Source organism: Rhizobium sp. BK491, assembly GCF_014194925.1.
Classification (GTDB): Bacteria; Pseudomonadota; Alphaproteobacteria; order Rhizobiales; family Rhizobiaceae; genus Rhizobium.
Genome location: NZ_JACIAR010000002.1, coordinates 672767 through 898359, shown reverse-complemented (window position 1 = coordinate 898359; position 225593 = coordinate 672767). Strand labels below are relative to the sequence as shown.

The following is a 225593-nucleotide window of genomic DNA, read 5'->3' as shown; positions in this document are numbered from 1 at the left end:
ACGCCGGCGCTATCGGCCGATCTCAAGGTGACATTTGCCAAGAGCAGCGGCCAGATGCTGCTGCCGGAAAACGCCTCCTGCATTTCGACAGCGTCCGACAAATCGGCGCCCGGCCCTAACAAGAGCCTTGCCGTCTCCTGGTCGAAAGGGCCGAAGGGAACGCGATCCTATGCGCTGACGATGGTCGACCCGGACGTGCCCGCCGATTTCTCGCTGTTCAACAAGGCGGACAAAACCATCTCGAAGGATTTCAAACGGATGGAATTCGTTCACTGGGTGCTGGCCGATATTCCTCCATCGCGCACTAGCCTTGCCGAAGGCGCGGACGGAAACGGCCCTTCGGCCAATGGCCTACCGCTCGAACGCACGGCCTATGGGCGACGCGGCCAGAATGGCGCCGGCGGCGGCAATTTGAAGGACGGACCGCATGGCGGCTACATGGGCGCCTGCCCGCCCTGGAATGACGAACGTGTTCACAGCTACCACGTCACCGTCTATGCGCTCGATGTCGACCGGCTGAAGCTTCCCGATCTCTTCACCCGTGCCGACCTGCTCGCCGCAGCAAAGGGTCATATCCTGGCATCGGGCAGCCAGGAACTGTTTTACACATTGAATGCAAAGGCCGAGAAATGACCGAGACGAGATGGGATGTAGCAGCACCCGCCGAGCCGGAAACCGCGCATTGGATGCGGAACCTGATCATCTGCCTCGTCGGCTCGTTCACGACGATCGTCGCGATGACGCTGCTACTCCCCTTCCTGCCGCTCTATATCGAGGAACTCGGCGTCAGCGACAAAGCCGCGATCGTGCAATGGTCCGGCATCGCCTATGGCGCCACCTTCTTTGCCGCCGCCTTCGTCGCGCCGCTCTGGGGGCGGCTCGGCGATATCTATGGCCGCAAGCTGATGCTGATCCGCGCCAGCCTCGGCATGACGGTCGCCATCTCTCTGATGGGCATGGCCGGCAATGTCTGGCAACTGGTGGCGCTGCGCCTCTTCACCGGTCTCGCCGGCGGCTATGCCTCGGGTTCGATGGTGCTGGTGGCCGCGCAGACGCCGAAGCATCGCTCGGCCTGGGCGCTGGGTACGCTTTCGGCTGGTATCATGGCGGGTAATCTCGTCGGGCCACTGATCGGCGGCGCGCTGCCGCCTGTTATCGGTATTCGCGGCACTTTCCTGCTGGCCGGCGGCGTAATCTTCCTGACCTTCCTGGCAACGACCTTCCTGATCAAGGAGGAGAAATCCACCGCGCGCAAGAAGGCTGCGAAGGCCAGCAGCAGCTGGGCCTCCATTCCGGACAAGCGCCCCGTCATCGCCATGCTGTCGCTCGGCCTGCTGCTGATGCTCGCCAATATGTCGATCGAGCCGATCATAACGGTCTATGTCGCGCAGTTCGTTAGCGACGCCAGGGTGACGATGGTGTCGGGCGTCGTGATGGCCGCAGCGGCGCTCGGCAGCATCCTGTCGTCCTCGTGGCTCGGCAAGCTCGCCGATCGCATCGGATACTGGAGCGTCATCATGGTCGCCCTCGCCGCCGCTGCGCTGCTGCTGATACCGCAGGCCTTCGTCACCTCGGCCTGGCAATTGATCGGCTTGCGCTTCCTGATGGGTGTGGCGCTCGGCGGCCTCCTGCCCTGCATCACCGCCGTTATCAGGCACAATGTGCCCGATGCGGCCACCGGCAGCATTCTCGGGCTCTCCATCTCCTCGCAATATGTCGGTCAGGTGGCAGGCCCGGTCCTGGGCGGCTTCGTCGGTGGTCATATCGGCATGCGCGCCGTGTTCCTCGGAACCTGCGTTCTACTGGCGATCGGGGCGGTCTATTGCTGGTGGGTCAGCCCGAAGAAAGAGGCGGAATAGTCTCGTCAGCGAAAATCGCTAGCGGTCAGGACGTACAGGCGTCGTCGGGCATGGCCGTAGGCTCTGGCGGCGACCTTCTGGATCGCGTCTCGTCCGTCATCGAAGGCGGCAAGATATCCAGCTTCGGTATGCGAACCCGGGAAGACATCCGCGTCGACCAGAAACGAAACCTCGAACATGCCGTCATAGCCGGTGAAACGGATACGCCTCGCCGAAGCGTCGTAACTGCGGCTGCGATTGGGAAAGCTCAGGCTCATCGTCAACTACCTCGAAACAAAACCGACCCGGCGGCCTGATTAAGGCCGACGGTTTCAATTGCTTCCGACTTCACCAGGTCAATCCGAACAGCGTCGAATAGACGACGAAGGCAATCGCCAACACGACGCAGAGCTGGAGGAAAGCCCTGTAATAGTCGAAGAGATAGACAGAGGCAGGAAGAGAGATTTTCATGGCGGCCTCCTTAAGGGTTTTGCCAACCGAGATCATAATATCACAAAAGCCCCCTTCGCGCCGTTTAATTTGGATTGGGTTTGCGCTACAATAATATCCGTCTGGGATCTTCGCCTTATCTCGATAGTCTTGGAGAACAGCAGTGCTTCCGACTTTTGAAACTGGCCGCCTGATCCTGCGCCCGCGCACCTTGGCGGACATCGACGATTGCCTCGCCATGGATCGGGATCCGGAGGTGACGAGACTCATTCCGGGGCCGTGGGGCGATCCGGAGGCACACCGACTATTCCTGACGAGCCGCATGGAGGCTGATTTCGGTGATGGCCTCGGCTATTGGTCAATCTTCGCCAAGGAGGATCCGAAGCAATTTCTCGGCTGGATTTTACTGATCCCCGTCGACGCGGTCGGGCCAGACATCGAGATTGGCTGGCGGTTGAACAGGTTCGCCTGGGGCAAAGGCTATGCCACGGAAGCGGCAAGGCCGGTTCTCACGCATGCTTTCGGAACACTTGGCCTCGAACGGCTGATTGCCGATATCGCACCCGGCAACACCGCTTCCATGCGCGTCGCCGAAAAGCTCGGCCTGTCCCCGACGCGCGAGACAACGTATCTCGGCCAGCCCTTTGCGTCCTATCAGATGACCAGGAACGCTTTCGAAGCTCGGTAGATTGTAACCTGTCAGGCCTCACTACTCTTCGCTGGCGCTGCGGCCGTGCGCCCAATCCATGTAAAGTTCCAGCGCCTTGCGGGCGACCGGCCCTTCCTGGAATTCGCAGCCATCGAGGCGATTGACGCTGACGACCTTGGAATAGTTGCCGGTCGTGAAGATTTCATCTGCCGCCATGAACTGCTCGACGGATAGAGTTTCCTCCCGCACGTCGAAGCCTTCCCGACGCAATAGCCCGATGACGCGGGCCCGCGTGATACCGGCAAGGAAGGTGCGGTTGGCGACCGGCGTATAGACGATGCCGCCCTTGACCATGAAAACGTTGGACGACGCCGTCTCGACGACGTTGCCGTTCATGTCGCGCACGAGCGCATTGTTGAAACCGCGGCCCCTCGCCTCCAGGATCATGCGGCCGCTGTTCGGATAGAGCGATCCCGCCTTGGCGTCGGTCATCGCCGTCTCCGGCGATGGGCGGCGGAAGGGCGAGACCGTGAGCGTGATGCCGCCATTGCCGCCAAGCGGAGCTTCGAACAGGCAGAGCGCGAAACGCGTCGATTCCGCGTCGACGGCAACGACGCTGCCCGGCGAACCATGCTCGCCCCAATACATCGGCTTGATATAGATCGGCGTCTTGCCGTCGAATTTCTTGATGCCTTCCCAGGCGAGCGCCTCGATCTCTTCAGCCGTCTTCACCGGCTTCAGGCCCATCGCAATGGCGGAGCGGTTAATGCGCTGGCAATGGAGGTCGAGATCAGGGGCGATGCCATCGAACCAGCGGGCACCATCGAACACGGTCGAACCAAGCCACATGGCATGCGAAGTCGGCCCGATCAGCGGCGGATTGCCGGAAAGCCATTCTCCTTCGACATAGGTCCAGGTGGTGGTTCGGGGCGACGTATCGACGGACATGGTATTTCCTCCCTTTGATCGGTTCAGCTTTCGCCGGATCGCCGAACCGCTCCATCTTTTTGTTTTCTCGCAATTCCGGACGGAAAGCCGTGACCGCGCTTTGGCGGAATTGCTTTAGATGGCGAAGAGCAAATAACCCTGCAACCCAAGGGTCAAGCGGAAACTGCGCGGTAAAATTCATTTGCAACAAAGCGCCCGATACCGCATTCATAACGCAATTTTCATGCGTCGAAACAACGACTTGACGAATAGATCCATCAGGAAAAGTGATGAACCGTAGGAATCGTCAAGAGACAGGAAGAACCCCATGAAAGCCATGTATTACGAGGCCTTCGAGGCAACACCCGAAATCCGCACCCTGCCAGATCCGACACCGGGCGAAGATGGCGTCGTTATCGCCGTCGGCGCGACGGGGCTCTGCCGCAGCGACTGGCATGGCTGGATGGGTCATGATCCCGATATCAGGCTGCCGCATGTGCCGGGCCATGAGCTTGCCGGCAAGGTGGTGGCGGCCGGGCGCGGCGTCGTCCGCTTCAAGGTGGGCGATCGCGTCACCGTTCCCTTCGTCTCCGGCTGCGGCCACTGTGCCGAATGCCATTCCGGCAACCAGCAGGTCTGCCCCAGCCAGTTCCAGCCCGGCTTCACCCATTGGGGCTCCTTTGCCGAATATGTCGCGATCGACTATGCCGACACCAATCTCGTCCACTTGCCGGACTCGGTAGACGACGCGACGGCGGCAAGCCTCGGCTGCCGTTTCGCCACCTCCTTCCGTGCCGTTGCCGATCAGGCGAAGACCCGTCCCGGCGAATGGATCGCCGTTCATGGCTGCGGCGGCGTCGGCCTGTCGGCGATCATGATCGCGAGCGCCCTTGGCGCCAACGCCATCGCCATCGACATTTCCGACGAGAAGCTCGCCTTCGCCCGCGAATGTGGGGCAGTCGCGACCATTAATGCGGCCGAGGTCGCCGATGTGGCCGAGGCCGTACGCGAGATCACCAAGGGCGGCGCGCATGTCTCGATCGACGCGCTCGGCCATCCCACGACCTGCTTCAATTCCATCAAGAACCTGCGTCGCCGCGGCCGGCATGTGCAGGTTGGCCTTATGCTCGGCGATTATGCGACGCCACAGATCCCGATGGCGCAGGTCATCGGCCATGAGCTGGAAATCTACGGCAGCCACGGCATGCAGGCCTGGCGCTACGATGCCATGCTCGACATGCTCGCCGCCGGCAAGATAGCGCCCCAGAAACTCATCGGTCGCAGTATCAGCCTGGAAGAAGCCGTTCCGGCGCTGATGTCTCTTGATAAAGCCGAAGGCAAGGGCATCAGCGTCATTACACGGTTCTGATATATCCCGGTGCTATGCGCATCCAGAGAAACGGCAATCCAGAAAGAGGAAACGCTCATGGCATGGTCTGCCGGTCAATATCTGAAATTCGAAGATGAACGCACGCGCCCCTCGCGCGACCTGCTGGCTCAGGTACCGCTGGATCGGATCGAACGCGCGATCGACCTCGGTTGCGGCCCCGGCAATTCGACCGAGCTGATCATCGAGCGCTATGGTGCTGCCGGCGTCTCCGGCCTCGATAGCGACGACAACATGCTGGAGGAGGCGCGCAAGCGCTTGCCCGGCACAAGCTTCGTCAAGGCGGATCTCGCCACATGGCAGCCGGAAGAACCGGTGGATCTGCTCTTTGCCAATGCGGTCTTCCAATGGCTCCCAAATCATCTCGATATCCTCGACCACCTGATGGACGGGCTGAAGCCCGGCGGCGTGCTTGCCGTGCAGATGCCCGACAATCTGACGGAGCATAGCCATCTGATGATGGAAGAAACCGCAAAGAACGGTCCCTGGAGCGATGCCTTCGCTAAGAAGAGCGTACGCCGCAATCCCCTACCTGCGCCCTCGGTCTATTATAACAGGCTGATCGGCAAGTCCGTCCGGGTCGATATCTGGCACACCAACTACAATCACGTGCTGGAAAACGCAGCAGCCATTGTCGAATGGGTGAAGGGCACGGGCCTGCGTCCCTATCTCGACCATGTCGGCGCCGAGCATCGCGATGCCTTCATCGCCGAATATCTGAAGCATATCGAGAAAGCCTATCCGCCGCTTGTCGACGGCAAGGTGCTGTTGCGCTTCCCGCGGCTCTTCCTGGTCGCGGTGAAGAAATAGGTTATCTATCAGCCCCGAAATACCTGTTGGCGGCGGTGCGTCGATCCCATCGACAACCGGCGCCGGCCCGCGCTAGAACATGACAAGCCAAAGCTGAAACAGCAACAGCTCCGAGGAGATAGTCGATGTCGTCCAGAAGCCCAGAATATGGCCTCCAGAAGGAGATCCGTGCATGACCACCCCCGACGTCGCACCGGCCCCGCCGCTGACATTCGTGATCTTCGGCGCCGCCGGCGATCTCACCCGGCGCCTGCTGATCCCGACGCTGATCAACATGACCCGCAGCGGGCTTATCGGCGACGATTTGCATATTCTCGGCATCGGCATCGAGACCGGCGGCGCCGACATGCTGCTCGATCGCCTGGAATCGTTCCTGAAGACATCAGGCGACATGGACGATCCGGAGCGGCAGGCAGCATGGCAGAGCCTGCGCAAGCGCATCAGCTATATTTCCGGCGATTTCACCCAGAACGGCGTCTACAAGGAGATTTCGGATTATCTCTCGCATGCGGCCAGCGCCAACGCAGCCTTTTATTTCGCCGTGCCACCGCGCTTCTTCGGCGATATCGCCGAGAAACTCTCCGAAAACGGACTGATGAACGAAGCGACCGGGGCTTTCCGCCGCATCGCGATCGAAAAACCCTTTGGCCATGATCTTGCCTCGGCACAGGCTTTGAATGCGCGGCTGCTGAACCATGTATCCGAAAGCCAAATCTACCGCATCGACCATTTCCTCGGCAAGGAAACCGTGCAGAACATCATGACGACGCGCTTCGCCAACATGATGATCGAGGCACTGTGGAACAACAACTATATCGACCACGTGCAGATCACGGCGGCCGAGCTTGTGGACGTCGGCACGCGCGGCAAATTCTACGATGCGACCGGCGCGCTACGCGACATGGTGCCGAACCACCTCTTTCAGCTGCTGGCGATGGTGGCGATGGAACCGCCGAACAGCTTCGATGCCGAATCCATCCGCAATGAGAAGGGCAAGGTACTGAAGGCCTTGCGCGTGTACTCGCGGGAGGAAGCAATCAAGAACGGCGTACGCGGCGCCTATACGGCCGGCCCGATTGCCGGCAGGGATCTGCCGGCCTTTACCCAGACACCCGATGTCGCGCCCGACAGCAACACCGAAACCTTCGTGGCGCTGAAACTCCTAGTCGATACCTGGCGTTGGGCCGGCGTGCCCTTCTACCTGCGCACGGGCAAGGCGATGAAGGCGCGGGATACGGAAGTGGTCATCACCTTCCGGCCGGTGCCCTTCGCCCAGTTCCCGCGCCACGAATCCCGCCCCGAATTGCCGCCGAACAGGCTCATCATCCAGGTGCAGCCCGACGAAGGGCTCGATATGGAAATCTCGATCAAATCGCCGGGGCTGGTGCTGAAAACCGCGCCCGTTTCGCTCGATTTCCGTTATGCCGACAGTTTCGACATCGGCAAGCAGACCGGCTACGAAAGCCTGTTCTACGAACTCTTCGTCGGCGACCAGACGCTCTTCCAGCGCGCCGACGGCATCGAAGCCGGCTGGGCGGCCGTGCAGCCCTTCCTCGACCTCTGGGCCGAAGGCGGCAAACCCGATCCTTACGCCCCCGGCAGCACCGGCCCGGCCTGCGCCGACGAACTCATCGAACGCGACGGCCGCAAATGGCATGAGATCGATGGGACACTGAAGAGCAGGAAATTCTAACGCTGAAGAAGATCAGCGGATGGAGGCTGACTGCCTGCCTTTTATGGGGCGCAACATGGCGAGGTCGGTCCTGCTTTCTGAACAACAAAAAGCCGCCGGGATTTGGCCAGCGGCTTTCTTTTCAAGGCAATAGCAGCCTAGATGAACTGATGCAGGCCCGGAACGGAATTGACGACCTGGTCGACTACCTCGTCGCCGGCATGCTGGCGGGCGGTTGCGATCGTTTCCTTGGCAAGCGAGCTGATCTCACCCATGCTGAGACCACTGCTCATCAGCTGCTGACCGAGCGCCATCAGGCCGCCACCGCCGCCGACTGCGCTGAGCAGGCCGCCGAGCAGGCCACCGCCACCCGTTTCCTCGCCGTTATATTGAGCAACGAGATCGGAGGCGCCGGGAATGGATTCGATCATCTTGGTGACGGGACCATCCGGAGCTTCGCGCTGCAGGAAACCGAGAATCATGCCAACGGCCTTTTCCGCAAGGTCGGGAGCGATGCCGGCTTTGGTCGCGATCTGATCAATAACTTCGTTCACTGTGGCCTCCTGCCTTTATAACGTTAACGTCAACGTAACTGAATGAAGCAACCGACACAAGCCGCGCCGGAGGTCAACATTCTACCAGAAGCGGAACCTTGAAGCGAATGGTTGTCCCTCTTCATGCGAGTTCTTATAACAGTGTCAGGACAAATCGATGAATGGCCCTGGCAGCCTTGAAACGCTGCTGTGCCGCCGCCCTAGTACCGGATGATCTTGGATCGATTCGATCCAAGATCATCCGGTATTAGAATCAAATAGGTAGAGCATAAAGCCGAAAACCGGTGACACTTTTCGGCATCATGCTCTAAGGGAGACGACACTATGCAGCAGCAGGATGGACAGATTTTCGTCGGCGCGAGCCGCAACCCCGATGAAAGCATCAATAAGGACGAGTTCCTGACGCTGAAATTCGGCAACCGTCACGGTCTTGTCACCGGCGCGACCGGCACCGGCAAGACGGTAACGCTGCAGGTGCTAGCGGAAGGATTTTCCAAGGCCGGCGTGCCCGTTTTCTGTGCCGACATCAAGGGCGATCTCTCCGGCATCGCCGTCAAGGGCGAGCCAAAGGATTTCCTGCTGAAGCGCGCCGAAGAAATCGGTCTCTCACCCTATGAATTCGATCAATTCCCGGTCATCTTCTGGGATCTCTATGGCGAAAAGGGCCATCGCGTGCGCACAACCATCGCCGAGATGGGGCCGCTGCTGCTGGCGCGCCTGATGGATGCGTCCGAGGCGCAGGAAGGCGTGCTCAACATCGCCTTCAAGATCGCCGATGAGAACGGCCTGGCGCTGCTCGATCTCAAGGACCTGCAGGCGCTGCTGAACTATATGGGCGACAATGCCAGCGAGCTTTCCAGCAAATACGGCCTGATCTCGAAATCGTCGGTCGGCTCGATCCAGCGCGCAATGCTTGTTCTGGAGCAGCAAGGCGCGGAAAACTTCTTCGGCGAACCGGCGCTGAAAATCTCCGACATCATGCGGGTCAGCAACGATGGCTACGGGCAGGTCTCGGTGCTTGCAGCCGACAAGCTGATGATGAACCCGCGCCTCTATGCCACCTTCCTGCTGTGGCTGCTCTCAGAACTGTTCGAGGAATTGCCCGAAGTCGGTGATCCGGAAAAGCCGAAGCTGGTCTTCTTCTTCGATGAGGCGCATCTGCTCTTCAACGACGCGCCGAAGGTACTGATCGAGCGCGTCGAACAGGTGGTGCGCCTGATCCGCTCCAAGGGCGTCGGCGTCTATTTCGTCACCCAGAACCCGCTCGACGTACCAGAAACGGTGCTGGCGCAGCTCGGCAATCGCGTGCAGCATGCGCTTCGCGCCTATACACCGCGCGAGCAGAAGGCCGTGCAGACAGCAGCCTCGACATTCCGGCCCAATCCGGCTTTCGATTGCGCCACCGTCATCACCACGCTCGGCACTGGCGAGGCGCTGGTGTCGATGCTTGAGGGCAAGGGTGCGCCGTCCGTCGTCGAACGCACGCTGATCCGCCCGCCATCCGGCCGTATCGGCCCCGTCACCGATGGCGAGCGCCAAGCCATCATCAACGGCAGTCCGGTTGCCGGCGTCTATGACCAAACGATCGACCGCGAATCCGCCTATGAGATCCTGACCGAGCGGGCACGCAAGGCGGCTGCGCCGCAGAGCGAGAGTGCCGGCGACGGCTGGACCTTGCCCGGCTTCGGCAGCGACAGCAGCAAGCCGCCAAGCCGCGGCCGTTCGGGCTATCAGCGCGAGACGATCCTGGAAGCGACGATGAAAAGCATGGCCCGCACGGTGGCAACGCAAGTGGGACGGGCGCTGGTGCGCGGCATCCTCGGCAGCCTGAAACGGTAGGAAAGCCACCCTCCCCTTGAGGGGGAGGGTCGGAGCGCAGCTCCGGGGTGGGGTGAACTTGGCGACCTTTGCAGGTCCGAATATCACCCCCACCCGCCGCTTTGCGGCGACCTCCCCCTCAAGGGGGAGGTGTTACCCCCAACGGGGATAAAAACTACCGTACCGGGGCGACCAGCGAGAAGAACGCTCCCTGAGGATCGGTCGCCTGGACGATCCAGCTGCCGCCGGGGACCTCCATCGGGCCGTTGACGATCCTGCCGCCGCCTTCCGTGATACGGGTGATTGCAGCGTCGATCGCCGGGACGTTGACATAGAAATTCCAGGCAGCCATCGGCATTTCCGAGGGCTTGGTCATGATGCCGCCGAAGTCGCGATCGCCGATCTTGAAGATCTTGTACTTGCCCATCGGCCCCATGTCGAAATCGGAGCTCAGCTCCCAGCCGAACATCTCACTATAGAAATCGAAGGCCTTCGGGCCATCGTTGGAATAGAGCTCGTGCCAGCCGAAATAGCCCGGTGTCGCAGGAGCAGGCGGCTCCCAATCCTGGCCCGGCAGCGGCGTGAACAGGCAGAAGGCTGCGCCGTAGGGATCGGAGACGACGGAGAACCGCCCGACGCCTGGAATATCTGCCGGCTCCCGATAGGTCTTTCCGCCCTTGGCGACAACGGTCTTGGTGGCGTCATCGACATTGGGAACGCCGATATATCCGGTCCAGCAGGGTGGCGTGCCCATGGCCTTGGCCTCTTCAGGCAGGATCATCAGACCGGCAACGGGGCCGGCGCCGGCGCTGAACAATGTATAGTCCATGCCGACTTCCGGCATACCGGCATCCGCCGCATCCCAGCCGACGACTTTGGTATAGAAGGCTTCCGCCGCCTTCATGTCCGTCGTCATCAGCTCGTACCAGACAAAATATCCCTTCTCTGCCATGATCTCTCTCCCTACTGTGATTGTGACGGTCATCCGTCTCATCCTGAGCCTGATGTCGACGCAGGTACATGATGGCCGATGAACGTGACGGCCGAACGATGGTCAATCGGTTGATCCGTCGCTTCCTGGCGAGCAGGCTCCAGGTCTTAACTAGGCGCAAGGAGAAATAATTCGACCCCTTGCGCCGCATGGCGTAAATTTGGCAGTCTCGTCATGCTTCAATGGCAGCAGGAGCCCGCCTTCGCCGCCTCCTGATATTCGTCGTGGCGTCGCACGAAATCCATGGTGTGGCCTTCATTCCGGCCCTTCGGCGCATTGTCGAGGATCATCAGCGTACCGATCATTTCCTCGCCGCCGCGGGCATAGCTGGAATAGGTGTGGAAGATATTGCCGGCTTCATCCTTGTAGAAGGCGCTGAGACCGGGCAACTCGTCGTTGCCGTCGGCGGCGTTCATATCGTTGAAATTATAGAACACCTTTTCACCGGCGAGCTGCTCTTTGGTGAAAGAGACGTGATAGTCGAAATTGAAATCGTTGGAGAAGGACGACACCCATGGGAACTTCCAGCCCATGCGTTTCTTGTAGGCCTCTATCTTTTCGATTGGCGCGCGGGCAACGGCGACCAACGTGACATCGTGATGGTTGAGATGCGGAAGCGTTCCATCGAAATGATCGGCAAGGAAGGAGCAGCCGGTGCATCCGGCATCCCAGTCCGGGCCGAGCATGAAGTGATAAATGATGAGCTGGCTGCGGCCGTCGAAGAGATCTGCAAGTGTCCTCTTGCCGGCCGATGTGTCGAAAACATAGTCCTTCTCGACCTTTACCCAAGGCAAGGCCAGGCGTTCGGCATTGACGCGATCGCGAAGATGCGTGGCCTCCTTTTCCCTGGCGAGCAATTGACGGCGGGCCTCCAGCCACACATCCCTGGAAACGACCTGGTTCATTGTCCGCGCCCTCCTCCGGCGTTTTCATTCCCAAATCTTGACAAATATATTGATATCAATATTAATGAAGCATGTCAAACGCAGTCGAAATCCCCTTTGAAACCACGCTGTTAGTGCGCGACACCTGCCTATGTCTGCATGTTCAGCGAGCAGCGCGCGCTCTTGCCCGTCGCTTTGACGAGGCGCTACGGCCGTTCGGCCTTACCAACGGCCAGTTCTCCCTGATGATGTCCCTGAACCGGCCCGTGCCGGCATCCATGGGATCGGTCACAGCACTCCTGGCAATAGACCAGACGACGCTGACGGCGGCCTTAAAGCCACTGGAACGGCGGGGGTGGGTCAATATCATGCCGAATCCAAAAGATCGACGCGCCCGCCTGCTCAGCCTCACCCCATCCGGCAAGGCAGCACTCGCCGCCGCCGTGCCAATCTGGAAGACGACGCACGCCGCGCTCGAAGAGCGGCTGCCCGACGGCAGCGGTGACCGCCTGCGCAGCGATCTTGCTATTCTGCTTTGAATTGCGCCTCAGATAGCCGTGGATCGCCCTCGAAATCCTGTCTTTCGAAGCCGATGCGGCGCCGTGGGAATTCGCACAGCGCCTGTACCCCGACGCGCGACAGCCGGATGCGCCAGGTCTGGCGTTCAACGGGTTCGCGGGCAGAGAAGGCTCTGGCCGTGAGCAGCGCTATGTTCATGCCTTCGCGAGGATCGCGGACGGAACGATAGAGGATTGCCTCGATGCCGCCGGTTCGCGCTGCCTCTGCAAGCGACTGGCAAGCCTCATAGTCGATCGGATCGGTCCACAGCTGCCGATCGCGATCCAAGGGAGACGCAGTCAGATCGATCGCCGCCTTCGTCGTAATCGCAGCAGCAAAGGCGGTATATTCGGCGGCATTGGCGGGCAACGGCGTATCGGGGGAATCACGGAAGAAGAGCAGCCGATAGAAGCTCATTTCAGCCAGGGCCGTCTCCACCTGCTCCGAGGCATAGAAGACTCCGAGCGTGCGGCCGGCGCGACGGAAACGGGAACCGTGGGGATAGATCGCGCCATAGCGGAAGGGCGTGGCAAGGAGATAGTCGAGCCCGGCGCATTCAGGCGGTAGAACCGGCTTACTTTCTTCCAGGATGCTTTCTAGGAGCGCCTGCTCCTCCAACGTGTCCACGAGCTTCAGCGTCGAGACCTGATGCTGCGACTCCACCAGCCGCCAATATTGGCCGGAAATAGCCCTTGCCTCAGACGAGAGCGCGGCGGGCGTCCAGATAGGCAAGGACATCGGTCAAACCAGAAATCGAGACGATCTTGTCGATCGGCGCTGCACCAAAGGCGATATTGCCGTTACGCAGCCATTGCCGCGCCACAGCCTCGTCGCCGCCGACGATAGCGTCGAGCGAACGGAAGAGACGAACAAGAAGCACGGCAAGTTCAAAAGGCTTGCTATCGCGCTCTAGCAGATGATCCTGTCGCTTCATGCGCGACACCGTCGCCTCCGACACGCCGATGACGGCCGCCAGGATACGGGCGTTCAATCCCAGCCTTTCGGCAGCGTTGACGACGGCCTTTGTCATGACGAGTGCTTCGCCGGGCATCGTCTGGCCTATTGCCTGGGTCTTTATCATGGCTACGTCCTTTCCTAAGAAAAGATATAGCCTTTTTCTTGCAAAAGAAAAGGAGCGACAGATCAAACTGCCGCTCTTTTTCAATATATTCCGTATTTCCGGCCTTCAATCGACCGGCGGCGCGTTTCGCGTCAGACAACAGCAACCGGCACTTCGGTCGAGGTGCGCATGGCGTGGCTATAGGGGCATACGATATGGGCGGCAGCGGCGAGCTTTTCAGCCTCGGCCTTGTCCATGCCAGGGATATGAACGGCCAGAGACACTTCGATGCCGAAGCCGGTGCCATCTGCGCGCGGACCGATGCCGACAGTCGCCGTGACCTTTGCGTCTTCCGGAATCTTGACCTTCTGCTGGCCTGCGACAAATTTCAAAGCGCCCAAGAAGCAGGCCGAATAGCCGGCTGCAAAAAGCTGCTCCGGATTGGTGCCGGTAGCGCCATCACCGCCGAGCTCCTTAGGAACAGTAAGCGTAACGTCAAGGACGCCATTTTCGGAAACTGCATGGCCGGCGCGGCCACCGGTGGCGGAAGCTTTGGTCGTATAGAGAATAGGCATGTCATGTCTCCTTCGGTTGGATGGATTTTATATACATCGCGATTTAATCGCGCGCAATATATATTTTGCAATTGTCTCGAGAAAGTGAATGCGACAATGCCGTTAATACGAGGATAGCGATGGTGTGATATAACGGAGAGCCGGTCTACGCGACCAGCGCCGGCAGCCGAGGGTCAAGTTGGCAGTGGTTTTGGGGCACCGGGTAATTCCGGTCAGGGCGGCAAACAAAAAAGGGCGCCAGTGACGCCCCTTTTTTTCAATGATGCGGTATCAGGCCGTGACCAGGATCGGCGCCCGCTCTGGAACGCGATCATAGAGATCGATGACATCCTGGTTCAGCAGACGGACGCAGCCAGAGGAAACGGCCTTGCCGATGGAGCGCCAGTCGGGGTTGCCATGCAGGCGATAAAGCGAATCCTGTTTATCCTCGAAAATATAGAGAGCACGCGCTCCTAACGGGTTCTTCAGGCCCGGGTCCATGCCGCCGTTGGCGATGGAATATTTCACAAGCTCCGGCTGGCGGGCGACCATTTCATCCGGCGGATTCCAGCGCGGCCATTTCTTGCGCCACTGGATGACGCCCCGGCCCTGCCAGGCAAAGCCTTCGCGGCCAACGCCGATGCCGTAGCGCATCGCCGTGCCCCCTTGCTCTGTGACATAGAGCATGCGCTGGGTTGTGTTGACGATCACGCTGCCGGGTGCCTCGCCGGTGGGGTCGACCACCCGCTGACGATAGAAGCGCGGATCGATCTGCTGGTAGGGAACCGCCGGAATGATGAAGCCGCCATCCTCGACGGAAGCGTAGATTACGGCCGGATCGGGTTGCTCGCCGTCATAGCTGGAGAACCAGCTGCGGAACGGCCTCGGCGAGCCGGTATATTGAACCGGGCTGACGACGGGGCCGCTGTTGATGGTGGAGGCACAGCTGGCAAGGGTCGAAACAGCGCCGAGACCAGCAAGGGCGAGGAAATTACGTCGGGATAAGGATGAAGGAAGGCTCATGTCGACAGCATAGTTCCTTTGGTGGAGGAAGCGAAAACCCGCATCAACAGGCTGATTCGGTTCCCCGAGAGGTTCGCAGAGACAGAGGCAAAACTAAAGAGCGCTAATCATCCCGACTATCGCACTTATGCAACATCACGAAAATTTGTGGTAAAATACTGCTACAGAACGACAATTTCCGCCTTTTCAGGCACTCGATTGTAGAGATCCATCACGTCCTGGTTGAGCATACGAACGCACCCAGAGGATGCAGCCTTGCCGATCGACTGCCAATCCGGCGTACCGTGAACCCGATAAAGCGTATCCCGGCCGCCCTGATAGATGTACAGAGCACGCGCGCCAAGCGGGTTGGTCGGCCCCGGATTCATGCCGCCGCGCTCGGCCGATAGCGGCCTGATCTGCGGGTCGCGCGCGACCATTTCGGCTGGCGGAGTCCAGCGTGGCCATTTCTGCTTCCACTGGATCACGCCCCTGCCATGCCAGGCATATCCGGCAGCACCGAGGCCGACGCCATAGCGCATTGCCTTGCCACCCGGCTCGACGAAATACAGGAAATGGTCGCGCGTATCGACAACGATAGTGCCGGGGCGCTCCTTGGTCTGGTAGTCCACTTCCTGCCGCAGGAAGCGCGTGTCGATGCGCTTATACGGGATGGCCGGCAGCGTGAAATCATCCTCGCTGCGCTGCGCATACATGGCCTGATGCACCGGATTGAAGGTCGGCAGACCATAGGTTTGATGGAATTGCGTCTGGAAGAGATCGCGCGCCTGCGGCACGGGCTGTACCGGCAGGCGTTTTACCCTGTTCGGCTCAATACCCTCGGGACGATAGAAAACCGGGGTGGTTTCCTGCACGAAACGATCAGGGTCGGTGGCGCCCGTATCAGGAATGATGCTGCAGGCGGACAATGCTGCCAGAGAGGCAAGAGCGAGCAGGCGATAGGAAACGGGCAGCAGATCGACCATTCTCGGAAACCAGTTGGGACACATCGGATCGGCCGCATAATGACCGCCGCGGCTGGAGCGAGGCTGGCGTCGAGCACCAGGTAGCGCGAGCGAAGATATTGCGCGGATCCGCCAAACTTCTGTTTTCCCATGCGGCATCATGGGCTAGACCATTCTCAGACGGAGGATCGCATGAATATCGACAGTCTCGACCCGAGCATTTTCGGCCAGACCGACCACAAGGCGTGGCTGAAGCTGGTGGAAAGGGCGCTGAAAGGCAAGGATTTCGAGGAAGCGCTGGCATCGCGAACGGATGATGGCATCGCCATCCAGCCGCTTTACAAGCGGCGGCGCGATTATGCCCCGCTCTCGCGTCGGCGGGCCGACCTTCCCTGGACGGTGACGCAGCGCATGGACGATCCGGATCCCGAGCGAGCAATGACGCAGCTCAGCGACGATCTTGCCAACGGCGCAAGCGGTATCAGCCTCATTTCCAAAACCTCTGCTTCGGCCTTCGGCATCGGCATCGAGGCGCGAGACTCCGGCCTTCCCCGCGCGCTGGCGGCGATATCGCACCAAACCGCTATCTTGCGTTTCGACGGCTTCGCGCCTGACACCATCGACGCTCTGGTTTCTGCGATTGCAGATCCGACGGCCAAGACATTGCATCTCGGTTTCGATGTCTTTTCCTATGACGGCGGGCAGACCGCCTTTGCAAAAGATATCAAGCATTTCATCGAGCGCGGCCTCACGGGTACGATAGTCAACGCGGATGGCCGCGCCGTCCACAATGCCGGCGGAACCGAAGCTCAGGAGCTTGCGGTGATGGCCGCCAGCATTGTGGGCTGTTTGCGATTGCTCGAAGAGGCCGGCCTTTCGCCGGAAGCAGCGCTTGCGGCAACCAGCCTTTGCCTTTCGGCCGATCAGAACCAGTTCACGACGATCGCGAAGTTGCGGGCGGCGCGGCTGATCTTTACCCGGATCGCTGAGGCCTGTGGCGTCGCCAACCCACAGCCGGCGCATCTCTTCGCCGAAACAAGCTATCGCATGCTGACCCGCCTCGATCCGGAGACGAACATTCTGCGCAATACGATCGCGGTCTTTTCAGCCGGCGTCGGCGGCGCCGACGAAATCTGCGTTCTGCCGCACAGCCTGACACACGGCATTCCCGATCCACTGGCGCGGCGTCTGGCGCGCAATACGCAGACGATCCTCGTGGCGGAGAGCCACCTCGATCATGTCGTCGATCCCGCCGCTGGAGCCGGTGGCATCGAGACGCTGACCGACGCACTGGCCGAGCGGGCCTGGGATATCTTTATCGAGATCGAAGCCCAGGGTGGATTGGCGAAGGTCATTTCCAGCGGTCGCCTGGCGGCGATGGTTGCGGAGGCGCGCGCGAGCCGCATCGCCAAGCTGATCGTGGGGACGACGCTGTTTGCCACGAAGACCGAGCGGCCGGTGACGGTCTTGGGGCCTTTGGGTCCGATTGCCGGCGGCATGGGTCTGATGCCGGTACGGCTGGATGAGGGGTATCATGATGGCGATTGCTGAATTCGCGGAGAATGCACACCCCCCTCTGTCACTTCGTGACATCTCCCCCACAAGGGGGGAGATCGTTTCACGCCAAGATTTAACGTCATCGACTATTGCAACCTCCACCACCGCAGACAAAATGCTTGTTTGGGGCGGAATGGCTCCGCGGGTTTCCAATCTCCCCCCTCGTGGGGGAGATGTCGCGAAAGCGACAGAGGGGGGTAACGCAGCCTCCATATTCACGAAGGCACCGGTTCAATGACCCGTATCCCCGACTTCACCACCATCCCCTGGGCCAAGCCGCGGGCAACGGCGCCAACAATCGACGCCCCAGCCTGGGAAACTCCCGAAGGCATCAGCGTCAAGCGCTCCTACCGCGAAAGCGACCTTGCCGGCCTGAAGTTTTTGGACACCTATCCTGGCGCTGCGCCATTTGTGCGCGGCCCCTACCCGACCATGTATGTCCAGCAGCCCTGGACCATCCGCCAATATGCCGGCTTCTCCACGGCGGAAGAATCCAACGCCTTCTATCGCCGCAACCTTGCGGCCGGACAGAAGGGCCTTTCCGTCGCCTTCGATCTTGCCACCCACCGCGGTTATGACAGTGATCATCCGCGGGTGGCGGGCGATGTCGGCATGGCGGGTGTGGCGATCGATTCCATCCTCGACATGCGCCAGCTCTTCGATGGCATTCCGCTCGACGAGATGAGCGTCTCGATGACCATGAACGGCGCGGTACTGCCGATCATGGCGCTTTATATCGTCGCAGCGGAGGAACAGGGCGTTTCCGAGGACAAGCTGTCGGGCACGATCCAGAACGACATCCTCAAGGAGTTCATGGTCCGCAACACCTATATCTATCCGCCGCAGCCCTCCATGCGGATCGTTTCGGACATCTTCAGCTATACCAGCCGGCGCATGCCGAAGTTCAACTCCATCTCGATCTCCGGCTACCACATGCAAGAGGCTGGCGCGACGGCGGATCTGGAGCTCGCCTACACGATTGCCGACGGCATCGAATATGCGCGGGCCGGCGTCGCAGCCGGGCTCGATATCGACAGCTTCGCCCCCCGCCTCTCCTTCTTCTGGGCCGTCGGCATGAACTTCTTCATGGAGGTCGCCAAGATGCGCGCCGGGCGGCTGATCTGGGCGACGCTGATGCAGAAGAATTTCGCGCCGAAGGATCAGAAATCCCTCGCGCTCAGGACCCACAGCCAGACCTCCGGCTGGTCGCTGACGGCGCAGGATCCGATGAACAACATCATCCGCACCATGGTCGAGGCGATGGCGGCCACACAGGGGCACACGCAGTCGCTCCATACCAATTCCTTCGACGAGGCGCTGGCGCTACCGACGGATCATTCCGCCCGCATCGCCCGCAACACGCAGATCCTGCTGCAGAAAGAATCAGGCACGACAGATATCATCGACCCCTGGGGCGGCTCGGCCTATGTCGAGCGGCTGACCCATGATCTCGCCGCGCGCGCCCTCGCCCATATCGAGGAGGTCGAGGCGATCGGCGGCATGGCGAAGGCGATCGAGAAAGGCATTCCGAAGCTTCGGATCGAGGAAGCCGCGGCCCGAACGCAGGCCCGCATCGACAGCGGCCATCAGACCGTGGTCGGCGTGAATTTTTCCAAACCGGCGCAGGATATCGAAGTCGATGTCCTGAAGGTCGAGAATTCCGAGGTGCGGGCACGCCAGCTTTCCAAGCTGCAGCAGCTGAAGGGCACCCGCGAGACGGCCGTCGTCGAAACAGCCCTGGATGCCTTAACGGATGCCGCGCGAAACGGCACCGGCAACCTGCTCGATTTTGCCGTCAAGGCAGCGAGGGCGAGAGCCACCGTCGGCGAAATCTCGCTGGCGCTGGAAAAGGCCTATGGCCGGCATGTCGCCGAGATCAGGACCATCTCGGGCGTCTATCGCCAGGAAGTCGGCGACGCCGACCCCGCCTTCAACAAGGCTGTCGCCAAGGTCGAAGCCTTCCGCAAGATGCGCGGCGAAAAGCCCCGCATCCTCATCGCCAAGATGGGCCAGGATGGGCACGATCGCGGCCAGAAGGTCATCGCCACGGCCTTTGCCGATCTCGGCTTCGATGTCGTCGTCGGCGCGATGTTCCAGACGCCTGAGGAAGTCGCCGACGTCGCCGTGCGCGAAGGCGTCGACATCGTCGGCGCATCGTCGCTTGCCGCCGGTCATCTGACGCTGGTGCCGGAATTGAAGGAGGCGCTCATCCGGCGTCATGCCCGCAACATTCTGATTGCGGTCGGCGGCGTCATTCCGCCGCAGGATTTCGCGGCGCTGGAGGCAGCCGGCGCCGACGCGATCTTTCCGCCCGGAACCGTGATTGCGGAAGCGGCGACGGCATTGATCGAGAAGCTGATGGCGTAAAAGCGACGTGCGGAGAGGTTCGGTTATCTCCCGTACCGCTTTTAAGGGCTGATTTAGACGGCCACGCTCTTGAAGAATTCGATACTCTGCGCGATCTCACCCGGCAGCGCCGAATTATGGCTGCCCGGTACGGTCGCCATCTCCATCTTCACGCCTGCGGCTGTCGCTCGCTTCGAAAGCAATGCCAAGCGCGAATCAAAATGCGCCTCTTCAGTCCCGTGGAACAGCTTTACAGGGCTTTTGAAACTGTGCGCATAGCAGAGCGGCGAGCGCATCTGATATTCACGCGGGTTCCCGGTGTTGAAGCGGATATCCTGCGGATAGCGGCCGAAGAAGGCGTAGGCATCCGGATTGCCTGATATGGGCGCGACCGCCCGGAAGCGATGGGTCGACATTGCTGCCAGCATGGCGAGCGTGCCGCCGATGCTGTGCCCGGCCAGGAACATGCGGTGTGGATCGACACCCGGCAGATGCCGCAGCCGGTTTGAAGCGGCCAGCACATCGGCAACTTCGTCGTAAAAACCCGAAAAATTGCCCTTCTGGCCGTTTTCTCCACGCATGGAGGGTATCATGACGACGTAGCCGGCCTCGACATAAGGCTTCATCAGCTGCCAATGCCCCTGCCCGATGGCGTTGCCGCCATGCAGGAACAATACGGCCGGCTTCGGCTTCTCCGAGCGCGTATAGCGGGAAACCCAGGCAACGAGCTCCAGTTCCTCGCCAACGCCGCTACGATAGAAAAGCCGTTCGGCCGTCGATGGCGTAATGAGCCTCTCGTAGATATCGGGGGCCGGCCCCTTGCTCAGGAGATCGGTTCGAAACAAGTGGCGTTCTTTGGCATAGTCACCCGAAAGCAGCGGCGGGGCATCGTCGGCCTTTTCATCGCTCCGGGCGATCGCCTTTGTCTCGGCGGGCTTGCTGCCTGTGGTGCTGTCATCAGCCGCCCTGACGATTGCGGGCGCAAAAAGCGTGACGGCGATGCCGGCAAGAACGCGGCGGCGATTGGGACGAGATGCGTTGTCGTCAGACATGGTCATGAGCTCTGTCTAAATGTCCCGGCGCAGCGCAAGTCTGCACGGGTTGAAAGGCAAGGCCAACTCACTTTGTGGTGAGGAATCGCCCTCGCCTATTCATCGACAACCGGAGCCTTGGCGTCAATCATCGCGATCAAAGTTTCCAGCCTGTCGGCCTCGTAGGGCGGCTTGTCGGGCCGTAGCCTTGCAATGCGGGGAAAGCGCATGGCAACGCCGGATTTATGGCGGGTGGAACGATTGATGCCTTCGAAGGCGACCTCGAGGACGAAACCGAAATCGCGATCGGCACGCACGGCACGCACCGGGCCGAAACGATCGACCGTGTTGTTGCGCACGAACTTGTCGAGCACTTCCAGCTCGGCATCGGTAAAGCCGAAATAGGCCTTGCCGACCGGAACCAGCTGCTCGCCCTCGGGCGTCATCGCCCAGACGCCGAAGGTGAAATCGGAATAGTAGCTGGAGCGCTTGCCATGGCCCCGTTGTGCATACATCAGCACGGCATCGACATTGTAGGGATCGCGCTTCCACTTGAACCATGGGCCTTTGGCGCGGCCCGCGAGATAGGCGCTGTCCCTGCGCTTGATCATCACACCTTCGATCACCGGATCGGGCGGCGAGGAGCGCAACCGGTCGAGCTCCTCCCAGGAGGAGAAATCGACGAGCGGCGACAGATCGAAACGGTCGTGCGGTGCTGCTTCGATAATCTCCGTCAGTCGCTCGCGCCGATCCAGGAAGCCACGGGCGCGCACGTCCTCCGCGCCGTCAAAGAGGAGATCATAGGCACGGATGAAGGCCGGAAACTCGTCCAGCATCTTCGAAGTCACGGTCTTGCGGTTGAGGCGCTGCTGCAGATCGGAAAAGCTGCGCGTCGGGTTGTTGGAACGCACCGTGCCGCCGACCAGCAGCTCGCCATCCATCACGCCTTCGAAGTTCATGATATCGACGATATCCGGGAAGGCGCCTGAAATATCGTCGCCGGAGCGAGAATAGAGCTTGCTCGTGGCGCCCGAGCGTGAAAGCTGGACGCGGATGCCATCCCATTTCCATTCGGCGGCGAAATCACCGGGGTCGAGACCCTCAAGATCGCCCGGTTCGACAGGGTTGGCAAGCATGACGGAATGGAAGATCGCCGGCGTCGCCAAAATCGGCTTCTCGCCCTTGCCCTCAAGCCAGTGGAACAGGCTTTCATAGGGCGGTTGCAGGCCATGCCACAACGTCTCGATTTCCGTTACATCCTTACCACTCATCTCAGCCAGCGCCTGCTTGGCAAGCCGAGCCGAGACGCCGATGCGCATCGCACCCGTCGCGAGCTTTAAGAATGCGAAACGGCCCGAAGTATCCAGCCGATCAAGCAGATCGCGGACGAAGCTGCGCACCTCCGTCCGCCCAAGCGCATTCATGTTGCGGACGACTTCGCCAAGCTTCGGCTGCTCGCCGGCAGGGCGCTCGATGTCACTCTCCTTGTCCCATACCAGCGAGATCGTCTCAGCGAGATCACCGACATAATCGTAGGAGTAGCGGAAGAGCACCTCGTCCATACGCTCGAGAACAAGCTCGCGCAGCATGGCGGGCTTGACGTTGCGCACCTCGAGGGTACCGGCAATGGCGGCCAGACCATAGCCACGGTCGGGATCGGGCGTATCGCGAAAATAATCGGTCAGCAGCTTCAGCTTGCCGTTGCGGCTCGGCGTCAGCACCAGGCGGTCGAGAAGGTCGGCAAAGGCTTTCATCAATCGCCCTCGTCTTCATAGCCGATGAGATGCAGCGGCTTGGCGGCGATACCCTGCAGCTCGCACCAGCGCACCAGGGCCTCTTCGCGGCCGTGGGTGACCCAGACCTCGCTCGGCTTCAGATCGGAGATCGTCTCGGTCAGTTCGGGCCAGTCGCAATGATCCGATATGACCAGCGGCAGCTCGACGCCAAGCTGCTTGGCACGCTGGCGCACTATCATCCAGCCGGAAGCGAAAGCCGGCAGAGGATCGTGAAAGCGCCGCGCCCAACGATCCTGAAACGCAGAAGGCGGGCCGACGACGACGGCGCCGTGGAAGATCGACTGATCGCGGCTTTCGATGGTGGCCGGCTTGAGTTCGCCGAGCGCGATGCCCTGGCTCACATAATAATCGCAGAGTGTTTCCAATGCGCCGTGAATATAGATCGGCTTGTCATAGCCGGCATCGCGCAGCAGGCGGATGACGCGCTGCGCCTTGCCGAGCGCATAGGCGCCGATCAGATGCGTCCGTTCCGGAAACTGGCGAAGCGAACCCAGGAGCTTGCGCGTCTCAGCCATCGGATCCGGGTGATGGAAAACCGGCAGCCCGAAGGTCGCCTCGGTGATGAAGACGTCGCAGGGGACCGGGACATAGGCTTCACAGGTCGGGTCCGGCCGGCGTTTGTAATCGCCTGAGACCACGATGCGCAGCCCATCCTTCTCCACGGCGATCTGCGCCGAGCCGAGCACATGGCCGGCCGGATAGAACTGCACCTTGACGCCATTGATCGTCACTTCCTCGCCGAAGGCAACCGCCTGCTCCGAGCCGGCAAAATCATCGCCGTAGCGGATGCGCATGATATCGAGCGTCTGGCGCGTGGCGAGCACATGGGCATGGCCGGAGCGGGCATGATCCGAATGACCATGCGTAACAAGAGCCCGCTCGACCGGTTGCACGGGGTCGATATGGAAGCCGCCGATCGGGCAGAACAAGCCCTCGGGCGCCGGATAAAGCAGTTGATCGGGTCTCATGAGTAAAGAGGATAGCGCGATTTGCACGATTAGGTAGCGATGGCGGCAGCTTTTTGATCGAATCCGGGTATCGGTTGCCGATACGGCAGATCGAAGACGAGAACATCCTCGCAATAGGGCTTGGCCTTGGCGACGACGACGCCGTTCGGATCGACGATAGCGGTGCTGCCGTAGCTCACCCAGCCGTCGTCATTGCTGCCCACGACATCCGACGCCATGACCCAGCAGCTCGTATGCCTGGCGCAGATCTGCAGCCCCGAGATCCCCGGCTTGTGCCACATCTCGGCTTTATGGGGCCGAAGCATGAGATTGACGGGATTGCAGATGAGGCCTGCCCCCTTTTTGGCCACGCGGCGCGCGGTGTAGGGATATCGGAGATCGGCGCAGATATTGATGCCGAAGCGCCAATTCCCCTCCTCCCAGATCGGAAAATCCGTTCCGGGCATGCAACCCTTCTCTAGCGGATGTGCCTTGGCATAGACCCCGATGATTCGACCAGATTTGACGACTAGAGCACTGTTGTAGACCCCATCGTCCCTCCGCTCGAAAAAACCGACGACGGCTGTCGTTTTCCCCCCTGCGAACCGTGCGACAAGCGCATTCAAACCGGGATCGTTCAACGAAAGCGCGCGGCGTCTGGCGATGGCTTCGTTGTAGCTGTGCCCCTGCAGATAGCATTCTGGAAAGAGGGCGAGATCAATGCCTTCAGCTACCGCCCAGGCGAGATCGCGTGCCAAAACCTCGGCCGCCTGCTCGACGGCGTCGAAAAGTGCCAGACGTTGAAAGGCCGCGATCCGCATGCTGGAGGGGTAACATGCACGGCGAGTCGCCCCTAGCTCAAATGGATTAAGTGCAGGTCATCGCCTGTACAGGACTGGTAAATGAAATAGAAAGAGGTCGAGGCTCTTGGCCGACCGAAAGCGTTTGAAGAGCGCCATCTGTATCAAAACGGCACAGGCAGGGTTGGCACGATTTCTGCTTCGTAAGAGCCGTTCCAGGAGCTCGCAATGATCCAACGCCGCACCTTCGTCGCTTCCCTCGCCGCCTCGGCAGCGACCGGCCTGCTTGCGCCGCGTGTTTTCGCCGCGCCGCTCGCCAAGATGGCCGGTGCCGAGCTACGCGGACCAATCGATGCCATTGCGCTGAAAACGACGCCGGGCGCCGGCGATTTCAAGAGCGGCAAGCTGCAAGCGATGATCGACAATGCGGCACGGGCCAACATGCCGCTCTTCCTGCCGCCGGGCACATACAATATCTCCAACCTGACGCTGCCGGACAATACCCGCATCACTGGCGTTCCCGGCGCCTCGCGGCTCATCTATAGCGGCGACGGCCATCTGATGAATGCGGATAAAGCCAGGCGTATCGAGCTTTCCGGCCTCGTGCTCGATGGCGGCAATCGCTGGCTTGCCGATTATGCCGGCGGCCTTCTGCAATTTACCGGCGTCGATGAGGTGCTGATCGACAATTGCGAAGTTACCGGCAGCCGCAAGCATGCCCTGCAGCTCGAACGTTGCGGCGGCCGGATCGAGCGCAACCGCATCTCCGGCGCGGCGGACGCTGGCATCTACTCCGTCCAGTCAACCGGATTGACCGTGGCAGGCAATCGCGTCGAGGATTGCGGCAATGGCGGCATCCTCATCCATCGTTGGGACAAGGCCGAGGATGGGAGCAGTGTCATCAACAACCGCATTGCCCGCATTCGCGCCAATGGCGGCGGCACCGGCCAGAACGGTAATGGCATCAACGTCTTCCGCGCCGACGGCGTCACGGTTTCTGGCAATCAGATCGCCGACTGCGCCTTCACCGCCATCCGCGCCAATTCGGCATCGAATGTGCAGATCTCGAACAATCAATGCCTGCGTTCGGGCGAAACGGCCATCTACTGCGAATTCGAATTCCTCGGCGCCACGATCAACAACAACCTTGTCGATGGCGCAACGAACGGCATCTCGGTCACCAATTTCGACAAGGGCGGAAGGCTCGCCTCGGTAACGGGCAATGTCATCCGCAATCTTTCGCTGACGGCACCCTATGCGCAGGATGGCGGCTTTGGCATCGGTATATCGGCCGAGGCCGATACGCTTGTTGCCGACAACGTCATTGAGAATGCGCCGCTCTGGGGCATGCGGCTCGGCTGGGGGCAATATCTCCGCAATGTCGTCGCGACAGGTAATATCGTCAGACATGCCGGCATCGGCTGCGTCGTCTCGGTCGCGGATGGTGCCGGCTCGGCGGTGATTGCGGGCAATCTCTTCCAGGAGATGCAACAAGCTGCGATCATGGGCTTTCGCTGGGACAAGCCTGCATCGGACGACCTCACCAAGGGAAGCGCGCAGTTCCCACAATTGACCATCGAAAACAACAAGCTCGTTTAACCCGTTCGCCAGTTCGGCTGCCGTTTTTCGAAGAAGGCATTAATGCCTTCCTTCGCCTCGTCGGTCTCCCAGGCATCCGCCAGTTGCTCGACGACGTGATCGATCATGCTATCGGTAACCGGCCTGCCGACGGAGCGCGTCAGGGCCTTGGCACGAGCGGCAGCCTGCGGTGACGCCGCTAGAAAATGGCGGACCTCCGCCTCCACGGCCTCGTCCAACGCCTCCTCCGCCACGACTCGTGACAGAAGACCTGTTGCATGTGCCTGCCAGGCATCGATGATCTTGCCGGAGAGGAAGAGCGGGCGGGCATTCGTCTCGCCGATCCGGGCGACGACATAGGGGCTGATGGTGGCGGGAATGATGCCGAGGCGTACTTCCGTCAGACCAAAGCGGGCTGTCGATGCCGCGATCACCATGTCGCAGACGCTGAGGATGCCGATGCCGCCGCCGAAGGCATTGCCGTGAACGCGGGCGATCAGCGGCTTGGGGAGCTCGTTCAACGCCTTGAACAACATGGCCAGCCGCCGCGCTTCCACCATGCGTCCGTCCCGCGTGGCGTCGAACTGGGTGCGCATCCAGCCGAGATCGCCGCCGGCGCAGAAGCTGCCCCCCTCGCCGGTGAGCACGACGACACGCACCGCATTGTCATGCGCAAGCTCATTCGTTGCAGCCGTGAGATCATCGATCATCTCGGCCGACAGGGCATTGTGCTTTTCGGCGCGCGTCAGCGTCAGATAGGCGACACCGCGCTCGTCGGTGGTGATGCGGATCGTTTGCGATATCATGCGGCACTCCCGAGGCTGCGGGCGAAGGCGGCGGCCGCCGCAAGCTTGTCTTTATCAAGACCGGTTTCGTATCCCTGCGTCTCCAGATAGTCGCAGACCGCCACGGTATCGACATTGCCCTTGGCACCGGGGGCAAAGGGGCAACCACCGAGGCCGCCGGTCGAAGCATCGAAGACGCGCAGGCCGCGCTCCAGAGCGACGGCGATATTCTCCAGTGCGCGCCCGGACGTATCGTGAAAATGCCCTGCCAGAACCATGGCGGGCAGTTCGCCCAGCACTGCGGCAAGCATCCGGTCGACAGCCCCAGGCGTACCTTTGCCGATCGTGTCGCCAAGGCTGATTTCATAGCAGCCAAGGGCACGAAGCTGCCAGGCAACGCTGACGACATTCTGCGGCGGTATGGCACCCTCATAGGGGCATTCGACGACGCAGCTGACATAGCCGCGCAACGGGACACCGCGATCCCGGCTGGCAGCGGCAACCGGCCGGAAGCGCTCAATGCTCTCGGCGATCGAGCAGTTGATGTTGCGCATGGAGAAGGTTTCGGAAGCGGACGCAAAGATCGCGACCTCATCGGCGCCGGCGGCGAGGGCGGCTTCGAAGCCCTGCATGTTGGGCGCCAGCGCTGCATAGCGGATGCCGGAATGCCGCTCTATGCCGGCCATGACATCGGCGGCATCGGCCAGTTGCGGCACCCATTTCGGACTGACGAAGCTCGTCACTTCGATGCGCTCAAAACCGCAATCGGAAAGCCGGTTTACCAGCTCGATCTTCCGCGCGGTATCGACCAGCTGCTTTTCATTCTGCAGACCGTCGCGCGGCGCCATCTCGACGATGGTGACATGATTGGAAGGCTTGTTGATCATGGCGCATCCTCCGGTCGAAGCGACAGAAGCACGGCGCTTTCGCTGGTCTGATCGCCCTCGCCGACATGCAGACTTTCGACGATGCCGTCGCGGGCGGCCGTCAGAGTCAGCTCCATCTTCATGGCCTCCATGACGATCAGGGCCTGGCCTTTGGTCACCGAGTCGCCTTCGCGCACGCGGACGATCTTGACGAGACCCGGCATCGGCGCGATGACGCGGTCACCGCCACTGGCCGCCTCTTCTCCACCGTCGAGAAGATCGAGGCGATGGAAATGATGCGTCTGCCCATCAAGGAACAAAGTCACACCTGACGATATCTCGAAGACATCCAGTTGAGATTGACGGCCGTCGATCTCAACGTGACGAGAACGACCCTCACCCGCGAGCATGCGGAGGGAAATGGTGCGATCATCAAAGGCGACGCCGAACAGCGACCGACCCCTTGCAGTCACGCGGCAAGTCTGATGACCGCCGGCAAAATGCACCGTGACGGGCCGGCTCGCCTCGCCCCAGAGCTGCCAAGGGCCGAGCGACAGCCACGGGTCATTGCCAGCGGCTTGCGCGAACCCACCCGCCTCGACAATGGCGGCAATGGCAAGAGCCGCATCGTCGGGCTGCCGCGCGGAAGTCAGCGCCTCCACGTCACGGTCGATCAATCCAGTGTCCGGATGGCCGGCGGCGAAATCCGATTGACGGCTGAGGCGAATGAGGAAATCGAGGTTGGTCGTGGTTCCGGCAACCTGTGTCTGCTCAAGACCGCGCGTGAGCTTCGCCAGCGCCGCCGCCCGATCCGGCGCATGCACGGTTAGCTTGGCGATCAGCGGATCGTAATGCGGGGTGATGGTATCGCCCTCGCGCACGCCCGCATCGATGCGGACATCACCTTCGGGAAAGCGTAAGCGAGAGAGCGTGCCGGTTGCCGGCAGAAAGCCGCGCGCCGGATCCTCCGCATAGATACGCGCTTCGAAGGCCCAGCCGTTTATGGTGAGCTCATCCTGAGCCTTCGGCAGCGGCTCGCCGCTCGCGACGCGCAATTGCCATTCCACCAGATCGACGCCGGCGATCGCTTCGGTGACGGGATGCTCGACCTGCAGGCGTGTGTTCATTTCCATGAAGAAGAAGCGATCCGGCGACAGCCCGTCGGAGACATCGACGATGAATTCAACCGTGCCGGCGCCGCGATAATCGATGGCGCGGGCGGCGCGAACAGCCGCTTCGCCCATGGCGGTGCGCATCTGCTCTGTCATACCGGGGGCAGGTGCCTCCTCGATCACCTTCTGGTGCCGGCGCTGCAGCGAGCAATCGCGCTCGAAAAGATGCACGGCATTGCCATGACTGTCGCCGAAGACCTGGATCTCGATGTGGCGCGGTCTAACGAGATATTTTTCGATGAGCACCGCATCGTCGCCGAAAGCGGATTTCGCCTCGCGCTTCGCCGCCTCCAGCGAAGCCTCGAAATCCTCGGGACGGTCGACGCGGCGCATGCCCTTGCCGCCGCCGCCTGCCCGCGCCTTGATGAGAACGGGAAAGCCGATTGCGGCCGCCTGATCGGCAAGGAAGCCGGCCTCCTGCCCATTGCCGTGATAGCCGGGCACGACAGGCACGCCCGCCCGCTCCATCAGCGCTTTGGCCGCATCCTTGAGGCCCATGGCCCGGATCGAGCTCGGCGATGGGCCGATGAAGACCAGACCGGCAGCCTCGACCGCCTCTGCGAAATCGGCATTTTCCGAGAGAAAGCCGTAGCCTGGATGAATGGCCTCCGCTTGAGTGCGTTGAGCTGCCGCAATGATCTTCTCTTTCGAAAGATAACTTTCGATCGCCGCCGCGGGGCCGATATGGACAGCCTCGTCGGCTAGCGCCACGTGCAGCGCATCCCGATCGACGTCGGAATAGACGGCGACCGTGCGGATGCCGAGACGTCTCGCTGTGCGGATGACGCGGCAGGCGATTTCGCCGCGATTGGCGATCAGTATCTTCGAAAACATCGGCAGACCCTATTGCGCGGCAATGACTTCGACTTCGAGCAGCCAGGCCGTATCGAAGATACCGGCGATCACTACAGTCATGGCCGGCGCGAGCGAGCCGAGATATTCGCTGCGAATCTCGCGGTTCTCAATCGTATGATGTCGATCGGCGAGAAAGGTGGTGACCTTGACGATATCGTCCTTCGTCATGCCGGCCGCCTTCAACTGGGCGTCGATGTTGTGCCAGACCTGGCGAGCCTGCGCCTTAAATCCCTCCGGCAAGGCGTCATCGACATCGGTCGGTATCTGTCCGCTGATAAAAAGTAGTCGCTCGAAATTCTCCAGCTTTACAGCTTGGGCATAACCGCCGCGGGGCTGCGGCGCATTCTTGGCATTGATGGCATCGCGTTTCATCTCCGTATCCTCACATCCTGAACAGACCGAAGCGTGTGTCTTCGATCGGTGCGTTGAGTGCTGCTGAAAGCGACAGAGCCAGCACTTCGCGGCTCTGTCGCGGATCGATGATGCCATCGTCCCAAAGGCGGGCCGAGGCGTAGAGCGGGTGGCTCTGGGTTTCGAACATCTTGAGCGTCGGCGCCTTGAAGGCGGCCTCTTCTTCCGGCGCCCAAGGCTTGCCGGCACGCGCCAGCGCCTCGCCGCGCACGGTGGCAAGCACACCCGCCGCCTGCTCCCCGCCCATGACCGATATGCGGCTGTTGGGCCAGGTCCAGAGGAAACGCGGCGAGTAGGCGCGGCCGGCCATGCCGTAATTGCCGGCGCCGAAGGAGCCGCCGATCAGCATGGTGATCTTCGGGACCTTGGTCGTGGCGACAGCCGTCACCAGCTTGGCGCCGTTCTTGGCGATGCCCTCCGTCTCGTATTTGCGGCCGACCATGAAGCCGGTGATGTTCTGCAGGAAGACCAGCGGGATCTTGCGCTGGGAGCAAAGCTCGACGAAATGCGCGCCCTTCAGCGCCGACTCCGAGAAGAGGACCCCGTTGTTGGCGATGATGCCGACTGGGATGCCATGGATATGAGCAAAGCCGCAGACCAGCGTCGCGCCGTAGCGCGCCTTGAATTCATCGAGGCGGGAGCCGTCCACCATGCGGGCGATAACCTCGCGCACGTCATAGGGCGTGCGCAGATCCGAGGGGACGATGCCGAGAATTTCTTCAGGATCGTAGAGCGGTGCCTCGGGCGTACGACGCTCGACGCTCTCGGGTTTGCGGCGATTGAGATTGGCGACCGCCTGGCGGGCGCGCGCAAGTGCATGGGCATCGTCGCGTGCCAGATGATCGGCAACACCGGAGAGGCGCGTGTGAACATCGCCGCCGCCGAGATCCTCGGCCGAGACCACCTCCCCCGTCGCCGCCTTGACGAGCGGCGGACCGGCGAGAAAGATCGTCCCCTGCTTCTCGACGATGATGGTTTCATCCGACATGGCCGGCACATAGGCGCCGCCTGCCGTGCAGGAGCCCATGACGACGGCGATCTGCGGGATGCCGGCGGCCGACATATTGGCCTGATTGTAGAAGATGCGGCCGAAGTGATCGCGGTCCGGAAACACCTCGTCCTGGTTCGGCAGGTTGGCGCCGCCGGAATCGACGAGGTAGATGCAAGGGAGATTGTTTTCGGCGGCGATCTCCTGCGCGCGGAGATGCTTCTTCACCGTGATCGGATAGTAAGTGCCGCCTTTGACCGTGGCATCGTTGCAGACGATCATGCAATCGCGGCCGGAAACGCGGCCGATACCAGCGATGAGACCGGCGCCCGGCGCGTCGCCGCTATAGAGACCGTGCGCGGCAGTCATGCCGATTTCCAGAAACGGCGTGGCGGGATCGATCAAGCCGGCAACGCGATCGCGCGGCAGCATCTTGCCGCGGCTGACATGGCGCTCACGCGCCTGCACGCCGCCGCCTTCTGCCGCCTGCGACGCCGCAGCCTCGGCAATGCCGATCGCCTCCAACATGGCTGCGCGATTTTCCCGGAAGCGATCCGAATGCGTCGATATCTCTGATTTCAGGACGGTCATGCGCTTCACCGGTTGATGGGAATGGAATTTCGCAGTCAGGCCGTTTCGCCGAACAGCTCGCGGCCGATCAGCATGCGCCGGATCTCGGAGGTGCCGGCACCGATCTCGTAGAGCTTGGCGTCGCGCAGCAGCCGTCCGGCGGGATAGTCATTGGTATAGCCGTTGCCGCCGAGCGCCTGGATGCATTCGAGCGCCAGCGCCGTCGCCTTCTCGGCGGAATAGAGGATGCAGCCGGCTGCATCCTTGCGGGTCGTCTCGCCGCGATCGCAGGCGGCCGCCACCGCATAGACATAGGCACGGGCGGCATTCATGGTGACATACATGTCGGCAAGCTTGCCCTGCATGAGCTGGAACTCGCCGATCGATTGGCCGAACTGCTTGCGCTCATGCATGTAGGGCAGCACCACATCCATGCAGGCGGCCATGATGCCGACGGGGCCGCCGGAGAGGACGACGCGCTCGTAATCGAGACCCGACATCAACACGCGCACGCCGCCATCCACCTGACCGAGAACATTCTCCTCCGGTACCTCACAATCGAGGAAGATCAGCTCCGAGGTGTTCGAGCCGCGCATGCCGAGCTTGTCGAGCTTCTGGCCGACGGAGAAGCCGGGGAAGCCTTTCTCGACGAGGAAGGCTGTGATCCCTCGCGGACCGGCATCCGGCGAAGTCTTGGCGTAAACGACGAGAACGTCGGCATCGGGACCGTTGGTGATCCACATCTTGCTGCCGTTCAGCACATAGCGATGACCGCGTTTCTCCGCTTGCAGCTTCATGGAGACGACATCGGAGCCCGCGCTCGGTTCCGACATAGCGAGAGCCCCCACATGCTCGCCCGAAATCAGCTTCGGCAGATAGCGCTCCTTTTGCGCGGTCGTGCCGTTGCGGTAGATTTGGTTGACGCAGAGATTGGAATGGGCACCGTAGCTCAGGCCGACGGAGGCGGACGCGCGGCTGATTTCCTCCATCGCCACCGTATGGGCGAGATAACCGAGACCCGCCCCGCCATAGGCTTCATCGACGGTGATCCCCAGTAAGCCGAGGTCGCCCATCTCCTTCCAGAGATGCATTGGGAAACTGTTGTTGCGGTCGATCTCATCGGCAAACGGCGCGATGCGGTTATTGGCAAAACGGCGCACCTGCTCGCGCAATGCGTCGATGTCCTCTCCCAGCGCGAAGTTCAATCCCCCTGCAAACATCCGGCTTCTCCTCCCGATATTCCCGAACGCGCGATCCTTACGAACCTATACCTCTTTATGCCCGCTTCAAGTTTCGGCCATCGCCATCATGCGGCGTCGGCAGGCATGGGCTGTTTGCCCTGGGTCTCCACAGGCGCCTCATAGGCCTTCAGCTTGTCAGCAATTCTCACCATGATCTTGCGGGCGGCCTCCTCCTTGACCGGTCCGAAGCCTCTTATCTCATCAAATAGCGAGAGGATGGCAAGGGCCTCGGCCTCGTTGTCATGGCGCAGACCGGCAAATACCCGCTCGGCAACCCCTTCATAATCAGCAATCAGGCGACGCTCCAGCCGGCGTTCCGCCATATAGCCGAAGGGGTCGAAGGGCGTGCCGCGCAGGCGCTTCATCGGCGCAAGGACGCGGAGCAATGGCAGGATCCACGCGCCGAACTCGCGCTTCTTCGGCCGGCCGTTCGGATCCTTACCGCCAAGGATGGGCGGCGCGAGATTGAGGGCCAGCTTGAAATCCCCCTCCATCTCCTCGCGCAGATGCGCCTCGAAGGCGGGATCGGTCAGAAGACGAGCGACTTCGTATTCATCCTTGTAGGCGAGAATGCGTGCATAGGTGACGGCAACGGCAAAAGGCACCTTATCCGAAAGCCGCTCTCTTGCAGCCAGAGCATTGGCGTGGGCCACGAAGGCGGCATAGCGTTCGGCAAGCGCCGCATTCTGATAGGCGGTCAGATGCGCCTTGCGGTGTTTGATGAGTTCATCGAGGCTCATCTCCGTCAGCGTCTTACCCGTCCGGGGTTCAGCCATCATGGCATGTACGGCCTGCGGGTCGTGCGCCAGAAGCCGCCCCCACCGGAAGGCGGAAAGGCTCGCCTTGACGGCGACACCGTTGAGCTCGATCGCCTCTTCGATGGCTTCCAAAGAGAGAGGCAAAAGGCCGCGCTGCCAGGCAAAGCCGGCCAGCAGGATATTGGTCGACATGGCATCGCCGGTCACCTCCGTCGCGACATGGCCGAAGTCGAGGAAAATGGACTTGTCGCTGACGGTCTTTGCGATCGCGTGCTGGATCGAACCGGTCTTGAAATCGAAATCGCGGTTGCGAACGAAATCGGCGACCGGCATCAGCCCGGTGTTGACGATGGCCGTGGTGCGCGTCGGCGAGCAGAGCGTGATCGCATCCTTGGAGGCACCCACCACCTCGTCCGCTGATAACAGGAGATCCGCGCCGCCATTGACGATACGCGAGGAGGTGACATCGGCCTGATTGTGGCCGATGCGCAGGTGGCTCATGACGGCGCCGCCCTTCTGGGCAAGGCCTGCCATGTCGAGGATCATCGGCACCTTGCCGTCGAGATGTGCGGCCATGCCGAGGATCGCGCCGATCGTCAGGATGCCCGTGCCGCCGACGCCGGCAATCGCGATATTCCACGGACGATCGCCGATGACGGGGATTTCGGGCATAGGCACATCGACATCGGCGTGATCAAGCGCCTTTCGCTTGCGGCGCTTGCCGCCATGAACGGTCACGAAGGACGGGCAGAAGCCTTTGACGCAGGAGAAATCCTTGTTGCAGCTCGACTGGTTGATCTGGCGCTTGCGGCCGAATTCGGTTTCCAGCGGCTCGACCGAGATGCAGTTGGACTGCACCGAGCAATCGCCGCAGCCCTCGCAGACGGCCGGATTGATGAAGACGCGCTTGGCCGGATCTTCCATCAGCCCGCGGCTGCGGCGACGGCGCTTCTCCGCCGCGCAAGTCTGAACGTAGACGATCGCCGAACAGCCTTCGGTCTCGCGCAGCGTCAGCATCACCTGATCGATATGGTCGCGATGCAACACCTTGACGCCGGGCGCGAGGTCGGAAGCGTGATAGGCATCGGGATTGTCCGAGAGCAAATAGATCGGCTTGACGCCCTCATCATGCAGCTGCTTCGTCACCAGCTGCGGCGTCAGGTAGCCGTCGATCGGCTGGCCGCCGGTCATGGCGACGGCATCGTTGTAGAGCAGCTTGTAGGTGACGTTGACCTTGGAGGCGACGGACTGGCGGATGGCGAGAATGCCGGAGTGGAAATAGGTGCCGTCACCGAGATTGACGAACATATGCTTTTCGTCGGTATACCGGGCGATCGCCGTCCATGGCACGCCTTCGCCGCCCATCTGGGTGAAAGTCTCTGTGTTGCGGTCCATCCAGGTGACCATGTAGTGGCAGCCGATGCCGGCAATGGCGCGGCTTCCTTCGGGAACGCGGGTGGACGTATTGTGCGGACAGCCGGAGCAGAAGAAGGGAGTGCGGTTCAGCGGCGCCACATGGCTGCGGCTGATCTGGCCGCGCTCGGCGAGATAGGCGAGCTTGGCGGCGATGCGGTCATGCAGGCCCTGATCGAGATCGAGCTTGACGATACGCCCCGCAATCGCTCTGGCGACGGCGCCGACAGTCAATGCCGCCGAGAGGCTGAGATAGGGCTTATCGTGTTCGTCGAACTTGCCGACGATTCGCGGACGGACATCGGCCCGCCAGTTGAAGAGCTGCTGCTTGATCTGGTTCTCGATAATCTCGCGGCGCTCCTCGACGACGAGAACCTCGTCCAGCCCTTCGGAGAAATGCCTGACAGCCTCGGGCTCCAGCGGCCAGGGCATGCGCACTTTCAAGATACGCAGGCCGATCGCTGCCATTTCCTGTGGGCCGATCTCCAGCTCGCGCAGTGCCTGCAGCACATCCTCATAGGCCTTGCCGGACGAGATGATGCCGAGGCGGGCGTTCGGCACATCGTGCGTGATTTCGTCGACGCGATTGGCACGGGCAAAGGCGATGGCCGCATAGGCCTTGTAGGTCTGCAGACGATCGTCCTGCACCAGCGGCGGATCGGGCCAGCGCAAATTCAACCCGCCGGGCGGCATTTCGAAATCGGTCGGCAGCACGAATTGCCGCCTCTCGCCCGATAGATCGACAGCCGCCGTCGTCTCGATGGTGTCGGCGATGAACTTCATGCCGACCCAGCAGCCGGAATAGCGCGACATGGCGATGCCGAGGAGGCCGTATTCGAGGAATTCGTGGATGGACGAGGGATAGATGACCGGGATGACTGCAGACATGAAATCATGGTCGGTCTGGTGCGGCATGGTGGAGGATTTGGCGGAATGATCGTCGCCAGCAATACAGAGGACGCCGCCATATTTGGAGGTGCCCGCAGCGTTTGCGTGCTTCAGCACGTCGCCGGAGCGATCGACACCAGGGCCCTTGCCATACCAGATGCCAAGTACGCCATCCTTGCGGGCGCCGGGGGAAAGGCCGACCTGCTGCGAGCCCCATACGGCCGTCGCAGCAAGATCCTCGTTGATCCCGGGCTGGAAGGTGACGTCATATGCGTCTAGGTAAGTCTTGGCTTTCAAGAGCTGCTGGTCGTAGCCGCCGAGCGGCGAGCCGCGATAACCTGAAATGAAGGCCGCCGTATTGAGGCCGGCAGCGCGGTCGCGGCGCATCTGCGTCATGGGCAGCCGCACCAGCGTCTGCAAGCCGGTCATGAAGACGCGGCCTTCCTCTGCGGTATATTTGTCGTCTAGCGATACACTGGTCGCAAGCATCTGCTCTCCTCCCGAGATCGCAGTCACCAATTGCGCTTTCTTCTCGCCGGAAACCTCCTACCGCTTCCAACGAAAATCATTGTGGAATTCTAACATGCACCCGCGCTAATTTCCGAACGAAGGCGGGGCGTCGGCCGCATGATTTGTAAAGAATTTGGGCTGCTCACAGATATTTTCGTGCTTCGACCCGTCGCATACGCGCATCCATCACGAGCTTTCATCGCAGATATCAGCCGCAAGGGGTTTTATGCATGCGACTCACCCCCTAAGGTCGCGCTCACTCGAATCTAGGAGACGCATATGCTGACGATCTACGGTGTCTATCGCTCGCGCGCTTCGCGCAACTATTGGATGGCTGGGGAGCTCGGCGTCGAGTTCAAATCCGTGCCCGTCATCCAGGCCAGCCGGCTTGCCAATCCGCTGGCTGCCGATGCGCCAATCAACACGATGTCGCCAGAGTTTCTGGCAGTCAATCCGATGGGCATGATCCCCTGCATCAAGGACGGCGACCTCGTCCTGCATGAATCGCTCGCCATCAATCTTTACCTCGCGCGCAAGTATGGCGGTCCTCTGGCCGGCAAGACGGTGGAGGAAGAAGGGCAGATGTCGATGTGGACCATGTGGGCGGCAACCGAAGTGGAGCCCTACAGCGTCGCGCTCGTTCGCATCTATGACAATGCCCAGGAAAACAGCGAGGCCGGCAAGGCCGGGATCGCCGTTGCCTGCCGCTCGCTGAAGAAGCCGCTCGACGTGCTGGAAAAGCATCTGCAAAGTCAGGATTATCTCGTCGGCCATCGCTTCACGGCCGCTGACTTGAACCTCGCGGAAGTGATGCGCTATGCCCAGACAGAACAGGAATTGTTCGATGCGCGTCCGAAGATGAAGGCCTGGATCGACCGCTGCCAGGCACGCGATGCCTACAAGGCCATGCAGGCGACCCGCGGTCACGAGCCGGTCTGATAGACCCTATCGGAAGAGACGCATGCTCTCTTCCATCTCCTCGCGAATCCAGGCCTTGAAGGCGGTCACCTTCTTCGGCTCCCGCACGCCGGGGGCGGTGACGAAATAATGGCCGAAGCCCGTCTTTACGCGGATACCGAAGGGATCGACGAGGCATTTCTGCTGCAGAGCATAGCCAGCCAGCGTCTGCCAGGCGAGCATCACCCCCTGCCCTGCTATGGCCGCATCCAGACAGAGCGACGCGTCGTTGAAGATGTGCCGCTCTTCCATGCAATGGCCCGATAGTCCCGCCTTGCGCAGCCAGACCTCCCAGCCGAACATCGCATGTCCATCGATGACGGCGGGGACTTTCAGAAGATCGGCGGGCTCCTGCAGCCCTGCAGCGATCTGCGGCGTGACGACCGGGAACACTTCCTGCGCCAAAAGCAGCTCAGACTTGACGCCGGGCCATTGCCCGCTGCCGACCCGGATGCCGATATCGACATCCGATGTCGCCGGATTGATCAGGCGCGTGGTGGCGTCGATACGTAGACGGATATCGGGGTGACGGCTGGCAAAGCGGTCCAGCCGGTACACGAGCCAGCGGGCCGCAAAGACCGGCGCGACCGAAATCGTAAGGATATTCTCATCCTCGTGCTGCGCAAGCGCGACTGCGGCCGTAAGCGCTTGGAAGCCCTCGTTAAGCCTCGTCAATATCGCCAGCCCCGATGCCCTGGCCATCATGCCTTTTGGAGTTCGCTCGAACAGCGACCGACCGAGCTGCGCCTCCGCCTTGATGACCTGCTGGCTGACCGCACCGACCGTTACACCGAGTTCGTCGGCGGCCGCCTGCAGCGAACCGAGCCGCCCGACCGCCTCAAGGGCGCGCAAGCCATTCAGATGAACGTTGTTTAGGTTTCTCATTATAGAATATCTATATCAGTATCTCCGCATTCTCAATTGCATTGAGCGCATGCTCGCGCGATTATCACACCATGAAATTGAAGACCGTCGCCGCTTGCTCAGCTAATGCCCTCATGGTTGCATCGATGCGAGCATCCAAGGAGGCATACCATGTCGATCTTGAAGCTTTTCTTCAGTCATCTTCTCGAAGAGGATCGCAAACCGGACAGCGATCCGTTGCAGCATCCCATGCTTGCGGCCATGTCGCTGGAAGAACTGGCCGATCTACCGCTGATGCCGGAAAATCTGGGGCGGCCTATGGACAAGCGGACCATTCAGCCGGAAGAATGCGCGTGAGAGAGATAATTATTGCACTCAAACGCGCATGACATCGAACGTAGGCATGGACGCCGTAGCGGAGCGACTGCAGCGGCTGGTGGCGCAAGCCCGGCTGCCTGAGGTCGAACCTAGCCTTCATTACGGCCTGCCGGCCTTCAAAGTTGGTGGCAAGGCGTTCGTGACCGTCAAGAACAACGAGACCATCGTACTGTCGCTGCCGATCGACCGGAAGGAGCAGCTGATGGAAATGGCGCCGGAGATCTACTACCAGACGGATCACTACGTCGGCTGGCCCTCCCTGCCGCTGCGGATCAAAGCAATCGGCGACGAGGAACTGGAGCTGCGCCTGATCGAGGCGTGGCGATACCGCGCCCCGAAAAAACTTCTGGCAACATTCGGCTGATTGATCAGGCCTGTTCGATGGCAAGCGCCTTCTGAACGGCCGGGCGCTCGAGCATGCGCTCATAATGCGCGTTGACCTTGGGGAACTGTTTGATATCGACATTGTCTCCCGGCAGCCACTTCTCCATGGTAAAGAGATAGCCGTCTGCGACGGTATATTGCTCGCCCATTACCCAGGGACCCTTCAGCATCTTGTCTTCGATCAGCGCGAAGCTTTCGGTCATGGTCTGCGGCACCTTGGCCTTCATCGTCTCGATGGCCGCCGCATCGTCGGTCCAGCGGTAGCCGCGCCCCTTGTGCGAATGGTTCACATGAACGGTGGAGACGATGTAGCTGTTGAAGGATTGCATCTGCGCGAATTCGAAGGGGTCGTCGAGCGGTGCCAGCTTCGCGGCCGGCACGATCTGGGCGATGTAGGCCATGATCGCGATATTCTCGGTGAGGACGCCGCGATCGGTCATCAGGGCCGGAACGCGACCTTTGGGATTGATGGCCAAATAATCCGGCTGACGCTGATCGCCATTGGCGAGGTTGAGGCGACGGCGCTCGTAGGCGAGACCGGATTCTTCCAGAGCGATGAGACTGGCGAGCGCGCAGCTTCCGGGCGCGAAATAGAATGTCAGCATGTTCCGTTCCTCGATTGAAGTCCGTGAGGAAGCTAGAGCGAACCCGGCCGATACGGAAGTGGCTGACGCTGATGGGCGCTACAAAAGGTTTTGATCGGTCGGGCCGGTATGCCCATCCCCATTGGCTGGCTCAATGGGGATGGGCGGTCGATCTCAGGCGCAGCCGGGCACGTCTTCCAGCCTGTACCAAACGGGAATGCCGCGCTCGCGGGCAATGCGGACATCATTGTCGGCGCCCTTGGAATCACCGGGCAATCTCAAAACGCCCTCGCAAAGCTGCAACAGGCGGCCGGCCGTTGGGTGGAAAATCTCCTCATAGAGATCGTCGCCGATGCTCTTGCCGCCGGCGGCGTGCCAGACCGGCAGGGCAACCCATTCGCCGATCATCGGCAGATGCCCGGCCTTGAACAGTGCGTAGGACGGCTCCTCAAGGCGTTTGAGGTTTTCAGCCATCTTCTTCGGATCATCACCAGTGCCGGAGCGATAAGGCCCCGCGAACAGGATCAACATGTCTTGTCTCCGTTTTTAGCTCCTGCTCGCTGCAGGAATTTGCACGAATATGCGCATATTTTCTTGAATGTCGAATCGATTCTGATAAATTCACGATTATTCGTGATATATCGTGCAGAGATCGGCATGCTGACCAGCCAACGGAAAACACTCATCCTCGAAAGATTGCGCCGGGACGGCCAGGTAATCGCCAAGGCATTGGCCGATGATCTCGGGCTATCCGAGGATACGATCCGTAGGGATCTGCGGGAAATGGCGACGGAGAAACTGCTGAAGCGCGTGCATGGCGGCGCACTGCCGCTGTCACCGGAGCTGCCCGATTTTACCGCGCGGCAGACGGTCTCATCCGATGAGAAGCGCCGGCTCGGTGCGCATGCGGTCAGCATGATCCAGCCGGGCCAGACCGTGTTTCTCGATGGCGGCACCACCAATGCCGAGATCGCCCGCCAGCTCCCGAAGGATCTCCCCGTCACCATCGTCACCCACAGCCCGACGATCGCAGGCGAGCTGGAGCATCAGCGACTGGCCGAAGTGATCTTGATCGGCGGCAAGCTCTACAAGCATTCGATGGTCGCGACGGGTGCCGTCGCCATGGCGGCCGTCGCATCGATAAGGGCCGACATTTTCTTTCTGGGCGTCACCGCCATCCATCCCGCCCGCGGCTTTTCGACCGGTGACTTCGAGGAAGCGGCCATCAAGCGGCATATCGCGCAATGCTCGGCGGAAACCTACGTATTATCGACGACCGAGAAGCTCGACGCCGCCTCGCCGTGCCAGATCTTGCCCTTGCACGGCGTTTCCGGTCTGATCGTATCATCGGATGTTCCGGAGGAAAGCCTGGCGCCCTACCGGCATGCCGAGATGCCGATCTTCCTGGCCTGAGGCCAACGCTACATCTGTCCACCTTGCCGCCATCGCCGATCGGGCCTACCTCCATATGCGCCAGAGGTTACGATCACCCATGAACGAACGCCGCATTCACCAGCTTTTTGAAATCAGCGTCCTGTTGAAGGGTGCGCATGCCTTAATCGAATGTCTTGGCGGCATAGTGCTGGCGCTAGTCAGCACCGACTCGATCCTTCGGCTGGCGAACCGGATCACGCAGCCCGAGCTGCTCAACGACCCGCATGATTTCATCGCGACGCACCTGCTCACGTGGGCGCAGGATTTCTCGGTCGGTACGAAGAACTTCTATGCCTATTACCTCTTGAGCCATGGGCTAGTGAAAGTGCTGCTGGTCATCGGCCTGCTCCGGGGCAAGATGTGGGCCTATCCGGCATCGCTTGCCGCCTTGGGGCTTTTCATCGCCTACCAGCTTTACCGCTTCACCGACACGCATGGCATCGGGCTCATCATCCTCACCATCTTCGACCTCGTGGTGATGGTTCTTATCTGGCAGGAATACAAGGTCGTCCGGCACCATGTACCGGCTCGTAAAACGAGCGGCTAAGGCGAGGAGTAAGCTATGCCCCCAACGCCGCTGCCGACCTGATATCGCCGACCTGGATGCCGTTCCAGTTCTTAAAGGATCGGTCGGCCATTGCCATCAGTCCGGCATGAACAGGGCCGTCCTTCTCGAAGAAGCGGGCCAATGTTGCGGCTACCATGACCTCCGCCGCGCGAGTGGTGCCGTCGTCGCATTTGATCGCGATGGCAATACCCTGCTCGGGGATGGCGGCGCAAAACACGCCCTCGGCGCCGGTCTTGGCGAAGATGCGGTCGGGAGCGATCTGCATCAGCTTGGTGCAGGCGCGGTCGGTGCCGGCGACGTAGAAGGGCTCGGCCATGCAGGCCTCGAACAGCCGGCGTGATGCCTTGGCGCGCAGCGGCTCCAGACCGGCGCCGGTCGCCATCCTGGCAAAACCATGCGCCAGCCCCTTGAGCGGCACGGCATAGGTCGGGATCGAGCAGCCGTCCGTGCCGCAATTGTCGTGCGCCAGAACAGCGCCGGTCAGGCTCTGCATCGTCTCGCGGATCTGCTGCTGCAGCGGGTGGTCATAACCGACATAGCCCTTGGGATCGATGTCCTGATGGCAGCAGGCGCAGACGAAGCCGGCATGCTTGCCGGAACAATTGTTGTGCAGCGCCGTCGGCTTGTCGATGGCGCGGACCTGATGAATCAATGTCTTCTGATCGAAAGACCAATGTGCGCCGCATTCGAGCGTGCCGACATCGCGGCCGGCGCGCGCCAGCATGGAGGCGGCGAGCGCCACATGCTCATCCTCGCCATTGTGGGATGAGCAGGCGAGCGCCAATTCCTTATGACCGAAACCATAGGCATCCGCGGCACCGCTTTCGACCAACGGCAGGGCCTGCATCGCCTTGCAGGCCGAGCGTGGAAAGACGCCGCTTTCGATATCGCCGAGCGAGAAAACCAGCTTCCCATCGCCATCGACCACAACGACGGAACCGCGATGGCGGCTCTCAACCAGATTGCCACGGGTGACTTCGACGCAGACGGGATTGGACATGACGGAATGCAGCCTCTGATTTGCTAGACGGCCTGTGATAGCCGCTGCCCCCGGGATTGCCAATCACCGATGCCGGCGGGCAACATCAAAAAGGAATCTCTCAGGCTGCGTCTCGGATTCTATAGGCGCAACGCCGGGCACCGAGCAGAATATGCTCATCCCGTTCGACATCAGCACCAAGCACCATGCGGAAAGTCTCCAGCTCCGATCGGCAGAAGCCGGCGCAGGCAGATGCGGCAGCACAAATGGGGCAATGGTTCTCCACCAGCACCAGCGAGCCATCCTTATCCTGCCAGTGATCGGCCATATAGCCTTCCTGCGTGCGGATGGCGGCGAGGCTTGCGACGCGCGACGACAGATCGGCCGAAAGGTCGATTTCGCTTCGATAGCGCCGAAGCGTCTCTGTTTCACGTGCCGAGATGACCGTATCGACGGCACCCTGCCCCAATTGGCTGACCATGGTCGCAAGCAGGGTGGCGGTCAGATCGGCATGGCCATCGGGAAATTGCCTGTTGCCGGCCGCCGTCAGATGCCAGAACTGGCGCGGCCTGCCTCTGCCGGCGGCAGCCTCCGCCACCGGCTCGACCAACCCCTCCTCAGCCATCTTCGTCAGCTGCTGGCGTGCCGCCTCCGACGATATGCCGAGCACGTCACCGACGGCTGCCGCCAGTTGCGGCCCGTCGGTTTTCAACAGGATCAGGATTCGATTGGCGGGTGACTGGCGCATTTTTCCAAGTTTTCTCTTGTTTTAATCCGACAAGGATGTAATTTTCCAAATTATAACTTGGAAAATAATCAACCGCTAGGGAAAATACCGAGGATCGCCCGATGTCCAGCATCGAAAACACCACCCCTGCCTCATCCTCTTCCGTCTTCACATTGTTTTCGCCGAAACGTCTGCCCGCGACGCTGATGCTCGGCGGCGGTGTCACGCTTTATGCCGTCGAATCCTACATCACCGCCACGATCGCGCCCTCGATCGTGCGGGACATCGGTGGCCTTGAACTATTCTCATGGATGACGACGCTCTTCGTCGCCGCCGGCGTGCTTGGCTCGATTACCGTTGCCACGCGGCCGAAGGGCATGGGCCTGCGCACGGTGTATGTCGGGGCGGCGCTTACTTTCGGCATCGGCAGCCTGGCCTGCGCTATCGCGCCGATGATGCCGGTATTGCTTGCGGGTCGCGCCATCCAGGGCTATGGGGCCGGCATGCTCTCCGGCCTCGCCTATGCCTTCATCCGTTTCGTCTATCCGGAGATATTGTGGCGCAAGGCCTCTACTCTCTATGCCGCCATCTGGGGTGTCGCGACCGTGCTTGGGCCGACCCTTGGCGGCCTCTTCGCCGCCGGAGGCGCATGGCGCGAGGCATTCATCATCCTCGTGCCGCTGACCGTGATCATGGCGCTTTCCGCGCGCCGGCTGCTGCCCAATGTTGCGGATGACCGGATCGATACGAGGACGCCGCTCGCCCAGATCGGGCTTCTGCTGGCTGCCGTCCTGTTCGTCAGCATCGCCGGCACCGTCGATCACGGAACCTACAAGGTAGTGCTAATTGCGGTTTCCATCATTTTTGTCGCGACGATGGTTGTGATCGAGCGCAAGAGCGAAGTGCGCCTCCTGCCCTATGGCTCCGTCATGCTCGGCAATCCGATTTCGCGACTCTATCTCACGATATTCACGATGATGCTTGTGCTGACGAGCGACATTTACATTCCCTATTTCCTACAGACCCTGCACGGTGTCACGCCGCTCGTCTCCGGTTATCTCGTTGCGCTCGTCGCATTGGGCTGGACCATAGCAGCCTTCTTCAGCGCCTCTTTTTCCGGCAAGCAGGCCGCCATTGCCATCATCAGCGGCTGCATTTTGGAAACGGCCGCGACCGCATCACTGATCCCCTTCCTGGCAACCAACACGCCTTTTGATACCGTCGCCAGGTTTGCGCCCGCCGTCATCACGATGTTCCTGATGGGATTCGGCGTCGGTCTCGGCTGGGCGCATCTTGTGACCCGGATCATCGGCATCGCCCGCAGGACCGAACAGGACAAGGCTTCGGCGGCGATCTCGATGACGCAGTCGCTGGGCGGCGCATTCGGTGCAGCGCTCGCAGGCGTCATCGTCAATGGAGCGGGCCTGACCCATCCGAGTGGCATTGCCGGCGGCCTCTCTGCCGCGACATGGCTCTATGCGCTGATGGCGATACCCGGCCTGATCGCGGTCATCCTGTCCTTCACGATCAAGCCAGCTTCAGCATGATCTTGCCGATGTGGTCGCTCGTTTCCATCAAACGATGCGCCTCGGCCACATCGTCGAAAGAGAAGGTCCGATAAATGACCGGGGCGACGGTGCCCTGGTCGAGCAGCGGCCAGACCTGGGAAAGAAGGTCGTCGCGAATGGCTCGCTTTTCCTCAGCCGTGCGTGGACGCATAGTCGATCCGGTCACGGTCAGCCGTTTGACCATGATCGGCGCAAGGTTGGCCTTCTCCGCCACAGCGCCGCCAAGGAAGGCAATGATGGAAAGGCAGCCGTCACGGGCAAGCGAGGCGAGGTTCTTCTCCAGATAGGCGGCGCCGATCATGTCGAGAATGATATCGACGCCATGTTCCGTCTCGGCCTTGATGACCTCGGCGAAATCTTCCTCTTTATAATTGATCGCCCGCTTGGCGCCGAGCTTCTCGCAGGCCTCGCATTTTTCCTTCGACCCGGCGGTCGCATAGACCGTTGCACCGAAAGCGTGGGCAAGCTGAATCGCCGTCGTGCCGATGCCGCTGGAGCCGCCGTGGATCAATACGCTTTCGCCTTCGATCAGCCCCGCCATCTGGAAGAGATTGGCCCAGACGGTGAAGAAGGTCTCGGGGACGGCGGCCGCGCGGACGGCGTCATAACCGTTCGGGAAGCGCAGCGCCTGGCCGGCGGGAAGCACGCAATATTCGGCATAGCCGCCGCCATTGGCTAGGCCGCAGACCTTGTTGCCGATGGCAAATTCGGTCACGCCAGGCGCGACATCGACGACCTCGCCGGATATTTCGAGACCGAGGATCGGGCTTGCTTCCTTCGGCGGCGGATAGATCCCCTGCCGTTGCGCCACATCCGGCCGGTTGACGCCGGCAGCCTCGACGCGGACCAGGATCTCACCTGGCTTCAACACCGGAAGAGGCTTTCGGGCGATGGTCATGACTTCAGGTCCGCCAAAGGATGGCAAATCCACGAAACGCATTTCAGACGGCAAGGGCATGGCGCAATCTCCTCTCCCAGCAAAGCAGTGGAGATAGTTTAGCGCAGCGCGCTTGAAAAGATGGCACGGCGGAAAGGCGTCAATTCGTCTCGGCCAGACCGAGGAATGCGACGCCGGCAGCGCTTTCCTTCGCCTTGGTCTTGATGCCGGCGATGGAGGTGCTGACGCGATTGATATTGTCGATCACCAGTCCCTCCGGCAACTGCAGGATACCGATCGAGCAGCGCATCAGCGGGAACTCGGCCTCGGCGCCGGCGCGGTCGTGGCCGCGAATGCGGCCTGCGGCACGATCCTCGGCCGAGTAAAGATCGAGCACGTCGGCATGGAAATCGGCAAGCAGCCGGTCCAGAACTTCGCGCAGCTCCTGCATGCTCCAACCGGTGACACCGATGAAGAAATCGTCGCCGCCGACATGACCGAGGAAATGGCGCTCGGCAAAGAAATAGCGGCGCATCAATGCGGCAAATAGCGAAATGGCATGGTCGCCGAGATGGAAACCATAGGCATCGTTGAACGGCTTGAAATTATCGAAGTCGCAATAGCAGAAATGCCTGACTTCATCACCATCGCGGCCGGCGCTCTGCATGAAATCATGGATCGCCCTGTTGCCGGGAAGGCCGGTCAAGGGGTTCTGGTCCTGGGCAATCTTCAGCTGCTTTTCGTTGATGACCTTGATGAGAGAGGCAGCGGAGACGATGCCCGCATAATGCGTGCCTTCGGTGACGATCAGGCAATCGCTGCTTTCCATATTGGCGAAGATCGTCATCAGCGTGTCGGCATCGGAATCAAGGCCGACGATCGGCGCCATTTCAACGAAATGCGAGATCGACCGTTTATAAACCTTGTTCTTCAAAAGGTCGCGGCCGAAGGGCTGATAGATATATTCCTTCAGCTGGTATTCGTGGATGATCCCGCGCGGCTCGTCATTGGCATTCACGACCGGGAAATAAGCTCGGCGCGGATTGCGGCGAAAGAGCTCGAAGACGCTGTCGATGCTGTCGCTCTCGCGGATGGTCGGCAGCACTTCAATCTGCTTGCGGATAAGGATTTCATCGAGCGACTGGCTGTTGCGTGCCGTCTTGCCGAGATCCTGCAAATGCGGAAAGCTCGGCTTCAACTCGTTGATCAGTACGGTCGGGCGGGCAATGAACCAGCCCTGGACGAGATCGACGCCGAATTCGCGGCAGGTCAGGAATTCCGCCTCGGTCTCTATGCCTTCGGCGATGACGCGCGTACCGAGGACATGGGCGATGTTGACGAGATTTCGAAGGATATGGCGCTTGCGGGCGCTGCGATCGATATCGACGATGAAATGCCGGTCGATCTTCAGATAGTCGACCGGATAATCGGACAGCAGTTTCATTTCACCGTGGCCGACGCCGAAGTCGTCGATGGCGAGCTTGAAACCGGCATCGCGCATCTTGGCAACCAGCGCCGAAAACTCCGGCACGAGGGTATTGTCGAAACGTTCGGAGAATTCGAAGCAAACAGAGGAAGGGGCGATGCCGGCCTTTCTCATATGCTGCAGCAGGCCATCGACCAAGGCGGCGCCCTGCGGGATCAACCGGACATCCAGGTTGAGGAAAAGCGTAGCGGCAACCATATTGGGGAGAGTGGCAAACTTCGCAAGCGCGCGGCTGCTGACCATCTGCTCGAGCCCAAGAAGCTGGCCGCTGCGCTCCGCCTCGTCGAGGATATCGACCGGGCTGTCGAAACCGATGCGCTCCTGGCCGCGCATGAGGGATTCATAGCCGAAAACGGCGCCCGTGCCGGCCTCCACGATCGGCTGAAATGCGTTTTCGATCACGAGTTTGGCGAGAGTAACGATCTGATCGCTGGCGTATCGGCGCAAGACGCCCGGTTCGGCTGCGGCAGTCAGGGACATACCCATCTCCACTTGCGGATTCTAATCTAATTTATTTGAGTAAAACTTTGGGTTTACCGCATTTTCGGCCGAGGATGCGTCATAAAGCGTCAACGAAACCTTTCCCCTATGTGAAAGTTTCATGAATGGTAAAGCAATATTAACCATTTGTCGGGCCGCAGACCCCTCATCACGGCAGCCGAGAGGCTGCCGTGATGAGGGGGTTCAGTGCTGATTGCTCGAGTGCCGCTCCGCCTCGTAGTCGGCAAACATGTCAGCGACACAGCGGCCGCTCTTTGCCGTCTCCCCGCCATCGTTGGCGGCATGAGGCACATCGCAAATGTCGCCGCGCCTGCGGGCTGCATCCCACATGCGCAGGGCTTCCCGTACGACTTCGCTGCTCGAGGCATAAGTGCCGGTATCGACCGCTGCCCGGATGCCCGCAGCCTGAAGCGGAGAGATGGAAACCGTTACCATCGGCATGATATTCCTCCCTTGACGTCGTTACGCGGAAATTTGTCTGGAAGCATGTTCCGCGGCTTTGACCAGTTTCTTCACGCATGTCTGTCGACACACGCATTTCGGATGAAGACACTGTCGTTACATCAACGCAACGCCGTTCTGCCCGACATGGCAGAGGCGGTAAGAGTAACGCCGCTCACGCTCCTTGTCAAAAAGTAGCAGTCCGTTACCCCTTTCGGGCGGTGCCCTACCGCCTAAGCACAAGGCCGAAGGCCACCAGCGTCCATCCTTGGAAAATCAGGTCAAAGGCCAGGAAAAGGCCAAGAATCCAGAGGCTGTTGACCGGCCAGCCAACTGCAATGGCAATGCCGGCGGCGGCGGTTGCAAGGCCGCTGATGACAATCCAGACCCAACCACGCTCCGGCTTCAGCTTGCGACCGACCCAGACGCGAAAGGTGCCGGCGATGAGCAATGCGATGGCGAGGAATAGCGTCAAGGCTTCCGACGCCAATAGTGGATTGGCGAAGGCAAGCACGCCGGCAACCGTATAGAGCAGGCCGCTGAGAACCCAGAACAAAATGTGCTCCCAGCCCCTTACCTGAAAGGCATGGGCCAGATGCACGATGCCGCCGATCAGCATCAGCATGCCGACATAATAGACCGAAGCGACGGTGGCGATGAACAGATTGCCAAGCGCGATACCGCCGCAGATCAGCAGCAAGATTCCAAGCCCGACAAACCAACCCCATTTGTCGCGCATCGCTGATGGGGGAACTTCATCAAGAATATCGACCATGACTGCACCTCCTCCTCTTCGGAATTATGGCACAGAAATGCTTTGCGGAAAGAGGTTGCGGATTTTTCCTGAGGGAGGGCTGGTCACGTGATTTTTTTATTGATTGATCAGTCAATCAAAAATACACTCGTCTTCAGTCTTGGGGATTGACGCAATGCCGAAAGTCGGAATGGAACCGGTGCGCCGAAAGGCGCTGGTTGATGCTGCAATGCGCGTGATCGGCGATCACGGCTCGCTGACCGTCACCATGTCCGAAATCGCCAAGCAGGCCGGCGTTTCCCCCGCCCTTGCGCATCATTATTTCGGCAGCAAGGAACAGCTGCTGATCGAAACCGTCCGCGTCCATCTACAGCGGCTGCGCGACAGCGTAGTGACGGCGCTTAGGGCCGCCACGACACCCCGCGAAAAGCTTTCCGCCGTCATCCGCGTCAGTTTCCAGGCCGATCAGTTTGCGCCGGAAACGATCGCGGCATGGCTCGCCTTCTATGCCGAGGCGCAGCGCTCGGAAGAGACGCGGCGCTTTCTCGTCATCTATGCGCGGCGTCTGCATTCGAATCTCGTTGCCAATCTCAAGGCGCTGTGCCCGGCCGAGGATGCCGGGCGGATTGCGGAGGGTGCGGCCGCGATGATCGACGGGCTCTATATCCGTCAGAGCCTCAAATCGGCGCCGATCAGCACCGAGGCGTCGATCGCGCTGACCGAAGGCTATCTGACGACCCATCTCAACGCGTTGAAAGGCTGACGTCATGCTGACCGTCTGGGGCCGCAAATCGTCATCGAATGTACAGGCGCTGATGTGGTGCATCAGTGAGCTCGGTCTTGCCCATGAGCGCATCGATGCAGGCTTTACCTACGGCGTCAACGACACGCCTGAATTCCTGGCGATGAACCCGAACGGCACCGTACCGGTGCTACGCGACGGTGATGACGAGCCGCTCTGGGAAACGGGCGCCATCCTGCGTTACCTCGCCACACAATATGGCGACGATGCCTTCTGGCCGAACGATGCGCGCCATCGCGCTCAGATCGACAAATGGGCTGAGTGGGCCAAGATCAACATTGCTCAGGGCTTCACCGGCCCGATCTTCTGGCGGGTGGTGCGCACGGCCCCTGCTCTCAAGGACGAGAAGGCGATCGTTGCGGCTGTTGCAGCACTCGGTGCGAAGCTTGACATCGCCGAGTCGCAGTTCGGACGGCATCGCTTCCTTGCGGGCGATAATCTGACGTTGGCCGACATCCAGTTCGGGCACGTTCTCTATCGCTATTTCGACATCGATATCCAGCGCCCTGCCCATCCACGGCTTGAGCGATACTATGAAAACCTCACCGAACGACCTGCTTTTCAAGAGCATGTCATGGTGTCCTATGAAGAACTGAGGGTTCTATAATGCGCGCACAACCGAAAGCCTCGCATTTCATCGACGGGGAATATGTCGAGGACACCGACGGCACTCTTATCGAAAGCATCTATCCGGCGACCGGCGAGGTGATCGCCCGCCTGCACGCGGCAACGCCCGCCATCGTCGAAAAGGCGATCGCGGCCGCAAAGCGGGCGCAGCCCGAATGGGCCGCCATGAGCCCGACAGCTCGCGGCCGCATCCTGAAGCGAGCAGCCGAGATCATGCGCGAGCGTAACCGCGAGCTTTCCGAGCTGGAAACGCTGGATACCGGCAAGCCGATCCAGGAAACCATCGTCGCCGATTCGACTTCGGGCGCAGACAGCTTCGAATTCTTCGGCGGCATCGCGGCGGCCGGTCTCAACGGCTCCTATATCCCGCTCGGCGGCGATTTCGCCTATACCAAGCGCGTGCCGCTCGGCGTCTGCGTCGGCATCGGCGCATGGAACTACCCGCAGCAGATCGCCTGCTGGAAAGGCGCGCCGGCACTGGTCGTCGGCAACGCCATGGTGTTCAAGCCTTCGGAAAACACGCCGCTCGGCGCGCTGAAGATCGCTGAAATCCTCATCGAGGCCGGTCTGCCGAAGGGACTCTACAATGTCATCCAGGGAGACCGCGAAACAGGGCCGCTGCTCATCAACCATCCCGACGTGGCCAAGGTATCGCTGACGGGTTCGGTGCCGACCGGCCGCAAGGTGGCGGCTTCGGCCGCCGGCAATCTCAAGCATGTCACCATGGAGCTCGGCGGCAAGTCGCCGCTGATCGTTTTCGAGGATGCCGATATCGACAGCGCCATCGGCGGCGCGATGCTCGGCAATTTCTATTCGACGGGCCAGGTCTGCTCCAACGGCACCCGCGTTTTCGTCAACCGCAAGATCAAGTCTGAATTCCTGAAGCGCCTGAAGGCCCGCACCGACGCGATGCTGATCGGCGACCCGATGGACGAGGCAACGCAGATCGGCCCGATGGTGTCCTGGACGCAGCGCGAAAAGGTGCTTTCTTACATCGAAAAGGGCAAGGCCGAGGGCGCGACGCTTTTGACCGGCGGCGGCATCCCGAACAATGTCTCCGGTGAAGGCTATTACATCCAGCCGACCGTCTTTGCCGACGTCACCGACGACATGACGATCGCCCGTGAAGAGATCTTCGGACCGGTCATGTGCGTGCTCGACTTCGATGACGAGGCCGAGGTGGTCGCCCGCGCCAATGCGACCGAATTCGGCCTTTCCGGCGGCGTCTTCACCGCCGATCTCACCCGCGCCCACCGCGTGGTCGACCAGCTGGAGGCCGGCACGCTCTGGATCAACACCTACAATCTTTGCCCAGTCGAAATCCCCTTCGGCGGCTCCAAGCAATCCGGATTCGGCCGCGAGAATTCGCTGGCGGCGCTGGAGCATTATTCGGAATTGAAGACCGTCTATGTCGGCATGGGGCCGGTACAGGCGCCTTATTGATCCACCTCCCCCTTGAGGGGCGCCGCTTAGCGGCGGGTGGGGTGACCAGCCGCAGCGCGTGTAGCAGCAATCACCCCACCCCGGCCTGCGGCCGACCCTCCCCCTCGGGGGGAGGGTGCAGAACCGCCTCGATTTACGCCCCTTACCACTTGGAGCACATGGTCATGCAAGCAGATTTCGTCATCGTCGGCTCGGGCTCGGCTGGCTCCGCCATGGCTTATCGCCTGTCAGAGGATGGCAAGCATTCGGTCATCGTCCTAGAATTCGGCGGCAGTGATTTCGGGCCGTTCATCCAGATGCCGGCGGCACTTGCCTGGCCGATGAGCATGGACCGCTACAATTGGGGCTATCTCTCCGAGCCGGAACCGCAGCTCAACAACCGGCGCATCACCGCCCCGCGCGGCAAGGTGATCGGCGGCTCGTCCTCGATCAACGGCATGGTCTACGTGCGCGGCCATGCCGAGGATTTCAATCGCTGGGAGGAGCTCGGCGCCCAAGGTTGGGCCTATGCCGATGTGCTGCCCTACTTCAAGCGGATGGAGCATTCACATGGCGGCGAAGAAGGATGGCGCGGCAAGGATGGCCCGCTGCATGTCCGGCGCGGCGATGCCCGCAATCCGCTCTTCCACGCCTTCATCGAAGCAGGCAAGCAGGCGGGCTTCGAGGCGACGGAGGATTATAACGGCAGCAAGCAGGAAGGCTTCGGCCTGATGGAGCAAACGACCTGGATGGGACGTCGCTGGTCTGCGGCGACAGCCTATCTCAAGCCTGCCCTGAAGCGGCCGAATGTGACCCTCGTTCGCTGCTTTGCCCGCAAGGTCGTCATCGAAAACGGCCGCGCGACCGGCGTCGAAGTCGAGCGCAATGGCAAGATCGAGATCATCAGAGCGAACCGCGAAGTGATCGTTTCCGCTTCCTCGTTCAACTCTCCGAAGCTGCTGATGCTGTCCGGCATCGGACCTGGGCAGCATCTGCGCGACATGGGGATCGAGGTGAAGGCCGACCGGCCGGGCGTCGGCGCCAACCTGCAGGACCATATGGAATTCTATTTCCAGCAGACGAGCCTGAAGCCGGTGTCACTCTATTCCTGGCTACCCTGGTATATGCAGGGGATTGCCGGTGCGCAGTGGCTGTTCTTCAAGAAAGGCCTTGGCACCTCGAACCAGTTCGAAGCCTGCGCCTTCCTGCGCTCGGCACCCGGCGTCAAGCAGCCGGATATCCAGTACCACTTCCTGCCTGTCGCCATCAGCTATGACGGCAAGGCGGCGGCCAAGAGCCACGGCTTCCAGGTGCATGTCGGCTACAACCTGTCGAAATCGCGTGGGAACGTCACGCTGCGCTCATCCGACCCGAAGGCCGATCCGGTGATCCGCTTCAACTATATGAGCCATCCGGAAGACTGGGAGAAATTCCGCCACTGCGTTCGCCTCACCCGCGAGATCTTCGGGCAGAAGGCCTTCGACGAGTACCGGGGCACGGAAATCCAGCCAGGGGCGAATATTCAGACCGATGATCAGATCGATGCCTTCCTGCGCGAGCACCTGGAAAGCGCCTATCATCCCTGCGGCACCTGCAAGATGGGCTCGAAGGATGATCCAATGGCGGTGGTCGATCCCGATACCCGCGTCATCGGCATCGACGGCCTGCGCGTCGCTGACAGCTCGATCTTCCCGCATGTCACCTACGGCAATCTCAACGGCCCTTCGATCATGACCGGTGAGAAGGCGGCCGACCACATTCTCGGCAAGCCGCGGCTGGCGCGTTCGAACCAGGAGCCCTGGATCAATCCGCGGTGGGAGACGAGCGATCGGTAAGGTGGGCAGGTATCAGTGATAGTCTTCTTCGCGCTGATGCCTGATCGCCAATATCGTTATCGTCTCGCTGTCTTCGATCTCGAATAGAGCGACACAACCGGAAGAGCCGAACGGGATAACGAGTTCGCGGAGAAACGCGTCCGCCGACGCTTTGCGGCAGCTGAACGGAAAATTCTCGAGAAATTCCGTTGCCTTGACGATGGCGTCATAGGCTTTTTCCGCAAGCTCGATATCTCTCAAAAGCAGATAATCATACAGCCGTTCGAGATCTTCGAGCGCGCCTTGAGAGTAGCGTACGGCAAATGTCATTTGTGCCTGGAAGCTTTGGCGGCTTCAAGCTTGCCCTTCAGCATTCCCAGCACGTCGTCAGCGCTGTGATACACGCCGGTTTTTTTCGCATCCTCTTGCGCAGCAAGACCGCGAGCAATGAATTCAGCCTTCGTTCGGCGGTGTTCAATCTGCGCACGCAGCGAGCTTTCCACAAATGCTGACAAGGTCTCACCTTCTCGCAGCACGCTTTCAGCAGCGGCGCGCAATGCGGGATCGACCCTCAAGGGAGGAATGGAAGCGGATTTCATTCACCGGCTCCTTTGCATTGCAATTGCGATACATTCTATTCGATCGCTCGAAACGGTCAACACGTGGATTAAGCCTTGGCCGCAAAAGGAAATTCTGCAAGAAAGATCGATATCGCAATTCGCTTTATGGTGAGCCGCTCGCAAGAATATCTCGAAAAGTTATGCGAGCCAGCCTATCGGTCACATGTCAGATGCCCCCTATCTACCGCAAGTCCAAGCTCCTCCGCCGCTCCCGTGTCATCTGGGGCTCGTTCAATCTCTGGCGGCCACGTCTGGTGTTCTGGACGGGCGCTCTGGCGATCGGCGTCATCAGCGTCGGCTTCGCCAAGCTCGCCGATCTGGCGCAGCGGGCTTTTACCGGCGTGACGCAATCGGGTGAGTGGATGTGGCTTCTGCCGCTCCTGCTGACACCGCTCGGTTTCGTTATGTCGGCCTATCTTGCAGCGACGCTGTTTCCCAATTCGCAGGGGAGCGGCATTCCGCAGGCGATCGCCGCGCGGCACCTACATCATGAGGAAGATCGAACGAAGCTGCTGTCGCTCAGGCTAGCTTTCGGCAAGATCGTGCTGACCATATTGGGGCTCTTAAGCGGTGCCTCGATCGGCCGCGAGGGACCGACAGTGCAGGTCGGCGCGTCCTTCATGCTGGCGGTTGCCCGCTTCGGCGGCATGGCGCAGGCGAAGGGCCTGATCCTCGCCGGTTCTGCCGCCGGTATCGCCGCTGCCTTCAATACGCCGCTTGCGGGTATCGTTTTCGCTATCGAGGAGATGAGCCGCACCTATGAATCCCGCGCCAACGGCCTGGTCCTGATGGCCGTCATTCTTTCCGGCCTTGCCGCACTCGGTCTTTCCGGCAGCTACAATTATTTCGGTACGGCCGATGTGGCCCCAACAATGCTTCGGGACTGGATCGTCATGCTGATCTGCGGTGTGGGCGGCGGCGCGCTCGGCGCCACTTTCAGCGGATTGGCGCTCTATGCCGGCATCCGCATCCGCCGCTGGGCGCAGCCTCAGCCGTTGAAACGCATGCTGATCCTTGCCGGCCTCTGCGGCCTTGTCGTTGCCGCTGTCGGCGTGCTCTCCGGCGGCCAAACCTTCGGCACCGGTTACGAGCAAGCCCGCGGCGCCGTGGAAGGACATGCCCTGCCGCTGCTCTTCTTCGTCGAGAAACTACTGGCAAGCTTCCTGTCGATGATCTCGGGTATTCCTGGCGGCATCTTCGCGCCTTCGCTTGCCGTCGGCGCCGGTTTCGGCAGCACGGTCGGCACGCTGATCGGCGGCAGCATCGCACTTGCGGCGATCCTCGGGATGGCCGGCTATTTCGCCGGCGTGGTTCAGGCACCGATGACCGCCTTCGTCATCATTCTGGAAATGACCGGCGATCACCAAGCCGTCATCCCGATCATGGCTGTATCGATGATCGGCTATGTGACGTCGCGGCTGCTCTCGCGCGAGCCACTGTATCATGGGCTGTCCCGCGTCTTCATCGCCGCAGCAATCCGCGCCCGGCGCGCCATGGACAAGGAAAGCGGCGAGGAACACGCCGCCCACTGATTGTCGAAGCGCTGCGAGGAAGACCCGTTAGCTCCCTTGGACCTGATCAGTTAGGCCATCAGCCTGGCAACTTCCGCGTCCTCCGGCTGAGCGATGGCATCGGCGATGGTCGTCGAGAACAACACCTTGCGGGTCGCGTCCGCCACCCGGGCAAAGACGTGGCGGATTTCGCAGGTCTGCTCGCCGTCGCAATCGTCGCAGCGACGATAGGCTGTCAGTGACAGACAGGGCAGCGGCGCCAGCGGCCCATCGATGACCCGCAGGATTTCGCCGAAGGTGATTTCGTTTGCCGGCTTGCGCAAGAGGTAGCCGCCCTGCTTGCCGCGGCGGCTGATGACGATGCCCTGATGCTTCAAGTCGAGAAGGATCTGTTCCAGGAATTTCTTCGGGATCTTCTGCTGGGCGGCGATGTCGGAAATCATCATCGGCTCACCCGCCTCGGATTGGGCCAAGGCAGACAGCGCCCGCAGCGCGTATTTTGCTTTCTGAGTAATCATTTCGAACCGCTTCACACACACATGCGATACGTCCGGTCGAGAGATTCGGCCGGTCCGCTACAGAACTCCTCAGCCCTCGTCCCCGAGGCAATTTCGAAGCACCCACACCCTTGACGCACGGCCAGGAAACGTTAGCAACCCAAACTTGTTGTCATTCTTCGTCGCTATGCCAATAGTTTAGCGCAAAATCCATCGCAGCGCATCATTTTGGGCATCACTTCCGATTTCCATTTGACAAGCTATGTGTAACTCTACTATTTCTATAGACATTAAAGCAAGCACTTAAACATGGCGAGCCATATCAAGTGCTTCCGAAGGGCCGCCATCGGTGGCAAATCGCCTTGGTTAGGAGCCGAGGCGGTCGCTTTTCCTTATCGGCGCTGCTTCATGGAGATATTTACTCTCCAGCCGCTCCGTTTCGAAATCTATTTTTCTGTCCGCTGCCGTTGCGAACTGCGATACTCCCGGCAACATCAGGACAGGATCCCCCATGACTGCCATTACCCTCATTGAAGATGCCGCGACGCTCAACAGCCAGCTTGCATCGCTCGATCTTGCCGGCCGTCTATCTCTCGTGGCCGGGCTCGGTGGCCGTGCCGTGTTCACGACGTCGCTCGGGATCGAGGATCAGGTGATCACGGCGGAGATCGGCAATCACCGCCTGCCGATCGAGGTGGCGACCCTGCAGACCGGTCGCCTCTTCCCGGAAACGCTCGCTCTGATGGACGAGACGGAAAGCCAATATGATATCAAGATCGTCCGCTACGAGCCGGAACAGGCCGATATCGACGCCTATGCGGAAAAATACGGTCTGAACGGTTTCTATGAGAGCGTCGAAGCCAGGCATGCCTGTTGTGGCGTGCGCAAGCTGAAGCCGCTTGCACGGGCACTTTCGGGCGCCAGCATCTGGATCACCGGCCTGCGCCGCGGCCAGTCCGCCAACCGCGCCGATACGCCCTTCGCCGAATTCGATCCCGAGCGCAATCTGATCAAGATCAACCCGCTCGCCGATTGGGACATCGATGCCATCCGCGTCTATGTCGCCGACAACAGCGTTCCGGTGAACCCTCTGCATGCGCGCGGCTATCCCTCGATCGGCTGCGAGCCCTGCACCCGCGCCATCAAGCCGGGCGAGCCGGAGCGCGCCGGCCGCTGGTGGTGGGAGAACGACGAAAAGCGCGAATGCGGTCTGCATGTCCACGAAGAAGGTGCTGCCGCACCCGCACAATAAAGCACCCGCCGGCTCCCGGCATCGATCCGAAGCGCGTCTCCTGCGCCGCCGATATCTAGGGAACCAACGCATCCATTCTTTCCGGCCAAGTTTCGGTCGGGACATTTGAAAGTTCTGGAGTCATCAATGCCCGATAGCCGTCCGGATACGGAAATCTCCAATCCGCAAAGCGTCAAGCCGCCGCTCGATCCGCATCTGAAAGCGCTGGAAAACGAGGCGATCCACATTTTCCGCGAGGTCGCCGCCGAATTTGAGCGTCCCGTGATGCTCTATTCGATCGGCAAGGACTCGTCGGTGCTGCTGCATTTGGCACGCAAGGCCTTCTATCCCGGCCGCGTCCCCTTCCCGCTGCTGCACGTGAACACCGGCTGGAAATTCGCCGAGATGATCACCTTCCGCGACGAGATCGTGAAAAAGTACGATCTCGACCTGATCGAGCACATCAATCCGCGTGGCAAGGCGGAGAACATCACGCCCTTCACCTATGGCTCGGCGCGCTACACCGATATCATGAAGACGGAAGCGCTGCGTCATGCGCTCGATGCCGGCCAGTTCGACGCGGCTTTCGGCGGCGCCCGCCGCGACGAGGAAGCCTCGCGCGCCAAGGAGCGCATCTATTCCTTCCGCACACCGGATCATCGCTGGGACCCCCGCAACCAGCGCCCGGAACTCTGGAACATCTACAACGGCCAGATCCGCAAGGGCGAAAGCGTTCGCGTCTTCCCGCTTTCCAACTGGACGGAAGTCGATATCTGGCGCTACATCCAGGCCGAGGAAATTCCGATCGTACCGCTCTATTTCGCGGCGAAACGCCCGATCGTCGAGCGCGACGGCATGATGATCATGGCGGCAGATCCAAGGCTGGAACTCTTGCCCGGCGAAGCCAAGCGCGAGGAACTCATCCGTTTCCGCACGCTCGGCTGCTTCCCGCTGACGGGAGCCATCCGCTCCACCGCCACGACCCTTGAAGAGATCATTGCAGAGCTGGAAATCGCCACGGTTTCCGAGCGACAGGGCCGCGCCATCGACCGCGACCAGTCCGGCTCCATGGAAAAGAAGAAGCGCGAAGGATATTTCTGAGATGACCGTAAACGCAAACGTCGTCACAATTCCTGCTGTCGGGCCCGCCGCCGAACCGGCTAAAGCCCTTCGCGACTCGCGCCCGCTTCGCCTGATTACCTGCGGCAGCGTCGATGACGGCAAATCGACGCTGATCGGCCGTCTCCTCTGGGATACCAAGGCGGTCAAGGAAGACCAGGCTGCCACGCTTCAGCGCGATTCCACCGGCAAGCAGAACGATCTCGGCCTCCCCGACTTCGCTCTGCTGCTCGACGGCCTGCAGGCAGAGCGCGAGCAGGGCATCACAATCGATGTCGCCTATCGCTATTTCTCGACCGACAAGCGCTCCTTCATCGTTGCCGACACACCCGGCCACGAGCAATATACGCGCAACATGGCAACCGGTGCCTCCACCGCCGATCTCGCCGTGCTGTTGGTCGATGCCCGCATGGGCATCCTTGAGCAGACCCGCCGGCATGCGACGATCGCGTCGCTGCTCGGCATCAAGCAGTTCGTTCTGGCCATCAACAAGATTGACCTGACAAACTACGACCGTGCCGGCTTCGAGAAGATTTCCAACGACTTCCGCGAATTCGCACTGTCGCTCGGCGTCAAGCAGATCACCGCCATTCCGATGTCGGCGCTGAAGGGTGAAAACGTAGTCTATTCCGGCCAGGCTGCCATGCCGTGGTACACCGGCCCGACGCTGGTCGAGACGCTAGAACTGGCGACCGTTCGCTCCGCCCAGACGGTTGGCTTCCGTCTTTCGGTGCAACGCGTCTCCCGCCCGGGTGAGAGCTTCCGCGGCTATCAGGGCACGGTCGCCGGCGGCTCGGTAAAGCCGGGCGACAGCGTCATGATCCTGCCGTCGGGCATGGTCGCCAATGTCTCGAAGATCGTCACCTTCGATCTCGTGCGCAACGCGGCGGTCGCCGGCGATGCCATCACGCTCGTTCTCGACCGCCAGGTGGACGTGTCGCGCGGCGATATGATCGTCGCCATCGACAGCCAGCCGCAGACGGGCCTCTCCTTCGACGCGCAAATCGTCGCGCTGCAGCCTGAGGGCATCGAGCCTGGCAAGCGCTACTGGCTGAAGAGCGGCAGCCGCCGCCAGCGCGTGCAGGTTCAGCCGATCGCCCAGCTTGAGCTGAAGACCGGCGCATGGGCTCCGGCGCAGGCGCTCTGGATGAACGCGATCGGCAAGGTTCGCCTGACCTTCGATGAGAGCGCCATCTTCGATCCCTATGAGCAGAACCGCTCGACCGGCTCCTTCATCCTGATCGATCCGGAAAGCAACAACACGGTTGCGGGCGGGATGATCACCGGCAAGCATTCCGATGTCGGCGGCATTCACAAGGATGGCCAGCGCGTCCTCCTGTCCCTGCCCGCCGATCTCGCCGAGCAGATCATGGCAAGCGAGCTCTTCGCCAGCCGCCGCGATGAAACGGATGTGCGCCGCGTGACCGCCGCACAGGCCGCGGAAATCTGGGCGAACGCGGCAAGCGACATCTGATCGCTATCACATGTAATAACAGAAGGCGGCGGGCTCGGCTCCGCCGCCTTTTTCATTTGCTGCTTAATGGCGCCATTGCGGCCACGGTAGAGGCCACTCGTTCCTTTTTGACAGTCTTGAAGCAATCCTCCCGAGCTGCCAGTGTCACTGCAATATCTCGCCGAAAGCCGCCACCAGGCGGTCGCACTCCTCATCCGTTCCAATCGTGATGCGCAGGAAGTCGTCGATACGCTCGGCGGAAAACCGTCTTACCAGAATGTTCCTGCTCCGAAGCTCTGCCGCCAGTTCCACACCCGGCCTGCTCGGATGCCGCGCGAACAGAAAATTCGCGGATGACGGCAGAACGTGAAAGCCCAGCTCCCCGAGTTTGGCGGCCAGCCGTTCCCGGCTGGCGATGATCATGGCGCGATGGCGTTCGAACCAGTCCCGATCCTTCCAGGCCGCTACCGCACCTGCCTGCGCAAGCCGATCGAGAGGATAAGAATTGAAGCTGTCCTTGACCCTTTCCAGTGCCTCGATCAGCGGCCGTTGCCCGACAGCGAAACCGACGCGCAGGCCGGCGAGCCCGCGCGACTTCGACAGGGTCTGAATTACCAAGAGGTTCGGATATGTCCGGACAAGTGGAACCGCGCTCTCGCCGCCGAAATCGACATAGGCCTCGTCGATGACGACGACCTGATCGGGATGAGCCTTGAGAAGGCTTTCGATATCGACCAGAGGCAGACCGATCCCTGTGGGCGCATTGGGATTGGGAAGGATAATCGCGCCGCAAGGCTGGCGATAATCGTCAAGGCGAACCCGCATGTCCGCATCGACTGGAACCTGCCGGAACTTGATCCCGTAGAGGCGGCAATAGGTCGGATAGAAGCTGTAAGTGATATCGGGGAAAAGCAGCGTCTCTTCATGGTTCAGCAGCGCCTGGAACGTGTGCGCCAGAACCTCGTCCGATCCGTTGCCGACGAAGACCTCGTCCTTGTCGAGCCCGAAACTCTCGGCGATTGTAACACGCAACTCCCGCGCCGTCGGATCCGGATAGAGCCGCAGTGTGTCGGCTGTAGCCTTCGAGATCGCCTCCAGGGCAAGCGGCGAAGGACCGTAAGGGCTCTCATTGGTGTTGAGCTTGATTATTCCACCCGTGGTCGGCTGCTCGCCGGCGACATAGGGGGTCAAGGAATGAACAATCGGGCTCCAGAAGCGGCTCATGGTGATTTCCAAAGTTAGCGATTACAGACCGATCGTGCGGCAAGTCTGCATATGAGCAAACACCGTTGCAAACTCCAGCTCCTGCGACAACTGCCTCCCGAGCAATTCTGAAATTATCTCGCTCGGCAGGCAAGCGGGCCTCAAGCCGATACGATGATCTGTGTCTCAGGCAGCGGTCGTCGCCGGCAAATCATCACAGCTCTTTGCAAACAACCGCTCGCTCAGAAAATCGACAAAAACCCGAACCTTGGGCGACATATGGCGATTGGACGGCCAAAGCAGATGAAAATGGCCGGGTTCGTCGATAAAATCATCGAGAACGGTTCTGAGCTTTCCTTCCGCAAGCGTACTGCGCACGAGGAAATCCGGCATGCAGCCGATGCCGAGGCCGGCAACGGTCGCGCCGCGCACCGCCTCCATATTGTTGCAGGAGAAGGCCGTTCGCATGCGCAGATCCGGCTCGCCTTCGGGCATCGTCAGCGGCCAATCCTGCAGCTTGCCGCTGTTGGGAAAGCGAAACCTGACAGCCAGATGCTCGTTGAGATCGCGCGGGCAACCGGGAATACCGAAGCGTTCGAGATAGCTGGGCGCGGCGCAGAGCAGCATCTGAAACGGACGCAAGGTGCGCGATATCAGCCGGGAATCCGGCAGGTCGCCGCTGCGGATCGCAACATCAACCCCCTCCTCGATCATATCGACGATACGGTCGTTGAAATCGATGTCGAGTTCGACCTCGGGATAACGGGCCACGAATTCCGGCACGACGGGCAAGAGGAAGTGATAGCTGACGATCGGCACACTGACGCGCAAACGCCCGCGTGGCACGGCAACCGCCTGCGCAAGCGAGGCCTGCGCATCCTCGAGATCGTCGAGCACCCGCCGGCAGCATTCGTGAAAGAGACGCCCCTCCTCCGTCAGCCGGATGCTGCGTGTGGAACGCTGCAGCAGCCGGACGCCAAGCTGATGCTCCAGATTGCTGACCGCCTTGCCGACGGCGGATGCCGAAAGGCCGAGCACGCGTCCGGCAGCGGCAAAGCTGCCGAGATCCGCAGTGCGAACAAAGGCCGTCAGGCCGCTCAAACGATCCATGCGCGCATTCCATTCGAGAGTTTTATTCCGGTATATATGGAAAACTAGCGCAATTATCATCCGATTACAGCAAATATATCCTGCATGAGTCATTTGAAGCGCGCGGGCGCCGGCCTTTGGCCAGCACCACTCCCAGGATTGCCCGCCACTTCCCCTTTGCTCAAACCTCACGGTACTCCGATGACTTCTCCCCAGACAAAGGTCGCAAGTCCGACCGAGAAATTCTTCGTCCTTGTCGCCGTCTGCTGCGCTGCAGCGGCGATGCCGCTGACATTCACCGGCCCCGCTGTTGCCCTACCGGCCATCAGCCGCACGCTCGGCGGCAGCCCGATCGCACTCAACTGGGTCACCAACGCTTTTATGCTGACCTTTGGCAGCTGCCTGATGGCATCCGGCGCGCTGGCAGACAGCTTTGGCCGGCGGCGCATCTTCCTCAGCGGTGTCGGCTGCTTCGCGCTGTTCTCGGCCGGGCTGGCACTCGCCGGCAACATCGTCTGGTTCGATATATTGCGGGCACTGCAGGGCCTTGGCGCAGCCGCCGCTTTTTCCGGCGGCATGGCCTCGCTGGCGCAGGAGTTCGACGCCACGGCGCGGATGCGTGCTTTCAGCATCGTCGGCTCCAGCTTCGGCGTCGGTCTCGCCTTCGGGCCAATCGCGTCCGGCCTGATGATCGATGCCTTCGGCTGGCCGTCCATCTTCATTCTCGTGGTCGCCCTCGCGTTGCTCGCTCTTGGCCTCGGCGCCTGCTTCCTGCGCGAATCCAAAGATCCCGACGCGGCGGGGCTGGATTGGCCGGGCGCACTGAGCTTCACGCTTGCCTTGACGCTCTTCACCTATGGCGTGCTGCGCGCGCCGGAAACCGGCTGGAGCGATCCGCTCGTCCTCGCCCTGCTGGCCGGCGCAGCACTGTTCTTCCTTGCTTTCGGCATCGTCGAGCGCGTCGTGAAACGGCCCATGCTGGATCTCAGCCTCTTTCGCTATCCGCGTTTCGTCGGCGTACAGCTTCTGGCGGCAGCGCCCGCCTATGCCTTCGTCGTTTTGCTGATCCTGCTGCCCGTGCGGTTCGTCGGCATCGAAGGCATGAGCGAGATCGCCGCCGGGCGGATGATGGTCGCGCTGTCGGCGCCGCTGCTCATCCTGCCGATCGTTGCAGGACTTCTCACCCGCTGGTTCAGCCCCGCAACGATCTGCGGCACCGGCCTCATCATCTCGGCGGCAGGCCTTTTCTGGCTCAGCCATTTTGCAGCAGGCTCGGCTCCGTTTGTCCTCATCGGCCCGCTGCTGACGATCGGCGTCGGCATCAGCCTGCCCTGGGGCTTGATGGATGGGCTCGCCGTCAGCGTTGTTCCCAAGGAGCGAGCCGGCATGGCAACCGGCATTTTCAGCACCACCCGTGTCGCCGGCGAAGGGGTCGCGCTTGCCATCGTCAGCGCCGTCCTCTCCGCCTTTATCCAGTCGAACCTAGGCACATTGTCAGGTACGTACGCCGCGAGCGCTGCGCAGCAGCTCGTGACAGGCAATTTGGCCGCCGCAGCATCGAGTATTCCGGCAATAGGACACGACGCTCTCATCCAGGGCTATGGCGACGCCTTCAGCACGCTGCTCTGGCTCCTGACCGGCATTACCGTTCTGACGGCCGTCGTCGTCTTCTCCTTCCTCGGCCGATCGTCGGCAAGCTCCGTTGCAGCAGATGCGGAACAAATGGAAGAAGATGAAGATACGCTGCGCATATCGAAGGCTTAAGCAACAGTGGCGGCTGGCCGGAAAATTGCCCGGTCAGCTCGCCTCGGCCTAGGCATGGCGAGAAGGCAAAGTGAAGATCGAGAACGGTCGAAAATTACCGCGCCGCAACAGAATGTTTCGAAACCACATAAAATGTGCGCATCGGATCCATCTGCGAACGCTCTACAAAGCAGTGTCAGGCTGGCGTTTATATCCACCGCTGCTATATCATATCCCCATGATATCAGACCGGTTTTTGAAGATTATTGCCTGGACCTATATAGCGGCGCTCGTCGGCGTGACGCTCGCACATCTCAATTGGCAGGCCGCATTCGGCAATCCGTTCGACATTTTTCGCGCCGCCGCACTCTGTGTCGCAGGCATGCTTGCGCGCCTCGCCTATCCGCAATCCCCCTCTTTCACCTGCCTTTTGATGATCGGTAGCGTATTGGCGCTTTCCGTTTCGCATCTCCTGGCGAACGGGAATTTTGGTTCGACGCTGGACATTATCGTTGGCATGACCAGCGGGCTTTGGGGCATCATGATCGGCTCAATGCTGAGCAAGCTCCTTACCTCGGCTTCGAAGCGACCCGCCTGATACTACCGCCACGGGAAACGCAATATCAATCGCGAGCATATGTCTTCGTGGCGGTAATGCTCCGGCGGTCAAATGGACAATTGCGCCCGAATATCCGGACGCCGGCAATATTATCATCAAATAATATTCGAAGGGCACAGCCCTCTATCATACCTCGAAGTGACTATTACGCAGCCAATATTATGCTGCTCTTATTATGTTTGTGCTTGAATGTTGCTTTCTTGCAACTGAAACTTAAATTTCACGAAAAAGTCATCCCGGGAAAAATATATCATATAACTTTGCAGGAAATCGCTTTTAATAGCGACCAGAAGCGGGTGGGGCCCGTTTCTCCCGAGTCGGGGTTTTAAACAGGGATAGGGTAAGGGCACGTCGATTTTCGGCGCGATAGCCTGTGCCCAATCTATATTGGATTGGAGTTTTTATGAACATCAAGAGCCTTCTTCTCGGCTCCGCTGCTGCCCTGGCAGCAGTTTCTGGCGCTCACGCAGCCGACGCGATCGTCGCTGCTGAGCCGGAACCGCTCGAATACGTTCGCATCTGCGACGCCTACGGCGCTGGCTACTTCTTCATCCCGGGCTCGGAAACCTGCCTCAAGATCGGCGGTTATGTCCGTACCGAAGGCAAGTGGTACGATGCCTACAACCCGGACAGCCATAACGGTACGCTGTGGCACACGCGTGCTCATCTGAGCCTAGACACGGCAACCGACACTGAATACGGTCCGCTGAAGACCAACACGGTCATCCGCTTCGACTGGCAGGATGGCGGCGCGACCACCACGAAGCTGCTGTTCGCAAACATCAGCCTCGGCGGGTTCCTCGTCGGTAAGGCTGACTCCCAATACAACTCGTACATCGGTTACGCTGGCGGCGTCATCAACGACGACGTGGTCAATGACGGCCCGTACGAACTCAACCAGTTGACCTACAACTACGACGCCGGCAACGGCTTCACGGCTGTGGTCTCGGTTGAAGACAGCAATTCCGGTTCGGGCGCTAAGGGCGTCAACGGCGAAGACAGCACCAACCACTACATCCCTGACGTTGTTGCCGGTGCTGGTTACAAGGCTGGCAACTTCGGCTTCAAGATCGTCGGCGGTTACGACTCGATCGTCGAAGAAGGCGCCATCAAGGCTCGCGTCGATGCCGATTTCGGCGTCTTCAAGGCCTTCTTGATGGGCGGCTGGAACACCGATGGCGACAAGCTGAACAAGTACGCAAACGCCAACGGTGCCGGCCCTGCCAAGAATATCGGCTGGGGCGACTGGGCTGTTTGGGGCGGCGTCACCGTTCCGATCAACGAAAAGCTGCAGGCTAACGCTCAGGTTGCCTACACCGACTCGAAGATCTTCGCAGCGACGGCAAACGTCAAGTGGAACCCGGTCAAGAACCTCCAGATCACGCCGGAAGTTTCCTACACCAACTGGGACTCCATCAATCAGGACCAGTGGGCTGGCGTTCTCCGCTTCCAGCGCAGCTTCTAATAGCTCGTTTACGAGATCTGATCTGACTTGACCCCTGATCGGATGGGGATCGGCCTGACTTCCAGCGAAGTGGGGCCGATCCTTCCGAGCCAGGGGTTCGTTATTTCTCTCCGGCGAGCCTGGGGATTAACTTACCGGGGCTTCGGCGAGAAGGGTGCGGGAGCGGGCAGACAGGCATTTCGTTCCCGAATGAAGGCGTCTTGACGCTGCCCTCTCAATTCTCATTCTCCCTCATCGACATCAGGCATTTTTTATCGTAGAGACGACCAATGTCTTTGACCTTCGCATATGCCTCGCGATTTTATTCGTACCGCTGCTCTCAGCGGAGGCGGGCCTGTGCGTAGTTAGAAGAGACACGACAGCAAAAGACCCGAACCAGCCGCTAGTCTACCTGGCGGCTTTTTTGTCGCCACGGTATGACCCCAAAAGGAACCGATACCGTGTTGAATTCCACCGACGACTTGCGCATTGTCGAGATCACGGCGCTGACGCCGCCCTCTCGGATCATTGACGAAATCCCTCGCGACGAAGCCGTGACGGCGACCGTTACCGGCGCGCGCAACGCCGTTCACAACATTCTGCGTGATGAAGACGACCGGCTGATCGTCGTCATCGGCCCCTGCTCCATCCACGATCCGGCCGCAGCGCTCGATTACGCGGCGCGACTGAAAGAACAGCGGGATCGCTTCGCCGACGATCTCGAAATCATCATGCGCGTCTATTTCGAGAAACCGCGCACGACGGTGGGCTGGAAGGGCCTGATCAACGACCCGCATCTCGACGGCAGCTACCGCATCGAAGAAGGTCTGCGCATTGCCCGCAAGCTGCTGTTCGATGTCAACGAGATCGGCTTGCCGGCAGGCTGCGAATATCTCGATACGATCACGCCGCAATATATTTCCGATCTGGTGAGCTGGGGGGCGATCGGCGCGAGGACGACGGAGAGCCAGGTGCATCGTCAGCTGGCATCCGGCCTCTCCTGCCCTGTCGGTTTCAAGAACGGCACGAATGGCGATGTGCGCATCGCGCTCGACGCGATCGTCGCGGCATCGCAACCGCATCATTTTCCGGCAGTAACCAAGGAAGGCCTTGCTGCGATCGCCTCCACCCGCGGCAATGAGGACTGCCATATCATCCTGCGCGGCGGCAAAGAGCCCAATTATGATGCCGCAAGCGTGCAGGCAACGGCGGAACAATCCCTCAAGGTCGGGCTCGAGCCGCGCATCATCATCGATGCCAGCCATGCCAACAGCAGCAAGAATCCGGAAAACCAGCCGCTCGTCGTCACATCAGTCGCCGAGCAGGTTGCAGCCGGCGACCGGCGGATCAAGGGCATGATGATGGAGAGCAATCTGGTGGCCGGCCGCCAGGATCTCGTGCCGGGCAAGCCGCTGGTCTATGGCCAGAGTATCACCGATGGCTGTATCGACTGGCCGACCTCGGTCCGTACGCTGGAAGACCTGGCAAAGGCCGTTCAGGCACGGCGCCAGGCACGCTAACGCCGTCTCTCATTCGGGAGACAGGTTCAGGTTAAACGCGCCGGTAGTGCGCGAGGCTCAGATAGTTTTTTCTAGGCCCGCGCACATGCCACATCTCCGCCCAAGTATCCGGCGAGCGAAAGAACAGATGGCCCCGATAGAGATCGGGACCGCAATGATGGGTGACGCGCTGCGAGGCACTGTCTCCGATGCGAATGAATTCCGAAAGATTGGGGAAGCGCACGACGAGATGGTCGTACGCGGCATCGAGCCGATAGGTGCGGCTACTTCTCAGCGTTGCGTGATCGCGTCGCGTATCCCCGTGCTCCTCGAACTGGACAGGCGTGACGAACGCCTGCCCTTCGAATGTGAGCACTGAGCAGTTGAAGCGATCGAGGATTCGCCGCTTCACCTCCCATGTGCCGAGATAGAGGTTCAACCGGTCAGTACCGGCCGATCCTTTCATCATGAGGCCGCGCGCTGTGCTGCGTTGGCCTGCCGGTGGGGCAGTTTCCAGCCCGGCCGGACAAAATGGCAGGTATAGCCGTTCGGATAGCGCTCCAGATAATCCTGGTGCTCCGGCTCGGCCTGCCAAAAGTCGCCGACCGGTGCGACCTCGGTGACGACCTTGCCAGGCCACAGGCCGGAAGCGTCGACATCGGCGATCGTATCCAAGGCGACCTGCTTCTGCTCTTCGCTGGTGTAGAAGATCGCCGAGCGGTAACTCAAGCCGACATCGTTGCCCTGGCGGTTGCGCGTGGAGGGATCATGGATCTGGAAGAAGAACTCCAGCAGATCGCGATAGCTGATCTTCTGCGGATCGAAAATGATTTCGATCGCCTCGGCATGGGTGCCATGGTTGCGATAGGTGGCGTTGCGGACATCGCCGCCGCTGTAGCCGACGCGCGTCGAGATGACGCCGTTGTAACGGCGGATGAGATCCTGCATACCCCAGAAGCAACCGCCGGCGAGAACTGCACGTTCCGTTGTCATCTTACATCCCCCACTTGATCGATATAGGCACCATAGCCCTCTGCCTCCATGCGGTCACGCGGCACGAAGCGGAGCGAGGCGGAATTGATGCAATAGCGCAGGCCGCCGCGATCGATCGGCCCGTCCGGGAAAACATGGCCCAGGTGGCTATCGCCATTGGCCGAGCGTACTTCGACGCGGATCATGCCATGCGACTTGTCGGTCAATTCGCTGACATTGGCGGGTTCGATCGGTTTGGTAAAGCTCGGCCAGCCGCAGCCGGAATCGAACTTGTCGGCCGAGGCAAAAAGCGGCTCACCGGAGACGATGTCAACGTAAATGCCCGGCTGCTTGTTATAGAGATATTCACCGGAGCCGGGACGTTCTGTGCCGCTCTGCTGCGTCACGCGATACTGTTCAGGGGTAAGCTTGGCGATGGCCTCTGCCGTCTTGCTGTATTTGCCCATTGTTGTTCTCCTTGCCCCTTGGCACGCCTTCCGAGCTTGGCCTGACGCCCTCAATGAGGACTGGAGAAGGCCGGAATAAGCTCGATCAGCGCTAAGGGAGTGGTTGCAGAGCCAATATAGGCATCGCATGATCGATTTGCCATATCGATCACGACGGCGTGACGCCTCGCCCTTCCCGCGCCTTACTTATTCGCTTCGCTTGAGGCAGCATAAATCGCGGCAAGCGCCTCGATGCCGGCCTGATCGTCACCATCAAAGCGGCCGGGAAGCGGGCTGTCGAGATCGATGACGCCGAAGACCTTTCCATTGCGAAGGAGCGGCACGACCAGCTCCGAGCGCGAGGCCACATCGCAGGCAATGTGACCGGGAAAGGCATGCACGTCCTCGACGAGGATCGACTGCGCCCTTTCGACCGCCGTCCCGCAGACGCCGCGACCGACGGCAATGCGGACGCAGGCTGGCTTGCGCTGGAACGGCCCCAGCACAAGCTCGTCTTCCTGCTGAAGGAAATAGAAGCCCGCCCAATTGAGGTCCGGCAGCATCTGGTAGATCAATGCAGAAGTATTGGCCGCGTTGGCAATCCAACCGTGCTCATCGTCAAGCAAGGCCTTCAGCTGATCCGCAAGTTCTCGATAGAATTCGGGCTTGCTGTCGTGCTGGACCGCTTTTTCTGCAAACATTGACTTGGTCTTTCGAATTTCCGTCCTGGAGAGACTATCAGTCCTTATCGTCGGGAGGGCAAGGCCAGCTGGACGGCGCCTTCAGCCAAGACGGCAATATGGTCGTATTGTCCCCACAAGCCAGATTGATCTGGGCCTGCTGCAGACCGCTTGCGTTCGACAGATCGAGACCCTCGATGCGCGTCAGATACATGAAGGCGCCGCTGAAGGAGGTCGACCCGTCCATCACCGCACTGTTCAAGGTGGCGCGCGAGAGATTGGCGAAGGAGAAATTCGCCCCCGTCAGTACGGCCTTGTCGAAATCGGCGCGGCCGAGTTCCGCTTTCTGAAAATCAGCGTTCTTCAGCTGTGCGCCGGCAAATTCGGCCCGCTGCAATTCGGCATTGGCAAAGGACGCGCCGTTAGCGGTAGCGTTGCTGAAATCGGAGCGGTATGCCTCGATCTTGGCGAAGTTGGCGCCATCGGCCTTGGCATTCTTCAGCCAGGCACGCACGAGGGTAGCCTTTTCGAGATTGGCCGAGGTCAGGTTGGTGTCGCTGAGATCAGTGCTGTCGAAATGCGCGCCGGCCAGATTGGCGCCTTTCAGGTCGCTGCTCTGCAGCATGATATTGGCCTTGCTGCAGCCACTCCAATCCAGTCCCGGCCCGGCGACATTGCCGCAATCGCCGGCGCGCAGGGCACTACCGCCGGAACCCAGAAGAAACGCGGCGCTCAACGCCGGCACCCCAAAGAAGGTTGCGATACTCAATCTCTTCCCGACAGCATCACCGCGCAAAGCATCGCTACGCTGGCGCCACCCCATGATCGTCTCCCCAACCAATCTGGCCACCCCGTCCATAAGATCCATTCCGTTACTCCGCTCCAGCACCTGCCAGCTGAACTCTCGCCCTGAGTCGGATGCACGTCCCTCTACCTTGTACATGGTGCTTCGGGCGACAAAAAGAGCCGGTTTTGCAAAAGCATATCTAAGACGTGGTTTGGATGTGAGCCGATGGACTGGGGAAACGGCCGACGGGCACCAGAAGAATTGTAGCAAAACTCCATACGGCCCGCAGCGGGGAGCGGTACGGCGTGATAGAAATGCTGCGACGATATTGGCGGAACCACTCCGGCCTTGCGCAAGCCAGCCAGACAGTATTCTTAAACGGGGGATTTTTCGGGAACAGGATCAGTATTTTAAGCTGGTCGGAGTGGAGTGATTCGAACACTCGACCCCCACGTCCCGAACGTGGTGCGCTACCAGACTGCGCTACACTCCGTGACCAGCGGCGCTTCTATAGACCAGCCATTTTTGATGCACAAGCACCAATCTCAAAAAACCTTTTGATTTTTGACGAAAAAATTACACCCGCATCTGCCTAGAAAATCGGCAGGAAACAGCGGCCGAAAATGCCGGCGTGCAAAAGACGCAACAGATCAAGTAAAATCCCGTTTGTACACAATGATAGGAATTTTCTTTTGCCGGCTTTGGCGCTAAAGCCCTAAGCGGGACAGGTGGAAACGTCGTGGGACAGCGCGGCTTTTCCGCGACCTTTGCGTGACAGAAGCTCAAGGACGACAAGATGAATATCCGCATGATCACCGCGGCTGGACTGTTGCTGGCGCTGGCCGGTTGCAGCACCACGACGACAACAACGACAGCAGCCCTGCCGCTGCTTGCGAAGAACCCCGTTCAGGATCGCTGGCAGGGCCAGTCTGCAGGCCGCTTCTTCGCGGCTTACGGACCGCCGCTCTCCGACCGCGACGAAGGCGGCAATCGCGTCTACACTTGGCGTGGCGGCTACAAGAACGTCACCGTCGTCAACAAGGAAGGCAAGAAAGCCGGCAAGCGCTCCCTCAGCTGCAAGGCCGACATCGTCACCAACCAGAGCTACGAAATCCGCTCGGTCAAGATTCTCGGCGACCAGCCTGGCGTCAGCGGTTCGTCCTATTGCGCCGAGCTTCTGGCTCCGCCGGAAAAGACTGCAAAAGCTGAACAAACGGACTAAGGCCAAAAGCGTCATCCCGAGATCATATCAGCGGGCGGCCTGCGAGGGCTGCCTGTTTGTGTTTGCAAGTCACGCGCCTAAGAGATTTCCCCCCTCACTCTTCGTTATTTCACTATAGACATCTCAAAACTTATGTCATTGATTACAACTTCAGCGTTAATTTACTTTTATTGGTGCTAATATGAAGTTGAAAACTCTTGCGGCATTAGCCGTGGTATCTGCATTCGCAAGCTGCGCAACCACCCCCGGATCGCCGATGGAAACTTATCTTAACCGCTATGCTGGCGCAGAAACGATTGCTACGAACTGTCCGGCTTATGGCGGATACAGCTCGGTGGCACAGATGCGCGCCGATGCGGAAAAGAACCTTGCCCAGGCGAAAGCACTCGGCGCGACGGAAGCGGACGTTAGGAAGGCTCGCGACAGGGTGAACGGGAACTTCGTAGGCGCGTCGATCTTGGTTGGCGACATGCAGACTTGCGGCGCATTCGTGAACAAGCTTGCATGGGTAGGATCGACACCTGTTGAGCCTCCGGTCGTTAAACCGAAAAAGGTCAACTAATCAATTGCTTTGTCAATAGCAGTGTGTGGCTGGGGCGCCAGGATTCGAACCTGGGAATGCCGGTACCAAAAACCGGTGCCTTACCGCTTGGCGACGCCCCAACATGGGAAATGGCTGTCACGCCAGCCAAACCGGCGTCTGATTAGCAAAGGTCGCATCGCGCTACAATGACTAAGTGATGCACGGACGCATATTTCTGTGTGCTTTCCAGGCGGCTATGATAGGTCTTTTGCACTGCATTCCAAATAAGGAGGCTTGATGAGCCAGTTTCGCGCCCGCCCTCCGGCTGTGCCTACCGTGCTTCTCGATGACGCGGTCTGCCGCATCACGCGCTGGGATTTCGAGCCGGGCGCCGATACCGGGCATCATGTCCATGGCCTCGGCTATGTCGTGGTGCCGATGACCGATTGCCAGTTTCTGCTGGAGGAGCCGGGCGGCGACAGGCGGGTCGATATCGCCAAGGGTGCCGCCTATCGGCGTGAGGCAGGCGCCGAGCACAATGTCGTCAATGCCGGCACCGAGCCGATGTCCTTTATCGAAATCGAATACAAGCAATCATGAGTACGCCTGACTTCGACCTCGCCTTCGAACCCGCCTATGGCCGGGCCGTTCCCATTGCGCCCGGTATCGAGCGGATGACGGTCAACAATCCCAGCGCCTTCACGTTCCACGGCACCAACAGCTACATCGTCGGCGGCCCTTCCGTCGCCGTCATCGATCCCGGTCCGGAGAATGACGAGCATTTCGCTGCCCTGATGGCGGCGCTGAAGGGGCGCGAGGTCACGCATATCTTCGTCAGCCACACCCATCGCGATCACTCGCCGCTGGCCAAGCGATTGAAGGAGGCAACGGGGGCGCTGACCGTCGGCGAAGGGCCGCACCGTGCTGCGCGCCCGCTCCATCAGGGCGAGGTTAATCCTTTTGCCGAAAGCTCCGACATGGAGTTTCAGCCTGACATCGTGCTTGCCGATGGTCAAAGCGTCGCCGGAGACGGCTGGCAGCTGACGGCGCTGCTGACGCCGGGCCATACGGCCAACCACGCCTGCTTCGCACTCGACGGCACCGGCATCGTCTTTTCGGCCGATCATGTCATGGCTTGGGCGACCTCGATCGTCGCGCCGCCGGATGGTTCGATGGCGGACTATATGACCTCGCTGGAACGTCTTCTTGCACGCGACGACCGGTTGTTTCTGCCCGGTCACGGCGGTCCGGTAAAGGAGCCAGCCTCCTTCATGCGCGGCCTCAGAACCCACCGCCGCCTGCGCGAGCGCGCCGTGCTGGAGCGCATCAAGGCCGGCGACCGGCTGATCCCGGACATGGTGAAAGCCATCTATCGCGATACGGACCCGCGCCTGCACGGCGCAGCCGCCCTTTCGGTGCTGGCACACCTAGAAGACCTGGTCGAGAAGGGTCAGGTGGAAACCGATGGACCGCCGTCGCTCCTGGGCGCCTATCGTCCGGCTTGAGCTGAGACGGGTGATTATCGGCGATTTCAGAAATTTGATGACGGGCACGGTTCCCCCTCTCCCCTTGGGAAGAGGGCAGGGTGAGGGGATGTCAAGAGCACGAAAATTCCCGCATCCAAAGCGGCAAGTCCCCTCATCCGACCCTTCGGGCCACCTTCTCCCCGAGGGGAGAAGGAGAGATTGGAAAACTCAGCTTCCGGCGATGCCGAGCAGTTCCGCATCCAACGCCTTTAAATAGTCATCGGCCAGATCGGCGCTGACGCCGAGATCATCCTGGCCGTAGCGGGAGGCGACGCGAATATCGACGAGCGTCGTTTCCGCCTCCTCGCGAATGCGGATCAATATATCGCATGGCAGGCCGAAAATGCGGGTTCGCGTTTCACCCTGCAGGATGACGTCGGTATTCTGGCGGATGAGTTCCGCAACTCCATCGCGGAAGGGGCGCGGGGTCGGCACGGGAACGATGGCGGGCACATCGCCGGCTGCGCTGCCGTGCTGCGCCGGATTGGCGGTCTGCGGGCGTGTACGGCGTTTCGGCTTTACGTTGCCGTTCGGGTCCGTGACATCGGCGCCTTCAGCCTTGACGATGGTGATGTGGCGATCACGCGCGACCTTGCGCACCGCTTCCAACACGCGGTCGGACGCACCTTCGTAGCGCCGACTAATCAAGGCGGGATAGGCCTCGAACTGTACCTCGCGCTCCTGCTGCGTGACCAGATGGCGCGGCGGCAGCCACAGTTGCCGCGCATCCGGGGTCGCCAGCCAGTCAGGCGGATCGTTGAGGTCGGTCGAAATCTCGTAGATATGTGGGCGCGTCCAGTAGCGCTCGGCGCCGAGGCCGAGAATGGCGAGCGGCAGAGCGGCATAGACAAGTGCCTTGACGGCGGAGACGCCGCCAATGGCAGCGCTCTGCCATAGTTGGGCCAAACCGACCAGCGCCAGTAGCACCGCCAGGATCGCGCAGCCGGCAGAAATCAGTAGCAGCAGGACGAAATAAGGCGTTTCCAGCGGCGCAAAACGGTGGCCGATCAGCGTCACGCCACAGAGCACCAATGCAAACGAAGCGATCAAACGCGCGGCACGGGCGGCATGTGAGACAGGACGGTCGAAACGAATGGTCATCAAAGGCTCGTCGGCGCGTCGGATCGGAAGCCGGATGCACCGAATCCCGGAAAGCGACTTATGTTTAGATCAAGAAATGCCGAAAATAAATCGAATGTCACGGCATCGTCGTCCAATGTTTTGTCGAAGCTCAAACCAGTAACGCCTAGACCAAAAACGTGAGCACTTGCTTAAATTCCTAAAAAAGGCCATTCTTTAGCGTTTTATCGAGGCTGTGAAAGGACTTGATGAGATGGAACCGATGCTTTCTCAAGACGTCGCAGCCCAGTCGCTGCCGGGAGCAACGATTACCGGAGCCGAAGCGAGCGACCCGTTTCTGCCGCTGGAACTGCTTGAACTGGAGCTTTCGCTCGAGGGTTTTTCCGGTGGCGAGCCCGGCTTCTGCGAAGCCGTGCGCAAGGCGGCTTCGGCCGTACAGGGCGATTTCCTGTTCGATCTGCCGGCTGAAGGGCTGATACCGGATTGCCGCAGATTGGCGGTGCTGCGAATTCCGGAAGGAGACGCGACGATGCGCACCCTCTTTGCCGCGCTGGACGAAGATGGCGCGGAAATCCGCCTCCTGCAACCCGACGGGGAGACCGAGCACCTGCTGCGCTTCGCCGATGCCTTCGTCGATCTCTTGCAGCGGATGCCGGCAAAGCCGAGGGAAGCGGCGTAAGCAACCCTGCCTGCGGCGGAATACGCCTTTCGCGCCACCACGCGCGGCGCTATAGTTTTTGCCTGTAAATCCGCATTCAGGATAACATGTCATGCGTATCGAAGCTTCCGTACTATCTCTCCTCGCCATCATGCTTGCGCTCTCCTCCTGCCAGACGGCCGAGGAAATCCGCGCCGCGGACTCATCCAGATGCAGCGGCTACGGCTTCAAACCGGGCACTCAGAGCTTCGCCAATTGCCTGATGAATCAGGATCTCAGCCGGCGCGCGGACCAGCGGGCTTTCATGGAAAGCAACGATGATTTCTTCTGGGGTCCGACCGTCGTCGTTGGCGGTCCTGGATATTACTATCATCGCGGCTACTGGCGCCACTGATCCACGAACATCCAGACTTGGAAAATCAAGCGCGCCCTTTGATCGCCGCCTGCGCCGCCGCAAGCCGCGCTATCGGCACGCGGAACGGCGAACAGGACACGTAGTCCAGCCCGATATCCTCGCAAAAGTGAATCGAGGCGGGATCGCCGCCATGCTCGCCGCAGATGCCGAGCTTCATGTCGTTGCGCGTGCGGCGGCCACGCTCCGACGCGATACGGATGAGTTCACCAACCCCATCGAAATCGAGCGAAATAAAGGGGTCATGCTCGATGATGCCCTTGCGCTGATAGGTCGGAATGAAGGCAGCGGCGTCATCGCGTGACATGCCGAATGTCGTCTGAGTCAGGTCGTTCGTGCCGAAGGAGAAAAACTCGGCAGCCTCAGCGATGATATGGGCGCGCAAGGCCGCGCGCGGCAGCTCGATCATCGTGCCGACGAGATAGTCGATCTTCATCTTCGCTTCGGTCATCACGGCGCGCGCCACCTCGTCGATGCAGGCCTTAACGTAATCCAGCTCCGAGCGGAGGCCGACCAGCGGCACCATGATTTCCGGCACGACCGCCGCGCCTGTTTCGCGCGCGGCCAGAACCGCTGCCTCAAAAATTGCGCGTGCCTGCATTTCGACGATCTCCGGATAGGAAATCGCCAACCGACAGCCGCGATGGCCGAGCATGGGATTGAACTCGTGCAGCGCATCGACCCGCTGGCGCAGCGCGGCAGGTTCCATGCCCATGATCCCGGCCACTTCGGCGATTTCCTCATCCGTCTTCGGCAGGAATTCGTGCAGCGGCGGATCGAGCAGGCGGATCGTCACCGGCAGGCCATGCATGATGGTGAACAGGCCGGTGAAATCGAGCCGCTGCATCGGCATGAGCTTGGCAAGGGCGGCACGGCGCCCCGCTTCGTCCTCCGCAAGGATCATCTCGCGCATCACATGGATACGGTCGCCTTCGAAGAACATGTGCTCGGTGCGGCAAAGGCCGATGCCCTCCGCGCCGAAGGAGCGGGCGGCGCGCGCATCGGCAGGCGTGTCGGCATTGGTGCGCACCGTCATGCGGCGCGAGCGGTCTGCCCAGGCCATGATGCGCCCGAAATCGCCCGAAAGCTCCGGCTGGATCATGGGCACTTCGCCCTTCAGCACCTGGCCGGTAGATCCGTCTATCGTGACGATGTCGCCCTTCTTCAAGGTGACGCCGATGCCGATCAGCTTTTCATTGCGAATGTCGATGCGCATGGTGCCGGCGCCGACGACGCAGGGAATGCCCATGCCGCGGGCAACGACGGCCGCGTGGCTCGTCATGCCGCCGCGGGTGGTCAGGATCGCCTCGGCGGCATGCATGCCATGAATATCTTCAGGGCTCGTCTCGATCCGTACGAGAATAGCCTTGCGGCCTTCTTCCTCGGCAACGATCGCCTCTTCTGCGGTGAACACGATTTCGCCCGTGGCAGCCCCTGGAGATGCGGGCAGGCCGGAGCCGATGACCTCGCGAGGGACGCGCGGATCGATCGTGGGATGCAGAAGCTGATCCAGCGACGTCGGATCGATGCGGGAAACCGCCTCATCCTCGGTAATCAGCCCCTCGTCGACCATGTCGACGGCGATCTTCATCGCCGCCTTGGTGGTACGCTTGGCATTGCGGGTCTGCAGCATCCAGAGCTTGCCGCGCTCGATGGTGAACTCCAGATCCTGCACGTCGCGGTAATGCGCTTCCAGCTGCGCGCAGATACTGCGGAACTCGGCAAAGGCTTCCGGCATCAGCTTTTCCATCGACGGCTTTTCATAGCCGGAGGCGATGCGGGCGACTTCCGTGATGCTTTGCGGCGTGCGGATGCCGGCAACGACATCTTCGCCCTGCGCATTGACGAGGAATTCGCCGTAAAGCTCCTTCTCCCCCGTCGATGGATTGCGCGTAAAAGCAACGCCTGTCGCGGACGAATTGCCGAGATTGCCGAACACCATCGCCTGAATGTTGACGGCGGTTCCCCATGCCTCGGGAATATTGTGCAATTGGCGATAGGTGACGGCGCGCGCATTCATCCAGCTGGCAAAAACGGCACCGACAGCGCCCCAGAGCTGAACCTCCGGCTCCTGCGGAAAGGCTTCGCCCAACTCTTCCTCGATGACGCTCTTGTAGATCGAGACGACGTGCTGCCATTCGACGGCGGTGAGATCTGTATCGAACTCATGGCCGAACCGCGCCTTTTCATCCTCCAGAATCTCTTCGAAGACCTCGTTGTCGAGGCCCATGACGACATCGGCATACATCTGGATAAAGCGGCGGTAGCTATCCCAGGCAAAACGAGCGTCGCCGGCATCATGGCCGAGAGCCTGCACCGTGGCGTCGTTGAGGCCGAGATTGAGGACGGTATCCATCATGCCCGGCATCGAGGCACGGCCGCCGGAACGCACGGAAACCAGCAGCGGCCGCGCTGTATCGCCGAACCTGCGTCCGGTAATGGCCTGCATCCGCTGCAAACCCCGCATGACCTGCGGCTTCAGCTCTTCGGGAATCTTGCGGCCGTTCTTGTAATAGAAGGTGCAGACGTCGCTGACGATCGTCAGGCCCGGCGGGACCGGCAGGCCGAGATTGCACATTTCCGCAAGATTCGCACCCTTGCCGCCGAGCCGCTCAAAATCGCCGGCGCCCCCCTCGGCCTTGCCGTCGCCGAATGTATAGACCCAATTCGTCATCGTCTCCGTCCAACTCCTCCGGTTGAACTTAATTCACTGCAACACAAATGGAAATCGACAAATACGGCAAAATGTTGCACTGCACAATAAATATGACCCGGAGGCTCTCGATTTCAATCGATTGATCGAAATCGAGAGCCTCCGGGTCCATCCAGAGCGACTTGATGGCTAAGCTTGCGGTTCGCGCCGGGCCAGAATCTTGTCGATGCGCATGCCGTCGAGATCGACGATCTCGAAATGCCAGTCGCCAAAGGAGAAGCTTTCACCCACCTCGGGCAGATGGCCGAGCTGATAGAGTGCAAAGCCCGCGAGCGTATGGAAATTGACCTCCTCCTCGCTGAAGCGAAGCCCCAGCCGCGCAAAGGCGTCATAGACGGGCATCATGCCTTCCATCAGCAGCGATCCGTCGGCCCGCTCGACGACATCGGGCGTGTCGTTGTCCATATCGGGCAAGTCGCCGGCGATCGCTTCCAGCAGGTCCGTCTGTGTGACGATGCCTTCGAGGCTGCCATATTCATCGATCACCATGGCGAGGCGGACTGGCGCGCGCTTGAAGTTTTCAAGCACCTTGAAGACGGCCGTGGATTCATGAACGACCAGCGGCTGGCGGATGACGGCCATGGGGTTCAGCGGTTCCCCGTTCAGAAGCTGGTCGAGCAAATCCTTCTTCAGGATCATACCAATCGGCTCGTCGATCGAGCCGCGGCCGACGAGAAGCTGCTCGAAGCGGCTTTCACGGATAGTCTTCTGCATTTCCTCCGGCGGGTCCTCGGCATCGATCCACTCGACCTCGAGCCGCGGCGTCATGATATCGGAGACGTCGCGGTCGCCGATATTGAAGACGCGCTCCACCAGATCCTGCTGCGCCTGCTCCAGTAAGCCAGCTTCCTGGCTTTCGGCAATCAGAAGCTTGATTTCGGCCGGCGAATGCAGCGAACCCTCGCCCGCGCCGGGACGCAGGCCGAAGAGCCGAAGCACGAGATTGCCAAGGCCGTTCAGCACGCTGATTGCCGGGCGCAGTAGGAAGAGAAACAGGCCGAGCGGACGCACGACGCCGAGAGCCGTGCCTTCGCTGCGTTGTAATGCTAGGCTCTTTGGGGCAAGCTCGCCAAGCACGATATGAAGCGCCGTGATGATGATGAAGGAAATGGCGACGGCGATCGCATGCGATCCGGCCGCGGCCCATGTTCCAGGAAGAAAATCGAGCAGCGGCTCGAGCAGATGAGCAAGAGCGGGTTCGCCGACCCAGCCAAGCGCCAGCGACGAAATGGTGATGCCGAGCTGCGTGGCCGCGAGATTGGCGTCGAGATTGTCGACCGCCTTTTGCAGCGCCTTGGCGTTCATCCGCCCTTCGGCAACAAGCTCCGTCACGCGGCTGCGGCGGACGGACACCAGAGAGAACTCCGCCGCAACGAAAAAACCGTTGGCAGCGACGAGCAGTAATACGGCAAGTATTCCGAGGATATCGAAAATACCGCCAGTCGAACCAGACATACTTCCCTTCCGGGCGGATCAGCGCCCATGTTGTTGATCGAAAAACGAAACTAGCACGCTTTCATGAACCGCGGCAGCCGACGCAGCAATTTCTTGTCAAAACGGGAACAGTTTTCTCAATCCAGGCGTGGAACGACGCTCAAGCGATTTCGCGCAGCCGTTCAGCGGTCTGCAGATCCACGGAGACGAGCTGCGAGACGCCCTGCTCCGCCATGGTGACACCGAAGAGCCGGTTCATGCGGGCCATGGTGATCGGATTGTGGGTGATGACCACGAAGCGCGTCTCCGTGGAGGCGGCCATCTCATCCATGAGATTGCAGTAACGCTCGACATTGTGGTCGTCGAGCGGCGCATCGACTTCGTCCAGAACGCAGATCGGCGCGGGATTGGTAAGGAACACCGCAAAGATCAGCGCCATGGCCGTCAGCGCCTGCTCGCCGCCAGAAAGCAGCGTCATGGTCTGCGGCTTCTTGCCCGGCGGGCGGGCGAGGATTTCAAGACCTGCCTCCAGCGGATCGTCTGACTCGATCAGCTGCAGCTCCGCTGTGCCGCCGCCGAAAAGATGGGTGAACAGGCGCTGGAACTGCGCATTGACGACGTCGAAGGCAGCGATCAGACGTTCGCGCCCCTCGCGATTGAGGCTCTGGATCGCGCCGCGCAGCTTCCGGATGGCGTCGATGACGTCATCGCGCTCCTTGATCAGCGCCTGCAGCCGCTCCGTCAGCTCCTTGCTCTCTTCCTCGGCGCGCAGATTGACGGCACCGAGACGCTCGCGCTCGATCTTTAGGCGCTCCAGCTCGCGCTCGACTTCACGGAGATCAGGTACATTCTGCGATGGCGAAAGGCCGGTCAGGCGCATGGCCTCATGCGGCTCGACGTTGAGGGACTGGCGGATGCGCAATTCGCTTTCCTGCCGCCGCTCGCGAGCCGACACCAGCCGCTCCTCGACGCGGCCGCGCTTCTCACGGCTTTCCGCCAGTTCGGAGAGGGCCGTGGTCGCATGACGATCGGCCTCGCGCTGAACGACCTCCGCTTCGGCAAGACGATCGGCAGCATGGCGTCGAGCCTCCTCCGCCTTCTGAAGCTCATTCATCAAGGCGCGGCGCTTGTCATCGAATTCATCGGGTGCCAAATCGAGTTCGGCCGCTTCCTCGCGCGCTTCCTCCTCACGGTCGCGTAGCGTCTGAATGTGCTCCTCGGCGCTGGCAGCGCGCTGGCGCCAGGTATCGCGCTCCTGCCGGATCGCCAGAAGACGGCGCTGCCGCGCCTCGTTTTCGCGGTTCAGGCCTTCGTGGCGCGCCCGAGCTTCGGCCAGGACGCCGCGATCCGTCGCGACTTCAGCCTGCTGGTCGCGCAGCTTCAGATCGATAGCGTCGAGATTCGGCGCATCTTCCAGTTCGATGCGGGCATTCTCATCCTGCACGGCCACATCTTCCAGCTGCTCCCGCAGCCGGCTGACGGCCTCGACAATCACATCGCGGCGGCGGATGAGATCGCCGGACGCGCGCTCCGCTGCAGCAAGCGCTTCGCGCGCCTCGGCCAGATGCCGGGCGGCAAGGCGGCTGGCGTCGCGGGCGGTCGCGAGACGGCCCTCTTCGGCCCGGATCGCATCGGCGGCTGCCGCAAGGCGCTCTTCGGCCTCGGCTAGCACATCACGCGCAAGCTCGGCTTCGGCCTCTAACTCGGAAAGACGGTTCTTCTGGGCGAGCCGCAGGGCAGCCGCACTCGGTGCATCCGCTCCAGTCACGTGACCGTCCCAGCGGAACACTGCGCCATCCCTGGTCACCAGCCGCTGTCCCGGCTTCAGCTCGGGCATCAGTCGCAGCGCATCTTCCACCGAAACAATGCCGATCTGACGCAGGCGCCGCGTCAATGCCGCCGGCGCGCCGACATGGGTGATCAAGGGGGCGGCACCTTGCGGCAGAGCCGGGTCGCCGGCACCGCTGCCATTGTCGGACCAATAGACCGGCGCCTTGGAATCGAGCGAGGACTCCAGATCGTCCCCGAGCGCTGCGCCAAGTGCCGTCTCGAAACCACGGTCGACGCGCAGCTCCTCGGCCACAGACGAAAAGGCGCCGGAGGTATCGCCCGCCGCCAACATCTTGGAAATGGTGCGCGCTTCGGTTTCCAGCGCATTCAGGCGCGCCCGCGCCTGCTCGACCGGACCACGCGACAGCGCCTCGGTTTCGCGCGCCTTGGCAAGAACGGCTTCGACGCGCTGGATCTCGCCCTCCTCATCGGCGACGACATTCTCAGCCGCTTCGACCATGTCGCGCTTTTCGCTTGGGTCGGGCAGATCCGCCATCTTTTCGTCGATGGCGGCAAGCTCGTTGTTTGCTTCGTCGACCTGCCGCTCGAGCCGCATCTTGCGATCGGCGAGATCGCGGATGGCGCGCTCCAGCTGATTGCGGGCGGCAGCGGCTTCGGCGCGTTCTGCGGTCAGAACAGTAAAAACCCGCTCGCTGTCGGCGAGCTTGGCGGCGGCTTCCTCGAAGGCGATACGTGTCTCTTCCGCGAGCCGGCCGGAATCGGCGAGGATGTCGGCAAGATCAGCCTCTTCTGCGTCCAGCTTGGCAAGGATGGACGCGTTATCGGCGACAAGGCGCTGTTCGCGGCTGATGTCCTCCGCCAGCTGTGCCAAGCGACGGATCAATTCATCCCGCCGCCGCAGGATACGGTTGACATCCTCCTCCAGTTGCGAGCGGGCGATCTGCAGACGCTGCAAAGCGGCCGCAGCCTTCGCCTCTTCGTCTCGCAGTTCCGGCAACTTGAAACTGGCAATGCCCTGCGCCTTTGCCGCTTCCATCTGGATCTGCGCCTTTTCGGCGACCAGCACGGTTGCCTGGTTCAGCGCGCTATCGGCCTCGGCCTCGGCCTCCTTGGCCTGCACCCAGCGGATATGAAGCAACATGGCCTCGCGGGCGCGGATATCGGCCGAGAGCATCTTGAAGCGGTTGGCCTGGCGCGCCTGACGCTTCAAGCTTTCGATCTGGCTTTCCAGCTGCGACGTCACATCGTCAAGCCGCTCGAGATTGCTTTCGGCGGCGCGCAGGCGCAACTCGGCTTCATGCCGGCGCGAATGCAAGCCAGAAATGCCTGCTGCCTCTTCCAGAAGCTGGCGTCTCGCCTGGGGCTTGGCCTGGATCAGCTCGCCGATACGCCCCTGCCCCACCATGGAGGGCGAGCGGGCGCCTGTGGAAGCATCGGCAAACAGCAGCTGCACATCCTTGGCGCGCGCTTCCTTGCCGTTGATACGATAGACCGAGCCCTGCTCGCGTTCGATGCGGCGCGTGACCTGAATTTCGTCGCTATCGTTGAAGGCGGCTGGCGCGGTGCGGTCGCTATTGTCGAGATAGAGGCCGACTTCGGCGGTGTTGCGGGCCGGGCGGTTGCCGGATCCGGAGAAGATCACGTCGTCCATGCCGGAGGCGCGCATGTTCTTGTAGGAATTCTCGCCCATCACCCAGCGCAGTGCTTCGACAAGATTGGACTTGCCGCAACCGTTCGGGCCGACGACGCCGGTCAGGCCGCGCTCGATGACGAATTCTGCCGGTTCGACGAAGGATTTGAAGCCGACGAGTCTCAGCCTGTTGAATTTCATAGGTTGATCTCCACCCTTCCCTTGAGAGGGCGGATCGGACTGGAGGTGGGAGGTGGAACGATCAAGCGTTCACCCCGGAAATCATCCTCATTCGCGCAGTCCGCGCAACCTCCTCCCAGGAGGAGGTCATAAAAAACAGGCGTGCGGCCCCAGCCGCCCGCCTGTGATGTAAAAAGGCGCGGATCAGAGCAGGCTGTCGATAAGCTTCGACATGGCAGCAATAGACATGTCCCCTGCATAGCGCTTGCCATTGATCAGGAAGGTCGGCGTGGCGTTGACGCCGAAATCCTTGGCTGCGCGTTCCCGTACAGAGTTGACATCATCCAGAAGCTTCTGGTTCGTCAAGCATTTCGTGAAGCTATCCTCAGTAAAACCAGCGAGTTTCGACATCTGGAGCAATGCGGCGCGGCCGTCGACGTCGGGCGAGGCCCAGGCGATCTGCTGCTTGAAAAGCATTTCGACCATCGGCATGTATTGTTCCTGCGGGGCGCAACGCGCCAGCATGAAGGCTGCGGCAGCGCGCGGATCGAACGGGAATTCGCGGATGATGAAGCGAACCTTGCCGGTATCGATGTATTTCTGCTTGATCGTGTCGAAAGTCGTGACGGCAAAATGCGCGCAGTGCGGGCAGGTCAGCGACATGTATTCGACGATCTTGACGGGCGCATCTTCCTTGCCGAGCGCGATCTCCGGCAGCGGGCCGGGCTTCAGCACTTCGTTCATGTCGACATTGCCGTCGGACGGCGGCACTTCATCTTCGGCAGTCGCGGCGGATGTGGTGCCGGCAACGGCAGAGAACGCCACGGAGAGGGCGGCAACGGCAGAGCCGCCCAGCAGGTGGCGTTTGGTCAAGAGCATGTCGGACATCGGCATAGAGTCACCCGTCGTTGAAAGAGGTCTTCGAATGTTTCATGCGATATAACGGCAGCTTGCCGCTAACAAGGCACGGTTGGCCAACTTTCTTCAAAGAATTGTGACCTGGGAAAGACAAAAAGCTAAAATTGTCATCGGAATTGATAGAGACGCACGCGAGTTCAGTCCTCGTCGAGCAAGGTCGATGGGATATTCTAACCAGCATAAAAGAGACGCAGAATAACGACTTGCTCGTTCTTGATATGGTAAGCGGCGGTAACCCGCCGCTTAAACACCAATATCCGAGCACCTGGCCCTAAATTCTCACGTTGAGGACCTCGATCGGCCATCGTCTCAAGTGTTTTGCACTGCTGCTGAAGCCGTTGGATAAACGACAATGCGCGGCTCGGGTTATCTTTCGCTATGAATTCATAGATACCTACGAGATCGTCTTCGGCAAGAGCGCTGAAAACAATCCTATAATTCACGTCCAGCTGCTTTCATTCGTTCGGCATGTATTCTTTTAATTCTATCGAAAACCTCGTCGGCATCTCTGCCGGGCCGCGGGTCATCAAGCGCTTCCTGGATCTTTGCGCGCATGATTTGATTTATGACTTCTTCTTCGCGGTCCAGTGCTCTCAAAGCAGCACGCAGAACTTCGCTGGCAGAATCGTATGCTCCGGATTCCAGTCTCGCATCGACGCCGCGCTGCTGATTACCCAGTGTAACCGTTATCGGCCTACTGCTTCGCATATCCAGTTCCCTTGCAAATACTCCGCCTGAGTATGACAGTGTCATTAACAAAAGCAAGTCTGGATCAGGCCTTACCCCGCTTCCACACCATGGCCGTGCCCAAACGCTGAACGGCGGCCCTGATCTTCTCATCCTCGATGCCGTCCATCATGTCGGCCAGCTTGCGCGCCGCTTCGCCTTTCAAGGGCGGCGGTGTGCGGGAACGCTTGGAGGCGACCGATACCGGCTTCTGCACGATGCGGATCTGATTGACGGCATAGAAGCCGAAGAAGCTGTTGATGCGCTGGATGAGTTCGCCTTGCGCATGGGTCAGGAAGAGTGCCCGGGCGCCCTCGCAGGCGATCGTCAGCACACCGGGCTGATAGCGATCGTCCATACCGGGGCCGGTTCGCTTCGCCCATGCGATCTTTTCCGGCCGCGTGCAGTCGGCAAAGTCCTCGCCGGCGATTTCGTCCCAGCAGCCGAGCAGCGTCGTGTTGATGCCGGCACGCTTTGCCAGCACCGGATCGACGATGCCGTTGGTCAGCTCGGAAATCTGCTTCTCGCCTTTTCGGGGATAACTCATCTCAATCGGCTTCCGGTACATGCTTTGTGCATCGCGGACCTTGATCGCCCGACGCAGCTTGGCCAAGTATAGAGCACTTCCCCTCGACGCGGCAAATCATGACGACTTTAGAATCCCCCACGGCCGCATCCCTGCTTGCCTGGTACGACCGCCACCACCGCGACCTGCCCTGGCGGGTCTCGCCGCCGATGGCCGCGCGCGGCGTCAAGCCCGATCCCTATCGCGTGTGGCTGTCGGAAGTGATGCTGCAGCAGACGACCGTGCCGGCGGTTAAATCCTATTTCGCCAAATTCCTGGCGCGCTGGCCGACGGTCGATGATCTCGCCGCCGCCGCGAACGAAGACGTCATGGCGGCTTGGGCGGGGCTCGGCTACTACGCTCGCGCGCGCAATCTGAAGAAATGCGCCGAGGCGGTGGCAGCCGATCATGGCGGCCGTTTTCCAGATACTGAGGAAGGCCTGCGCGCGCTGCCCGGCATCGGCGATTATACATCCGCCGCCGTCGCTGCCATCGCCTTCAATCGCCAGGCAGCCGTGATGGACGGCAATGTCGAGCGCGTCATTTCCCGCCTCTATGCGATTTCGGCACCGCTGCCGGGTGCCAAGCCGCTGATGAAGCAGAAAGTGGCCCTGCTGACACCTGCCGACCGACCGGGCGATTTTGCTCAGGCAATGATGGATCTCGGCGCGACGATCTGTACGCCGAAGCGCCCGGTCTGCTCGCTCTGTCCCTTCAACGGCGCGTGTCAGGCTCTCGCCACGCATGATCCGGAGCAATTCCCGGTCAAGGCGGCAAAGAAGGAAAAGCCGACGCGCCAGGGTGCGGCTTTCGTTGCCGTCAATGATGAGGGCAAGATCTTCCTGCGGCGGCGTGTCGAAAGCGGGTTGCTGGGCGGCATGACGGAAGTGCCGACGACGGGATGGACGGCGCGGATCGACGGCGAGACCGGCATCGAGGCAGCCCCATTCCCGGCCGATTGGCAGCCGGCGGGCATGGTCACGCATGTCTTCACGCATTTCGAACTGCGGCTGTCGATCTGGCGCGCGAAGTCGGTCTCTCAGAATGACAACCATGACGGATGGTGGGCGCCGGTTACAAATCTTGAAGATCAAGCACTGCCGACAGTCATGAAAAAAGCGATCGCGCAGGCTATTCCCAATGCGTTCGCAAAAATGCGTTTGGGCTAAAAATTAGGAATTCATTCATGACGACGGAAATACGGCATATCGTTTTCGATATCGGCAAGGTTCTCATCCACTATGATCCAAACCTTCCCTACAGCCGGATCATTCCGGACCATGCAGAGCGCGAATGGTTCTTCGCCAATGTCTGCACTCATGAATGGAACCTTGAGCAGGATCGCGGCCGCACCTGGAGCGATGCCGAGGCATTGCTGATTGCCGATCATCCGGAGCGCGAGGAACAGATCCGCAGCTTCCGCAAATACTGGCACGAGATGGTTCCGCATGCCTATGACGACAGCGTCGCCATTCTGGAGCAGCTTATCGCTGAGGGACGCGACGTCACCTTGCTCACCAACTTCGCCTCGGACACCTTTCGCGAGGCGCAGGAGCGTTATCCCTTCCTGAAGAAGCCGCGCGGCGTGACAGTTTCCGGCGATATCGGGCTGATCAAGCCGGATGTCGCGATTTATGATATCCACGCCAAGAGCTTCGACCTCGATCCGGCCTCGACGATTTTCATCGACGATTCCTATCCGAACGTCGAAGGCGCGCGGGCTGCCGGCTGGCATGCAGTTCACTTCACAGGCGCCGAGAAGCTGCGCAGCGATCTCGCCGCCCATGGCATAAAGGTTTGAGCCAATGACCTTCGATCCCGCAGAACGCATCGATCTGTTCCACGACGCCATCAATCGCCTCGATTACGAGGCGATTGAGAATTTCTTCGCCGAGGATGCAACTTACGTCTCGAACGGCGTCGGAAGCCTTGCCGGCCGCGCGGCGATCATGGAAGCCTTCCGCGGCTATTTCGACACCTATCCCGATCAGACGGCATCGAATTCCCTGGTGGAAACGCTGACGCCGCTCTCCGGCCGTGCCGTCTGGTCGGTTCGCGCCACCAACAGCAAGACGGGCAAGCCGCTGATCCGCGAGGGCGAGGAAACCATCACCTTTAACGAGGATGGCCGCGTCGTGCGCGTCGACGTCACGGATTATCAGGAATTCTAAAATCTGAAACTAAAGACGCGCAGGGCCTTGCCGGATAGATCGTCCGGCAAGGCCCTGCGCATTTCACCTTCTTCCCTGACTGGAGGTACACGGCGGAAGAAGGCGGATATGTTTGGGGAAATGGCTGAAGCTATTCCACCTTGGCCAGATCGCTGCGAATGATAGCTCTGAGTTCGTCGATCGGACGCAGGGAACGCCCATCGTCGAAGTGCCAGAACATCCATCCATTACATGCATCAAGGCCCTGGACTTTCGCGCCAAGGCGATGAATGGAACCGGCCTCGCCGCCGGAAGCGACCGTGCCGTCGGCGCGGACGATGGCGCTATAGCGGCGCTTGGCATCGGTCAGCACCTGGCCGGGCTTGATGAGGCCGCTTTCGATGAGAACGTTGAACGCAACGCGTACTTCGGCCTTCTTGCCGGTCATGACGGTCAGTTCCGCCTTGCCGAGCGGTTCTACGGCCGCGATGCGGGCGCTTGCCGCATCGATATAATCCTGCTCGCGCTCGATGCCGACGAAGTGGCGGCCGAGGCGCTTGGCAACCGCGCCCGTCGTGCCCGATCCGAAGAAGGGATCGAGAATGATGTCGCCGGGCTTGGACGAAGCCATGATGACACGGGCCAGCAGCGCTTCCGGCTTCTGCGTCGGATGCACCTTCTTGCCATCGTCGCCCTTCAGTCGCTCATTGCCGTTGCAGATCGGGAACAGCCAGTCGGAACGCATCTGCACGTCGTCATTGGCGGCCTTCATGGCATCGTAGTTGAAGGTATAGCCCTTCGCCTTGGCATTCGGGCTTGCCCAGATCATCGTCTCATGCGCGTTCTGGAAACGGCGGCCCTTGAAATTCGGCATGGGGTTGGTCTTGCGCCAGACGATGTCGTTGAGAATCCAGAAATTTAGATCCTGCAATGTCGCGCCGACGCGGAAGATATTGTGATAGGAGCCGATGACCCAGATCGTGCCCGTCGGCTTCAGCACGCGCCGGCAGGCGAGCAGCCAAGCGCGGGTGAAGGCATCATAGGCTTCGAAGGATGCGAACTGATCCCATTCGTCATCGACGGCGTCGACCAGCGACTGATCCGGACGGTGCAGCGTGCCGCCAAGCTGGAGATTATACGGCGGGTCGGCGAAGATGACGTCGACGGATTGATTGGGCAGTGCCTCAAGAGCGGCCACGCAATCGCCCTTGATGATCGTGTCGATCCAGGACCCCGGAACGGCTGAAGTCCTGAGGTCGGCAAGCGGGAAAACTGACGCCATGTGATACTCGCTGTTACACTTACTCGGTGCTCTTAACTGAGTGTTATGGTTACCTAACTTGGTTACCAAAGGCTAAAGCAGCGTCATATTTTCTGCATTCCCGACGAAGCCGCCGAGAATGCAGGCCTCGTCAAAAGGCGCTATCGCGTTGAAAGCTCTAGATATCGTGCATTGCGTGGCTGTCGTCGGGCGCTTCTGCGCGTTCCGTCATCCCGTAATCGCGAAGCACCTGCGCGACACGCAAACGATAGTCGGCAAAGACCGTCTTGCGCCCCGCTTTCTGGGCGGCGCGATGCGCCTCGCGGTTTCGCCACTCGCGAACGGCTCCCTCGTCGCGCCAGAAGGACAGCGACAGGATCTTGCCTGGCTGAGTGAGGCTTTCGAAACGTTCGATAGAGACGAAACCGTCGATCGTCTCCAGTTCGGAACGCAGCCTCGCGGCGATGTCGAGATAGTGCTGACGTTCGTCGGGATGGGGAACGACTTCGAAAATGACTGCGATCATGGCGATACCCTCGAAGCGTGCGGCAGCGAGACATTCTTCAGGAAAATGCGATCCTCCTGCAAGATGAAACGCTCGCGACGGGCAAAATCAAGATTGGCCCGCGCCAGCGGATCGGCGGCGAGGCTCTTGCGATAGGCCTCATAGGCGGCGAGATTCTCGATATTGTAGATGCCGTAGGCTGTCGTCAGCGATCCCTCATGCGGGCCGAAATAGCCGATCAGGTCGGCGCCGTTGCGCGGGATGGCCTGGCCCCAGGCTTTGCCGTATTCCGCGAAGGCTTCTTGCTTGAACGGATCGATCTGGTAGCGGATGAAACAGGTGATCATTGGCTTTCTCCTTTGCTGATGCAGAGGTTTTCGCACATTGCAGGACGGAGATGGTTCGGTTACGATCGAAGTATGAAGGAAGGTCCAGACATAGCACAGATCGGCTCGCTGATCGGCGATCCGGCGCGAGCGAATATTCTGACGGCGCTGATGGGCGGTCGTGCGCTGACGGCGACGGAACTGGCGGCGGCTGCCGGCGTGACGCTGCAGACTGCGAGCGCGCATCTTTCCAAGCTTGAAGCAGGCGGCCTGCTGGCACAGCGCAAGCAGGGCCGGCATCGTTATTTCACGCTGGCCGACGATCGGGTCGGCAAGCTGCTCGAGGGCATCATGGGCTTTGCCGCAAGCCGCGGCCATCTGCGCCATCGTCCCGGCCCGAAGGAACCGGCGCTGCGCAAGGCGCGCATCTGCTACGATCATCTGGCCGGCGACTATGGTGTGCGCATGCTCGATAGTTTGATCGAGGCCGGGTCGATCTCCGCCGTGGGCGAAGGTCTGAGCCTGACGGCGAACGGCGAAAAGCATCTGGGATCGATCGGCATCGACCTCTCCGGGTTGCGCTCGAGCCGCCGACCGCTTTGCCGATCCTGCCTGGACTGGAGCGAGCGCCGTGCGCATCTCGCCGGCAGCCTCGGCAAGGCGCTGCTTTCGAATTTCCTCGACAAGGGTTGGGCGCGGCGAACCGAAAACAGCCGCTCGATCTTCTTCACGCCCGAAGGCGAGCGCCGCTTTCTGGCGCTCTTTCCGCTTGAGCTAAGCGATGGCGCCTCGCAGCCTGAGCCGGATGATAAGCCCTAGGCTGCTTTGATCAGGACACCGCTGAAGTTGGTTGCAGCAATGCGGCTGCAGAGCTCACCCCATTCGCAGCCGAGGCAGGCGTGACGGATTTCACCGCCGGCGAAATTGCGACGGAGTTTTGCAAGCAAGCCGGCATCAGGCACCAGCACCGCACCTATGCCGATCTCCTCGCCCAGCAATGTCGAGATATCGGCGAGAGCTACCGCATCCCGCTCGATGACCGAAGCCTTGAGGCAGTGCGGTTCTTCCTCGCCGAGCAGCGGCGCGCAGATGTCATCGGGGCCGGAGACCAGTTTGATCTCCTCCCCTTCCGACAGCCGCTCGGCGATGCGGCGATAATTGTCGGTGAAGGCCGAGGTATAGCCTTCACCAACGAATGTCAGCATGCAGAGCAGATGGTGGGCGCGAAGCCTGACGGTCAATTCAGACGCGCCTTGCCGCTATAGACCTGGATGGTCTTCAGCACGGCAGCTGCAAGCGCGGACTTGAGCACGGCGCCGAGAATGAAGGGCGCGACGCCAAGCAGCCAGCCCTTTTGCGCGCCGATCAGCGCTGCAAGCCATCCACCGCCGATGGCAAGGCAAAGAATGTTGGCCGAGAGATGGGCGATGAAGCTGCGCACGATGCGGTTGCCGCTCCAGCCGCGCTCCGCAAGCCAGCCGACAAGGGCTGCGATAATCGGGAAGGAGACCAGATAACCCGCCGTTGGCCCCATGAAGGGCGCAACGCCGCCTGCCCCGCCGGCCAGCACCGGAAAGCCGATCGCGGCTTCGCCCAGCCAGGCGAAAACCGTGATCGCACCAAGACGCCAGCCATAGAGCGCGCCGATCATGGTGATCGCGAATGTCTGCATGGTGATCGGCACCGGCACCATCGGCACAGAGATTCGCGATGCGAGCGCCAGGATCAGCGTTCCGGCGAGAACGAACACGGTCTTGGCAACAAGCGAACGCTGGCCGAGACGGAGCGGATCGAAAGCGACTTCATCATGATGCTGCAACAGGGACATGGGCTCTCCTTTTAAAATTATAGATAATTTTCGAGTCTCATCTATTTTATGAGAGAGATCGCGAAATCAGGCAAGTAGTAGCGGTACAAAATTCCGATAAAGTTCGGGATTTCGTTGAAAAATAAGGCTAATAAAATTCGGGAGAGGCAGCGACCGACAGCCGAGCATCGAACAAAATACCGCGACATTGACGCAGCAAACATTCCTTTGGAGCACCGCTTCCAGAGCACTTCCGGCCATTCACCTTAAAATTATCTATAATTTTTAGCCGACGATTGCGAAGGCGTCGCGTGTCGATCCCGAAGGCGTGCGCACTGGCGCGCGGCCGATCCATTGCACATGCTTCTGCAGGATCGCGGCAGCCTCTTCGGCCCGCCCCTGACGGAGCGCGGCCAGAATGGCGCGGTGGTCATGATCCGTGCGCTTCTCCCAGCCGGATTGCCAGGCGGAGAAGAGAAAGCGGGCGCTCACGGCATGCAGATCGTCGATCGCGGCAAGAAGGCGCGCCATGCCGCAGGGCGCCAGGATCAGGCGATGGAAGCGCCGATTGGCCTCCTCCCAAGCGTGGACGTCACCGGCGGCATCGCCATCGCGCGTCGCCTGTTCCGCCTCATCCAGAATAGCTGAAGTCAGATGCGGGGCTGCATGCTTGAGTGCAAGACCTTCGAGGGCTGCGCGCATTTCCGCAACCTCGCGGACTTCCTTGAGATCGAAAGAGGCGACACGGACACCACGACGCGGCAGGCTGATTGCCAGCCCCTGCGCCTCCAGCCGGCGGAACGCCTCGCGCACGGGCACGTGGCTCGTGCCGAACTCTTCGGCGATGTGATCCTGCCGCAGGCGGGCATCGGGCGCGATCTCGCCGCGGATGATGCGGTCGGCAAGCACCCGGCTGATGCGGCTGGCAATGGTGTCGTCGCGCTCCTTGGCCATGGCCGATCCTTAAAGGCGGCCCCATCCGATGTCGAGGGCCGATGTCGAGCGACAAGAAACCCTCGTCACCTCTTTTGTGCATTTCGACCCTTTCGCTCACTGCAGCGCAGCCATGCCCGCCAATTGGTTGAGCTTTGCCGACATATCGTGTAAAGCCCGGCGGTCGTTTTTCAGAGTACCTCCCGAAACACCGATGGTTTCCTGGAGCGTGCCGATCCCAGCCAGATCAAAGGCAGTAATTTCATGAGCAATGGTTTCGACCTCATCATTTTCGACTGCGACGGCGTTCTGGTCGATTCGGAAATCATCGCGGCCGAGGTCGAATCGAAACTGCTGACCGATGCGGGCTATCCGATCAGCACCGAGGAGATGGGCGAGCGCTTCGCCGGAATGACCTGGCGCAACATCCTGTTCGAAGTCGAGCGCGAGGCCAGCATTCCGCTCTCTGCATCGCTGCTCGACAAATCCGAGAAGCTGCTCGACCTGAAGCTTGCCAGTGATGTCCAGGCTATCCCGGGCGTGCCGCAGGCGTTGTCGCGGCTGCCGATGCCGCGCTGCATCTGCTCGAATTCCAGCTCCGCCCGCCTCGAGATGATGCTGACGAAGGTCGGCTACATCAAGCTGTTTGCTCCGAACATCTTTTCCGCCAAGGACCTCGGTGCCGACCGCGTGAAGCCGAAACCGGACATCTTCCTGCATGGCGCCAAGCAGATGAATGTCAGCCCGGCCAATACGATCGTCGTCGAAGATTCCGTCCACGGCGTTCAGGCCGCGCGCGCCGCCGGCATGCGCGTCATCGGCTTTACCGGGGCATCGCATACCTATCCGTCTCATGCCGATCGCCTGACCGACGCCGGTGCCGAAACCGTCGTCAGCCGCATGGCCGACTTGCCGGGCGTCGTCATGGCGCTCGCCGAATGGGACGGCGTCCTCTAAGACGGATTGAAATACAGATCAAAAGAAAAGGCCCTGCCGATCGGCAGGGCCTTTTCTTTTCAACCGTCGCTCACCCTTGCATCGCTGCGCGAGGGCCGCGATCAAAAGCTTAGTGACGCTTCTTGCGCACCGGCTTCGCACCCTTCACGGGCTTCTGCGGGCCTTGATCGAAACCGATCTGCACAATAGTGAAGCCGCCGGAGCCCCCGGCAACCTGGATATCATTATCGGTAAAGAGGAATTGCGCCGTCGTCTCGCCCGGCGGGATTTCCGCCGTATACATAACGGTCTTGCTATAGAGCGCGTTGTCGTTGTCCATGACGGCAACATGGATTGGCAGGGTTATCTTTCCGGAGCTGCCCATGGGGCCAGCAACCAGGCGTCCCTGCGCCACGACGTGAATGCCGAGGCTGGTGCCGTCCGTGGTGCATTGGCGGGTCGCCTGCGCCAGCGAAGCTTGGTAGATCAGCTGGTTCGGGTCGTCCTTGGCGCCTTTGGCGTAGGTGCGATAGACGGAATCCTCGTCGCGGATAACGGCCTGCGGGCACTTGCCCGCGACGTAAGACTGGCCGCCAGTCGGAGCAGCTGTTGCGGCTCCCGTTTGCGGCGCCACCGTTACATCCGTTGCCGGCTGTTTTTCACTGTTGCCGCCGATGCCGAGAGTGCTGCAGCTCGTCAGCAATGCCAGAAGCGAAGCGGAGAAAAGACGACGCGAAACCTTGCCAAACACTATAATTCCACCCTCTCCATATATTTCACATTATCGGCCAGCAGCCTGTCAAACGGGCCTTTTATGACACTTGGCGATGGTCTATACCAGCGACGCAGCGAAAAATCGATTGGGTAGACACCGTTTTGGCTCACTTTTCGAGATCGACAGATTGCCACAAACGGCCTCCGCCCGGCGCAGATCCCACGCGCCTTGCGCAAACGCGAAAACCACGCGGCTGATCCGACGCAAAAAGACCGGCCGCTGTCGCTTCGTTCCTCTACCCTCTCAATCGATCACTCAGGCAATTTTGCGACCAAAGGAATTCTAGACCGTGGACTACATTTCAACGCGGGGAGAAGCCCCTGCCCTTGGCTTCTGCGACGCCCTCCTGGCCGGCCTTGCTCGTGATGGCGGGCTTTATGTTCCCCGTGAATGGCCTGTCCTGACGAAGAAGGAAATCCGCGCGTTCCGCGGCAAGAGCTATCAGGATGTCGCTTTCGCCGTCCTTTCGCCCTTCACCAACGGGGAAATCCCGGCCGATGTCTTTCGCGGCATGATCGACGATGCCTATGCCACCTTCCGGCATCCGGCCGTGGCGCCGCTCGTCCAGACGGGAGCGAACAGCTTTGTCATGGAGCTTTTCCATGGCACGACGCTCGCCTTTAAGGATGTCGCCATGCAGCTGCTGGCGCGGCTGATGGACTATGCGCTGGAGAAGCGCGGCCAGCGAGCCACCATCGTCGGCGCAACCTCGGGCGATACCGGCGGCGCTGCAATCGACGCCTTTGCCGGACGCGAGCGCACCGATATCTTCATTCTCTTCCCGCATGGAAAAGTCTCGCCTGTGCAGCAGCGCCAGATGACCACCTCGACGGCAGCAAATGTGCATGCTCTGGCGATCAAGGGCAATTTCGACGATTGCCAGAACCTCGTCAAAGCCATGTTCAACGATGCAGCCTTCCGCGACACGGTCAAGCTTTCGGGTGTCAATTCCATCAACTGGGCGCGAATCATGGCGCAGGTGGTTTACTACTTCACGACAGCTGTCGCCATTGGCGGTCCTGACCGGAAAATCTCGTTCACTGTGCCAACAGGCAATTTCGGCGATATTTTCGCCGGTTACGTCGCCAAGCGCATGGGCCTGCCGATCGAAAAGCTGGTCATCGCCACCAACGAAAACGATATCCTGGCACGCATGCTGAAGACCGGCCGCTATGAGATGCGCTCGGTCAAGGCAACGACCTCGCCGTCGATGGATATCCAGATCTCCTCCAACTTCGAGCGGCTACTGTTCGAAGCGAACGGTCGGGACGCCTCCAAGGTGCGCGCCGCCATGGAAAGCCTGAAGCAGTCGAACGGATTTTCGGTCAGCGAAGAGGCTCTGAAGTTCATCAAGAAGGACTTCCGCGCCGGCCGCGCCAGCGAGAAGCAGGTGGCCGAAACGATCCGCAAAACCCTTGCCGATACGGGGTATCTGCTCGATCCGCATACGGCGATCGGCGTCTTCATTGCGAACAAGAACGAGCGTCCCAGCAGCCCGATGGTGACACTGGCGACCGCCCACCCGGCAAAATTCCCTGCCGCAGTAAAATCCGCATCCGGTATTGACCCGGCGCTTCCGACGTGGCTTGCTGGTCTGATGACCAGGGAGGAGCGTTTCGACATTCTCGATCCGGAACTTAAAGCCGTCGAAAGCTTTATCGGCAAGCATATCCGGACCGGCGAATAGCAGACGCGGAAAGACAGGCGATGACAGTGGAGTGCACCCGGCTAGCGTCCGGGCTGACAGTAGCGACCCAATCGATGCCACACCTCGAAAGCGTGGCTCTCGGAGTTTGGATCAAGTCGGGTTCGCGTAACGAGACCGAAGCAGAACACGGTATCGCGCATCTGCTCGAGCATATGGCGTTCAAGGGTACGGCGCGGCGCACGGCCCGGCAGATCGCCGAGGAAATCGAGAATGTCGGCGGCGAAGTCAACGCCGCCACCTCGACGGAAACCACCTCCTATTATGCCCGCGTGCTGAAGGACCATGTGCCGCTCGCCGTCGATATCCTTGCCGATATCCTGACGGAGTCGGCCTTCGACGAGGAAGAGCTGGCGCGCGAAAAGCAGGTCATCCTGCAGGAAATCAATGCCGCCAACGACACGCCCGACGATGTCGTCTTCGACAAGTTTTCCGAGGTCGCCTATCGCGGTCAGACGCTGGGACGCGCGATTCTCGGCACGCCGGAAACCGTCGTCTCCTTCTCGCCGGAACAGATCCGCCATTATCTCGGCCGCAACTATACGACCGACCGCATGTTCGTGGTGGCGGCGGGTGCTGTCGACCATGAAAGCTTCGTGCGTCAGGTCGAGGAGCGCTTCTCCAGCCTTCCGACCAAACCGTCCGCTCCGCCCGTTATCGAACCGGCGCGTTATATCGGCGGCAACATTCGCGAAACGCGCGACCTGATGGATGCGCAGATCCTGCTCGGCTTTGAAGGCCGCGCCTATCACACCCGCGATTTCTACTGTTCGCAGATTCTCGCCAACATCCTCGGCGGCGGCATGTCTTCGCGCCTTTTCCAGGAAGTGCGCGAATTCCGCGGCCTCTGTTATTCGGTCTATGCCTTCCATTGGGGCTTCTCCGATACCGGCATTTTCGGCATCCATGCCGCGACCGGTGGCGAGAACCTGCCGGAACTGCTGCCCGTCATCGTCGACGAGCTGCACAAATCCTCCCATGACATTCAGCAGCAGGAAATCGAGCGCGCCCGCGCTCAGATCCGCGCACAGCTGCTGATGGGTCAGGAAAGCCCGGCCGCTCGCGCTGGTCAGGTCGCCCGGCAGATGATGCTTTATGGCCGCCCCATCCCGAACCAGGAGATGCTGGAGCGCCTGGAAGGTATCACGATCGAGCGCCTGACGGATCTTGCCGGCCGCCTGTTCTTCGATACAGTACCGACGCTTTCTGCGATCGGGCCGCTGGAGCAGCTCGCGCCGATGGAGGACATCGTCACTTCGCTGTCGTCGCCGGTCCCTGCTTCCAGAAGCGCAAGCGGCTAAGGGCACGCCGCAGGCCTATGGGTGCAATTCTCGGGGGAGTGCTTGGCGGCATGCAAAAATCTGTCTTTCGGTTTCTCTCACGTCATTCGGACGCGGTTGAACTCGAAAACGACAATTATTTGCTGCGGCTGCCGCGCTACTCCGATTTCAACCAATGGCACAGGCTTCGGGCTGAAAGCCGCCGTTTTTTGGAACCTTGGGAGCCTACCTGGCGACATGACGAGCTGACCGAGGCCGCCTATCGGGCGCGCATCATTCGGGGCAAGCAGGAATACAGCTCCGGCCAGGCCATACCGCTCTTCATTTTTCTGAGGGAAAACACGACGCTGGTTGGCGGCATCACGATCGGCTATATTCGCCGAGGTGCCGCGCAGAGCTGCATGATCGGGTATTGGATGGGCGAGCGCTACTCCGGTCAGGGCCATATGTTCGCCGCACTTCAGTTGGTTATACCCTATATCTTTTCCGGACTTGAGTTGCACCGAATTGAAGCAGCCTGTATTCCGGATAACGAGCGTAGCATGCGGCTTTTGCAAAAAGCCGGTTTCCAACGGGAAGGTCATTTGCGCGGTTATCTTAAAATCAACGGTCAGTGGCGCGACCATGTGATGTTTTCAAGGTTGGCATCCGACACCAACCCGAACCGAAGCTTCGACCAGCGATGATCGCCGGAATGATGCAGACGTGGCCGATGGCCCGGCGGCTATGCGCGCTGATCGCAACGCTCGCAGCCGTGATGTTGCTGCTGCTCACCGGAGTGGCTGACGCAGCCGAGCCTGTGAAGATCTCGCGCGACGATACCGCTCTCGACCTGACGGCGACGACGGAGATCTATACCAATCAGGGAGAAGCCTTTCAGGTCTCTACAGCCGCAGGCACCGACGGCATCCGACGCCGCATTGAGGTACGATCCTCTTCGCCGAACCATCAGGGTGACTGGGCCGTCTTTGCACTGGCTAATGTGTCCGAAGAGCAGCTGGAGCGCGTCATCGTCGCCCCGCATTTCCGCCTGGTGAATTCGAAAGTCTTCTGGCCGGATCTCGGCTCGCAGCGCATCGTCGCGATCACGCCGAGCGAAGGGTTCGCGCTCGATCGCCAGCCGAGCGACGAAGCCGATGTCTTCCGCATCACGCTGAACCCCGGCGCGGTCGTCACCTTCGTTGCCGAACTTTCGTCACCAAACCTGCCGCAGCTCTATCTTTGGGAACCGAACGCCTACAAGGATACGGTCAACGCCTTCACGCTCTATCGCGGCATCGTGCTCGGCATTGCCGGCTTGCTGGCGGTGTTCCTGACCATCCTTTTCGTGGTCAAGGGAACCTCGATGCTGCCAGCGACGGCGGCGCTTGCCTGGGCGGTGCTCGGCTATATCTGCGTCGATTTCGGCTTTCTCGGCAAGCTCATCAGCATCACGTCAAGCGACCAGCGAATATGGCGCGCCTGTGCGGAGGTGGCGCTCGCGTCGAGCCTGGTGATCTTCCTGTTCACCTATCTCAATCTCAATCGCTGGCACGCCCATCTCGGCTATGTGACGCTTGCCTGGGTACTCGGTCTCGCGCTGCTCTTCGGTGTGGCGATCTACGATCCGTCGATTGCCGCCGGCATCGCGCGGCTGTCGCTGGCGCTGACCGCGACGGCAGGCCTGCTGCTTATCATCTATCTCGGCTTCAGCCGTTATGATCGGGCCATCCTGCTCGTGCCCGCCTGGGCGCTGATCCTCGTCTGGCTGTTCGGGGCCTGGATGACCGTCATGGGCAAGCTCGACAACGACATCATCCAGCCGGCACTCGGCGGCGGACTTGTGCTGATCGTGCTCTTGATCGGCTTTACAGTCATGCAGCACGCTTTTGCCGGCGGCGCATTTCAGCAGGGCCTGTTCTCGGATCTGGAACGGCAATCCCTGGCGCTCACCGGCTCCGGCGATACCGTTTGGGATTGGGACGTGGCGCGCGACCGCGTGGTGACGACGCCCGATATCTCGATGAAGCTCGGCCTTTCTCCCGGCACCATGCACGGCGCTGCGCGCAACTGGCTGCCGCGGCTGCATCCCGACGATCGCGACCGCTTCCGCGCGACGCTCGACGTGCTTCTGGAACATCGACGCGGCCGGCTGAACCATGAATTCCGCATTCGCGCCGAAGACGGGCATTTCCACTGGCTGTCGATCCGCGCACGGCCGGTCCTTGGTTCCAACGGCGAGATCATTCGCTGCGTCGGTACGATCGTCGACATCACCGAGCAGAAGAATTCGATCGAGCGGCTGTTGCACGATGCAGTGCACGACAATCTCACGGGACTGCCGAACCGCCAAGTCTTCCTCGATCGCCTGCAGGCGGTTCTAACACTTGCCTCGGATGGCAATCAGCTCAGGCCGACGGTCATCGTTATCGATATCGACCGGTACAAGCTCGTCAACGATACCCTTGGCTTTGCCGCTGGTGACAATATTCTGATCGCGCTGACGCGGCGTCTTCGCCGGCTGATGAAGCCGCAGGATACGCTCGCTCGCCTTTCGGGCGACCAGTTCGGCCTCATCCTCGTTTCCGAACGCGATCCAGCCAAGGTCGCCGACTTCGCCGATGCAATCAGCAAGGCGATCATGGTGCCGATCAATTTCGCCAACCGCGAGATCATCCTGACGGCTTCGGTCGGACTGACGTCCTGGGTCGATCAGCAGGAGAATGCGACTGGTATGCTGAGCGATGCGGAGCTCGCCATGTACCGCGCCAAGCGCGCCGGCGGCAATCGTGTCGAACCCTTCCAGCCGGCCTTCCGCAGCTTCGGGACGGACCGGCTGCAGCTGGAAACCGACTTGCGCCGGGCCGTCGAACGCAAGGAACTCTCGCTCGTCTATCAGCCGATCGTTCGGCTCGAAGATGCGGAGGTTGCCGGCTTCGAGGCGCTGATGCGCTGGGAGCATCCAAAGCGCGGCAATATTCCGCCATCGGAATTCATCCCGATCGCCGAGGCTTCCGATATCATTGGCCCGCTTGGCATGTTTGCGCTCGAGCAGGCAACGAACGATCTGATGGCATGGCAGCGACAGACCGGCGACCTGCCGCTGTTCGTCTCCATCAACCTTTCCAGCGTCCAGTTGCTCAACAACGAGCTTTACGACGATATCCGCGCCCTGCTCGCCAAAACCCATTGCGATCCGCACCGGATCAAGCTGGAGCTGACGGAATCGCAGGTGATGGAAAATCCGGAACAGGCACGGCTCGTGCTCGACAAGCTGCGAGATGCCGGCATCGGCCTGGCGCTCGACGACTTCGGCACCGGCTATTCCTCTCTCGCCTACCTCACCCGTTTCCCCTTCGATACGATCAAGCTCGACAAGGCGATGGTCCGCGACGATAGCGACAAGAAGGCGGTTCTGTTGCGTTCGGTCATCTCCATGGCGCGTGAACTCAACATGCGCGTGGTCGCCGAAGGCATCGAATCGGAAGAGGATGCGCTGGAGCTCGCCAAGATCGGCTGCAGCTACGGCCAAAGTTTCATCTTCGGCCCGCCGATGGGTTCGGATTCGGTGATACGCCTGCTGAAGGAACGCTTTCCGCTGACGAAGCGCGCCTGAGTAGTCGATCACGCGCTGTCGATCAATTCCCTGATATAGTCGAGCTTAGCGACTACCGGCGGCGAGAGGATGAAGGGATAGGAATCCGGCTGCCCCATGCTGCGCTGGATGGAATTGATCGCCACGCTCAAAGGGATCCAGGCGCTGACGAGCTGCTCGGCGCTTTCCGCCCTGTAAGGATTGAAATCTATCTCGGCCGCCATGTCATGATAGCGATGGGGATCGATCACCACGCCGAAGGAGCGTGCCGTTTCCAGCGTGTCGACGATGTGCAGATAATGCGCGAAGCATTCGGCAAAATCCTCCCAGGGATGGGAGCTGGCATAGGCGCTGATAAAGCTTTCCTGCCAATTCGCCGGTGGCCCGTTCTCGTAGTGAGCCTGAAGTGCTGCGCCATAATCGGCGCGCTCGTCGCCGAAGACGGCGCGAAAGGCATCGAATTGCCCGCGGTCGCGGACAAGCTTGTTCCAGATGAAATGGCCGGTCTCATGGCGGAAGTGGCCGAGCAAAGTGCGATAAGGCTCGTTCATCGAGGTGCGCGCCTGTTCGCGCGTGACATCGTCCGCCTCGGCGGCGCGGATAGCGATCAGTCCCTCCTCATGACCCGTCATCGCCGGGACCACGGTACCGCCCTGCACCTCGTCCTCGAGGAAGTCGAAGACGAGCCCACCTTCGGGGTCCTGCTGACGGTCGGGATGCGGCAGGTTCCAGCGCAAAAGCGAATAAAACAAATGCCGCTGCGCCTGACTGATGCGCCGCCAGCGGTCTATGCCCTGTTCCGTGCCGGTGTTCGGCACGAGACGATTGTGCCGGCAGGCGACGCAATAGGGTTGCGGGTCGTCCGCATCGATCAGCCAATTGCATATATCGAGTTCGGCATTCGCGCAGAACCGAACGTGTTGTGCCGGCTCGGACACCGGATGCCAGCTGGCAGCATTTTCAGCTTCCAAGGCGTATATCGCCAAGCGGTCGGGAATAAAACCAAGCTGATGGCCGCAACGCACGCACTGCCTGTTATCGAAGTGGACGGGCTGGCCGCAATGGTCACAAGTGAAAAGCCGCATGTCTCCCCTCGAAAAATCATTGGCCGATAGTAAAGAGCCTGCCACGTTTCCGTAACAGGCCCTTCCTCCCAACATCGCCGCTACAACATCAATTCCGATGGAGCGGCGACCATGGATTTGAAAAATTCAGCAGTCACATCCGGTCGACTGCGCCCTTGACCTTATCCTTGGCCTTGCCAACGGCGGTCTGCACCTTGCCCTTAGCTTCCTGGGCGGCGCCCTTCGCGCGCATTTCCCTATCATTGGTCGCCTTGCCGGCTGCCTGCTTTGCCTTGCCGGCGATTTCATTCACCTTACCGGATACCTTGTCGGTCGTGCTGCTCATATCTGGCGCCTCCTGGTCTGGCCCGGCGGAATTGCCGATGCTCTGTCAGGAAAACGTCACCACAGCTATTTCGTTCCAAAGTAACGCAAATCGGCTTAGCTATGGCCCGCCTGCAGCGACAGCATCGCAGGATTGATGCCCATCAGAGCCAGCGCGCGATCATATTTGTTGTCGAGGCTGCGATCGAAAATCATTTCTTCGTTTGCCGGGCAGTTCAGCCAGCCATTATTGCCGATCTCGGCTTCGAGCTGGCCGGCCCCCCAGCCGGCATAGCCGAGCAACATGGTGGCGCGTTTCGGGCCGCTCCCTTTGGAAATCGCCCGCACGATGTCGAGCGTCGCCGTCAGGCTGATGTCATCACTGACCGGAATGCTGCTATCGCTGATGTAATCGTCCGAATGCAGAACGAAGCCGCGGCCGCTTTCGACGGGGCCGCCGGTCTGGATAGGGAAATCGCGCGCCCTTTGCGGCAACACGATGGCATCGTCGTCCTTGATCATTTCGAGATGCAGCAGAACATCGGTGAATGTCAGCTTCTGAGCGCGATTGATGACGAAGCCCATGGCACCGGCATCGGAATGGGCGCAGATATAAATCACCGTTCGATGGAAGTTCCGATCCTCCATGCCCGGCATGGCGATCAGGAACTGACCGTCGAGAAAACCTCTTTCGCGTCTATTCTTCAGCGTCGATAGGGACATCGTGCCTCCTGACCGCAGTCCGCAACTGCACCGCCTGTAATCAAGATGGGGCAATGTCATAAATCAATCAACTGAAAATGATCATTTGCTTCTTCGGCTGTGCTGGCTCCAGGCAACTCAATCGGCTAAATCCTTGTCGCATGATCGAATTCAGTACCGTTGGCCGGCTGTCGGCCCTTCTCGCTACTTTGTTTTTCAGCGCCGCGGCAGTCCATGCCGCGACGAGCGACTGGGTAGACAATGAGGGCGGCAGGATGCGTCTGATCGCGCTGGCGCCGGACGCCGAAGGGCATATCCGCGCCGCCCTGCAGGTCGAACCGGAGCCGGGCTGGATCACCTACTGGCGTGAGCCAGGTCAGGGTGGAATTCCGCCGCAAATTACGCCGGCACCTGGCAGCGGCGTGACATTGGAAAGGGCGGCCTACCCGGCACCAAAACCGATCAGCGTCGGCCCTATCCAGGAAATCGGCTACGACGCGCCGGTGACGTTTCCGCTCGATCTTCGCGTCGCCGGCAAGGCGCCGGAAAAGCTTGAGCTGACAGCTTTCATCGGCCTCTGCAAGGATATCTGCATCCCTTTCCAGGCCGAATACTCCCTGCCCTTGCCGATCAATGCACAGCCGACCTCGCGTGAGCTGGCCTTGCTCGATGCGGCAAAGGCGGTGCTGCCCCAAGCTCCTTCTGCGGATTTCGCCATCCAGAGCCATCAGATCTCCGCCGACGCCAAGAGCCTTTCGCTGCAACTAACACTGCCGGAAGCGAGTGGAAAGGCACCTGAAATCTACGTCACGGGGCCGTCAGGCTATGTGTTCTTTCAGCAAGCAAATGCAAAGCGGGAGGGAACCGCCTTCTCCGCCGATATCGAGATCGGCAAGCTGCCGAAGGATTATAGTCCGAAGGGCAAGAGCTGGGGCATCCTCGTCGTCGATGGCGATCGGGCGATGGAAACCACCCTTGCACTTGAATAGGCGCGGCCTATAGTTCCCTGACCGTCTTCAAGCCATCGGCGACCATTCGAGCGCCCCGAAACACGACCCAAGGAGAGAGCCATGACCATCGCGATCGGCGACACACTGCCTGCCGCAACCTTCAAGGAAAAGACCGCCGACGGCCCGGTCGAGATCAGCACCGAGCAGCTCTTTGCCGGCAAGCGCGTCGTTCTCTTCGCCGTTCCCGGCGCGTTTACGCCCACTTGCTCGCTCAATCACCTGCCGGGTTTTCTCGAAAACCGCGACGCCATTCTTGCCAAGGGCATCGATGACATCGCCGTCGTTTCCATCAATGACTGGCACGTCATGGGCGCCTGGGCACAATCGTCCGGTGGCCTCGGCAAGATCCATTTCCTCGCCGACTGGGATGGCTCCTTCACCAAGGCGCTTGGTCTTGAAGCCGATCTTTCCGCCGGCGGCCTTGGCATTCGCTCCAAGCGTTATTCCATGCTGGTGGAAGACGGCGTGGTGAAGACGCTGAATATCGAGGAAAGCCCCGGCCAGGCAACGGTTTCAGGCGCCGCTGCGATGATCGAGCAGCTTTAGGGTTTTGATGGACGGAAGAAACAGGGCGCCTCAAAAGCGCCCTTTGTTTTATTCTTCCTCATTGAAATGAGTATCGAAATCTCGATGTCCTTCGAGCACATTCAAAACCTCGAAAACATCCTCAACATAGCGGAAAAAGATTACATACCCACGAAATGCGAAGCTTCGCATATCGTCTCTCAGTTCCGGCCTTAGGCGGCCCATTTGACCGGGTAGGGCCGCAAGACTTGCGCACTTGCGGCGTAGCTCTCCTGTGAATTTCAAAGCGACCTTTGGGCTGCCGCTTTGACGCGTTATAAATACAAGAATATCCAGGATGTTATCCTGAGCGGCGGCTGTATAACGAAGCCGAGGCACTCAATGGCTTTCTTTTGCCAGTTCGGCAGCCTTGGCTTCCAAAGCGGCGCCAAGCTCCTCGTCAGATATATCGCCCCCACGATCGATCGATGCTTCCAGAGTACGCCGTAACGCTGCTATTTTCGCCTCACGCTCCTCTACGAGCCGGAGACCTTCGCGCACAACTTCGCTGGCGGAGCTGTAACGCCCCTCTTCCACGGTTTTCTCAACGAATTTTTCCCAGCGTTCACCGATAGAAACATTCATATGTGTCACCTCCTGCTGCCTCGATGACCCGTCGAATAACAGATAATGCGCTATATATAGCATCAACGGTGGAGAGCGCCAATTACCGGTAGTCAAAACCCTCAATTCACCCTTCGCCTCTTTTTCGCCTCATTTCATCGGTTACAACGTGTTATGTTATTACATAATTGAAAGCCCCGAAATGCCTTTTGATCGTGATCCCTTCGCGTTGTCCCTCATGGGGCGCTCGGCCTTGATGCGCCTGGCCTATGTAGCGGTTGGCATAGCTGTGCTTTGGGCGGCTATCGGCTGGGCGGTGGCGCTGGCATGAACGATCTGATCCGCCTCAACAATCTCACCGTGACCTATGAACGCCATCCGGCCGTTCACCACATCTCGGGCGGCTTTGCCGCCGGTAGCCTGACGGCGATTGCCGGGCCGAACGGTGCCGGCAAGTCGACCTTGCTCAAGGCAATCGTCGGAGAACTGCGGCCGGCGGAAGGCTCGATCGATCGCGGGGCGCTGACGCGCAACGATTTCGGCTATCTGCCGCAAGCGGCCGATATCGTCAGACGCTTTCCGATTTCGGTGGCCGATACTGTCATGCTCGGCGCCTGGAAGAATGCTGGCGCCTTTGGCCGGTTCTCGCGCAACGATGCCGAGCGGGCACAAGAGGCGCTCGGCATCGTCGGACTTTCGGGCTTCGAAAAAAGGCATATCGGCTCGCTTTCAGCGGGCCAGTTCCAGCGCGTGCTGTTCGCGCGGCTACTGCTGCAGGATGCCCGCGTGATTCTCCTGGACGAACCCTTCACCGCGATCGATCAGCGGACAACGCGCGATCTTCTCGAACTCGTGCTGCGATGGAATCGGGAGGGACGCACGGTCATCGCCGTCCTGCACGATTTCGAGCAGGTGCGAAGCTATTTTCCCGAGACACTGCTGATCGCCCGCGAACTCGTGGGATGGGGCAGGACGGAGGATGTCATGAGCCCAAGGAACCTCATCAAGGCGCGCGCCATGGCAGAGCGCTGGGATGAGGAGGCCGCGACATGCCTGCCCGAAGAAGAGCATGACGAAGGCGGCCTCGTGAAGCGGGAGCCGGCCGAATGACCGTCTACGACATCTTCCTCGCACCCTTTGCGGACTACGGCTTCATGCGGCGCGCCCTGATTGCCTGCGTCTGCCTCGGCCTCGGCTCCGGCCCGATCGGCGTCTTTCTGATGCTCCGGCGCATGAGCCTGATGGGCGATGCCATGAGCCATGCCGTCCTGCCTGGTGCCGCTATCGGCTATCTCATTGCCGGCTCTCTTTCGCTGACCGCCATGGGGCTCGGCGGTCTTATCGCCGGCCTTTCGGTGGCGCTGCTGTCCGGCCTCGTCAGCCGCGCGACTGTACTGCAGGAGGATGCGAGCTTTGCCAGCTTCTATCTGACCTCGCTGGCGCTTGGCGTTCTTATCGTGTCGTTGCGTGGCTCCAATATCGATCTGCTGCATGTGCTCTTCGGCACCATTCTCGCAATCGATGCGCCGGCTCTCTACCAGATCGGTGCGATTACGACGGTGACGCTCCTGGCTCTCGCTGTCATCTACCGGCCGCTGGTCGTGGAATGCTTCGACCCCGGTTTCCTGCGTGCCGTCGGCGGGCGCGGGCCGCTCTATCATTTCCTGTTCCTGCTGCTGGTCGTGCTCAATCTCGTCGCCAGCTTCCAGGCGCTCGGCACGCTGATGGCCGTCGGGCTGATGATGCTGCCGGCCGCCGTGGCGCAGCTATGGTCGCGCAGCCTGCCTGCCATGATGATAATCGCGACGGGTACTGCGATGGCGTCGGGTTATATCGGCCTCATCGCCTCCTATCACCTCGAATTTGCCTCCGGCCCGACCATCATCATCACCGCCAGCCTGATCTACGGCTTCTCCATTCTCTTCGCGCCCTCGGGCCTTGCCCGGCGGTTCTTCCCCCGTCCCCATCTCCGGGGCTAATCCGAACAAGGAGACTCGCATGAACAAACAGAGACTGCTTCTCTCGGCGGCATCAGCAGCCTTCGTCGCCTTCGGCGTCGCCGCACCGGCTTCCGCCGAAACCCTCAATGTGGTCGCGTCCTTCACCGTGCTTGCCGATGTGGTCAAGCATGTCGGCGGCGACCATGTGAAGGTCTCGAGCCTCGTCGGCCCGAACGGCGATCCCCATGAATTCGAGCCCTCGCCGGCCGATGCCAAGATGCTGAACGCCGCCAAGGTCGTCTTCGTCAGCGGCGAAGGGCTGGAAGGCTGGATGGACCGGCTGATCAGCGCATCCGGCTACAAGGGAACGCCTGTTGTCGCCTCAGACGGCATCAACACGCGCACCATGGTCGACGACGGCAAGACGGTCACCGATCCGCATGTCTGGAACAGCCCGGTCAATGTGAAGGTCTGGGTCGCCAATATCGAGAAGGCGCTTTCTGCGGCGGATCCGGCCGATGCGGCTGACTTCAAGGCCAATGCCGAGCGCTATACCAAGGTGCTGACCGAGCTTGATGCCTATGCCCACAGCAAGTTCGACAAGATCGCCGACGATCGCCGCAAGGTGCTGACCAGCCATGATGCCTTCGGCTATTTCGGCCGCGAATACAAGGTAAGCTTCCTCTCGCCGCTCGGCGTCTCCACTGAAACGGAAGCATCGGCTGCCGACGTCGCCAAGCTGATCGAGCAGATCAAGACCGAGCATGTGAAGACCTATTTCTTCGAAAACTCGAACGATCCGCGCCTCGTCAAGCAGGTCGCCAAGGCAACCGGCGCCGAGCCTGGCGGTGAGCTCTATGTCGAATCGCTGTCAAAGGCCAACGGACCAGCTTCGACTTACGAAAAAATGTTCCGTTATAACGTTGATCAACTCGCCACAGCCATGGCGAAGTCGAGCTGATCATTCAAGGAGTATGGTCGCAGGCGTACACTGCCTGCGACCACTCACTTAAATGTTGAAATCGAAGACCATCAGGCCGGCCAGACCGCCGTCCGTGGACGAAACGATCCGCTCGCCGACGGCGACATGATCGGGATGCACCAGATAGGCATCGCGCGCCTCGACACTCTCGAAGGTGACGACAAATCCATCGGCGAAGCCACCATGCAGGCCCTCAGGCGAGACGTTCGGCCCATATTTCACGTCAACAATACCCGGAATGACCTTCTGCAAGGCGACGACGGAGTCGAAGAGCGCCGCCTTCTCGTCCTGTGTCAGGGCGGACTTGAGTCTAAGAAAAACGCAATGCAAGATCATAATGCAATCTCCCTGGAAGTCGGCGGCAGCATAGAGGGAAAGGGCAACCGGGCAAGGCATCAATTCGCGAACATTGCGTTCCGGCAGCCAAGCGAATGGCAACGCGTTCAGCTCGAATCACAGCTCACGCTGACAAATGGGCTTTGGCTGTGGCAGTGATTTCGCGTGTCAATTCCGCAAGCCGGTCGGCTGCGAGACGATTCACCTGCCAATATAATGGAATGTCCAGCGGCGTGTCGGGGATCAGCTCGACCAAGCGTCCGGCCTCCAGATGCTCCCGCACAAGCTGGATGGGATTCATGCCCCATCCCATGCCCGCAAGACAGGCATCCACGAAGCCTTGGGTCGAAGGCAGCCAGTGGCTCGGATAGGCAAAATCCTCTCCGAATGTCTGGCGTATCCAGCGGCTTTGAAGCCTGTCCTTCTGGTTGAAGGTCAGGGCTGGCGCGTTCTGGATCGCTTCCGGGGTAACACCTTTTGAAAAATGCCGGGCAATGAAAGCGGGGCTTGCCGTCGCATGGTAGCGAAGCGCGCCGAGGGACATACGCCGGCAGCCTTGAATTGGCTTTTCCAGGCCGGTGACGGCCGCGATCACCCGCCCCCGCTGCAGCCATTCGGCCGTATGATCCTGGTCGTCGATGGCGATATTCAGCAGATAGGAAGAGCGTTTGGCAAAACCGGATATGGCATCCACGAACCACGTCCCGAGACTATCGGCATTCGTGGCAATGTGAAGTGTGACCCTTTGTTTGGGCTCGCCGGGATCGACGAGCGCCGGCAAACGTCCGAACAGCTCGTCTTCCAGCATGCCGACATTCTCCATATGGCGGCAGAGCCATTCGCCCTTTTCCGTCGCGGTGCAGGGATTGCCCCTGACGATCAGGACGATGCCCAGGCGTTCTTCAAGCTGCTTCACCCGCTGCGAGACGGCCGAAGGCGTGACGTTGAGAATGGCTGCCGCCTTTTCGAAGCTGCCGGTCTGGACGACCATGGAAACGGCACGGAGAGCGGAATAGTCGAGCATAGATTAGTTTTTCTTAATCAGGGTTAGCAGCATTAAGTAGCCTAAATCTTCATATGCGGATACCGGAAATGCTCATTCGTTTTGGAGCATTTCGCTAGAGCCTTTCGTTCTTGCGCAATTCCGGACGGAAAACCGCTTCGCACTTTTCCTGGAATTGCTCTGAGCATGAATTTTTCGAACTATCTAACCGGCCTGATGATGGGGCTCAGCCTGATTGTCGCGATCGGCGCGCAAAACGCCTTCGTCCTGCGTCAGGGCCTTCGCAACGAGCATGTATTCGCTGTGTGCCTCGCATGCGCGCTCTCCGATGCAGCGCTCATCATCCTCGGGGTGACGAGCTTCCGCCAGATCTCCGCGCTGCTGCCCTGGCTCGATCCAGTCATGCGCTATGCAGGAGCGGCCTTCCTGATCTGGTACGGAGCCAAGAGCCTCTGCTCCGCCTTTCTTTCGTCCGCGGTGCTGGCCGCCGGAGAGGCGAAATCATCAAGCTTCCGGCAGACGCTCGCTATGTGCCTCGCGCTCACCTGGCTCAACCCGCATGTCTATCTCGATACTGTCGTATTGCTTGGCACGATCTCGACCCGGTTTCCGGGGAACGAGGCTTCATTTGCAGCGGGTGCCATGACGGGCTCCTTTCTGTTCTTCTTTTCGCTCGGCTTTGGCGCGAGGTGGCTGAGGCCGATCTTCGCGAAACCCGCGTCCTGGCGCATTCTGGAAACGCTCATTGCTCTTACGATGTGGATGATCGCCACCAAGCTGCTGCGCGGAGTATGATTTCTGCGGCATATTCATGGACAGTCACACGACGCTCAGCGTAGGACGATTTCAGCTTCTGCTTTTCGAGCGCTATCGCGGGTCGAAGCCTGACAGAGAAGGAAACAATCGTGACACTCTTTACCGGCCTTTCGGCCTTTCCGATTACCCCCACCGATGCTTCCGGACACGTTGATATTGTAGTGCTCGCCCGCCTGCTCGAACGCATCCAACTGGCGGGCGTTGATTCCATCGGGTTGCTCGGCAGTACCGGCGGTTACGCCTTCCTGTCACGCGATGAGCGCCGGCGGGCCGTACAGACGGCAATGACAAGCGTCGGCGGCAAGATCCCCGTCATCGTTGGGGTTGGAGCGCTGCGAACCGACGAAGCTCAGGTATTGGCGCGTGATGCCAAGACGGCTGGCGCAGATGGGCTGCTGCTGGCCCCCATGTCCTATACACCACTCACGGAGGAAGAGGTCTACCAGCACTTCATCTCAGTCGCGGATGCGGGCGATCTGCCGCTCTGCATCTACAACAATCCCGGCACGACGAAATTCACATTCAGTCATGCGCTGATTACGCGGCTAGCAAAAGTGGCGAATATCACGGCGGTGAAGATGCCGTTGCCGCCGGAGAACGATTTCAAGGGAGAGATGGCACTTCTGCGCGAGGAAACGCCAAAGGATTTCTCCATTGGCTATAGCGGCGACTGGGGAGCGGCGGCCGGACTGCTAGCCGGTGCCGACGCCTGGTACAGCGTCGTCGCCGGCCTTCTGCCCGTCGAAGCGCTGGCGCTCACAAGGGCGGCCCAAGCAGGCAACACCGCCGAAGCCGAACGGCTCGATCAGAAATTCCAGCCGCTATGGAGCCTGTTCAAAGAGTTCGGCAGCTTCCGCGTTATGTATGCGATTGCGGAAGCGCTCGATCTTTGCAGGATCGATCCGCCGCGCCCGATCCTGCCTTTACCCGCCGCCGAAAAGCTGAAAGTAAGAAGCGCGCTCGATCACATTCTGATGTGATCGAGTCCTGTGCGACGCGGCAATCTCTGCCTTATATCCGCGCCTCTAGGGGTATCCACTCGATGACTCTCGCCGGGATTGCGGCGGAATCGTCATCTGCTTTGTTGCCGGCCTTCCAGATGCCATTTTTCAGCGCGAAGGGTTCTTTCACGAAGGCAAATTGATCAAAAACTTTCAATCGGTTCCGGGGATGGCATGAAGAAACCGATAGCCGCCGCGATCCTGTGCGTCTGCCTTGTCGCAGGAACACTCTATGCCACTGCTGGTGGCAACTATCCACCTCTCAAGGATGGTGATCTGATTTTTCAGACATCGACCAGCGACCAATCAAGCGCCATCATATTCGCGACCGGTTCAGCCTTTTCGCATATGGGCATCATAAAGAATGAGCATGGCGTTATCACGGTCATCGAGGCCGCAGCAAAGGTCAGGGAAACGCCCCTACACGCTTGGGTAAATCGCGGTCTGCTGAAGCGGGTTGCGATCTATCGTGATCAACGCCTCACGCCTGAAATAGCTCGGCAACTCCTATCCTATTCCAGCACGCTTTACGGCAAACCCTACGACCTCTTCTTCTCCTTCAACAACGACGCGATCTACTGCAGCGAATTGCCCTATCTCGCTTACAAGGCCGTAGGTATGGAGATCGGCAAGGTGCAGAAAATATCGGAGCTGAACATCAACAATATGCTTGTCAGAAAGCTGGTCCAGTCACGATGGAAGCGTGACAGCGAATGCACGGAGCGCGATTTTGATTTCGATCAGTGCTACCGATATATTCTCAACCAGAGCCTGGTCACTCCGGTCAGTATCGCCAATGATCCAAGTCTCAAGATGATCTATTCGAACTATCCGCTTTGATGGCTATGAGCGTGAAAGTCGTCCCGTCCGCTCCGGTCACAGCCAGCATCAAGTCGCACTGAAGCCCTCATGATAGTCGACGCGTCCCGAGAGCACGGCGCCCCCATTCAAGACCAGCCTCATGAAATATTCGGCAGGTACTCCATTGAGTACCAGGCCGGGATCATTGTCGAAACCGAAACGCTTGTAGTAATCCGGATCACCAAGAACGACGCAGCCTCTGGCATCTATCTTCGTCAGACGCGAAAGACCTTCGCGAACAAGCGCACTGCCAATGCCGTGTTTCTGGCGACTAGGCGTCACCGAGAGCGGGCCAAGCCCGTACCAGCCGCAATCTTTTCCATCGATCGTAACAGACGAGAAAGCGATATGTCCGAGGACTTCTCCATCCTCGATCGCGACGAGGGAAATCGTCAGCGCCCCGGCGTTGCGAATAGCATCGACGATTTGCGCTTCGGTTTGACTGCTGTGCTCGATCGAGGCGAAGGCCATCTTCGTTATACGGCGAATCGCTTCCGCGTCTCTCGGCTGCTCTGAGCGGATTTCCATTTTTCATCTCCCGTCGGTTGGCAATTCCGTACTTGCAGACGCGTAGGCGGCTGTGCACTTGCGAGCGGGAACGGAGGATATAAGAGATTTATTTCCGCTTAAACGGCTCCATGCCCTTGCGCGCCAGCTCGTCGGCGCGCTCATTCTCCGGGTGCCCGGCATGGCCCTTGACCCAGTGCAGCGTCACCTTGTGCCTGTTATAGGCCTCGTCCAGCGCCTGCCAGAGCTCGGCATTCTTTACCGGTTTCTTGTCCGCTGTCTTCCAGCCGTTCTTCTTCCAGCCGAAGATCCACTTGGTGATGCCATCCTTGACGTAGACGCTGTCGGTATAGAGATCGACCTCGCATGGGCTCTTCAGGGCGCCGAGTGCGGAGATCGCCGCCATCAGCTCCATGCGGTTGTTGGTCGTCTCCGCCTCGCCGCCGGAGAGTTCCTTTTCCACCTCGCCATAGCGAAGCACCGCGCCCCAGCCACCGGGGCCGGGATTGCCCGAGCAGGCACCGTCGGTAAAAATATCGACGTGCTTCATGCCTTCAGCCCGTATTCGGCAGCGGAGGCGATCTGGCGATGGAAGCGCAGCTTGCGCAGATATTCGATTGGGTCCTTCTTGGTGACGAGAGCGCCGGCGGGCGTCGTAAGCCAATCATAGAGCCGCGTCAGGAAGAAGCGCAGCGCCGAACCGCGGGCCAGCGTCGGCAGGGCGGCGATTTCTGTTACACTCAGGGGCCGCACGCTCTGATAGCCCTCCAGCAGCGCCATGCCCTTGGTGATGTTGTAGGCATGATCCTTCTCGAAGCACCAGGCATTGAGGCAGATCGAGACGTCATAGGCGAGCTGATCGTTGCAGGCGAAATAGAAATCGATCAGACCAGACAGCATGTCGCCCAGGAAGAAGACGTTGTCCGGGAAGAGATCGGCATGGATGACACCCTCGGGCAGGTTCTTCGGCCAATGCTTTGCTAGGAAATCGAGTTCGCTGCGGATTTCGTTCTGCAGACCGGCTTCGACTTCGTCGGCGCGTGCCTCGGATTTTTCCCAGAGCGTCTGCCAGCCCTCGAGGGATAGCGCATTCGGACGGCGGATATCGAAGCCCTCGCCAGCAATGTGCATGGCGGCCAGCGCCTTGCCGACTTCGCGGCAATGATGCGCTTCGGGCTTGCGCAGCCACATGCCCTCAAGGAAAGAGATCAGGGCGGCAGGGCGGCCGGAGAGATGGCCGAGCAATTCGCTGTCACGGCGGGGCAGCGGCAGCGGGCAGGACAGGCCGCGGCTTGCCAGATGCTGCATCAGCCCCAGGAAGAACGGCAGGTCGCCTTTGTCGACGCGCTTTTCATAGAGCGTCAGGATCAGCGGATCGCGGCTGGTATGCAGCAGGAAGTTCGAATTCTCGACGCCTTCGGCAATGCCCTTGTAAGAGAGCAACTCGCCGACATCATATTCGGTCAGGAACCACTTCAAATCGTCTTCGGTAATATCGGTATAAACGGCCACGAAACAGTCCTGAACTTGAGCGCCTTGGGTCGGCTATTCGCCGTTGACGAAAGCCATGTCTGCTGTCGTCAGCTCTATACTGCGAAGCTCGCGATTGACGAGGAAATTCTCCGTTTCCTTCACAGTTTCAGCGAGTTCCACCACGGCATTATAGCGAGCGCGGAAAGCTTCGATGATCTCGTTGACGATGACTTCTGGCGCAGATGCACCAGCCGAGAGGCCAACCGTCTGGATATCGCCGATATTGTCCCAATCGATCTCGGCCGCGCGCTGGACGAGAACGGATTTCTTCGCTCCTGCTCGGAGCGCCACTTCGACGAGACGCTTGGAATTGGAGGAATTGGGCGCGCCGACGACGATGAAGAGATCGCAGCCCGGAGCGGCTTCCTTCACTACTTCCTGGCGGTTCGTCGTGGCGTAGCAGATCGAATCGGCAGCCGGTGCCGTGAGATTGGGGAAGCGCTCCTGCAACCGCGCGATGACGCCGGCGGTATCGTCAACCGAGAGCGTCGTCTGCGTCACGAAACCGAGATTATCGGGATCGGCAGGCTCGTAGACATCGGCATCCTCGACCGTCTCGATCAATGACACGGCGCCTTCGGGCAGCTGGCCCATCGTGCCGATCACTTCCGGATGGCCGGCATGTCCGATCAGGATGACATGGCGGCCGAGACGATTGTGGCGCATGGCCTGCTTGTGCACCTTTGAGACCAGCGGACAGGTGGCATCGAGATAGAAGAGATTGCGCGCATCGGCATCGGCCGGCACGGACTTCGGCACGCCATGCGCGGAGAAGACGACGGGCTGGGCGCGATGTTCGGCCGGGATTTCATCCAGCTCCTCGACGAAGATGGCGCCCTTGGCCTCCAGCCCCTCGACGACATAGCGGTTATGGACGATCTCGTGGCGGACATAAACCGGCGCGCCATAGGCCTTCAGTGCCAGAACGACGATCTGAATGGCGCGGTCGACGCCGGCGCAGAAGCCGCGCGGCCCGCAGAGCCGGATGGTCAGGTCAGGTTTGGAAACAGCTATGTTCATATCTCTTCCGAAATGCGCGACGATGGCTGAGCCATAGATAGGGCTGCCCTGCCGCCTGCTCCATTCAGTCCGCATGATCTTATCTAAAAACCGCTGCGCACTTTTTGGGATCATGCTCTAGCCGAATATTCCATCGAAATGAAGCTATTCTATTGCATGCCTCTATTGTCGGGGCGCGTCCGGATGGCGCTTGCGCCACCAGGATATGGCGACGATCGCTGCCAGCGCCGCTGCCAGCCCATACCAGGTCACCGCATATTGCAGGTGATTGTTCGGCAGATCGATGATGGTGACGCCGCCGATCGGCAGACCTGCCGGATTGGGCGTCTTGTCGGCGTCGATGAAGAAGGACAGCACCTTGTCCTTCGGCAGGCCGACGCTGGAGGCCATGGCGTCCAGATCCTTCCAGAAGAAGATGTTCTTGCCGAGATCATTGTCCGGCATGCCGTCGGGCCGGTCCACGAGTTTTGCCCGAGCGAGGCCGATAACGGTCTGTTCACCCGTCAATTCACCCTGTTTGCGCCTTTCGGGGTCCTTCGCCTCGGTGGGAACGAAGCCTCGATTGACGAAAATAAAGCGGCCATCGTTGAGCTGCAAAGGCGTGTAGATGTGATAGCCGGGATCGCCATCGTGGGTGGCGAGGAAATGCCGCTCCTTATCGTTGAGGTAATGACCAGTCGCCGTGACGACGCGATACTCAATGTCGCCGCCGGATGCCGCCATGGCCTCGATCGCCGACAAAGGTATGGCGGGTGCATCCTTGCGCGCGGCGATATCGGCCAGCAGGCCTTCCTTCCACTGCAGTCGCTCGACCTGCCAGGTGCCGAGCCCGATCAGGATGACGAAGGCAACGAGCAGAAGCAGTGCCTTGGCGATCTGCCGCAAGGGATCGGCGCGGCGCACAGGCACTGCGGACTCAGTCACGGTGGACGCGCCCTTCGGCTGCATTATTGCGATATTGCAGGGCGATCAGGATGCCTTTGCACCAGCGCAGGGACAATAGCGAAAGAATGATCGTCAGCGGGGCGAACAGTACTATGTAGACCCAGATCGGCGGCGCATAATTGATCTGCATCCACAAGACCGAACCGATGATGATGCAACCGACGATCAGGATTACGAAGACCGCAGGGCCATCACCTGCATCGGCGAAGGCGTAATCGAGATCGCAGGCGGCACAGCGCGGCTTGAGCGACAATAATCCGTCGAAGAGCTTGCCCTGGCCGCAACGCGGACAACATCCCTGTATGCCGACCTTGAACGGATCGACGGGTGCAAAGAGAGCGCTGTCGCTATGGGATGTCTTGTCCGGCGTCTTGTCTTGCTCTGAGGTCAAAGTTCTGTCTCGATCAGTCTGCCATTGCGGGCTAACCTATCGATCTCGCCCCTGTCACTATCAGTAACCGCGATGTGCGCGTCCGTCCAATCGAAAAGCGCAGATACGCCGCGCCAGCAGCCCGGGAAAAGTATGCAGAAAGGATTGGATTCATGGCAACCAGCGAAGGCTCGCCTCTTGGTCAGATCATCATTCTCAATGGCGCGCCGCGATCCGGAAAAAGCAGCATCGTCGGGGCGATACAGGCTGATTTCGAGGGCGTTTGGCTCAATCTCGGCGTCGACACCTATGTGCGGCATATCACGCCTCCACGCTACCGTCCTGGTATCGGCTTGCGTCCCGGCGGCGAGCGGCCTGAGCTCGAGCCGCTGGTTGCGCGCCTTTATGCCGCACTCTATGCGTCGATCGCCGCGCATAGCCGCATGGGGCTCAATGTCATCGCCGAGTTCGGTCATCACGACAGCTATTCGCAACCGCTCGGCATTCTCCCCGACTGCGCCCGGCTTCTGGCAGGTCTGCCCGTCCTGTTCGTCGGCGTGCGCTGCCCACTCGATGTCGTGATGGAGCGGCGGCTCGCCGAAAGTCCGGAAAGACAGGGCACTTACGTCAAGGTCGAGGCTGGCATGCCAGCCCCCGCGCCGGTCATTGCCTGGCAGGAGCAGGTTCATCGACCGGGGATCTACGATCTGGAAGTCGATACGTCGATGAGTAGCCCTAGAGCCTGCGCCGAAGAAATCCGCCAATTGCTTGCCGAAGACCCGCCCCATCCCACTGCATTCGAGAGAATTGCCTCAAGGTATTGAGGGTACAAGACAAAAGCGGACGCTGAGCGCCCGCCTTTTGCTTTCGAAAGATCGATAGCGATCAGCCGGCCGCGAGCGGTGCGCCCCAGCTGCCCCAGATGTAGATGCAGAAGAACAGGAACAGCCAGACCACGTCGACGAAGTGCCAGTACCAGGCGGCCGCCTCGAAGCCGAAATGCTGCTTCGGCGTGAAATCGCCGCGGATTGCGCGGACCAGGCAGACCAGCAGGAAGATCGTGCCAATCAGAACGTGGAAACCGTGGAAGCCGGTCGCCATGAAGAAGGTTGCGCCATAAATCGAGTTCTTGAACGCGAAGGGGGCATGCGCATATTCGTATGCCTGGACGCAGGAGAACAAGGCGCCAAGCAGAACTGTCAACGTCAGCCCCTGGATCAGCCCCTTGCGGTCGCCATGCAGCAGCGCATGGTGCGCCCAGGTAACCGTGGTGCCCGACAGAAGCAGGATAATCGTGTTGTAGATCGGCAGATGCCAGGGATCGAGCACCTCAAGGCCCTTCGGCGGAAACTGGCCGCCGAGGAAGGCGGTACGCGATGCCTGGATCGCCTCGTTCGGGAACAGGCTGACATCGAAATAGGCCCAGAACCAGGCGACGAAGAACATCACCTCCGAGGCGATGAACATGATCATGCCGTAGCGCAGATGCAGCGAGACGACGCGGGTATGCGCGCCCTCATGTGCTTCCTTGATCGTATCGGCCCACCAGCCATACATGACATAGAGGACCACGGCGAGACCGATGAAGAACAGCCAGGGCTGGGCGAAATTGATTCCGAACAGATGCAGCGCGCCACCGTTCAGGTAGCGCATGAAGCAGACACCGCCAAAGGTGATCACGAAGGCTCCAAAGGCCGCAATGATCGGCCACGGGCTGGGATCGATAATGTGATAATCGTGTTTTCTCTGATGCACTTCGGCCATATCAGCAATCCCCGAATAACTTTTTCCCATATTGCTTCCGGTCAGACCGAAAAGCACTCTCCATCAAAGCTTTTTTTCCACCGGCTTCGTAACGCCGTCATTGGATGCCACGGGCTTTGCGCCTTCCCGTGGATAATAGGTATAGGACAGTGTCAGCGCGTTGATCGTCTTGGTTTCCGGAGCCTTGGCGATCTCGGGATCGACATAGAAAACCACTGACATCTCGCGCTTTTCGCCGGGCGCGAGATCCGTCTCGTTGAAGCAGAAGCACTGGACCTTGTTGAAATAGACCCCGGCTTCGAGCGGCGTGACGTTGAAGATCGCTTGGCCGCGCTCCATCTTGTCCGACTTGTTCTCGATCTGGAACTTGACCTCGACCGTCTCGCCGATCTTCGGGCTTACAGACTTTTGCAGCGGCTTGAAATCCCATGGCAGGCCGGGCGCGACGTTGGCATCGAAGGAAACCTGGATCTGCTTGTCGAGGACGAGGTTCGACACCTGCTCGACGCGCTGCGTCGTGCCGTTATAGCCCGTCACCTGACAGAACATGCGATAGAGCGGCACGGCGGCGGCGCACATGGCGCTCATGCCGACGACGAAGCTCAGGCACATGGCAACGATCATCCCGTTGCTACGGGTGCCGTTCCTCGTGCTTTTTGTGACCTCCCCCTCCATGACGCCTCCTCAAACGTGTCCGGAACCGACCTTGATGATGGTGATCGCGTAGAACAGCACCACCAGACCGGCAAGCACGAGGCCGAGCGCGATGTTGCGCCCTCGCCGCGACTTCTTCTGCGCCTCAGTCAGCTTGACGAGCTCTATCATAGCCAGCCTCCGGCACCACCCGACATCAGCACGGCAACGAGCCGGTCGATCAGCAGCGCGGAAAAGATCGCAAAGAGATAGAAAATGGAAAAGCCGAAGAGCTTCTTTGCCGGCACCATCTTCACGTCGCCATCGGCCATGCGCCAGACGGCGATGGAACAGTGCACGAAGATCGCGCCGAGCACCGCTGCAACGACGCCATAGCCGAAGCTCGCAAAGCCTATGAAAGCCGGCACGACGCCGAAGATGGCGGTCAGCACCGCATAGACGACGATCTGATTCTTCGTTGTTGGGATGCCGGAGACATTCGGCAGCATCGGTACGCCGACGGCCTCGTAATCCCCCATCTTGAAGAGTGCCAGTGCCCAGAAATGGGCCGGCGTCCACAGGAAGATGATGAGGAAGAGCACAATGCTTTCGACCGGCACGCTGCCGGTGACGCATGCCCAGCCGATGACGGGCGGGAAAGCGCCGGCAGCACCGCCGATGACGATATTCTGCGGCGTCGAGCGCTTCAGCCACATCGTGTAGACGACGGCATAGAAGAAAATCGTGAAGGCGAGAATGCCGGCGGAAAGCCAGTTGATCGCAAGACCGAGGATCGTCACCGAAAAGCCCGACAGCACCAGGCCGAAGGCCAGCGCTTCCGATGGATTGATACGGCCCGAAGGTATCGGCCGGCTCTTGGTGCGGGTCATGACGGCATCGATATCGGCGTCGTACCACATGTTCAAGGCGCCGGATGCGCCCGCGCCGACCGCAATGCAGAGGATGGCGATGAAACCGAGAACGGGGTTGATATGGCCGGGAGCCAATACGAGGCCGGTAAAGGCGGTGAAGACGACCAGCGACATCACGCGCGGCTTCAGAAGCTCGAAATAATCGCGCGCACCCGCTTCCGACAGGCCGGTTTCGCCTTGCTTTGCGAGCGCTTCGTGATTGTCGATGACCGTCATTCTTTCTTCCAATTATCCGTTGAACCGGACGCCGCTTATCACGGCGTCCGGAAATGAGCTACTTGATGCGCGGCAGCTCTTCCCACTGATGGTGCGGCGGCGGCGACGACAGCTGCCACTCGAGCGTGGTTGCGCCCTCACCCCAGGGATTATCGCCTGCGACGCGCTTCTTTGCGAAGGCATCTATAACGCCCCAGAAGAAGAAGCAAAGGCCAACGGCTGCGACATAGGAGCCGATGGAGGAGACGAAGTTCCAGCCGGCATAGGCATCCGGATAGTCGATGTAGCGGCGCGGCATGCCCGCACGACCCAGGAAGTGCTGCGGGAAGAACACCATGTTCACACCGACGAAGGTGATCCAGAAGTGCCAGTTGCCGATCCGTTCATTGTACATGTAGCCGGTCATCTTCGGGAACCAGTAGTACCAGGCGGCGAAGATGGCGAAGACGGCGCCAAGCGACAGAACATAGTGGAAGTGTGCCACAACGAAGTAAGTCGCATGCAGTTCGCGGTCGAGGCCGGCATTGGCGAGCTGGACGCCGGTGACGCCACCGAGCGTGAACAGGAAGATGAAGCCGAGTGCCCAGATCATCGGCGTGCGAAACTGGATCGAACCACCCCACATCGTCGCAATCCATGAGAAGACCTTGACACCAGTCGGAACCGCGATGACCATCGTCGCGAAGACGAAGTAACGCTGCGTGTCGAGCGACAGGCCGGTCACATACATGTGGTGGGCCCAGACGACGAAGCCGACGGCGCCGATCGCGACCATGGCGTAGGCCATGCCGAGATAGCCGAAGATCGGCTTGCGCGAGAAGGTCGAGATGATGTGGCTGATCATGCCGAAACCGGGCAGGATCAGAATGTAGACTTCCGGATGGCCGAAGAACCAGAAGAGGTGCTGGTAGAGCAGCGGGTCACCGCCGCCTTCCGGCGCAAAGAAGGTCGTGCCGAAATTGCGGTCGGTCAACAGCATGGTGATGGCGCCGGCGAGAACCGGGAGCGACAGAAGCAGCAGGAAGGCGGTGATCAGAACCGACCAGGCAAACAGCGGCATCTTGTGCAGCGTCATGCCGGGAGCGCGCATGTTCAGGATCGTGGTGATGAAGTTGATCGCACCGAGGATCGAGGAGGCACCGGCAATATGCAGCGCGAAGATAACCAGATCGATCGCCGGGCCGGGATGGCCGACCGTACCTGACAGTGGTACATACATCGTCCAGCCGCCACCCGCGCCGTAAGCGCCTGCCGGGCCTTCGACGAACATCGAGAGGATGAGCAGCAGGAAGGCCGGAACGAGCAGCCAGAAGGAGATGTTGTTGAGGCGCGGGAAAGCCATATCCGGCGCGCCGATCATGATCGGCACCATCCAGTTGGCAAAGCCGCCGATCATCGCCGGCATGACCATGAAGAAGATCATGATAAGCGCGTGGGCGGTGACGAAGACGTTGTACATCTGCTTGCCGCCATCGATGGCGGCATCGCCCGAAAAGCCATAGACCATCGATGCCAGACCGCTGAAGATCTGGATGCCGGGTTCCTGCAATTCCATGCGGATAGCAACGGAAAGGAGGAAGCCGATCACGCCCGCAAAGATCGCGAAGATCAGATAGAGCGTGCCGATGTCTTTGTGATTCGTCGAAAATAGCCAACGATCAGCGAAAGATTGCTTGTGTGCATGATGATCGTCGTGCGCGTGGGCGTCGTGAAGATCATGCGAGTGATCGTCGTGTGCCTTGGATCCAGCCATTGTTCCTACCCTCTTACTTCGCCGTGTTTTCCGCGACCTTGACGGTCGTCGGTTGGTCGACGGCGGCCATCAGAGCCTTGTTCGCCTTGCCGACATCGGTTGCAGCAGCGGCAAGCCACTGCTTGTACTGATCGTCGGAGACGACACGGATGGCGATCGGCATGAAAGAGTGATCCTTGCCGCAGAGCTCGGAACACTGTCCATAGTACAGGCCTTCGCGGTCGGCATTGAACCAGGTTTCGTTTAGACGGCCCGGAATGGCGTCAATCCTGACACCAAATGCAGGCAAGGCGAAGGAATGGATGACGTCGGTCGGTGCGGCGGTGATGAGAAGGCGCACGTTCTTGCCGACGGGAACGACCATTTCGTTATCGACGGCGAGCAGCCGCGGATATTTCGACTTGTCGTCCTTGCCGGCGGCGGCGCGGTCCTGCTCCTTCAGCATGAAGGAATCGAAGGCGACCGGCGTCGCGCCACTGCCCTCATATTCATAATTCCACTGCCATTGCGTCGCCGTCGCCTTGACGGTGACATCCGTCTTTTCCGGGAACGTCAGCTGATCGGTCAGAAGATTGAAGGAGGGGATAGCCAGGAAGAGAAGAATGAGGACCGGTCCGATGGTCCAGACGACTTCGATCAGCGTGTTGTGGCTCGTCTTGGACGGAACCGGGTTCTTGGACGCCCGGAACTTGACCATGACCACCACCAGCAGGACCAGAACAAGCAGCGTGATCGGAATGATAAACCAAAGCGTGTATGCCTCAAACCAGCGGATTTGATGCATGTTGCCGGTCGCCGCCTGCTGCATACCGGTTTCCCAAGGTCTCGGCTGATCGGCGTAGCTACCTGTCGCAAAAAGCAGACAGATCATAGCCGCCAGAGCCGCGTAAGCTCTTTTCATCACGATGTCTCTCCCTCCAGCGTTTGATCCCAGATCTTCCTCAAACGCAGTATCCCTACAATCCATTGCGCTTCAAACCACAGTTTGGGGTGCTCCGCAACAACTCACGACATTTGTTAGTGCGGCATTTTTGCGCGAATATCCCCCTCTGCTTGTCGCGGACATGGCAAGCATTTCATCATCATACGAAAAATTGCATCGCGGTCCATGGCGCCGCCGGGACAAAATGGAGTAGACGTCGTATTTCCGCCGTAGTCGGTTGGAATCCAGCAGCCGGGGCTTTTCATTTGCCGGCCTGGGCTTCAACAATAGCGGCACTGATTCGAATCTAGAGGTTTCCATGGGTTTTCGTTCCCTCGCCCGGCTTTTGCTCGTTACCGGCAGCGTCGCTGCCGCAGTTGCCGCACCCGCATGGGCGCAGCAGGGCCAGCAGACTCAGCCGCCGGCGCAGCAGACCCAACAGTTGCAGCCGGACCAGCCGGGCCAGCAGCAGCCGCATACGCAGCAGGTGCCTACAAGCCAGGTTCCGCAACCGCCGGGTACGGTCCGGTCCAGCCACGGTGCATGGTCCGTCGTGTGCGACAAGCCGGCAGGCGCGGCGACTGAGCAGTGCGCGCTGATGCAGAACGTGATCGCCGAGGATCGTCCGGAAATCGGTCTGTCCGTCGTCGTGCTGAAGACGGCTGACCGCAAGTCCAAGATCCTGCGCGTGCTGGCGCCGCTCGGCGTGCTGCTGCCAAACGGTCTCGGCCTCAATATCGACGGCAAGGATATCGGCCGCGCCTATTTCGTGCGCTGCTTCTCCGATGGCTGCTATGCCGAAGTTGTGCTGGAGGACCAGTTGCTGAAGACGCTGCGCAGCGGCGCCACAGCAACCTTCATCGTCTTCCAGTCGCCGGAAGAAGGCATCGGCATCCCTGTGGATTTGAAGGGCTTTGCGGACGGCTACGACGCCCTTCCCTGACCGGATGGGCTTGCTCTTGCGCGGTGCGAAGCCTACATCGGCTCTGAACGGAGCACCTGATCCATGAATACCGATCTCCTTACACTTTTTGATGCCGATGAAGCCAAGCTGCGCGGCATCGTTGCCGAAGCTCTTTCCGGCGCCGATGACGGCGAGCTCTTCGTCGAGCATGTCCAGGCGGAATCGCTGACATTCGACAATGGCCGGATGAAGGGCGGCAGCTTCAACACCGAGCAGGGCTTCGGCCTTCGTGCCGTCGCCGGCGAAGCGGTGGGCTATGCCCATGCGGGGGATCTTTCCGAGGCCGCATTGAAGCGCGCCGCCGACGCGGTGCGCGCGGTGACATCGGGCTATGCCGGCTCCTACGCGGCCGCGCCCCAGCGCACCAACAAGGTGCTCTATGGCGACGAGAACCCGATCGGCACGCCGAGCTTCGAGGAGAAGGCAAAGCTACTGCAGCGGATCGACAACTATCTGCGCGACAAGGACGACAAGGTGCGTCAGGTGACGGCATCCATCGCCGCCAGCTGGCAGGTGGTCGACATTCTGCGCGCTGACGGTCATCGCGTTCGCGATGTGAGGCCGATGACGCGCGTCAATATCTCCGTGATCGTGGGTGACGGCGACCGACAGGAATCCGGCTCCTTCGGCACCGGCGGCCGGATCGGCTTCGGTGATTTCGTCTCAGCGGACAATTGGCACTACGGCGCCGACGAGGCCCTGCGTCAGGCGCTTGTCAATCTGGAGGCGATCGAGGCACCCGCCGGCACAATGGACGTCGTGCTCGGCTCCGGCTGGCCGGGCGTCATGCTGCACGAAGCCGTCGGGCATGGGCTCGAAGGCGACTTCAACCGCAAGAAGACGTCGGCCTTCGCCGGCCTGATGGGCCAGATGGTGGCCACTCCTGGTGTTACCGTCGTCGATGACGGCACGATCGAGAACCGCCGCGGCTCGATCACCGTGGACGACGAAGGCACGCCATCGGCCTACAACGTGCTGATCGAGAACGGCAAGCTGATCGGCTACATGCAGGACCGGCAGAATGCGCGGCTGATGGGCATGAAGGCGACCGGCAACGGCCGCCGCCAGGGCTATGCCCATACGCCGATGCCGCGCATGACCAACACCTACATGCTCGGCGGCGACAAGACGCCGGAGGAAATCATTGCCTCGGTGAAGAAGGGCATCTACGCCGTTTCCTTCGGCGGTGGCCAGGTGGATATCACCTCAGGCAAGTTCGTCTTCGGCTGCACCGAAGCCTATCTCATCGAGGACGGCAAGCTCGGCGCTCCGATCAAGGGCGCGATGCTGATCGGCAACGGCCCGGATGCGATGAAGCGCGTTTCGATGATCGGCAACGACATGAAGCTCGATACCGGGATCGGCAATTGCGGCAAGGCCGGCCAATGGGTTCCGGTCGGCGTTGGTCAGCCGCATTTGCGCATGGACCAGATCACGGTGGGCGGCACCAAGACCTAATCGTTCTTGAGGCGCTTATCACGCCTCGGGACGAAAACGCCATTTGCGCTCCACCGCAGCGGTCAAATCCAGGCCGTTGCGATGCGCGAATAAAAGAATGTGGCCGAGCACATCGGCCGTTTCGTCGGCAAGTGCGGTCGCCAGTTCCGCATCGCTCATGCCCTTGCGCCGCCCACGGCCGGTGACCTTGTTCCAGATCTGGATCAGCTCGCCCATCTCCTCCTGGAGTTTCAGCACGAACCAATCGTCGTCACGCTCCATGCCGTTATCGGCGGCGTAGCGTGCCGAAGCCGTTTCGAATTGCTCCATCAGATCTTTCAGCATCGAAATCGTTCCCTTTATGTTCTAGACATCAATGAACGATTCCCGTCAAAAAGTCGAGCCGGCGGAGATCGCTCCGCCGGCTCGTGTTTATCCAATTCAAGATTACGCTCAGCCCTTGCTCGGCAGCAGCATGCAATCGAAGTCCTTACGCTTCAAAGCAGAGCAGGCGGAATTCGCATCGTCGCGGCTTGCAAAGCCGGTGAAGCGGGCGCGATAGACCGTGCTGGCACCCTTGCCGACGGCCTCGGTATAGGGCGAGGCATTGGCGAGGGCATTGCCGGCCTTGGACTTCGCTTCCGAGAGAAGATCCTTGGCAGCCTGGGCGGTCGGCGTCGCCGCGATTTGCACTTGCCAGCTTCCGGATACGACCGGCTTGCTGGCGGTTGCCGGCTGCTTGTTGTCGACGAGGATCTCGTCCATCGCAGCCGGGCGATCCATCGGCACGGTGACGTTCGAGGCGGCAGCGAATGCCATCGGAACGACCTCTGCGCGTTTGCGCGGGGTGGCTGCGGTGGTCTGCGTGTCGACATCCACGGCAACATCGTCCGATACAGACGCCACTTCAATCTGCTTGGCCATCTTGCCCCCGCCGACGCTCGCCAGCAGACGCGATGTCGCGACGGGGCTTGCCTTGGGCACATAACGATCCAACAGCGATGCCATCATCGCATCGCGGCCACGCGCGGTGGCGCCGCCCATGACGACGCCGATCACGCGGCGATTGCCCTGGCGCACGGCGCTGACGAGGTTGAAGCCGGAGGCATTGGTATAGCCGGTCTTGATACCGTCCATGCCTTCATAGCGATACATCAGATTGTTATGGCCGCGCACGTAATGGCCGCGGTAGTTAAAGCTCGTCTGCGAGAAGAGCCGGTATTCCTGGGGATAGTTGTTGATGAGCGCGACGGCGAGCGTCGACATATCTCGCGCCGTCGTCCACTGCTGCATGTTCGGAAGACCCGAGGCATTCAGGAAGGTGGTGCGGCGCATGCCGAGTTCGCGCGCCTTCTGCGTCATCATCCGCGCAAAGCCGCTTTCGCTGCCGCCAAGTGCTTCCGCCATGGCGGTTGCGGCGTCGTTGGCGGACTTGATGATCATGCCATCGACGGCTTCGCGGACGGTCACCGTGCCGCCGGGCTTGAGGCCCAGCTTGGTGGGCGGCTTGGCAGAGGCGAAGCGCGAAACCGGGATCCGGGTATTCCAGCTCAGCTTGCCGCGGTGGATCGCTTCGAAGGTCATGTATAGTGTCATCATCTTGGTCAGCGATGCCGGATGGTTGAGGTCATCCGCATTGCTGGATGCCAGCACGTTGCCGGTCTTTGCATCCATGATGAAATAGGCGCTGCCAGCGAAGCTCGCCACGGGAGCGCTCAACAGCAAGACGGCCGCAGACAAAGCCATCAGAAGTCGTTTCATAATTGTCCCCAACCGAAAGAATGCCAACACACCGCATCAATCCCTGTACGATTTTGCGACAAAAAGCCTGATACCGGTGCGATATTGAGGCAACAGCCTCGATAGTTCTTCAATTTTGCCTTTCCTGGTAAAATAAGCATTAACGCATTGGAAATTATGACAAAGATTCAGTAAGGTTTAACGGGGATGCGCTACAGCGTTGACATTGGTCAACCGGGTCGAGCCGCATGGAACAGGGCATCAAGGTCCGCCTCAAGCGCACGATGATCTCAAGCGGACTTGAAGCCGCCGCAATCTTGAAGGGTGCGGGACTAATGCGCGACGTTGCCCGCCTCGGCACTATCTTCACCCTTCATCACGTCCGCCCCGCCCTCCCCCGCCGTTTTGCGCCCAATGCGCATCTGGAGGTCTCGCCCGACTTTCTCGATCAGGCGATCGCCCGGCTGAAACAGGACGGTTACGAGTTCATCGCACTCGACGCTCTTCCGTCACGGGCAAAAGAGGCTGCCGGCAGACCACCCTTCGTCGCCCTCACGCTCGATGACGGCAACCGGGACAATCTTGACCACGCTCTGCCAATCTTCGCGCGCCACGAGGTGCCCTTTAGCGTCTTCATCGCCCAGGGGCTTTCGGAGCGGACCCATAGCATATGGTGGGAGACGCTGGCCGAGCTGCTTAGCCGGCTGGATCGGGTGACATTCGATTTCGGATCAGGAGACGAGTTTCTGCCACTCGGCAAGGACAGCCAGAGGCATGCCGCATTCGCCCGCTTCGCCGCTTTCGTCCACAGCGACGAAGAAAGCGAAGCCGTCGGCCGGATCGATGAGCTTGCCCGGCGTCATGGCCTGGAGCCGCTCGACATCGTCCGTGCATCGATCATGGATCGGAACGAATTGCGGCAGCTCGCGCGCCATCCGCTTGCTTCGCTCGGCGCCCATACGGTGAGCCATCGAGCATTGGCAAGGCTCCCCGAGGCGGAGGCGGCCGCGGAAATAGCACTCTCGGCCGATTATGTCGCCGACATTACCGGAAAGCGGCCAACCACAATCGCCTACCCCTATGGCACGAACGAGGCCGTCTCGCCGCGCGAGGGCCGGCTTGCGGCAGAGCTCGGCTTTTCCGTCGGCGTCACCACGCGCCCCGGCACGATCACGACGACAAATGGCAATGCACCGCTGCTGCTGCCGCGGCTATCGCTGAACGGCCATTACCAGAAGCCCCGCTATGCGTCGGCGCTTGCATCCGGCATCCCCATGCGGCTGATGGGGCGCCGGGAGCCGGCATAAGGTTTACGGATACATCCGCACCTTTTGCCAGGCGCCTTCGGGCACATCGCGACGAAATTCGATACGATCGTGCAGTCGGAACTGGCGGTCGTGCCAAAATTCGATCGACAGCGGCCGAATGCGGAAGCCGGACCAATAAGGCGGGCGCGGAATATCGCCGATCGCGTAACGAGCGGTATATTCGGCAACGGCCTTTTCCAGCGCGAAGCGGCCTTCCAGAGGGCGCGACTGCTTTGAGGCCCATGCCCCGATGCGGCTGCCGCGGGGTCTTGTCTTATAATATTCGTCGGCTTCCTTATCGCTCACCACTTCAACCAGGCCACGCAAACGCACCTGGCGACGCAGCGACTTCCAGTGGAAGCACATGGCGGCTTTCTTCTGGGAAAGAATTTCTTGGCCTTTCTGGCTCTCGAAATTTGTATAGAATACGAATCCGTCGCTATCGAAACCTTTCAGAAGAACCATGCGGACATTTGGCAAACCATCCTTATCCACCGTTGCCAGCGCTACCGCATTCGGATCGTTCGGTTCGGTGGTCTCCGCCTCACGCAGCCAGGACGCAAAGAGGCTGAAAGGTTCGTTCTGCTCGGTGAAGTCACCGCTTGTTAACTCGTTTTCCGACATATTAATTCAAAAGCTCCGCAATTCCTAATAACCGCCGGCCCCTCTGGCTGGCCAAGAAGTTCGGGTGGAAGTCATAGCAAAGTCGATCGTTCATACAAAGCGCAAGCTTGCAAAAGGCGTAACGATGGCTGTCGCCCTCATCTCCCTTTTCACCCTTGGCGGCTGCGTCGGCGGCGGCATGGACTACCTGAGCTCGGCCAAAGTGGATCGCAGCGTATCGACAGGCACCGTGCCGACGGCACCGGTGACAGCGGACAGCATCTCCGACGAGACCACAGTGCGCAATGCCGTCACCTCGGCGGATCTCAATAAGCTCAACGGACAGCCGATACCCTGGGCAAACACCTCGACCGGCAGCGCCGGCGTCATCGACACGATTGTCGAAAGCAATGCATCCGGCGTGGTCTGCCGCCAATTCCGCACGAGCCGGCATTCCTATCAGGGTGTTGCCAACTTCTCTGGCAGGACTTGCCTTGTCGGCCTCGGCGAATGGCAGTTGCTGAGCTTCCAGCAGGCGGGCTGATCGCCCTTCTCCTGTTTCCATCGCCTCCAAAACATTTTTGCTTCCGTACGCGTGATGTTGACATCTGCGCTCTCCGTCCGACTGCGATTTTGGCACCGCCTGTTAGCGATTGGCTAACCATGCCCCGAAATGGGGATCTGCTGCCCCTCTCCGCCGTAACGCCTGATTAGCAACTCTTCCCGCAGGATCGGCTCATCGGCGCATCACCCTTGCCTCCCATGACAGGAAGCAGGACGGCGAAGCGCTATCAATTGGTTCTTTGCTTGGGGTGCTGCGATGGGGCTGGGCACACCCACGAATGATGGCGGGAAAGATGCGGGATCCGTATAAAGTGCTGGGCGTTAGGAAGGATGCGGGGGCGAACGAAATCAAATCCGCCTGGCGCAATCTGGCAAAGACTGCTCATCCCGATCACAATCCTGGCGATCCGACGGCTTCGGAGCGATTTGCCGAAATCGGCCGTGCTTACGAGACGTTGAAGGATCCCCAGAAGCGCAGCCGCTACGATCAGATCGCGCGTATGGCCGAGGCGAAGGGCCAGAGCCAGGAACAGACGATCATACAGCAACGGCAGGCGGCACGGGAGGCCGCCGAACGAGCCAAGGCCGCGCGTGCCAATGCCGACAAGATCATGGAAGAGCTCGCCCGGGCCAATGCCCGCAAGGCAGCAGCCTCGGCGGCATCCGGCCAACATGGTAATGCCGCCGAATCGCCGGAAGATATGGTCGAGCGTATTTTCGGAGTGAAGACCGGCCAGGCGCAGCAAGCACAAGCCACGGCTGATGTCGGCACACAACAGGCGGAAAAGCCGCGGGAACAGCCCACTACCGCAGCATCGGAAGAGCTGCAGATGGAAGAAGAGCAGTACGCAGCGGTCTCCGCGTCGGCCGGCTCGCGCTCGGCCTTCGGCATCCTCGGCTCTCTGGTGCGGCGCATCACGGGCGGCACTGTGCCCGAAAAGCCACCGGAAAAAACCCCGGAGGTCGCTGCCGAAGCCACGGTGACGCTCGACGACATGCTGAAGAGCCGTTGGATCATCGTGCCGCTGCCCGATGGCCGCGAGGCGCGCTTTCAGGCAACGACGGATATCTCCAACGGTCAGGTGCTGCACCTCAAGGGCCAGGGGCTGAAACTGCAGGGCATGCTGCGCGGCGATGTCGCCGTCACTGTGCATCTGTCGACCGACGGGCGCTTCACGCTCGAAGGCAGCGATGTGCGCACCATATTGCCTGTCAGCATCGAAAATGCGGTCCTTGGCTGCGAGACAACCGTCGAGGGATTGAACGGGCCGGTCAGGATCACGGTGCCGGCATGGTCCGGTTCGGATCAGATCATTCGCATTTCCGGTGAGGGATTGCCCAACGGCAATGGCGCAAAAGGCGATCTCATTGTCGAATTGCGGCTGATGCTCTGGGAAAAACCCGACGACAAGGTCACGGATCTCATGCGGAGTATGCGCGAAGGGTTTTTCCTGTGAAATTTTGGTGACAACAGCACCCTTTGTTACGATCCCTAACAGTTGATGATCTTTACGATGCTTGAACCGGGGGTCGGCCTATGCCATAGGCAGGTTCATCTAAAGTTCAAGGGAGCATAATATGGCTCAAGCCACTGGCCTCATGGCAGGCAAACGCGGCGTCATCCTCGGCGTAGCAAACAACCGTTCGATAGCGTGGGGTATTGCCAAGGCCTGCTCGGATGCCGGAGCCGAAATTGCATTGACATGGCAGGGCGATGCCCTGAAGAAGCGCGTCGAGCCGCTCGCTCAGGAACTCGGCGCCTTCATGGCCGGCCATTGCGACGTGACCGAGCCGGCAACGATCGATGCCGTCATGGACACGCTCGAGGCGAAATGGGGCAAGATCGATTTCGTCGTGCATGCCATTGCGTTTTCCGACAAGGACGAGCTGACCGGCCGTTATCTCGATACCAGCCGTGACAATTTCACGAAGACGATGGACATCTCCGTCTATTCCTTCACGGCGGTTGCACAGCGCGCCGAGCGAATCATGAATGACGGCGGCTCCATGATCACCCTCACCTATTACGGTGCGGAGAAGGTCATGCCGCATTATAACGTCATGGGCGTCGCCAAGGCCGCTCTCGAAGCAAGCGTACGCTACCTCGCAGTCGATCTCGGTAGCCGCGGCATCCGCGTCAACGCGATCTCGGCAGGCCCGATCAAGACGCTCGCAGCGTCCGGCATCGGCGACTTCCGCTACATCCTGAAGTGGAACGAGTACAACGCACCGTTGAAGCGGACTGTCACGATCGACGAAGTCGGCAATTCCGCCCTCTACCTGCTGTCGGATCTGTCGACGGCCGTGACCGGCGAAATCCACCACGTCGATTCCGGCTATCACACGGTCGGCATGAAGGCCGTGGACGCGCCCGACATTTCCGTCGCGAAGGACTGACCAACAGGAATCTGACCGTGTCACCCATACTCTATGTGATACGCCACGGTCAGACCGACTGGAATGCCGAGCGCCGGCTGCAAGGGCAGAAGGATATCGATCTGAACGCCATCGGTCGCGAACAGGCGCGGCAGAACGGCGTCGATCTTGCGGAAATCCTCGCCTTCGAAAGCATCCCCTTCGATTTCGTCGCAAGCCCGTTGCGGCGTACCCGCGAAACCATGGAAATCGTTCGGCAGGCCATGGGGCTGCCGCCCAAGGACTACGGCACTGACGACAGGTTGGTCGAAGTGTCCTTCGGGGCCTGGGAAGGCTTTACTCTCAAGGAATTGAAGGCGACCGAGCCTGACCGTCTTGCCGAGCGCAAGGCCAACAAATGGGATTTCATCCCGCCTGGCGATGATGCCGAAAGCTACGAAATCCTCTCCTGGCGCGTTGGCGCCTGGCTGACGTCCATCGACCGTCCGACGGTCTGCGTCACGCATGGCGGCGTCATACGCACGCTGTTTCGCCTGATCGGGGATGTCGAAAAGGAAGAGGCGGCCGAAATCCCCATCCATCAGGACCAGATCCTGAAAGTCGATCCGGAAATGAAGATTATCGGCTGGATGTAACGCGGTTTGGGATTAGGCCGGGGACCGTTTTTTCGGAGAACGCTTAAAATCGATCGATCGAAAGCTCTGGATTTCACCTGCGCCGGGTGAGTGCCTGGCGAAGCCGGGATTTATTGAACGATATCAAGATCGTTGACGACGCGCTTGCCGTCGACTTCCGTATAGAAGACCACGACCTTCACACCGGCCTGCAGGCCGCTGAAATCGAAATCCTCCGGCACCTGATAGCTCTTGCCGTCATCCAGCGTGATATTGAAGTTCTTCGCATCGACCTTCTTGATGACGGCCTCGACATCCGCGCTCTCAGCAAAACCAGCGACAGGAGCAAGCAGGCTTGCCGTGGCCAAAAGCGTCGCTACAAAGAAGCGCATCGTCGTCACCCTTCAGGTAAATTGATTATGATTTCTTATGCGGCCTAGAAAACACGTCGAATATGGCGGAAGTTGCCCCCAATAATGACTTCGCCCGCCCAATTGGTGAATGCATCGTCACAATCCACAATTCGGATTAATCTTTGTTTACCATGCCGATGCTTGAGGAAGAAAATGGCTGAGCGCCGTTTCCGAGGCAACTGAAAGAAAGATTTTGTCTTGTCAGAATTTTGGCCTATGAGTGGGCCGCAATTGCAAGTGACAAGACGCGGCCTGCCGTCAGGCTGCGCTAATCCGGTCGTTTTACATGTCGCATAACACATTCGGTCACCTCTTCCGCGTCACCACCTGGGGCGAAAGCCACGGCCCGGCGCTTGGTTGCGTCGTCGACGGCTGCCCTCCGGGCCTCCGTTTCAAACTGCAGGACATTCAGACCTGGCTTGACAAGCGCAAGCCGGGGCAATCGCGCTTCGTCACGCAGCGGCGCGAGGACGATCTCGTGAAGGTTCTGTCCGGCGTCATGCTCGATGAGGACGGCGAGACGATGATCTCGACCGGAACGCCGATCTCGATGCTGATCGAGAATACCGACCAGCGTTCGAAGGATTATGGCGAAATCGCCCGACGCTATCGTCCCGGCCATGCCGACTATACCTATGACGTCAAATACGGCATTCGCGATTATCGTGGCGGCGGGCGCTCCTCGGCCCGCGAGACAGCAGCGCGTGTTGCCGCCGGCGGCATCGCCCGTCTTGTCGTGCCCGGCGCGACCATTCGCGGCGCGCTGGTGCAGATCGGCAAGCATAAGATCAACCGTGCCAATTGGGACTGGGCCCAGGTCGACCAAAATCCTTTCTTTGCGCCTGATCCGGAAATCGTGCCGGTGTGGGAAGAGTATCTCGACGGCATCCGCAAGGCAGGCTCCTCGATCGGCGCAGTCGTCGAAGTCGTGGCCGAAGGCGTGCCGGCCGGGCTTGGCGCTCCGATCTACGGCAAGCTCGATCAGGATATCGCCTCGCTGCTGATGTCGATCAACGCCGTCAAGGGCGTCGAAATCGGGGAAGGCTTCGCCTCCGCCGAACTCACAGGCGAGGAAAATGCCGATGCGATGAGGATGGGCAATGACGGCAAGCGCATTTTCCTGTCCAATCACGCCGGTGGCATCCTGGGCGGTATTTCCACAGGCGAGCCCATCGTCGCACGCTTTGCCATCAAGCCGACTTCGTCGATCCTGACGGAACGCCAGTCGATCGATGCCGATGGCAACAACGTCGATGTGCGCACCAAGGGCCGCCACGATCCATGCGTCGGCATTCGTGCGGTGCCGATCGGCGAAGCCATGGTTGCCTGCGCGGTTGCCGACCATTATCTGAGAGATCGCGGCCAGACAGGCCAGCAGAGATAGGAATTTCGAGATGCCGTATGACCAGAAGCGCGTTGTCGATGCCATCCGGGCTTTCGAAGCCGGCGAGATCGTCGTCGTCATGGACGATAACGACCGCGAAAACGAAGGCGACCTGATCGTTGCCGCCGTACACTGCACGCCCGACAAGATGGCCTTCATCGTTCGCCACACCTCTGGTATCGTCTGCACGCCGATGCCGCGCGAAGAAGCCAAGCGGCTCAACCTCAATGCCATGGTCGCAGAAAACGACTCAGCACATACGACGGCCTTCACCGTTTCCGTCGACTTCAAGCATGGGACCACGACCGGTATTTCCGCCGACGACCGCACGCTGACGGTGCGCAACCTCGCCAACCCGAATGTCGGTCCCACAGATTTCGTCCGCCCAGGCCATATCTTCCCGCTCGTTGCCCGCGAAGGTGGCGTGCTGATGCGTTCGGGCCATACGGAAGCTGCGGTCGATCTTTGCAAGCTTGCCGGCCTGCCGCCGATCGGCGTCATCTGCGAGCTCGTCAATGACGATGGCACCGTCACGCGCGGTCAGCAGGTGGTGAGCTTCGCCGAGCAGCATGGGCTGAAGCTTGTTTCGGTCGCCGATCTCATCGCCTATCGCCAGCGGAAGGAAACGCTGATCGAACTCGGCGCCAGCTTTGATGTCGAGACTCCGTTCGGCAAGGCGCGCGCCCATACCTATTCGCTGCCCTGGGATCCAATGCAGCACCTTGCCGTTGTCTTCGGTGACATCCGCGACGGTATCGACATTCCGGTCCGCCTGCATCCGGAGAACGTTGCCGAGGATATTTTCGGCAAGAACAGCCCGGTCGATTTCTACATGAAAAAGATCGCCGAAGAGGGCCGCGGCATCATCGTCTATCTGCGTGAGGGCTCTGTCGGCGTCGGCCATTTCGACAACGGCCGCAAATCGCGCCAGGCCGGCCGCGAGGCGCATGCCGAAGCGCAGACGCGGGATAGCGAATGGCTGGAAATCGGCCTCGGTGCCCAGATCCTGAAGGATCTCGGCGTCAGCTCGATCAAGCTGCTCACCAGCCGCGAGCGGCACTATGTCGGCCTGGAAGGTTTCGGGATCAAGATCGCCAAGACGGAGATCTGCTGATCTTTCACCCTCCCCTTGATGGGGAGGGTGAAAGATCAGCGCTCCGGGGTGGGGTGATCGCGTCGATGTTTGTAGCCAAACAATTGTCACCTCCACCCGCCGCTTTGCGGCGACCTCCCCCCTTCACGGGGAAGGTGCCGAAAATTCGCGATCGAGCAGCCCCATCATGATGTCATCGTGCCAGCTGCCGTTGACATAGGCCGTCTCCCGCTCCCTTCCCTCGACAACGAAGCCGCATTTCTCGTAGGCGCGGATGGCACGCTGATTGTAGGCGAGCACGCGTATTCCGATGCGGTGCAGCCCCATATCGCTGAAGGCATGGCGTAACAGGAGAGTGATCGCTTCCGTGCCAAACCCTTTGCCAAGCAAGGCGGGATTACTGATACCGATCGCCATCGTCGCGCGCTTGTCCTGAAGATTGATGTTGTCCAATCTGATTTCGCCGGCAAAGGCGCCATTGATCTCGATAACCCATGCGTGAGGGTGATCGGCAATACCATGAACCCATCTGACCGCAGCCTCCCGAGTGATGGGCTTGATATCCTCCTTGTTGACGCCATACATTTCCGCGATCTCGGCATTGGTGCCCAAGAGGAGGCGCTCATCGGCGTCCTCGGCACATGGCGGGCGGAGCCTGACATTACGGCCTTTTAGAATCAGCGACGACAATGAACTCTCCTCCTCGGATGCTCTTCTGCCTATTGGACTTAGTTAGCCATGTCCTCTCAAGGAGGAGGTGACAAAGCTCATGATCGATCCGGCCATGTGAGGCTGAACACGCGAAGCCAATTGTCATACGCGAATTTTCGCAAGGTCAGCTCGTCGAAACCACTTTTGCGCATGGCGTCAAGGAGACGCGGCAAGCCGCTTGCGTCCTTGATCTCGCGGGGCATGACGGCACCATCGAAATCCGATCCCAAAGCGACCCCCTCGGGTCCAACGCGAGCGATGAGGTAATCGATCTGGCGAATAACGGCCTCGAGCGGGGTGTCCTCGTCAAGATTAGCATCCGCGCGGATATCGTTGACGGCAAGATTCAGCCCGACGACGCCGCCTGTATCGCGGATGGCATCCAATTGCCGGTCGGTGAGGTTTCGGGTCGACGGACATATGGCATGGGCGCAGGCGTGGGTGGCGACGAGCGGAGCGGTACTCAATGCGGCCACGTCCCAAAATCCGCGCTCGTTCAGATGGGAAACATCGATCATGATCCCCAATTCATTGCATCTTCTGACCAGGCTCTTTCCCAAATCGGTGAGGCCGGGTCCAGTATCTGGCGATCTCGGATAGGCGAACGGAACGCCGTAACCAAAGATATTCGGGCGGCTCCAGACAATGCCCAGGGATCGAAGGCCGGCATTGTGCAGGCTGTCCAGATAGCCGAGATCGGGGCCGATGGCGTCGGCGCCTTCCATATGGAGCACGATGGCAAAGGCGCCGTCATATCGTGCCGTCTCGATCTCACCGGCGCTCGTTGCAAGGCGTATTTTATCGCCCGAACGTCCAATCAGCTTCTTTATGGCCGAAAGCTGTCCGTCGATTTGCCGGCGGGCATGGTCCGGATGCAAAGCTTCAGCATAGCGAACCTCGTAGCCATCATGGGTGATCGTCAGGTCATCCACCGGCTCTTGGTCCGGCGCGGCGTACATCGCAAACAATCCGCCAGCCAAGCCACCTTCGAGCGCCCGCGGAAGATCGAGATGCCCTGTCTCGGACCGAACCAGAAAATCACGGCCGTCGGGTCTATAGTCCAGCATGAACTGGACCGCATCATTATGCCCATCGAAAATCCGAACATTATCCATGCGATCGCTGTCCCCAAAAATCAGCGGCCGTTCCCCGGATGCCGCTCACCACCGATCTCTCGAAAAGCAAGGGTCATCCCCGCCAGCCTTCGAGAAACACGACCTTCTCGACGCCGGTGAAACGGGCAATACGCTCCAGCTCAGCTTCCAGCTTCTCCAGCCGGCCGGCCGATGCCTTGACGCCCGGTTCAAGCCACAGGCGCTTGACGTCAAGCGTTCCCGCCTTGCGGTCGGCCTTCATATCGATCCGTCCGATCAGACGGTCTCCTTCGAGGAGCGGAAAAACGTAATAGCCGTATTCACGCTTCGGTTCCGGCACGAAAATCTCGATGCGGTAGAAGAAGCCGAACAGGCGTTCGGTGCGATTGCGATCGCGCAGCGTGGGATCGAAGGGGCTGAGGACGCGGATACGCGCCGGCGCTTCGGCGTGACTGTCGAGCGTGTCATGAAAGTCGAGGAAAGCAAGCGAAGGGCGAGGCTTGCCGCCAGCGGCAGGCTCGATCAGCACTTCGGTCAGCTCGTCGCGATGCGTCTCGACCCAGCTCTTGGCCTCCTGCGGCGTCACCAGATCCCAGAAGGCGGCAATCTCGCCTGAGGTCGCAAAGCCGAGACGCTGCAGCGCGCTGCGGCAGGCCCAATCGACAAATTCGTCATGCTCCACTTCCGGCTCATGGAAATGGGCCGGCAGCACACGCTCCACGAGGTCATAGACCTTCTGGAAATTGGTGCGGCCGGCGATCGCGAACTTGCCGGTGCGCCAGAAATATTCGAGCGCCGTCTTGTTGGGGTGCCAGTTCCACCAGCCACCGGAGACATGATCTTCCGCCTTGACCTCGCGGGCGGTGATCGCGCCGTTCTTCAGCACGCGCTCGTAGGTTTCCTCGAAAGCCGCCTCGAACCCCTCGCCGCGCCATTTCCGCCAGCGTTCGATAATCGCCGCTTCCTCGCGGCGAAAACGGTGCTTCCAATAGACGAAGAATGCGCTCGGTAGAATGGAGGCGTCGTGCGTCCAGTTCTCGAAGAGCGCGCCGTCCTTTTCCAGAAGTTCCGTCAGGTGCTCGCGCCGATAGGTCTGGTTGCGCGAAAACAGGATCTGGTGATGGGCACGCTCGACGGTGCCTATGCTATCGACCTGCACGAAGCCGATGTCATGGATGAGCTGCAGCAGGCCGGCCTTGGTCAAGGCGCGGTTCGGCGGATTGGCAAGCCCCTGCTTGGCAAGGAACACGCGGCGGGCGTCACGATTCGAGAGCAGATTCGTCATACGCGGATCATAGGCATAAATTCCCATGCTTTCAAAGAGGCCCCGATTTGATAAATCGAGGCGATGCGCTATAGCTCCGCGATAGAGCAACTCCAGGAAAAGTGCGTAGCGGTTTTCCGTCCGGGATTGCGAGACAATAAAAGGCTGGAGCGGCTCTGAGGTTCCGTGAAACGCTGAACCGCTCCAGCTTACCGAACAAGGAAGCCGCTTGGACATCCGCTTCGAAAATGCCGGCGTCGATTACGGCAAGCGCACTGCGCTGTTTCCGCTGAGCCTGACGCTTCAAGAGCGTCGTATTGGCGTCATCGGTCTCAACGGCTCCGGAAAGACAACCTTTGCGCGGCTGATCAACGGGCTTGTCAAGCCGACGAGCGGGCGGGTCGTGGTCGACGGGCTCGACACCGTCGGTGACGCTGCCAAAGTGCTCGGCAAGGTCGGCTATATCTTCCAGTCGCCGCAGAACCAGATCATCCTGCCCATCGTGCGCGACGACATCGCCTTTGGGCTCAAGGCGCGCGGATATGACAAGGCGCAGATCGAAACCGCGGTCGAGGGCATTCTTGACCGTTTTGGCGTTAGCCATCTCAGCGCGCGGCGGGCACATGAGCTTTCCGGTGGTGAGTTGCAGATGGCCGCACTCTGCTCGGTACTGGTCACCGGCCCGGATATCCTCATTCTGGACGAACCGACAAATCAGCTCGATCTGAAGAATCGGGCGCTCGTTCAGAAGACCATGGCAACGCTTCCAGAGAATGTCATCGTCATCAGCCACGACCTGCCGCTACTTGAGGATTTCGACCGTGTGCTGCTGTTCGACCAGGGCCGGCTTGTTGCCGACGCGCCCGCAATGGAGGCCATCGCCCGCTACAAGGAGATGGCAGGCTGATGCAGACACTGCATGTCGATGTCGATACATGGCTACACCGGCTTTCGCCGCGCGTGAAGCTGCTGGCGCTTGCCGCACTCGGCCTCCTGCTGTTCCTGACCCAGTCTATCCCGGTGCTTGCCTGCGCAAACCTTGTCGGTGCCGCCCTTTATCTTCGCAGTGGGCTGCCAGTTGCAGAGGCGCTCAAGCGGCTACGACCTATCCTCGTCTCGATTGCCGTCCTGGCCATATTCGCGGCAATCGTCGGCCCGCTGCACGCAGTCATCGTTATGGCGCTGCGATTGACCGCGCTGGCGCTATTTGCCGCCACGGTGACGGCGACGACATCGATGGCTGCTTTCATTGATGAGATCACCGCCCTTGCCACGCCGCTCGAAAGGCTCGGCCTGCTGAAAGCCGCTGATATCGGCCTTGCGATCGGCCTCGTCATCCGTTTTGTGCCTGAAATTCTCGATCGCTACCGCGCAATCCGTGAAGCGCATCAGGCCCGCGGGATCAAGATTCGCCTCGCAACCACGCTCGCGCCGCTGATCATCCTGACACTGCGCGATGCGGACAACATCGCGGCGGCGATTGACGCGCGCGGCATTCGGCGTCAATGAACATGGGACTTTGTTGGAAGGAACCGCCATGAACACCCGCGATCTCGTCCTCTCGGCGCTGTTTGCCGCCATCATCGTGGCGCTCGGCCTCTTGCCGCCCATCCCGATCGGCATCATTCCGGTTCCGATCACGGCACAATCTCTCGGCGTCATGCTTGCCGGTGTCGTGCTAGGCGCAAGGCGTGGCGCGATCGCGGTATTGCTCGTGGTCGTTCTTGTCAGCATCGGCCTACCGGTGCTGTCGGGCGGACGCGGCGGTCTTGCAGTGTTTGCCGGCCCGACGGCCGGCTTCTTCGTCGGCTGGATATTCGCAGCCTTCGTCACCGGCTATCTCTCCGAGAGATTGGTGAAGCCGGAGCAGAGCGGCCTCGTTCAAGGCGTCGGCTTCTTCATCGCTGCCGTCATTGGCGGTGTCGTGGTGCTCTATGCATTGGGCATTGCCTGGCTCGCCATCAATATCGGCTTCGGCAAGGCGTTTATCGGGTCTCTGGGCTTCGTGCCGGGCGATATCGTCAAGGCCGTGGTCGCGGCCCTGGTCGGCCGCGCCGTCATGGTCGGCTATCCGCTTCTGCCGCAGCGCAGCTAAAACTCGGCTCAAGCCAGATATTTATAGAGCCAGTCGCGCGTGTCTTCCGGCAGCGGCACGGGATCATGCTCGTCGCCGCGCACCGCAAGCCAGAGGATTTCCACTTCCGCCGCCAGTTCGTTGCCTGTTTCGACCGCCACGACGAAACCGACCGACTTGCCGCCGATCTTGTTGACACTGATCGAGTAGCGGGCGAGTTCATCATAGTGCAAGGCACGGTGCAGCGAACAGGATACCTTCTTGGCGATGTAGACGGGCTCGTCGTCGACAAGCGGCCTCGTGCGCCAGAAGTTCGAGAGCGCGGTCTCTGCCTGTGAGATATAGGATGCGATAAACATCTGGCCGTGCCGGTCGACATCGCGCGGCGGCACCCTTACCTCGATGACATCGGATCGCTCTATTCTTGCCATGACGCAATAACCCTGGCCGACGCCATACTGACCTTAACGAAAGCTTAACACCACGCTTCGATAAGTAAACGGGCGCCATTCCAAAGTGGTTAAGATGGATTGTTGACATTGTAGTGACATGGTCCATGTCCTGTAATAGGCGTCACACCTCATTTATAGATTGGCCCCATGAGCACACGTCTTTACGAACATCCGATCTTCCTTGAACACATCGTTCCAGCAGGTCACCCCGAACGGCCGGATCGGCTGCGATCGCTGAACATCGCGCTGGAGCATCCAAATTTCGAGCGGCTGGATCGGCGAAAAGCGCCTGCCGCGCATGAGGATGCAGTCCTGCTTGCCCACCCTGAGGAGCATCTGGAGTTCGTGCTGCGCTCGATGCCGGACAGGGGCGACGACGGCGAGATCAACCAGCTGGAAGCCGATACATATGCGAGCCCGAAGACGTTGCAGGCGATCATGCATGGCGTCGGCGGCGCCATGGCGGCGGTCGACGACGTCTTCTCCGGTGCGGCCGACAATGTCTTCGTCGCGGCCCGCCCGCCCGGCCACCATGCCGAGAAGACCAAGGCCATGGGCTTCTGTTTCTTCAACAATGCCGCGATTGCCGCCCGCCATGGACAAAAGGCCCACGGCGCCGAGCGCGTCGCCATCGTCGATTGGGACGTGCACCACGGCAACGGCACGCAGGACATCTTCTGGGACGATCCGTCCGTGCTCTTCTGCTCCACCCATCAGATGCCGCTCTATCCGGGCACGGGCAAGAAGGAGGAGCGGGGCACGCACAACACCATCGTCAATGCGCCGCTGTCGCCCAATACCGGCGGCGATCATTTCCGCGAGGCCTTCAAGTCGCGCGTTTTGCCGGCGCTCACCGACTTCAGCCCCGACCTCATCATCATCTCGGCCGGGTTTGACGCCCACCACCGCGATCCCCTGGCGCAATTGAACCTGACGGGCGAGGATTTCGACTGGGCGACGGGGCGGCTGCTCGAGATCGCTGACCGAAGCGCCAAGAACCGGGTCGTCAGCCTGCTCGAAGGCGGCTATGATCTGGAAGGTCTCGCCGAGTCGGCGGGAATGCATATTCTGCGCATGATGAGAGGTTGACGATGAGCGAGAACGCCAAGGCAGATGTATCAGGCTATTCCTTCGAGAAGGCCGTGGCGGAGCTTGAAAGCATCGTGGCCCGGCTTGAGCGCGGCGACGTGGCGCTCGACGAATCCATTTCGATCTACGAGCGGGGCGAAGCGCTGAAGAAGCATTGCGAGGCACTCCTTTCGGCCGCGGAAAACCGCATCGAGAAGATCAGGCTCGACCGCGCCGGCAAGCCTCAAGGCACAGAAGCGCTGGATGGCGCTTGAGACGAAGCGGGAAAATTTGAGTTTGGGTGACATTGCCGGTAGGTTGGCCCGGTAGGTTGCGTTCCGACCGAAAGGAGAGCCGTTATGTCCTTCTTCCCAGGCAACGATCCGCAGGCCGGTGATGCCTTCGCCTGCGACGCGATCGAAAATCTGATTATACCGCGCACCAGCGACCTCGGCGGCTTCTCCGTGCGGCGCGCACTTCCGAGCAGCCGGCGGCGACTGGTGGGGCCGTTCATTTTCTTCGATCGCATGGGGCCTGCCATTTTACGGCCGGATCAGGCGCTCGACGTGCGCCCGCATCCGCATATCGGCCTTTCCACCGTCACCTATCTGTTCGACGGCGAAATCCGCCATATGGATAGCCTCGGCACCGCCAAGGTGATCCGCCCCGGCGACATCAACCTGATGACGGCCGGGCGCGGCATCGTGCATTCCGAGCGCACGCCGGAGAACCTGCGCGACCATCCGTTTTCCATGTCCGGCTTGCAGACGTGGCTGGCGCTGCCCGACGACAAGGAGGAGATCGATCCCTCCTTCGCCCATACGGAAAAGGATGACTTACCAACGATCGCCGACGGCGGCGTGAGCGGGCGCGTTGTCATCGGCGATTTCGAAGGCCTGAAATCGCCGGTGAAATCATTCACCGATACGCTCTATGTCGATCTTCAGCTCCAGCCGAACACGACGTTTCCTTTTGGGGCAGCGCATGAGGAGCGTGCCGTCTACATTCTCTCCGGTTCGCTTGTCGTCGCCGGCGACCGTTTCGAACAGGATCAGCTCCTCGTCTTCCGACCCGGCGATGCGATAACGCTGGAGGCCGCCGAAAAAGGCTGTCATCTTATGCTTTTTGGCGGTGCAGCGCTCAATTCGAAGCGCTATATCTGGTGGAATTTCGTCTCGTCCTCAAAGGAGCGTATCGAAAAGGCCAAGGAAGAATGGCGTACAGGCCGCTTCGATATCGTGCCGGGCGACGAGGAAGAGTTCATTCCCCTGCCGGAGGGCTAACGGGTTCATAACATTCCCACATGTTTCTTGTTCGGGAGTACCTTGAATTCGGCGCCTTTTGTCGCAATCTGTTTTGACGTAAAGGCGGACAACCGCCCAAGAATAGCAAGAAAGAGGCTTCAGCCTTGACACAAATGCCACAGACGCCCCTGCTGGACCGGGTCCAATATCCTTCCGACCTGCGAAAGCTGGAGGACCGGGAATTGCCGCAACTCGCCCGCGAAGTCCGCGATGAGATGATCGATGCGGTATCGCGCACCGGCGGACATCTTGGCGCCGGCCTCGGCGTGGTCGAGCTGACCATTGCAATCCACAGCGTCTTCAATACGCCGAACGACCGCCTCATCTTCGATGTCGGGCACCAGTGTTATCCGCACAAGATCCTGACCGGGCGCCGCGACCGCATTCGCACGCTGCGCCAGGAAGGCGGTCTTTCCGGCTTCACGCGCCGAGCCGAGAGCGAATACGATCCCTTCGGCGCCGCGCACTCCTCGACATCCATTTCGGCCGGTCTGGGCATGGCGGTTGCCGCCGAGCTCGATAATACCGACCGCCGCGTGATCGCCGTCATCGGCGACGGCGCCATGTCGGCCGGCATGGCCTATGAAGCTCTGAACAATGCCGGCGCGCTCGATGCGCGGCTGATCGTCATCCTCAACGACAACGATATGTCGATCGCCCCGCCGACGGGAGCGATGAGCGCCTATCTCGCGCGCCTCGCCTCCGGCCGCACCTATATGGGCTTCCGGGACTTTGGAAAGAAACTGACCGCCTATCTCGGCAAGAAGGTTGACCGCGCCATCACCCGGGCGGTCGAGCACGCACGGGGCTATGTGACCGGCGGCACCATGTTCGAGGAAATGGGCTTCTACCATATCGGCCCGATCGACGGCCATTCCTTCGAGCATCTGCTTCCGGTGCTGCGCAATGTGCGCGACAATGCGCAAGGCCCGGTGCTGATCCACGTCGTGACGCAGAAGGGCAAGGGCTATGCGCCCGCCGAGGCGGCCGCAGACAAATATCATGGCGTCAACAAGTTCGACGTCATCACGGGTGCACAGACGAAAGTGAAGCCGAATGCGCCAAGCTACACAAGCGTCTTTGCGGACGCTTTGGTGCAGGAGGCGACCCTCGATGACAAGATCGTCGGCATTACCGCCGCCATGCCGAACGGCACCGGCCTCGACAAGCTGCAGGAATTCTTTCCGAAGCGCTGTTTCGACGTCGGTATCGCCGAGCAGCATGCCGTGACCTTCGCTGCCGGCCTCGCCGCCGAAGGTTACAAGCCCTTTGCTGCCCTTTACTCCACCTTCCTGCAACGCGCCTATGACCAGGTGGTGCATGATGTGGCCATTCAGGGCCTGCCGGTGCGCTTCCCGATCGACCGCGCCGGCTTCGTCGGCGCCGATGGCCCCACGCATGCCGGCTCTTTCGACACCGCTTTCCTGGCCGCCCTGCCCGGCTTCGTCGTCATGGCCGCAGCCGATGAGGCGGAACTCAAGCATATGGTGCGCACAGCCGCCGCCTATGATCTCGGCCCGATCTCCTTCCGCTATCCGCGCGGTGAAGGCGTCGGCGTCGATCTGCCGGAGCGCGGTCAAATCCTCGAAATCGGCAAGGGTCGCGTCATCAAGCAGGGCACGAAGGTCGCCCTGCTCTCCTTCGGTACGCGCCTGGCCGATAGCCTTGCCGCCGCCGAAGATCTGGACGCTGCCGGGCTTTCGACGACGGTTGCGGACGCACGCTTCGCCAAGCCGCTCGACCACGATCTCATCCGCCAGCTTGCCGCCCATCACGAGATCCTGATCACCATCGAGGAAGGCTCGGTCGGCGGTTTCGGCAGTCAGGTCATGCAGTTCCTTGCCAATGAAGGTCTGCTCGACAGCGGCCTGAAAATCCGCTCGCTGGTCATGCCCGATATCTGGATGGAACAGGCCAAGCCTGAGGTCATGAACGCCATGGCTGGCCTCGATCGTGCCGGCATCGTGCAAACGGTATTCCGCGCGCTCGGCCGCGGCCGCATCGTTGGAGCCGCCGGATAAGGCGCGAAAATCAGGCGGCCCTACGGCTGCCTGATCCCAAATATCTTCGCATATCAGGCATCGAGTGCATTGAAGACCGCTACGCGGTCTCGACCTTCTGCCTTCGCCCGATAGAGGGCAGCATCAACATTCTTCAGCAGCGTCACGCGCGTGGCGCCATCATGCGGCGCGAGGGCCGCGCCGATGCTGAGCCTCGCAAAAACGGATACTCCATCGACTGCGAAGGGCGTTCTGAAAGCTGCGAGCAGCCGCTCGGACAGGGACACAAGCGCATGCTTGTCAGGCGAATCCGGGACGAATATCGCAAACTCGTCGCCGCCCATGCGCACGACGATGTCGTCCGCGCGGAGGACCGAACGGATACGCAGCGATGCCTCGCACAGAACTTCGTCGCCGACATTGTGACCGAAGCGATCGTTGATCGATTTGAAGCCGTCCATGTCGAGATAGAGGACGCCGAAATTGCCGCCTTTCGTGATGGCAGTGCTCAATGCACCGTCAACGATAGATTCCAGCGCCGACCGATTGAAGAAACGGGTCAGCGGATCGGTCATAGCCGCCGCGCGCAGATCATTCTCGGCTATTCCCATCAGCAAGTTCGTTTTCTGCAGACGCAGAAGCGCGCTTGCGATCTGGGCAAAGCGCCTCAGACTTTGCTCCTCACTCGAGGAAAACTGCCTCGGCCTCTGATCGAGGATGCAGAAGGCTCCTACCGGCAAACCGTTCTCCAGTCGCACTGGAGCGCCTGCATAAAAGCGAAAATAGGGATCATCGAGAACAAAGGGGGCAGCCTTCAGCTCCGGTTCTTCCATAAGGTCCGGAAGGACCAGCAGTTCGTCATCGAAAACCACCCGCGTGCAGATCGACATATCGCGCGAACATTCGGCGATCTTCAGCCCCGCCTGGCCTGCTATGCGTTGCCAGTCCTCGTCGATAATGTTGATTGCCGCATAGGGTGTCTCGAACACGCCTCTTGCCAATTCGGCGAGGGTCGCAAGCTCCGGCGTCGGACTGCTATGAACTCCATTCAGGGAGCGCACGGCCAAAAGTCTCTGTGTCTCATTGGCCGGAACTCGGACGAGCTGCCCCATTCAGATCTCCCTCAGCATCACCATGCGTTCTATAACAAGGAGGTTCGCCGCCCACGGCAACCCTGCCGCTGATCAAATATTTAATAAATCTTGACCAAAGGATGGTCCGCCGAGAAGCAGACGATAGCCAGGAGCCTTTTCCTCAAGAAAAGAGCGCTCCAGCGACAGCGCGCTGCCCCAAAGTCGGACAGGTCGCTGAAAATGATGCTCTTCTGAAAGCTGTGAAAAGAGCGGCCCGCCGCAAAGGGACGGGCCGCCGATAGGTCTACGAGGGTAGTTCGCCGTGAAAGCCTCCGGGGGGCGCCACGAAGCCGCCGTGGAGCGATCAGAATTCTTCCCAATCATCCCTTGCGGCGGCAGCGTTAGCACTTGTCTTTCCGGCAAAAGCCTGGGCAATGGTGCGGCCCAGGGCGCGAGCCGGAGAGGCTGCGGGTTTAGAACGCGCCGTCGCAGCAATGGGCCTGGCGGGTGCAGCCTTGGCGGTATTGCCGAGACGGAACTGCTGAAGCAGCTCGTTGAGTGCTGCAGCTTCGCGGGCGAGCGCATGGCTGGCCGCCGTCTGCTCCTCAACCATGGCGGCATTCTTCTGCGTGCCTTGATCCATGTTGTTGACGGCGGTGTTGATCTCCTGCAAGCCAGTCGACTGTTCGCGGGTCGCAGTCACGATTGCGCCGACATGGCGGTTGATCTCCTGCACCTCGGATACGATCAGTTCCAGCGCCTTGCCGGTCTCGCCGACCAGCGACACACCGGTATTGACCTGATCGCTCGACGTCGTGATCAGCGACTTGATTTCCTTGGCGGCATTGGCCGAGCGTTGCGCAAGCTCGCGTACTTCCTGGGCAACGACCGCAAAGCCCTTGCCTGCATCCCCGGCACGGGCGGCCTCGACGCCGGCATTCAGCGCCAGAAGATTGGTCTGGAACGCGATGTCGTCGATGACGCTGATGATGTTGCTGATCTCGCCCGAGGATTTTTCGATCTGCTGCATGGCCGAAACGGCTTTGCGAACCACTTCGCCCGACCGTTCCGCGCCGAGGCGGGCGCGTTCGACGAGATGGCCGACATCCTCGGCGCGCTTGGCGGAGTCGCGAACCGTGATCGTGACCTCTTCCAGTGCTGCGGCAGTCTCCTCGACGGCGGCGGCCTGCTGCTCGGTGCGGTGCGCCAGATCGTCGGCAGCCGAACGGATTTCGTCAGCACCGGCATTGATGGCGGAGGCATTTTGGCCAACGGACCGCAAGGCCGCTTCGAGCTTTTCGACTGCATTGTTGAAATCGGCGCGGACGCTGTCGAACTGCGGCGCGAGGCTATCATTAAGACGGGTTGCGACATTGCCCGACGACAGGGCCGCGAGGCCGCCGGCGAGCGCTTCCATGGCGAAACGGATTTCGCCCTCTTCACGCGCCTTCTGCTCGTCGTTCATCAGGCGCTGACGTTCGGCATCGCCACGCATACGCTCGGTCTCGCCGGCAAGACGCAGCTTCTCAATGCCAGCCTGCTTGAAGACGAGGACGGCATCCGCCATGCGGCCGATTTCATCGCCGCGGCCAACAGCCGGGACTTCAACGTCATGCTCGCCGTTTGCCAGACGGCCCATGGCCGCCGTCATGCCGACGATTGGACGGACAATAATGCGCGAAAGCAGCCAGGCAAGTACAGCGGCGGCAAGCGAGGCGAAGACGCCGCCGATGATGAGGGTCAAGCGCAGATCGCCATTGGCATCGTCCTGCATCGCTGCGAGACTGCTTGCCTTGGCGCGCGCAGCCTGCTTGATCTTGGCGGCGGCATCGCGAAAGCCGTCAAGCTGGCCCTTGGTTTCGTTCTGACCGATCTTGACGATCTGGTCGAGCGGCATCTCGGTTTCCTTACGCGCCTTGGCCTGCGGCTCCGCGAGCTGGTGGAAATAGAGATCGGCCGCCTTCTGCATGTTGTCGATCGCCTGCAGCAGATCTGGCGAATCGGCAGCCGACTGCTTTGCAGCAGCGATACTCTTCAGCATCCGCTCGCGATTGTTGAAGATATCGTCATAGGTGCTGTTGCTGCGCAGAAGCAGAAAGCCCCGCAGATTGACGGCCTGTTCCAACATGGCCTGTAGCGAATCATCGATCAGGCTGACGAGCTGCTGCGACCTTTCCTGCTCGACGGCAGCACCGGCGGAAACCTCTTGCTTGGAATAGACGAATGCGGAAACGCAGGCGAAAATGGCAATCAGGGCCGTAAATGTGATGGCAAGCTTGCCATTCAAAGAGAGCTTTTTCGCGGACATAAGCGGGGCGCCTCCGGAGCGCAGGTCCTGGCGAGCATGTTTAAGGACCGCGCGAGGAAGAGGCGCGGCTATGCTCGAAGAATTCAGGGAGGGGGCATGATTGGGACGCTGACGCGCGAAGCCTTCATGGCAGGCGGCGATCTTGAAACGGATCGCCGCAATCACGGGCATCAATAGAGGCTTCGGCTTTAAATTTATTTAATTTGAGAGACAGTGAGTGCGCCGCTAGTTCACGGCAGCTGCAGCTAGGATCAGGATATCCAGGTCGTGCTCCGGGTAAAAATCCTGCGCCGTCATCTGGAATGTCGTCGCGCCGATCTTCTTCACATTCGTACCGCAAAAGCTGATGTAGTTTTCAGGACTGCCCTTATCGACCGTCAACTCGAAATGCTTGATCGGACCGGACCAGTTGGCTCCGGTCGTCAGCACATAGGAGATCCAGCTCTCCGTATAGCCGCGGCCACCCTTGTCGGCCACCGCGGCAAGTTTCACCGCCGTCTTCAGAAAAGTCTCGTCGAGACAATATTTGCCACGATAGGCTTGGAGCTGCTGCTTCTGGTAATCTTCGTCGCCGGCGAAGGTGATGGCGACCGTGCCGCCGACACTTGGCTTGTAGCGATGCTCGACCGCAATCTTCGCCTTGGCCGGAAATTTCGTACGCCACCAATAGGTGGTATGCAGCGTCCACATCGGCGTCGGATGATGCTTCATGCCCTGGCCGTCATTGTCGTATTCGTCGTCGGCGATCAAACCGCGGGCAGTCCAGTCCTCGAGTAGATCGACGGGCAGCTTGGCGACGGCATCCATGGCCGCCTTGCTGAGCGGCAGCAGCGACACGCCATGAGCCTTCAATTCATCCGTCATGTCGACGCCGGCCACCGATACGCGCTGCTGCAGGGTCGGCGTAATAGCCTTACCATCCTGGGTCACAGTGAAGCCGAGGAAATTGTCGGAATCAACATTTCCCGTATCGACCATGCTGTCTATGTCACCCTTGATATCGGGCATCGGGAAGGCGACGACGCTTTCGACATCCTTGTCGGAGGTGTTTTCGAATACGTAATCGACGCGCACTTCGGTCTGCGAGATGAACAGTTTTTCCTGATCCATGCTGATATCGCCAGTGCGGACATAGGCAAGACCACCCGTCTTCAGCTCGGCCATCGTATCATTTGCCATAGCCGGAACGGCGATCGTCGCCATCAGCGCTGCATAGCCACAGATATTTCGCATGGTGCCCCTCACCGTTGATGTCGGCGATTATCGCCTGTCGCAATCCTGCGTCAACGCCGATATCAGCATAAAAGGCTTGCAACACAGCCGATTGCCCGGCATGGACAGCCCATGTCAGAACCACAACGTCTCGACCAGCTTCTCGTCACCCTTTCGCTCTTCGCCAGCCGCTCGCGCGCTCGCGATGCGATCCAGCGCGGCACGGTCACCGTGAACGGCAAGATCGTGACGAAGCCCGGGGCACTCTTCACCGAAGACGCACAGATCAGCATCGACGATCCGGCGCAGGATTATGTTTCCCGCGCGGCGCTGAAGCTGGTGGCGGCGCTTGATCATTTCGACCTCGATCCGCGCGGACAGCATTGTCTCGATGTCGGCGCATCGACCGGTGGTTTCACCGAGGTGCTGCTTGAGCGAGGCGCTGCCCATGTCACGGCGATCGACGTCGGCCACGACCAGATGCATCCGCGCGTAGAAGCCGATCCGCGCGTGACCAATATCGAAGGGCTGAATGCGCGCAATCTGACCGCCGGGGATATAGGCGAGCCCTTCTCCTTCGTCGTTTCCGATGTCTCGTTCATTTCGCTCAAGCTCGCTCTCGCGCCGGCGCTTGCGCTTGCCGAACCGGGCGCGCGGGCGGCACTGCTCGTAAAACCGCAATTCGAGGCGGGCCGCGATGCGATCGGCAAGGCGGGTCTCCTGAAGGACCCCTCCTCCGCTCCGGCTGTGGCGGCCGAACTCGAGCGCTGGTTCACCGAAGACATGGGCTGGCAAAGCCTCGGCCTCATCGCCTCGCCGATTACAGGCGGCGACGGCAACCAGGAATTTCTTCTCGCAGGGATCAAGCCATGAGCACTGAAACCGTCACCATCCAGAAGCTCGGCGCCCAGGGCGACGGCATCGCGCAGGGCGCCGATGGACCGATCTATGTACCCTTCACGCTGCCGGGCGAAAGCGTCGCCATCGCGCGGGTGAAGAGCCAGGGCACGCTGATGTCGGTCGCGTCCACCTCGCCGGATCGCCAGGAGCCACACTGTCGGCACTTCGGCCCGCATGGCGTCAACGGCGCCTGCGGCGGCTGCACCCTGCAGCATTATGCCGATGCGCCCTATCGCGCCTTCAAGCGCCAGCTCGTCGTCGACGCGCTTCGCTCCAAGGGCCTGACGCCCGAGGTGGACGATATCGTCGCCGCGCATCCGGGCGAGCGGCGCAGGGTTGTCTTCGCCGCGCGCAAGACTGAAAAGGATATGCTGATCGGCTTCAATCAAGCCGAAAGCCACCATATCGTCGCCATCGAGGAATGTCCCATCGCCTCGGCCGGCATCATGGCCCGCCTGCCAGCGATCAAGACGATCGCCGCTGCAATTGCCGTCAATGCCGAAGCCTTCCGCATTTCCGTGTTGGAAACGCAGACCGGCCTCGATCTTGCGGTCGACGGCATTAAGTCGCTTTCGGACAAGCAGCGCCGCGGCACCATCGAAACGGTTCTGTCGCTTCGCGGCATCGCCCGTGTTTCACTGAACGGCGAGATCCTGGTCGAACCGGTAAAGCCGATGATCGATTTCGGCGGCGTCCAGGTCGCACCGCCGCCTGGTGCCTTCACGCAGGCAACCAAGCAGGCCGAGGACGCCATGGCCGAGCTGGTTGCAACCCATGTCGGCAAGGCAAAGCGCATTGCCGATCTCTTCGCCGGCAGCGGCACCTTCTCGCTTCGCCTGGCGCGGATCGGACGCGTGCAGGCGGTGGAAAGCGAGGAAAAGCCGCTCGCGGCACTGGACCAAGCAGCGCGTACGACACAGGGGCTGAAGCCCGTCAGTGTCGAGCGCCGTGATCTCTTTCGCCGACCGCTGATGACGCAGGAATTGAAGGTCTACGACGCCGTCGTGTTCGACCCGCCGCGCGCCGGCGCGGAATTCCAGAGCAAGGAACTGGCTCGATCGCAGGTCAAGAAGATCGTCGCCGTCTCCTGCAACCCGCTGACCCTCGCCCGTGACCTCGCTATCCTCGTCGAGGGCGGCTACCGCATTACCCGGGTAACGCCGATCGACCAGTTCCTGTGGACCTCACATGTCGAGGTGGTTGCGGCGCTGGAGAAGTAAGCCTTCACCGCTTCATAAAGGCCTCGAAAGCCGCGCGGGCTTCGGCGCTTTTCAGTTGGGCGGCGAAATGCTCGGCCTCTTTCTGGATGTGGTCGAGGACGGCATCCGGAGGTCCCCGCATCAGGTCGCGTGCGATCCGAAGGGCCTCGGGCGGCTTGGCGGCGAGTTTGGCCGCCAGCGCCAGCGTTTCGGTCTCCACCGCTTCCGGTGACGCTACCTTCCAGATTAGGCCCGCCTCCTTCGCTTCGGCAGCGGAAAAGCCTTCGCCGAGCGCAAGCAGCGCGAAGGCGCGTTGATGGCCCATGGCGCGCGGTGCAAGCAAGCTCGAGGCCGCTTCGGGAACCAGCGCGAGATCGACGAAGGGTGTCTTGAACAGGCTGCGGTCGGAGGCAACAGTCAGATCGCAATGCAGATGGATCGTTGTGCCGATGCCGATCGCCAGGCCGTCGACGCCGGAGACGACGGGCTTCCTCGTGCTCGCCAGCGCGACAAGAAAATCAATGACTTCGCGCCCCATATTGCCGCTCATGGCGAAAGCGAGGAAATCGGCGAGATCATTGCCGGCAGAGAAGCAGCCTTCCGTGCCAAGGAAGGCATGGACGCGGATATCCGGCGCAGCTTCCGCCGCGTTCAGCGCGTCGGTCATCGTCTGATACATGGCGCGGGTGATGGCGTTCTTTTTTTCCGGCCGGTTGAACCGGATGATCTGGATATGCGGCGCGGACTCGGGGCGTTCGATGAGGATGTGGTCGGTCATGGCTTTCCCTTAGGCTAGAGCATGATGCCGAAAAGTGTGAGCGGTTTTCGGACGACATCATGCTCTACTTCTTTGATTCTAGGGCGGATTCAGATTTTAGGTCGAATAGACCTAAAATCATCCGACTCTAGTGCGGCGCGGGCGGCTTCGAGGCTGGATGCGCCGGCGATGACCCGATCGGAGAGAGCGGCAGTCTCGGTTAAGAGGTTTTCGGCAACGAAGCGGCAGAGTGCGATGCGCTTGGCCCCCTCGCCGTCGCCTGCATCGGCAAGGCCACCCTTGGCCAGATAAGAGCCTGTTAGCACGAGGCCGAAAAGCCGCTGGTAAGGCGTGGCGCCCGCCAGAGCTTCGGCAACGGCGCCCTCTGCCTGTTTCGACAGGAGCCATTCGCTCGTCTTTTCCAGATAGGCAATGGCCGCCTGTAGCCGCGGCGCCGTTTCGCCGAAACCATCCAGATTGGACTTGGCGACGGAATCGGCGATCTCGCGCAGTTCGGTCATGAAGCCGCGCATGTGGTCGCCGTTGGCGATCGTCAGCTTTCGCGTCACCAGATCGATGGCCTGGATGCCGTTAGTGCCCTCGTAGATCGGTGCGATGCGCGCGTCCCGCAGCAGGCGCGCGGCGCCTGTCTCCTCGATAAAGCCCATGCCGCCATGGATCTGGATGCCAAGCGAAGCGACATCGACGCCGGCATCGGTGGAGAAGGACTTGGCAATCGGCGTCAGCAATGCGGCGCGCTCCTGCCAATATTTTGCTCTCTCGGGATCGCGATGCGACATGTCGATCGCCTGCGCACAGGCGTAGCAGATCGCACGCGAGCCCTGCGTAAGGGCTTTCATCGTCAGCAGCATGCGGGCGACATCGGGATGTTCGATGATCGGGCTCATGCCCGAGGATGTCGTACCCGGCGCGCGACCTTGGGTGCGCTCCCGGGCATAGGCGATGGCCTTCTGGGTCGCGGCTTCAGCAATCGCGACACCCTGGATGCCGACAGCCAATCTGGCATTGTTCATCATCGTGAACATGCAGGCGAGGCCTTTGTTTTCCTCACCCACCAGCCAGCCGACGGCGCCCTTTTCGGCTCCATATTTGCCATCGCCGTAGATCATCGTGCAGGTCGGTGAACCATGGATGCCGAGCTTATGTTCCAGCGAATGCACGAAAAGATCGTTGCGGGCACCGAGCGAGCCGTCCTCATTCACAAGGAATTTCGGCACGAGAAACAGCGAAATGCCACGCGTGCCGGCAGGCGCATCCGGAAGGCGGGCGAGGACGAAATGGATGATATTGTCGGCTGCCTCGTGATCGCCCCAGGTGATGAAAATCTTCTGGCCGAAGATACGATAGGTGCCATCATCGCGGCGTTCGGCGCGGGTGCGCAAAGCGCCGACATCGGAACCGGCCTGCGGCTCGGTCAGGTTCATCGTACCGGACCATTCACCGGAAACGAGCTTTGCCAGATATGTCTTCTTGAGATCGTCGCTGCCGTGGGCGTGCAAGGCCTCGATCGCTCCCATGGTCAACGTCGGGGCAAGACCGAAGGCCATGGAGGCGGAATTCCACATTTCCAGCGTCGCGATATTCAGCATGTGCGGCAAGTCCTGCCCGCCGAACTCCTCCGGTGCGGTAAGGCCGTTCCAGCCGCCGGCGATCCAGTCGCGATAGAGCTTCTCCCAGCCATCGGGAAGCACGACTTTGCCGTCGACCAATCTTGCGCCTTGTTTGTCACCGTTCTCGGCAAGCGGCTCCACCGCTTCACCGGCGAAACGCCCGGCTTCCGACAGGATAGCGTCGACAAGATCGGTGCCGAGATCGCCGAGAATGCCCTCTTCCATTGCGCGTTCCATGCCCGCGACATGCTTCAGCGTGAATGCGATTTCTTCGACTGGCGCCTTGTACATGCTGCTTCCTCCGCACTTTTGCTGACAATGAGCCGCCTCACCCGGATCATCGATGATATTCTGGTTACAGCTAGTTTATTTTTACGTAAACGTCAATTTTCTCGAACCGCGGAAATGTTGATTTCCACCCCCACCCCCGCTTTCAGTTAGGTCTTAAGCGCCGCATCGCTGTGACAGCGCCGCCAATGTCCGCGATTATTCCATCGGACCTCGGACTTGCATAAACAACCGTCATGAATGAAGACTATGGCAACTGTTCAGACAAAGCGAACGATGCCCCCATGAACACGCTCACGTCAGTCAATATCATACCCGGTTTTATCTGGGCATACCGTCTCCGTTCCGGTGCAGCAAAGCCGGAGCGTCTGCCCGACGATACCCATCGCTCGACTCTCTTCAGCGATGACGGTTTTCTCTGGCTGCATCTCAATCTCGTCGATGCGCGCGTACCCGCCTTTCTCGAGGATGCACCCGGATTGAACGAAGCCGCCCGCATCGCTCTGACCACGCATGAGACCCATGCGACCATTACGGTCGACGAGCAGATGCTTTTCGGCACGTTGGTCGATTTCCAGCGAGACTTCGCCCACAATACACACGATATCGGCTGGCTGCATTTTGCCCTCACCGATCGCATGCTGATCACTACCCGGCTGCAGCCGCTGCGCAGCCTCGACCGGACCCGTGTGCTGATCGAGAAGAATGCTGCGCGATTTTCTGGCCCGATCGATATCTTCGAGCTGATCGTCGTCGAATTTCAGCGAACGCTGATCTCGGTCGTCATCGAGATTAGCGAAGAGTTGAATGCCATCGAGGATTTCGTGCATGGCAATACGACACACGACGAGCGTGCCAAGCTGCCGCCCATCCGCCGGACCATCGTGCGTCTGCATCGCCATCTGCGCACCGTTCTCTCGCTGATGCGCCATGCCGCCGCCTCGGACGATGAGGAAATGCCGCTCGGCTTCGAGGATGTCGCTGGCCGGCTGACGGGGCGCCTCGAAGCGGTCGAACACGACGTCTATGCGCTGCAGGAACGGGCGAGGCTGTTGCACGAAGAAATCGATTCCAAGCTCGCCTCCGAGATCAATCGGCATCTCTATATCCTGTCGATCATGACAGCGTTTCTGCTGCCGCCGACGCTGGTGACAGGCTTCTTCGGCATGAATACATCGGGGCTGCCGCTGGCGGGTGGAGCGAGCGGTACGGGATATGCGGTTGGCTTCATCATCGCCTCCATACTGCTGGCATGGTGGCTGCTCAAGCGGGTCAATATTCTCTGACGTCAAAGCATGAAAAAGCCGCCCGGCGGGAAATCGGACGGCTGACATTGGCAGTTCTGGAAGCGCCGCTTAGAAATACGGCGAGTAGCACTGACGGCGCGGGCCGGAGTTCGGCTGGAACGTATTGTCGTAAGCGCGGTAGGAACGATAGCGTCCCTCGCACCATTCGACATGACGCGGATTGATGCCGGCGCTCGGGGCCGGAGCCGGCTCGTAATAGCGCGGCTGGCTGGCGATTGCGCCGCCAATCAATGCGCCGGCGCCGAAGGCAGCCAGCGGGAACCAATAGCCGTCATGATAGCGATAACCATGACGATAGCCGCCGCGATAACCGCGGTAGCCGCCATACCAGCCGCGGCGATAGTAACCACCATGACGCCACTGTACCTGCTCGACATTATCAGGCGCGGCCTGGCTGGGCGCGGACTGTTTTACGACCGGTGCGGCGGGCATCTGCATGGCGAAAGACGGTGTGAAGCTCGTCAGGGCGACGGCAGCAGTCAAGGCGGCTGTCGCGATTTTTGCACGGAAACCAAGCATTTTCATCTCCATTCCCTGGTTCGGCTTGCTACTCAAGCCTGTAAGCGTTTCATGTCGGGAATGCTTCCCGAGCAAGGTTTCGCTGCCTGCTTCGTCGCATATCCGAATAGACGACAAGAAACGCTGCAGCGCGTTATTTAGTTCCTCAAATCCCTACCGATTTAAGGAGTTACGGGGGGCTCCACGATGAATTTATAGTGATTGCTTTCTTAACCCAAGATTAACCAGCAATCCTTACTATTATTTCATGAAAGGATACCGAAAGAGTAACCTCCTCATTTACAGCTTGCTGACGATCCTGGCCCTGATGGGGCCGGTCTCCAAGCCCTCGGCCGGTGAGAGCCAGCCCTGGGGCGACCCGAAAAACGCCCTGATTGTCGATGCTTACGAGCTGAACACCATCGACTGGGCCGCATTCCTGCAGGACAAGCGGATTGCCGGTTTCATCTCAAAGGCGTCCGACGGACTTCCTGAAAGCTTCAGTTGCACCGGCGACCATGGCGGCGATACCGTGGCCCATTGCAGGACGATGTGGCGCAAATACGCCGTCAGCCGTGAGCTGTTTCAAACGCGCCGCATGCTGGCAAAATCGAATGGCCTGTTATGGGGCGCCTATCATCTGGGGCGGCCCGGCAATCCGATCGACCAGGCCAATCATTTTCTCGATTATGCCGATCCGCAACCCGATGAGCTGATGGTGCTCGACATCGACGGCATGGATGCGACGCAATTCATGTCGCTCGACGATGCGCAGATCTACGTCGCCCACATCAAGGTCAGAACCGGCCGCTATCCCATTCTCTACGTCAATCACAACACGGCGCGATACATAGCCGACCACCGGGGTACCTATCCGCTGCTGTCACGGCTGCCCTTGTGGTATGCGCGCTACAAGCCTGATGTCAAAGGCACTTTCCCACTCGGCAATTGGGACAATTATGCCATCTGGCAGTTTGCTTCGTCGGACAATTGCTCGGAGAAAAGCTGCCCCTATCGGGTCCCGGGCACGCTTACCGATATCGACGTCAACGTCGTGCCGATGACAAAGGTCCAGCTCGCGAGGATCTGGCCGCAGGGCGATCTCCTGCCGGCGAAACCGCTACCCGCGCCCGACCTGACGATCGCGCTCGCACAGATGTGCAGTGGGCCGCGGCAGATGCTCGTTTCCCTCATGCTCGAGATCGACCCCGTCGTCACGGCCTCGACCCCGCAAACCAAGCCGGTCGAGATTAATGAGCTGAACTACCAGGATTTCTAGAGCGTGATGCCGAAAAGTGTGGGCGGTTTCCGGACGACATCACGCTCTACTTCTTTGATGCTAGAGCGGATTCAGATTTTAGGTCGAATAGACCTAAAATCATCCGGCTCTAGGCCTCGATCTGCACATCCGTCTTCGGGCGCGAGCAGCAGGCGAGGATGTAACCCTCGTCGATCTCATCATCGAGGATGCCGCCATTGTGGCTCATCTCGACTTCGCCCGAAAGCTTCATGACCCGGCATGTGCCGCAGAGGCCGGATTCGCAGGCTGCACCGATGCGCACGCCGGCGCCCCGCGCCGCCTGAAGCACGGTCTGGCCCGCCGCACAGGCCACATCCTTGCCCGCCATCGTGAAGCGGATCGTGGTCGCCGCCTCGCCGGAAGCATCGTCAGAGACTTCCGCAAGCGGTGTCGCCGCATTCGCTGGCTGGAAGCTTTCCTGATGGTAGCGTGACATGTCGAAGCCATGCGCTTCGAGCATCGAGCGCACGGCATCCATGAAGACTTCCGGGCCGCAGCAGAAGATGGTGCGATCCATGAAATCGGGCGCCAGCAGGCCGATCTTCGCCTTGTCGATGCGGCCCTTCAGCCCCGACCAGAGATCGGTGCGGCCGCAGCCTTCGACGATGAAGCCGAGATCGAGGTTCGGCATGAAGCGGGCGAGATATTCGAGCTCGGAGCGGAAGATGATGTCCGTCGGGCTGCGCGAGCAATTGACGAAAGTAATGTCAGACAGTGGTGCTATGTCCGACATATACCGCGTCATCGACATCATCGGCGTGATGCCGGAGCCGGCCGAGACGAAGAGATATTTCTCGCCCGGATGACGGATGTGGCTGAAATCGCCGAGCGGGCCGAAAGCCTTGATGCGCATGCCCGGCTTCAGGTTCTCGAACATCCAGCGCGTGCCGATGCTATCTTTCTGCGCCTTCACCGTCACGGCGACCGAGAAGGGCCGTGACGGCGTGGACGACAGCGTATAGGTGCGCATGACCGGCTCCGGAGCCGCCGGCAGCTCCAGCGTCACGAACTGGCCCGGCAGATAGCGGAACCAGTTGTCCTTGTCGGACCCGAAGGTGAAGGTCATCACATCGGGCGCTTCGGGCGTGACTGAGAGACATTCGAGCAGATGCTGCCTGTCGCTCCAAGGCTGCATTTGGTCGAGATGGCGATGCGGAAGGGAGACGGCCATGTTCATGCTCAGGCAACTGCCGACAGCTTGGCCTGGTCGCCTTGCAGCCGGTTGATCATGAAAGTCGTGTACCATTCGACGAACTGCATGACGCCGCCTTCATGGATTTCCGAATAGGGACCGGGCTCATAGGCAGGCGAGCGGATGCCGAAGGCATTTTCCTCGACGATGCGGCGGTCCTGATCGTTGGTTTCGGTCCAGACGTGCGTCAATTCCTCGAGATTGTAGTCGACGCCTTCGACCGCATCCTTGTGAACGAGCCACTTCGTGGTGACGGCGGTTTCCTCGGCGCTGATCGGCAGGACACGGAAGGAAATCGCGTGGTCGCCGAGCATGTGGTTCCATGTCGTCGGATAGTGGAAGAGCAGCATGGTGCCGATGCCGTTGATCGTCACGTCGGGCGAGAGCGGCCGCCTGACGGCATTCTGGCCGGACATGGTGTAGCTTTCGGCGCCTTCGATCAGTGGCATGCGAGCGGTGCGGAACTGTCCGTCAGGAGAGATCTTGAATTCGCTCGGCAGACCCGCGGCTTCGCAGCGCGCCCAGTGCTCGGTGATGACGGGATCGTTCATCGCGCCCTGTACTCCCGTCACGGTCGGCGCTTCCGGGAAGGTGCGGCACAGTTCGGGGTGATTGGCCGCGCAATGATAACACTCGCGGTTATTTTCCCAGACGAGCTTCCAGTTGCCCTTCTCGATAATGGTGCTCTGGAAGGCGACCTTGGCTTCGCTGATACGATGCGGGGCCATGTAGGGCTCGATCGTGGCGCGAACCGGTGCGAAATCGGGAGCGTTCTGCGCGAGGCAGATGAAGATGTAGCCGCCGACACTTTCGCAGTGAACCGGCTTCAGCGAATACTGGCTCTTATCGAAATCCTCTGCCATCTGTCGGGCAAAGAGCAGCGAGCCGTCGAGTTCGTAAGTCCACTGGTGATACGGGCAGACGAGCTTTGCCGACGATCCGCGCTCGGTCGTGCAGACGCGCGAGCCGCGGTGGCGGCAGCTATTGTGGAAGGCGCGGATGACCTGATCGCGGCCACGGACGATGACGACGGGATAATCACCGATCTGAACGGTGAAGTAATTGCCCGCACGCGGCACTTCGCAATCATGGCCGATGAACAGCCAGTCGCGATAGTAGATCGTCTCCATGTCGAGCTTGAAGTATTCCGGATCAGTGTAGAAGGGTTGCTCCAGGCTGAAACCCGTCCGGTGGTTCTTCAGTTGCCGCAGAACTTTGCTGCCGATATCCATTTGCCTATCCTTGCGCAATACCGGAAGACGAGCAGAGGACATGCAAGGCCGTTGGGAACGGCCGAAAGCAATCCCCCGACCGCCCGCCGCGGTCAGTAAACCATATGTGCCCAAGGCTGGTTTCCGGGCTCTGGAGCGGCCCTGTTGCCAGGACCCCATGGCACCTTCCCAGACCAATCGGCCCAGTGGCTTTATCCGCCATGCCTCACTCCACCACCGTTGCGGGGGCAGCGCCGGATTTTGACCGGCTTCCCAATTCTCCGTCTCCCTAGCAGGCGGCACCTTGAGATTGATATCATCATAGCTCTCGGCCGCGTCTGCCGCTGCGCTGCAATGCGACATCGGCTTCGAATTTGACGACAGGTAAAACCGGACGATAGGACGGTTGTATGGCGTGAGAATATTGACAGGCAATTCAATTACTTGGGCGCTTGCATCGGAGATGGTCAAAGCATCGCATATCCATTCCGCCAATGACGCTTTATCCTGATTGCGACAGGTCAGCGAATGGCGGGTAATCAGGGGAATAATTGGGCGGCAGAAAGCGCCAACGGAGCCGCTATCGGGGCGCCTTCAATCCGGCACGATCAAGCTCGGCTCAAGCTTCGTGGTTCATCATGTCACCAAAGAGTTTTATAGCGAGATCCGGCATGGCCAAACTCAGATATTTCGACGCTGGGAAGCCCGCCGAGCCCGAACCGGCACAGCCGATATCGACGGGGTATACCGAATTCCTGCGTACCGGCCGTATCAACCGCAACAGGCCGCATTGGCTGGCGGAAGAGCGGGAATACCTCACCCACGAACAGGTGGCCGAACGCACGGCGCTGAAGCTCAGGGACGCCGGCGAGAAGACCCATGACCGGCTCAACAATTTCCATAGGTCCATCCGCTTTCCGAAGCTCATCTTTCATCACACGCTGAAGGACACGCCGCATCTCGGCTATTGCCACGTTACCGCGGCGCGGACGCAGTTCGCGCATTATGAGGACGTGAACTGGGCTTTCTATATCGCCAATTTCTTTGCCCGGATCGGCCAGGAAGCGAACTTCTTCGAAGACATCAGCCTCAAATATTCGCGGATGTATTTCGCTGTCGCCATCCATCCGGACAAGGAAGCCGAAGACAAGAAGCTGACGATCAACCGCGATGTCAGAGGCAACGGAGTGTTGTTCCACACCCACGATCCGCAGATCGCCATCCGCAATGTTCTTCTCCTCGGCGCCCGCAACGAGCAGCTCCGCGACATCATTCGCCAGCTTTGACGATTGATCCGAAAACTCGAAGAGCATAGAAACGGCCTGAACTGCAAGCAGGCAGGCCATGGCACGACACATAGACATTCTCGAACATCCGCAAACGGCAATAGAAGTGGCGACGGCGACCCTTGCCGAGGGTCTGCCGATCGGGCTGCCGACAGAGACGGTCTACGGCCTTGCCGCCGATGCCACTAATCCCGCCGCCATTACCCGGATCTATGAGACGAAGGGCCGGCCGCGCTTCAATCCGCTGATCTGCCATATGAGCGATCTCGCCATGGCCGAGCGCTATGCGATCTTCGACCCCATCTCGCGCAAGCTCGCGGAAGCCTTCTGGCCCGGGCCGCTGACGCTGGTGCTGCCGCTCCAGCCCGATAGCGGCATCCATCCGCTGGCAACCGCCGGCCTCGACACGGTCGGCATCCGCGTGCCCCAGGGCTTTGCCGGCGAGCTGATCCGCGCCTTTGATCGCCCCCTTGCCGCGCCGAGCGCCAATACTTCTGGCAAGATCAGCGCCACCAGCGCCGATCATGTGGACGACGATCTCGGAGAGCGGATCACGCTCATCCTCGACGCCGGGGCTTCGGTCGTCGGCGTGGAGTCGACCATCGTCAAGGTTGAGGATGGCGAGATGCGCCTGCTGCGGCCCGGCGGGCTGGCGGCAAGCGAGATCGAACGGGTAGCCGGCAAGGCGCTGAAGCGCAAGAAGAAGGCCTCCGCTGCCATCGAGGCGCCAGGCATGCTTGCTTCGCATTATGCGCCGGGAGCGGCGGTGCGGCTCGACGCCACGGAGGTTTCCGCAAGCGAGGCGCTGATTCGCTTCGGCACGCCAAACATTCCCGGCAGCGAGAATGCCGTCGCTGTGCTGGATCTGAGCGCCCGCGGCGATCTTTCGGAAGCTGCCGCAAACCTTTTCGACTTCATGAAGCGCGCCGATGCCACCGGTGCAACGACAATTGCCTTTTCGCATATTCCCGACGAGGGCCTCGGCGAGGCTATCAACGACCGGCTGCGCCGCGCGGCCGCGCCTAGAGACTAAATCGGCCCGACACCATCAGGCAAAGGAAACGCCATGAGCAGCTCCGCCTCCTCTTCCGACCTCCTCGATCGCTTCGCCGCCATCGTCGGCGAAAAACATGCCGTGCGGGACCCGGCGGAAATTGCGCCGCATCTGGTGGAAAACCGCGGGCTCTATCATGGCGCTTCGCCTATGCTGCTGAAGCCCGGCTCGGTGGAAGAGGTTTCGGCCATCCTCAAGCTCGCCAGCGAGACCGGAACGGCCATCGTGCCCCAGACCGGCAATACCGGGCTTGTTGGCGGGCAGACGCCGCGCGAGGGCGGCTCGGACATCATCCTATCGCTGGAACGCATGAACCGCGTGCGCGATATCGATCCTGTCGGCAATACGATGATTGTCGATGGCGGCTGCATCCTGGCTGATGTCCACAAGGCGGCAGCCGAGCATGGCCGCATGTTTCCGCTCTCGCTCGGCTCGGAAGGCTCTTGCCGCATCGCCGGCAATCTTTCCACCAATGCCGGGGGCACGGCCGTTCTCGCCTATGGCAATATGCGCCAGCTCTGCCTCGGCCTTGAAGTCGTTCTGCCCACGGGCGAGATCTGGAACGGATTGCGCCGCCTGAAGAAGGACAATACCGGCTACGACCTGCGCGATCTCTTCATCGGCGCGGAAGGCACGCTCGGGGTCATCACCGGTGCGGTGCTAAAACTCTTTCCGCAGCCGCTTGGCCATCAGGTCGCCTTTGCCGGCCTGCTATCGGTCGATGACGCGCTAACGCTATTCAAGAATGCCTCCAGCCTCTGCGGCACGGCACTGACCGGTTTCGAGCTGATGCCGCGCATCGGCGTCGAATTCACCACGCGGCATATACCGGGCGTGCGCGATCCGCTGGAGACGGTGCATCCCTGGTATGTGCTGATCGACATCTCCACCTCCGATTCGGCTGAGACGGCCGAGCGGATGATGACGACGCTGCTCGAACAGGGCTATGAGACCGGCCTGATCCAGGATGCGACCATCGCCAGCTCGGAAGCGCAGCAGAAAGCCATCTGGCATATGCGCGAGAGCATGTCGGACGCGCAGAAGCCGGAAGGCGGCTCGATCAAGCACGACGTTTCCGTGCCAGTGGCGCAGATCCCGCAATTCATGGCGGAAGCCGAAAAGGCCGTTGTCGCCGCCATGCCTGGCGCCCGCGTCTGCGCCTTCGGCCACATGGGCGACGGCAATATCCACTACAACATCTCGCAGCCCGTCGGCGCCGACAAGGCCGAGTTCATCGGCCGCTGGCGCGAGATCAACAAGATCGTGCATGGGCTTGTGTTGCAGCATGGCGGCTCGATCTCCGCCGAGCATGGCATCGGTCAGCTGAAGCGCGATGAACTGGCCTCCATCCGCTCGGAGATCGAGATCGACCTGATGCGCCGGATCAAGACGGCCTTCGACCCGGCAGGCATCATGAATCCGGGGAAGGTCCTCAAGGTCTGAGGTTTAGACCGTGACGACGACCCGCTCGGAAGCGAAGCAGCCGATCTGGCAGGAAATGACCGCACCATCGGCATCGATGTCCTCGCCAGCATAGGCAAGCACCGGCGTCAGCCGCGATTGCTGTAGCAGGCGCGCTTCGGTCTCCGTCGGCATGCGCGCCGTGATGTCAGTGGAGCGGCGCCAATAGTCGGCCACGCCATACTCCGTGAACGCCGCTGTGAATGAGCTCGTTGCGGCGAACTTCTCCGTCAGGCCGGGAAAACGCTCAGCCGAGCAGCTGCGCATGACGACCGAGACGGGAAGCGCATCGGCATAGGCGACCACACACATTTCCAGCACCGTCTCGCCCGGCTGCAAATTCAGCCTCGCGGCGATATCGGCGGCTGCCGGAACCTCCTTCGCCGAGAAAATCTTGCGCGTGAGGTTTGCGTCCGTTGCGGTCAAATTCTTGCTGAACCGCACCTTATTGCCGAGTTTGAAGCGAACGGGCATGTCGGCGCGGACATAGGCGCCGCTTCCGCGCGCAATCCGTAGCAAGCCCTCCCCTTCAAGCTGCGCAATCGCGCGCCGCATCGTCACCCTGGAAACGCCGAATTGTTCGGACAAGGCCCGCTCGCTCGGCAGGCGGCTGCCAGGCGCATGTCTGCCCGCATCGATGGCGTTTCGCAGCTCCGCGGCGACAGTCGCCCAGCCTCCAGCAGTTTTTACACCTTCGGACTTTCGATTTTTCTCTTCCATCACAAATCTGTCACCTTGAAATTGGTATATACCAATTTATAAAGATCCAGATCGTTTATGGAAGGGTTCGGCATGGGCGACAAGCGCATATATGTGACAACGGTCAGCAGCAGCGGCGTGCACGGGTTCAGCAAGCAGGCCAAGGATCATATTCAACTACTGACTGGGCTTGGCGTCGAAGGCGATGCGCATATGGGGGTGACGGTGAAGCATCGCTCGCGCGTCGCGGTCGATCCGACCCAGCCCAATCTGCGTCAGGTGCACATCATCCATGAAGAGCTGTTCGACGAGCTTGTCGAAAAGGGATTTTCCGTTTCTCCGGGCGATATGGGCGAGAATATCGCGACCCGAGGGATAGACCTGCTTTCGCTGCCGCAAGGCACACGCCTGCATATCGGCGCTGAAGCGATCGTCGAGGTGACGGGCTTGCGCAATCCCTGCAAGCAGATCGATAATTTTCAGAAGGGCCTGCTGTATGCAGTGCTCGACAAGGATGCCGATGGCGAGTTGGTCCGCAAGGCGGGCATCATGAGCATTGTCGTGCAGGGCGGCCGCATACAGCGAGATGACGCCATTCACGTCGAGTTGCCGCCGCTGCCGCATGTCAAGCTTGAGCGTGTTTGATAAAAAAGAAGCGGCCTCCGTTGGAAAGCCGCCTCATACCCTGGTTCCCATGTCGCGCCGGCTTTGCGGCGCGCCCGATCAATCGAAATCGTCCTGACCCGAATTGCCACCGCCATTGCGGTTACCGGAGATGATCTCGCGCTTGCCGACATGGTTGGCGGGGCCGACCAGGCCGTCCTTTTCCATGCGCTCGACGAGCGAGGCAGCGCGGTTGTAGCCGATGCCGAGGCGGCGCTGGATATAGGAGGTCGAGCACTTCTTGTCGCGCATGACTACCTTGATCGCCTGTTCGTAGAGATCGTCGCCGTCTTCCGAGGCAATCGCGCCCTTGTCGAAAACGGCCGTATCTTCTTCCTCGTCTTCTTCGTCCTCGTCGGCGGTGACCGTATCGAGATATTCCGGACGGCCCTGCAGCTTCAGGTGCGCTACGACCTTCTCGACTTCCTCGTCCGAAACGAAGGGGCCGTGAACGCGGGAGATGCGGCCGCCACCGGCCATATGCAGCATGTCGCCCTGGCCGAGCAGCTGTTCCGCCCCCTGCTCGCCGAGAATGGTGCGGCTGTCGATCTTCGAAGTCACCTGGAAGGAGATGCGGGTCGGGAAGTTCGCCTTGATCGTGCCGGTGATGACATCGACCGAGGGACGCTGCGTCGCCATGATCAGGTGGATGCCGGCGGCACGCGCCATCTGTGCCAGACGCTGGATCGCACCTTCGATCTCCTTGCCGGCGACCATCATCAGATCGGCCATCTCGTCGACGATGACGACGATATAGGGCATCGGCGTCAGATCCATTTCCTGTTGCTCTTCGATCGGGGCACCCGTGCCCTTGTCGAAGCCGGTCTGGACCATGACATGGATCGTCTCGCCCTTTTCCTTGGCGGAGGCAACGCGGCTGTTATAGCCGTCGATGTTGCGAACGCCGAGGCGCGACATCTTCTTGTAGCGATCCTCCATTTCGCGCACCGCCCATTTCAGCGCCATAACGGCCTTCTTCGGATCGGTGACGACAGGAGTCAGCAGGTGCGGGATACCGTCATAGACAGAGAGTTCCAGCATCTTCGGATCGACCATGATCAGGCGGCACTGTTCTGGCGTCATGCGATAGAGCAACGACAGGATCATGGTATTGATCGCGACCGACTTGCCCGAACCGGTCGTACCAGCGACGAGCAGATGCGGCATCTTCGCGAGTTCAGCAATGACCGGCTCGCCGCCGATTGTCTTGCCGAGGCCGAGCGCCAGCTTGTAGCCGCTCTTCTCGAAATCGGGCGAATCAATCATTTCGCGGAAATAGACAGTCTCGCGGTTGACGTTCGGCAGTTCGATGCCGATGACGTTGCGCCCGGGTACGACGGCGACGCGGGCCGAGAGGGCCGACATCGAACGGGCGATATCGTCTGCCAAGTTGATGACGCGGGAGGATTTGACGCCGGGTGCCGGCTCGAACTCATAGAGCGTGACAACCGGGCCGGGCCGGACATGGATGATCTCGCCCTTGACGCCGAAATCCTCGAGGACGCTTTCCAGAAGGCCGGCATTCTGCTCCAGCGTTTCCTGCGTCATGATCACGCCGGAACGAACGGTGGGCTCCTGTAGCAGTTCGCGCGGCGGCAGCTCGTATTCGCCGTCAGCGGAGCGGGCGATCGGCCGCCATTCGGGCGGCGTCAGCGATGCGGGCCGGCGCGGCGAGATCCGCGATGGCGGTGCGTCGATCAAACGCTGAGCGGCGGCTTCGACTGCGGGGATCGTCGGCGCAGCCTTGGCGACCGGTTGGGCAACAGCCGGCGCGGCGACCTTCGTCGGCATCGGCGCCACGACCATGACAGGCGCGGGCCGGGTTTCGGCGTCTGCACCATAGACGGCGGTTACGAAAGCGGGCGGCACGAATGTTTCGGCTGGCGCCACCACAGTCTGCGGCTCGGCAGCAGGTGCTTCAACGATAACGGGGGCCGCCTCGACGACGGGGGCCAGAACGGCAGCCTCAAGCGCGGCAAGCTCGTCCATGGCCGGCGTGCTGATATCTACCACTGACGGTCTGCAAGCGGTTTCGACGTGAGCTGCGATCTCGACTGCCGGAGGCTGCACGACAACGGGCTGCGGCTCGACGGCGGCAGCCGGGCGGCGGCACTCGACGACGCGGAACTTGGCGATGATCGATTCGGCATCGACTTCCGGCTTGGGCGTCGCCGGCTGCTTCGGCTCGCCCTTGAGGGCAGAGACGAATTCGCCATCGAACGGCATCGCATCCCAGAATGCAAAATCGGAAAGATGGACAAGACGCGACTCGACCACAGGCGCGGCTCGGGACTCGGGAACACTTGACTGAACAGGGGAAGCATCCAGCGCGATCGCGGGAGCTTTCGAGAATGCGGTAGCGATAACGGTCATCTCCAATGCGTCCGGCTCGGTTGCCGGGGAATTCTGAATTACTGTCGGAATATAGCCTTCCACCACCAGCGGCATGTCTTCGAGCGCTGGCAGATGGAACTCTGATGATTGCATCGGCTGCTGAATGACGACGGCGATCGGAGCCTCGACGGCGGGCGGCTCCATGACCCGCATCGCGGCGTGCGCGGAAGCCTGCGGCCGGATCTCAGCCTTAGGCTCGACAGGCGGACGGCGGCTGATAATTTCATTTTCACGGGTGCGGGTGAAGCGCACGTTCGGCCCCATCAGGAAGGCATTCTGCCAGCCGGGAGACGCGAGATCTTCCGCGGAGATTCCCTGCGGCAGAACCGGCATTTCCTGCTCGCTCGCAACCGCAGCAGCCTGCAATGCCTCCACAACAGGCGGCGGAGCTGCGGCGGTGCGCTTCCTCACCTCTTCGGCAAGGCGCTTTTCCTCGGCGTGACGCTGCTCTTCAGCCTTGCGCTTGGCTTCGCGGGCGTTGCGGATCTTCTCTTCCAGAAACGCGCGGCGAGCGGCAATCTGCTCGGCGCGGCGCGCCTCTTCGGCCGCCTGCTCCGGGTCGAGATCGCCCTCCGGCTGGACGCCTTGCGAGGCATTGGAAAGTGTCGTTCGGGAAAGACGCATGAGACCTGCAACCCAGTCATTGATATTGCCGTTGGCTTCTCAAATCGAATAGGGCAAGGATGGTTAATAAGTTCCTTCCTGCGCTTGTGGAAAGCAGCCATTCCGCACCCGGAAAACATGTCCGAATATTCTCGAAATCTCTGTGGAAACAAGGGCATGACGCAGCTCAGCCGCACGGAAGTGCGGCAATGAGACAGGTTAAATTTTTTGTCGGACCCGTTAGCGCGATGAGGACAGCTGCGCGATGGAAAGCAGCGTGTCGGCACTGATACCCACGCCCGGGGAGGAACTCGTCAGAATCGAAAGCGCAGGGGATGCCGAGGAGGTCGTATTGTTCTGCAGGTCGTACATGGCCGAGAATCGCTGCAGCAGCCGATTGAGCTTGTCGGGATCGTGCAGGTCGCTCACATTGATGAAATTGCCGAGCATCTTGGCCTGGGTATCGACGTCCATGTTGGAGATCGAGCTCGGCAGATTGAAGGTGGTCGTAACGACCTCATAAAGGGCGGCATCACCCATGATGTCGTAGATCGAATTGATATCAGGCGCCTTGCGCTGGAAATAAAGCGCCAGGCGCACGCCGGGATTGCTGTCACCTTGCTGATCTTCCAGCGTCTGATGCAGGAAGAGATCATTGGTCGCTGAAAGCGCGCCCTGGTTTTGCGCCGTGCCGAGCTTGCTGTCGGTCAGGTTTCCGTCGGTGCCGAAATTGAACGCCTCGACGATACTCTTGAACTTTGCACCGTCAGCCGTGTTGATGAAGCTCTTCGCATCGGATGGATCGGAGGCAAAAGCTTTCTTCAGCGTCGCCGTATCGACCGTCTTCGGATCGATACCGTTAGCCGTCAGGATGAAATTCGTAAGTTTGCTGTCGGCGAGCAGATCCGTGACGCTGGTCACCTTGACGATGTTGGTGGCGAAATAAGTAGCGGCTGTCTTGGCGTCGTTGTTGGCCTTGGTCAGTTCGGCACCCGACAGCCCCGCCGTGCTGTGGCGGGAATATTGCGAGATATAGCTGTTGATCTGTGTCTGCGACAGAGCCTGCACCGGCGCTTTCAGATTGCCCTTGCTGTCGAAATTGAAGGCCTTGGCAAGGGCCGTGAACCGGGAATCCTTCAGCGAGTTGACGTAGCTCTTCGGATCATAGGGATCGCTTTCGAGGATCCTGGTCAGCTGTGACTTTGTGACTTCGTTCTCGCCGATACCGTAGGCGCGCAGCGCCATCTGATAGAGCTCCGGCGCGCTGTCATTGGCGGCGCTGCTGTCGGAGGTGTTGCTCGCAAAGAAATCCTTGATGGTCTTCACGTCAGCGATGCGGTTTTTATAGTTGTTGACCGCATCCGTATTCAGGTTCGACTGCGACGACTGGTAGTTGCTCATATAGGCCTTGGAGGCCGCGTCGATCTCGCTTTGGGACTGCGCCGTCTGGCCGGAAGCTAGCGTCCCGTCCGACTGGAAATTGAACTGGGAGACAGCGTCGGTCAGACCGAAGATGGCGGCGGTCGTCGGATCGGCGAAGGCATTCTTGAAGACGGCGGCGGGCGTCGTCGGATCGATGCCGTAAGCCGTCTTGACGTAATCGAAGAGACGCGTGTCCGATGTCAGCTGGTCGACCGACGTAATGGAGCCGATATGATTCTTGTAATAGAGATCGTTATCGGCCGCGCCGACGCTCGTAACGAACGAGGGCACGGTGAAATTATAGGCGCTCATCACATCGGCCTGCTGGCTGAGCGTCTGCGGCCCACCCGGGTAGTTCGCGGTATAGCCGGCCGTGGTGGCGCTTATCTGGCCTGACGTCTGCACCTGCGAGCCGGATGCGACGGTGCCATCGCTCTGGAAATTGAACTCGGCCATGACGGCGGTCAGCCCGTTCGAACTCGCGGTAGCGGCATCCTTGGCCGATGCATTGAACTGATCGGCGGTGATGTAGGACGGGATATTGAAAGCCGTCTTGACGTATTGGAACAGTTGCGGATTGGACGTCAGCTGGTCGACCGACGTGATGTTGCCGATATTGGCCTGGTAATAGGCCGTGTCGCCGTCCGGCGTCGATGTCTTGACCGTGCCGTCGGCATTGAAATTGAATTCCGCCACCAGAGCCTTGTCGGCGGCGCTGCCGTTCTGATTGACGTAGCTGTTCGGATCGCTGGGATCGCTCGTCAGCATCTGCTTCAGAGCCGAATTCGATACATAGGTCGGATCGACGCCGTAGGCCTGCAGCACGTAATTGCGCAGGCGGGTATTGCCTAGGAGATCATCGACCGTCTTTACCGAGCTGATGTTCTGGCTGTAATAGCTCGTTTCGGTCGCCGCCGACGTCTCCTCATTCGTAAACGACTGTTGGTAAAGCCCGATGAGGTCGTCTTCCTGCGTGCTGGTTTGTGCCGTATTCGACGTGCCCGTCGCGCTCGTGCCGAAATTGAACGCCGCAGCGAATTCCTTATAGCGCGGATCGGTGAGCTTATTGGCGAAACTGCTGGAGTCGCTGAGGTCGCTGGTCAAGACCTGTTTCATAAAGGCCTTGGCATAGGTCATGTCGGAAAGCCCGTAGGCTTCCATCGCATAACTGTATAACTGATAGTCATTCAGGAAGCTGTCGACGTCTTTTACTTTGCCGATGTTGGCATTGTAATAGTCGATCGAACGCTTGTTTTGCGACTGCTGCGCCACCTGATTGAGCGACGTCGTCATATCTCTGGTTGCGATCGTATAACCAAGATAAGTGGAAATCATCAGCAGAATCCCAATAGATCTCTAATAAAAGCGGCGAATCTAGCTGACATTATTTCATATAAACCTTACCTGAGACTTACAGGCACTCATCCAATGCGTGCACTATATTGATGCACCACCCTGCCCTGTATTCACCTTATGGAAACCCTGATGCATTCAACTTTGCTAACCATTTGAGGACGCAAAGTTTTCTTAACCTCGATTTTTAAGCTGTCTGGAAGGGACGGCGCCTAATCTGCCCAACAACGAGAGGACAAAAGTTCTCCGAGAGAAGACCGGAACAACCGGCTCTCAGGTAAAGCAAGGGTAGAGAAATCGATGACTAATACCGTCCTGAAGCCCGACTGGGCTGGAACCACACTGCGGCTTGATCCGGCGCGCTTCCCGCAACAGGTCAGCTATGCCATGCGAGGTGCCGAGGGTGACGTCACCATTACGATCGATGAGCGCGGCGCCGTGCTGCGCAAGATCCTGCCGTCCAGCGGTCTGCCGCTGTCCGTCGCCTTGCCCAAGCGTGCATTCAAGGGTGTTGCAGCCCGCGCCATCGACCATGGCGATGGCGAAGTTACCGTCACGCTGGAACTGCATCACTCCGATCCGGATCTCTGCATCCCCCTTCTCGTCGCTCATGACTTGAGCGATATCGCCGCCGACTGGCGCTCCTGGTCGGAAGCCTTCCGTATTCCGATGCTGATGATCGAAGCCGACGGCGTTGCCCGTCCGCTGGAAGAACATCTCGGCGGCGTCCGCTCGCAGGACAGCCAGCCGCGTCGCCGCCATTCCTACTTCGCAAACCGCCGTCCCCGCTTCCTCGTGCGCCGCACGACGGGCAAGCTTGGCATCAAGATGAAGATCCAGGGCCGCGAGATCATCGCCAGACATTAAGCCGATAAGGCTCGAAAACCGAATATCGCCGGAAACCGGCCGTGGGAACCAATCCCGCGGCCGAAATCTTTGAGTTTTCAGGGAGCAAGAAGCAGGAACGACAGGAAGAGCCCGGCGAAAATGATCAAGCCGACGCGGTTATTAGATTTGAATAGCGCAAGGCATTGGGCACCGTCGTTGATGTCGAGCACGGCGATCTGATAGGCGAACATGCCGCCGGCGACGATCAGACCGAGATAGGCCAGCCAGCTTGTACCCACGAGCGCAAAGGACAGCAGCATCAGGAGCAACGTCACTCCATAGAGCCCGACCAGCCAAAGGCGCGTCTGATCGCCGAAAAGCCGGGCGGTCGAGCGCACACCAATCAGCTCGTCATCCTCCTTGTCCTGATGCGCGTAGATCGTGTCGTAGCCGATGGTCCAGAGAATGGCTGCGAGATAGAGCACGATCGAGGCAAAGGACAGGCCGCCGAAGAGACCTGCCCAGCCCATCAGGGCGCCCCAAGAAAAGGCAAGGCCGAGGAAGAATTGCGGCCAGTCCGTGAAGCGCTTGGCAAAGGGATAGAGCGCGACGATGCCGAGCGACAGGACACCGAGCACGACGGCAAACCAGTTGAACTGCAGCAGCACCAGCAGGCCTATCAGAGCCTGCAATGCGATGAATACCTTGGCCTGCAGGCGCGTGACGCGGCCCGATGGCAGCGGGCGCGAGCGCGTGCGCGCCACTGACATGTCGATCTCGTGGTCGACGAGGTCATTATACGCACAGCCGGCGCCACGCATTGCGACGGCGCCGACGAAATAGAGGAAGAGGTGATAGATCACCACGAATCCGGGAGAGCCCTGCCCCGAGGCGACGGAGGCATTGGCCGCAAGCGCCACGGACCAGAAGCATGGCCACATCAGCAGCTGCCAGCCGATCGGCCTATCCCAGCGTGCAAGCTGAGCATAAGGCCATAGCGTCGGGGGCAGAACGCGGTAGACCCAGTTGCCGGATGGCGCGTCAGCGACGCGCCCGTTGATGTCGCCTGTCTTTTGCATAGGCGAGTAGTAGTGACATCCGGCACCGGAGGTCAAGCGGCGAGCCATAACGAAACATGACCTCGCCCGTTGCTCAGTTCATGGTGAAATTGAACTTGTAGCTGGCGGAAACGCCGATCAGCAGCTGGTTGCGGTCGCCGCGCTCGCGCACGAGGCTGCTGTCGGCGGCGGGACCAGTGAGCCGGGTATATTCGAGGAAGGTGCTGGTGGTCCAGTTCTGCGAGGCCTTCCAGGTCAGTGCGCCGCCGAAGCCGACGGATTTGACACCGCCGCCGGGCTTGTAGCCGCTGAGGCCGGAGGCAGCCGATTGGCGCGCATTGACGCCGTAATAGGTGTCGAAATAATCGCTGCTGGCGAGTGTCACGCGTGGACCTGCGGAGGCGCGCAGCTCCGGCGTGATGTCGGTAAAGGCATCGACCGCGGCATCGGCGACGATGCCGCTATGGGCACGAATACCCTGGCGAACTTCGACGCGAGCGCGCAGCCAATCCGTGGGATAGGCTTCGGCAAAACCGCCGGCTTCCACACCCCACTTGACCTTCTTCAATCCCCTCAGCTCGCGGCCATCGCTGCTGTCGCGGCTCGGCACGAACTTGCCGACGATGCCGATGCGAAACGCATCGCTTTCGATCAGGGCAAAGGACGGATTGTCGTTACGCGAGGAAAAGCGCGGGCCTGGGCCTTGCCGGCCGATGGACACAAGCGGCGACCATTGCAGCTTGTTGTGCTTGCCGCCTTCGAACTTCGGCGCGGAGAAACCGGCCGCACCTACGCTTAAGTACCAGTCACCCGACCACAAATGCTGGCCATCTCCCGCCTCGGCAGCGCCGGCATAAGCGACAGCGGAGAGGCCGCCAATGAAAAGGAACCTTAACTTTGCAAACACAACGAAACTCCATGATACGCAATACAAAGGGCCGTCCGACCCAAGAGTTGCTGCAAATTATGCGGATCGCGTTACCGCTCCCTTAACCACAACACGCCGAATTCGATCAGAACATCAAATTCCGGTTGCCCCAATCCGGCCCCCCGCTCGACATGTGGCAGCCTATCGCGTTGATTTAATTTCTGTATAGATACTCAATCGCGGGTAATGGTCGCGATGGCCAAATGCCCGCCATCTCATAGCCCCCCATTTCAAAAGATGAGAAACGAATGAAGAGCATATCCCTGATCTCCCTAGGTCTGATCCTGACTGCCGGCATGGCGCTTTCCAGCTGCGTCGGCACTCCGATCGGCGGAGCAAAGCAAAGCCAGTTTTCGGGAAGAGCGGCGCCTGGCAAAAAGACGAAGGTGACCACTGCTTCGCTTGTGAAGCAGGACTGCACCTTTGCAGGATTTCCCTATATGGGCGTCATCAAGCAGCCTGCCCACGGCAAGGTTGACGTCGAGCACGGGCCGGTCACAGCGAAGTTTTCGAAAGACAGTACTGCCTACCTATGCTCGGGCAAGACGGTCCAAGGCAACATCGTCTACTACACGCCAAACCCTGGTTTTGCAGGCACCGATCAGTTCACCCTGCGTCTTACGGGGCTGAATACCGATGGTACGGTGCAAGACGGCACCTTTACCGTCCATGTTGGCAGATAGCGGCCGCAGCGACGTGCGGGCATGAAATAGAAAGGCCGGACCGTGGCTTTCCACTGTCCGGCCCTATCAAACGGCGGCATTAGAGCGGTTCAGCTTTTCGCGGAATCCCTGAACCGCTCTATTTCCTTTTTTCACGCAATTCCGGACGGAAAACTGCTGCGCACTTTTCCTGGAATTGCTCTAGGCTCAGAACGTCACCTTCTCCAAAGGCGTGCGCCCTGCCTCGAATTCCTTCAGTTTCGCCTCGCGCTCCGCGATGTAATTGCGATTATCCGGCACGGCGAACTGGTTCTTGGTGATCTGGAGCTGCATAATGAACAGTTCGTCCCAGCGGAAGCCCATTTCGGAACCGGCCAGATAGAACTCCCACATGCGGAAGAACTTCTCATCGTAGAGAGCGACGGCATCAGCCTTGCGCGCCACGAAGCGGTTGCGCCAATGCCTCAGCGTATAGGCGTAGTGCATCGGCAGGGTTTCGACGTCCCTGGTGAGCAAACCTGCCTTTTCCAGCGGCGGCGTGGTCTCGCCGATCGAGGGGATGTAGCCGCCGGGGAAAATATACTTTTCGATGAAGGCGTTGGTGGCAAAGCTCGGCTTCGGGCGGGCGATGGAGTGCAGCAGCATGACGCCGTTGTCATCCAACAGCTCCGAAACCTTACGGAAGAACTTGCCGTAGTCGCCGATGCCGACATGTTCGAACATACCGACCGAGACGATGCGGTCGAACGTCTTGCCCGTCAGGTAGCGATAGTCCTGCAGCTCGAAGCGCACGCGATCGGAGAGGCCGCGCTTGGCTGCCCGTTCGCGCGATACCTTGAGCTGCTCTTCGCTCAACGTGATACCGGTCACGTCGAGGCCTGGATAGGCTTCGGCAAGATACATGGCCATGCCGCCCCAGCCCGAGCCGATCTCCAATACCTTCTGGCCAGGCTCGACCAGCAGCTTGGCGGCGATATGGCGCTTCTTGGCGGCCTGCGCTTCGAAGAGGCTGATGCCCGGCGGATTGAAATAGGCGCAGGAATATTGCCAGTCCTCATCGAGGAAGAGATCGAAGAGCTTCGCCGACAGATCATAGTGATGGGCAACATTGTGCTTGTTGCGATTGATTGGCGAGCGGCTCTTGATCTGCTGCCAGGCTATGCGGCCGAGCAGCAGCGCCGCCATGCGGAAATCGAAGATCTCATTGGTGGTATTCTGCTTCACCAGCGACAGGAACTCGTAGATGTCCCCCTGCTCGAGGATGAAGCGGCCCTCCATATACATTTCGCCGAGCTTGAGCGTCGGATCGCGGGCAACCGCATCTTCAGCCTGCTGATCGGCAAAACGGACGGCCACCGTCTCTCCGGTTCCGTCGCCGACCATATGGGTCTCGCCGGATGCGAGCGTAAGCCTGAGTGAACCTTTACGGATGATTTTCTTGACGAGAGAAAAGAGTGTCGACGCCATGGACGCCCCGAATGTTATGACATGACATTAAGGCAACTTTAACGCCTCACAGCATTGTGGCAAGCGCACCTTTCCACAGTCATTGGCACTCTGACAACAACGCTGCCAGAGTGTGACATTCTTGCACGAAGTTCCGCTAAGCCATTATTTTCGTTTGAGTGCGTCCGCCAACGCTGCTCCAAAACTACCCTGTTGTTCGGCCTTCGGAGGGGTATTTCCCTTAACGCCAGCGCTGCGCGGACCACCCTGTTCGCGTGTGTCCCGCCCGGACGGGGCTGCCACAGTGCTGCCATCTTTGCGCATGGAGAGGCCGATTCGCTTACGCTTCGCGTCGACTTCCACGACCCTGACCTTAACGACGTCGCCGGCCTTCACGACCTCATGAGGATCCTTGATAAAGCGATCCGCCAGCTGCGAGACATGCACCAAACCGTCCTGATGGACGCCAATATCGACGAAGGCGCCGAAGGCGGCGACGTTGGTGACAGTTCCTTCCAGCAGCATTCCCGGCTTGAGGTCACCGATCTCGTTGACCCCCTCCGCAAAGGTCGCGGTCTTGAAGCTCGGGCGCGGATCTCGGCCCGGCTTTTCCAGTTCGGCGATGATGTCGCGCACGGTCGGCAGGCCGAATTTGTCGTCGATGAACTGACGGGGATCGACCGCCTTCAGCGTCGCGGTGTCGCCCATCAGCGTGCGCAGGTCACGGCCGCAGGCGGCTACGATCTTCTTGGCGACGCCATAGGCTTCCGGGTGTACCGAGGAAGCGTCGAGCGGCTCCTTGCCGTTGGGAATTCGCAGGAAGCCGGCGCATTGCTCGAAGGTGCGCTGGCCGAGACGGGCGACCTTCAGGAGATCGCGCCGCGTCTCGAAAGCGCCTTCGCCATCACGATGCCGAACGATCGCCTCAGCAATAGAAGGCCCGAGACCGGAGACGCGGGCAAGCAGCGGCACAGACGCCGTGTTCAGATCGACACCGACGGCGTTCACCGCGTCTTCGACCACGGCATCCAGCGAGCGCGACAGCTTCTGCTGGTCGACATCGTGCTGGTACTGGCCGACGCCGATCGACTTCGGCTCGATCTTCACCAGTTCGGCCAGCGGATCCTGCAGGCGGCGAGCTATGGAGACGGCGCCGCGCAACGAGACGTCGAGCCCGGGGAATTCCAGCGCCGCGGTTTCCGACGCGGAATAGACCGATGCGCCGGCTTCGGAAACAATGACCTTGGTCGGCTTCGGCGCCGGCAGTTCGGCCAGCATGTCGGCCACCAGCTTTTCGGTTTCGCGGCTGCCTGTGCCGTTGCCGATCGCGATCAGTTCGACCTTGTGCTTGCGGATCAATGCCGCAAGGGTCGCCTGCGTACCGCGCACATCGTTCTTCGGCGGAAAGGGATAGACGGTCGTCGTTTCCAATAGCTTGCCGGTGCCATCGACCACGGCGACCTTGACGCCGGTGCGGATGCCCGGATCGAGACCCATGGTGGCGCGCGAACCCGCAGGCGCTGCCAGCAGCAGATCCTTCAGATTGCGGGCGAAAACATGGATCGCTTCTTCTTCGGCACGTTCGCGCAGTTCCCGCATCAAGTCGAGCGACAGCGACATCGAAAGCTTCACACGCCAGGTCCAGCTTGCGACCTCCGTCAGCCAGCGGTCGCCGGGTCGGCTGGTGCCGATATCATAGGCCGCAGTGATCATGCGTTCGACCGACTTGTTGGGTGAGACGGCTTCGGCATCGATTTCGATATTCAGTGTCAGGACTTCCTCGTTCCAGCCGCGCAGCATGGCAAGCGCGCGATGACCGGGAGCCGTCGCCCAGCGTTCCTGATGGGCGAAATAATCCGAGAACTTGGCGCCCGCTTCCTGCTTGCCGTCGACGACGGCGGCCTTCAGCGTCGCGTTGGTCTTCATGTAATTGCGCAGCTTGCCGAGCAGGTCGGCATTTTCGGCAATGCCTTCGGCGATGATATCGCGCGCGCCTTCCAGCGCCGTCTTCACGTCGGGCACATCGGCCGTGATAAAGCCTTCGGCGAGAACCGCGGGCTCTTTGGAGCGATCCGCAAGGATCGTGTCGGCCAATGGGCCGAGGCCGCGTTTCCTCGCAATTTCGGCGCGCGTGCGGCGCTTCGGCTTGTAGGGCAGATAAAGGTCTTCCAGCTCAGCCTTGGTGCCGACGGTTGCAACCTTGCTCATCAGCTCGTCGGTCATCTTGCCCTGGCCGGTGATGGATTCGATGATAGCGGCGCGGCGCGCTTCCAGCTCACGCAGATAGACCAGACGTTCCGACAGAGTACGAAGCTGCGTATCGTCGAGGCCACCGGTCACTTCCTTGCGGTAGCGGGCGATGAAGGGCACGGTCGCACCTTCGTCCAAGAGCTCGATGGCGGCCTTGGCCTGATCCGGGCGGGCATTGATCTCGGCGGCGATGGTTGCAGCAAGGGAACGGATATCGGCGGACATGTGTCTCTCTGAACTGGACAATCGTAAAGGGGACCATAAGCATGATCCCGCGGACATAAGAAGCGGTTTCGGCACGGAACACGCCAATCCGGGCGCGGAGATAGCGTGGAGGGCGAAGCCGCTTCCGCTTTAACGGGATAAAAAGGCATGGCAATGTTGCCAGCCCTGCCTCCACAGGATTTGCCGCTTGACCTTTGGCTCATCCCCGCTTAACCGCGCAAAAGGACGCAACGAAAGGGCAAGCCATGAGAGTTCTGTTGATCGGATCGGGCGGACGCGAGCACGCACTGGCCTGGAAACTGGCGCAATCGCCTCTCATGACGGAATTCTATGCCGCACCCGGCAATCCCGGCATTGCTGAGCATGCGACGCTTGCGCCGATCGATATCGACAACCACGACGCTGTTGTCGCCTTCTGCAAGGACAAGGCCATCGACTTCGTCGTCGTCGGCCCGGAAGCGCCCTTGGTCGCCGGCATTGCCGATGCGCTACGCGCCGCCGATATTGCCGTTTTTGGCCCTTCTGCAGCCGCCGCCCAGCTCGAAGGGTCCAAGGGTTTCACCAAGGATATCTGCGCCCGCTACAATATTCCCACCGGCGCCTATCAACGCTTCAACAATGCACCGAAGGCGAAAGCCTATGTCCGCGCTCAAGGCTCGCCGATCGTCGTCAAGGCGGATGGCCTTGCGGCGGGCAAGGGCGTCACCGTCGCGATGACGATCGACGAAGCGCTTGCCGCGATCGACGATTGCTTCGAGGGTGCATTCGGCGAGGCCGGCGCGGAGGTGGTGATCGAAGCCTATCTCGATGGCGAAGAGGCAAGCTTCTTCTGCCTTTGCGACGGCAAGCATGCGCTGGCACTTGCGACCGCACAGGACCACAAACGCGTCGGCGACGGCGATACCGGCCCGAACACTGGCGGCATGGGCGCCTATTCCCCTGCCCCCGTGATGACGCCCGAATTAGTTGAGCGCACCATGAAGGAAATCATCGAGCCGACGATGCGCGGCATGGCCGAAAACGGCCACGCCTTCAGCGGCGTCTTCTTCGCTGGGCTGATGATCACCGCCAAGGGTCCCGAACTCATCGAATACAATGTCCGCTTCGGCGATCCGGAATGCCAGGTGCTGATGATGCGCCTGAAAAGCGACCTGCTGCCAATGCTCTATGCCTGCGCCAACGGCACGCTGGATCAGGTGACGGCCGAATGGAGCGAGGATCCGGCGCTAACGGTCGTCATGGCCTCGAAGGGCTATCCCGGTTCCTACGCCAAGAACACACCAATCGCGGCGCTGCCCGCCGACAGCGAAGGCGAGAAAGTGTTTCATGCCGGCACAGGCCTGAAGGACGGCGCGCTCGTTGCGACGGGTGGGCGAGTCCTCAACATCACTGCAACGGGCAAGACTGTAGGCGAGGCAAAAGAACGTGCCTATGCGCTGGCTAACAAGGTGAAGTGGGACAACGGCTTCTATCGCCACGATATCGGCTGGCGTGCAGTCGAACGCGAAAAGTAAACATCACACTAGCTCTACAAGCCCAGGTCCATTAAAATTTTACCTAATCTCCTGACGAGATGGAAATAAAGCTACACTAGTGTCTCCGTCACTATAGGCGGAGTTACTGGTTATGCGTTCCTTCTTTCTGACCTTGGCATGCGTAGCGGCCGGCGGTTCCGCCATGGCCTCGTCGATCCAGCCGATCGATGGCACGATGATCGGCGGAAGGGGCAGCATTATCAACAAAAGCTGCGCCGAATGCCCTCCGCTGAAGCCCCCCGTCACAGAAAGAGAATACACCGTGCCGACGCTGGAGCCCGGCACGCAATCCGTCGTCGTGCGCAACATCGACGGACAGAAAAAGGTCGTCCGCACCGAAGCCTGGATGGGTGGCTCGCCCGTTAACTTCGTCAGCAAGCCGACGCCAGAAGCGCTCGCCGCCGCCGGTGAGCCCGTCGACGGCATCGACATCACGGCTCGGACGGCGGCCTTGCCGAACTCATCCACCGCTCGCGAACCCGCGCCGCTCGATATCTCCGGCTTCCAGCTTCGCCAATAAGCCCCGCAAGCCGTCTTGGTAACGCTTGGCCGCTTGCGGAATGCCGACTATATTCAAACTTATAAATATATCCTCATAATATTCGATAAATCTAAATAATTGCCGGAAATCTCGAAGTCTCCTCGACGGCATAAGCAAGTAAAACTTCGTATTACTTACAATTCCTGCACACATCTCCGGTTTAATTCCGAATTAAATACAACCAAATCCCTACAATTAAAGCTTTCTTAGACATAAACAGCGATTTTACTGCCACCGGACAGCAGCATGTCATTTAAGCGGCGGCAAGCGTATTGGGATTCTCTCAGGCGATCGCACAGGCGGTAGGAAACCGCACCGGTATTCACCCCTGTGGGAGGCACCATGAAGAATCTCAAGATTTCGCATCAATTATTTGCCCTGCTTGGCGTCCTGATGGCCGCCTTCGCAGTGGCCACTTATTTCCAGATCCGGTCCCAGGCCGATTCCATTTACGACGACCGCTTCGACATGCTGCGCACGCAGGTCGAATCCGGCATCTCGGTTCTGAACCAGTATTATCAGCGCGAAAAATCCGGCGAGATGACCCATGAGGCAGCCCAGGCCGAAGCCTTCAAGGTCCTGTCGCATGTGAGCTTCGCGCCGGCAGGCTATCTCTTCGGCTTCGACTATAATGTGATCCAGCGCATTCATCCGAGCCCGGTCAATATCGGCAAGGACATGTCTTCGCAGGTCGACAAGAACGGCACCCATTTCAGCAAGGAAATGGTCGAGAAAGGCATCAAGGGCGGCGGACGCACCATCTATTACTGGAACAAGCCGGGTCGCTCCGACAGCGAGTTCTTCCTCAAGGGCAGCTATTCAGCCGCCTTCGCGCCTTGGCAGATCGTCCTGGGTTGCGGCGTCTACATGGATGACCTCGAGGCGCAGATCAACGCCACCATGTGGCGTGCGCTTATGATCTGCGGCATCGTCTTCCTGATCGGCATTGGCGCCGCCTTCTACTTCATCCGCGGCATCACGAAGCCGCTGACCGACGTCCATGCCGCACTGAAGGCCGTGGCCGACGAAGATGTGAAGATGGCCATTCCGCATGCCGAGATGCGCAACGAAATCGGCCTGATGGCGAAAGCGACCCAGGCGCTGCAGGAAAAGATCCGCGAGCGCCACGTGCTGGCCGACCGCCAGGCTGCACAGGAACTCGAAATCAGCAATGAGCGCGAACAGAACCTGCGCCAGCAGCAGGACGAGGCCCACGAACAGGCGCGCGTCGTCTCGGTCATCGGCCGGGCGCTTGAAGACCTCGCCCGCGGCGACCTGACGGTGCGTTGCGGCGATCTCGGCGCCAGCTATGCCGGCCTTCGCAACAACTTCAACGAGGCGCTGTCGCATCTCGAAGCCGCGATGGGCCGCGTCAACGCCAAGGGCAACGACATCGGCCTCAGCAAGGAAGAAATCCGCCGCGCCTCCAACGAACTGTCGCAGCGCACCGAACGCCAGGCCGCCAGCCTGGAAGAGACTTCCGCCGCGCTCGACGAACTCACCGTCGCTGTCCGCCAGACCGCGGAAGGCGCCGATGAAGCCAGCAAGCGTGTTCATGCCGTCAGCGCCGAAGCATCGCGCAGCGATGCCGTGGTTGCCCAGGCGATCGAAGCGATGAGCGGCATCGAGAAGTCCTCGGCAGAAATCGGCAAGATCATCGGCGTCATCGACGAGATTGCCTTCCAGACCAATCTTCTGGCGCTCAATGCCGGCGTCGAAGCGGCTCGCGCCGGCGAATCCGGCAAGGGCTTTGCGGTCGTCGCCCAGGAAGTGCGTGAACTTGCCCAGCGCTCCGCCGCAGCCGCCAAGGAGATCAAGGACCAGATCGCCCGATCTTCCGGCCAGGTCGATCAGGGTGTCCGCCTTGTCGGTGAGGCAGGCGAAGCGCTGAAGCGCATCTCCGGTCAGATCAAGGCAGCCAACGAAATCGTCTCGAAGATCGCCCACAGCGCCTCCGAGCAGGATACGACGCTGCGCTCGATCTCCTCTTCGATGAACCAGCTCGATGCCGCCACGCAGCAGAACGCCGCCATGGCCGAAGAGACGACGGCATCTGCCGAGACACTCGCCGCCGACACGGAAGATCTCCTCGCCCTCATCCGCGGCTTCCGTGTCAACGACGGCCACCCGGCTGCGGATCATCGTCGCCGGGCCGCCTGAGCCACATAAGGCAGAAACACAAAACCGCCGGGCATGCGTCCGGCGGTTTTTCTTTGCGCTGAGATTAATCGCTAATTCAGTTTGCGGTCTTCAACCGTTCGACCAGTTTCTCAATCTCGCGATCGGAATAGACCTCGATACCGGCCTGCTGCAGCAGCGCCGCCGTGACGCCTCGGCCACTCTGCCGACTACCGGAAAACGTGCCGTCATAGATGAAGCCGGAGCCGCAGGACGGGCTGCCGTCGATCAGGAGGGCATAGCGGCAGCCGGTTTCCGTTGCGAGCGCCAGCGCATTTTCCGCCGCCTGACGAAACTCCGCCGTGACATCACCGCCGCTGATCTCCATTACCCTTGCGGTGCCGGCAAGCACGTCCGCGCCCGTGGCGCCGCCAGCAATCTCGGCAGGCGGTCTTGGAACCGCCATACCCGCAGACATTTCCGGACAGATCGTCACCAACAGCCCCTCCTCGCGCCAGCGATCGATCGCCGGGTGGACAAGAGGCTTGGAGCGTCCGTCATAGCGGACGGCATGGCCCATGAGGCAAGCGCTGACTAGGATCTTTCCGGTCATCGCGCCCCCATGCCTTATCCCGCAATCTTCGAGAAGTCGGCGACAGTGCCGGTCGCCTCGCGGATTAGCCGCAGCAGCGCCAGGCGATTGGCGCGGATGGCGGCGTCTTCGTCGTTGACGAGCACGTCTTCGAAGAAGCGGTCGACGGGTGCCCGCAGCTTGGAAAGCGCGGCCATGGCCGAGCGGAAGTCTTCCTTAGCGATCGCATCGGAAGCTTCGGCGGAGGCGGCCTTGACGGCGGCGAAGAGATTCTTTTCCGCGTCGAGCTTCAGCAAGGCTTCTGAAACTCCATCGGCAACGACGGTGCCCTTCTTCTCCTCGGCGGCCAGGAGCTGCGTGGCGCGCTTGGTGCCGGCGAGCAGGTTCTTGCCATCCTCGGAGGTGATGAAGGCGGTCAGCGCCTCGACACGGCGGGCAACCATCAGCAGATCGTCAGCTTCCGGCGTCAGCACGGCATCGATCAGGTCATGGCGGGCGCCGAGATCGCGCAGATAGACCTTGAGGCGATCATGGAAGAAGGCGAGCAGATCGGCATCCTTGGTGGTCGCAAGCAGCGGCAGGCGCACGCCCCGCTCCAGCAAAATACGGACGACACCGAGGGCAGCGCGGCGCAGCGCGTAAGGGTCCTTCGAGCCCGTCGGCTTTTCGTCGATCGCCCAGAAGCCGACGAGCGTATCCAGCTTGTCGGCAAGCGCGACTGTGATCGCAACCTTGTCCTCGGGGACGCGGTCGGACGGGCCTTGCGGCTTATAGTGATCTTCGATCGCCGTCGCGACCGAGGCGTTCTCGCCCTGCAGCGATGCGTATTTGCGGCCCATGACGCCCTGCAGCTCGGGGAATTCGCCGACGGCTTCGGTGCGCAGGTCGGCCTTGGCGAGCACCACGGCACGGTCGACCAGAGCGGCATCGGCGCCGGTGATCTTGGCGAGGTCAGCCGCCAGCGCGCGGATGCGGGCGACGCGCTCGCCCTGGCTGCCAAGCTTGGCATGGAAGGTGACGTTCAGAGCGTCGAGCTTCGCCATGCGCTGATCGAGCGGCTTCTTCAGATCGAGGCCGAACTTTTTAGCGGAGGCTTCCAGCGTTTCGAGATCGGGCAGATCGCCCTGGTCACGCTTCCAGAAGTGCAGCGCGTCGGACAGACGGGCACGCACGACCTTGCCGTTGCCGTGGATGATTTCCTTGCCGCCATCCGTCGCCTGGATATTGGCAACGAGAATGAAGCGGTTGGACAGCGTCTCACCGGCCGATGGCCGCGTGACGAAACACTTCTGGTTGGTCTTGATGGTCAGGCGGATGATCTCCGACGGGATCGAGAGATAATCCTCCTCGAAGGAACCCATCAGTACCTGCGGCCACTCGACAAGGCCGGAGACTTCCTCCAGCAGACCTTCATCTTCGACTAGCTCGAGGCCATTGGCGAAAGCGACATCGCGGGCATCATGCAGGATGATGTCCTTGCGGCGTTCGGCATCGAGAACGACATAGGCCTTTTCCAGGCTCGAGGCATAATCCTCGAAACGCTTGACCACGATTGGGCCGGGGGCATGGAAGCGATGGCCGTAGGTCACGTTCGAGGCGACGATGCCGTCGATCTCGAAGGGGATGACGGTGGTTTCTTCATGTTCGGTGCCGAAGGTGCAGACGATCGACTGCAGCGGGCGCACCCAACGCAGCGAGCCGGGCTTCACCGAGGCCTTGCCCCAGCGCATGGATTTCGGCCAGGGGAAATTTTTTATGATGTCGGGCATCACCGCAGCGACGATTTCCTCCGCGGCACGGCCGGGCTTGGAAATGATCGCAACGTAGAAATCGCCCTTCTTCGGGTCGCTCTGCACCTGGGCTTCGGCAATGGAGGAGAGACCGGCGCCGCGCAGAAAACCTTCGATCGCCTTCTCGTTGGCATTGGTGCGCGGACCCTTGCGCTCCTCGCGCACATCAGCCGAGCGCGCCGTCAGACCGCGAATATCGAGCGTGAGGCGACGCGGCGTCCAATATTCCCTGGCCCCCTCATAGGAAAGACCCGCTTCGACCAGGGCATCGGTCACCAGCTTCTTCAGGTCGCCGGCAGCCTTGCGCTGCATACGGGCGGGAATTTCCTCGGAGCGGAGTTCGAGAAGGAGATCGGGCATGTCAAGGTTCCTCACCCTCCCCTTGAGAGAGAGGGTCGGCACGGCGTGCCGGAGTGGGGTGAAAACGGTCGGCCTCTGCTAGCAAAATTTGCCGCTGCTGCACAATGGCAAATATCGTATCCAGGACAGCCTCGACCTCATCTATGACCTCGGCATTCCAGAATCGGCCGACATCGTAGCCTTGGCTTTCGAGATAGGCCGTGCGCTCAGCATCATAACGTCTTGGCGCCTCTTCCGCATGCTGGCTGCCGTCGAGCTCGATGATGAGACCGATCTGATGACAGGCGAAATCGGCCAAGTAGCGCCCGATCGAAACCTGGCGGCGAAAATGCGTGCCCTCAATCGGAATGCGCCACAGCTGTTTCCAGAGCTTGGCTTCCGCATCGGTCGCATAGGCGCGCAGACGCCAGCCGTTGGCGATTTTGAAGCGGTCGAGCTTGGAGGGCTTTTGGGGCAGAAGAATCTCCGTGTGGCTGAAACAGCGAAGTTGATGAGTCGTGAGGTACACCCTCCCCTTGAGGGGGGTCGGCACAAAGTGCCGAGGTGGGGTGATCATGGCAAACTCCGCAGCCAAACAATTATCACCCCCACCCGCCGCTGCGCGGCGACCTCCCCCCCCAAGGGGGAGGTGTTCACTACCATCCGCCGCCGCCACCACCGCCGCCACCCCCGCCGGAGAAACCGCCACCGCCGCCTCCCCCACCGCCGAAAGCGGAGGACGAGCTGGAGACGGGTGCGGGGATGGTTGAAGCGATGGTGGACGCCATGGAGGACGAGAAGTCGCCGATCGTTCCGCCGATATTGCCGGGGTTGAAATTGCCGGAATACCAGAGCGGTGCGTAGGCGGCCGCCGCGCCACCCGCAGCGGTGGCGAGCCAGGTTTCAAAGGCGCTGGACCACGGCTTTTCGACACCGAGTGCGACTGCATAGGGCAGCAGCTTTTCGAAATGCTGTGGCGACATCTGCGGCGCGCCCTGCATGTTCATTCGGTCGCGCTCGGCGAGCGTCAGATATTGCCTGAGGCCGGCGATGCCATCCATCATCTTGCGCCCGAGTGGCGTCGGCGCACCCATCAGAAAATAGAAGACGACGTTGAGCGCGAAAATGCCGACGATAGCGGCGACCAGCGGCAACAGGCCCGCTTCCCACAACGGCACGACCGCGGCGGCAAAACCGCTAACGGCAATCGAGACGAAGACGAAGCCGAAGAAGGCAAAAATCAGCACCGAAATGATGCGCTGGGCGAGGCTGGCACTATGCCTGCGAAACCTGCGGCCGATCGAGCTGGCGAAAAGCGTTACGAAAATCGACAGGAAGCCCGGCACGATGATGAGCGGCAGGGCATTTTCATGCAGGCGGCCGAAGATGACAATGGAAGCCAGGATGAGGATCGACAGTGCGATACCAGCAATAACATAGAGCGCATTGGCCTTGTAATATTCGTCGCGATGGTTGCGCTCGATCGCGCTGCGGAACTTCGCACCGAGTCGCTGCACCGCCTCGCCATTTTCCTTGTCGATGACAAGTGGAGAAAATGGCCCGACGGCTTGCATGATCACCTTGTCGCCGCCACCGAGATCGCTGCCTGCCTTGCCCGTCGGGCGCATAACGACCTTTTCCTTCAGGTCGTCCAAGATGACATAGCCGCGCACGGCGAGATCGATCGCCGTCGCTGAGAATGCCGTCCAGCCGGAGCTGGCAAAGCCCCTATTGTCGATATAATTGACGAGCGCGGGAGAGATGCCTTCGGGTGGGTCCCAGCGCGGAACCATGACACCCGGCGGAGGATCGCGACCGACGGCGATCCAGCTTCGCAGGTAATATGCGAACAACAGGATCAACCCGCCGACGGCAATGATCGTATCGAGATGATCCCGAAGGAACCAGCCCCATTGCTGGCTGTCGCTCGGCGGTGTGATTGCGCCCTTCGCGAGCTTGATGGCAACCGTCAGACCTTCGCCGGCTGCGAGCGGCCTTGTCGTCGCAAAAGTAACGATATTGCCCTGTTGGTTTGCACTTGCGTTCTTGCCGGTAGCGCCGAGCGGCCCCGTAAAGAAGGCAAGCTGCTGCGGCTGTACGCCCTCCGGCAGGGTGACGGCCGCCTTGGCATTGATGATTAGGAACAGCCAGCCGTTGCCAGTCACGTTCCAATAAAGCTCGTCATGATCGCCGAAATAGCGCATTTGACGATTGGTATCGTAGGTAAGGCGGAATGAATGCGGGCCTGGGTTGAGACTTCTGTCGGCGTTACCAATGTAGATGCGCACGCCGCCCTTGATGCGCTCGCTATGCCAATCCTCCGGCTGCCCATCGCGCTCGACGGAGACGACCTTGAAATCCACCTCGATCTCGCGGCCGTTGGCATCGGTCATTGTCAGCGGGAAATCCCGGAAGATGCCGCGGCGGATGTTTTGGCCTTCGGCATTGACGGAGATCGTCTCGACGACCTGCATGGAGCCGTCACGATGCAGCGCGATCGCTTGATCGAAGTTGGTGATGAGCTCGGCTGCCGTCACCGCCGTTGCACAAAGCAGCAGGCACAAAGCCAGGAAGAACCCGCAAAGCCGTGTCATCACTCCCCCCAAAGGATGGCCGCGACGCCGTTGCCGGCGCCGCTTCACGTCAGGAACATGCCTGCGCTCAGCCTCCCTTGAGATGGCGGAGCGTCAGTCTTCGTAAACGACACCAAGAGACGCCAGCACGTTCCAGTAGGACGGGAAGGTCTTGGCGACGCAATCAGGGTCGAGAATGGTGATGCCGCCGATCTTCAGGCCGGCGAGCGCAAAGCTCATGGCGATGCGGTGATCGGCAAAGCTGTCGATTTCTGCCGGCAGCACCTTGCCGGCGAGGCTCGGATCGGATGCGACGATGAGATCATCGCCCTCTTCAGTCCCGAGGTTCGGCACGATGCGGGACAGGCCGCTCGACAAGGCGCGGATGCGATCGCATTCCTTGACGCGCAGGTTCTCGATGCCGACGAAGCGCACCGGCGTTTCATTGAAGGCGGCGAGAACGGCAAGCGTCGGGATAGCATCCTGCATCTGCGAGCCGTCAATGACGGCGGGCAGATGCGGAAACTTCGAGATCAGATCATAGGCCTTCGCATCCGGCTGCGAGAATTGTTCCGCCGGCGTGCCGAGATTGATCTTGCCACTGCTCAACACTTCAGCTGCCCAGAGATAGGTCGCAGCGGAGGCATCGGGCTCGATCACGAAGTCCGCGGCATGATAGCCGGTGGGCTCGACGCGCCAGGCAACCGGGCTCACACGCTCCACTTTGGCGCCGAAAGCGCGCATGGCAGCAACCGTCAGATCGATATAGCCGAGAGCCCCGATATGCTCGCCGAGCAGTTCGACGTCGACAGCGCGGTCACCGCCGGCAGCCATCATCAACAGAGCCGAAACATACTGGCTGGACAGGCCGCCATCGATCTGCACGCGGCTTGCCTCGAAGCGGCCGGTGCCGTTGATGGTGACGGGCGGGCAGCCGGTTTCCGTGGAGGCATCGACGCCGAGCGAGCGCAATGCGTCGACGAGCGGGCCGATCGGCCGCTTGCGCATATGGGCATCGCCATCGACGATGACCTTGCCGTCGACCAGCGCTGCAGCTGCCGTCAGGAAGCGCGTCGCCGTGCCGGCATTGCCGAGGAAAAGCGGGGCAGCCGGCGCCTTCAGCTTGCCGCTGCCGGTCACGATGAAGGTCGTGTCGTCGGGCTCGTCGATGACTACGCCCATGGCGCGCAGCGCTTCGGCCATATAGCGGGTATCGTCGCTCTTCAGCGCGCCGGTCAGCCGGCTCGTGCCCTTGGCAAGGCCCGCGAGCAGCAGTGCGCGGTTGGTGATCGACTTCGATCCCGGCGGCATGGCGCGCCCGGTCAAAGGCTTGCCCGGCGGGATAATCGTGAGTTTGGCTCTACCCATCATCATTCTCTTTGGTCAGTCAGGAAAGCGGCCGATGGCCAGCGGTCGGCATCCTTTACCGCCTCACATGAAAAACTGATAGCGGAAATCTCAGAACTTTACCGTTGGAACGGCACGGTCCGCTTCGTTTGATATCTCGAAATAGGCCTTCTTGGTAAAGCCAAAGGGGCCGGCGATGAGATTGTTCGGGAAGGTCTCGACCTTGACGTTCAGATCGCGCGCGGCACCGTTGTAATAGCGGCGGGACATCTGGATTTCGCCCTCGACGCCCTCCAGGGAGCGCTGCAACTCGAGAAAGTTCGTGTTGGCCTTGAGATCGGGATAGGCTTCGGCGAGCGCGATCACGCGGCCCAGCGCCTGCGACAACAAACCCTCCGCCTGACCGCGGGCGGCGACATCCCCAGACGGCACGGCCTGCGCCTTGTTGCGCAGTTCGACAACCTCTTCCAAGGTCTGGCGTTCATGGCCGGCATAGCCTTTGACCGTCTCGACCAGATTGGGGATGAGATCGGCGCGGCGCTTCAACTGCACGTCGATGCCGGACCAAGCCTCCTCCGCCACCTGGCGTGCACGGACGAGCCCATTATAGGCGAAGACGACATAGAGCGCGGCCAGCACTATGATCGCTAGAAGAACAAGCATCTGAAATCCCCCGTGGCGACTGCAACCCAAGGGACACTAGGCAGATTTTGTGCCAATGTCACCCGGCTTTAATGGCGGCGCAGAGCCAAGATAGGCTGTGGCGATGCCCAATCCCGGGGAAGCTTGCCTCAGGCGGCCTGCTGGTTCCAGTTGATGCCGCCGGCATCGGTCAGCAGGAAAGCCTCGCCGCAAGCCTTGGCAAGCGTGCGCACGCGCAGGATGTAGCTCTGGCGCTCCGTCACGGAGATGACGCCGCGGGCGTCGAGCAGATTGAAGACGTGGCTCGCCTTGATGCACTGGTCGTAAGCCGGAAAGACGCATTTGTGCAGGCGATGATTTTCACTGTCGCCCGGCGCGCCGGCTGCCAACAACGCCTGGCATTCCTTCTCGGCATCGATGAAATGGCGGTGCAGCATCTCGGTATTGGCATATTCGAAATTATGCCGGGAATATTCCTGCTCGGCCTGGAGGAAGACATCGCCATAGGTGATCTTGTCTTCGCCCTCGAGGCCGTTGAAATTCAGGTCATAGACACTGTCGACACCCTGAACGTAGGTCGCAAGACGCTCCAGACCGTAGGTCAGCTCACCGGCGACGGGTGCGCATTCGATGCCGCAAACCTGCTGGAAATAGGTGAACTGCGAGACTTCCATGCCGTCGCACCAGCATTCCCAGCCGAGACCCCATGCGCCGAGCGTCGGGCTTTCCCAATCGTCCTCGACGAAGCGGATATCGTGCAGCAGCGGATCGAGGCCGATCGCCTTCAGCGAGCCGAGATAGAGCTCCTGCAGGTTCGGAGGATTGGGCTTCAGGATGACCTGATACTGATAATAGTGCTGTAGGCGGTTCGGGTTCTCGCCATAGCGACCGTCGGACGGACGGCGGGACGGCTGGACATAGGCAGCCCGCCAAGGCTTCGGACCCAGCGAACGCAGCGTGGTGGCCGGATGAAACGTGCCGGCGCCGACTTCCATGTCGTAGGGCTGCAGAACCGCGCAACCCTTGTCGGCCCAGTAATTGTGCAGCGTCAGGATCAGCGCCTGAAAGGAGCGCTTCGGGTTCATATGGTCGGGCACGTTGGCAGTCATGGGAACTGATTTCTTCCACTAGCGAATTGTTTGGCGGACAGGTGCCACGCCGGGGCGAATGGGTCAAGTTTTTACTCTGCGGAGTGCAGGGACATTACCCGCCCTTGATCCCAGGGGGCATCAAAATGGATTGACGATGGTCAACTGCTTCTCGACTATCAGGCCGGCGTGCAAATCTTCCGAATAAAACCGCTCGCAGCCAGCCTCGATCGCTGCCGCCATCATAGTCGCATCATAGAAAGAAAGCCGATAGCGCTGGGCAAGATCCAGCCCCGCCAACGTGATCTTCTCACTTACCGCAACGATGGTGGCCGACAAAGCGACGACAGCATCAACCGCCTCGCGAATGTCAGCCCACGGCATATTGAGTTTCTTACGTCCAACATTGGCAAACTCGTTCAGCGCCTGGGCGCTGATGACGAATGGCTTGGCCAGCAACGCTTGTGCCTTTTCGGCCCGCTCGTCCTCCGTAAATGCATAGAGGAGAACGTTGGTGTCGAGAAAATCCGAAGCGGGACGCATCAGCGAGAATTGGCATCTTCGCGATCAAACTTCCAATCCTTGGGGAGTTTGAGCTTGAACGATCTGACCTTTTCCAGGGCCTTCTGTCGCCTGTCGTCGCGCTCGATCTCGAAGGCGTTTCCCGTGCCGACACGCACGACGATATCGTCGCCCTCCTTCAGATCAAGCGCATCCACAACCGCAGAAGGAATGCGGATGGCTAAACTATTCCCCCATTTTGCGACCTGCATGAAACACTCCAATGATATACATTATACAAAGTATATCAAAACTCGCGAACGAAGCAATTTGACTTACTCATCCTCGCGCTTCACATGATACTCGCCGGTTTTCGGGTCCTTGACCAAGGTTCCCATCGCGCCGGTACGGCGTTCCGTTTCGGCGCGGCGGGATTTTTCGGCGAGCCGCTGGGCATCGCGCACGAAACGTCGATACAGGAACCAAATCCCGCCGACGGCGATGATGAAGAAGATGATCCGGGACATTAGCCAGCGCTCCCGCCTACAATCCGTACCGCCCCCACAATGCCTTTTCCTCTGCCGCTTCCGCAAGCCCGGATGCAATCCCGGCGCCGAGGCCATCCACGCCGCCAAGCGAAATGCCGGGAGCCTTGCGGCCGAAAAGGCTGCGCGGCGTGGTGATCAGCGTTGGCTTGACCTTGTCGCCGAAGCGCTTCCTCAACTCCTGACGCATGTCTCCCAGGCCGTCGATCAGGCCAAGCTCCAGCCCGCGGCTGCCGGTCCAGAACAGGCCGGAGAATACCGCTTCGTCCGCCGAGAGCTTTCCTGTGCGACGATCGAGCACCATGTCGATGAAGACCTTGTGGATTTCGAGCTGCAGGCTCTTCAGATATTCGATGTCCTTTTCCTTCTCCGGTTGGAACGGATCGAGGATCACCTTGTTCGCACCGGCTGTGTAGACGCGGCGCTCGACACCGATCTTCTTCAACAACTCCGGAAAACCGAACCCGCCGGAAACGACGCCGATCGAACCGACGATGGAGGTGGCATCGGCAATGATCTCGTCACCTGCGAGCGCGATCATGTAACCACCAGAGGCTGCGACATCCTCAACGAAGACCAGGACCTTCTTATCTTTCTCGGCGGCCAGATCGCGGATGCGATTGTAGATCATCCGCGACTGCACTGGAGAGCCGCCCGGCGAATTGACGATAATGGCGACGGCCGGCGCCGTCTTCACGTTGAAGGCCTTTTCAAGCGCCTGCGAAACGCCGGCGAGATTCAGCGATTGCCGCAGCGGACCACCACCGGAAGAGATGACGCCGCTCAGACGGACGACGGGTACGATCACCTCCTCCTTGCGGAAGCGCTTCGGAAGCATGCGTCTCAAGAACCCAACCATTCGTCATCCCTGTTTCATGATGTTTGTTGCCCGTGATGTATGCATGGAAACGCCAAACACAATATTGCGGATCGTATTTGATGCCCTGATGCTGAGCGCGCCGAATGGCTAGCGGCGCGGATACGAAGTGCGGCCGTTGTTCATGTCATCGACGAAATCGGTGAATTTATGCGTTCCCTCGCCATGCATGATCAATGGTGCCCGAAGCGCCAGTCTGGCCCTCGAACCCTTGATTGCCGTCACCAGAATGCGCACCGCACTCTCACCCTCGCGGGGATGGATCGGCGTGATTTCAATGCCGCCGAAGCGGCGGCCGCAGGCGGCGATGATCTCGCCGATCGATTCTGGCCGCGCGATCAGCGAGAGCTGGCCGCCCGGGATCATGATCGCGCCTGCCGTGCGGATCCACCGTTCGAACAGCCCGTCGGTCATGGCATGCGCTTCGGCCTTCAGCGCATCCGGTGTCAGCCTGTCACTGGCATCGTTGAAGGGCGGGTTCATGATGACGTGGTGGAAACTGTCGTCGACGAGACCCGCTTCGTTGCGGTCCTTGCCGGTCAGCGTGACATCGGCTTCGATTACCGAGACGCGGCCGGTAAAACGCGCATTTTCCGGCAGCAGGAGGCTCTTGCGCGCGAACTCGGCCATATCGGACGAGCGCTCGAATAGCACGACCTCCGCTCGGTCAAGTCTCGAGGCCACAGCGATTCCGGCTGCTCCGGCGCCCGCGCCGAGATCCGCCACCCGGATCGTACGCTCATCTGCGACAAGCGCTGCGAGCAGCATGGCATCCATGCCGGAGCGGTGCCCCCGGCCCTTCGGCTGCACGACATGGAAGGCGCCGCGGTGGAAGGCATCAATGGTTTCGGAGAGGCTTTCAGTCATGGCGAACCTCAGGACCGGGCCGGGCGCAACTCGTCGCCGAGGCCGGCATCGACGAGGATCCGCCGGGCCTGATCGGCACGCTCCTCCTCCACCAAAAAACGGCGCGGCAGCATCCCGAGGGAGCCTTCCAGAATGCTCATGGCCTGGTCCGCAATGAAGCAATGAATTCCCGCATCCTTCATCAGGCTCTCAGCGAATGAGAGAAGGACCGGGTCATTGGTACGGATCAACTCGTGCATAGGCCTTAGAATTCCTGTCAAATTTACGCGACGAGACAATTCGCCTCTTGCCGCCCGTTTCGCCCCTTCTTATTGTGCTTTGCAGAAAATGAACAGGAGTCCGGATCGTTGGGCGTCGTGATACCGCTGGAAGAAAGCAAGAATAAACTGGCATCCATCAAGCCGTTGGTGGACCTGACCAAGGCGGATATGGAACGCGTCAATCAGCTCATCCTGTCCAAGGCCGGCTCTGATGTGCAGATGATCCCGGAGGTTGCAGAGCACCTCATTTCCTCTGGCGGCAAGCGTTTGCGGCCGATGCTGACCATCGCGTCTGCCGCTCTTTACAGCTATCAGGGCGACAATCACATCAAGCTCGCGACATCGGTCGAATTCCTGCATACGGCGACGCTGCTGCATGACGATGTGGTCGATGAAAGCGATCTGCGTCGCGGCAAGTCCACCGCCCGGATGATCTGGGGCAATCAGGCAAGCGTGCTGGTCGGGGATTTCCTGCTCGGCCAAGCTTTCCGCATGATGGTGGAAGTCGGCTCGCTCGATGCTCTCGACGTCTTGTCCTCGGCTGCCTGCGTCATCGCCGAAGGCGAGGTGCTGCAGCTTTCCGTTTCCAAGAACATGGAGACGACGGAAGACGATTATCTCTCGGTCATCCGCGCCAAGACTGCAGCGCTCTTTGCCGCTGCAGCTGAAGTCGGCCCGATCGTCGCCAATGCCGGCAAGGGGGAGCGCAACGCGCTGAAGTCCTACGGCACCAATCTCGGCCTCGCCTTCCAGCTTGTGGACGACGCGCTCGATTATGGCGGCAAGGCTGCCGATCTCGGCAAGAATGTCGGCGACGATTTCCGTGAGGGCAAGATCACGCTGCCTGTCATCCTCGCCTATCGCCGCGGCACCGAAAAGGAACGCGCCTTCTGGCGCGAGGCCATCGAAACCGGCAACAACAGTGACGAGAATCTCGAGAAGGCTCTCGGCCTGATCACGAAATATGGCGCGCTGGCCGACACAATTGCCCGTGCCGTCCATTACGGCACCATCGCGCGTGACGCCCTGGCACCCCTGCCGGAAACGCCTTGGAAATCGGCACTTCTGGAAGTGATCGATTTCTGCATCGAACGCGTTAATTGATGGCGGCTGCCTGAATTTGTTGCAGGGCCGCTTCAAAAAAGCCATCCTGTTGTGAATCAGTTGACACGAACGCTTTATGCCGCCGGCGTCTTCGCCGGCTGTCCCTTGATGAAAGGCTTTCTAATGCGGCAGAGACTTGCCATCCGTTTCCTCTCGGGCGTAGCCCTGGCGGCGGTCCTTTCGGTGTCCGCCCTGAATGTCGCGCGCGCCGATGATAAGCCGGCGGCAGCACCGGAGGCCAGCGCCGCGGTCGCCTTCGATACGGATAGTGTCGATACCTTCGCAGGCGCTTTCCTCGCCGCCCGTACCGCCGATGTCGATCACGACTACAATACTGCCATCGCGCTCTACAAAAAGGCGCTGATGATCGACCCGAGCAATCCGGAAATTCGCCAGCGGCTGATGATCTCGCTGCTGCTGAACGGCAATCTGGAAGAGGGCGTCAAATACGCCAACGAGCTGAAGAGCGACCCTTCCGTCGAACGCGTGACCACCATCGTGCGCGGCATGGATGCCATCCGTCGTCACGAATACCGTACCGCCCAGGAAATCCTCAAGTATAGCGGTCCGAACGATCTCGACCGGATGATGACCAATCTGCTCGCCGCCTGGGCTCGCGCCGGATCCGGCCGCGGCAAGGAGGCCATCTCGATGATCGACAAGATGAAGGGCCCGGATTGGTTCAACATCTTCAAGAACTATCATGCCGGCGCCATTGCACTGACGATAGGCGACCTGAAATCGGCACGCTCGCACCTCAACGATGCGATCCTCGACAAGACCGGCGGAGCGACGGCTCCCGATACGTTCATGCGCGCCGTCATGGCGCTCGCGCGCCTCGAAGCCAAGGCCGGCGACAAGCAGAAGGCCCTGGATGCAATCTCCGTCGGCGACAATCTCGTCAGCAATTATGCTCCGTTGAATGCGCTGCGCGACAGCATCAGCAAGGGCGATACGCCGGACCAGCAGGTCACGAATGCCAGCGAGGGTGCGGCCGCCGTTCTCTTCACCATCGGTGCCGCGCTGAACCGCGACGGGGCCGAGGATGTCGTCTCGCTTTATCTGCAGATTGCCAATTCTCTCGACCCCAAAGCGGCCGATACGCTGGTGTTGCTCGGCGGGCTGGCCGAAAAGCAGGAGCAGACCGATCGTGCGATCGGCTTCTACAAGAAGGTGCCTGATGACTCGCCAATGGCCCGCATCTCCGAGCTGCAGCTCGGCCTCGCACTCGCCCAGGCGGGTAAAGTCGACGATGCACGCAAGCATCTGAAGGCGCTGATCGATTCCGATCCCAACGATGTCCGCAGCTATCTCGCCTATGGCAGCGTCCTTTCGGATGCCAAGGACTTCCAGGCCATGGCCGACAATTACGACAAGGCCGTACAGATCATCGGCCCCGTGCCAAAGCGCAGCGACTGGGCGGTGTTCTTCCAGCGCGGCATTGCCTATGAGCGGCTGAAAAAGTGGGCGGATGCCGAGCCGAACTTCAAGAGGGCCCTTGAGCTCAATCCGGATCAGCCGCAGGTGCTGAATTATCTCGGCTATTCCTGGGTCGATATGAACATGAACCTCGACCAGGGTCTGGACATGATCAAGAAGGCCGTCGATCTGAGGCCTGACGACGGCTATATCGTCGATTCGCTTGGCTGGGCCTATTTCCGCCTCAACCGTTTCGACGATGCCGTGAGCGAACTGGAGCGGGCAGCACAGCTCAAGGCCGGCGACCCGACGATCAATGATCACCTCGGCGACGCCTACTGGCGAGTCAATCGTAAACTCGAAGCCGTCTATCAGTGGAATCGGGCGCTCGCCTCGAAGCCGGAAGAGGCCGATATTCCGAAGATCAAGGAGAAGGTCGAGAAGGGCTTGCCGCCGCGCGACAACGATCCGAAGACCGTCGACAAGAGCAAGCAGCCCGATCCGGCGCCCGCCCCCTCGTCCGACACGAACGCTCCGGCGCCGGTCGACAAGAAGTCCTAAGACTTCCATGAGCACGATCTTGGCAGCGGGTGATTTCGACCTTACGGAAGAAGCGCCCGCAAAGATCAATCTTGCGTTACATGTCACGGGGCGCCGCGCCGACGGCTATCATCTGCTGGACATGCTCGTCAGCTTTGCCCGCCACGGCGATCGTCTTTTCTTTCGCGCAAGTGCGGATGACGATTTCAGCCTTTCGGGACGGTTCGGCCCGTTGCTTTCGGCCGATGCCGAGGCCGGCGACAATCTCGTGCTCAAGGCGCGCGATCTCTTGCGCCAGGCAGCCAATTCATCCGGTCTCGATGCTCCCGCCGTCCATATTCATCTGGAAAAAAACCTGCCGATCGCATCGGGCATCGGCGGCGGTTCGGCGGATGCGGCGGCGGCATTGCGTGGGCTCATGCGGCTCTGGCGCCTCAGCCTGCCTGAAGGCATCCTCAAAACGATCACCCTGAAGCTTGGCGCCGATGTGCCGATGTGTCTTTCGAGCCGGCCGCTGATTGCGCGTGGAATTGGCGAGGCGATAGATTTGCTGCCTTCCTTTCCTTCTTTTCCGATGATTCTCGGCAATCCGCTCGTCGGCGTCTCCACGCCTGACGTGTTCCGCCAATTGTCGCGCAAGGATAATCCGCCATTGCTGTTTCCGTCGCAAATGCCGCAGGGTCAAGGCGAATGGATCGACACGATCAAGGCCCTGCGCAACGATCTCGAACCGCCGGCGCGCTCGATCTGCGGCGAGATTGGCGTGCTTTCCGGCCTGATCGAAAGCGAATCTCCGATCCTGACGCGCATGTCCGGCTCGGGCGCCACCTGTTTCGGCATCTTCGCGGATGCCGAACGGGCGAAGAAAGCCGCCGCCTCGCTTCACAGACAGAAGCCGGACTGGTATTTCCAGGTAACGGAGACGATCGCGGGAGAGGCATGATGGCAGGTCCGGTCAACGAAAGATCCTTCATTCCCATCGGCATCGCAGTATTGACCGTTTCCGATACGCGCACGCTCGCCGACGACAAATCCGGCGATACGCTGGTTGCCCGCATTGCGGAAGCCGGCCATAGGCTTGCTGCCCGCGCCATCGTTCCCGACGACAGGGAGCGCATCCGCGCGCAGGTGGAAGCCTGGACCAAGGACGATACGGTCGATGTCGTGATCACCACCGGCGGCACGGGCTTTACCGGCCGCGACGTCACGCCGGAAGCGCTGGAGCCTTTGTTCGAAAAGCGCATGGATGGGTTTTCGGAAGTCTTCCATCGCATCTCCTATGACAAGATCGGCACGGCGACCATCCAGTCGCGGGCCACAGGCGGTGTGGCCAATGCCACCTTCATCTTCGTATTGCCGGGCTCTCCCGGTGCCTGCAAGGATGCCTGGGACGGCATCTTGAAGGCGCAGCTCGACTATCGCCACATGCCCTGCAATTTCGTGGAGATCATGCCGCGCCTCGACGAGCATCTAAAGCGCGGCGCCGGCTCGAGATAGGTCTTCTGCTCGCTGCGATATTGCGTGGCGGTCATGCCTTCGGCAGGACAGGAATTGATTCCCAGGAATCGCCGCTGAGTATGATGCAGCTCCGGCCGGATACGTCGCTCATAAGCAGTGTCCAGTTGCCGCTCTCAGCAGCATAGATCTCAACGATCGTGCTTTGATCGAGCTTGCCGACAGCCGAAAGCTTTTCCGAAAGATGGTCGCCAAGAAACGCGACGATATCGACGCGCCTGGCACAGGCCAAGGTTACCTGAGCGGCGGCATTGCCGGGGGAAAGAATTGCACTCGCAACGAAGAGAGTTGCCATGAGGCGGTAGAGCATCGTGCGTTTCATAACGCACCTCCTTTCGCCGAAATCCCGGCGAAAAAGGAGAATTCCGATGACCAATTCCGCCTGATATCGGCATCTTCATGGTCGGTCACTAACGCGACACGCGTAGGGTGCCGCCACACACGAATTATCGCAGCTATTCCCGCGTTTACAAATGGAATCTGCGAAACGTGAAACCCTATCGCGCCGCGCGCGCCACCCAGGACGGAATGAGTTCGCTTGAAAGCCTGCGGCCCTTCTGGCCCTTGGCAAATTCCGCGAGCTGCATGCCCGACCTGGCGATCGCGATGGCCTGGTGCTTCGAAAGCAGCAGGCCCAACTCCAATGGCGGCGAACGGCGGCCGATCCGCTTCAGAAAGGGCCGCCGATAGCCGCGCGACGCGGTAAACCGCGCCGGGCCTTTGTTCAGGGAGACATATTCGGCGACCTCGTCGATCCAGCCCGCTTGCGGCCGCGCGCCCGGCTCGACCAGCAACAGCCATTCGCCGCGGGCCGCCCGCAATATGTCCTTGATATCCCACTGCGAGTAAAAGCGGCAGCCGGCAGCATCCGCCACTTTCGATGTGCCATCACTCGAACCGTGATCGAGCACGATCACGTCGCTGACCAGCCCCTCGACCGCGCCTGCCACCAATGCCGCCAATGTCTGCGCCAGCTCGGGTTCGTGATCCTGGCATTCGATGATGACCGTCAACATTGGCCATTTATAGAGCGGCGCATAATTTATTGCCAGCACCCAACCTTCGGCTCCAAACGTTTAAGAAAAGCATCATATGCCGCCGGAAACACTCACCGCCGGTATCGCCAAACACCTCCTCTCAACGAGGTGGAAAATGGTGATTTCGGATTTTTGTTCTTGCAATGTTCTCATTTATCGGATAGGAATTTAATCATCTTAGACGCGGCGTGCGATGGCATAAGCCGCCCGGAGCTACCGATGAACGAGCAGTCCCTTGCAGGGCAGGCCGCTTTCGCGCCTGCCAATACGGCAGATGTTGCCAACGCTTTGATCGCCGATTCCGGTCTCAGGGTCGATGTCGAGCGTCGGCGCGGACGCGGCGCCGGATTGAACCCGAGCGGCCGGTTCGAGCCGCAGCAGCGCGAGGCCTTCGACGACGGCTGGCAGAGCTGGGAAGAGCTGCCGCCTTTCAAAACCGAAGTGCAGGTGGAGAAGCCGCGCACGGCCATTACACGCAACGAATCGCCCGACATACCCTTCGATCGATCGATCAACCCTTATCGCGGCTGCGAGCACGGCTGCATCTACTGCTTCGCGCGGCCGACGCATGCCTATATGGGCCTGTCGGCAGGGCTGGATTTCGAATCGAAGCTGTTTGCCAAGCCGGATGCGGCCAAGCTTCTGGAACGCGAACTAGCAAAGCCCGGCTACAAGCCGCGCGTCATCGCCATAGGGACGAATACTGATCCCTACCAGCCGATTGAGAAGGAATGGCGGATCATGCGCCAGATCCTCGAAGTGCTGAACCGGGCGAACCATCCCGTTGCTATCGTCACCAAATCTGCGCTGGTCATGCGCGATATCGATATTCTAAAGGAGATGGCCGCCAAGAACCTTGTGCGGGTGGGATTGTCGGTGACGACGCTCGACCGCAAGCTCGCGCGCACCATGGAGCCCCGGGCGGCGACGCCGCCACGGCGGCTGGAGGCGATCCAGGCTTTGAACGAGGCCGGCATCCGCACTGCGATCATGGTGGCGCCGATTATCCCTGCCCTCAACGATCATGAAATCGAGCGTATCCTCGACGCCGGCAAGGCCGCCGGCGCGCAGGAAGCAAGCTATGTCATTTTGCGGCTGCCGCTTGAGGTGAGCCCGCTCTTTCGCGATTGGCTGCTGCAGCATTATCCAGATCGCTATCGCCACGTCATGTCGCTGATCCGCTCGATGCGCGGCGGCAAGGATTACGATGCGGAGTTCGGCAAGCGCATGAAGGGCGCCGGGCCTTATGCCTGGCAGATCAGCCGCCGATTCGAAATGGCGACGCGCCGGCTCGAGCTTACGCGCCGCAATATCGCTTTGCGCGACGATCTGTTCGTGCCGCCAGACGGCAGCGGCGTCCAGTTGTCGCTGCTTTGATATTCCTTGCGGGTTTTCCCTGACCCCGCTGGAAAAGCCCCCCGGTTCGCCGCCCTGATCCACCGGGGGCTTGCAGGAGATCGGGTGGTGTGCGAGCTTCGCCGCATGACACGCAGCACATCACCCGATTCTCCAATGCTTTTCGAGGACGCCCCGCTCGTTCCCACGTTTGAGCTGGAGCTGATTGCGCGCCGAGCCGGCCATTGGCCTGTCGCCGGGGCCGATGAGGCTGGCCGGGGCCCGCTTGCCGGACCGGTGGTCGCCGCCGCCGTCATTCTCGACCCTGAGCGGATCCCGCAAGGGCTCAACGATTCCAAACAGCTGACCGCGGCCAGACGCGAAGAGCTGTTCGTGGAGATTCTCGCAACAGCAACGGTCTCTATCGCCTCGTCGAGTGCCGGTCGTATCGACACGACCGATATCCGCAAGGCAAGCCTCGATGCGATGCGCCGTGCCATTTGCGGACTTGCCGTGCCGGCAAGCTATGTGCTGACCGATGGGCTCGATGTGCCAGCCGGGCTTGCATGCCCGGGAAAAGCCGTCGTCAAAGGAGACGCGCGCTCCTTCTCCATCGCTGCCGCATCGATCGTCGCCAAAGTGACCCGCGACCGGATGATGGCGCGCGCGGGCATTGTCTTTCCAGCCTATGGTTTCGCAGCCCATGCCGGCTATGGCACTCCTCAGCATCGCGCTGGCATCGAGGAGCATGGTCCCTGCCCGCTGCACCGCATGAGCTTCCGTCCGCTGCGTAAAGAGGCCGTTTGAAACTCAGCCCGTCAGTCCGGCGACGATTTCAGTCGAGCATTTTCTGATATAGGCGATGTCTTCCCTGTAGATGCGATCATGTCCTTCCTGGAGATTCCGGCGATATCTCTCGATGCCGCGGGCAGCTTCCCGTTCCATGAAAATCAATAGCGCCTCAAGCCGCTCGACGATGACGTCAAGCAATGAGCTACGCTCGTTAACGGACAGGCCATAGGCATCGATAAAGATACGGGTGCGACCGACTTGGGCGGCAAGAGTGTCCATTCCCTTGATAGCGACGCCGAAGGACAGCGGCGCCCAGCGATAGACGGCATAAGCCAGATCCCACATTCGCGGACCGGGATGCGCAGCCTCGAAATCGATGATACCGCTCACTTCGCCATGGTTCAGGACGACATTGTAGGGGGCAAAATCCCCATGGCAGATTACCTCGCAAGGCGAGCGGGCCGGCAGTTGCCATGCGTAGCTAGCCGCGAGGCTTTTTGCGAACAGGGCGGAGCAATCGTGATAGCGACGCAGTAGAGATGCAGCCGACCGCAGCGCCTTTTCGCCGCGCATAGCGGCGTGGCAATCGAGATCGCCGGTATCTCCGGGCAGATAGGTTACCTGCTCCCAGACCTCGTCATATCCAGCCGGATGCGGAGCTGCATCGAAACCATACCGATGTAGCGCAGCCAGCAATGCATGGACGCCCCGTGTCCAGGTGGCCACCGGTCTCACGATGAGATCGTCTTGACGAAACGGTTCGCTGCCAGTCGTTGACTGCATCCACTCTCCCCTCATGCACTGATCTTGCCTCCCACTGTGGCGATGATCAATCATGACTGAGCATGAAACAAAAAAGCCCCGCGGAAGCAGGGCTCTTTCGAATTCGATATTGCGAGGGCTTAATTCAGCCGCGTCTTCACTTCCTTGACAGCGTCGTTGAAGAGGCCGGACTGAACGCTGCCATCGGCCTTCTTGGCAAGCACCGATTCTGCAGCGGCGATTGCCAGATCGACGGCAGCGGAGCGGACCGCCTTCATCGCATCGGCTTCGGCCTGCTTGATCTTCTGCTCGGACAGAGCCGTACGGTTGGCGACGAACTCCTCGGTCTTCTTGCGAGCCTCGGTCGTCAGCATTTCCGCTTCGCGCTCGGCTGCGGCAACAATATGTGCTGCTTCAGCCTCGGCTTCCTTGCGCTTGCGCTGATATTCGGCCAGCAGGTGCTGTGCCTCTTCACGCAGGCGCTTGGCTTCGGCCAGCTCGTTACGGATCTGATCGGCGCGGTCGTCCAGCGACTTTGCCATCATGCCGGGAACCTTGAGGTAAACGATCAGGCCTAGGAAGATGAGAAGGCTGACAAACGCGAAGAAGGTGTTGTCGAAAGAAAATTCCATGGATCAGCCCTCCTGCTTTGCGGCGGCTGCCGCAACCGCAGAGGCGACATCGGCCTTGCCGGCAACATTTCCGACCAACTGCTCGACGACAGCACCGGCGGTCTCTTCGGCAATTGCACCGACATCACCGAAGGCTTTCGCCTTGATTTCAGCAATGCGGCCTTCTGCGGCCTTGAGCTTCTCAGCCAGGCTCGCCTCGATTGTCTTGCGATCCTCTTCGGCCTTGGCCTTGGCGGCATCGCGAGCGGTGGCGCCGATGGAATTTGCCTTGGCGCGCGCAGCAGCCAATTCGCTTTCATAGGTCGCGACGGCGGCGTCGGCTTCAGCCTTCAGACGCGAGGCTTCCTCGATATCCTGGGCGATCCGGTCGTGCCGGCTTTCCAGAATGGTGCCGACGCGCGGAATAACGATCTTCTGCATGGCCACGTAGAAGATGACGAAGGTGATCACCAGCCAAAGCAGCTGTGATGGATACGTCGTATGGTCAAACGGCGGGAATACGCCGCCGTGATGGCCTTCATTCGGCGCACCCGTTTCCGTGTGCACCGCTCCGGCGGCCGGCGGTGCTTCTTCAGCATATGCCGGGGTCACAAACATGCTCACCTCCAGGTGGTCTGCAAATACAAAGAATCACGGCTCGCTGCTCGCGAACCGTGATCTATGACGCCGCTGATATCAGACGGCGAAGAGCAGGAGGAGAGCGACGAGCAGCGAGAAGATGCCCAGAGCTTCCGTAACGGCGAAGCCGAATACCAGACGGCCGAACTGGCTGTCAGCAGCCGACGGGTTGCGCAGTGCGCCGGACAGGTAGCTGCCGAAGATATTGCCGAGGCCGAGAGCCGTGCCGGCCATACCAAAGCAAGCCAAACCTGCGCCGATGAACTTTGCTGCTTCCGCGTCCATGTTGAACTCCTTTGAAATGGTTGTGCGGTGAATGACTGACGCCATTAGACGCCAATGTCTTTATCCTTAGTGGCCGCCCGGATGGATTGCGTCGTTGAGGTACATGCAAGTCAGCACCGCAAAGACGTAAGCCTGAAGGAAGGCGACAAGGAACTCGAGACCGGTGAGGGCGACGGTCATGATAAGAGGAAGAACAGCTCCGCCGATACCAAGCGCGCCGAGGGCTCCGAGCGAGGCGACAAAGCCTGCGAACACCTTGAGCGTGATATGACCGGCCAGCATGTTGGCGAAAAGACGAACAGAGAGTGAAACCGGGCGGGAGAGGAACGAGATGATCTCGATCGCCACTACCAGCGGCAAGAGAACTCCCGGAACACCTTCAGGAACGAAAATCTTGAAGAAGCCGAAACCATGCTTGATCAAGCCGTAGAAAATAACGGTGAAGATGACGAGCAGTGCGAGCGCCAGCGTGACGATGATCTGGCTGGTGACGGTGTAGAAGTAAGGAACGAGGCCGAGCAGGTTCGCCGTGAGGACGAACATGAAGAGAGAGAAGACCAGGGGGAAGAATTTCATTCCCTTCGTCCCCGCCCCCTCTTTCAACATCGAGGCGATGAACTCATAGGCCATTTCCGCAACGGACTGCAAGCGCGTCGGGACAACGGCGCGTGGCGCGCTGGCAAAATACAGAAAGCCCGCGGACAGCACTGCCGAGGCAACCATGAACAGCGAAGCATTGGTGAACGAAAAATCAATTCCACCGATATCGATCGGGATAATCTTAAAGATCAGGAACTGATGGGTAGGATCGTTTGCCACCGCTTGTTCTCTTTCATTATTCCGCTCCACCGAGCAGATGCTTCTCATCTGGAAACAACGCCGCTGCGTCGCTTCCGCTCATTTCTTACCAGGCTCACGCCCCTGCGGCTCCGGCGTCGCCACCTTGCCTGCAGAGCGTAGCACATTCAGCACGCCGGCACAGAATCCGAGAAGCAGCAAAATAATCATGCCCCACGGCGTCGTACCGAGAAAACGGTCCAGGACATAGCCCAGAACGGCTCCAACGATGATTGCAGCAATGAACTCACTGGAAAGCTTCATCGCCTGAGCGTAGCCCTTGCGGCTCTCCTCGGCGCGAACCTCCCCGCGTTCATCCTCTCTCACCGCAGCGCGCTTGTTCGCCAATTCGGCTCCAAGCTGCGCCCGCCGCTGTTCCAGACCCTCGTCGCGGTCATCCGTCATGGTGGCACCCTCCCCATTTTCGTTGCGCGCAATCCCTGTACCCCGGTCAACGCGTAAACGAACAGCAGGTTTCGCCACCTTTCGGCCCGTTTTGAAGTCGCGCGCAACATAGTTTTAGGAAAAAGCATAGTCAAGGCGTAGACACCATCTGTCCAGCCATAAATTAGCCCAATTAAATCATGAGTTTAGAGCGAAAGAGCCATATTGACCGAAAACTGAGCTGAAGAATCCTCTTCAGCCCATGCTTTCCCGTGGCTTTTTTGCCGGGGGAAGCGGCCCTGCCGCTGGTGTCAATCTGCCGGAACCAGTCGCCTCAGCTCCAGCCGCCGCCATAGGTCCTATAGAAGATGTGCATACCTATGCGGCCGACCTTCACCATTTCGGCTGCCCATTTCGGCCGGACATAGACAGCATGATAGTGAGTGGCGGAACCAACTTCCGGCAGCCAGATCTTGCCGGCGGTGACCGCCATGGCGACCTGGCGGGCAATACGCCAGTGTTCTGGCGAATTGACGCGCTCCTTGACGTTGTCACAGGCGAAGGAGAACTGGCAAGCGTTGGTCCAATCCTCATTCTGGTAGACGACGCCGCAGATGGTCTTCGGATAGGCGGGGTTGCGGACGCGGTTGAGAATAACCTGGGCGACAGCGGCCTGTCCTTTCACGGACTCGCCGCGCGCCTCGAAATAGATGCCGGTAGCAAGGCATTGCTGCTCGTCGGATGAAAAGACCGATGGCGGCAGGACATTGGCGGCCCAGGCATGATCCTTCGGGCCGATCTGCGGCACGAAACGCCCCTCGTCGTCCTGATCCTTGGCCAGAATGGAATCGAAGGGCGAGACACGGGCATAGTCCGGCGCCGGCGAGGCATAGGCGGCGGCCAGAACATCGGCATTCTGGTTGGTGACCAGATTGGCGATATAGGCCGGCATGCTCTCGTCCGGCTTTGGCGGCTCCTTCTTGTAGAAGGCGGTGGCAATCTGGATTTCCTTGCCGCCGAGGTTCGGCTTCAGGAATGCCGTGCGTTCGCCGGTTGCCGATTCCGGCCGAAGCAGCAGGCTTTGACGCTGCAGCACGGAGCCTGCGGAAAAATCCTTCGGCGGCAGCATCGGCGTGATGGCCACCACCCTGCCCTTCTTGCTCTGCCTGTTGATACGGTCCTCATCGGGCCGGGGATCGCTGCCCTTGCCTTCGGATTGGAACGCGACGCGCCGTCCATCCGGCAATATCAGACCGCCGTCTCCAATGGCAGACGACGCCTTGGCATCGCCAAAGGCCAGCTCCGCCTGATGGGTGGAGCCGGCCGGCGAATCTGTCATCACCATGCGCCAATTGGCTCCTTCCCTATCGATACCCGCAAGCAGGCCGGCAAGATCGCCATAGGCGGCCGTCGACGGAAAAATAAGCCAGGCGCAGAGCCCGAAGACAGCTGGAGAGGTCCAATTTTGTGGCAGGAACCGCGACTTGCGGCTGACATAACGCGAGCGAGACAACACCGGACTCCAAACGGCACTCGAAACCAGGAGCCGGAATAATCTCCCATTAACCTTGATGGATGGTTAATTCGGGCGAATCTATGGTCATGCAGGCGGTGAACCGAAAACAAAAGACCCGGCGGAATATCCACCGGGTCTTCTGAACCAATTGCAAGAATATCCGCGTCAGATGATGACGTGCGAGCCTAGTTCCACCACGCGGTTGGCCGGCAGGCGGAAGTAGTCCGAGGGATCGGTCGCGGCGTTGGCGAGGGCGATATAGAGCCGGTCCTGCCAGTGCGGCATGCCCGATTTCGCATCCGGCACCAGCTTGCGGCGACCGAGATAGAAGGAGGTCGACATGATGTCGAACTTCAAGCCGGTCTTGCGCAGGGTCGCCAGCGCTTGCGAGACATTCTGTGATTCCATAAAGCCGAAGCGCAACTCGACGCGCGAGAAACGGTCCGAAACCTTCTCGACGGTATAACGATCCTCCTGGGCGACGCGCGGCTTGTTGATGGTGCGGATCGTCAGGATGACGTTCTTGTCGTGGAGGACGTGATTATGCTTCAGATTATGCAGCAGCGCGGCGGGAGCCGATTCCGGATCGCTCGTCAGGAAGATCGCCGTACCCGGCACATGCGCCGGCGAGTGATCGCTCTTGCGCTCGATCGAGCTGACGAAGGATGAGAGCGGGATATCGGTATGGCGTGTCTTTTCCATAAGGATCGCGGTGCCGCGGCGCCAGGTCCACATGATGACGGTAAAGGCCGTCGCGATCATCACCGGCACGTAGCCGCCATCGTGGATCTTCAAGAGGTTGGCGCCGAGGAAGACGAATTCCAGCAGCAAGAGCGGCGTGAGCACGGCAACCGCCATCGGCAGCGTCCAGTTCCAGCGGACACGGACGAATTCAAAGGCCATGATCGAGGTAACGACCATCGCGCCGGTCACTGAGATGCCATAGGCGGTCGCCAGCGCATCCGAGGTCTTGAAGGCCAGCACCAGGAAGATGACGCCGAAGAACAGGACCGTGTTGACCGACGGCAGGAAGATCTGCCCGGTATTGGTCTCGGAGGTGAAGAGGATTTCCATGCGCGGCAGGAAGCCGAGGTGAATCGCCTGGCGGGTCAACGAGAAAGCACCCGTGATGACAGCCTGGCTGGCGATGATCGTCGCCATCGTGGCAAGAATGACCACCGGCAGGATCGCCCAGTGCGGATACATCAGGAAGAACGGGTCCGACATAGCCATGGGGTCACGCAGCACCAGCGCGCCCTGACCGAAGTAGTTTAAGGTAAGCGACGGAAACACCAGCACGAACCAGGCCCACTGGATCGGGCGGCGGCCGAAATGCCCGAGGTCGGCATAGAGCGCTTCCGCGCCCGTCACCGTCAGGAACACGGCACCGAGAACGACGACGCCGAGGAAGCCCTCGCGCATCAGAAAGGTCACCGCGTACCAGGGATTGAGCGCTGCCAGAATGCTGTAATCATCAGAAATGTGCATGATGCCGACAAGACCCATGACGATGAACCACAGCGCGGTGATCGGGCCGAAGAAACGGGCGACGGCACCAGTACCATGCGACTGGATCGCAAAAAGCAATGCCAGAATGGCCACCGATATCGGCACGATATAATCCGACAATTGCGGGGTCACGAGCTTCAGACCTTCGACCGCCGAAAGGACCGAAAGCGCCGGCGTAATCATCGCGTCGCCGAGGAAAAGCGCGGCACCCAGCAATCCCAGCAACATCAGGATGGCGGTGTGGCCGTTCGCCGTCTTCATCAACAGCGCCAGGAGCGAGAGCGTGCCGCCTTCGCCGTCATTGTCCGCGCGGAGCAGAAAAAGGACATATTTGATCGTGACGATGATCGTCAGCGTCCAGAACATCAGCGAGACGACGCTGATGACTTCGCCGCGCGTCAGGCCGTCGGCGGCCACCGGCTTCAATGCTTCGCGAAAGGCATAGAGCGGGCTCGTACCGATATCGCCATAAACAACGCCGACCGAACCGAGGGCGAGGTAGGCGAGCTTGCGAGCGTCCATTTTCCCGTCGGGAGAATGATGGGTTTCGTTAGACATTCAGGATCACTAGACTCTCAGAGCCAGCCTTTCCAGCGAAAAAAGAAAAACGGAACGATGGCGGAAACCACCATCAACAACAGCGATGCAGGGTAGCCGAAGGCAAAATGCAATTCGGGCATATGTTCGAAATTCATGCCATAGACGGAGGCGACAAGCGTCGGCGGCAGGAACACCACGGAAGCGATCGAGAAGATCTTGATGATGGCGTTCTGCTCAATGTTGATCAGCCCCAGCGATGCGTCGAGCAGGAAGGTGATATTGCCCGCGACGAAGGACGCATGCTCGGAAAGAGATTGAACATCTCTCGAAACATTGCGGCAGAGATCCCTTGCTTCGTGGTCCTGCTGCATGGCGGGGATAGCTTGAAGGAAGGTCAGCAGGCGCGACAGCGAACTCAGACTGTCACGTATCTTGCTGAGCGTACGGTGATAGCGCGCTATGTCCTTGAGCTTTTCTTCGAGATAGTTCCCCGGCCGGCGGACCTTCTTCACGCGATCGCCAAATACATGCACCGACAATATATCGACACCGGCAACCGTCTGTTCAAGGACCTCGGCGGTCCGGTCGACGATCGTTTCGAGCAGCTTCGCCAGGAGCGCCACGCCTGTGCGCCGATCCTGTGGGATACGCTGAAGCGCCGCGATGAAAAGCGCGAAGGACTTCGGCTGAGCATAGCGGATGGTGATCAACCGAGGTCCCGCCAGGATAAAGGCGACGTCGGTCAACATCGGTAGGCTGGTATCGGCCTTGCACAGGAGCGAGGCCGTCAAAAAGACCGAGCCGTCCTCGATATAGAGCCGGCTCGAGGGCTCTATATCCTTCATGTCCTCACGCGTCGGCACTTCGAGCCCAAGCAGCCGCTCGATATTGGCTTCCTCCTCGCGCGACGGATCGACCATGTCGATCCACACGGCGTCGTCGGGCAACCGATCGATGGCCGAAAGATCGGGAAGCTCGAGCGGCTTCGAACCTGAGCAATAGGCAGTTATCAACTGCGCGCTCCTGCGGCGGCGCGGATGCAGGCGGCGTCAGGACACCTTGCCCGCATCCTCTGCGATCTCACCAATGTCCGACAAAAAAAGCTCATAAAACCCCGGTCATATCCCGCCCGTCCGGCCGGGAATCCGTGTTCATGTTCCATTGCGCTGCTGTACCAATCCCTCGTCCGTCCGGGCGAAGACGCCTGCGCGGCCGAAATAAAACCACCATTTGGCGGAGATTGGTCATCGGAAACGACCGACCAGTTCCACGCAGGCGGCGCATATGCAGCAAAGCTCGCAAAGAATCAAGTCACAACCTCTTCATCGCATGCTTCGCCGCAGTTTGGCCAATCCTGCGAAGTCATAGCACAGGATGCCGACAAGACAATCCGCCGCCACGGGGAAAGCAGATCCGTCCTGGTGAATTATTCAAATACGATCGATGGCGCCGCGCGCTGTGGACTATCTGCGACTTGCTTCCAGACCTTGGCCGCGATTTCGCGATAAATATTTGCAACGACCCCGTTCGGCTCGGCGGCGACAAGCGGCGTTCCCGCATCCGAGGTCTCGCGAATGCCCATGGTCAGCGGCACTTCGCCCAGGAAAGGCACGCCGATGCGCTCCGCCTCCTTGCGAGCGCCGCCATGGCCGAAGATATCATAGCGCGCGCCGGTATCGGGGGCGATGAAGTAGCTCATATTCTCCACGATGCCGAGGACCGGAACCTCGACCTTGCGGAACATGTTCAAGCCCTTGCGCGCATCGATCAGCGCCAGATCCTGTGGCGTCGAGACGATGACGGCACCGGCAAGCGGCACCTGCTGCGCCATGGTGAGCTGCACGTCGCCGGTGCCGGGCGGCATATCGACAACAAGCACGTCGAGCTCGCCCCAGGCGACCTCGCGCAGCATCTGCAGCAGCGCCGATTGCACCATCGGCCCGCGCCAGATCATTGCGGTTTCCTCCTCGACGAGGAAACCCATCGACATGACCTTAAGGCCGTAATTCTCCATGGGATTGATGATGCGCCCATCGATCTGGGTCGGGCGCCCGGAAATCTTCAAGAGGCGCGGCATCGAAGGGCCGTAGATATCGGCATCCAGAATGCCGACCTTCAAGCCGTTGGCAAGCAGCCCCAGCGCCAGATTGACCGCCGTCGTCGATTTGCCGACGCCGCCCTTGCCCGAGGCGACCGCGATGATGGCTTTGACGCCCGGAACACCGATCTTGGCGGCGCGGGGCGGCTGTTGCGGCGCGTGCTGATGAGGATGCGAATGGGAATGGGCGTGCGGGGCAGCCTGTGCAGGTGCGGGCCTCGCCGCCGGAGCACCAGCCTTCTTGTCGGCCGTCAGCGCGACCAGGGCGCCCTTGACACCGGGCATGTCCTTGATGACGCGCTCAGCGGCAAGACGCAGCGGCTCCAGATCCTTGGCGCGCTCGGCGGGAACGGTGATGGAGAAATAGACCTTACCATCGGAGATGAACACATCGGAAACCATGCCGAGCTCGACGATATTGTGCTCCAGGTCCGGGCCGCGAACCGTCTTCAACGTTTCCAGCACCTGTTCCTTGGTGATGTCTGCCATTTCATCCTCACTGCAGAATCTTTTTCGGCAGCGCGGCATACGCGGGCGCTTTCCGAAATCATTCTGGCTTAGATAGTAGAGAGGCGTGGCTTCGCCAAACGAAATTCGGGACGCCGTTGATAAAAACGTCTTCGTTGCGGCCGGCAGGTCCGCCGGGTCCATAAAGAAAAACCCTTACCAGCCGCAACGCTCTCCCAATTCGGGAAGACATGGTCGCGGGCCGACATAGATCATTCATTTGAAATATATAGGGCAACGGCGCGAAAATCGTCTCGAAACTGCGTCGGAACCTAATCAGCGTGCCAAATAAGTAACAACCGCCGCCGATCCCTTCGCCGGGAGAAGCTATGGCGAAGGTGTCGGCGGCGGTCGCTTGATCCGCGCACGTTTTCATCGGCGCTGTTATCAAAGTCCCCTCTGGACCTCTGTTTCCTAAGAAGCAGGAAGCGTGCCAGTTTCCAAAAATCCGGAAAGCGACGAGTCTTCAGCATGTTATCTGAATCGCACCTGGAACAGGAGAGCGGATGGTCGCTGCAGAGTTCATCATATTTTATTTGCAGCGCACAAAAATTATTCACATGCTGCGCAAATTCCCATCACCGCCGTATCATGGCATCGCCGCAATGGAAGGCCTCGCTATTTTATCAATCCGACACGCAGGGCCTTGGCGACGGCCTGCGTACGGTTGACAGTGTCGAGCTTCTTGGTTGCGCGATTGAGGTAGTGATTGACCGTATGCTCCGACAGGGAGAGGATTTCGGCGATTTCGGCGCTGGTCTTTCCAGCGGCCGTCCAATTCAGGCAATCGATCTCACGGTCGGTAAGGGTGTCGACGACGCGAACATCCAGGTTACGAATTTCGGCAAGCCGGTCGAAAACGTGAACCGCAATATAAAAGAGATCCTTGATCTCCTGCGGCGAAAAGTGTTCGCGATCGCCAGCCAAAGAAACAGCGCCGCGAAGACCCGAGGCATCATGGGTCGGGAAATAAGCGAAACGCGTCATGCGGAAACGCTCAAACAAAGCCACGACAAGCTGCGATTTGTTTTCTTCGCGATTGGGATTTGCCACCACGTCATAAAGAAAAGGCAGCGTGGAGGCGCGCAGGCGCAGCAACACGGGACTGGTCGACAGCAGGCTTTCCTGATCATAGATCGACAGCAGCTCGGCCGGCCAGTTGTTGATTACCGAGCTGCTTTGCAGGTCGGAGGATGTGATCGGCGGAAGATTAAGGACCATGAAGGCGCGGCACCGGTAGGCCTCCGTCAATCCCTTCATGAAACGGAACACATCGAACTGCGTTTTAAGCCTGGTGATTTCCTCGATCAGATCCTCGTCGCGAGGGGACATTCCTGCTTGTACCAATGCCGCCATCATCAGTCTTCTTTATGTAAAAGAGGGCAAAAATACGAAGCTTCCGCTCGCTGCCCTTTACGATTAACGTCCCGGCGCCACTATCGGCAGCTCGGCACAATATAAGTTTTCCAAAATCGTGATCGCGTCGACGCCCGTTACTATTATCTCCCCCTCGTCACCTCGCTAAATCCTCTACGGCTTCAGCAATCACCTGAAGATAATGGCAGTTCTTTGCCATATCTCAACAGTAAAATTCAAGATAAACGAGCAATTGCGCTAAGATCCCGCGCCGGAGGCATTAAATCCCCCGGAGTTCCCGCAGTCGTTGCGCCAGATCTGCTGGGATCAGCGTTTGGGGCCCATGCGGTTGCGCATGTCCATCATGATCGAATCAGCGGCAACGACCACCCGTGGCGCCCATGCCTGCAGCCTCTGCTGCGTGACGCGATAGGCCGGGCCGGTCACCGAGATTCCGGCAAGCATATGACCATCATCGGACCGGATCGGCGCAGCGACGCAGCAGATACCGTTTTCGTGTTCCTCAAGATCGAAGGCGTAGCCCCGCGCCCTGATTTGCGAGATATCAGAGAGCAGCTCTGAGGCAGAGCGAAGGGTGTGCTCTGTGTAGGGGCGATATTCTAGACCTGAGATTCTCTCTGCAAGCTCGGCGTCGTCGAGCGCAGAAAGCGCCGCCTTGCCGACACCGGTACAATAGGCGGGAGAAGCATTGCCGACCTGCGAATACATCCGCACGGATTGCTGACCCTCCACCTTGTCGAGATAGATCACCTCCGCGCCCCGCAGGACGCCGAGATGCACGGTTTCACCCGTCACCTCCTGCAAACAGTGAAGATGTGGCTCGGCAATCGCCCGAAACTCGTTGCGCGCCCAACTGCGTGAAGCAAGGGTCAGGAGCCGCAATCCGATCCGATAGCGCCCGTCGCGGTCGACCTCAAGAAGCCCCTCCTCGACAAGATGCGACAATTGCCGATGCAGCGAGCCGCGCGGCTGCTCGGAAAGCGAGAGAATGTCGGTAAAGCGCATGGGGCCATCAGCCAACGCGACGAAATCGAGCAGGGAGACAAGCTTTCCGAGCGTCCCCGTTTCCCGATCGCGATGCCTTTTATTTTTTCCCGCCTCTGAACCCAGACCCATACTCATTCATTTATCTCTGGCAAAGCCGCACTGTCCTTGACACTGTGCAAGGGTAGTCCGATAATTCCATATAGTCAAATTACGTTCCGAATAATGGAACTTTTCATTGATCTTGGGAGGAGACATCTTGGCCGATATTCAGGCGCAATTTCCCGATCTGAAAGATCGCACGGTTCTCGTCACCGGCGGAGGCTCCGGCATCGGCGCAAGCCTGGTAGAGGCTTTTGCCCGTCAGGGGGCGAAAGTCGCCTTCATTGATATAGCCGAGGAACCCAGCAAGGCGCTGGCGGCCAAGCTTTCAGGTCAATTTGCCCATCCTGTTGCCTTCTACCATGCCGACCTGCGCGATGTCGGCGCGATCAAAAGCACAGTTGCGTCCGTCGAGGCCGATCTCGGGGCGGTCCGGGTCCTCGTCAACAACGCGGGTTGGGACGACCGGCACGACATCGACACCACGACCGAAGAATATTGGGACAACAATCAGGCGATCAATCTGAAGCAAGTCTTCTTCGTCTCACAGGCGGCGGCACCGGGCATGCGCGCAGCCGGCGGCGGCGCGATCATCAACTTCTCCTCGATCGTCTTCAAGATGAACCCGCCGCTTCTGTCCTCCTACGCGACCGCGAAGTCCGGCATCATCGGGCTGACCAAGAGCTTTGCCGGACGCTTCGGGCCGGAGAATATCCGCGTCAACGCCGTTCTGCCTGGAATGATCGTCACACAGCGCCAGCTCGACCTCTGGCTGACGGAGGACGGCATGGCGAAGATGATGGACCGGCAATGCCTGAAGCGCGTGCTGAGCCCCGAGGATCTGGTCGGTCCAGTGCTCTTCCTGGGTTCGGACTGCTCCGGCGCCATGACCGGACAGGCCATCACTGTCGATGGCGGTATTTTCTAATCTCAAGATTTCTGACGCAAGACTTGGAGCATTTCTTATGACGAAACCGGCATATGTCGCCGTGGACTGGGGCACCAGCAGTTTTCGGCTGTGGCTGATCGGCGAAGACGGCAGCATTCTCGCGGAGCGCCGTAGCGGCGAAGGCATGACCACGGCTGCGCAAACCGGCTTTGACAAGGTCCTGCAGGCACATCTCGACGCCGTATCGGCGCCGGACGCCGTTCCCGTCATCGTCTGCGGCATGGCCGGCGCGCGCCAGGGCTGGGTGGAAGCCGGCTACATCGACACGCCAACCTCCCTTGCCGCAATCCTCACCGCCGCTGTTTCCGTGCCCGGACAATCCCGCGATATCCGTATCCTGCCTGGCCTGGCGCAACGCAGCCAACAGGTACCGGACGTCATGCGCGGCGAGGAAACGCAGCTGCTCGGAACGATTGCGGCCGATGCCACGGGCGAACAACTCGTCTGCATGCCGGGAACCCATTCGAAATGGGTGCGCGTGCTGGATGGTCAGGTGACAGGCTTTTCCACCTTCATGACGGGCGAGCTTTTCGACGTCATTACCAAGCACAGCATCCTGTCGCACGCGGTTGCCGGTGCTGCAGACATGCCGGCCGACACAAAGACATTCGAGACCGCCCTCAAGACCGCCCTGGATAAGCCGGCGCTCCTCACCAATCTACTGTTTACCGCTCGCTCCGGCCAGCTTCTCAACGGGCTGACGGCAGCCGGCGCGCAGGCGCTCATATCGGGCACACTGATCGGCGCGGAAATCGCCGGCGCGCGCGCCTCTGCGGGGCAGAATGCGGCCATCACGCTCGTTGCCTCCGGCCGCCTCCAGGCGCTCTACGAAGACGCGTTCCGCGCCGTCTCCCTCCCCTTTAAGACGATCGACGCCGATGCCGCCGTCCGTCGCGGACTTTCCGCTGCGGCCGAAGCGATCTGGTTCAAGAAAGAAAGTAAAAGCTGATGACAACTCGCACCCCCTTTCCGCCCATGAAGCGCCCGCTCATTGCCATTCTTCGCGGCATCAAGCCCGAGGAAACGGCTGACATTGTCGGCACGCTGATCGAGACAGGCTTCACGGCAATTGAAATCCCGCTGAATTCGCCGGAGCCGTTCCGCTCCATCGAAATCGCTGCCAAGATGGCGCCGACCGATTGCCTGATCGGCGCCGGCACGGTGCTGACGGTCGAAGATGTCGACAGGCTTGATGGCGCCGGCGGCAAGCTCCTGGTGACACCGAATGTGGAGCCTGCGGTCATCAGCCGCGCCCGCGACAAAGGCATGGTGACGATGCCCGGCGTCTTCACCGCCACGGAAGCGCTTTCGGCCGCGCGCGCCGGTGCCACCGGGCTTAAATTCTTCCCCGCCGGCGTGCTCGGCGCCTCCGGCATCACGGCCATTCGCGCAGTGCTGCCGCCGGAACTCGTCATTGCGGCGGTCGGCGGCGTTTCGGACAAGAATTTCGCCGATTACACCAAGGCCGGCGTGCTCGCCTTCGGCCTCGGCACCAGCCTCTACAAGCCGGGAATGACGGCTGCAGAGGTTGCCGAACGTGCCAAGGTCACCATTTATGCCTATGATGCAGCCGTAGGAGCCTGATCTATGACCGATATTCATGATTTTCAGGGGAATATTCTCTGCAACACCTCCTCCGTCCTCGGGGAAGGCCCAACCTACGACCCTGATACCGATACAGTCTGGTGGTTCAACATCCTCGGCAAGGAATTGCACGAATTGCACCTGCCGACCGGCAAGAAGCAGGTTCACGAGCTGCCGATGATGGCGAGCGTGCTGGCACGCGTCGATGCGGAACGGCAGATGATCGCGACCGAACAGGGTCTCTTCCTGCGCGATATCGCAACTGGCGAATTGAGCTTCTATGCGGCCATTGAAGCCGACAAGCCCGAAAACCGCTCCAATGACGGACGCACGCATATTTCCGGATCGCTCTGGATCGGCACCATGGGAAAGCGCGCCGAGATGCAGGCGGGCGCGATCTATCATGTCGCCGGCGGCAAGGTGACCAAGATTTTCGACCAGATCAGTATTCCGAATTCCATCTGCTTCTCGCCCGATGGCACGATCGGATATTTCACCGATACCCGCGTCAGCCAGCTCATGCGCGTGCTCGTGGATCCCGAGACGGGGCTTCCGGCGGGCGAGCCGATCGTCATGGTCGACAGCATGGAAGATCCAGGCGGCCTCGACGGCTCGGTCTGCGACGCTGACGGCTATATCTGGAACGCGCGCTGGGGCTCCGGCTTCGTCGACAAATACAGCCCGGATGGCCTGCGCATCGAGCGCTATCGCGTGCCCGCCATGCAGCCATCCTGCCCCGCCTTCATCGGCAAGAATGCGGACCGGCTGGCCGTGACGACCGCCTGGGAAGGGCTGGATGAGGAGGCCCGCTCGATGCAGCCGCAGGCCGGTGCTCTTCTGGAGCTTGGTCTGACGGTGAAGGGCGTTTTCGACCCCCCATACAAGCTTTGATTGAAAGCCGCCTTTAGCCGATCAGGCTGAGGGCGGTATTATTTTGCCGGGTCATGCAGGGCGCAAGATACGTTCGGCCTCGAAACAAATTGAAATCTAAACTCGATCGTTCTCTGCGATCTAGTAATCTTTCCGGTTGTCTTTTGCCGCGGTAGCTATTGATTCCCCAACATATTCCTTTTGTTTCCGAGCTGCACGACGCAATTTCTGCAACTTTTGACGGAACCAAAACCTCCCTGAGCCATTGCTTCTAGGACCGGTCCGATAACGGCCGGCATCACAAAAGTTCCACTCGCGCTGGTAAGCATGCGCGTATGACGAAGCATGCCCATCAGAATGAAAGGTAGGTTCACGATGACTGGGAAACTCTTCACTTCCGTTGCCGCAGGCGCCATCTTTGCTACGGCGTCCGTGCTTTCACCCATGGCTTTTGCCCAGGCGCAACAGCCATCGAACGGCGGCGCAGGCAATAACGCGCCAGTGACGCAAAGCGCACCGGCAACGCCTGACGTCACCAAGCCTGCTAGCTCGGCAGCACAGAAAAGTGCTCAGGCTCCTGCCCCCGCAACGGGCGGCCAAGCTGGCTATCTGACCACACAATCCGCGGATCAGATCAGCGCCAAGACCTATATGGGCCAGTCGGTCTATAACGGTCAGAATGAAAGCATCGGCAGCATCAACGACCTGATCCTGCAGAAGCAGGGCGGTGTTGTTGCCGCCATCGTCGGTGTCGGCGGCTTCCTTGGCTTAGGCCAGAAAAACGTCGCCGTTCCTTTTGATAAGATCAGCGCTACCCAGAACCCTCAGGACGGGACGGTGAAGCTGACGACGACTGAAACGGCCGATTCCCTGAAGGCTGCACCGGAGTTCAAGACCCTCTCGATGCAGGCTTCCGAAAAGGCTGCTCAATCCTCCGGAACGTCGACAATGCCGGCAACCGATAACACGACGACTTCGTCGACCACCAACAAGTAAATATCGACGAAGTCTGGCGAAATACAGAAGCGGCGACCCTTACGGATCGCCGCTTTCTTTGACCTTTTTCAAACTCAAGCGATTTCGCGTTCGTGGCTGAGATCGAAATAATGGGTCTGCAGGTAACGAAGCGTCGCAGCGCCGTCGACCGGCTTTCCGAAATAATAGCCCTGCCCCATGGCGCAGCCCAGCGCCTTCAGCTTCGCCGCTTCGGCATGGTCCTCGATACCCTCAGCGACAACACGCAGATCAAGTCCTTCGCACATGGCAAGAACAGCCTTGATGATATGTTCGGAAGCCCTATCCGAATTCATGCGTGAGACGAACGCCCGGTCAATTTTCACCTTGTCGAAGATGAATTCGCGTAAGCGTCCAAGGCTAGATTGCCCGGTGCCGAAATCATCCAAAGAGATGCGCACGCCGACCGCGCGCAAGTCGGTGATAATGCGATGGGCCGTCTCGGCTGAGCTCATGACCGCGGTTTCGGTGATTTCGAGTTCGAGACGATGCGGATCCAGGCCGGCGCGCGTCAGGATCGCGAGAATGCTGCTGCTCGTGCCGGGGTCCATCAGCTGTGCCGAGGAGAGATTGAAGGACAGGAACAATTCGCGCGGCCACGAGAGTGCTGCCTCTGCTGCTTTTCGCAGCAGGGTTTCGGACAGCGCGTCGATGAAGCCTCTCTCTTCGGCAAGCGGCACGAAGACAGCGGGAGAGACGAAGCCGAGATCCGGATCGTTCCAGCGCGCCAGGGCCTCGAAACCGAGAACCATGTTATTGGCAAGCGAGACGATCGGCTGGAAGTGCACGTCTATGGAATCGGAAATGATGGCATTACGCAGCGCCTGCTCGAGCTGCGTCGCCCGCCTCATTTCCTGTGCAATCTCCCGGGAATAGACGGTGATCTGGCCGCGGCCGCGACGCTTTGAGCGATAGAGCGCCGTATCCGCATTTTTCAGGAGATCGTCGAACTCCTCTCCGGCGAAAGGATGGATGGCGAAGCCGAAGGAGGCGGAAAGGCGGACATTGCGATCGCCGAGATCATAGGGTGCCGACAGCACTTCGCGGATCATCTGTCCGAATTTCTCGGCACCGACCCGTTCGAAAACAAGCGGCAGCACAAAGGCGAACTCATCGCCGTCATGACGTGTCACCAGCGCGCCATCGGGTATGCAAGCCTTGAGGCGATGGGCAACCTGACAGAGTATCTCGTCACCCGCTTCAACGCCGAACAGGTCGTTGATCGGCTTGAAGGCATCGAGATTGACGATTCCGATCGTAAAGGGTGCGGGATCGTCGGCACGTTCCAGCGAAAGCGCACGCGCGCGTTCACGCATGCGATATCGATTGCCGAGCCCCGTGAGCGGATCGGTATAGGCAATTGCTTGCGGTTCTTGACTGGCTGGCCCCGGCAGCATCTCAGTCGACTTCATATTTGGTTCCGACCTTTTCTCCACCCGGGGGAAAAGCATGCCGGGGAAGTCTTAATAAAGGATGCCAAGAAGACGGTCATTCGGCACCGGCGATAAGTTGCCGTCGGTGGTGATATCATCGTAGCATTTATCTATTTTGCGCCTTCAGGGCACCGCGCATGTATTTCTGGAAGACGGTCTCGATGATGTCGGGGCTTACCGGCTTCAGAATGACGTCGTCCATGCCGACCTCGGCGCATTCCTTGCGGTCCCGCTCGAAAGCCTGGGTCAGGACGCCGATAATCGGGGTATGGGTGCCGCTGCCCTTTTCCGCGCCGCGGATCAGCCGAGTGGATTCAAAACCGTTCAGCCCCGGCAGCGAAATGTCCATCAGGATCAGTTCCGGACGATGCTCCTGCCACAGGCGCACCGCCTCGTCACCGCTTGCGGCGATCACATAGCTGTATCCCAACCCTTCGAGGATCTGCGAGAAGACGATCTGATTGATGTCATTGTCTTCGGCGACCAGGATTTGCGCCCGGCGCTCCTCACCGGCCGCACGCCGCCATTCGGATGCAAATCCGGGTTCGACGATCTCGCCCAGTTCGCCACGGATGTTGCGATTGAAATGACGCGCGATCAGGAAGGCAAGCTCGGTTGCAAGCTGCGATCCATCCAACGACAGCGCGGTAAGGTTCTGCCGTTCGGCCAGCTCAATTCCGCGCTTGCCGAGCTGGTTGTCGACGATGACCAGGTCGATCTTGACGCCATGCGCGCTCGCCACGTCCAGAAAAGCCGCCTCTTCATTCTCGTTGTGAACGACGCAGGCTTCGAAGCCATATTTCTCGAGCGTCTTCAGAGCCGCCGTTTCGGCAGCGAAATCCGGCGTGACGACGAGCACCTTGCGGCCGTTGAAATTCTCCGGAACGAAGGTTTCCATGGCGGCCGGACGGCGAGAAATGGTCTGCAGCGCAACCATCGGAACATAGGCGCGGCGATAGGAGCGATCGCTGTTTTCCCGGATGCTCGATGCCAGTGCGAACTCGTCGAAATCACCGCCATCCTTGGGGAGGTCCTGCATGGTGCTGACCAGGAAATAGCGGCCGGGCTTGCCGATGCGCTGCTTGCGGGTGACGATGTCGCGCTCGACGCCGTCACGCGCAATCTGGCGCTGCCGGGAGATCGACATTTCGCCGGTCTCGATCACATGCCGGTCGCTCTCATGAAAGCGATTGGCGAGGTCGGTGGAGAAGATATCGATGCTCTTGCGGCCGCGCACTTCGTCCGCCGCCGTCTGGTACTTGTCGCAGAATGCCCGGTTGACCGCGACATAGACGAGATTCTGGTCCTTGACGAAAACCGGAAAGGGCAGGTTGTCGAGAATATCCTCGGTCAGCTGCACGCGCTCCATGTCGACGCGCCATTGCTCTTCGCGTTTCCTGGCTTCGGACACATCGGAGATGATGCAGAAGCCAATACCCGAGGATAGCCGCCGGTTGAGGACGCGCACCCAGCGGTCGTCGGCAAAGTGCTCGGTGGTCTCGAAGCGTTCGCGCCAATGCGAGGCTATGCGCTGCGATATCCAATCGTCACGGCTGGCGGCCGTTTTTGTCTGATGGCGTTGATAGCGTACACCGGTATCGAAGACGGCGCCCAGAAAATCGCGCAGCCGCGTGGAGGGCTGCAGGAATTCCGGTGCAATCGGGAAGAAGTTCAGAACCTGACGGCTGGCAAACAACAGCTGGTCGTTCTTGTCATAGGCGAAAAAGGCGCTGGAAAGACCATCGCAAAGGGCATCGAAGAACATCGTCTGCAGACTGCCGCCGAAAGGGGCATCAGCCGTCGTCATTGCCAAAGCTGCCTTTTCAATCTCGGCAGTCATTCGTCGGATTCCTACGCTCAACCAGTTTCACAACACGGCAAATCGACAAAGCGGCATTCGCTCTGCAAGGCAAATTCGTGGAAGTTGCATGCTGGCCTTGGCACTTGAAGCAGATGGCACCTGGCTCCATTCGAGTGATGGCCACCAACCTGCCATCGAGAGCCGTCAGCATGCACGAAACGCGCCACCTGCGGTCATTTCAAGTTCTGTCTCGGCAACCTGTCATCATTCCCTTAAACATTGATTAAATTTCTCAACAAAGCACGGGCGGGAAACGAGTGGGTAAGCGCGTGCGGATCGCCTTTCCTCTTTCCACACCGGCGCGAATCCACGAGAATGCAGCCATGGCCATCAAGCAACTTTCCGAGACCCTGATCAACCAGATCGCCGCCGGCGAAGTCATCGAGCGCCCGGCAAGCGCGGCCAAGGAGCTGATCGAAAATGCGCTCGATGCCGGTGCGACCCGCATCGAGATCGCCACCGCAGGCGGCGGTAAGGCGTTGTTGAGAGTGACCGACAACGGCTCGGGCATGGAAGAGACGGATCTGGAGCTCGCAGTCCGGCGCCACTGCACCTCGAAGATTTCCGACACGTTGGAGGATATCCGTACTCTCGGTTTTCGCGGCGAGGCCCTACCCTCCATCGGCTCGGTGGCGAAGCTTTCGATTGCAAGCCGCAGAGCGGGAGCAAGCAGCGGCGCCGAGATCGCCGTTGCCGGCGGCAAGGTTCTGCATCTGCGCCCAGCGGCCGCCAATCCCGGCACGATCGTCGAGGTGCGCGACCTGTTCTTCGCGACGCCCGCGCGTCTCAAATTCCTGAAAACGGAGAAGGCGGAGGCAGCAGCGATCACCGAGGTCGTCAAGCGCATGGCGATCGCCTTTCCGCGCGTGCGCTTCGTGCTGTCGGGCAGCGACCGCTCGACGCTCGAATTTCCCGCGACCGGAGATGATCATCTCGCGCGCATGGCGCAGATACTGGGTGCCGATTTCAAGGACAATGCCATCGCGCTAGACGCGGTGCGCGAAGATGTGAGCCTCACCGGTTTTGCCGGCGTGCCGACCTTCAATCGCGGCAACTCGGCACATCAATATGCCTTCGTCAACGGACGGCCGGTGCAGGACAAGCTGATCCTGTCGGCAATCCGCGGTGCCTATGCAGAAACCATCCCCTCCGGCCGTTATCCTGTCGCTGTCCTTTCCTTGACGCTCGACCCCGCGCTGGTCGACGTCAACGTGCATCCGGCGAAATCCGATGTACGTTTCCGCGATCCCGGTCTCGTGCGCGGCCTGATCGTCGGTGCCATTCGCGAAGCTTTGGCGCGCGAGGGCGACCGGGCCGCCACGACAGGCGCGGATGGCATGCTGCGCGCCTTCACCGCTGGCCGCTCCGGCTTCCAATCGGGCTGGCGACCCGCGCCGGCAGCGGCTCCATGGACGGCGGAAACTTCGCCATCTCGCCCCTACGAACGAGCCGCCGCAGCGGCGGGATATGGATTTGCCGAAAGACCGCAGGCCGCCTTCGACGGACTTGCCATGCCGACGGCTCGCGCGGAAGTCGCACCGCCGGTGGAGCCGGTACGGGCCGAGGAACCCGCTCGCTTTCCACTAGGCGCTGCCCGCGCTCAGCTGCATGAGAACTATATCGTCGCCCAGACGGAAAACGGGCTCGTCATCGTCGATCAGCACGCGGCGCATGAGCGGCTGGTGTTCGAAGCTATGCGCAAGGCCCTGCATTCGAAGCGCCTGCCCTCGCAGGTGCTGCTGATTCCAGAAATCGTCGATCTGCCCGAGGAGGATTGCGACCGGCTGATGGTGTTTGCCGAAGAGCTCGGCGAACTCGGCCTTGCTGTCGAACGCTTCGGCCCAGGCGCGGTCGCCGTTAGGGAGACGCCGGCCATGCTCGGCGAGGTCGACGCACAGGGCCTGATCCGGCAGCTGGCCGACGAGATTGCCGAATGGGATACGGCCTCGGGCCTTGCCGCCAAGCTGGAATATGTGGCCGCGACCATGGCCTGCCACGGCTCGGTACGGTCCGGCCGGCGCCTGCGCCCGGAAGAGATGAACGCGCTTTTGCGCCAGATGGAGGCAACGCCGGGCTCCGGACAATGCAATCACGGCAGGCCGACTTATATAGAGCTGAAGCTCACAGACATCGAACGGCTCTTCGGGCGTAGCTGACCGAAGCCGTTTCCAAAAGGAACTTTTCCGCGAAATAATAGTCAGGAAAGTCACGCACGCCGTAGCGACCTTGCGTGTCATATTTGACGCATGGCGCTGTAGTGCGGTATGGCAAACGGATGAGACAGATCAAGGACGGCATCAGATGAATCTTTTCGAGGGACATGGAAATCGCGAGGCAAAAATTCGCTACCTCGACGGCGATTTCCAAATCCTGATGCCGGGTTCTTATGTAGTCTGCGCCATGACCGGCAAGCATATTGCGCTCGATGAGCTGCGCTATTGGAGCGTTGCCCGGCAGGAACCCTATGCGGACGTCATCACCTCGCTCGAAGCCGAAAAGCGCGCCGGCGCGCTGCCCAATCAGAAGCGTTGATTTCTCTTCCTGAATAACCAGACGTGGCCCTAAGCCGCTTTGCTATTGCGCTTTTCCCGCAAGCGCCGCTCTCGTGCGGCTGCAATGGCCCTGTCGATGATCAGGGCTGGGGCATTGGGATCGTCAAAGACCATATCGATCTCGATCACCCGGCAGCGCTGCAGCAGTTCGTCGGCGCGGCCATGATGGCCGATCAGGCGCACGTAGTCCTTCGACGTGGTGACGATCTCCAGCCCTTCGCGCGCGGCTATGTCGAGCATGTCGGAAACGTCGTCTTCGACGGGATGTTCGTGGTCTCCGAAGCTGCGCCGGACGGCGATCTCAGCCCCCAGCGTCTCGACCGTGCGGAAGAACTTGGCGGGATCGGCGATGCCGGCGAAGGCAAGCACCTTACGTCCGCGCAAATCCTCCTGACCGCGCACTCTGACGCTCGCTGAAAAGAAAGGCTTCCCCGCCCTTGCCGCAAGACGCACAACGCGATCGGCGGCATTGCCCTCACCGACCTTCAAGAGAGCGGATGCATAAAGAAGCTGCGTACGCAGGGGTGCGCGCACAGGACCGCCTGGAACCAGGTAGCCATTTCCGATGCCTCTACCGGCATCGACCACCACAAGGGCATAGTCGATCGCAATCTGCGCGCTCTGGAAGCCGTCATCCATGATGATGAGATCAGCACCCTCGCGCACGAGCCTTTCCGCACCATCGGCACGGCGACGGGCAATGACCGTCAGCGCCTCGCGGGCGAGCAGCAGCGGTTCGTCGCCGACGGCCGTGGCATGATGATGCGTGGGATCGACGACTGTCGTGACATCAAGCGAGCCGCCATAGCCGCGGCTGAGGAACCCCGGCTTCAGCCCCTTCGCCTTCGCGGCCTGGGCGAGCGCGAGCGCCGTCGGCGTCTTGCCGGCGCCGCCGACCGTAAAATTGCCGACGCAGATGACCGGCACCGGCACGGAGGCGCGCTTGCCATGCACCATGCGATGTCCGGCGATACGGCCATACAGGAAAGAAAAGGGTGAGAGCCCCCAGGCACGCCAATCCGGCTTTCGCCACCAGAAAGGTGGGGCTT

224 protein-coding genes, 2 tRNA genes and 1 riboswitch (2 of these 227 running past the window's edge) are annotated in these 225593 nt (G+C 60.3%); of the genes, 96 read left to right on the top strand and 130 right to left on the bottom strand.

Annotated elements, in window-relative coordinates:
* Positions 1-633: the 3' portion of a YbhB/YbcL family Raf kinase inhibitor-like protein gene (locus FHX05_RS12255; protein ID WP_112607580.1), read on the top strand. The gene continues 54 nt to the left of window position 1, outside the view; the window shows 633 of its 687 coding nt (coding positions 55-687); its start codon lies beyond the left edge, outside the window; its stop codon occupies positions 631-633.
* Entirely contained in the window at positions 630-1859 is a 1230-nt protein-coding gene (locus FHX05_RS12250) for an MFS transporter (RefSeq protein WP_183871922.1), read from the top strand. The genes FHX05_RS12255 and FHX05_RS12250 overlap by 4 nt, the downstream gene beginning before the upstream one ends.
* Positions 1860-1864: 5 nt before the next feature.
* Here the strand turns inward: FHX05_RS12250 and FHX05_RS12245 are convergent, their stop codons facing one another.
* Complete coding sequence (locus FHX05_RS12245; protein ID WP_112335592.1) at positions 1865-2116, bottom strand: DUF1488 domain-containing protein; 252 nt, start codon at positions 2114-2116, stop codon at positions 1865-1867.
* 70 nt (positions 2117-2186) lie between these two features.
* Positions 2187-2309: a hypothetical protein gene (locus FHX05_RS30765; protein ID WP_281409860.1), complete on the bottom strand. Its 123-nt coding sequence runs from the start codon at positions 2307-2309 to the stop codon at positions 2187-2189.
* 142 nt (positions 2310-2451) lie between these two features.
* Between FHX05_RS30765 and FHX05_RS12240 the strand changes: the two genes are divergently transcribed.
* Entirely contained in the window at positions 2452-2976 is a 525-nt protein-coding gene (locus FHX05_RS12240) for a GNAT family N-acetyltransferase (protein WP_183871920.1), read from the top strand.
* A gap of 21 nt (positions 2977-2997) precedes the next feature.
* Here the strand turns inward: FHX05_RS12240 and FHX05_RS12235 are convergent, their stop codons facing one another.
* A complete protein-coding gene (locus tag FHX05_RS12235; RefSeq protein WP_183871918.1) occupies positions 2998-3885 on the bottom strand; it encodes a branched-chain amino acid aminotransferase in 888 nt (295 codons plus the stop codon).
* 307 nt (positions 3886-4192) lie between these two features.
* On the opposite strand from FHX05_RS12235, the gene FHX05_RS12230 reads away from it, so the two are divergent.
* The 3 genes from FHX05_RS12230 to zwf all read left to right on the top strand — a co-directional run bounded on the left by FHX05_RS12230 (position 4193) and on the right by zwf (position 7754).
* Complete coding sequence (locus FHX05_RS12230; protein WP_112607588.1) at positions 4193-5233, top strand: zinc-dependent alcohol dehydrogenase family protein; 1041 nt, start codon at positions 4193-4195, stop codon at positions 5231-5233.
* 57 nt (positions 5234-5290) lie between these two features.
* Positions 5291-6061, top strand: a complete 771-nt coding sequence (gene tam, locus FHX05_RS12225) for a trans-aconitate 2-methyltransferase (RefSeq protein WP_183871915.1) — start codon at positions 5291-5293, stop codon at positions 6059-6061.
* 172 nt (positions 6062-6233) lie between these two features.
* Positions 6234-7754 carry a glucose-6-phosphate dehydrogenase gene (zwf, locus tag FHX05_RS12220; protein WP_183871913.1) on the top strand — a complete coding sequence of 507 codons (1521 nt, stop codon included), beginning with the start codon at positions 6234-6236 and terminating at the stop codon, positions 7752-7754.
* Positions 7755-7891: 137 nt separating this feature from the next.
* Here the strand turns inward: zwf and FHX05_RS12215 are convergent, their stop codons facing one another.
* Complete coding sequence (locus tag FHX05_RS12215; protein WP_112398226.1) at positions 7892-8287, bottom strand: hypothetical protein; 396 nt, start codon at positions 8285-8287, stop codon at positions 7892-7894.
* 324 nt (positions 8288-8611) lie between these two features.
* Here FHX05_RS12215 and FHX05_RS12210 point away from each other — a divergent pair, with 324 nt between their 5' ends.
* On the top strand, positions 8612-10126 hold the full coding sequence (locus FHX05_RS12210; RefSeq protein ID WP_112607594.1) for a helicase HerA-like C-terminal domain-containing protein: 1515 nt from the start codon (positions 8612-8614) through the stop codon (positions 10124-10126).
* 154 nt (positions 10127-10280) lie between these two features.
* Here FHX05_RS12210 and FHX05_RS12205 read toward each other — a convergent pair whose 3' ends face one another.
* Positions 10281-11057, bottom strand: a complete 777-nt coding sequence (locus FHX05_RS12205) for a VOC family protein (RefSeq protein WP_112606057.1) — start codon at positions 11055-11057, stop codon at positions 10281-10283.
* Between the two features lie 218 nt (positions 11058-11275).
* Entirely contained in the window at positions 11276-12001 is a 726-nt protein-coding gene (locus FHX05_RS12200) for a thioredoxin family protein (RefSeq protein WP_112335583.1), read from the bottom strand.
* A gap of 71 nt (positions 12002-12072) precedes the next feature.
* On the opposite strand from FHX05_RS12200, the gene FHX05_RS12195 reads away from it, so the two are divergent.
* Positions 12073-12519 carry a MarR family transcriptional regulator gene (locus FHX05_RS12195; RefSeq protein WP_112335582.1) on the top strand — a complete coding sequence of 149 codons (447 nt, stop codon included), beginning with the start codon at positions 12073-12075 and terminating at the stop codon, positions 12517-12519.
* Here the strand turns inward: FHX05_RS12195 and FHX05_RS12190 are convergent.
* The 5 genes from FHX05_RS12190 to FHX05_RS12170 all read right to left on the bottom strand — a co-directional run bounded on the left by FHX05_RS12190 (position 12506) and on the right by FHX05_RS12170 (position 16140).
* Positions 12506-13276: an RES family NAD+ phosphorylase gene (locus FHX05_RS12190; protein ID WP_183871911.1), complete on the bottom strand. Its 771-nt coding sequence runs from the start codon at positions 13274-13276 to the stop codon at positions 12506-12508. The two genes, FHX05_RS12195 and FHX05_RS12190, sit on opposite strands and share 14 nt — an antisense overlap.
* Positions 13236-13619, bottom strand: coding sequence for an MbcA/ParS/Xre antitoxin family protein (locus FHX05_RS12185; RefSeq protein WP_183871909.1), 384 nt, complete (start codon positions 13617-13619; stop codon positions 13236-13238). Before FHX05_RS12185 ends, FHX05_RS12190 begins: the two co-directional genes overlap by 41 nt.
* Positions 13620-13750: 131 nt before the next feature.
* Positions 13751-14173 (bottom strand): organic hydroperoxide resistance protein, encoded by a 423-nt coding sequence (locus FHX05_RS12180; protein WP_069613858.1) that lies wholly within the window; start codon positions 14171-14173, stop codon positions 13751-13753.
* 270 nt (positions 14174-14443) lie between these two features.
* Positions 14444-15175, bottom strand: a complete 732-nt coding sequence (locus FHX05_RS12175; RefSeq protein WP_183871907.1) for a L,D-transpeptidase family protein — start codon at positions 15173-15175, stop codon at positions 14444-14446.
* A 161-nt stretch (positions 15176-15336) separates the two neighbouring features.
* Positions 15337-16140 (bottom strand): L,D-transpeptidase, encoded by an 804-nt coding sequence (locus FHX05_RS12170; RefSeq protein ID WP_041677288.1) that lies wholly within the window; start codon positions 16138-16140, stop codon positions 15337-15339.
* Positions 16141-16311: 171 nt separating this feature from the next.
* Between FHX05_RS12170 and FHX05_RS12165 the strand changes: the two genes are divergently transcribed.
* Both FHX05_RS12165 and scpA read left to right on the top strand, forming a co-directional pair.
* Positions 16312-17670 carry a methylmalonyl-CoA mutase family protein gene (locus tag FHX05_RS12165; protein WP_183871905.1) on the top strand — a complete coding sequence of 453 codons (1359 nt, stop codon included), beginning with the start codon at positions 16312-16314 and terminating at the stop codon, positions 17668-17670.
* A 240-nt stretch (positions 17671-17910) separates the two neighbouring features.
* A complete protein-coding gene (gene scpA, locus FHX05_RS12160) occupies positions 17911-20043 on the top strand; it encodes a methylmalonyl-CoA mutase (RefSeq protein ID WP_183871903.1) in 2133 nt (710 codons plus the stop codon).
* A 53-nt stretch (positions 20044-20096) separates the two neighbouring features.
* Here the strand turns inward: scpA and FHX05_RS12155 are convergent, their stop codons facing one another.
* The 4 genes from FHX05_RS12155 to FHX05_RS12140 all read right to left on the bottom strand — a co-directional run bounded on the left by FHX05_RS12155 (position 20097) and on the right by FHX05_RS12140 (position 24617).
* Entirely contained in the window at positions 20097-21080 is a 984-nt protein-coding gene (locus FHX05_RS12155) for an alpha/beta fold hydrolase (RefSeq protein ID WP_183871901.1), read from the bottom strand.
* Between the two features lie 89 nt (positions 21081-21169).
* Positions 21170-22807, bottom strand: coding sequence for a cisplatin damage response ATP-dependent DNA ligase (locus FHX05_RS12150; RefSeq protein WP_112398237.1), 1638 nt, complete (start codon positions 22805-22807; stop codon positions 21170-21172).
* Complete coding sequence (locus tag FHX05_RS12145) at positions 22807-23817, bottom strand: ligase-associated DNA damage response exonuclease (protein WP_183871899.1); 1011 nt, start codon at positions 23815-23817, stop codon at positions 22807-22809. Before FHX05_RS12145 ends, FHX05_RS12150 begins: the two co-directional genes overlap by 1 nt.
* Before the next feature lie 29 nt (positions 23818-23846).
* Complete coding sequence (locus FHX05_RS12140) at positions 23847-24617, bottom strand: carbon-nitrogen hydrolase family protein (RefSeq protein WP_183871897.1); 771 nt, start codon at positions 24615-24617, stop codon at positions 23847-23849.
* Positions 24618-24824: 207 nt separating this feature from the next.
* On the opposite strand from FHX05_RS12140, the gene FHX05_RS12135 reads away from it, so the two are divergent.
* On the top strand, positions 24825-26195 hold the full coding sequence (locus FHX05_RS12135) for a TIGR03808 family TAT-translocated repetitive protein (RefSeq protein WP_183871895.1): 1371 nt from the start codon (positions 24825-24827) through the stop codon (positions 26193-26195).
* Here FHX05_RS12135 and FHX05_RS12130 read toward each other — a convergent pair.
* From FHX05_RS12130 to FHX05_RS12100, 7 genes are all read right to left on the bottom strand, one after another.
* Positions 26192-26980 carry a crotonase/enoyl-CoA hydratase family protein gene (locus FHX05_RS12130; RefSeq protein ID WP_183871893.1) on the bottom strand — a complete coding sequence of 263 codons (789 nt, stop codon included), beginning with the start codon at positions 26978-26980 and terminating at the stop codon, positions 26192-26194. The two genes, FHX05_RS12135 and FHX05_RS12130, sit on opposite strands and share 4 nt — an antisense overlap.
* Positions 26977-27846 carry a hydroxymethylglutaryl-CoA lyase gene (locus tag FHX05_RS12125; protein ID WP_183871891.1) on the bottom strand — a complete coding sequence of 290 codons (870 nt, stop codon included), beginning with the start codon at positions 27844-27846 and terminating at the stop codon, positions 26977-26979. Before FHX05_RS12125 ends, FHX05_RS12130 begins: the two co-directional genes overlap by 4 nt.
* Positions 27843-29831: an acetyl/propionyl/methylcrotonyl-CoA carboxylase subunit alpha gene (locus FHX05_RS12120; RefSeq protein ID WP_183871889.1), complete on the bottom strand. Its 1989-nt coding sequence runs from the start codon at positions 29829-29831 to the stop codon at positions 27843-27845. The genes FHX05_RS12125 and FHX05_RS12120 overlap by 4 nt, the downstream gene beginning before the upstream one ends.
* A gap of 9 nt (positions 29832-29840) precedes the next feature.
* Entirely contained in the window at positions 29841-30224 is a 384-nt protein-coding gene (locus FHX05_RS12115; protein ID WP_112335569.1) for a RidA family protein, read from the bottom strand.
* A gap of 10 nt (positions 30225-30234) precedes the next feature.
* A complete protein-coding gene (locus tag FHX05_RS12110) occupies positions 30235-31842 on the bottom strand; it encodes a carboxyl transferase domain-containing protein (RefSeq protein ID WP_183871887.1) in 1608 nt (535 codons plus the stop codon).
* Between the two features lie 35 nt (positions 31843-31877).
* Positions 31878-33041, bottom strand: a complete 1164-nt coding sequence (locus tag FHX05_RS12105; RefSeq protein WP_112398244.1) for an isovaleryl-CoA dehydrogenase — start codon at positions 33039-33041, stop codon at positions 31878-31880.
* 86 nt (positions 33042-33127) lie between these two features.
* Positions 33128-36637: an indolepyruvate ferredoxin oxidoreductase family protein gene (locus tag FHX05_RS12100; protein ID WP_348648316.1), complete on the bottom strand. Its 3510-nt coding sequence runs from the start codon at positions 36635-36637 to the stop codon at positions 33128-33130.
* 273 nt (positions 36638-36910) lie between these two features.
* Between FHX05_RS12100 and FHX05_RS12095 the strand changes: the two genes are divergently transcribed.
* A complete protein-coding gene (locus FHX05_RS12095) occupies positions 36911-37570 on the top strand; it encodes a glutathione S-transferase family protein (protein WP_183871883.1) in 660 nt (219 codons plus the stop codon).
* A gap of 6 nt (positions 37571-37576) precedes the next feature.
* Here FHX05_RS12095 and FHX05_RS12090 read toward each other — a convergent pair whose 3' ends face one another.
* The gene (locus FHX05_RS12090) at positions 37577-38473 is read right to left on the bottom strand and encodes a LysR substrate-binding domain-containing protein (RefSeq protein WP_183710770.1); all 897 of its coding nucleotides are present in this window, start codon (positions 38471-38473) and stop codon (positions 37577-37579) included.
* Between the two features lie 150 nt (positions 38474-38623).
* Here FHX05_RS12090 and FHX05_RS12085 point away from each other — a divergent pair, with 150 nt between their 5' ends.
* Positions 38624-38809 (top strand): hypothetical protein, encoded by a 186-nt coding sequence (locus tag FHX05_RS12085; RefSeq protein ID WP_112335563.1) that lies wholly within the window; start codon positions 38624-38626, stop codon positions 38807-38809.
* 28 nt (positions 38810-38837) lie between these two features.
* Entirely contained in the window at positions 38838-39194 is a 357-nt protein-coding gene (locus FHX05_RS12080; RefSeq protein WP_183871881.1) for an MmcQ/YjbR family DNA-binding protein, read from the top strand.
* Positions 39195-39198: 4 nt separating this feature from the next.
* Here FHX05_RS12080 and FHX05_RS12075 read toward each other — a convergent pair whose 3' ends face one another.
* Positions 39199-39819, bottom strand: a complete 621-nt coding sequence (locus FHX05_RS12075) for a glutathione S-transferase N-terminal domain-containing protein (protein ID WP_183871879.1) — start codon at positions 39817-39819, stop codon at positions 39199-39201.
* Between the two features lie 153 nt (positions 39820-39972).
* Positions 39973-40329: a DUF4406 domain-containing protein gene (locus FHX05_RS12070; protein ID WP_183871877.1), complete on the bottom strand. Its 357-nt coding sequence runs from the start codon at positions 40327-40329 to the stop codon at positions 39973-39975.
* A 126-nt stretch (positions 40330-40455) separates the two neighbouring features.
* On the opposite strand from FHX05_RS12070, the gene FHX05_RS12065 reads away from it, so the two are divergent.
* Together FHX05_RS12065 and FHX05_RS12060 are read left to right on the top strand one after the other, a co-directional pair.
* A complete protein-coding gene (locus tag FHX05_RS12065; RefSeq protein ID WP_183871875.1) occupies positions 40456-41211 on the top strand; it encodes a DeoR/GlpR family DNA-binding transcription regulator in 756 nt (251 codons plus the stop codon).
* 79 nt (positions 41212-41290) lie between these two features.
* Positions 41291-41779: a DUF2127 domain-containing protein gene (locus tag FHX05_RS12060; RefSeq protein ID WP_183871873.1), complete on the top strand. Its 489-nt coding sequence runs from the start codon at positions 41291-41293 to the stop codon at positions 41777-41779.
* Between the two features lie 13 nt (positions 41780-41792).
* On the opposite strand, the gene FHX05_RS12055 is transcribed toward FHX05_RS12060, so the two are convergent.
* On the bottom strand, positions 41793-42800 hold the full coding sequence (locus FHX05_RS12055; protein WP_183871871.1) for an asparaginase: 1008 nt from the start codon (positions 42798-42800) through the stop codon (positions 41793-41795).
* Between the two features lie 100 nt (positions 42801-42900).
* Positions 42901-43527: a MarR family transcriptional regulator gene (locus tag FHX05_RS12050; RefSeq protein ID WP_112605755.1), complete on the bottom strand. Its 627-nt coding sequence runs from the start codon at positions 43525-43527 to the stop codon at positions 42901-42903.
* Between the two features lie 101 nt (positions 43528-43628).
* Here FHX05_RS12050 and FHX05_RS12045 point away from each other — a divergent pair, with 101 nt between their 5' ends.
* Entirely contained in the window at positions 43629-45053 is a 1425-nt protein-coding gene (locus FHX05_RS12045; protein ID WP_183871869.1) for an MFS transporter, read from the top strand.
* Here the strand turns inward: FHX05_RS12045 and FHX05_RS12040 are convergent.
* From FHX05_RS12040 to FHX05_RS12025, 4 genes are all read right to left on the bottom strand, one after another.
* Entirely contained in the window at positions 45034-46032 is a 999-nt protein-coding gene (locus FHX05_RS12040) for an NAD(P)H-quinone oxidoreductase (protein ID WP_183871867.1), read from the bottom strand. The genes FHX05_RS12045 and FHX05_RS12040 overlap by 20 nt on opposite strands.
* 79 nt (positions 46033-46111) lie before the next feature.
* Positions 46112-47917: an EAL domain-containing protein gene (locus FHX05_RS12035; protein ID WP_183871865.1), complete on the bottom strand. Its 1806-nt coding sequence runs from the start codon at positions 47915-47917 to the stop codon at positions 46112-46114.
* Positions 47918-48121: 204 nt separating this feature from the next.
* Positions 48122-48379, bottom strand: coding sequence for a type II toxin-antitoxin system ParD family antitoxin (locus FHX05_RS12030; RefSeq protein ID WP_112605768.1), 258 nt, complete (start codon positions 48377-48379; stop codon positions 48122-48124).
* 226 nt (positions 48380-48605) lie between these two features.
* The gene (locus FHX05_RS12025) at positions 48606-49154 is read right to left on the bottom strand and encodes an HdeD family acid-resistance protein (protein WP_112605772.1); all 549 of its coding nucleotides are present in this window, start codon (positions 49152-49154) and stop codon (positions 48606-48608) included.
* A 154-nt stretch (positions 49155-49308) separates the two neighbouring features.
* On the opposite strand from FHX05_RS12025, the gene betI reads away from it, so the two are divergent.
* The 4 genes from betI (at position 49309) to betA (ending at position 53819) form a co-directional block, all read left to right on the top strand.
* Complete coding sequence (gene betI, locus FHX05_RS12020; RefSeq protein WP_112335552.1) at positions 49309-49896, top strand: transcriptional regulator BetI; 588 nt, start codon at positions 49309-49311, stop codon at positions 49894-49896.
* A 4-nt stretch (positions 49897-49900) separates the two neighbouring features.
* Positions 49901-50542, top strand: coding sequence for a glutathione S-transferase family protein (locus tag FHX05_RS12015; RefSeq protein WP_183871863.1), 642 nt, complete (start codon positions 49901-49903; stop codon positions 50540-50542).
* Positions 50542-52005, top strand: a complete 1464-nt coding sequence (gene betB / locus FHX05_RS12010; RefSeq protein ID WP_183871861.1) for a betaine-aldehyde dehydrogenase — start codon at positions 50542-50544, stop codon at positions 52003-52005. Before FHX05_RS12015 ends, betB begins: the two co-directional genes overlap by 1 nt.
* Positions 52006-52169: 164 nt before the next feature.
* Positions 52170-53819, top strand: coding sequence for a choline dehydrogenase (gene betA, locus FHX05_RS12005; protein ID WP_183871859.1), 1650 nt, complete (start codon positions 52170-52172; stop codon positions 53817-53819).
* A gap of 12 nt (positions 53820-53831) precedes the next feature.
* Here the strand turns inward: betA and FHX05_RS12000 are convergent, their stop codons facing one another.
* Both FHX05_RS12000 and FHX05_RS11995 read right to left on the bottom strand, forming a co-directional pair.
* Complete coding sequence (locus FHX05_RS12000) at positions 53832-54128, bottom strand: type II toxin-antitoxin system RelE/ParE family toxin (RefSeq protein WP_112605784.1); 297 nt, start codon at positions 54126-54128, stop codon at positions 53832-53834.
* Positions 54125-54397 carry a YlcI/YnfO family protein gene (locus FHX05_RS11995; RefSeq protein ID WP_183871857.1) on the bottom strand — a complete coding sequence of 91 codons (273 nt, stop codon included), beginning with the start codon at positions 54395-54397 and terminating at the stop codon, positions 54125-54127. Before FHX05_RS11995 ends, FHX05_RS12000 begins: the two co-directional genes overlap by 4 nt.
* 191 nt (positions 54398-54588) lie before the next feature.
* Between FHX05_RS11995 and FHX05_RS11990 the strand changes: the two genes are divergently transcribed.
* On the top strand, positions 54589-55950 hold the full coding sequence (locus FHX05_RS11990; protein ID WP_183871855.1) for a chloride channel protein: 1362 nt from the start codon (positions 54589-54591) through the stop codon (positions 55948-55950).
* A gap of 50 nt (positions 55951-56000) precedes the next feature.
* Here the strand turns inward: FHX05_RS11990 and FHX05_RS11985 are convergent, their stop codons facing one another.
* Positions 56001-56447, bottom strand: coding sequence for an Rrf2 family transcriptional regulator (locus FHX05_RS11985; RefSeq protein WP_015339121.1), 447 nt, complete (start codon positions 56445-56447; stop codon positions 56001-56003).
* A gap of 490 nt (positions 56448-56937) precedes the next feature.
* Between FHX05_RS11985 and FHX05_RS11980 the strand changes: the two genes are divergently transcribed.
* The 3 genes from FHX05_RS11980 (at position 56938) to cysN (ending at position 60250) form a co-directional block, all read left to right on the top strand.
* On the top strand, positions 56938-57678 hold the full coding sequence (locus FHX05_RS11980) for a phosphoadenylyl-sulfate reductase (RefSeq protein WP_112605794.1): 741 nt from the start codon (positions 56938-56940) through the stop codon (positions 57676-57678).
* A gap of 126 nt (positions 57679-57804) precedes the next feature.
* A complete protein-coding gene (gene cysD, locus FHX05_RS11975; protein WP_183871853.1) occupies positions 57805-58758 on the top strand; it encodes a sulfate adenylyltransferase subunit CysD in 954 nt (317 codons plus the stop codon).
* Between the two features lies 1 nt (position 58759).
* Complete coding sequence (gene cysN / locus FHX05_RS11970) at positions 58760-60250, top strand: sulfate adenylyltransferase subunit CysN (RefSeq protein ID WP_183871851.1); 1491 nt, start codon at positions 58760-58762, stop codon at positions 60248-60250.
* A 144-nt stretch (positions 60251-60394) separates the two neighbouring features.
* Here the strand turns inward: cysN and hisC are convergent, their stop codons facing one another.
* Positions 60395-61453, bottom strand: a complete 1059-nt coding sequence (gene hisC, locus FHX05_RS11965; RefSeq protein WP_183871849.1) for a histidinol-phosphate transaminase — start codon at positions 61451-61453, stop codon at positions 60395-60397.
* 165 nt (positions 61454-61618) lie between these two features.
* Positions 61619-62542 (bottom strand): LysR family transcriptional regulator, encoded by a 924-nt coding sequence (locus FHX05_RS11960; RefSeq protein ID WP_183871847.1) that lies wholly within the window; start codon positions 62540-62542, stop codon positions 61619-61621.
* A 180-nt stretch (positions 62543-62722) separates the two neighbouring features.
* On the opposite strand from FHX05_RS11960, the gene FHX05_RS11955 reads away from it, so the two are divergent.
* The 4 genes from FHX05_RS11955 to FHX05_RS11940 all read left to right on the top strand — a co-directional run bounded on the left by FHX05_RS11955 (position 62723) and on the right by FHX05_RS11940 (position 67847).
* Entirely contained in the window at positions 62723-64285 is a 1563-nt protein-coding gene (locus FHX05_RS11955) for an MFS transporter (protein ID WP_183871845.1), read from the top strand.
* Between the two features lie 235 nt (positions 64286-64520).
* Positions 64521-64862, top strand: a complete 342-nt coding sequence (locus FHX05_RS11950) for a hypothetical protein (RefSeq protein ID WP_183871843.1) — start codon at positions 64521-64523, stop codon at positions 64860-64862.
* Between the two features lie 424 nt (positions 64863-65286).
* A complete protein-coding gene (locus FHX05_RS11945; RefSeq protein WP_112335540.1) occupies positions 65287-66348 on the top strand; it encodes a porin in 1062 nt (353 codons plus the stop codon).
* 440 nt (positions 66349-66788) lie between these two features.
* Positions 66789-67847, top strand: a complete 1059-nt coding sequence (locus FHX05_RS11940; RefSeq protein WP_348648312.1) for a 3-deoxy-7-phosphoheptulonate synthase — start codon at positions 66789-66791, stop codon at positions 67845-67847.
* Between the two features lie 31 nt (positions 67848-67878).
* Here the strand turns inward: FHX05_RS11940 and FHX05_RS11935 are convergent, their stop codons facing one another.
* From FHX05_RS11935 to FHX05_RS11910, 6 genes are all read right to left on the bottom strand, one after another.
* Positions 67879-68295 carry a DUF6314 family protein gene (locus tag FHX05_RS11935; protein WP_183871839.1) on the bottom strand — a complete coding sequence of 139 codons (417 nt, stop codon included), beginning with the start codon at positions 68293-68295 and terminating at the stop codon, positions 67879-67881.
* Complete coding sequence (gene msrA / locus FHX05_RS11930) at positions 68292-68819, bottom strand: peptide-methionine (S)-S-oxide reductase MsrA (protein WP_183871837.1); 528 nt, start codon at positions 68817-68819, stop codon at positions 68292-68294. The genes FHX05_RS11935 and msrA overlap by 4 nt, the downstream gene beginning before the upstream one ends.
* The gene (msrB, locus tag FHX05_RS11925; RefSeq protein WP_183871835.1) at positions 68816-69265 is read right to left on the bottom strand and encodes a peptide-methionine (R)-S-oxide reductase MsrB; all 450 of its coding nucleotides are present in this window, start codon (positions 69263-69265) and stop codon (positions 68816-68818) included. The genes msrA and msrB overlap by 4 nt, the downstream gene beginning before the upstream one ends.
* A 182-nt stretch (positions 69266-69447) precedes the next feature.
* Complete coding sequence (locus tag FHX05_RS11920) at positions 69448-69945, bottom strand: GAF domain-containing protein (protein ID WP_183871833.1); 498 nt, start codon at positions 69943-69945, stop codon at positions 69448-69450.
* Between the two features lie 37 nt (positions 69946-69982).
* A complete protein-coding gene (locus tag FHX05_RS11915; protein ID WP_246698939.1) occupies positions 69983-70747 on the bottom strand; it encodes a pentapeptide repeat-containing protein in 765 nt (254 codons plus the stop codon).
* Between the two features lie 380 nt (positions 70748-71127).
* Positions 71128-71204 (bottom strand) — tRNA-Pro (locus FHX05_RS11910).
* Between the two features lie 303 nt (positions 71205-71507).
* Here FHX05_RS11910 and FHX05_RS11905 point away from each other — a divergent pair.
* Both FHX05_RS11905 and FHX05_RS11900 read left to right on the top strand, forming a co-directional pair.
* On the top strand, positions 71508-71933 hold the full coding sequence (locus FHX05_RS11905) for a hypothetical protein (RefSeq protein ID WP_112605823.1): 426 nt from the start codon (positions 71508-71510) through the stop codon (positions 71931-71933).
* A 181-nt stretch (positions 71934-72114) separates the two neighbouring features.
* Positions 72115-72495 (top strand): hypothetical protein, encoded by a 381-nt coding sequence (locus FHX05_RS11900; RefSeq protein ID WP_183871831.1) that lies wholly within the window; start codon positions 72115-72117, stop codon positions 72493-72495.
* Between the two features lie 26 nt (positions 72496-72521).
* Here FHX05_RS11900 and FHX05_RS11895 read toward each other — a convergent pair.
* Positions 72522-72596 (bottom strand) — tRNA-Gln (locus FHX05_RS11895).
* Between the two features lie 157 nt (positions 72597-72753).
* On the opposite strand from FHX05_RS11895, the gene FHX05_RS11890 reads away from it, so the two are divergent.
* Complete coding sequence (locus tag FHX05_RS11890) at positions 72754-73056, top strand: cupin domain-containing protein (protein WP_015339105.1); 303 nt, start codon at positions 72754-72756, stop codon at positions 73054-73056.
* Positions 73053-73961 carry an MBL fold metallo-hydrolase gene (locus tag FHX05_RS11885; protein WP_183871829.1) on the top strand — a complete coding sequence of 303 codons (909 nt, stop codon included), beginning with the start codon at positions 73053-73055 and terminating at the stop codon, positions 73959-73961. Before FHX05_RS11890 ends, FHX05_RS11885 begins: the two co-directional genes overlap by 4 nt.
* A gap of 189 nt (positions 73962-74150) precedes the next feature.
* Here FHX05_RS11885 and FHX05_RS11880 read toward each other — a convergent pair whose 3' ends face one another.
* On the bottom strand, positions 74151-75083 hold the full coding sequence (locus tag FHX05_RS11880; protein ID WP_183871827.1) for a DUF1499 domain-containing protein: 933 nt from the start codon (positions 75081-75083) through the stop codon (positions 74151-74153).
* 241 nt (positions 75084-75324) lie between these two features.
* Here FHX05_RS11880 and FHX05_RS11875 point away from each other — a divergent pair, with 241 nt between their 5' ends.
* The gene (locus tag FHX05_RS11875) at positions 75325-75741 is read left to right on the top strand and encodes a hypothetical protein (RefSeq protein WP_015339102.1); all 417 of its coding nucleotides are present in this window, start codon (positions 75325-75327) and stop codon (positions 75739-75741) included.
* A gap of 91 nt (positions 75742-75832) precedes the next feature.
* Complete coding sequence (locus FHX05_RS11870) at positions 75833-76114, top strand: hypothetical protein (protein ID WP_183871825.1); 282 nt, start codon at positions 75833-75835, stop codon at positions 76112-76114.
* 25 nt (positions 76115-76139) lie between these two features.
* On the opposite strand, the gene ppdK is transcribed toward FHX05_RS11870, so the two are convergent.
* From ppdK to FHX05_RS11835, 7 genes are all read right to left on the bottom strand, one after another.
* Positions 76140-78806, bottom strand: a complete 2667-nt coding sequence (gene ppdK, locus FHX05_RS11865; protein ID WP_112335529.1) for a pyruvate, phosphate dikinase — start codon at positions 78804-78806, stop codon at positions 76140-76142.
* A gap of 168 nt (positions 78807-78974) precedes the next feature.
* Positions 78975-80300 (bottom strand): hemolysin family protein, encoded by a 1326-nt coding sequence (locus tag FHX05_RS11860; protein WP_112397954.1) that lies wholly within the window; start codon positions 80298-80300, stop codon positions 78975-78977.
* 139 nt (positions 80301-80439) lie between these two features.
* Positions 80440-83901: a chromosome segregation SMC family protein gene (locus tag FHX05_RS11855; RefSeq protein WP_183871822.1), complete on the bottom strand. Its 3462-nt coding sequence runs from the start codon at positions 83899-83901 to the stop codon at positions 80440-80442.
* A 183-nt stretch (positions 83902-84084) separates the two neighbouring features.
* Positions 84085-84774 carry a DsbA family protein gene (locus FHX05_RS11850; RefSeq protein WP_183710828.1) on the bottom strand — a complete coding sequence of 230 codons (690 nt, stop codon included), beginning with the start codon at positions 84772-84774 and terminating at the stop codon, positions 84085-84087.
* 194 nt (positions 84775-84968) lie between these two features.
* Positions 84969-85241, bottom strand: a complete 273-nt coding sequence (locus FHX05_RS11845; RefSeq protein ID WP_183871821.1) for a type II toxin-antitoxin system RelE/ParE family toxin — start codon at positions 85239-85241, stop codon at positions 84969-84971.
* Positions 85231-85506, bottom strand: a complete 276-nt coding sequence (locus tag FHX05_RS11840) for a type II toxin-antitoxin system ParD family antitoxin (protein WP_041677268.1) — start codon at positions 85504-85506, stop codon at positions 85231-85233. The genes FHX05_RS11845 and FHX05_RS11840 overlap by 11 nt, the downstream gene beginning before the upstream one ends.
* Before the next feature lie 64 nt (positions 85507-85570).
* Positions 85571-86071, bottom strand: a complete 501-nt coding sequence (locus FHX05_RS11835) for a DUF721 domain-containing protein (protein ID WP_112398018.1) — start codon at positions 86069-86071, stop codon at positions 85571-85573.
* A 98-nt stretch (positions 86072-86169) separates the two neighbouring features.
* Here FHX05_RS11835 and mutY point away from each other — a divergent pair, with 98 nt between their 5' ends.
* From mutY to FHX05_RS11820, 3 genes are read left to right on the top strand one after another with little or no spacing between them, the layout of a single operon-like run.
* Positions 86170-87258 (top strand): A/G-specific adenine glycosylase, encoded by a 1089-nt coding sequence (gene mutY, locus FHX05_RS11830; protein ID WP_183871819.1) that lies wholly within the window; start codon positions 86170-86172, stop codon positions 87256-87258.
* Between the two features lie 17 nt (positions 87259-87275).
* Positions 87276-87890, top strand: coding sequence for an HAD family phosphatase (locus tag FHX05_RS11825; RefSeq protein ID WP_183871817.1), 615 nt, complete (start codon positions 87276-87278; stop codon positions 87888-87890).
* A gap of 4 nt (positions 87891-87894) precedes the next feature.
* A complete protein-coding gene (locus FHX05_RS11820; protein WP_183871815.1) occupies positions 87895-88260 on the top strand; it encodes a nuclear transport factor 2 family protein in 366 nt (121 codons plus the stop codon).
* A gap of 130 nt (positions 88261-88390) precedes the next feature.
* Here the strand turns inward: FHX05_RS11820 and FHX05_RS11815 are convergent, their stop codons facing one another.
* The 3 genes from FHX05_RS11815 to FHX05_RS11805 all read right to left on the bottom strand — a co-directional run bounded on the left by FHX05_RS11815 (position 88391) and on the right by FHX05_RS11805 (position 90352).
* Positions 88391-89521 carry a site-specific DNA-methyltransferase gene (locus FHX05_RS11815; RefSeq protein WP_113232078.1) on the bottom strand — a complete coding sequence of 377 codons (1131 nt, stop codon included), beginning with the start codon at positions 89519-89521 and terminating at the stop codon, positions 88391-88393.
* 157 nt (positions 89522-89678) lie between these two features.
* Positions 89679-90026: an antibiotic biosynthesis monooxygenase gene (locus tag FHX05_RS11810; RefSeq protein WP_112605865.1), complete on the bottom strand. Its 348-nt coding sequence runs from the start codon at positions 90024-90026 to the stop codon at positions 89679-89681.
* Entirely contained in the window at positions 90023-90352 is a 330-nt protein-coding gene (locus FHX05_RS11805) for an NIPSNAP family protein (protein ID WP_183710836.1), read from the bottom strand. Before FHX05_RS11805 ends, FHX05_RS11810 begins: the two co-directional genes overlap by 4 nt.
* 72 nt (positions 90353-90424) lie before the next feature.
* On the opposite strand from FHX05_RS11805, the gene FHX05_RS11800 reads away from it, so the two are divergent.
* A complete protein-coding gene (locus FHX05_RS11800; protein WP_112398019.1) occupies positions 90425-91150 on the top strand; it encodes a helix-turn-helix transcriptional regulator in 726 nt (241 codons plus the stop codon).
* Here FHX05_RS11800 and FHX05_RS11795 read toward each other — a convergent pair.
* From FHX05_RS11795 to FHX05_RS11785, 3 genes are all read right to left on the bottom strand, one after another.
* Positions 91147-91572: a DUF1284 domain-containing protein gene (locus tag FHX05_RS11795; protein WP_112335519.1), complete on the bottom strand. Its 426-nt coding sequence runs from the start codon at positions 91570-91572 to the stop codon at positions 91147-91149. The genes FHX05_RS11800 and FHX05_RS11795 overlap by 4 nt on opposite strands.
* Positions 91569-92159 (bottom strand): biotin transporter BioY, encoded by a 591-nt coding sequence (locus FHX05_RS11790; protein ID WP_183871813.1) that lies wholly within the window; start codon positions 92157-92159, stop codon positions 91569-91571. The genes FHX05_RS11795 and FHX05_RS11790 overlap by 4 nt, the downstream gene beginning before the upstream one ends.
* A gap of 264 nt (positions 92160-92423) precedes the next feature.
* Positions 92424-93092, bottom strand: coding sequence for a GntR family transcriptional regulator (locus FHX05_RS11785; RefSeq protein ID WP_112335517.1), 669 nt, complete (start codon positions 93090-93092; stop codon positions 92424-92426).
* A 243-nt stretch (positions 93093-93335) separates the two neighbouring features.
* Here FHX05_RS11785 and FHX05_RS11780 point away from each other — a divergent pair, with 243 nt between their 5' ends.
* Complete coding sequence (locus FHX05_RS11780) at positions 93336-94028, top strand: HAD family hydrolase (protein WP_015339084.1); 693 nt, start codon at positions 93336-93338, stop codon at positions 94026-94028.
* A 109-nt stretch (positions 94029-94137) separates the two neighbouring features.
* Here FHX05_RS11780 and FHX05_RS11775 read toward each other — a convergent pair whose 3' ends face one another.
* On the bottom strand, positions 94138-94758 hold the full coding sequence (locus FHX05_RS11775; protein ID WP_183871811.1) for a hypothetical protein: 621 nt from the start codon (positions 94756-94758) through the stop codon (positions 94138-94140).
* 313 nt (positions 94759-95071) lie between these two features.
* On the opposite strand from FHX05_RS11775, the gene thrC reads away from it, so the two are divergent.
* Genes thrC through FHX05_RS11755 form a run of 4 tightly spaced genes read left to right on the top strand, consistent with a single transcriptional unit; the run spans position 95072 to position 101362 of the window.
* Complete coding sequence (gene thrC, locus FHX05_RS11770; RefSeq protein WP_112412421.1) at positions 95072-96469, top strand: threonine synthase; 1398 nt, start codon at positions 95072-95074, stop codon at positions 96467-96469.
* Between the two features lie 20 nt (positions 96470-96489).
* Positions 96490-97788: a pitrilysin family protein gene (locus FHX05_RS11765; RefSeq protein WP_015339081.1), complete on the top strand. Its 1299-nt coding sequence runs from the start codon at positions 96490-96492 to the stop codon at positions 97786-97788.
* A gap of 50 nt (positions 97789-97838) precedes the next feature.
* Positions 97839-98453, top strand: a complete 615-nt coding sequence (locus FHX05_RS11760; protein WP_015339080.1) for a GNAT family protein — start codon at positions 97839-97841, stop codon at positions 98451-98453.
* An 8-nt stretch (positions 98454-98461) separates the two neighbouring features.
* Complete coding sequence (locus FHX05_RS11755; protein ID WP_112606084.1) at positions 98462-101362, top strand: EAL domain-containing protein; 2901 nt, start codon at positions 98462-98464, stop codon at positions 101360-101362.
* Positions 101363-101370: 8 nt separating this feature from the next.
* Here FHX05_RS11755 and FHX05_RS11750 read toward each other — a convergent pair whose 3' ends face one another.
* The 3 genes from FHX05_RS11750 to FHX05_RS11740 form a co-directional block, all read right to left on the bottom strand.
* A complete protein-coding gene (locus FHX05_RS11750) occupies positions 101371-102426 on the bottom strand; it encodes a putative zinc-binding metallopeptidase (protein ID WP_183871809.1) in 1056 nt (351 codons plus the stop codon).
* A gap of 133 nt (positions 102427-102559) precedes the next feature.
* On the bottom strand, positions 102560-102751 hold the full coding sequence (locus tag FHX05_RS11745) for a CsbD family protein (protein WP_112397964.1): 192 nt from the start codon (positions 102749-102751) through the stop codon (positions 102560-102562).
* 95 nt (positions 102752-102846) lie between these two features.
* Positions 102847-103452, bottom strand: a complete 606-nt coding sequence (locus FHX05_RS11740) for a YqgE/AlgH family protein (protein ID WP_015339076.1) — start codon at positions 103450-103452, stop codon at positions 102847-102849.
* A gap of 140 nt (positions 103453-103592) precedes the next feature.
* Here FHX05_RS11740 and FHX05_RS11735 point away from each other — a divergent pair, with 140 nt between their 5' ends.
* Both FHX05_RS11735 and FHX05_RS11730 read left to right on the top strand, forming a co-directional pair.
* On the top strand, positions 103593-104420 hold the full coding sequence (locus FHX05_RS11735; RefSeq protein WP_183871807.1) for a protein-disulfide reductase DsbD domain-containing protein: 828 nt from the start codon (positions 103593-103595) through the stop codon (positions 104418-104420).
* Positions 104421-104501: 81 nt separating this feature from the next.
* Positions 104502-104987, top strand: coding sequence for a peroxiredoxin (locus FHX05_RS11730; RefSeq protein ID WP_112335510.1), 486 nt, complete (start codon positions 104502-104504; stop codon positions 104985-104987).
* 48 nt (positions 104988-105035) lie between these two features.
* Here FHX05_RS11730 and FHX05_RS11725 read toward each other — a convergent pair whose 3' ends face one another.
* Both FHX05_RS11725 and FHX05_RS11720 read right to left on the bottom strand, forming a co-directional pair.
* Complete coding sequence (locus tag FHX05_RS11725) at positions 105036-105344, bottom strand: type II toxin-antitoxin system RelE/ParE family toxin (RefSeq protein ID WP_112605897.1); 309 nt, start codon at positions 105342-105344, stop codon at positions 105036-105038.
* Positions 105345-105590, bottom strand: a complete 246-nt coding sequence (locus FHX05_RS11720; RefSeq protein WP_112605900.1) for a type II toxin-antitoxin system ParD family antitoxin — start codon at positions 105588-105590, stop codon at positions 105345-105347.
* A 181-nt stretch (positions 105591-105771) separates the two neighbouring features.
* Between FHX05_RS11720 and FHX05_RS30760 the strand changes: the two genes are divergently transcribed.
* Genes FHX05_RS30760 through FHX05_RS11705 form a run of 4 tightly spaced genes read left to right on the top strand, consistent with a single transcriptional unit; the run spans position 105772 to position 108470 of the window.
* Positions 105772-105900 (top strand): hypothetical protein, encoded by a 129-nt coding sequence (locus FHX05_RS30760; RefSeq protein ID WP_281411851.1) that lies wholly within the window; start codon positions 105772-105774, stop codon positions 105898-105900.
* Complete coding sequence (locus FHX05_RS11715) at positions 105897-106679, top strand: ABC transporter ATP-binding protein (protein ID WP_183871805.1); 783 nt, start codon at positions 105897-105899, stop codon at positions 106677-106679. The genes FHX05_RS30760 and FHX05_RS11715 overlap by 4 nt, the downstream gene beginning before the upstream one ends.
* On the top strand, positions 106676-107548 hold the full coding sequence (locus tag FHX05_RS11710; protein ID WP_112605906.1) for a metal ABC transporter permease: 873 nt from the start codon (positions 106676-106678) through the stop codon (positions 107546-107548). Before FHX05_RS11715 ends, FHX05_RS11710 begins: the two co-directional genes overlap by 4 nt.
* Before the next feature lie 19 nt (positions 107549-107567).
* Positions 107568-108470 (top strand): zinc ABC transporter substrate-binding protein, encoded by a 903-nt coding sequence (locus tag FHX05_RS11705; RefSeq protein ID WP_183871803.1) that lies wholly within the window; start codon positions 107568-107570, stop codon positions 108468-108470.
* Positions 108471-108518: 48 nt separating this feature from the next.
* Here the strand turns inward: FHX05_RS11705 and FHX05_RS11700 are convergent, their stop codons facing one another.
* Both FHX05_RS11700 and FHX05_RS11695 read right to left on the bottom strand, forming a co-directional pair.
* The gene (locus tag FHX05_RS11700; protein WP_132716019.1) at positions 108519-108827 is read right to left on the bottom strand and encodes a Dabb family protein; all 309 of its coding nucleotides are present in this window, start codon (positions 108825-108827) and stop codon (positions 108519-108521) included.
* Between the two features lie 124 nt (positions 108828-108951).
* The gene (locus FHX05_RS11695; RefSeq protein WP_183871801.1) at positions 108952-109851 is read right to left on the bottom strand and encodes a LysR family transcriptional regulator ArgP; all 900 of its coding nucleotides are present in this window, start codon (positions 109849-109851) and stop codon (positions 108952-108954) included.
* 165 nt (positions 109852-110016) lie between these two features.
* On the opposite strand from FHX05_RS11695, the gene FHX05_RS11690 reads away from it, so the two are divergent.
* The 3 genes from FHX05_RS11690 (at position 110017) to FHX05_RS11680 (ending at position 112487) form a co-directional block, all read left to right on the top strand.
* Positions 110017-110625 carry a LysE/ArgO family amino acid transporter gene (locus FHX05_RS11690; RefSeq protein ID WP_183871799.1) on the top strand — a complete coding sequence of 203 codons (609 nt, stop codon included), beginning with the start codon at positions 110017-110019 and terminating at the stop codon, positions 110623-110625.
* 110 nt (positions 110626-110735) lie between these two features.
* Complete coding sequence (locus FHX05_RS11685; protein ID WP_183871797.1) at positions 110736-111626, top strand: dihydrodipicolinate synthase family protein; 891 nt, start codon at positions 110736-110738, stop codon at positions 111624-111626.
* Positions 111627-111821: 195 nt separating this feature from the next.
* Positions 111822-112487, top strand: a complete 666-nt coding sequence (locus FHX05_RS11680) for a YiiX/YebB-like N1pC/P60 family cysteine hydrolase (protein ID WP_183871795.1) — start codon at positions 111822-111824, stop codon at positions 112485-112487.
* 48 nt (positions 112488-112535) lie between these two features.
* Here FHX05_RS11680 and FHX05_RS11675 read toward each other — a convergent pair whose 3' ends face one another.
* The 6 genes from FHX05_RS11675 to FHX05_RS11650 form a co-directional block, all read right to left on the bottom strand.
* Positions 112536-113036 (bottom strand): N-acetyltransferase, encoded by a 501-nt coding sequence (locus FHX05_RS11675; protein ID WP_183871793.1) that lies wholly within the window; start codon positions 113034-113036, stop codon positions 112536-112538.
* 88 nt (positions 113037-113124) lie between these two features.
* A complete protein-coding gene (rnhA, locus tag FHX05_RS11670) occupies positions 113125-113565 on the bottom strand; it encodes a ribonuclease HI (protein ID WP_095434161.1) in 441 nt (146 codons plus the stop codon).
* Positions 113562-114527 carry a homoserine kinase gene (locus FHX05_RS11665; protein ID WP_183871791.1) on the bottom strand — a complete coding sequence of 322 codons (966 nt, stop codon included), beginning with the start codon at positions 114525-114527 and terminating at the stop codon, positions 113562-113564. The genes rnhA and FHX05_RS11665 overlap by 4 nt, the downstream gene beginning before the upstream one ends.
* Positions 114528-114560: 33 nt before the next feature.
* Positions 114561-115568: a 4-hydroxy-3-methylbut-2-enyl diphosphate reductase gene (gene ispH / locus FHX05_RS11660; protein ID WP_183871789.1), complete on the bottom strand. Its 1008-nt coding sequence runs from the start codon at positions 115566-115568 to the stop codon at positions 114561-114563.
* Positions 115569-115730: 162 nt separating this feature from the next.
* Positions 115731-116492: an SURF1 family protein gene (locus FHX05_RS11655; RefSeq protein WP_183871787.1), complete on the bottom strand. Its 762-nt coding sequence runs from the start codon at positions 116490-116492 to the stop codon at positions 115731-115733.
* Positions 116485-116904, bottom strand: a complete 420-nt coding sequence (locus tag FHX05_RS11650) for a DUF983 domain-containing protein (RefSeq protein ID WP_183871785.1) — start codon at positions 116902-116904, stop codon at positions 116485-116487. Before FHX05_RS11650 ends, FHX05_RS11655 begins: the two co-directional genes overlap by 8 nt.
* 152 nt (positions 116905-117056) lie before the next feature.
* On the opposite strand from FHX05_RS11650, the gene FHX05_RS11645 reads away from it, so the two are divergent.
* Positions 117057-117707 carry a chloramphenicol phosphotransferase gene (locus tag FHX05_RS11645; RefSeq protein WP_183871783.1) on the top strand — a complete coding sequence of 217 codons (651 nt, stop codon included), beginning with the start codon at positions 117057-117059 and terminating at the stop codon, positions 117705-117707.
* 61 nt (positions 117708-117768) lie between these two features.
* Here FHX05_RS11645 and FHX05_RS11640 read toward each other — a convergent pair whose 3' ends face one another.
* The 6 genes from FHX05_RS11640 to coxB all read right to left on the bottom strand — a co-directional run bounded on the left by FHX05_RS11640 (position 117769) and on the right by coxB (position 123082).
* Positions 117769-118647 carry a cytochrome c oxidase subunit 3 gene (locus tag FHX05_RS11640; protein ID WP_106996830.1) on the bottom strand — a complete coding sequence of 293 codons (879 nt, stop codon included), beginning with the start codon at positions 118645-118647 and terminating at the stop codon, positions 117769-117771.
* 63 nt (positions 118648-118710) lie between these two features.
* Positions 118711-119322, bottom strand: a complete 612-nt coding sequence (locus FHX05_RS11635; protein ID WP_183871781.1) for a cytochrome c oxidase assembly protein — start codon at positions 119320-119322, stop codon at positions 118711-118713.
* A gap of 9 nt (positions 119323-119331) precedes the next feature.
* Positions 119332-119472, bottom strand: a complete 141-nt coding sequence (locus FHX05_RS11630; RefSeq protein WP_015339051.1) for a hypothetical protein — start codon at positions 119470-119472, stop codon at positions 119332-119334.
* Positions 119469-120428: a heme o synthase gene (locus tag FHX05_RS11625; protein ID WP_183871779.1), complete on the bottom strand. Its 960-nt coding sequence runs from the start codon at positions 120426-120428 to the stop codon at positions 119469-119471. The genes FHX05_RS11630 and FHX05_RS11625 overlap by 4 nt, the downstream gene beginning before the upstream one ends.
* Before the next feature lie 58 nt (positions 120429-120486).
* Positions 120487-122181 carry a cytochrome c oxidase subunit I gene (ctaD, locus tag FHX05_RS11620; RefSeq protein WP_112397979.1) on the bottom strand — a complete coding sequence of 565 codons (1695 nt, stop codon included), beginning with the start codon at positions 122179-122181 and terminating at the stop codon, positions 120487-120489.
* 13 nt (positions 122182-122194) lie between these two features.
* Positions 122195-123082 carry a cytochrome c oxidase subunit II gene (coxB, locus tag FHX05_RS11615; RefSeq protein WP_132716688.1) on the bottom strand — a complete coding sequence of 296 codons (888 nt, stop codon included), beginning with the start codon at positions 123080-123082 and terminating at the stop codon, positions 122195-122197.
* 340 nt (positions 123083-123422) lie between these two features.
* Between coxB and FHX05_RS11610 the strand changes: the two genes are divergently transcribed.
* Both FHX05_RS11610 and tldD read left to right on the top strand, forming a co-directional pair.
* A complete protein-coding gene (locus FHX05_RS11610; protein WP_041677818.1) occupies positions 123423-124046 on the top strand; it encodes an invasion associated locus B family protein in 624 nt (207 codons plus the stop codon).
* Between the two features lie 63 nt (positions 124047-124109).
* On the top strand, positions 124110-125525 hold the full coding sequence (gene tldD, locus FHX05_RS11605) for a metalloprotease TldD (RefSeq protein ID WP_183871777.1): 1416 nt from the start codon (positions 124110-124112) through the stop codon (positions 125523-125525).
* A gap of 18 nt (positions 125526-125543) precedes the next feature.
* On the opposite strand, the gene FHX05_RS11600 is transcribed toward tldD, so the two are convergent.
* Together FHX05_RS11600 and FHX05_RS11595 are read right to left on the bottom strand one after the other, a co-directional pair.
* Positions 125544-125849 (bottom strand): pyrophosphatase, encoded by a 306-nt coding sequence (locus tag FHX05_RS11600; RefSeq protein WP_112605943.1) that lies wholly within the window; start codon positions 125847-125849, stop codon positions 125544-125546.
* Between the two features lie 108 nt (positions 125850-125957).
* Complete coding sequence (locus FHX05_RS11595) at positions 125958-127265, bottom strand: D-alanyl-D-alanine carboxypeptidase family protein (protein WP_183871775.1); 1308 nt, start codon at positions 127263-127265, stop codon at positions 125958-125960.
* Between the two features lie 227 nt (positions 127266-127492).
* Between FHX05_RS11595 and FHX05_RS11590 the strand changes: the two genes are divergently transcribed.
* The gene (locus FHX05_RS11590; protein ID WP_183871773.1) at positions 127493-128551 is read left to right on the top strand and encodes a polysaccharide deacetylase family protein; all 1059 of its coding nucleotides are present in this window, start codon (positions 127493-127495) and stop codon (positions 128549-128551) included.
* Positions 128552-128554: 3 nt separating this feature from the next.
* Here FHX05_RS11590 and pdxH read toward each other — a convergent pair whose 3' ends face one another.
* A complete protein-coding gene (pdxH, locus tag FHX05_RS11585) occupies positions 128555-129175 on the bottom strand; it encodes a pyridoxamine 5'-phosphate oxidase (RefSeq protein WP_112605952.1) in 621 nt (206 codons plus the stop codon).
* A 124-nt stretch (positions 129176-129299) separates the two neighbouring features.
* Here pdxH and FHX05_RS11580 point away from each other — a divergent pair, with 124 nt between their 5' ends.
* From FHX05_RS11580 to FHX05_RS11565, 4 genes are all read left to right on the top strand, one after another.
* The gene (locus FHX05_RS11580) at positions 129300-129698 is read left to right on the top strand and encodes an RT0821/Lpp0805 family surface protein (protein ID WP_210293647.1); all 399 of its coding nucleotides are present in this window, start codon (positions 129300-129302) and stop codon (positions 129696-129698) included.
* A gap of 313 nt (positions 129699-130011) precedes the next feature.
* Positions 130012-131175: a DnaJ domain-containing protein gene (locus FHX05_RS11575; protein ID WP_183871771.1), complete on the top strand. Its 1164-nt coding sequence runs from the start codon at positions 130012-130014 to the stop codon at positions 131173-131175.
* Between the two features lie 121 nt (positions 131176-131296).
* Positions 131297-132115 carry an enoyl-ACP reductase FabI gene (fabI, locus tag FHX05_RS11570; protein ID WP_015339039.1) on the top strand — a complete coding sequence of 273 codons (819 nt, stop codon included), beginning with the start codon at positions 131297-131299 and terminating at the stop codon, positions 132113-132115.
* Positions 132116-132132: 17 nt separating this feature from the next.
* A complete protein-coding gene (locus FHX05_RS11565) occupies positions 132133-132729 on the top strand; it encodes a histidine phosphatase family protein (protein ID WP_183871769.1) in 597 nt (198 codons plus the stop codon).
* A gap of 110 nt (positions 132730-132839) precedes the next feature.
* On the opposite strand, the gene FHX05_RS11560 is transcribed toward FHX05_RS11565, so the two are convergent.
* Positions 132840-133100, bottom strand: a complete 261-nt coding sequence (locus FHX05_RS11560) for a DUF1344 domain-containing protein (protein ID WP_015339036.1) — start codon at positions 133098-133100, stop codon at positions 132840-132842.
* A 307-nt stretch (positions 133101-133407) separates the two neighbouring features.
* On the opposite strand from FHX05_RS11560, the gene aroC reads away from it, so the two are divergent.
* Both aroC and ribB read left to right on the top strand, forming a co-directional pair.
* Positions 133408-134505: a chorismate synthase gene (gene aroC, locus FHX05_RS11555; RefSeq protein ID WP_112605958.1), complete on the top strand. Its 1098-nt coding sequence runs from the start codon at positions 133408-133410 to the stop codon at positions 134503-134505.
* 10 nt (positions 134506-134515) lie between these two features.
* Positions 134516-135619: a 3,4-dihydroxy-2-butanone-4-phosphate synthase gene (gene ribB, locus FHX05_RS11550; RefSeq protein ID WP_112605961.1), complete on the top strand. Its 1104-nt coding sequence runs from the start codon at positions 134516-134518 to the stop codon at positions 135617-135619.
* Positions 135620-135742: 123 nt separating this feature from the next.
* On the opposite strand, the gene FHX05_RS11545 is transcribed toward ribB, so the two are convergent.
* The 3 genes from FHX05_RS11545 to FHX05_RS11535 form a co-directional block, all read right to left on the bottom strand.
* On the bottom strand, positions 135743-136288 hold the full coding sequence (locus FHX05_RS11545) for a GNAT family protein (RefSeq protein WP_183871767.1): 546 nt from the start codon (positions 136286-136288) through the stop codon (positions 135743-135745).
* A gap of 77 nt (positions 136289-136365) precedes the next feature.
* On the bottom strand, positions 136366-137424 hold the full coding sequence (locus FHX05_RS11540) for a dipeptidase (protein ID WP_183871765.1): 1059 nt from the start codon (positions 137422-137424) through the stop codon (positions 136366-136368).
* A 73-nt stretch (positions 137425-137497) separates the two neighbouring features.
* Positions 137498-138688, bottom strand: coding sequence for a winged helix-turn-helix domain-containing protein (locus FHX05_RS11535; RefSeq protein ID WP_183710897.1), 1191 nt, complete (start codon positions 138686-138688; stop codon positions 137498-137500).
* 208 nt (positions 138689-138896) lie between these two features.
* Between FHX05_RS11535 and FHX05_RS11530 the strand changes: the two genes are divergently transcribed.
* The 3 genes from FHX05_RS11530 to FHX05_RS11520 are packed head-to-tail and all read left to right on the top strand — an operon-like array spanning position 138897 to position 140762.
* On the top strand, positions 138897-139574 hold the full coding sequence (locus tag FHX05_RS11530; RefSeq protein ID WP_183871763.1) for an energy-coupling factor ABC transporter ATP-binding protein: 678 nt from the start codon (positions 138897-138899) through the stop codon (positions 139572-139574).
* Positions 139574-140176, top strand: a complete 603-nt coding sequence (locus tag FHX05_RS11525; protein WP_183871761.1) for an energy-coupling factor transporter transmembrane protein EcfT — start codon at positions 139574-139576, stop codon at positions 140174-140176. The genes FHX05_RS11530 and FHX05_RS11525 overlap by 1 nt, the downstream gene beginning before the upstream one ends.
* A 28-nt stretch (positions 140177-140204) precedes the next feature.
* A complete protein-coding gene (locus FHX05_RS11520) occupies positions 140205-140762 on the top strand; it encodes a biotin transporter BioY (RefSeq protein ID WP_112397993.1) in 558 nt (185 codons plus the stop codon).
* Positions 140763-140770: 8 nt separating this feature from the next.
* Here FHX05_RS11520 and FHX05_RS11515 read toward each other — a convergent pair whose 3' ends face one another.
* Complete coding sequence (locus FHX05_RS11515) at positions 140771-141172, bottom strand: acyl-CoA thioesterase (RefSeq protein ID WP_183871759.1); 402 nt, start codon at positions 141170-141172, stop codon at positions 140771-140773.
* A 168-nt stretch (positions 141173-141340) separates the two neighbouring features.
* Between FHX05_RS11515 and FHX05_RS11510 the strand changes: the two genes are divergently transcribed.
* The 4 genes from FHX05_RS11510 (at position 141341) to dxs (ending at position 145586) form a co-directional block, all read left to right on the top strand.
* A complete protein-coding gene (locus FHX05_RS11510; RefSeq protein WP_183871757.1) occupies positions 141341-142282 on the top strand; it encodes a histone deacetylase family protein in 942 nt (313 codons plus the stop codon).
* Between the two features lie 2 nt (positions 142283-142284).
* Entirely contained in the window at positions 142285-142536 is a 252-nt protein-coding gene (locus FHX05_RS11505; RefSeq protein ID WP_015339025.1) for an exodeoxyribonuclease VII small subunit, read from the top strand.
* A gap of 84 nt (positions 142537-142620) precedes the next feature.
* Positions 142621-143544 carry a pirin family protein gene (locus tag FHX05_RS11500; RefSeq protein WP_183871755.1) on the top strand — a complete coding sequence of 308 codons (924 nt, stop codon included), beginning with the start codon at positions 142621-142623 and terminating at the stop codon, positions 143542-143544.
* 125 nt (positions 143545-143669) lie between these two features.
* Positions 143670-145586 (top strand): 1-deoxy-D-xylulose-5-phosphate synthase, encoded by a 1917-nt coding sequence (dxs, locus tag FHX05_RS11495; RefSeq protein ID WP_183871753.1) that lies wholly within the window; start codon positions 143670-143672, stop codon positions 145584-145586.
* A 53-nt stretch (positions 145587-145639) separates the two neighbouring features.
* Here dxs and FHX05_RS11490 read toward each other — a convergent pair whose 3' ends face one another.
* From FHX05_RS11490 to FHX05_RS11480, 3 genes are all read right to left on the bottom strand, one after another.
* On the bottom strand, positions 145640-146677 hold the full coding sequence (locus FHX05_RS11490; RefSeq protein WP_183871743.1) for a sensor domain-containing diguanylate cyclase: 1038 nt from the start codon (positions 146675-146677) through the stop codon (positions 145640-145642).
* A 325-nt stretch (positions 146678-147002) separates the two neighbouring features.
* Positions 147003-148946, bottom strand: a complete 1944-nt coding sequence (locus tag FHX05_RS11485; protein WP_183871741.1) for a methyl-accepting chemotaxis protein — start codon at positions 148944-148946, stop codon at positions 147003-147005.
* A gap of 225 nt (positions 148947-149171) precedes the next feature.
* Entirely contained in the window at positions 149172-150179 is a 1008-nt protein-coding gene (locus FHX05_RS11480; protein ID WP_112605988.1) for a DUF4424 domain-containing protein, read from the bottom strand.
* A 111-nt stretch (positions 150180-150290) separates the two neighbouring features.
* Here FHX05_RS11480 and FHX05_RS11475 point away from each other — a divergent pair, with 111 nt between their 5' ends.
* Both FHX05_RS11475 and FHX05_RS11470 read left to right on the top strand, forming a co-directional pair.
* Positions 150291-151031 (top strand): TlyA family RNA methyltransferase, encoded by a 741-nt coding sequence (locus tag FHX05_RS11475; RefSeq protein WP_112605991.1) that lies wholly within the window; start codon positions 150291-150293, stop codon positions 151029-151031.
* Positions 151028-152278: a class I SAM-dependent RNA methyltransferase gene (locus FHX05_RS11470; protein ID WP_183871739.1), complete on the top strand. Its 1251-nt coding sequence runs from the start codon at positions 151028-151030 to the stop codon at positions 152276-152278. Before FHX05_RS11475 ends, FHX05_RS11470 begins: the two co-directional genes overlap by 4 nt.
* Before the next feature lie 4 nt (positions 152279-152282).
* Here FHX05_RS11470 and FHX05_RS11465 read toward each other — a convergent pair whose 3' ends face one another.
* Positions 152283-153035: a crotonase/enoyl-CoA hydratase family protein gene (locus FHX05_RS11465; RefSeq protein WP_183710905.1), complete on the bottom strand. Its 753-nt coding sequence runs from the start codon at positions 153033-153035 to the stop codon at positions 152283-152285.
* A gap of 89 nt (positions 153036-153124) precedes the next feature.
* Positions 153125-154936 carry an acyl-CoA dehydrogenase gene (locus FHX05_RS11460; RefSeq protein WP_183871737.1) on the bottom strand — a complete coding sequence of 604 codons (1812 nt, stop codon included), beginning with the start codon at positions 154934-154936 and terminating at the stop codon, positions 153125-153127.
* Positions 154937-155217: 281 nt separating this feature from the next.
* On the opposite strand from FHX05_RS11460, the gene FHX05_RS11455 reads away from it, so the two are divergent.
* The gene (locus FHX05_RS11455; protein ID WP_112606095.1) at positions 155218-156219 is read left to right on the top strand and encodes a transporter; all 1002 of its coding nucleotides are present in this window, start codon (positions 155218-155220) and stop codon (positions 156217-156219) included.
* A gap of 69 nt (positions 156220-156288) precedes the next feature.
* On the opposite strand, the gene FHX05_RS11450 is transcribed toward FHX05_RS11455, so the two are convergent.
* Complete coding sequence (locus FHX05_RS11450) at positions 156289-156759, bottom strand: BA14K family protein (protein ID WP_183710910.1); 471 nt, start codon at positions 156757-156759, stop codon at positions 156289-156291.
* Between the two features lie 307 nt (positions 156760-157066).
* On the opposite strand from FHX05_RS11450, the gene FHX05_RS11445 reads away from it, so the two are divergent.
* Positions 157067-158017 (top strand): GH25 family lysozyme, encoded by a 951-nt coding sequence (locus tag FHX05_RS11445; RefSeq protein ID WP_246698933.1) that lies wholly within the window; start codon positions 157067-157069, stop codon positions 158015-158017.
* Positions 158018-158126: 109 nt separating this feature from the next.
* On the opposite strand, the gene FHX05_RS11440 is transcribed toward FHX05_RS11445, so the two are convergent.
* The gene (locus tag FHX05_RS11440; protein ID WP_112606009.1) at positions 158127-159215 is read right to left on the bottom strand and encodes a hybrid-cluster NAD(P)-dependent oxidoreductase; all 1089 of its coding nucleotides are present in this window, start codon (positions 159213-159215) and stop codon (positions 158127-158129) included.
* Positions 159216-159217: 2 nt separating this feature from the next.
* On the bottom strand, positions 159218-160462 hold the full coding sequence (locus FHX05_RS11435; protein WP_183871733.1) for an aromatic ring-hydroxylating dioxygenase subunit alpha: 1245 nt from the start codon (positions 160460-160462) through the stop codon (positions 159218-159220).
* Positions 160463-160558: 96 nt separating this feature from the next.
* Positions 160559-160763: riboswitch (cobalamin riboswitch) on the bottom strand.
* 349 nt (positions 160764-161112) lie between these two features.
* Between FHX05_RS11435 and FHX05_RS11430 the strand changes: the two genes are divergently transcribed.
* From FHX05_RS11430 to FHX05_RS11420, 3 genes are read left to right on the top strand one after another with little or no spacing between them, the layout of a single operon-like run.
* Positions 161113-161727 carry a DUF6656 family protein gene (locus FHX05_RS11430; protein ID WP_183871731.1) on the top strand — a complete coding sequence of 205 codons (615 nt, stop codon included), beginning with the start codon at positions 161113-161115 and terminating at the stop codon, positions 161725-161727.
* A 58-nt stretch (positions 161728-161785) separates the two neighbouring features.
* Complete coding sequence (locus FHX05_RS11425; protein ID WP_183871729.1) at positions 161786-162760, top strand: L-threonylcarbamoyladenylate synthase; 975 nt, start codon at positions 161786-161788, stop codon at positions 162758-162760.
* A 33-nt stretch (positions 162761-162793) separates the two neighbouring features.
* Positions 162794-164224, top strand: coding sequence for an FAD-binding oxidoreductase (locus tag FHX05_RS11420; protein ID WP_183871727.1), 1431 nt, complete (start codon positions 162794-162796; stop codon positions 164222-164224).
* Positions 164225-164227: 3 nt separating this feature from the next.
* Here FHX05_RS11420 and phnF read toward each other — a convergent pair whose 3' ends face one another.
* Complete coding sequence (gene phnF, locus FHX05_RS11415) at positions 164228-164962, bottom strand: phosphonate metabolism transcriptional regulator PhnF (protein WP_183871725.1); 735 nt, start codon at positions 164960-164962, stop codon at positions 164228-164230.
* A 72-nt stretch (positions 164963-165034) separates the two neighbouring features.
* Between phnF and FHX05_RS11410 the strand changes: the two genes are divergently transcribed.
* Positions 165035-165586 (top strand): MOSC domain-containing protein, encoded by a 552-nt coding sequence (locus FHX05_RS11410; RefSeq protein ID WP_183871723.1) that lies wholly within the window; start codon positions 165035-165037, stop codon positions 165584-165586.
* Positions 165587-165664: 78 nt separating this feature from the next.
* Here the strand turns inward: FHX05_RS11410 and FHX05_RS11405 are convergent, their stop codons facing one another.
* Together FHX05_RS11405 and FHX05_RS11400 are read right to left on the bottom strand one after the other, a co-directional pair.
* On the bottom strand, positions 165665-168622 hold the full coding sequence (locus tag FHX05_RS11405) for a DNA translocase FtsK (protein ID WP_183871722.1): 2958 nt from the start codon (positions 168620-168622) through the stop codon (positions 165665-165667).
* Between the two features lie 219 nt (positions 168623-168841).
* Complete coding sequence (locus FHX05_RS11400) at positions 168842-171358, bottom strand: DUF1217 domain-containing protein (RefSeq protein ID WP_183871720.1); 2517 nt, start codon at positions 171356-171358, stop codon at positions 168842-168844.
* 318 nt (positions 171359-171676) lie between these two features.
* Between FHX05_RS11400 and FHX05_RS11395 the strand changes: the two genes are divergently transcribed.
* Positions 171677-172243, top strand: coding sequence for a DUF6101 family protein (locus FHX05_RS11395; RefSeq protein WP_015339003.1), 567 nt, complete (start codon positions 171677-171679; stop codon positions 172241-172243).
* A gap of 77 nt (positions 172244-172320) precedes the next feature.
* On the opposite strand, the gene ubiA is transcribed toward FHX05_RS11395, so the two are convergent.
* The gene (ubiA, locus tag FHX05_RS11390; protein WP_183872438.1) at positions 172321-173283 is read right to left on the bottom strand and encodes a 4-hydroxybenzoate octaprenyltransferase; all 963 of its coding nucleotides are present in this window, start codon (positions 173281-173283) and stop codon (positions 172321-172323) included.
* Positions 173284-173356: 73 nt separating this feature from the next.
* The gene (locus tag FHX05_RS11385; protein ID WP_310229886.1) at positions 173357-174142 is read right to left on the bottom strand and encodes a MipA/OmpV family protein; all 786 of its coding nucleotides are present in this window, start codon (positions 174140-174142) and stop codon (positions 173357-173359) included.
* Positions 174143-174438: 296 nt separating this feature from the next.
* On the opposite strand from FHX05_RS11385, the gene FHX05_RS11380 reads away from it, so the two are divergent.
* A complete protein-coding gene (locus FHX05_RS11380; protein ID WP_183871718.1) occupies positions 174439-174873 on the top strand; it encodes a hypothetical protein in 435 nt (144 codons plus the stop codon).
* A 186-nt stretch (positions 174874-175059) separates the two neighbouring features.
* On the opposite strand, the gene FHX05_RS11375 is transcribed toward FHX05_RS11380, so the two are convergent.
* Both FHX05_RS11375 and FHX05_RS11370 read right to left on the bottom strand, forming a co-directional pair.
* Positions 175060-176319: a cyclopropane-fatty-acyl-phospholipid synthase family protein gene (locus FHX05_RS11375; RefSeq protein WP_183871716.1), complete on the bottom strand. Its 1260-nt coding sequence runs from the start codon at positions 176317-176319 to the stop codon at positions 175060-175062.
* Positions 176320-176463: 144 nt separating this feature from the next.
* Complete coding sequence (locus FHX05_RS11370; RefSeq protein WP_183871714.1) at positions 176464-178773, bottom strand: Tex family protein; 2310 nt, start codon at positions 178771-178773, stop codon at positions 176464-176466.
* Between the two features lie 245 nt (positions 178774-179018).
* Between FHX05_RS11370 and purD the strand changes: the two genes are divergently transcribed.
* The 3 genes from purD to FHX05_RS11355 all read left to right on the top strand — a co-directional run bounded on the left by purD (position 179019) and on the right by FHX05_RS11355 (position 183009).
* Complete coding sequence (gene purD, locus FHX05_RS11365) at positions 179019-180287, top strand: phosphoribosylamine--glycine ligase (RefSeq protein ID WP_183871712.1); 1269 nt, start codon at positions 179019-179021, stop codon at positions 180285-180287.
* A 112-nt stretch (positions 180288-180399) separates the two neighbouring features.
* On the top strand, positions 180400-180828 hold the full coding sequence (locus FHX05_RS11360; RefSeq protein ID WP_183871710.1) for a plant virulence effector HPE1-like domain-containing protein: 429 nt from the start codon (positions 180400-180402) through the stop codon (positions 180826-180828).
* Positions 180829-181191: 363 nt separating this feature from the next.
* Positions 181192-183009 carry a methyl-accepting chemotaxis protein gene (locus tag FHX05_RS11355; protein ID WP_183871708.1) on the top strand — a complete coding sequence of 606 codons (1818 nt, stop codon included), beginning with the start codon at positions 181192-181194 and terminating at the stop codon, positions 183007-183009.
* 76 nt (positions 183010-183085) lie between these two features.
* Here FHX05_RS11355 and FHX05_RS11350 read toward each other — a convergent pair whose 3' ends face one another.
* The 13 genes from FHX05_RS11350 to FHX05_RS11290 all read right to left on the bottom strand — a co-directional run bounded on the left by FHX05_RS11350 (position 183086) and on the right by FHX05_RS11290 (position 194367).
* Positions 183086-183580 carry a DUF523 domain-containing protein gene (locus FHX05_RS11350; RefSeq protein WP_183871706.1) on the bottom strand — a complete coding sequence of 165 codons (495 nt, stop codon included), beginning with the start codon at positions 183578-183580 and terminating at the stop codon, positions 183086-183088.
* Positions 183581-183594: 14 nt separating this feature from the next.
* On the bottom strand, positions 183595-185709 hold the full coding sequence (glyS, locus tag FHX05_RS11345) for a glycine--tRNA ligase subunit beta (protein WP_183871704.1): 2115 nt from the start codon (positions 185707-185709) through the stop codon (positions 183595-183597).
* 1 nt (position 185710) lies between these two features.
* Positions 185711-186265, bottom strand: coding sequence for a DUF559 domain-containing protein (locus FHX05_RS11340; protein WP_246698899.1), 555 nt, complete (start codon positions 186263-186265; stop codon positions 185711-185713).
* A gap of 79 nt (positions 186266-186344) precedes the next feature.
* Entirely contained in the window at positions 186345-188282 is a 1938-nt protein-coding gene (locus FHX05_RS11335; protein WP_183871702.1) for a DUF2207 domain-containing protein, read from the bottom strand.
* Positions 188283-188375: 93 nt separating this feature from the next.
* Positions 188376-189632, bottom strand: coding sequence for a 3-phosphoshikimate 1-carboxyvinyltransferase (locus tag FHX05_RS11330; RefSeq protein WP_183872434.1), 1257 nt, complete (start codon positions 189630-189632; stop codon positions 188376-188378).
* Positions 189633-189719: 87 nt separating this feature from the next.
* Complete coding sequence (locus tag FHX05_RS11325) at positions 189720-190271, bottom strand: LemA family protein (RefSeq protein ID WP_113233191.1); 552 nt, start codon at positions 190269-190271, stop codon at positions 189720-189722.
* Between the two features lie 128 nt (positions 190272-190399).
* Complete coding sequence (locus FHX05_RS11320; protein ID WP_112335445.1) at positions 190400-191359, bottom strand: glycine--tRNA ligase subunit alpha; 960 nt, start codon at positions 191357-191359, stop codon at positions 190400-190402.
* A gap of 120 nt (positions 191360-191479) precedes the next feature.
* Positions 191480-191881 carry a PIN domain-containing protein gene (locus FHX05_RS11315; RefSeq protein ID WP_183871700.1) on the bottom strand — a complete coding sequence of 134 codons (402 nt, stop codon included), beginning with the start codon at positions 191879-191881 and terminating at the stop codon, positions 191480-191482.
* Positions 191881-192111, bottom strand: a complete 231-nt coding sequence (locus tag FHX05_RS11310) for an AbrB/MazE/SpoVT family DNA-binding domain-containing protein (protein ID WP_183871698.1) — start codon at positions 192109-192111, stop codon at positions 191881-191883. The genes FHX05_RS11315 and FHX05_RS11310 overlap by 1 nt, the downstream gene beginning before the upstream one ends.
* Before the next feature lie 63 nt (positions 192112-192174).
* Positions 192175-192366 carry a hypothetical protein gene (locus tag FHX05_RS11305; protein ID WP_112335442.1) on the bottom strand — a complete coding sequence of 64 codons (192 nt, stop codon included), beginning with the start codon at positions 192364-192366 and terminating at the stop codon, positions 192175-192177.
* 16 nt (positions 192367-192382) lie between these two features.
* The gene (locus tag FHX05_RS11300) at positions 192383-193243 is read right to left on the bottom strand and encodes a S49 family peptidase (protein WP_183871696.1); all 861 of its coding nucleotides are present in this window, start codon (positions 193241-193243) and stop codon (positions 192383-192385) included.
* 108 nt (positions 193244-193351) lie between these two features.
* On the bottom strand, positions 193352-194128 hold the full coding sequence (locus FHX05_RS11295; RefSeq protein ID WP_183871694.1) for a methyltransferase: 777 nt from the start codon (positions 194126-194128) through the stop codon (positions 193352-193354).
* A gap of 8 nt (positions 194129-194136) precedes the next feature.
* Positions 194137-194367 carry a DUF2007 domain-containing protein gene (locus tag FHX05_RS11290; protein WP_112611437.1) on the bottom strand — a complete coding sequence of 77 codons (231 nt, stop codon included), beginning with the start codon at positions 194365-194367 and terminating at the stop codon, positions 194137-194139.
* 108 nt (positions 194368-194475) lie between these two features.
* On the opposite strand from FHX05_RS11290, the gene FHX05_RS11285 reads away from it, so the two are divergent.
* The 4 genes from FHX05_RS11285 to moaB all read left to right on the top strand — a co-directional run bounded on the left by FHX05_RS11285 (position 194476) and on the right by moaB (position 198948).
* Positions 194476-195492: a polyprenyl synthetase family protein gene (locus FHX05_RS11285; protein ID WP_112611435.1), complete on the top strand. Its 1017-nt coding sequence runs from the start codon at positions 194476-194478 to the stop codon at positions 195490-195492.
* A 123-nt stretch (positions 195493-195615) separates the two neighbouring features.
* Positions 195616-197472, top strand: a complete 1857-nt coding sequence (locus FHX05_RS11280) for a tetratricopeptide repeat protein (protein WP_183871692.1) — start codon at positions 195616-195618, stop codon at positions 197470-197472.
* A gap of 7 nt (positions 197473-197479) precedes the next feature.
* Entirely contained in the window at positions 197480-198394 is a 915-nt protein-coding gene (locus FHX05_RS11275; RefSeq protein WP_183871690.1) for a 4-(cytidine 5'-diphospho)-2-C-methyl-D-erythritol kinase, read from the top strand.
* Positions 198394-198948 carry a molybdenum cofactor biosynthesis protein B gene (gene moaB, locus FHX05_RS11270; protein ID WP_183710949.1) on the top strand — a complete coding sequence of 185 codons (555 nt, stop codon included), beginning with the start codon at positions 198394-198396 and terminating at the stop codon, positions 198946-198948. The genes FHX05_RS11275 and moaB overlap by 1 nt, the downstream gene beginning before the upstream one ends.
* 31 nt (positions 198949-198979) lie before the next feature.
* Here moaB and FHX05_RS11265 read toward each other — a convergent pair whose 3' ends face one another.
* Together FHX05_RS11265 and FHX05_RS11260 are read right to left on the bottom strand one after the other, a co-directional pair.
* Positions 198980-199288, bottom strand: coding sequence for a hypothetical protein (locus FHX05_RS11265; protein WP_183871688.1), 309 nt, complete (start codon positions 199286-199288; stop codon positions 198980-198982).
* A gap of 175 nt (positions 199289-199463) precedes the next feature.
* Positions 199464-199982, bottom strand: coding sequence for a glycosyltransferase (locus FHX05_RS11260; RefSeq protein WP_112611449.1), 519 nt, complete (start codon positions 199980-199982; stop codon positions 199464-199466).
* A gap of 240 nt (positions 199983-200222) precedes the next feature.
* Between FHX05_RS11260 and FHX05_RS11255 the strand changes: the two genes are divergently transcribed.
* Together FHX05_RS11255 and FHX05_RS11250 are read left to right on the top strand one after the other, a co-directional pair.
* Positions 200223-201380, top strand: coding sequence for a PA0069 family radical SAM protein (locus FHX05_RS11255; protein WP_112335433.1), 1158 nt, complete (start codon positions 200223-200225; stop codon positions 201378-201380).
* 105 nt (positions 201381-201485) lie between these two features.
* Positions 201486-202145, top strand: coding sequence for a ribonuclease HII (locus FHX05_RS11250; RefSeq protein ID WP_112335708.1), 660 nt, complete (start codon positions 201486-201488; stop codon positions 202143-202145).
* A gap of 3 nt (positions 202146-202148) precedes the next feature.
* On the opposite strand, the gene FHX05_RS11245 is transcribed toward FHX05_RS11250, so the two are convergent.
* The 12 genes from FHX05_RS11245 to FHX05_RS11190 form a co-directional block, all read right to left on the bottom strand.
* Positions 202149-203003: a phosphotransferase gene (locus tag FHX05_RS11245; RefSeq protein ID WP_210294867.1), complete on the bottom strand. Its 855-nt coding sequence runs from the start codon at positions 203001-203003 to the stop codon at positions 202149-202151.
* 29 nt (positions 203004-203032) lie between these two features.
* On the bottom strand, positions 203033-203524 hold the full coding sequence (locus FHX05_RS11240) for a F0F1 ATP synthase subunit B (RefSeq protein WP_112335431.1): 492 nt from the start codon (positions 203522-203524) through the stop codon (positions 203033-203035).
* A 3-nt stretch (positions 203525-203527) separates the two neighbouring features.
* Positions 203528-204121, bottom strand: coding sequence for a F0F1 ATP synthase subunit B (locus tag FHX05_RS11235; protein ID WP_112335430.1), 594 nt, complete (start codon positions 204119-204121; stop codon positions 203528-203530).
* A 78-nt stretch (positions 204122-204199) separates the two neighbouring features.
* On the bottom strand, positions 204200-204427 hold the full coding sequence (locus tag FHX05_RS11230) for a F0F1 ATP synthase subunit C (protein ID WP_015338972.1): 228 nt from the start codon (positions 204425-204427) through the stop codon (positions 204200-204202).
* 66 nt (positions 204428-204493) lie between these two features.
* A complete protein-coding gene (locus tag FHX05_RS11225) occupies positions 204494-205246 on the bottom strand; it encodes a F0F1 ATP synthase subunit A (RefSeq protein WP_183871686.1) in 753 nt (250 codons plus the stop codon).
* A gap of 78 nt (positions 205247-205324) precedes the next feature.
* A complete protein-coding gene (locus FHX05_RS11220; RefSeq protein WP_112335428.1) occupies positions 205325-205669 on the bottom strand; it encodes an AtpZ/AtpI family protein in 345 nt (114 codons plus the stop codon).
* Between the two features lie 313 nt (positions 205670-205982).
* Positions 205983-207161 (bottom strand): cell wall hydrolase, encoded by a 1179-nt coding sequence (locus tag FHX05_RS11215; protein ID WP_183871684.1) that lies wholly within the window; start codon positions 207159-207161, stop codon positions 205983-205985.
* Between the two features lie 168 nt (positions 207162-207329).
* The gene (locus FHX05_RS11210; RefSeq protein ID WP_112611419.1) at positions 207330-209231 is read right to left on the bottom strand and encodes a potassium transporter Kup; all 1902 of its coding nucleotides are present in this window, start codon (positions 209229-209231) and stop codon (positions 207330-207332) included.
* A gap of 17 nt (positions 209232-209248) precedes the next feature.
* Positions 209249-210226, bottom strand: coding sequence for a magnesium transporter CorA family protein (locus tag FHX05_RS11205; RefSeq protein ID WP_112335424.1), 978 nt, complete (start codon positions 210224-210226; stop codon positions 209249-209251).
* Between the two features lie 413 nt (positions 210227-210639).
* Positions 210640-211800, bottom strand: a complete 1161-nt coding sequence (apbC, locus tag FHX05_RS11200; protein WP_183871682.1) for an iron-sulfur cluster carrier protein ApbC — start codon at positions 211798-211800, stop codon at positions 210640-210642.
* Positions 211801-212436: 636 nt separating this feature from the next.
* Entirely contained in the window at positions 212437-213177 is a 741-nt protein-coding gene (locus FHX05_RS11195) for a LuxR family transcriptional regulator (protein ID WP_183710961.1), read from the bottom strand.
* A 324-nt stretch (positions 213178-213501) separates the two neighbouring features.
* The gene (locus tag FHX05_RS11190) at positions 213502-214311 is read right to left on the bottom strand and encodes an IclR family transcriptional regulator (RefSeq protein ID WP_183872430.1); all 810 of its coding nucleotides are present in this window, start codon (positions 214309-214311) and stop codon (positions 213502-213504) included.
* A 127-nt stretch (positions 214312-214438) separates the two neighbouring features.
* Here FHX05_RS11190 and FHX05_RS11185 point away from each other — a divergent pair, with 127 nt between their 5' ends.
* From FHX05_RS11185 to FHX05_RS11165, 5 genes are all read left to right on the top strand, one after another.
* The gene (locus FHX05_RS11185; RefSeq protein ID WP_183871680.1) at positions 214439-215209 is read left to right on the top strand and encodes an SDR family oxidoreductase; all 771 of its coding nucleotides are present in this window, start codon (positions 214439-214441) and stop codon (positions 215207-215209) included.
* Positions 215210-215246: 37 nt separating this feature from the next.
* On the top strand, positions 215247-216179 hold the full coding sequence (locus FHX05_RS11180; protein ID WP_183871677.1) for a 2-dehydro-3-deoxygalactonokinase: 933 nt from the start codon (positions 215247-215249) through the stop codon (positions 216177-216179).
* A complete protein-coding gene (locus FHX05_RS11175; protein WP_183871675.1) occupies positions 216179-216814 on the top strand; it encodes a 2-dehydro-3-deoxy-6-phosphogalactonate aldolase in 636 nt (211 codons plus the stop codon). The genes FHX05_RS11180 and FHX05_RS11175 overlap by 1 nt, the downstream gene beginning before the upstream one ends.
* Positions 216815-216817: 3 nt before the next feature.
* Entirely contained in the window at positions 216818-217705 is an 888-nt protein-coding gene (locus FHX05_RS11170; RefSeq protein ID WP_112335417.1) for an SMP-30/gluconolactonase/LRE family protein, read from the top strand.
* A gap of 354 nt (positions 217706-218059) precedes the next feature.
* Positions 218060-218680 carry a PRC-barrel domain-containing protein gene (locus FHX05_RS11165; protein WP_112611407.1) on the top strand — a complete coding sequence of 207 codons (621 nt, stop codon included), beginning with the start codon at positions 218060-218062 and terminating at the stop codon, positions 218678-218680.
* Between the two features lie 74 nt (positions 218681-218754).
* Here the strand turns inward: FHX05_RS11165 and FHX05_RS11160 are convergent, their stop codons facing one another.
* Entirely contained in the window at positions 218755-220110 is a 1356-nt protein-coding gene (locus FHX05_RS11160; RefSeq protein WP_183710967.1) for an EAL domain-containing protein, read from the bottom strand.
* Positions 220111-220237: 127 nt separating this feature from the next.
* On the bottom strand, positions 220238-221938 hold the full coding sequence (locus FHX05_RS11155) for a response regulator (protein WP_246698931.1): 1701 nt from the start codon (positions 221936-221938) through the stop codon (positions 220238-220240).
* 377 nt (positions 221939-222315) lie between these two features.
* On the opposite strand from FHX05_RS11155, the gene mutL reads away from it, so the two are divergent.
* Both mutL and FHX05_RS11145 read left to right on the top strand, forming a co-directional pair.
* Positions 222316-224148: a DNA mismatch repair endonuclease MutL gene (gene mutL, locus FHX05_RS11150; protein WP_183871671.1), complete on the top strand. Its 1833-nt coding sequence runs from the start codon at positions 222316-222318 to the stop codon at positions 224146-224148.
* A gap of 145 nt (positions 224149-224293) precedes the next feature.
* On the top strand, positions 224294-224524 hold the full coding sequence (locus FHX05_RS11145) for a DUF2093 domain-containing protein (protein WP_015338954.1): 231 nt from the start codon (positions 224294-224296) through the stop codon (positions 224522-224524).
* A 29-nt stretch (positions 224525-224553) separates the two neighbouring features.
* Here the strand turns inward: FHX05_RS11145 and lpxK are convergent, their stop codons facing one another.
* Positions 224554-225593, bottom strand: the 3' portion of a protein-coding gene (gene lpxK / locus FHX05_RS11140; RefSeq protein WP_183871669.1) for a tetraacyldisaccharide 4'-kinase. 10 nt of this gene lie beyond the right edge of the window; only the last 1040 of its 1050 coding nucleotides appear in the window; the start codon falls outside the window, past its right edge; its stop codon occupies positions 224554-224556.

Bases quoted from the DNA above. Each gene is read 5' to 3' on its own strand.
- FHX05_RS11580 (WP_210293647.1), top strand. From the start codon at position 129,300: ATGGCTGTCGCCCTCATCTCCCTTTTCACCCTTGGCGGCTGCGTCGGC.
- zwf (WP_183871913.1), top strand. From the start codon at position 6,234: ATGACCACCCCCGACGTCGCACCGGCCCCGCCGCTGACATTCGTGATC.
- FHX05_RS11875 (WP_015339102.1), top strand. From the start codon at position 75,325: ATGCTTTCTCAAGACGTCGCAGCCCAGTCGCTGCCGGGAGCAACGATT.
- FHX05_RS11695 (WP_183871801.1), bottom strand. From the start codon at position 109,851: ATGCTCGACTATTCCGCTCTCCGTGCCGTTTCCATGGTCGTCCAGACC.
- FHX05_RS11800 (WP_112398019.1), top strand. From the start codon at position 90,425: ATGAAGGAAGGTCCAGACATAGCACAGATCGGCTCGCTGATCGGCGAT.
- FHX05_RS12070 (WP_183871877.1), bottom strand. From the start codon at position 40,329: ATGTTGATCCTGTTCGCGGGGCCTTATCGCTCCGGCACTGGTGATGAT.
- FHX05_RS11860 (WP_112397954.1), bottom strand. From the start codon at position 80,300: ATGTCTGGTTCGACTGGCGGTATTTTCGATATCCTCGGAATACTTGCC.
- pdxH (WP_112605952.1), bottom strand. From the start codon at position 129,175: ATGTCGGAAAACGAGTTAACAAGCGGTGACTTCACCGAGCAGAACGAA.
- FHX05_RS11255 (WP_112335433.1), top strand. From the start codon at position 200,223: ATGAACGAGCAGTCCCTTGCAGGGCAGGCCGCTTTCGCGCCTGCCAAT.
- FHX05_RS11835 (WP_112398018.1), bottom strand. From the start codon at position 86,071: ATGAGTTATCCCCGAAAAGGCGAGAAGCAGATTTCCGAGCTGACCAAC.
- FHX05_RS11275 (WP_183871690.1), top strand. From the start codon at position 197,480: ATGAGCACGATCTTGGCAGCGGGTGATTTCGACCTTACGGAAGAAGCG.
- FHX05_RS11250 (WP_112335708.1), top strand. From the start codon at position 201,486: ATGACACGCAGCACATCACCCGATTCTCCAATGCTTTTCGAGGACGCC.
- betA (WP_183871859.1), top strand. From the start codon at position 52,170: ATGCAAGCAGATTTCGTCATCGTCGGCTCGGGCTCGGCTGGCTCCGCC.
- FHX05_RS11820 (WP_183871815.1), top strand. From the start codon at position 87,895: ATGACCTTCGATCCCGCAGAACGCATCGATCTGTTCCACGACGCCATC.
- FHX05_RS11505 (WP_015339025.1), top strand. From the start codon at position 142,285: ATGAGCGAGAACGCCAAGGCAGATGTATCAGGCTATTCCTTCGAGAAG.
- FHX05_RS11515 (WP_183871759.1), bottom strand. From the start codon at position 141,172: ATGGCAAGAATAGAGCGATCCGATGTCATCGAGGTAAGGGTGCCGCCG.
- FHX05_RS12130 (WP_183871893.1), bottom strand. From the start codon at position 26,980: ATGATATCGCAAACGATCCGCATCACCACCGACGAGCGCGGTGTCGCC.
- FHX05_RS11935 (WP_183871839.1), bottom strand. From the start codon at position 68,295: ATGATGAAAGGATCGGCCGGTACTGACCGGTTGAACCTCTATCTCGGC.
- FHX05_RS11745 (WP_112397964.1), bottom strand. From the start codon at position 102,751: ATGAGCAGCACGACCGACAAGGTATCCGGTAAGGTGAATGAAATCGCC.
- FHX05_RS11600 (WP_112605943.1), bottom strand. From the start codon at position 125,849: ATGCTGAAAGATCTGATGGAGCAATTCGAAACGGCTTCGGCACGCTAC.
- FHX05_RS11165 (WP_112611407.1), top strand. From the start codon at position 218,060: ATGACTGGGAAACTCTTCACTTCCGTTGCCGCAGGCGCCATCTTTGCT.
- msrA (WP_183871837.1), bottom strand. From the start codon at position 68,819: ATGACAACGGAACGTGCAGTTCTCGCCGGCGGTTGCTTCTGGGGTATG.
- purD (WP_183871712.1), top strand. From the start codon at position 179,019: ATGAGAGTTCTGTTGATCGGATCGGGCGGACGCGAGCACGCACTGGCC.
- FHX05_RS11700 (WP_132716019.1), bottom strand. From the start codon at position 108,827: ATGATCTTGCATTGCGTTTTTCTTAGACTCAAGTCCGCCCTGACACAG.
- FHX05_RS11300 (WP_183871696.1), bottom strand. From the start codon at position 193,243: ATGGTTGGGTTCTTGAGACGCATGCTTCCGAAGCGCTTCCGCAAGGAG.
- FHX05_RS11395 (WP_015339003.1), top strand. From the start codon at position 171,677: ATGACTAATACCGTCCTGAAGCCCGACTGGGCTGGAACCACACTGCGG.
- betB (WP_183871861.1), top strand. From the start codon at position 50,542: ATGCGCGCACAACCGAAAGCCTCGCATTTCATCGACGGGGAATATGTC.
- FHX05_RS12090 (WP_183710770.1), bottom strand. From the start codon at position 38,473: ATGAGAAACCTAAACAACGTTCATCTGAATGGCTTGCGCGCCCTTGAG.
- FHX05_RS11540 (WP_183871765.1), bottom strand. From the start codon at position 137,424: ATGGATAATGTTCGGATTTTCGATGGGCATAATGATGCGGTCCAGTTC.
- FHX05_RS11680 (WP_183871795.1), top strand. From the start codon at position 111,822: ATGAAGAAACCGATAGCCGCCGCGATCCTGTGCGTCTGCCTTGTCGCA.
- FHX05_RS12135 (WP_183871895.1), top strand. From the start codon at position 24,825: ATGATCCAACGCCGCACCTTCGTCGCTTCCCTCGCCGCCTCGGCAGCG.
- FHX05_RS12120 (WP_183871889.1), bottom strand. From the start codon at position 29,831: ATGTTTTCGAAGATACTGATCGCCAATCGCGGCGAAATCGCCTGCCGC.
- hisC (WP_183871849.1), bottom strand. From the start codon at position 61,453: ATGAGCCGCTTCTGGAGCCCGATTGTTCATTCCTTGACCCCCTATGTC.
- FHX05_RS11305 (WP_112335442.1), bottom strand. From the start codon at position 192,366: ATGTCCCGGATCATCTTCTTCATCATCGCCGTCGGCGGGATTTGGTTC.
- FHX05_RS11500 (WP_183871755.1), top strand. From the start codon at position 142,621: ATGTCCTTCTTCCCAGGCAACGATCCGCAGGCCGGTGATGCCTTCGCC.
- fabI (WP_015339039.1), top strand. From the start codon at position 131,297: ATGGCTCAAGCCACTGGCCTCATGGCAGGCAAACGCGGCGTCATCCTC.
- ubiA (WP_183872438.1), bottom strand. From the start codon at position 173,283: ATGCAAAAGACAGGCGACATCAACGGGCGCGTCGCTGACGCGCCATCC.
- ispH (WP_183871789.1), bottom strand. From the start codon at position 115,568: ATGAACATAGCTGTTTCCAAACCTGACCTGACCATCCGGCTCTGCGGG.
- FHX05_RS11855 (WP_183871822.1), bottom strand. From the start codon at position 83,901: ATGAAATTCAACAGGCTGAGACTCGTCGGCTTCAAATCCTTCGTCGAA.
- FHX05_RS11915 (WP_246698939.1), bottom strand. From the start codon at position 70,747: ATGGGGTGGCGCCAGCGTAGCGATGCTTTGCGCGGTGATGCTGTCGGG.
- FHX05_RS11330 (WP_183872434.1), bottom strand. From the start codon at position 189,632: ATGATGGGTAGAGCCAAACTCACGATTATCCCGCCGGGCAAGCCTTTG.
- FHX05_RS11425 (WP_183871729.1), top strand. From the start codon at position 161,786: ATGGCACGACACATAGACATTCTCGAACATCCGCAAACGGCAATAGAA.
- FHX05_RS11430 (WP_183871731.1), top strand. From the start codon at position 161,113: ATGGCCAAACTCAGATATTTCGACGCTGGGAAGCCCGCCGAGCCCGAA.
- FHX05_RS11420 (WP_183871727.1), top strand. From the start codon at position 162,794: ATGAGCAGCTCCGCCTCCTCTTCCGACCTCCTCGATCGCTTCGCCGCC.
- mutY (WP_183871819.1), top strand. From the start codon at position 86,170: ATGACGACTTTAGAATCCCCCACGGCCGCATCCCTGCTTGCCTGGTAC.
- rnhA (WP_095434161.1), bottom strand. From the start codon at position 113,565: ATGAAGCACGTCGATATTTTTACCGACGGTGCCTGCTCGGGCAATCCC.
- FHX05_RS12110 (WP_183871887.1), bottom strand. From the start codon at position 31,842: ATGACCGTCCTGAAATCAGAGATATCGACGCATTCGGATCGCTTCCGG.
- FHX05_RS11145 (WP_015338954.1), top strand. From the start codon at position 224,294: ATGAATCTTTTCGAGGGACATGGAAATCGCGAGGCAAAAATTCGCTAC.
- FHX05_RS30760 (WP_281411851.1), top strand. From the start codon at position 105,772: ATGCCTTTTGATCGTGATCCCTTCGCGTTGTCCCTCATGGGGCGCTCG.
- FHX05_RS30765 (WP_281409860.1), bottom strand. From the start codon at position 2,309: ATGAAAATCTCTCTTCCTGCCTCTGTCTATCTCTTCGACTATTACAGG.
- FHX05_RS12140 (WP_183871897.1), bottom strand. From the start codon at position 24,617: ATGCGGATCGCGGCCTTTCAACGTCTGGCACTTTTCGACGCCGTCGAG.
- tam (WP_183871915.1), top strand. From the start codon at position 5,291: ATGGCATGGTCTGCCGGTCAATATCTGAAATTCGAAGATGAACGCACG.
- FHX05_RS11190 (WP_183872430.1), bottom strand. From the start codon at position 214,311: ATGGGTCTGGGTTCAGAGGCGGGAAAAAATAAAAGGCATCGCGATCGG.
- FHX05_RS11480 (WP_112605988.1), bottom strand. From the start codon at position 150,179: ATGCGAAATATCTGTGGCTATGCAGCGCTGATGGCGACGATCGCCGTT.
- aroC (WP_112605958.1), top strand. From the start codon at position 133,408: ATGTCGCATAACACATTCGGTCACCTCTTCCGCGTCACCACCTGGGGC.
- FHX05_RS12185 (WP_183871909.1), bottom strand. From the start codon at position 13,619: ATGATAAAGACCCAGGCAATAGGCCAGACGATGCCCGGCGAAGCACTC.
- FHX05_RS12035 (WP_183871865.1), bottom strand. From the start codon at position 47,917: ATGTCCCTGACTGCCGCAGCCGAACCGGGCGTCTTGCGCCGATACGCC.
- FHX05_RS11535 (WP_183710897.1), bottom strand. From the start codon at position 138,688: ATGACGAATCTGCTCTCGAATCGTGACGCCCGCCGCGTGTTCCTTGCC.
- FHX05_RS11575 (WP_183871771.1), top strand. From the start codon at position 130,012: ATGCGGGATCCGTATAAAGTGCTGGGCGTTAGGAAGGATGCGGGGGCG.
- FHX05_RS12025 (WP_112605772.1), bottom strand. From the start codon at position 49,154: ATGGTCGATATTCTTGATGAAGTTCCCCCATCAGCGATGCGCGACAAA.
- FHX05_RS12180 (WP_069613858.1), bottom strand. From the start codon at position 14,173: ATGCCTATTCTCTATACGACCAAAGCTTCCGCCACCGGTGGCCGCGCC.
- FHX05_RS11765 (WP_015339081.1), top strand. From the start codon at position 96,490: ATGACAGTGGAGTGCACCCGGCTAGCGTCCGGGCTGACAGTAGCGACC.
- FHX05_RS11230 (WP_015338972.1), bottom strand. From the start codon at position 204,427: ATGGACGCGGAAGCAGCAAAGTTCATCGGCGCAGGTTTGGCTTGCTTT.
- FHX05_RS12115 (WP_112335569.1), bottom strand. From the start codon at position 30,224: ATGAAACGCGATGCCATCAATGCCAAGAATGCGCCGCAGCCCCGCGGC.
- FHX05_RS11625 (WP_183871779.1), bottom strand. From the start codon at position 120,428: ATGACGGTCATCGACAATCACGAAGCGCTCGCAAAGCAAGGCGAAACC.
- FHX05_RS11980 (WP_112605794.1), top strand. From the start codon at position 56,938: ATGACTGCCATTACCCTCATTGAAGATGCCGCGACGCTCAACAGCCAG.
- FHX05_RS11280 (WP_183871692.1), top strand. From the start codon at position 195,616: ATGCGGCAGAGACTTGCCATCCGTTTCCTCTCGGGCGTAGCCCTGGCG.
- FHX05_RS11315 (WP_183871700.1), bottom strand. From the start codon at position 191,881: ATGCGTCCCGCTTCGGATTTTCTCGACACCAACGTTCTCCTCTATGCA.
- FHX05_RS11460 (WP_183871737.1), bottom strand. From the start codon at position 154,936: ATGTACAAGGCGCCAGTCGAAGAAATCGCATTCACGCTGAAGCATGTC.
- FHX05_RS11325 (WP_113233191.1), bottom strand. From the start codon at position 190,271: ATGCTTGTTCTTCTAGCGATCATAGTGCTGGCCGCGCTCTATGTCGTC.
- FHX05_RS11755 (WP_112606084.1), top strand. From the start codon at position 98,462: ATGATGCAGACGTGGCCGATGGCCCGGCGGCTATGCGCGCTGATCGCA.
- ppdK (WP_112335529.1), bottom strand. From the start codon at position 78,806: ATGACGAATTGGGTCTATACATTCGGCGACGGCAAGGCCGAGGGGGGC.
- FHX05_RS11590 (WP_183871773.1), top strand. From the start codon at position 127,493: ATGGAACAGGGCATCAAGGTCCGCCTCAAGCGCACGATGATCTCAAGC.
- FHX05_RS11905 (WP_112605823.1), top strand. From the start codon at position 71,508: ATGAATATCCGCATGATCACCGCGGCTGGACTGTTGCTGGCGCTGGCC.
- FHX05_RS12175 (WP_183871907.1), bottom strand. From the start codon at position 15,175: ATGAGCCTTCCTTCATCCTTATCCCGACGTAATTTCCTCGCCCTTGCT.
- FHX05_RS12045 (WP_183871869.1), top strand. From the start codon at position 43,629: ATGTCCAGCATCGAAAACACCACCCCTGCCTCATCCTCTTCCGTCTTC.
- FHX05_RS12125 (WP_183871891.1), bottom strand. From the start codon at position 27,846: ATGATCAACAAGCCTTCCAATCATGTCACCATCGTCGAGATGGCGCCG.
- FHX05_RS11815 (WP_113232078.1), bottom strand. From the start codon at position 89,521: ATGGCGTCAGTTTTCCCGCTTGCCGACCTCAGGACTTCAGCCGTTCCG.
- cysN (WP_183871851.1), top strand. From the start codon at position 58,760: ATGACCGTAAACGCAAACGTCGTCACAATTCCTGCTGTCGGGCCCGCC.
- FHX05_RS11485 (WP_183871741.1), bottom strand. From the start codon at position 148,946: ATGTCCGCGAAAAAGCTCTCTTTGAATGGCAAGCTTGCCATCACATTT.
- FHX05_RS12015 (WP_183871863.1), top strand. From the start codon at position 49,901: ATGCTGACCGTCTGGGGCCGCAAATCGTCATCGAATGTACAGGCGCTG.
- FHX05_RS11470 (WP_183871739.1), top strand. From the start codon at position 151,028: ATGAGCACTGAAACCGTCACCATCCAGAAGCTCGGCGCCCAGGGCGAC.
- ctaD (WP_112397979.1), bottom strand. From the start codon at position 122,181: ATGGCTGGATCCAAGGCACACGACGATCACTCGCATGATCTTCACGAC.
- FHX05_RS11155 (WP_246698931.1), bottom strand. From the start codon at position 221,938: ATGACGACGGCTGATGCCCCTTTCGGCGGCAGTCTGCAGACGATGTTC.
- FHX05_RS11380 (WP_183871718.1), top strand. From the start codon at position 174,439: ATGAAGAGCATATCCCTGATCTCCCTAGGTCTGATCCTGACTGCCGGC.
- FHX05_RS11645 (WP_183871783.1), top strand. From the start codon at position 117,057: ATGGCAACCAGCGAAGGCTCGCCTCTTGGTCAGATCATCATTCTCAAT.
- FHX05_RS11810 (WP_112605865.1), bottom strand. From the start codon at position 90,026: ATGATCGCAGTCATTTTCGAAGTCGTTCCCCATCCCGACGAACGTCAG.
- FHX05_RS12055 (WP_183871871.1), bottom strand. From the start codon at position 42,800: ATGTCCAATCCCGTCTGCGTCGAAGTCACCCGTGGCAATCTGGTTGAG.
- FHX05_RS11945 (WP_112335540.1), top strand. From the start codon at position 65,287: ATGAACATCAAGAGCCTTCTTCTCGGCTCCGCTGCTGCCCTGGCAGCA.
- FHX05_RS11475 (WP_112605991.1), top strand. From the start codon at position 150,291: ATGTCAGAACCACAACGTCTCGACCAGCTTCTCGTCACCCTTTCGCTC.
- tldD (WP_183871777.1), top strand. From the start codon at position 124,110: ATGAATACCGATCTCCTTACACTTTTTGATGCCGATGAAGCCAAGCTG.
- FHX05_RS11990 (WP_183871855.1), top strand. From the start codon at position 54,589: ATGCCCCCTATCTACCGCAAGTCCAAGCTCCTCCGCCGCTCCCGTGTC.
- FHX05_RS11465 (WP_183710905.1), bottom strand. From the start codon at position 153,035: ATGACCGACCACATCCTCATCGAACGCCCCGAGTCCGCGCCGCATATC.
- FHX05_RS11360 (WP_183871710.1), top strand. From the start codon at position 180,400: ATGCGTTCCTTCTTTCTGACCTTGGCATGCGTAGCGGCCGGCGGTTCC.
- FHX05_RS11720 (WP_112605900.1), bottom strand. From the start codon at position 105,590: ATGAATGTTTCTATCGGTGAACGCTGGGAAAAATTCGTTGAGAAAACC.
- FHX05_RS11260 (WP_112611449.1), bottom strand. From the start codon at position 199,982: ATGTTGACGGTCATCATCGAATGCCAGGATCACGAACCCGAGCTGGCG.
- FHX05_RS11640 (WP_106996830.1), bottom strand. From the start codon at position 118,647: ATGGCCGAAGTGCATCAGAGAAAACACGATTATCACATTATCGATCCC.
- FHX05_RS11220 (WP_112335428.1), bottom strand. From the start codon at position 205,669: ATGACGGATGACCGCGACGAGGGTCTGGAACAGCGGCGGGCGCAGCTT.
- FHX05_RS11790 (WP_183871813.1), bottom strand. From the start codon at position 92,159: ATGTCCCTGTTGCAGCATCATGATGAAGTCGCTTTCGATCCGCTCCGT.
- FHX05_RS11405 (WP_183871722.1), bottom strand. From the start codon at position 168,622: ATGCGTCTTTCCCGAACGACACTTTCCAATGCCTCGCAAGGCGTCCAG.
- apbC (WP_183871682.1), bottom strand. From the start codon at position 211,800: ATGGCAGACATCACCAAGGAACAGGTGCTGGAAACGTTGAAGACGGTT.
- FHX05_RS11160 (WP_183710967.1), bottom strand. From the start codon at position 220,110: ATGAAGTCGACTGAGATGCTGCCGGGGCCAGCCAGTCAAGAACCGCAA.
- FHX05_RS12210 (WP_112607594.1), top strand. From the start codon at position 8,612: ATGCAGCAGCAGGATGGACAGATTTTCGTCGGCGCGAGCCGCAACCCC.
- FHX05_RS12195 (WP_112335582.1), top strand. From the start codon at position 12,073: ATGTCAAACGCAGTCGAAATCCCCTTTGAAACCACGCTGTTAGTGCGC.
- FHX05_RS11490 (WP_183871743.1), bottom strand. From the start codon at position 146,677: ATGGGGCAGCTCGTCCGAGTTCCGGCCAATGAGACACAGAGACTTTTG.
- mutL (WP_183871671.1), top strand. From the start codon at position 222,316: ATGGCCATCAAGCAACTTTCCGAGACCCTGATCAACCAGATCGCCGCC.
- FHX05_RS11440 (WP_112606009.1), bottom strand. From the start codon at position 159,215: ATGAACATGGCCGTCTCCCTTCCGCATCGCCATCTCGACCAAATGCAG.
- FHX05_RS11265 (WP_183871688.1), bottom strand. From the start codon at position 199,288: ATGAAACGCACGATGCTCTACCGCCTCATGGCAACTCTCTTCGTTGCG.
- ribB (WP_112605961.1), top strand. From the start codon at position 134,516: ATGCCGTATGACCAGAAGCGCGTTGTCGATGCCATCCGGGCTTTCGAA.
- FHX05_RS12230 (WP_112607588.1), top strand. From the start codon at position 4,193: ATGAAAGCCATGTATTACGAGGCCTTCGAGGCAACACCCGAAATCCGC.
- FHX05_RS12235 (WP_183871918.1), bottom strand. From the start codon at position 3,885: ATGTCCGTCGATACGTCGCCCCGAACCACCACCTGGACCTATGTCGAA.
- FHX05_RS12200 (WP_112335583.1), bottom strand. From the start codon at position 12,001: ATGAACCAGGTCGTTTCCAGGGATGTGTGGCTGGAGGCCCGCCGTCAA.
- FHX05_RS11985 (WP_015339121.1), bottom strand. From the start codon at position 56,447: ATGATTACTCAGAAAGCAAAATACGCGCTGCGGGCGCTGTCTGCCTTG.
- FHX05_RS11210 (WP_112611419.1), bottom strand. From the start codon at position 209,231: ATGTCTAACGAAACCCATCATTCTCCCGACGGGAAAATGGACGCTCGC.
- FHX05_RS11610 (WP_041677818.1), top strand. From the start codon at position 123,423: ATGGGTTTTCGTTCCCTCGCCCGGCTTTTGCTCGTTACCGGCAGCGTC.
- FHX05_RS11400 (WP_183871720.1), bottom strand. From the start codon at position 171,358: ATGATTTCCACTTATCTTGGTTATACGATCGCAACCAGAGATATGACG.
- FHX05_RS11635 (WP_183871781.1), bottom strand. From the start codon at position 119,322: ATGGAGGGGGAGGTCACAAAAAGCACGAGGAACGGCACCCGTAGCAAC.
- FHX05_RS11850 (WP_183710828.1), bottom strand. From the start codon at position 84,774: ATGCCGATGTCCGACATGCTCTTGACCAAACGCCACCTGCTGGGCGGC.
- FHX05_RS11840 (WP_041677268.1), bottom strand. From the start codon at position 85,506: ATGCGAAGCAGTAGGCCGATAACGGTTACACTGGGTAATCAGCAGCGC.
- FHX05_RS11715 (WP_183871805.1), top strand. From the start codon at position 105,897: ATGAACGATCTGATCCGCCTCAACAATCTCACCGTGACCTATGAACGC.
- FHX05_RS11750 (WP_183871809.1), bottom strand. From the start codon at position 102,426: ATGCGGCTTTTCACTTGTGACCATTGCGGCCAGCCCGTCCACTTCGAT.
- msrB (WP_183871835.1), bottom strand. From the start codon at position 69,265: ATGGGCAAATACAGCAAGACGGCAGAGGCCATCGCCAAGCTTACCCCT.
- FHX05_RS11780 (WP_015339084.1), top strand. From the start codon at position 93,336: ATGAGCAATGGTTTCGACCTCATCATTTTCGACTGCGACGGCGTTCTG.
- FHX05_RS11355 (WP_183871708.1), top strand. From the start codon at position 181,192: ATGAAGAATCTCAAGATTTCGCATCAATTATTTGCCCTGCTTGGCGTC.
- FHX05_RS11805 (WP_183710836.1), bottom strand. From the start codon at position 90,352: ATGATCACCTGTTTCATCCGCTACCAGATCGATCCGTTCAAGCAAGAA.
- FHX05_RS11410 (WP_183871723.1), top strand. From the start codon at position 165,035: ATGGGCGACAAGCGCATATATGTGACAACGGTCAGCAGCAGCGGCGTG.
- FHX05_RS12050 (WP_112605755.1), bottom strand. From the start codon at position 43,527: ATGCGCCAGTCACCCGCCAATCGAATCCTGATCCTGTTGAAAACCGAC.
- FHX05_RS11435 (WP_183871733.1), bottom strand. From the start codon at position 160,462: ATGGATATCGGCAGCAAAGTTCTGCGGCAACTGAAGAACCACCGGACG.
- FHX05_RS11310 (WP_183871698.1), bottom strand. From the start codon at position 192,111: ATGCAGGTCGCAAAATGGGGGAATAGTTTAGCCATCCGCATTCCTTCT.
- FHX05_RS11730 (WP_112335510.1), top strand. From the start codon at position 104,502: ATGACCATCGCGATCGGCGACACACTGCCTGCCGCAACCTTCAAGGAA.
- FHX05_RS11960 (WP_183871847.1), bottom strand. From the start codon at position 62,542: ATGGATCGTTTGAGCGGCCTGACGGCCTTTGTTCGCACTGCGGATCTC.
- FHX05_RS11595 (WP_183871775.1), bottom strand. From the start codon at position 127,265: ATGAAACGACTTCTGATGGCTTTGTCTGCGGCCGTCTTGCTGTTGAGC.
- FHX05_RS12105 (WP_112398244.1), bottom strand. From the start codon at position 33,041: ATGTTTGCAGGGGGATTGAACTTCGCGCTGGGAGAGGACATCGACGCA.
- FHX05_RS12190 (WP_183871911.1), bottom strand. From the start codon at position 13,276: ATGTCCTTGCCTATCTGGACGCCCGCCGCGCTCTCGTCTGAGGCAAGG.
- FHX05_RS11690 (WP_183871799.1), top strand. From the start codon at position 110,017: ATGAATTTTTCGAACTATCTAACCGGCCTGATGATGGGGCTCAGCCTG.
- cysD (WP_183871853.1), top strand. From the start codon at position 57,805: ATGCCCGATAGCCGTCCGGATACGGAAATCTCCAATCCGCAAAGCGTC.
- FHX05_RS12085 (WP_112335563.1), top strand. From the start codon at position 38,624: ATGTCGATCTTGAAGCTTTTCTTCAGTCATCTTCTCGAAGAGGATCGC.
- FHX05_RS11920 (WP_183871833.1), bottom strand. From the start codon at position 69,945: ATGTTTGCAGAAAAAGCGGTCCAGCACGACAGCAAGCCCGAATTCTAT.
- FHX05_RS11170 (WP_112335417.1), top strand. From the start codon at position 216,818: ATGACCGATATTCATGATTTTCAGGGGAATATTCTCTGCAACACCTCC.
- phnF (WP_183871725.1), bottom strand. From the start codon at position 164,962: ATGGAAGAGAAAAATCGAAAGTCCGAAGGTGTAAAAACTGCTGGAGGC.
- FHX05_RS12030 (WP_112605768.1), bottom strand. From the start codon at position 48,379: ATGCCGATGGTAACGGTTTCCATCTCTCCGCTTCAGGCTGCGGGCATC.
- FHX05_RS11350 (WP_183871706.1), bottom strand. From the start codon at position 183,580: ATGACCGGAAAGATCCTAGTCAGCGCTTGCCTCATGGGCCATGCCGTC.
- FHX05_RS12245 (WP_112335592.1), bottom strand. From the start codon at position 2,116: ATGAGCCTGAGCTTTCCCAATCGCAGCCGCAGTTACGACGCTTCGGCG.
- FHX05_RS11785 (WP_112335517.1), bottom strand. From the start codon at position 93,092: ATGGCCAAGGAGCGCGACGACACCATTGCCAGCCGCATCAGCCGGGTG.
- coxB (WP_132716688.1), bottom strand. From the start codon at position 123,082: ATGAAAAGAGCTTACGCGGCTCTGGCGGCTATGATCTGTCTGCTTTTT.
- FHX05_RS11290 (WP_112611437.1), bottom strand. From the start codon at position 194,367: ATGCACGAGTTGATCCGTACCAATGACCCGGTCCTTCTCTCATTCGCT.
- FHX05_RS11520 (WP_112397993.1), top strand. From the start codon at position 140,205: ATGAACACCCGCGATCTCGTCCTCTCGGCGCTGTTTGCCGCCATCATC.
- FHX05_RS12170 (WP_041677288.1), bottom strand. From the start codon at position 16,140: ATGGTCGATCTGCTGCCCGTTTCCTATCGCCTGCTCGCTCTTGCCTCT.
- FHX05_RS11450 (WP_183710910.1), bottom strand. From the start codon at position 156,759: ATGCTTGGTTTCCGTGCAAAAATCGCGACAGCCGCCTTGACTGCTGCC.
- FHX05_RS11335 (WP_183871702.1), bottom strand. From the start codon at position 188,282: ATGACACGGCTTTGCGGGTTCTTCCTGGCTTTGTGCCTGCTGCTTTGT.
- FHX05_RS11900 (WP_183871831.1), top strand. From the start codon at position 72,115: ATGAAGTTGAAAACTCTTGCGGCATTAGCCGTGGTATCTGCATTCGCA.
- FHX05_RS12095 (WP_183871883.1), top strand. From the start codon at position 36,911: ATGCTGACGATCTACGGTGTCTATCGCTCGCGCGCTTCGCGCAACTAT.
- FHX05_RS11180 (WP_183871677.1), top strand. From the start codon at position 215,247: ATGACGAAACCGGCATATGTCGCCGTGGACTGGGGCACCAGCAGTTTT.
- FHX05_RS11675 (WP_183871793.1), bottom strand. From the start codon at position 113,036: ATGGAAATCCGCTCAGAGCAGCCGAGAGACGCGGAAGCGATTCGCCGT.
- FHX05_RS12060 (WP_183871873.1), top strand. From the start codon at position 41,291: ATGAACGAACGCCGCATTCACCAGCTTTTTGAAATCAGCGTCCTGTTG.
- FHX05_RS11890 (WP_015339105.1), top strand. From the start codon at position 72,754: ATGAGCCAGTTTCGCGCCCGCCCTCCGGCTGTGCCTACCGTGCTTCTC.
- FHX05_RS11445 (WP_246698933.1), top strand. From the start codon at position 157,067: ATGGGGCCGGTCTCCAAGCCCTCGGCCGGTGAGAGCCAGCCCTGGGGC.
- FHX05_RS12205 (WP_112606057.1), bottom strand. From the start codon at position 11,057: ATGGCAGAGAAGGGATATTTTGTCTGGTACGAGCTGATGACGACGGAC.
- FHX05_RS11630 (WP_015339051.1), bottom strand. From the start codon at position 119,472: ATGATAGAGCTCGTCAAGCTGACTGAGGCGCAGAAGAAGTCGCGGCGA.
- FHX05_RS11235 (WP_112335430.1), bottom strand. From the start codon at position 204,121: ATGTTTGTGACCCCGGCATATGCTGAAGAAGCACCGCCGGCCGCCGGA.
- FHX05_RS11740 (WP_015339076.1), bottom strand. From the start codon at position 103,452: ATGTCCCTATCGACGCTGAAGAATAGACGCGAAAGAGGTTTTCTCGAC.
- FHX05_RS11340 (WP_246698899.1), bottom strand. From the start codon at position 186,265: ATGATCACCCCACCTCGGCACTTTGTGCCGACCCCCCTCAAGGGGAGG.
- FHX05_RS12165 (WP_183871905.1), top strand. From the start codon at position 16,312: ATGAATATCGACAGTCTCGACCCGAGCATTTTCGGCCAGACCGACCAC.
- FHX05_RS11880 (WP_183871827.1), bottom strand. From the start codon at position 75,083: ATGACCATTCGTTTCGACCGTCCTGTCTCACATGCCGCCCGTGCCGCG.
- FHX05_RS12145 (WP_183871899.1), bottom strand. From the start codon at position 23,817: ATGAGACCCGATCAACTGCTTTATCCGGCGCCCGAGGGCTTGTTCTGC.
- FHX05_RS11870 (WP_183871825.1), top strand. From the start codon at position 75,833: ATGCGTATCGAAGCTTCCGTACTATCTCTCCTCGCCATCATGCTTGCG.
- FHX05_RS11995 (WP_183871857.1), bottom strand. From the start codon at position 54,397: ATGAAATCCGCTTCCATTCCTCCCTTGAGGGTCGATCCCGCATTGCGC.
- scpA (WP_183871903.1), top strand. From the start codon at position 17,911: ATGACCCGTATCCCCGACTTCACCACCATCCCCTGGGCCAAGCCGCGG.
- FHX05_RS11320 (WP_112335445.1), bottom strand. From the start codon at position 191,359: ATGACTGCCAACGTGCCCGACCATATGAACCCGAAGCGCTCCTTTCAG.
- FHX05_RS11525 (WP_183871761.1), top strand. From the start codon at position 139,574: ATGCAGACACTGCATGTCGATGTCGATACATGGCTACACCGGCTTTCG.
- FHX05_RS11710 (WP_112605906.1), top strand. From the start codon at position 106,676: ATGACCGTCTACGACATCTTCCTCGCACCCTTTGCGGACTACGGCTTC.
- FHX05_RS12250 (WP_183871922.1), top strand. From the start codon at position 630: ATGACCGAGACGAGATGGGATGTAGCAGCACCCGCCGAGCCGGAAACC.
- FHX05_RS12040 (WP_183871867.1), bottom strand. From the start codon at position 46,032: ATGCCCTTGCCGTCTGAAATGCGTTTCGTGGATTTGCCATCCTTTGGC.
- FHX05_RS11240 (WP_112335431.1), bottom strand. From the start codon at position 203,524: ATGGAATTTTCTTTCGACAACACCTTCTTCGCGTTTGTCAGCCTTCTC.
- FHX05_RS11195 (WP_183710961.1), bottom strand. From the start codon at position 213,177: ATGATGGCGGCATTGGTACAAGCAGGAATGTCCCCTCGCGACGAGGAT.
- FHX05_RS11175 (WP_183871675.1), top strand. From the start codon at position 216,179: ATGACAACTCGCACCCCCTTTCCGCCCATGAAGCGCCCGCTCATTGCC.
- FHX05_RS11760 (WP_015339080.1), top strand. From the start codon at position 97,839: ATGCAAAAATCTGTCTTTCGGTTTCTCTCACGTCATTCGGACGCGGTT.
- FHX05_RS11825 (WP_183871817.1), top strand. From the start codon at position 87,276: ATGACGACGGAAATACGGCATATCGTTTTCGATATCGGCAAGGTTCTC.
- FHX05_RS12000 (WP_112605784.1), bottom strand. From the start codon at position 54,128: ATGACATTTGCCGTACGCTACTCTCAAGGCGCGCTCGAAGATCTCGAA.
- FHX05_RS11510 (WP_183871757.1), top strand. From the start codon at position 141,341: ATGAGCACACGTCTTTACGAACATCCGATCTTCCTTGAACACATCGTT.
- FHX05_RS12155 (WP_183871901.1), bottom strand. From the start codon at position 21,080: ATGACCATGTCTGACGACAACGCATCTCGTCCCAATCGCCGCCGCGTT.
- FHX05_RS11370 (WP_183871714.1), bottom strand. From the start codon at position 178,773: ATGTCCGCCGATATCCGTTCCCTTGCTGCAACCATCGCCGCCGAGATC.
- FHX05_RS11295 (WP_183871694.1), bottom strand. From the start codon at position 194,128: ATGACTGAAAGCCTCTCCGAAACCATTGATGCCTTCCACCGCGGCGCC.
- FHX05_RS11955 (WP_183871845.1), top strand. From the start codon at position 62,723: ATGACTTCTCCCCAGACAAAGGTCGCAAGTCCGACCGAGAAATTCTTC.
- FHX05_RS11735 (WP_183871807.1), top strand. From the start codon at position 103,593: ATGATCGAATTCAGTACCGTTGGCCGGCTGTCGGCCCTTCTCGCTACT.
- glyS (WP_183871704.1), bottom strand. From the start codon at position 185,709: ATGCCCGATCTCCTTCTCGAACTCCGCTCCGAGGAAATTCCCGCCCGT.
- betI (WP_112335552.1), top strand. From the start codon at position 49,309: ATGCCGAAAGTCGGAATGGAACCGGTGCGCCGAAAGGCGCTGGTTGAT.
- FHX05_RS12075 (WP_183871879.1), bottom strand. From the start codon at position 39,819: ATGCTGACATTCTATTTCGCGCCCGGAAGCTGCGCGCTCGCCAGTCTC.
- FHX05_RS12080 (WP_183871881.1), top strand. From the start codon at position 38,838: ATGACATCGAACGTAGGCATGGACGCCGTAGCGGAGCGACTGCAGCGG.
- FHX05_RS12150 (WP_112398237.1), bottom strand. From the start codon at position 22,807: ATGAAAGCCTTTGCCGACCTTCTCGACCGCCTGGTGCTGACGCCGAGC.
- moaB (WP_183710949.1), top strand. From the start codon at position 198,394: ATGGCAGGTCCGGTCAACGAAAGATCCTTCATTCCCATCGGCATCGCA.
- FHX05_RS11455 (WP_112606095.1), top strand. From the start codon at position 155,218: ATGAACACGCTCACGTCAGTCAATATCATACCCGGTTTTATCTGGGCA.
- FHX05_RS11560 (WP_015339036.1), bottom strand. From the start codon at position 133,100: ATGCGCTTCTTTGTAGCGACGCTTTTGGCCACGGCAAGCCTGCTTGCT.
- FHX05_RS12065 (WP_183871875.1), top strand. From the start codon at position 40,456: ATGCTGACCAGCCAACGGAAAACACTCATCCTCGAAAGATTGCGCCGG.
- FHX05_RS11375 (WP_183871716.1), bottom strand. From the start codon at position 176,319: ATGGCGTCGACACTCTTTTCTCTCGTCAAGAAAATCATCCGTAAAGGT.
- FHX05_RS11885 (WP_183871829.1), top strand. From the start codon at position 73,053: ATGAGTACGCCTGACTTCGACCTCGCCTTCGAACCCGCCTATGGCCGG.
- FHX05_RS11705 (WP_183871803.1), top strand. From the start codon at position 107,568: ATGAACAAACAGAGACTGCTTCTCTCGGCGGCATCAGCAGCCTTCGTC.